The sequence below is a fragment of the Kribbella rubisoli genome (genome assembly GCF_004217145.1).
Classification (GTDB): domain Bacteria; phylum Actinomycetota; class Actinomycetes; order Propionibacteriales; family Kribbellaceae; genus Kribbella; species Kribbella rubisoli.
The window spans coordinates 576,717-805,335 of sequence record NZ_SHKR01000014.1 but is presented as its reverse complement, the minus strand read 5'-3'; the positions used below and the strand labels follow the sequence as shown (position 1 = coordinate 805,335).

General features: G+C 67.7%; 214 protein-coding genes, 1 tRNA gene and 1 pseudogene (2 of these 216 only partly in view). 121 read left to right on the top strand and 95 right to left on the bottom strand.

Going from position 1 to position 228,619, the window contains the following annotated elements; genetic code table 11:
* Window positions 1-559: the 5' portion of an MFS transporter gene (locus tag EV645_RS29330; RefSeq protein WP_130447229.1), read on the bottom strand. It extends 695 nt beyond the left edge of the window; only the first 559 of its 1,254 coding nucleotides appear in the window; the start codon lies at window positions 557-559; its stop codon lies off the left edge, out of view.
* A 313-nt stretch (window positions 560-872) separates the two neighbouring features.
* Here EV645_RS29330 and EV645_RS29325 point away from each other — a divergent pair, with 313 nt between their 5' ends.
* The 6 genes from EV645_RS29325 to EV645_RS29300 all read left to right on the top strand — a co-directional run bounded on the left by EV645_RS29325 (window position 873) and on the right by EV645_RS29300 (window position 8,577).
* Entirely contained in the window at window positions 873-1,160 is a 288-nt protein-coding gene (locus EV645_RS29325; protein ID WP_198681912.1) for an ArsR/SmtB family transcription factor, read from the top strand.
* A gap of 434 nt (window positions 1,161-1,594) precedes the next feature.
* The gene (locus EV645_RS29320) at window positions 1,595-2,596 is read left to right on the top strand and encodes an ABC transporter permease (RefSeq protein ID WP_130447228.1); all 1,002 of its coding nucleotides are present in this window, start codon (window positions 1,595-1,597) and stop codon (window positions 2,594-2,596) included.
* Window positions 2,593-3,546, top strand: a complete 954-nt coding sequence (locus EV645_RS29315) for a carbohydrate ABC transporter permease (RefSeq protein ID WP_130447227.1) — start codon at window positions 2,593-2,595, stop codon at window positions 3,544-3,546. The genes EV645_RS29320 and EV645_RS29315 overlap by 4 nt, the downstream gene beginning before the upstream one ends.
* Window positions 3,547-3,584: 38 nt before the next feature.
* Window positions 3,585-5,246 carry a type 2 periplasmic-binding domain-containing protein gene (locus EV645_RS29310; RefSeq protein ID WP_130447226.1) on the top strand — a complete coding sequence of 554 codons (1,662 nt, stop codon included), beginning with the start codon at window positions 3,585-3,587 and terminating at the stop codon, window positions 5,244-5,246.
* Between the two features lie 5 nt (window positions 5,247-5,251).
* On the top strand, window positions 5,252-7,534 hold the full coding sequence (locus tag EV645_RS29305; RefSeq protein WP_130447225.1) for a glycoside hydrolase family 95 protein: 2,283 nt from the start codon (window positions 5,252-5,254) through the stop codon (window positions 7,532-7,534).
* Between the two features lie 26 nt (window positions 7,535-7,560).
* The gene (locus EV645_RS29300) at window positions 7,561-8,577 is read left to right on the top strand and encodes an ABC transporter substrate-binding protein (RefSeq protein ID WP_130447224.1); all 1,017 of its coding nucleotides are present in this window, start codon (window positions 7,561-7,563) and stop codon (window positions 8,575-8,577) included.
* Window positions 8,578-8,899: 322 nt separating this feature from the next.
* Here EV645_RS29300 and EV645_RS29295 read toward each other — a convergent pair whose 3' ends face one another.
* From EV645_RS29295 to EV645_RS29280, 4 genes are all read right to left on the bottom strand, one after another.
* Window positions 8,900-9,322 carry a carboxymuconolactone decarboxylase family protein gene (locus EV645_RS29295; RefSeq protein ID WP_130447223.1) on the bottom strand — a complete coding sequence of 141 codons (423 nt, stop codon included), beginning with the start codon at window positions 9,320-9,322 and terminating at the stop codon, window positions 8,900-8,902.
* A gap of 38 nt (window positions 9,323-9,360) precedes the next feature.
* The gene (locus EV645_RS29290) at window positions 9,361-10,332 is read right to left on the bottom strand and encodes a hypothetical protein (RefSeq protein WP_130447222.1); all 972 of its coding nucleotides are present in this window, start codon (window positions 10,330-10,332) and stop codon (window positions 9,361-9,363) included.
* The gene (locus tag EV645_RS29285; protein ID WP_157997175.1) at window positions 10,329-14,873 is read right to left on the bottom strand and encodes an ATP-binding cassette domain-containing protein; all 4,545 of its coding nucleotides are present in this window, start codon (window positions 14,871-14,873) and stop codon (window positions 10,329-10,331) included. Before EV645_RS29285 ends, EV645_RS29290 begins: the two co-directional genes overlap by 4 nt.
* A gap of 329 nt (window positions 14,874-15,202) precedes the next feature.
* Window positions 15,203-15,820: a hypothetical protein gene (locus tag EV645_RS29280; protein WP_130447220.1), complete on the bottom strand. Its 618-nt coding sequence runs from the start codon at window positions 15,818-15,820 to the stop codon at window positions 15,203-15,205.
* Window positions 15,821-16,052: 232 nt separating this feature from the next.
* Between EV645_RS29280 and EV645_RS29275 the strand changes: the two genes are divergently transcribed.
* Entirely contained in the window at window positions 16,053-16,973 is a 921-nt protein-coding gene (locus EV645_RS29275) for an endonuclease/exonuclease/phosphatase family protein (protein WP_422386648.1), read from the top strand.
* Here the strand turns inward: EV645_RS29275 and EV645_RS29270 are convergent.
* From EV645_RS29270 to EV645_RS29260, 3 genes are read right to left on the bottom strand one after another with little or no spacing between them, the layout of a single operon-like run.
* Entirely contained in the window at window positions 16,970-17,626 is a 657-nt protein-coding gene (locus EV645_RS29270; RefSeq protein ID WP_130447218.1) for a response regulator, read from the bottom strand. The two genes, EV645_RS29275 and EV645_RS29270, sit on opposite strands and share 4 nt — an antisense overlap.
* Complete coding sequence (locus EV645_RS29265; RefSeq protein WP_198681910.1) at window positions 17,619-18,746, bottom strand: sensor histidine kinase; 1,128 nt, start codon at window positions 18,744-18,746, stop codon at window positions 17,619-17,621. Before EV645_RS29265 ends, EV645_RS29270 begins: the two co-directional genes overlap by 8 nt.
* On the bottom strand, window positions 18,743-19,228 hold the full coding sequence (locus tag EV645_RS29260) for a hypothetical protein (protein WP_130447217.1): 486 nt from the start codon (window positions 19,226-19,228) through the stop codon (window positions 18,743-18,745). Before EV645_RS29260 ends, EV645_RS29265 begins: the two co-directional genes overlap by 4 nt.
* Window positions 19,229-19,395: 167 nt before the next feature.
* On the opposite strand from EV645_RS29260, the gene EV645_RS29255 reads away from it, so the two are divergent.
* The 8 genes from EV645_RS29255 to EV645_RS29220 all read left to right on the top strand — a co-directional run bounded on the left by EV645_RS29255 (window position 19,396) and on the right by EV645_RS29220 (window position 29,262).
* A complete protein-coding gene (locus EV645_RS29255; RefSeq protein ID WP_130447216.1) occupies window positions 19,396-21,075 on the top strand; it encodes a sodium:solute symporter family protein in 1,680 nt (559 codons plus the stop codon).
* Between the two features lie 13 nt (window positions 21,076-21,088).
* Window positions 21,089-21,337 carry a hypothetical protein gene (locus tag EV645_RS29250; protein ID WP_130447215.1) on the top strand — a complete coding sequence of 83 codons (249 nt, stop codon included), beginning with the start codon at window positions 21,089-21,091 and terminating at the stop codon, window positions 21,335-21,337.
* Between the two features lie 109 nt (window positions 21,338-21,446).
* Window positions 21,447-22,214: a phytanoyl-CoA dioxygenase family protein gene (locus EV645_RS29245; protein ID WP_130447214.1), complete on the top strand. Its 768-nt coding sequence runs from the start codon at window positions 21,447-21,449 to the stop codon at window positions 22,212-22,214.
* A complete protein-coding gene (locus EV645_RS29240) occupies window positions 22,211-23,164 on the top strand; it encodes an AraC family transcriptional regulator (protein ID WP_130447213.1) in 954 nt (317 codons plus the stop codon). The genes EV645_RS29245 and EV645_RS29240 overlap by 4 nt, the downstream gene beginning before the upstream one ends.
* Before the next feature lie 176 nt (window positions 23,165-23,340).
* On the top strand, window positions 23,341-25,821 hold the full coding sequence (leuS, locus tag EV645_RS29235; protein ID WP_277877111.1) for a leucine--tRNA ligase: 2,481 nt from the start codon (window positions 23,341-23,343) through the stop codon (window positions 25,819-25,821).
* A complete protein-coding gene (locus EV645_RS29230; protein ID WP_130447211.1) occupies window positions 25,821-26,225 on the top strand; it encodes a YjbQ family protein in 405 nt (134 codons plus the stop codon). Before leuS ends, EV645_RS29230 begins: the two co-directional genes overlap by 1 nt.
* 100 nt (window positions 26,226-26,325) lie before the next feature.
* Window positions 26,326-26,520: a hypothetical protein gene (locus EV645_RS29225; RefSeq protein WP_130447210.1), complete on the top strand. Its 195-nt coding sequence runs from the start codon at window positions 26,326-26,328 to the stop codon at window positions 26,518-26,520.
* Window positions 26,521-26,691: 171 nt separating this feature from the next.
* Entirely contained in the window at window positions 26,692-29,262 is a 2,571-nt protein-coding gene (locus EV645_RS29220; RefSeq protein WP_130447209.1) for an ATP-binding protein, read from the top strand.
* A gap of 666 nt (window positions 29,263-29,928) precedes the next feature.
* Here the strand turns inward: EV645_RS29220 and EV645_RS29215 are convergent.
* On the bottom strand, window positions 29,929-30,441 hold the full coding sequence (locus tag EV645_RS29215) for a pyridoxamine 5'-phosphate oxidase family protein (protein ID WP_130447208.1): 513 nt from the start codon (window positions 30,439-30,441) through the stop codon (window positions 29,929-29,931).
* 53 nt (window positions 30,442-30,494) lie between these two features.
* Between EV645_RS29215 and EV645_RS29210 the strand changes: the two genes are divergently transcribed.
* From EV645_RS29210 to EV645_RS29200, 3 genes are all read left to right on the top strand, one after another.
* The gene (locus EV645_RS29210; RefSeq protein WP_130447207.1) at window positions 30,495-31,337 is read left to right on the top strand and encodes a DegV family protein; all 843 of its coding nucleotides are present in this window, start codon (window positions 30,495-30,497) and stop codon (window positions 31,335-31,337) included.
* Between the two features lie 267 nt (window positions 31,338-31,604).
* Window positions 31,605-32,630: a ComEA family DNA-binding protein gene (locus tag EV645_RS29205; protein WP_242000730.1), complete on the top strand. Its 1,026-nt coding sequence runs from the start codon at window positions 31,605-31,607 to the stop codon at window positions 32,628-32,630.
* Window positions 32,617-35,166, top strand: a complete 2,550-nt coding sequence (locus EV645_RS29200; protein ID WP_130447206.1) for a ComEC/Rec2 family competence protein — start codon at window positions 32,617-32,619, stop codon at window positions 35,164-35,166. The genes EV645_RS29205 and EV645_RS29200 overlap by 14 nt, the downstream gene beginning before the upstream one ends.
* 22 nt (window positions 35,167-35,188) lie before the next feature.
* Here the strand turns inward: EV645_RS29200 and EV645_RS29195 are convergent, their stop codons facing one another.
* Window positions 35,189-35,743: an isochorismatase family protein gene (locus EV645_RS29195; RefSeq protein ID WP_130447205.1), complete on the bottom strand. Its 555-nt coding sequence runs from the start codon at window positions 35,741-35,743 to the stop codon at window positions 35,189-35,191.
* A gap of 69 nt (window positions 35,744-35,812) precedes the next feature.
* Here EV645_RS29195 and holA point away from each other — a divergent pair, with 69 nt between their 5' ends.
* The gene (gene holA / locus EV645_RS29190) at window positions 35,813-36,796 is read left to right on the top strand and encodes a DNA polymerase III subunit delta (RefSeq protein WP_130447204.1); all 984 of its coding nucleotides are present in this window, start codon (window positions 35,813-35,815) and stop codon (window positions 36,794-36,796) included.
* Between the two features lie 150 nt (window positions 36,797-36,946).
* Here the strand turns inward: holA and rpsT are convergent, their stop codons facing one another.
* Complete coding sequence (gene rpsT / locus EV645_RS29185) at window positions 36,947-37,207, bottom strand: 30S ribosomal protein S20 (protein ID WP_130447203.1); 261 nt, start codon at window positions 37,205-37,207, stop codon at window positions 36,947-36,949.
* A 121-nt stretch (window positions 37,208-37,328) separates the two neighbouring features.
* A complete protein-coding gene (locus EV645_RS29180; RefSeq protein WP_157997174.1) occupies window positions 37,329-37,775 on the bottom strand; it encodes an SRPBCC family protein in 447 nt (148 codons plus the stop codon).
* Window positions 37,776-37,902: 127 nt separating this feature from the next.
* Here EV645_RS29180 and EV645_RS29175 point away from each other — a divergent pair, with 127 nt between their 5' ends.
* The gene (locus EV645_RS29175) at window positions 37,903-40,893 is read left to right on the top strand and encodes a S8 family serine peptidase (protein WP_242000729.1); all 2,991 of its coding nucleotides are present in this window, start codon (window positions 37,903-37,905) and stop codon (window positions 40,891-40,893) included.
* Here the strand turns inward: EV645_RS29175 and EV645_RS29170 are convergent.
* Genes EV645_RS29170 through EV645_RS29160 form a run of 3 tightly spaced genes read right to left on the bottom strand, consistent with a single transcriptional unit; the run spans window position 40,890 to window position 43,533 of the window.
* On the bottom strand, window positions 40,890-42,062 hold the full coding sequence (locus EV645_RS29170) for a hypothetical protein (RefSeq protein WP_130447200.1): 1,173 nt from the start codon (window positions 42,060-42,062) through the stop codon (window positions 40,890-40,892). The genes EV645_RS29175 and EV645_RS29170 overlap by 4 nt on opposite strands.
* Complete coding sequence (locus EV645_RS29165; protein ID WP_242000728.1) at window positions 42,059-42,586, bottom strand: RNA polymerase sigma factor; 528 nt, start codon at window positions 42,584-42,586, stop codon at window positions 42,059-42,061. The genes EV645_RS29170 and EV645_RS29165 overlap by 4 nt, the downstream gene beginning before the upstream one ends.
* Before the next feature lie 50 nt (window positions 42,587-42,636).
* Window positions 42,637-43,533, bottom strand: coding sequence for a protein kinase family protein (locus tag EV645_RS29160; RefSeq protein ID WP_130447198.1), 897 nt, complete (start codon window positions 43,531-43,533; stop codon window positions 42,637-42,639).
* A 103-nt stretch (window positions 43,534-43,636) separates the two neighbouring features.
* Between EV645_RS29160 and lepA the strand changes: the two genes are divergently transcribed.
* The 6 genes from lepA to EV645_RS29130 all read left to right on the top strand — a co-directional run bounded on the left by lepA (window position 43,637) and on the right by EV645_RS29130 (window position 50,476).
* The gene (lepA, locus tag EV645_RS29155; RefSeq protein WP_198681909.1) at window positions 43,637-45,526 is read left to right on the top strand and encodes a translation elongation factor 4; all 1,890 of its coding nucleotides are present in this window, start codon (window positions 43,637-43,639) and stop codon (window positions 45,524-45,526) included.
* On the top strand, window positions 45,527-46,429 hold the full coding sequence (locus EV645_RS29150; RefSeq protein ID WP_130447197.1) for an aminoglycoside phosphotransferase family protein: 903 nt from the start codon (window positions 45,527-45,529) through the stop codon (window positions 46,427-46,429).
* Window positions 46,430-46,624: 195 nt separating this feature from the next.
* The gene (locus tag EV645_RS29145; RefSeq protein WP_198681908.1) at window positions 46,625-47,197 is read left to right on the top strand and encodes a TetR/AcrR family transcriptional regulator; all 573 of its coding nucleotides are present in this window, start codon (window positions 46,625-46,627) and stop codon (window positions 47,195-47,197) included.
* Window positions 47,194-48,576, top strand: a complete 1,383-nt coding sequence (locus EV645_RS29140) for an MFS transporter (protein WP_198681907.1) — start codon at window positions 47,194-47,196, stop codon at window positions 48,574-48,576. Before EV645_RS29145 ends, EV645_RS29140 begins: the two co-directional genes overlap by 4 nt.
* A 41-nt stretch (window positions 48,577-48,617) precedes the next feature.
* Window positions 48,618-49,244, top strand: coding sequence for an MOSC domain-containing protein (locus EV645_RS29135; RefSeq protein WP_130447195.1), 627 nt, complete (start codon window positions 48,618-48,620; stop codon window positions 49,242-49,244).
* Window positions 49,241-50,476 carry an MFS transporter gene (locus tag EV645_RS29130; RefSeq protein WP_130447194.1) on the top strand — a complete coding sequence of 412 codons (1,236 nt, stop codon included), beginning with the start codon at window positions 49,241-49,243 and terminating at the stop codon, window positions 50,474-50,476. Before EV645_RS29135 ends, EV645_RS29130 begins: the two co-directional genes overlap by 4 nt.
* Here EV645_RS29130 and EV645_RS29125 read toward each other — a convergent pair.
* Genes EV645_RS29125 through kduI form a run of 3 tightly spaced genes read right to left on the bottom strand, consistent with a single transcriptional unit; the run spans window position 50,473 to window position 52,834 of the window.
* Complete coding sequence (locus EV645_RS29125) at window positions 50,473-51,228, bottom strand: IclR family transcriptional regulator (RefSeq protein WP_130447193.1); 756 nt, start codon at window positions 51,226-51,228, stop codon at window positions 50,473-50,475. The two genes, EV645_RS29130 and EV645_RS29125, sit on opposite strands and share 4 nt — an antisense overlap.
* 32 nt (window positions 51,229-51,260) lie before the next feature.
* Window positions 51,261-52,013: an SDR family oxidoreductase gene (locus EV645_RS29120; RefSeq protein WP_130447192.1), complete on the bottom strand. Its 753-nt coding sequence runs from the start codon at window positions 52,011-52,013 to the stop codon at window positions 51,261-51,263.
* Window positions 52,010-52,834: a 5-dehydro-4-deoxy-D-glucuronate isomerase gene (gene kduI, locus EV645_RS29115; protein WP_242000727.1), complete on the bottom strand. Its 825-nt coding sequence runs from the start codon at window positions 52,832-52,834 to the stop codon at window positions 52,010-52,012. The genes EV645_RS29120 and kduI overlap by 4 nt, the downstream gene beginning before the upstream one ends.
* Window positions 52,835-52,984: 150 nt before the next feature.
* Between kduI and EV645_RS29110 the strand changes: the two genes are divergently transcribed.
* The 4 genes from EV645_RS29110 to EV645_RS29095 all read left to right on the top strand — a co-directional run bounded on the left by EV645_RS29110 (window position 52,985) and on the right by EV645_RS29095 (window position 57,896).
* Window positions 52,985-54,487 (top strand): sodium:solute symporter family protein, encoded by a 1,503-nt coding sequence (locus EV645_RS29110; protein ID WP_130447191.1) that lies wholly within the window; start codon window positions 52,985-52,987, stop codon window positions 54,485-54,487.
* Between the two features lie 36 nt (window positions 54,488-54,523).
* Window positions 54,524-54,709, top strand: a complete 186-nt coding sequence (locus EV645_RS29105; protein WP_130447190.1) for a tautomerase family protein — start codon at window positions 54,524-54,526, stop codon at window positions 54,707-54,709.
* Window positions 54,710-54,861: 152 nt separating this feature from the next.
* The gene (locus EV645_RS29100; RefSeq protein ID WP_130447189.1) at window positions 54,862-55,887 is read left to right on the top strand and encodes an aspartate-semialdehyde dehydrogenase; all 1,026 of its coding nucleotides are present in this window, start codon (window positions 54,862-54,864) and stop codon (window positions 55,885-55,887) included.
* A 173-nt stretch (window positions 55,888-56,060) separates the two neighbouring features.
* Window positions 56,061-57,896: an AMP-dependent synthetase/ligase gene (locus EV645_RS29095; protein ID WP_130447188.1), complete on the top strand. Its 1,836-nt coding sequence runs from the start codon at window positions 56,061-56,063 to the stop codon at window positions 57,894-57,896.
* Here the strand turns inward: EV645_RS29095 and EV645_RS29090 are convergent, their stop codons facing one another.
* The 4 genes from EV645_RS29090 to EV645_RS29075 are packed head-to-tail and all read right to left on the bottom strand — an operon-like array spanning window position 57,897 to window position 61,339.
* Entirely contained in the window at window positions 57,897-58,577 is a 681-nt protein-coding gene (locus EV645_RS29090; RefSeq protein ID WP_130447187.1) for an IMP cyclohydrolase, read from the bottom strand.
* Window positions 58,578-58,580: 3 nt separating this feature from the next.
* A complete protein-coding gene (locus EV645_RS29085) occupies window positions 58,581-59,456 on the bottom strand; it encodes an alpha/beta fold hydrolase (protein ID WP_130447186.1) in 876 nt (291 codons plus the stop codon).
* 15 nt (window positions 59,457-59,471) lie between these two features.
* Window positions 59,472-60,116 (bottom strand): LuxR C-terminal-related transcriptional regulator, encoded by a 645-nt coding sequence (locus tag EV645_RS29080; protein ID WP_130447332.1) that lies wholly within the window; start codon window positions 60,114-60,116, stop codon window positions 59,472-59,474.
* Window positions 60,107-61,339: a sensor histidine kinase gene (locus tag EV645_RS29075; RefSeq protein ID WP_130447185.1), complete on the bottom strand. Its 1,233-nt coding sequence runs from the start codon at window positions 61,337-61,339 to the stop codon at window positions 60,107-60,109. Before EV645_RS29075 ends, EV645_RS29080 begins: the two co-directional genes overlap by 10 nt.
* Window positions 61,340-61,472: 133 nt before the next feature.
* Between EV645_RS29075 and EV645_RS29070 the strand changes: the two genes are divergently transcribed.
* A complete protein-coding gene (locus EV645_RS29070; RefSeq protein ID WP_130447184.1) occupies window positions 61,473-61,886 on the top strand; it encodes an META domain-containing protein in 414 nt (137 codons plus the stop codon).
* 26 nt (window positions 61,887-61,912) lie between these two features.
* On the opposite strand, the gene EV645_RS29065 is transcribed toward EV645_RS29070, so the two are convergent.
* The 4 genes from EV645_RS29065 to EV645_RS29050 form a co-directional block, all read right to left on the bottom strand.
* Entirely contained in the window at window positions 61,913-62,341 is a 429-nt protein-coding gene (locus tag EV645_RS29065; RefSeq protein ID WP_130447183.1) for an SRPBCC family protein, read from the bottom strand.
* Window positions 62,338-63,234, bottom strand: coding sequence for an N-acyl homoserine lactonase family protein (locus EV645_RS29060; protein WP_130447182.1), 897 nt, complete (start codon window positions 63,232-63,234; stop codon window positions 62,338-62,340). Before EV645_RS29060 ends, EV645_RS29065 begins: the two co-directional genes overlap by 4 nt.
* A 105-nt stretch (window positions 63,235-63,339) precedes the next feature.
* Window positions 63,340-64,026, bottom strand: coding sequence for a Crp/Fnr family transcriptional regulator (locus EV645_RS29055; RefSeq protein WP_130447181.1), 687 nt, complete (start codon window positions 64,024-64,026; stop codon window positions 63,340-63,342).
* 32 nt (window positions 64,027-64,058) lie between these two features.
* The gene (locus EV645_RS29050; RefSeq protein WP_130447180.1) at window positions 64,059-66,074 is read right to left on the bottom strand and encodes an MDR family MFS transporter; all 2,016 of its coding nucleotides are present in this window, start codon (window positions 66,072-66,074) and stop codon (window positions 64,059-64,061) included.
* A gap of 248 nt (window positions 66,075-66,322) precedes the next feature.
* Between EV645_RS29050 and hemW the strand changes: the two genes are divergently transcribed.
* Complete coding sequence (gene hemW, locus EV645_RS29045) at window positions 66,323-67,534, top strand: radical SAM family heme chaperone HemW (RefSeq protein WP_130447179.1); 1,212 nt, start codon at window positions 66,323-66,325, stop codon at window positions 67,532-67,534.
* A gap of 93 nt (window positions 67,535-67,627) precedes the next feature.
* Entirely contained in the window at window positions 67,628-69,976 is a 2,349-nt protein-coding gene (locus EV645_RS29040; protein ID WP_130447178.1) for a polysaccharide lyase 8 family protein, read from the top strand.
* Window positions 69,977-70,015: 39 nt separating this feature from the next.
* On the opposite strand, the gene EV645_RS29035 is transcribed toward EV645_RS29040, so the two are convergent.
* The 6 genes from EV645_RS29035 to EV645_RS29010 form a co-directional block, all read right to left on the bottom strand.
* The gene (locus EV645_RS29035; RefSeq protein WP_130447177.1) at window positions 70,016-70,816 is read right to left on the bottom strand and encodes an ABC transporter ATP-binding protein; all 801 of its coding nucleotides are present in this window, start codon (window positions 70,814-70,816) and stop codon (window positions 70,016-70,018) included.
* On the bottom strand, window positions 70,813-71,709 hold the full coding sequence (locus tag EV645_RS29030; protein ID WP_130447176.1) for an ABC transporter ATP-binding protein: 897 nt from the start codon (window positions 71,707-71,709) through the stop codon (window positions 70,813-70,815). The genes EV645_RS29035 and EV645_RS29030 overlap by 4 nt, the downstream gene beginning before the upstream one ends.
* Window positions 71,706-72,551 (bottom strand): ABC transporter permease, encoded by an 846-nt coding sequence (locus tag EV645_RS29025; RefSeq protein ID WP_130447175.1) that lies wholly within the window; start codon window positions 72,549-72,551, stop codon window positions 71,706-71,708. The genes EV645_RS29030 and EV645_RS29025 overlap by 4 nt, the downstream gene beginning before the upstream one ends.
* A gap of 90 nt (window positions 72,552-72,641) precedes the next feature.
* Window positions 72,642-73,631, bottom strand: coding sequence for an ABC transporter permease (locus EV645_RS29020; RefSeq protein WP_130447174.1), 990 nt, complete (start codon window positions 73,629-73,631; stop codon window positions 72,642-72,644).
* 9 nt (window positions 73,632-73,640) lie between these two features.
* Entirely contained in the window at window positions 73,641-75,341 is a 1,701-nt protein-coding gene (locus EV645_RS29015; protein ID WP_130447173.1) for an ABC transporter substrate-binding protein, read from the bottom strand.
* Window positions 75,342-75,533: 192 nt separating this feature from the next.
* Window positions 75,534-76,748 (bottom strand): ROK family transcriptional regulator, encoded by a 1,215-nt coding sequence (locus tag EV645_RS29010; RefSeq protein WP_130447172.1) that lies wholly within the window; start codon window positions 76,746-76,748, stop codon window positions 75,534-75,536.
* Between the two features lie 73 nt (window positions 76,749-76,821).
* Between EV645_RS29010 and EV645_RS29005 the strand changes: the two genes are divergently transcribed.
* The 4 genes from EV645_RS29005 (at window position 76,822) to EV645_RS28990 (ending at window position 81,213) form a co-directional block, all read left to right on the top strand.
* Entirely contained in the window at window positions 76,822-77,673 is an 852-nt protein-coding gene (locus EV645_RS29005) for a LacI family DNA-binding transcriptional regulator (protein WP_130447171.1), read from the top strand.
* A 316-nt stretch (window positions 77,674-77,989) separates the two neighbouring features.
* Entirely contained in the window at window positions 77,990-79,315 is a 1,326-nt protein-coding gene (locus EV645_RS29000; RefSeq protein WP_130447170.1) for an ABC transporter substrate-binding protein, read from the top strand.
* Between the two features lie 105 nt (window positions 79,316-79,420).
* Window positions 79,421-80,428, top strand: a complete 1,008-nt coding sequence (locus EV645_RS28995) for a LacI family DNA-binding transcriptional regulator (protein ID WP_130447169.1) — start codon at window positions 79,421-79,423, stop codon at window positions 80,426-80,428.
* A 173-nt stretch (window positions 80,429-80,601) separates the two neighbouring features.
* On the top strand, window positions 80,602-81,213 hold the full coding sequence (locus tag EV645_RS28990; RefSeq protein ID WP_198681906.1) for a hypothetical protein: 612 nt from the start codon (window positions 80,602-80,604) through the stop codon (window positions 81,211-81,213).
* A 150-nt stretch (window positions 81,214-81,363) separates the two neighbouring features.
* Here EV645_RS28990 and EV645_RS28985 read toward each other — a convergent pair whose 3' ends face one another.
* Both EV645_RS28985 and EV645_RS28980 read right to left on the bottom strand, forming a co-directional pair.
* The gene (locus tag EV645_RS28985; protein ID WP_130447167.1) at window positions 81,364-82,200 is read right to left on the bottom strand and encodes a hypothetical protein; all 837 of its coding nucleotides are present in this window, start codon (window positions 82,198-82,200) and stop codon (window positions 81,364-81,366) included.
* A gap of 3 nt (window positions 82,201-82,203) precedes the next feature.
* On the bottom strand, window positions 82,204-82,767 hold the full coding sequence (locus EV645_RS28980) for a hypothetical protein (RefSeq protein ID WP_130447166.1): 564 nt from the start codon (window positions 82,765-82,767) through the stop codon (window positions 82,204-82,206).
* 118 nt (window positions 82,768-82,885) lie between these two features.
* Here EV645_RS28980 and EV645_RS28975 point away from each other — a divergent pair, with 118 nt between their 5' ends.
* Complete coding sequence (locus EV645_RS28975; protein WP_130447165.1) at window positions 82,886-85,462, top strand: DUF3376 domain-containing protein; 2,577 nt, start codon at window positions 82,886-82,888, stop codon at window positions 85,460-85,462.
* Here EV645_RS28975 and EV645_RS28970 read toward each other — a convergent pair.
* The 4 genes from EV645_RS28970 to EV645_RS28955 form a co-directional block, all read right to left on the bottom strand.
* Window positions 85,437-86,261, bottom strand: coding sequence for a DUF3097 domain-containing protein (locus EV645_RS28970; protein ID WP_130447164.1), 825 nt, complete (start codon window positions 86,259-86,261; stop codon window positions 85,437-85,439). The two genes, EV645_RS28975 and EV645_RS28970, sit on opposite strands and share 26 nt — an antisense overlap.
* 9 nt (window positions 86,262-86,270) lie before the next feature.
* Entirely contained in the window at window positions 86,271-87,806 is a 1,536-nt protein-coding gene (locus tag EV645_RS28965; protein WP_130447163.1) for an NCS1 family nucleobase:cation symporter-1, read from the bottom strand.
* Window positions 87,807-88,015: 209 nt separating this feature from the next.
* On the bottom strand, window positions 88,016-88,786 hold the full coding sequence (locus EV645_RS28960; protein ID WP_130447162.1) for an MBL fold metallo-hydrolase: 771 nt from the start codon (window positions 88,784-88,786) through the stop codon (window positions 88,016-88,018).
* 10 nt (window positions 88,787-88,796) lie between these two features.
* Window positions 88,797-89,138, bottom strand: coding sequence for an EF-Tu/IF-2/RF-3 family GTPase (locus EV645_RS28955; RefSeq protein ID WP_130447161.1), 342 nt, complete (start codon window positions 89,136-89,138; stop codon window positions 88,797-88,799).
* 93 nt (window positions 89,139-89,231) lie between these two features.
* Here EV645_RS28955 and EV645_RS28950 point away from each other — a divergent pair, with 93 nt between their 5' ends.
* The 5 genes from EV645_RS28950 to EV645_RS28930 all read left to right on the top strand — a co-directional run bounded on the left by EV645_RS28950 (window position 89,232) and on the right by EV645_RS28930 (window position 93,973).
* Entirely contained in the window at window positions 89,232-89,873 is a 642-nt protein-coding gene (locus EV645_RS28950) for a ThuA domain-containing protein (protein ID WP_242000725.1), read from the top strand.
* A complete protein-coding gene (locus EV645_RS28945; protein WP_130447160.1) occupies window positions 89,858-90,961 on the top strand; it encodes a Gfo/Idh/MocA family protein in 1,104 nt (367 codons plus the stop codon). The genes EV645_RS28950 and EV645_RS28945 overlap by 16 nt, the downstream gene beginning before the upstream one ends.
* Before the next feature lie 104 nt (window positions 90,962-91,065).
* A complete protein-coding gene (gene hrcA / locus EV645_RS28940) occupies window positions 91,066-92,088 on the top strand; it encodes a heat-inducible transcriptional repressor HrcA (protein ID WP_130447330.1) in 1,023 nt (340 codons plus the stop codon).
* A gap of 25 nt (window positions 92,089-92,113) precedes the next feature.
* Entirely contained in the window at window positions 92,114-93,256 is a 1,143-nt protein-coding gene (gene dnaJ, locus EV645_RS28935) for a molecular chaperone DnaJ (RefSeq protein ID WP_130447159.1), read from the top strand.
* Window positions 93,257-93,973, top strand: a complete 717-nt coding sequence (locus tag EV645_RS28930; protein ID WP_130447158.1) for a 16S rRNA (uracil(1498)-N(3))-methyltransferase — start codon at window positions 93,257-93,259, stop codon at window positions 93,971-93,973.
* Window positions 93,974-94,128: 155 nt separating this feature from the next.
* Here EV645_RS28930 and EV645_RS28925 read toward each other — a convergent pair whose 3' ends face one another.
* Window positions 94,129-94,614 carry a YybH family protein gene (locus EV645_RS28925; protein WP_130447157.1) on the bottom strand — a complete coding sequence of 162 codons (486 nt, stop codon included), beginning with the start codon at window positions 94,612-94,614 and terminating at the stop codon, window positions 94,129-94,131.
* Between the two features lie 65 nt (window positions 94,615-94,679).
* Between EV645_RS28925 and EV645_RS28920 the strand changes: the two genes are divergently transcribed.
* The 5 genes from EV645_RS28920 to EV645_RS28900 all read left to right on the top strand — a co-directional run bounded on the left by EV645_RS28920 (window position 94,680) and on the right by EV645_RS28900 (window position 97,875).
* Window positions 94,680-95,009 (top strand): helix-turn-helix domain-containing protein, encoded by a 330-nt coding sequence (locus EV645_RS28920; RefSeq protein ID WP_198681905.1) that lies wholly within the window; start codon window positions 94,680-94,682, stop codon window positions 95,007-95,009.
* A gap of 106 nt (window positions 95,010-95,115) precedes the next feature.
* Entirely contained in the window at window positions 95,116-95,544 is a 429-nt protein-coding gene (locus EV645_RS28915) for a hypothetical protein (protein WP_130447155.1), read from the top strand.
* Complete coding sequence (locus EV645_RS28910; protein ID WP_130447154.1) at window positions 95,544-95,753, top strand: hypothetical protein; 210 nt, start codon at window positions 95,544-95,546, stop codon at window positions 95,751-95,753. Before EV645_RS28915 ends, EV645_RS28910 begins: the two co-directional genes overlap by 1 nt.
* Window positions 95,754-95,776: 23 nt before the next feature.
* A complete protein-coding gene (locus EV645_RS28905) occupies window positions 95,777-96,481 on the top strand; it encodes a response regulator transcription factor (protein WP_130447153.1) in 705 nt (234 codons plus the stop codon).
* Window positions 96,481-97,875, top strand: coding sequence for a sensor histidine kinase (locus EV645_RS28900; RefSeq protein ID WP_130447152.1), 1,395 nt, complete (start codon window positions 96,481-96,483; stop codon window positions 97,873-97,875). Before EV645_RS28905 ends, EV645_RS28900 begins: the two co-directional genes overlap by 1 nt.
* Here EV645_RS28900 and EV645_RS28895 read toward each other — a convergent pair.
* Both EV645_RS28895 and EV645_RS28890 read right to left on the bottom strand, forming a co-directional pair.
* On the bottom strand, window positions 97,868-99,010 hold the full coding sequence (locus tag EV645_RS28895; protein WP_130447151.1) for a Gmad2 immunoglobulin-like domain-containing protein: 1,143 nt from the start codon (window positions 99,008-99,010) through the stop codon (window positions 97,868-97,870). The two genes, EV645_RS28900 and EV645_RS28895, sit on opposite strands and share 8 nt — an antisense overlap.
* On the bottom strand, window positions 99,007-99,516 hold the full coding sequence (locus EV645_RS28890) for a SigE family RNA polymerase sigma factor (protein WP_242000724.1): 510 nt from the start codon (window positions 99,514-99,516) through the stop codon (window positions 99,007-99,009). The genes EV645_RS28895 and EV645_RS28890 overlap by 4 nt, the downstream gene beginning before the upstream one ends.
* Window positions 99,517-99,619: 103 nt before the next feature.
* Between EV645_RS28890 and EV645_RS28885 the strand changes: the two genes are divergently transcribed.
* The 8 genes from EV645_RS28885 (at window position 99,620) to EV645_RS28850 (ending at window position 106,592) form a co-directional block, all read left to right on the top strand.
* Complete coding sequence (locus tag EV645_RS28885) at window positions 99,620-100,570, top strand: hypothetical protein (RefSeq protein ID WP_130447150.1); 951 nt, start codon at window positions 99,620-99,622, stop codon at window positions 100,568-100,570.
* A gap of 151 nt (window positions 100,571-100,721) precedes the next feature.
* The gene (locus EV645_RS28880) at window positions 100,722-101,648 is read left to right on the top strand and encodes a PhoH family protein (RefSeq protein WP_242000742.1); all 927 of its coding nucleotides are present in this window, start codon (window positions 100,722-100,724) and stop codon (window positions 101,646-101,648) included.
* Window positions 101,645-102,124 (top strand): rRNA maturation RNase YbeY, encoded by a 480-nt coding sequence (gene ybeY / locus EV645_RS28875; protein ID WP_130447149.1) that lies wholly within the window; start codon window positions 101,645-101,647, stop codon window positions 102,122-102,124. The genes EV645_RS28880 and ybeY overlap by 4 nt, the downstream gene beginning before the upstream one ends.
* An 18-nt stretch (window positions 102,125-102,142) precedes the next feature.
* Entirely contained in the window at window positions 102,143-103,447 is a 1,305-nt protein-coding gene (locus EV645_RS28870; RefSeq protein ID WP_130447148.1) for a hemolysin family protein, read from the top strand.
* A gap of 2 nt (window positions 103,448-103,449) precedes the next feature.
* Window positions 103,450-103,788: a cytidine deaminase gene (locus EV645_RS28865; protein WP_479684498.1), complete on the top strand. Its 339-nt coding sequence runs from the start codon at window positions 103,450-103,452 to the stop codon at window positions 103,786-103,788.
* Window positions 103,772-104,701, top strand: coding sequence for a GTPase Era (gene era / locus EV645_RS28860; RefSeq protein ID WP_130447146.1), 930 nt, complete (start codon window positions 103,772-103,774; stop codon window positions 104,699-104,701). The genes EV645_RS28865 and era overlap by 17 nt, the downstream gene beginning before the upstream one ends.
* Window positions 104,701-105,369, top strand: coding sequence for a GNAT family N-acetyltransferase (locus tag EV645_RS28855; protein ID WP_130447145.1), 669 nt, complete (start codon window positions 104,701-104,703; stop codon window positions 105,367-105,369). Before era ends, EV645_RS28855 begins: the two co-directional genes overlap by 1 nt.
* A 269-nt stretch (window positions 105,370-105,638) precedes the next feature.
* Window positions 105,639-106,592, top strand: a complete 954-nt coding sequence (locus tag EV645_RS28850) for a hypothetical protein (protein WP_130447144.1) — start codon at window positions 105,639-105,641, stop codon at window positions 106,590-106,592.
* A gap of 55 nt (window positions 106,593-106,647) precedes the next feature.
* Here EV645_RS28850 and EV645_RS28845 read toward each other — a convergent pair whose 3' ends face one another.
* Entirely contained in the window at window positions 106,648-107,637 is a 990-nt protein-coding gene (locus EV645_RS28845; RefSeq protein ID WP_242000723.1) for a GNAT family N-acetyltransferase, read from the bottom strand.
* A 41-nt stretch (window positions 107,638-107,678) separates the two neighbouring features.
* Window positions 107,679-108,662, bottom strand: coding sequence for an oxidoreductase (locus EV645_RS28840; protein WP_130447143.1), 984 nt, complete (start codon window positions 108,660-108,662; stop codon window positions 107,679-107,681).
* Window positions 108,663-108,735: 73 nt separating this feature from the next.
* Here EV645_RS28840 and EV645_RS28835 point away from each other — a divergent pair, with 73 nt between their 5' ends.
* The gene (locus EV645_RS28835; protein ID WP_198681904.1) at window positions 108,736-109,710 is read left to right on the top strand and encodes an AraC family transcriptional regulator; all 975 of its coding nucleotides are present in this window, start codon (window positions 108,736-108,738) and stop codon (window positions 109,708-109,710) included.
* On the opposite strand, the gene EV645_RS28830 is transcribed toward EV645_RS28835, so the two are convergent.
* The 3 genes from EV645_RS28830 to EV645_RS28820 are packed head-to-tail and all read right to left on the bottom strand — an operon-like array spanning window position 109,700 to window position 111,557.
* A complete protein-coding gene (locus tag EV645_RS28830) occupies window positions 109,700-110,116 on the bottom strand; it encodes a PPOX class F420-dependent oxidoreductase (RefSeq protein WP_130447141.1) in 417 nt (138 codons plus the stop codon). The genes EV645_RS28835 and EV645_RS28830 overlap by 11 nt on opposite strands.
* Window positions 110,117-110,133: 17 nt before the next feature.
* Window positions 110,134-110,787: an alpha/beta fold hydrolase gene (locus tag EV645_RS28825; protein ID WP_157997173.1), complete on the bottom strand. Its 654-nt coding sequence runs from the start codon at window positions 110,785-110,787 to the stop codon at window positions 110,134-110,136.
* A gap of 11 nt (window positions 110,788-110,798) precedes the next feature.
* Window positions 110,799-111,557: an EamA family transporter gene (locus tag EV645_RS28820; RefSeq protein ID WP_130447139.1), complete on the bottom strand. Its 759-nt coding sequence runs from the start codon at window positions 111,555-111,557 to the stop codon at window positions 110,799-110,801.
* Window positions 111,558-111,682: 125 nt separating this feature from the next.
* On the opposite strand from EV645_RS28820, the gene EV645_RS28815 reads away from it, so the two are divergent.
* Both EV645_RS28815 and EV645_RS28810 read left to right on the top strand, forming a co-directional pair.
* Window positions 111,683-112,963: a DUF1800 domain-containing protein gene (locus EV645_RS28815; RefSeq protein WP_130447138.1), complete on the top strand. Its 1,281-nt coding sequence runs from the start codon at window positions 111,683-111,685 to the stop codon at window positions 112,961-112,963.
* A 9-nt stretch (window positions 112,964-112,972) separates the two neighbouring features.
* Window positions 112,973-114,223 (top strand): DUF1501 domain-containing protein, encoded by a 1,251-nt coding sequence (locus EV645_RS28810; RefSeq protein WP_130447137.1) that lies wholly within the window; start codon window positions 112,973-112,975, stop codon window positions 114,221-114,223.
* 114 nt (window positions 114,224-114,337) lie between these two features.
* On the opposite strand, the gene EV645_RS28805 is transcribed toward EV645_RS28810, so the two are convergent.
* Both EV645_RS28805 and EV645_RS28800 read right to left on the bottom strand, forming a co-directional pair.
* Complete coding sequence (locus EV645_RS28805; protein ID WP_130447136.1) at window positions 114,338-115,645, bottom strand: sensor histidine kinase; 1,308 nt, start codon at window positions 115,643-115,645, stop codon at window positions 114,338-114,340.
* A complete protein-coding gene (locus EV645_RS28800) occupies window positions 115,642-116,304 on the bottom strand; it encodes a response regulator transcription factor (RefSeq protein ID WP_130447135.1) in 663 nt (220 codons plus the stop codon). Before EV645_RS28800 ends, EV645_RS28805 begins: the two co-directional genes overlap by 4 nt.
* 331 nt (window positions 116,305-116,635) lie before the next feature.
* Between EV645_RS28800 and leuA the strand changes: the two genes are divergently transcribed.
* The 9 genes from leuA (at window position 116,636) to EV645_RS28755 (ending at window position 126,663) form a co-directional block, all read left to right on the top strand.
* On the top strand, window positions 116,636-118,309 hold the full coding sequence (gene leuA, locus EV645_RS28795) for a 2-isopropylmalate synthase (RefSeq protein ID WP_198681934.1): 1,674 nt from the start codon (window positions 116,636-116,638) through the stop codon (window positions 118,307-118,309).
* Between the two features lie 370 nt (window positions 118,310-118,679).
* A complete protein-coding gene (locus EV645_RS28790) occupies window positions 118,680-119,651 on the top strand; it encodes an ABC transporter permease (RefSeq protein ID WP_242000722.1) in 972 nt (323 codons plus the stop codon).
* A 4-nt stretch (window positions 119,652-119,655) separates the two neighbouring features.
* The gene (locus tag EV645_RS28785) at window positions 119,656-120,552 is read left to right on the top strand and encodes an ABC transporter permease (RefSeq protein WP_130447133.1); all 897 of its coding nucleotides are present in this window, start codon (window positions 119,656-119,658) and stop codon (window positions 120,550-120,552) included.
* Window positions 120,553-120,557: 5 nt separating this feature from the next.
* The gene (locus tag EV645_RS28780) at window positions 120,558-121,640 is read left to right on the top strand and encodes an ABC transporter ATP-binding protein (protein WP_242000721.1); all 1,083 of its coding nucleotides are present in this window, start codon (window positions 120,558-120,560) and stop codon (window positions 121,638-121,640) included.
* Window positions 121,637-122,692 (top strand): ABC transporter ATP-binding protein, encoded by a 1,056-nt coding sequence (locus EV645_RS28775; RefSeq protein ID WP_130447131.1) that lies wholly within the window; start codon window positions 121,637-121,639, stop codon window positions 122,690-122,692. The genes EV645_RS28780 and EV645_RS28775 overlap by 4 nt, the downstream gene beginning before the upstream one ends.
* Window positions 122,692-122,901, top strand: a complete 210-nt coding sequence (locus tag EV645_RS28770; protein ID WP_198681903.1) for a hypothetical protein — start codon at window positions 122,692-122,694, stop codon at window positions 122,899-122,901. The genes EV645_RS28775 and EV645_RS28770 overlap by 1 nt, the downstream gene beginning before the upstream one ends.
* A gap of 59 nt (window positions 122,902-122,960) precedes the next feature.
* A complete protein-coding gene (locus EV645_RS28765) occupies window positions 122,961-124,823 on the top strand; it encodes an ABC transporter substrate-binding protein (RefSeq protein WP_242000720.1) in 1,863 nt (620 codons plus the stop codon).
* Between the two features lie 49 nt (window positions 124,824-124,872).
* Entirely contained in the window at window positions 124,873-126,330 is a 1,458-nt protein-coding gene (locus EV645_RS28760) for a GNAT family N-acetyltransferase (RefSeq protein WP_130447129.1), read from the top strand.
* Window positions 126,331-126,393: 63 nt separating this feature from the next.
* Window positions 126,394-126,663, top strand: coding sequence for an SAV_915 family protein (locus tag EV645_RS28755; protein ID WP_130447128.1), 270 nt, complete (start codon window positions 126,394-126,396; stop codon window positions 126,661-126,663).
* On the opposite strand, the gene EV645_RS28750 is transcribed toward EV645_RS28755, so the two are convergent.
* The 3 genes from EV645_RS28750 to EV645_RS28740 form a co-directional block, all read right to left on the bottom strand.
* On the bottom strand, window positions 126,641-127,288 hold the full coding sequence (locus EV645_RS28750) for an ATP-binding cassette domain-containing protein (RefSeq protein WP_130447127.1): 648 nt from the start codon (window positions 127,286-127,288) through the stop codon (window positions 126,641-126,643). The two genes, EV645_RS28755 and EV645_RS28750, sit on opposite strands and share 23 nt — an antisense overlap.
* Window positions 127,285-128,121 (bottom strand): ABC transporter ATP-binding protein, encoded by an 837-nt coding sequence (locus EV645_RS28745; RefSeq protein WP_130447126.1) that lies wholly within the window; start codon window positions 128,119-128,121, stop codon window positions 127,285-127,287. The genes EV645_RS28750 and EV645_RS28745 overlap by 4 nt, the downstream gene beginning before the upstream one ends.
* Before the next feature lie 115 nt (window positions 128,122-128,236).
* Window positions 128,237-131,332, bottom strand: coding sequence for an FtsX-like permease family protein (locus EV645_RS28740; protein ID WP_130447125.1), 3,096 nt, complete (start codon window positions 131,330-131,332; stop codon window positions 128,237-128,239).
* 174 nt (window positions 131,333-131,506) lie between these two features.
* On the opposite strand from EV645_RS28740, the gene EV645_RS28735 reads away from it, so the two are divergent.
* Genes EV645_RS28735 through recO form a run of 3 tightly spaced genes read left to right on the top strand, consistent with a single transcriptional unit; the run spans window position 131,507 to window position 134,082 of the window.
* On the top strand, window positions 131,507-132,496 hold the full coding sequence (locus EV645_RS28735) for an aldo/keto reductase (RefSeq protein ID WP_130447124.1): 990 nt from the start codon (window positions 131,507-131,509) through the stop codon (window positions 132,494-132,496).
* Window positions 132,493-133,335: an SDR family oxidoreductase gene (locus EV645_RS28730; protein WP_130447123.1), complete on the top strand. Its 843-nt coding sequence runs from the start codon at window positions 132,493-132,495 to the stop codon at window positions 133,333-133,335. Before EV645_RS28735 ends, EV645_RS28730 begins: the two co-directional genes overlap by 4 nt.
* 12 nt (window positions 133,336-133,347) lie before the next feature.
* On the top strand, window positions 133,348-134,082 hold the full coding sequence (gene recO / locus EV645_RS28725; RefSeq protein WP_130447122.1) for a DNA repair protein RecO: 735 nt from the start codon (window positions 133,348-133,350) through the stop codon (window positions 134,080-134,082).
* Window positions 134,083-134,101: 19 nt separating this feature from the next.
* Here recO and EV645_RS28720 read toward each other — a convergent pair whose 3' ends face one another.
* From EV645_RS28720 to EV645_RS28700, 5 genes are all read right to left on the bottom strand, one after another.
* Complete coding sequence (locus tag EV645_RS28720; RefSeq protein ID WP_130447121.1) at window positions 134,102-134,818, bottom strand: hypothetical protein; 717 nt, start codon at window positions 134,816-134,818, stop codon at window positions 134,102-134,104.
* On the bottom strand, window positions 134,808-135,194 hold the full coding sequence (locus EV645_RS28715; RefSeq protein WP_130447120.1) for a hypothetical protein: 387 nt from the start codon (window positions 135,192-135,194) through the stop codon (window positions 134,808-134,810). The genes EV645_RS28720 and EV645_RS28715 overlap by 11 nt, the downstream gene beginning before the upstream one ends.
* A 156-nt stretch (window positions 135,195-135,350) precedes the next feature.
* Window positions 135,351-135,614: a hypothetical protein gene (locus EV645_RS28710; RefSeq protein ID WP_130447119.1), complete on the bottom strand. Its 264-nt coding sequence runs from the start codon at window positions 135,612-135,614 to the stop codon at window positions 135,351-135,353.
* 266 nt (window positions 135,615-135,880) lie between these two features.
* Window positions 135,881-136,873, bottom strand: coding sequence for a hypothetical protein (locus EV645_RS28705; RefSeq protein ID WP_130447118.1), 993 nt, complete (start codon window positions 136,871-136,873; stop codon window positions 135,881-135,883).
* Window positions 136,867-137,376 (bottom strand): hypothetical protein, encoded by a 510-nt coding sequence (locus EV645_RS28700; RefSeq protein WP_198681902.1) that lies wholly within the window; start codon window positions 137,374-137,376, stop codon window positions 136,867-136,869. The genes EV645_RS28705 and EV645_RS28700 overlap by 7 nt, the downstream gene beginning before the upstream one ends.
* Before the next feature lie 267 nt (window positions 137,377-137,643).
* Between EV645_RS28700 and EV645_RS28695 the strand changes: the two genes are divergently transcribed.
* Together EV645_RS28695 and EV645_RS28690 are read left to right on the top strand one after the other, a co-directional pair.
* Window positions 137,644-138,486: an isoprenyl transferase gene (locus EV645_RS28695; RefSeq protein ID WP_130447116.1), complete on the top strand. Its 843-nt coding sequence runs from the start codon at window positions 137,644-137,646 to the stop codon at window positions 138,484-138,486.
* Between the two features lie 127 nt (window positions 138,487-138,613).
* A complete protein-coding gene (locus EV645_RS28690) occupies window positions 138,614-139,522 on the top strand; it encodes a hypothetical protein (RefSeq protein WP_130447115.1) in 909 nt (302 codons plus the stop codon).
* Here the strand turns inward: EV645_RS28690 and EV645_RS28685 are convergent.
* Genes EV645_RS28685 through EV645_RS28670 form a run of 4 tightly spaced genes read right to left on the bottom strand, consistent with a single transcriptional unit; the run spans window position 139,519 to window position 143,199 of the window.
* Window positions 139,519-140,160 (bottom strand): response regulator transcription factor, encoded by a 642-nt coding sequence (locus EV645_RS28685; RefSeq protein WP_130447114.1) that lies wholly within the window; start codon window positions 140,158-140,160, stop codon window positions 139,519-139,521. The two genes, EV645_RS28690 and EV645_RS28685, sit on opposite strands and share 4 nt — an antisense overlap.
* On the bottom strand, window positions 140,157-141,497 hold the full coding sequence (locus tag EV645_RS28680; protein WP_242000719.1) for a sensor histidine kinase: 1,341 nt from the start codon (window positions 141,495-141,497) through the stop codon (window positions 140,157-140,159). Before EV645_RS28680 ends, EV645_RS28685 begins: the two co-directional genes overlap by 4 nt.
* Complete coding sequence (locus tag EV645_RS28675) at window positions 141,497-142,309, bottom strand: ABC transporter permease (protein WP_130447113.1); 813 nt, start codon at window positions 142,307-142,309, stop codon at window positions 141,497-141,499. Before EV645_RS28675 ends, EV645_RS28680 begins: the two co-directional genes overlap by 1 nt.
* Window positions 142,309-143,199 (bottom strand): ABC transporter ATP-binding protein, encoded by an 891-nt coding sequence (locus EV645_RS28670; RefSeq protein WP_130447112.1) that lies wholly within the window; start codon window positions 143,197-143,199, stop codon window positions 142,309-142,311. The genes EV645_RS28675 and EV645_RS28670 overlap by 1 nt, the downstream gene beginning before the upstream one ends.
* A gap of 230 nt (window positions 143,200-143,429) precedes the next feature.
* Between EV645_RS28670 and EV645_RS28665 the strand changes: the two genes are divergently transcribed.
* Window positions 143,430-144,524 (top strand): S-(hydroxymethyl)mycothiol dehydrogenase, encoded by a 1,095-nt coding sequence (locus tag EV645_RS28665; protein ID WP_130447111.1) that lies wholly within the window; start codon window positions 143,430-143,432, stop codon window positions 144,522-144,524.
* On the opposite strand, the gene EV645_RS28660 is transcribed toward EV645_RS28665, so the two are convergent.
* Entirely contained in the window at window positions 144,521-145,900 is a 1,380-nt protein-coding gene (locus EV645_RS28660; protein ID WP_130447110.1) for an MFS transporter, read from the bottom strand. The genes EV645_RS28665 and EV645_RS28660 overlap by 4 nt on opposite strands.
* Window positions 145,901-146,048: 148 nt before the next feature.
* Between EV645_RS28660 and EV645_RS28655 the strand changes: the two genes are divergently transcribed.
* Window positions 146,049-147,005, top strand: coding sequence for a sigma-70 family RNA polymerase sigma factor (locus tag EV645_RS28655; RefSeq protein ID WP_242000718.1), 957 nt, complete (start codon window positions 146,049-146,051; stop codon window positions 147,003-147,005).
* On the opposite strand, the gene EV645_RS28650 is transcribed toward EV645_RS28655, so the two are convergent.
* The 7 genes from EV645_RS28650 to EV645_RS28620 all read right to left on the bottom strand — a co-directional run bounded on the left by EV645_RS28650 (window position 146,991) and on the right by EV645_RS28620 (window position 152,314).
* Entirely contained in the window at window positions 146,991-147,485 is a 495-nt protein-coding gene (locus EV645_RS28650) for a GNAT family N-acetyltransferase (protein ID WP_130447108.1), read from the bottom strand. The genes EV645_RS28655 and EV645_RS28650 overlap by 15 nt on opposite strands.
* 81 nt (window positions 147,486-147,566) lie before the next feature.
* Window positions 147,567-148,541 (bottom strand): aldo/keto reductase, encoded by a 975-nt coding sequence (locus EV645_RS28645; protein ID WP_198681900.1) that lies wholly within the window; start codon window positions 148,539-148,541, stop codon window positions 147,567-147,569.
* Between the two features lie 60 nt (window positions 148,542-148,601).
* On the bottom strand, window positions 148,602-149,066 hold the full coding sequence (locus EV645_RS28640) for a MerR family transcriptional regulator (RefSeq protein ID WP_198681899.1): 465 nt from the start codon (window positions 149,064-149,066) through the stop codon (window positions 148,602-148,604).
* A 102-nt stretch (window positions 149,067-149,168) separates the two neighbouring features.
* Entirely contained in the window at window positions 149,169-149,561 is a 393-nt protein-coding gene (locus tag EV645_RS28635; RefSeq protein ID WP_242000717.1) for a Fur family transcriptional regulator, read from the bottom strand.
* A 55-nt stretch (window positions 149,562-149,616) separates the two neighbouring features.
* Window positions 149,617-150,621, bottom strand: coding sequence for a metal ABC transporter permease (locus tag EV645_RS28630; RefSeq protein ID WP_130447105.1), 1,005 nt, complete (start codon window positions 150,619-150,621; stop codon window positions 149,617-149,619).
* Window positions 150,618-151,373, bottom strand: coding sequence for a metal ABC transporter ATP-binding protein (locus tag EV645_RS28625; RefSeq protein WP_130447104.1), 756 nt, complete (start codon window positions 151,371-151,373; stop codon window positions 150,618-150,620). The genes EV645_RS28630 and EV645_RS28625 overlap by 4 nt, the downstream gene beginning before the upstream one ends.
* Complete coding sequence (locus EV645_RS28620) at window positions 151,370-152,314, bottom strand: metal ABC transporter substrate-binding protein (protein WP_130447103.1); 945 nt, start codon at window positions 152,312-152,314, stop codon at window positions 151,370-151,372. The genes EV645_RS28625 and EV645_RS28620 overlap by 4 nt, the downstream gene beginning before the upstream one ends.
* Window positions 152,315-152,366: 52 nt before the next feature.
* Between EV645_RS28620 and EV645_RS28615 the strand changes: the two genes are divergently transcribed.
* Entirely contained in the window at window positions 152,367-153,668 is a 1,302-nt protein-coding gene (locus EV645_RS28615; RefSeq protein ID WP_130447102.1) for a YibE/F family protein, read from the top strand.
* 106 nt (window positions 153,669-153,774) lie between these two features.
* Window positions 153,775-154,917, top strand: a complete 1,143-nt coding sequence (gene eboE, locus EV645_RS28610; protein WP_130447101.1) for a metabolite traffic protein EboE — start codon at window positions 153,775-153,777, stop codon at window positions 154,915-154,917.
* Here the strand turns inward: eboE and EV645_RS28605 are convergent.
* Window positions 154,873-156,093: an FAD-dependent monooxygenase gene (locus EV645_RS28605; RefSeq protein WP_242000716.1), complete on the bottom strand. Its 1,221-nt coding sequence runs from the start codon at window positions 156,091-156,093 to the stop codon at window positions 154,873-154,875. The genes eboE and EV645_RS28605 overlap by 45 nt on opposite strands.
* A 98-nt stretch (window positions 156,094-156,191) precedes the next feature.
* Between EV645_RS28605 and EV645_RS28600 the strand changes: the two genes are divergently transcribed.
* Window positions 156,192-156,734: a TetR/AcrR family transcriptional regulator gene (locus EV645_RS28600; RefSeq protein ID WP_130447099.1), complete on the top strand. Its 543-nt coding sequence runs from the start codon at window positions 156,192-156,194 to the stop codon at window positions 156,732-156,734.
* Here EV645_RS28600 and EV645_RS28595 read toward each other — a convergent pair whose 3' ends face one another.
* Window positions 156,735-157,046: a DUF6703 family protein gene (locus EV645_RS28595; protein ID WP_130447098.1), complete on the bottom strand. Its 312-nt coding sequence runs from the start codon at window positions 157,044-157,046 to the stop codon at window positions 156,735-156,737.
* A gap of 33 nt (window positions 157,047-157,079) precedes the next feature.
* On the opposite strand from EV645_RS28595, the gene EV645_RS28590 reads away from it, so the two are divergent.
* The 6 genes from EV645_RS28590 to EV645_RS28565 all read left to right on the top strand — a co-directional run bounded on the left by EV645_RS28590 (window position 157,080) and on the right by EV645_RS28565 (window position 162,035).
* Window positions 157,080-157,361 carry an antibiotic biosynthesis monooxygenase family protein gene (locus EV645_RS28590; RefSeq protein ID WP_198681898.1) on the top strand — a complete coding sequence of 94 codons (282 nt, stop codon included), beginning with the start codon at window positions 157,080-157,082 and terminating at the stop codon, window positions 157,359-157,361.
* Window positions 157,362-157,442: 81 nt separating this feature from the next.
* Complete coding sequence (locus tag EV645_RS28585; RefSeq protein WP_130447097.1) at window positions 157,443-158,828, top strand: glycine--tRNA ligase; 1,386 nt, start codon at window positions 157,443-157,445, stop codon at window positions 158,826-158,828.
* A 2-nt stretch (window positions 158,829-158,830) separates the two neighbouring features.
* Complete coding sequence (locus EV645_RS28580; RefSeq protein WP_242000715.1) at window positions 158,831-159,520, top strand: hypothetical protein; 690 nt, start codon at window positions 158,831-158,833, stop codon at window positions 159,518-159,520.
* Window positions 159,520-160,641 carry a tRNA dihydrouridine synthase DusB gene (gene dusB, locus EV645_RS28575; RefSeq protein WP_130447096.1) on the top strand — a complete coding sequence of 374 codons (1,122 nt, stop codon included), beginning with the start codon at window positions 159,520-159,522 and terminating at the stop codon, window positions 160,639-160,641. The genes EV645_RS28580 and dusB overlap by 1 nt, the downstream gene beginning before the upstream one ends.
* 85 nt (window positions 160,642-160,726) lie before the next feature.
* Entirely contained in the window at window positions 160,727-161,290 is a 564-nt protein-coding gene (locus tag EV645_RS28570) for a dihydrofolate reductase family protein (protein WP_130447095.1), read from the top strand.
* Window positions 161,291-161,369: 79 nt separating this feature from the next.
* A complete protein-coding gene (locus tag EV645_RS28565; protein ID WP_130447094.1) occupies window positions 161,370-162,035 on the top strand; it encodes a maleate cis-trans isomerase family protein in 666 nt (221 codons plus the stop codon).
* Here EV645_RS28565 and EV645_RS28560 read toward each other — a convergent pair.
* Window positions 162,008-162,805, bottom strand: coding sequence for a COG4705 family protein (locus tag EV645_RS28560; RefSeq protein WP_130447093.1), 798 nt, complete (start codon window positions 162,803-162,805; stop codon window positions 162,008-162,010). The genes EV645_RS28565 and EV645_RS28560 overlap by 28 nt on opposite strands.
* Before the next feature lie 103 nt (window positions 162,806-162,908).
* Window positions 162,909-163,790, bottom strand: coding sequence for an NAD-dependent epimerase/dehydratase family protein (locus EV645_RS28555; RefSeq protein ID WP_130447092.1), 882 nt, complete (start codon window positions 163,788-163,790; stop codon window positions 162,909-162,911).
* Window positions 163,791-163,930: 140 nt separating this feature from the next.
* On the opposite strand from EV645_RS28555, the gene EV645_RS28550 reads away from it, so the two are divergent.
* The 5 genes from EV645_RS28550 (at window position 163,931) to ligD (ending at window position 169,703) form a co-directional block, all read left to right on the top strand.
* Entirely contained in the window at window positions 163,931-165,280 is a 1,350-nt protein-coding gene (locus EV645_RS28550) for a hypothetical protein (RefSeq protein ID WP_198681897.1), read from the top strand.
* Window positions 165,281-165,319: 39 nt separating this feature from the next.
* The gene (locus tag EV645_RS28545; protein ID WP_157997172.1) at window positions 165,320-166,246 is read left to right on the top strand and encodes an acetylxylan esterase; all 927 of its coding nucleotides are present in this window, start codon (window positions 165,320-165,322) and stop codon (window positions 166,244-166,246) included.
* A 4-nt stretch (window positions 166,247-166,250) separates the two neighbouring features.
* Complete coding sequence (locus EV645_RS28540; protein WP_130447090.1) at window positions 166,251-167,096, top strand: acetylxylan esterase; 846 nt, start codon at window positions 166,251-166,253, stop codon at window positions 167,094-167,096.
* The gene (locus EV645_RS28535; protein ID WP_130447089.1) at window positions 167,093-168,328 is read left to right on the top strand and encodes a hypothetical protein; all 1,236 of its coding nucleotides are present in this window, start codon (window positions 167,093-167,095) and stop codon (window positions 168,326-168,328) included. Before EV645_RS28540 ends, EV645_RS28535 begins: the two co-directional genes overlap by 4 nt.
* Before the next feature lie 382 nt (window positions 168,329-168,710).
* Entirely contained in the window at window positions 168,711-169,703 is a 993-nt protein-coding gene (ligD, locus tag EV645_RS28530) for a non-homologous end-joining DNA ligase (RefSeq protein ID WP_130447088.1), read from the top strand.
* Here the strand turns inward: ligD and EV645_RS28525 are convergent, their stop codons facing one another.
* Together EV645_RS28525 and mug are read right to left on the bottom strand one after the other, a co-directional pair.
* The gene (locus EV645_RS28525; RefSeq protein ID WP_130447087.1) at window positions 169,704-173,021 is read right to left on the bottom strand and encodes a HEAT repeat domain-containing protein; all 3,318 of its coding nucleotides are present in this window, start codon (window positions 173,019-173,021) and stop codon (window positions 169,704-169,706) included.
* A 24-nt stretch (window positions 173,022-173,045) separates the two neighbouring features.
* Window positions 173,046-173,546 carry a G/U mismatch-specific DNA glycosylase gene (mug, locus tag EV645_RS28520; protein ID WP_130447086.1) on the bottom strand — a complete coding sequence of 167 codons (501 nt, stop codon included), beginning with the start codon at window positions 173,544-173,546 and terminating at the stop codon, window positions 173,046-173,048.
* A 169-nt stretch (window positions 173,547-173,715) separates the two neighbouring features.
* On the opposite strand from mug, the gene EV645_RS28515 reads away from it, so the two are divergent.
* The 4 genes from EV645_RS28515 to EV645_RS28500 all read left to right on the top strand — a co-directional run bounded on the left by EV645_RS28515 (window position 173,716) and on the right by EV645_RS28500 (window position 179,157).
* Entirely contained in the window at window positions 173,716-174,438 is a 723-nt protein-coding gene (locus EV645_RS28515) for a Clp protease N-terminal domain-containing protein (RefSeq protein ID WP_130447085.1), read from the top strand.
* 9 nt (window positions 174,439-174,447) lie between these two features.
* Window positions 174,448-175,737 (top strand): serine hydrolase domain-containing protein, encoded by a 1,290-nt coding sequence (locus EV645_RS28510; protein WP_130447084.1) that lies wholly within the window; start codon window positions 174,448-174,450, stop codon window positions 175,735-175,737.
* 61 nt (window positions 175,738-175,798) lie between these two features.
* Window positions 175,799-177,196 carry a sigma 54-interacting transcriptional regulator gene (locus EV645_RS28505; protein ID WP_130447083.1) on the top strand — a complete coding sequence of 466 codons (1,398 nt, stop codon included), beginning with the start codon at window positions 175,799-175,801 and terminating at the stop codon, window positions 177,194-177,196.
* A 2-nt stretch (window positions 177,197-177,198) separates the two neighbouring features.
* Window positions 177,199-179,157 carry a vWA domain-containing protein gene (locus EV645_RS28500; RefSeq protein WP_130447082.1) on the top strand — a complete coding sequence of 653 codons (1,959 nt, stop codon included), beginning with the start codon at window positions 177,199-177,201 and terminating at the stop codon, window positions 179,155-179,157.
* Between the two features lie 20 nt (window positions 179,158-179,177).
* Here the strand turns inward: EV645_RS28500 and EV645_RS28495 are convergent, their stop codons facing one another.
* Window positions 179,178-180,047, bottom strand: a complete 870-nt coding sequence (locus tag EV645_RS28495) for a TroA family protein (protein WP_130447081.1) — start codon at window positions 180,045-180,047, stop codon at window positions 179,178-179,180.
* 413 nt (window positions 180,048-180,460) lie between these two features.
* On the opposite strand from EV645_RS28495, the gene ppdK reads away from it, so the two are divergent.
* The 3 genes from ppdK to EV645_RS28480 all read left to right on the top strand — a co-directional run bounded on the left by ppdK (window position 180,461) and on the right by EV645_RS28480 (window position 184,320).
* Window positions 180,461-183,121, top strand: a complete 2,661-nt coding sequence (gene ppdK, locus EV645_RS28490) for a pyruvate, phosphate dikinase (RefSeq protein WP_130447080.1) — start codon at window positions 180,461-180,463, stop codon at window positions 183,119-183,121.
* A complete protein-coding gene (locus EV645_RS28485) occupies window positions 183,114-183,893 on the top strand; it encodes a class I SAM-dependent methyltransferase (RefSeq protein WP_130447079.1) in 780 nt (259 codons plus the stop codon). Before ppdK ends, EV645_RS28485 begins: the two co-directional genes overlap by 8 nt.
* A gap of 148 nt (window positions 183,894-184,041) precedes the next feature.
* On the top strand, window positions 184,042-184,320 hold the full coding sequence (locus EV645_RS28480) for a YciI family protein (RefSeq protein ID WP_130447078.1): 279 nt from the start codon (window positions 184,042-184,044) through the stop codon (window positions 184,318-184,320).
* Window positions 184,321-184,442: 122 nt separating this feature from the next.
* Here EV645_RS28480 and EV645_RS28475 read toward each other — a convergent pair whose 3' ends face one another.
* Window positions 184,443-185,672: a type II toxin-antitoxin system Phd/YefM family antitoxin gene (locus EV645_RS28475; RefSeq protein ID WP_130447077.1), complete on the bottom strand. Its 1,230-nt coding sequence runs from the start codon at window positions 185,670-185,672 to the stop codon at window positions 184,443-184,445.
* A 175-nt stretch (window positions 185,673-185,847) separates the two neighbouring features.
* On the opposite strand from EV645_RS28475, the gene EV645_RS28470 reads away from it, so the two are divergent.
* Window positions 185,848-187,374: a helix-turn-helix domain-containing protein gene (locus EV645_RS28470; RefSeq protein ID WP_130447076.1), complete on the top strand. Its 1,527-nt coding sequence runs from the start codon at window positions 185,848-185,850 to the stop codon at window positions 187,372-187,374.
* On the opposite strand, the gene EV645_RS28465 is transcribed toward EV645_RS28470, so the two are convergent.
* The gene (locus EV645_RS28465; protein WP_130447075.1) at window positions 187,339-188,193 is read right to left on the bottom strand and encodes an alpha/beta hydrolase; all 855 of its coding nucleotides are present in this window, start codon (window positions 188,191-188,193) and stop codon (window positions 187,339-187,341) included. The two genes, EV645_RS28470 and EV645_RS28465, sit on opposite strands and share 36 nt — an antisense overlap.
* Window positions 188,194-188,276: 83 nt before the next feature.
* On the opposite strand from EV645_RS28465, the gene EV645_RS28460 reads away from it, so the two are divergent.
* Window positions 188,277-188,906 carry a TetR/AcrR family transcriptional regulator gene (locus EV645_RS28460; RefSeq protein ID WP_130447074.1) on the top strand — a complete coding sequence of 210 codons (630 nt, stop codon included), beginning with the start codon at window positions 188,277-188,279 and terminating at the stop codon, window positions 188,904-188,906.
* On the opposite strand, the gene EV645_RS28455 is transcribed toward EV645_RS28460, so the two are convergent.
* Both EV645_RS28455 and EV645_RS28450 read right to left on the bottom strand, forming a co-directional pair.
* Window positions 188,846-190,099, bottom strand: coding sequence for an MFS transporter (locus tag EV645_RS28455; RefSeq protein WP_130447073.1), 1,254 nt, complete (start codon window positions 190,097-190,099; stop codon window positions 188,846-188,848). The two genes, EV645_RS28460 and EV645_RS28455, sit on opposite strands and share 61 nt — an antisense overlap.
* Window positions 190,096-190,638, bottom strand: a complete 543-nt coding sequence (locus EV645_RS28450) for a winged helix-turn-helix domain-containing protein (protein ID WP_130447072.1) — start codon at window positions 190,636-190,638, stop codon at window positions 190,096-190,098. The genes EV645_RS28455 and EV645_RS28450 overlap by 4 nt, the downstream gene beginning before the upstream one ends.
* Window positions 190,639-190,710: 72 nt before the next feature.
* Between EV645_RS28450 and EV645_RS28445 the strand changes: the two genes are divergently transcribed.
* Together EV645_RS28445 and EV645_RS28440 are read left to right on the top strand one after the other, a co-directional pair.
* Complete coding sequence (locus tag EV645_RS28445; RefSeq protein WP_130447071.1) at window positions 190,711-191,310, top strand: dihydrofolate reductase family protein; 600 nt, start codon at window positions 190,711-190,713, stop codon at window positions 191,308-191,310.
* A gap of 42 nt (window positions 191,311-191,352) precedes the next feature.
* On the top strand, window positions 191,353-192,594 hold the full coding sequence (locus EV645_RS28440) for a deoxyguanosinetriphosphate triphosphohydrolase (protein ID WP_130447070.1): 1,242 nt from the start codon (window positions 191,353-191,355) through the stop codon (window positions 192,592-192,594).
* Here EV645_RS28440 and EV645_RS28435 read toward each other — a convergent pair.
* Window positions 192,544-194,427 carry a sialidase family protein gene (locus tag EV645_RS28435; RefSeq protein WP_198681896.1) on the bottom strand — a complete coding sequence of 628 codons (1,884 nt, stop codon included), beginning with the start codon at window positions 194,425-194,427 and terminating at the stop codon, window positions 192,544-192,546. The two genes, EV645_RS28440 and EV645_RS28435, sit on opposite strands and share 51 nt — an antisense overlap.
* 96 nt (window positions 194,428-194,523) lie before the next feature.
* On the opposite strand from EV645_RS28435, the gene EV645_RS28430 reads away from it, so the two are divergent.
* Window positions 194,524-195,768 (top strand): NAD(P)/FAD-dependent oxidoreductase, encoded by a 1,245-nt coding sequence (locus tag EV645_RS28430; protein WP_130447069.1) that lies wholly within the window; start codon window positions 194,524-194,526, stop codon window positions 195,766-195,768.
* 26 nt (window positions 195,769-195,794) lie between these two features.
* On the opposite strand, the gene EV645_RS28425 is transcribed toward EV645_RS28430, so the two are convergent.
* The gene (locus EV645_RS28425) at window positions 195,795-196,637 is read right to left on the bottom strand and encodes a TolB family protein (RefSeq protein ID WP_130447068.1); all 843 of its coding nucleotides are present in this window, start codon (window positions 196,635-196,637) and stop codon (window positions 195,795-195,797) included.
* A 40-nt stretch (window positions 196,638-196,677) separates the two neighbouring features.
* Here EV645_RS28425 and dnaG point away from each other — a divergent pair, with 40 nt between their 5' ends.
* Window positions 196,678-198,633: a DNA primase gene (gene dnaG / locus EV645_RS28420; RefSeq protein WP_130447067.1), complete on the top strand. Its 1,956-nt coding sequence runs from the start codon at window positions 196,678-196,680 to the stop codon at window positions 198,631-198,633.
* Here dnaG and EV645_RS28415 read toward each other — a convergent pair.
* On the bottom strand, window positions 198,630-199,232 hold the full coding sequence (locus tag EV645_RS28415; protein WP_130447066.1) for a TetR/AcrR family transcriptional regulator: 603 nt from the start codon (window positions 199,230-199,232) through the stop codon (window positions 198,630-198,632). The two genes, dnaG and EV645_RS28415, sit on opposite strands and share 4 nt — an antisense overlap.
* A gap of 90 nt (window positions 199,233-199,322) precedes the next feature.
* Between EV645_RS28415 and EV645_RS28410 the strand changes: the two genes are divergently transcribed.
* Window positions 199,323-200,441, top strand: a complete 1,119-nt coding sequence (locus EV645_RS28410) for an FAD-dependent oxidoreductase (protein ID WP_130447065.1) — start codon at window positions 199,323-199,325, stop codon at window positions 200,439-200,441.
* Here the strand turns inward: EV645_RS28410 and EV645_RS28405 are convergent.
* The 3 genes from EV645_RS28405 to EV645_RS28395 form a co-directional block, all read right to left on the bottom strand.
* Window positions 200,438-201,370, bottom strand: a complete 933-nt coding sequence (locus EV645_RS28405; protein WP_198681895.1) for a phosphotransferase enzyme family protein — start codon at window positions 201,368-201,370, stop codon at window positions 200,438-200,440. The genes EV645_RS28410 and EV645_RS28405 overlap by 4 nt on opposite strands.
* A gap of 55 nt (window positions 201,371-201,425) precedes the next feature.
* Window positions 201,426-201,908: a mycothiol transferase gene (locus EV645_RS28400; RefSeq protein WP_242000714.1), complete on the bottom strand. Its 483-nt coding sequence runs from the start codon at window positions 201,906-201,908 to the stop codon at window positions 201,426-201,428.
* A 299-nt stretch (window positions 201,909-202,207) separates the two neighbouring features.
* Window positions 202,208-202,651 (bottom strand): OsmC family peroxiredoxin, encoded by a 444-nt coding sequence (locus EV645_RS28395; RefSeq protein WP_130447063.1) that lies wholly within the window; start codon window positions 202,649-202,651, stop codon window positions 202,208-202,210.
* A 102-nt stretch (window positions 202,652-202,753) separates the two neighbouring features.
* On the opposite strand from EV645_RS28395, the gene EV645_RS28390 reads away from it, so the two are divergent.
* The gene (locus EV645_RS28390) at window positions 202,754-203,185 is read left to right on the top strand and encodes a MarR family winged helix-turn-helix transcriptional regulator (protein WP_130447062.1); all 432 of its coding nucleotides are present in this window, start codon (window positions 202,754-202,756) and stop codon (window positions 203,183-203,185) included.
* Between the two features lie 9 nt (window positions 203,186-203,194).
* On the opposite strand, the gene EV645_RS28385 is transcribed toward EV645_RS28390, so the two are convergent.
* The 3 genes from EV645_RS28385 to EV645_RS28375 form a co-directional block, all read right to left on the bottom strand.
* Complete coding sequence (locus EV645_RS28385; RefSeq protein WP_130447061.1) at window positions 203,195-203,935, bottom strand: hypothetical protein; 741 nt, start codon at window positions 203,933-203,935, stop codon at window positions 203,195-203,197.
* A 66-nt stretch (window positions 203,936-204,001) separates the two neighbouring features.
* Entirely contained in the window at window positions 204,002-204,886 is an 885-nt protein-coding gene (locus EV645_RS28380; RefSeq protein WP_242000740.1) for a transcriptional regulator, read from the bottom strand.
* Between the two features lie 355 nt (window positions 204,887-205,241).
* Window positions 205,242-205,466, bottom strand: coding sequence for a DUF6458 family protein (locus EV645_RS28375; RefSeq protein WP_130447059.1), 225 nt, complete (start codon window positions 205,464-205,466; stop codon window positions 205,242-205,244).
* 351 nt (window positions 205,467-205,817) lie between these two features.
* On the opposite strand from EV645_RS28375, the gene EV645_RS28370 reads away from it, so the two are divergent.
* Window positions 205,818-207,542, top strand: a complete 1,725-nt coding sequence (locus EV645_RS28370) for a S8 family serine peptidase (protein ID WP_130447058.1) — start codon at window positions 205,818-205,820, stop codon at window positions 207,540-207,542.
* A gap of 370 nt (window positions 207,543-207,912) precedes the next feature.
* Here the strand turns inward: EV645_RS28370 and EV645_RS28365 are convergent, their stop codons facing one another.
* The 3 genes and pseudogenes from EV645_RS28365 to EV645_RS42915 all read right to left on the bottom strand — a co-directional run.
* A complete protein-coding gene (locus EV645_RS28365; RefSeq protein WP_130447057.1) occupies window positions 207,913-208,350 on the bottom strand; it encodes a hypothetical protein in 438 nt (145 codons plus the stop codon).
* A gap of 828 nt (window positions 208,351-209,178) precedes the next feature.
* The gene (locus tag EV645_RS43555) at window positions 209,179-210,096 is read right to left on the bottom strand and encodes a bestrophin-like domain (RefSeq protein ID WP_479684500.1); all 918 of its coding nucleotides are present in this window, start codon (window positions 210,094-210,096) and stop codon (window positions 209,179-209,181) included.
* Between the two features lie 159 nt (window positions 210,097-210,255).
* A pseudogene (locus tag EV645_RS42915) lies at window positions 210,256-210,525 on the bottom strand (helix-turn-helix domain-containing protein); the annotation flags it as partial.
* 812 nt (window positions 210,526-211,337) lie between these two features.
* Between EV645_RS42915 and EV645_RS28350 the strand changes: the two are divergent.
* The 5 genes from EV645_RS28350 to EV645_RS42910 all read left to right on the top strand — a co-directional run bounded on the left by EV645_RS28350 (window position 211,338) and on the right by EV645_RS42910 (window position 217,891).
* Window positions 211,338-211,937 carry a hypothetical protein gene (locus EV645_RS28350; RefSeq protein WP_198681894.1) on the top strand — a complete coding sequence of 200 codons (600 nt, stop codon included), beginning with the start codon at window positions 211,338-211,340 and terminating at the stop codon, window positions 211,935-211,937.
* 366 nt (window positions 211,938-212,303) lie between these two features.
* Window positions 212,304-213,092, top strand: coding sequence for a bestrophin-like domain (locus EV645_RS28345; RefSeq protein WP_130447053.1), 789 nt, complete (start codon window positions 212,304-212,306; stop codon window positions 213,090-213,092).
* 72 nt (window positions 213,093-213,164) lie between these two features.
* A protein-coding gene (locus EV645_RS28340; RefSeq protein WP_130447052.1) for an IS3 family transposase occupies window positions 213,165-214,339 on the top strand; the annotation gives its coding sequence in 2 pieces (ribosomal slippage) (window positions 213,165-213,458 and window positions 213,461-214,339; 1,173 coding nt in all).
* Window positions 214,340-214,861: 522 nt separating this feature from the next.
* Window positions 214,862-217,195 (top strand): arylsulfatase, encoded by a 2,334-nt coding sequence (locus tag EV645_RS28335; RefSeq protein ID WP_242000713.1) that lies wholly within the window; start codon window positions 214,862-214,864, stop codon window positions 217,193-217,195.
* A gap of 531 nt (window positions 217,196-217,726) precedes the next feature.
* Window positions 217,727-217,891 (top strand): hypothetical protein, encoded by a 165-nt coding sequence (locus EV645_RS42910; protein ID WP_242000712.1) that lies wholly within the window; start codon window positions 217,727-217,729, stop codon window positions 217,889-217,891.
* A gap of 195 nt (window positions 217,892-218,086) precedes the next feature.
* On the opposite strand, the gene EV645_RS28325 is transcribed toward EV645_RS42910, so the two are convergent.
* Together EV645_RS28325 and EV645_RS28320 are read right to left on the bottom strand one after the other, a co-directional pair.
* The gene (locus EV645_RS28325; protein ID WP_130447050.1) at window positions 218,087-219,313 is read right to left on the bottom strand and encodes an IS481 family transposase; all 1,227 of its coding nucleotides are present in this window, start codon (window positions 219,311-219,313) and stop codon (window positions 218,087-218,089) included.
* A gap of 113 nt (window positions 219,314-219,426) precedes the next feature.
* Window positions 219,427-219,500 (bottom strand) — tRNA-Ile (locus tag EV645_RS28320).
* A 128-nt stretch (window positions 219,501-219,628) separates the two neighbouring features.
* Between EV645_RS28320 and EV645_RS42365 the strand changes: the two genes are divergently transcribed.
* Window positions 219,629-219,766 carry a hypothetical protein gene (locus tag EV645_RS42365; protein WP_198681893.1) on the top strand — a complete coding sequence of 46 codons (138 nt, stop codon included), beginning with the start codon at window positions 219,629-219,631 and terminating at the stop codon, window positions 219,764-219,766.
* A gap of 81 nt (window positions 219,767-219,847) precedes the next feature.
* Here the strand turns inward: EV645_RS42365 and EV645_RS28315 are convergent, their stop codons facing one another.
* Both EV645_RS28315 and EV645_RS28310 read right to left on the bottom strand, forming a co-directional pair.
* Entirely contained in the window at window positions 219,848-220,510 is a 663-nt protein-coding gene (locus tag EV645_RS28315; RefSeq protein WP_130447049.1) for a hypothetical protein, read from the bottom strand.
* Window positions 220,511-220,605: 95 nt separating this feature from the next.
* On the bottom strand, window positions 220,606-221,208 hold the full coding sequence (locus EV645_RS28310; RefSeq protein ID WP_130447048.1) for a DUF4232 domain-containing protein: 603 nt from the start codon (window positions 221,206-221,208) through the stop codon (window positions 220,606-220,608).
* A gap of 279 nt (window positions 221,209-221,487) precedes the next feature.
* Here EV645_RS28310 and EV645_RS28305 point away from each other — a divergent pair, with 279 nt between their 5' ends.
* The 10 genes from EV645_RS28305 to EV645_RS28260 form a co-directional block, all read left to right on the top strand.
* Window positions 221,488-222,597, top strand: a complete 1,110-nt coding sequence (locus EV645_RS28305; protein ID WP_198681892.1) for a tyrosine-type recombinase/integrase — start codon at window positions 221,488-221,490, stop codon at window positions 222,595-222,597.
* Window positions 222,598-222,690: 93 nt separating this feature from the next.
* The gene (locus EV645_RS28300; RefSeq protein WP_130447046.1) at window positions 222,691-222,903 is read left to right on the top strand and encodes a helix-turn-helix transcriptional regulator; all 213 of its coding nucleotides are present in this window, start codon (window positions 222,691-222,693) and stop codon (window positions 222,901-222,903) included.
* Between the two features lie 272 nt (window positions 222,904-223,175).
* Window positions 223,176-224,282: an AAA family ATPase gene (locus EV645_RS28295; RefSeq protein WP_130447045.1), complete on the top strand. Its 1,107-nt coding sequence runs from the start codon at window positions 223,176-223,178 to the stop codon at window positions 224,280-224,282.
* A gap of 210 nt (window positions 224,283-224,492) precedes the next feature.
* Window positions 224,493-224,678: a hypothetical protein gene (locus tag EV645_RS28290; RefSeq protein ID WP_130447044.1), complete on the top strand. Its 186-nt coding sequence runs from the start codon at window positions 224,493-224,495 to the stop codon at window positions 224,676-224,678.
* Window positions 224,679-224,784: 106 nt separating this feature from the next.
* Window positions 224,785-225,129, top strand: a complete 345-nt coding sequence (locus EV645_RS28285) for a hypothetical protein (RefSeq protein ID WP_130447043.1) — start codon at window positions 224,785-224,787, stop codon at window positions 225,127-225,129.
* A complete protein-coding gene (locus EV645_RS28280; RefSeq protein WP_130447042.1) occupies window positions 225,126-225,404 on the top strand; it encodes a hypothetical protein in 279 nt (92 codons plus the stop codon). Before EV645_RS28285 ends, EV645_RS28280 begins: the two co-directional genes overlap by 4 nt.
* A 261-nt stretch (window positions 225,405-225,665) precedes the next feature.
* On the top strand, window positions 225,666-226,085 hold the full coding sequence (locus EV645_RS28275; protein ID WP_130447041.1) for a radical SAM protein: 420 nt from the start codon (window positions 225,666-225,668) through the stop codon (window positions 226,083-226,085).
* Window positions 226,086-226,094: 9 nt separating this feature from the next.
* On the top strand, window positions 226,095-227,339 hold the full coding sequence (locus tag EV645_RS28270; RefSeq protein ID WP_130447040.1) for a phage major capsid protein: 1,245 nt from the start codon (window positions 226,095-226,097) through the stop codon (window positions 227,337-227,339).
* Window positions 227,339-227,608: a hypothetical protein gene (locus tag EV645_RS28265; protein WP_130447039.1), complete on the top strand. Its 270-nt coding sequence runs from the start codon at window positions 227,339-227,341 to the stop codon at window positions 227,606-227,608. Before EV645_RS28270 ends, EV645_RS28265 begins: the two co-directional genes overlap by 1 nt.
* Window positions 227,601-228,619, top strand: the 5' portion of a protein-coding gene (locus EV645_RS28260; protein ID WP_130447038.1) for a lytic transglycosylase domain-containing protein. 1,633 nt of this gene lie beyond the right edge of the window; 1,019 of the gene's 2,652 nt are visible here — the first part of the coding sequence; the start codon lies at window positions 227,601-227,603; its stop codon lies beyond the right edge, outside the window. The genes EV645_RS28265 and EV645_RS28260 overlap by 8 nt, the downstream gene beginning before the upstream one ends.

Here is a 228,619-nt window from a genome sequence, read left to right as displayed (position 1 = left end):
TCTGTTCGCGCATGAAGACGCCGAGCATCAGCGCGAGCAGGATCATCCCGGCGCCGGAGACCGCCATCGGCAGCGGCAGGCTGATGAGACCGAGCGCGCCGGCGCTGACGATTCCGCCGATCCGGCCGCCGAGCTCGAACTGCTGCGCCCGGACGAAGACCGGGGCGGCGCGCTCGGTGCCGATCTCGTCGGTGATCCAGGCCTGATCGGCGCCCGAGGTGAACGTGAAGCCGACGCCCCAGAGGACCTGTGCGGCGAGGATCGCGAGAAATGCCGGCACCAGGCCCTGGAGCAGGAAGCCGGCGCCGATCAGGACGAAGCCGATGATGATCGACAGTCGGCGGCTGTAGAGGTCGGCGACGATGCCGGTGGGGATCTCGAAGAGGAAGCAGGCGAGCTCGAGCGTGGTCCCGACCAGGACCATCTGCAGCGGGTTCAGGCCGGCGTCGCGGACGTAGTAGACCGCGCTGAGGGTGAAGGACAGCGCGGCGAGGAACGACCACGCTGCGTTGTAGGCGTAGTACGTCCTAACAGGGTCCGCGGACCGGTAGACAGACATGTCGAAATGCTCCCGAAAGCGTGTGCGGGCATGACGAAGCGCGACCGGCGGTCAAGCGCTTGACGTGACGCACGACGGTGGCCCGGATCAGGCCGCGGAGGTGCGCTTTTCAGGAGCGGGTTTGCATGCCGCTCAGGGTAGAGGAGACCCGGCGCGTCCGCCTCCGAATTAGCCGACCACGGGCGGTGATCCGGGGTACTATCGATAATGCCTGGCCCGGCCGTTCCCCCGTGATGGTCGGGTCAGGTTTTTGCCGCATTGCGTAAGTAAATTCTTACGCGTAAGGTCTGGCTTACGCGATTGAAGGAGTGCTGTGGCGATCGAGGTCGGCGCGGTCCTGGCCGCCCTGGCCGATGCTTCCCGGCGGCGGATCGTGACGCGGCTGGCGCAGGGTCCGGCGACGACCGGGCAGCTGGCCGAGCTGTTCCCGATCAGCCGGCCCGCGGTGTCGCAGCACCTGAAGATCCTGCAGACGGCCGACGTCGTGCGGACCACCCTGGTCGGCCGCCACCGTTGGCACGAACTGAACCCCGACGCACTCCACGCCCTCGCGCACTGGGCCGTCGACGTGGCCGCCCCTCACGACAAGGCGCCGGCCTGATGCCGTCCCGAGGCGCCTACATCCTCGACCCCGCCGGCCTCCTCATCGGCCTGAACGCCTACGACGCCTGAGGAAGTTCAGGTCTTGACATAGGGGTCGGGGGGCAGGTTGACTGCTATATAGTTAACAGCAGAAATAAATTGTGGATCGGTCCGGTGTCGGTGGCTCAGAGCGACTCCGGGCTTGATCGGTGTGTGCCCGGATCCGATGGCTGGCCATCGGATCATTCGGCGTTTGCCGTCCGGTAGTTGCTAGAGGCAACACTGAATACGCCTTGTTTTCAAGGGATTCGGGCGCATCGGTCACCGTCCGGTATCGACCGGGCCGGGAACTCTTCCGCTCCGGAGGGGTTGTGTGTCATCCTCCGGGATAGCGAAACCCGAGATCCTATCGGATATCGGTTCCACTCCAGCGCGTGAGGGAAAGGATGCGGAGTGAGCGCAACCTTCGAGGTGAAACCGGCGCCGGCGCCAGCGGCGTCGCGGGCAGGTGAGACGACGGCCCGGAAGCCACCGCGAACGTCCCGCCGGACCCAGGCCGGGCGGAGCCTGCGGCGGCATTGGCAGCTCTACCTGCTGATCGTCGTACCGCTCGCGTACTTCGTCATCTTCAAGTACATCCCGATCGCCAACGCGGTGATCGCGTTCAAGGACTACAGCCCGGTCAAGGGCCCGTGGGGCAGCGACTGGGTCGGGTTCAAGAACTTCGAGCTGTTCTTCCAGAACCCGGTGTTCTGGACCCTGGTGAAGAACACCTTCCTGCTGTCGGTCTACACGGTCCTCGCCAGCTTCCCGATCCCGATCATCCTGGCGATCGCGCTGAACGAGATCCGCAACGGCCGGTTCAAGAAGACCGTCCAGCTGGTCACCTACGCGCCGTACTTCATCTCCACCGTCGTCGTGGTCTCGATGACGATCCTGGTGCTGTCGCCGCGGCTCGGTTTCGTGAACGACGCGATCGGGCTGTTCGGCGTACCGTCGGTCGACTTCCTTGGGAACCCCAACTACTTCCGCCACATCTACGTCTGGTCCGACGTCTGGCAGACCACCGGGTACTCCGCGGTGATCTACCTGGCCGCGCTGTCCGGCATCGACCCCGCGCTGCACGAGTCCGCGCGGATCGATGGAGCCAGCCGGCTGCAGCGGATCCGGCACGTCGACCTGCCGGGGATCATGCCGACCGCGGTGATCATCCTGGTGCTCGGCGTCGGCAACATCATGTCGATCGGGTTCGAGAAGGCGTTCCTGCTGCAGAACCCGCTGAACACCCAGCAGTCCGAGATCATCGCCACCTACGTCTACAAGACCGGTCTGCTGAACGCCGACTTCAGCATGGCGACCGCCATCGGGCTCTTCAACTCGGTGATCAACCTCTTCCTCCTGCTCGGCGTGAACTTCGTCGCCAAGCGCATCACCGGAAACGGACTCTGGTCATGAGCATCACGTTGCAAGGTTTCCGGCGTACGGCGGACAAGCGGCCGGACACCTCGAAGCGGACCGCGATCGAGGAGACGCGCACCGACAAGATCTTCCTGGCCGGCGTGAAGATCATGCTCTGGCTGGCATTGATCATCGTCGCGGTCCCGCTGATCTACATCGTCGCGAACTCGTTCAGCAGCCCGTCGGCGGTGAGTGCGGGCCGGGTGCTGTTCTGGCCGATCGAGCCCAGCATCCGTGCGTACAAAGAGGCCTTCAGCGATCCGCTGATCATGAAGGGCTACCTGAACTCGTTCATCTACGCGATCGGCGGGACCCTGATCAGCGTCACGCTGACGATCGCGATCGCGTACCCGCTGTCCCGCCGGACGTTCTTCGGCCGGAACGTGATCATGAGCGTGCTGATCTTCACGATGCTGTTCTCCGGCGGCCTGATCCCGACGTACCTGGTGGTCCAGGACCTCGGGATGCTGAACACCCGCTGGGCGATGGTGATCCCGAGCGCGATCGGGGTCTGGCAGGTGATCATCGCCCGGACCTTCTTCCGCTCGACGATCCCGGACGAGCTGTACGAGGCGGCCACCATCGACGGGGCCAGCGACCTGCGGTTCCTGTGGTCGATCGTGCTGCCGCTGTCGAAGCCGGTGATCGCGGTGATCGCGCTGATGTACGCGATCTTCCAGTGGAACAGCTACTTCGACGCCCTGATCTATCTCAAGGACCCCGGTCTGTACCCGCTGCAGATCGTGCTCCGCAACGTGCTGATCCTGAACACCCTCACCGGATCCACCACCACGACGAACCTGGCCCAGCAGCTCGAACAGCAGCAGCTGGCCAACGTCCTCAAGTACGCGCTCATCGTCATCTCGAGCCTGCCCGTACTGATCATCTACCCGTTCGTCGCCCGCCACTTCACCAAGGGCGTGATGGTCGGCGCGGTCAAGGGCTGAGCCACGAGGCTCAATCCACTTCAGAGAGGAACACAGCAATGCGCTCATCCGTGAGCAAGGTCGTCGCGCTGGCGGCCGCCGGCGCGCTCGCCCTGGCGGCGTGCAGTTCGGACAAATCGTCCAAGGGAGCGGCGAACGAGACCTCGGCCGACGGCAAGGTCGTCATCGACACGTTCACACCGTCGGACTCCAGCACCAACCTGACCACCAACGCGGTCACCAAGATCATGAGCGACAAGTTCAAGATCCAGTTCCGGTGGCAGACCACGACGTACGACGCCGGGCCGGCCAAGGAGAAGCGGCAGATCGCGCTGGCCAGCGGCGACTACCCGGACCTGTTCTTCCTGATCCCGTGGGTCGACGCGTTCACCCAGGCCGAGGTGCTCAAGCTCGGCCAGCAGGGCGTCGCGGTGCCGCTCGAGAACCTGATCAAGGACAACGCGCCCAACATCCAGAAGGTGCTCGACACCAACAAGGAATACAAGGAGATGGCGACCGCGCCCGACGGTCACATCTATGCGCTGCCGCAGTGGGCCGATTGCTTCCACTGCACCTACCCGGACAAGCTGTGGATCAACAGCACCTGGCTGAAGAAGCTCGGCCTGCAGGTGCCCAAGACCACCGATGATCTGCGCAACGTGCTCGAGGCGTTCAAGACCAAGGACCCGAACGGCAACGGCAAGGCCGACGAGATCCCGATGACCACCGACGTCCAGGACAGCAGCCTGATCGCGTACCTGATGAACGCGTTCGCCTACGACCCGGTCGGCGCGAACAACGGCGTACGGTCGCTGCTCACGCTGAACGGCGACAAGGTCGTCACGCCGGTCGCCTCGGACCAGTGGAAGGAAGGCCTGAAGTACATCCACGGCCTCTACAAGGACGGCCTGATCGACCAGGCGGCGTTCACCCAGAACGCGCAGGCATTGCAGGCCCAGGGCAACGACCCGAAGGCGGTCAAGCTCGGATCGGTGCCGGTCCTGTGGCCGGGCATCTTCGTCCAGCTCGACTCCAAGGACGGCCGCGACAAGCAGTACGACGCGGTGCCGCCGCTGACCGGTCCGGAGGGCAAGAGCTACACCGGGTACAACCACCCGACCTCGACCGGTTACACGTTCATGCTGACCAACAAGGCCAGCAAGGAGGCCCAGGTCGCCGCGATCAAGATGCTGGACTGGATCTACAGCGACGAAGGCCAGATGATCACCAACATGGGCCCGGAGGGTGTCGGCTGGACGAAGCCCGCCGCCGGTGACATCGCCCTCGACGCGAGCACCAAGCCGCTGTACAAGCCGGTGCAGAACGCGCCGAAGAACATCAGCTGGGGTGCGCTCGGCCAGTACAACAACACCTTGGCCTTCCGGAACGCGCAGGTCACGCCGAAGGACATCTACAGCGGCGCCGGCCTGGAGCGGCGGCTGTGGGAGGCGACCAAGCAGTACGAGGGGCATGTCGACAAGGCGCAGTGGTTCCCGCAGGCGTTCATGTGGCCGGACCCGAGCCTGAGCGGCGAGATCGCCACGCTGCAGACCAACCTGAACACCTACGTGAACCAGAACCAGTTGGCCTTCATCACCGGTTCGAAGAACATCGACACCGACTGGGACGCGTACGTGAAGGGTCTCGACAGCACCGGTATGCCGCGGTACCTGGAGATCAACCAGCAGGCGTACGACAAGTACAAGAGCGGTTCGAAGTAGGCCTGATGTCTCATTCCCTGTGGTTCCGCACCCCCGCGCCGGACTGGTTCGAGGCGTTGCCGGTGGGCAACGGGCATCTCGGCGGGAAGGTGTTCGGCCGGGTCGGCGAGGAGCGGATCGCGCTCAACCTCGACGATGTCTGGTCGGGCGACGGTCCGCGCACCTTGACGGTGCCGGACGGGCCGGCGGTGCTGGCCGACGTACGACGGTTGTTGCTGGAGGAAGGTGATCGGCTGGCGGCCACCGAGCGGACCCGTGCGTTACAGGGTCCGTTGGTGGAGTCGTACCAGCCGCTCGCCGACCTGGTGATCCGGTCGGCCGGCGTGGGTGCGGACTACAGGCGGAGTTTGGATCTGCGCACCGGCATTGCCGGTGTGGAATACACGGTGGATGGGACGCGGTTCCGGCGTGAGACCTTCGTGTCCACGCCGGACCAGGTCATGGTGTGGACGATCACGGCCGACCGGCCGGGTGCTGTCGATCTCGAACTGTCGTTGGAGAGTCAGCACCCGGTCCGGCCATCGGTTGCCGGTGGCACCTATGGATTGGTTGGGCGGGCGCCGTCGGATCTGACCATCGAGTATCGGGATCGGCCGGATCCGATCCGCTACGAAGAGGGGCGTGGGATCGGGTTCGGGGTCGCGCTCCGGGCGCTGGTTGACGGCGGGACGGCGGAAGCTTCGGACGCGGGCGTTGTGGTTCGTGGTGCGGACAGCGTGACGGTCGTGTTGTCGGCGGCAAGTACATTCGTCGGCTGGTCGGCGCCGCCGGGGCGGGATCCGTTGGTTGCTTTGGCTGCTGCGGTCGCCGTATTGGATTCGGTTGCTGTGGACAAGCTTCGCGAGCGTCATGTCGAGGATCATGTGGCGCTCTACGACCGCTCTTCGCTTTCGTTGGGTGTTCCAAGTGAATTGCCGACCGACGAGAGGATTGCAGCAGTAGCTGCCGGGGGCAGCGATCCGGATCTGGTTGCGCTGACGTTCAACTTCGGGCGGTACCTGTTGATGGCGTCCTCCCGCCCCGGGACGCAGGCGGCCAACCTGCAAGGCATCTGGAACCAGGACCGCCGGCCGATGTGGGCCAGCGACTGGACCAACAACATCAACACCCAGATGAACTACTGGCCGGCCGACCTGACCGGCCTGCACGAGTGCTTCGACCCCTTGGTCGACTTGATCGAGGGCTTGGCCTCGTCCGGTGCGGAGACCGCTCGGACTCTGTACGACGTACCGGGTTGGGTCTCGCATCACAACGCCGACCTGTGGCGCGCGACCTGGCCGGTCGGCGCGGGTGATGACGATCCCGTCTGGGCGATGTGCGCGACGTGCGGGGTCTGGCTGACGGCGCATTTGATGGAGCACTACCGGTTCACGATGGACGTGGATTTCCTGCGCGACCGTGCGTACCCGTTGATCGCGGGCGCGGCGGAGTTCGTGCTCTCGATGCTCGTCGAGGACGGCGACGGGGTGCTGCAGTTCGTCCCGTCGACGGCGCCGGAGCATCATTTCATCTTGCCGTCGGGTTCGAAGGCTTCCGTTGACCTGACCTCGACGTACGACATCTGGTTGATCCGGGAGCTGTTCGCGAACCTGGCTGAGGCCGCTGCGATCCTGGGGCTCGACTCATCGCTGGTTTCGCGCGCTGCGGCGGCTCGTGATCGTCTGCCTTCGGTACGGGTGACGCCGGAGGGGCGGCTGTACGAGTGGCCGACCGACTGGCCGCCGTCCGAGCCGCAGCATCGGCATCAGTCACATCTTTACGGGTTGTATCCAGGCGCCGAGATCGACCCGACGCGTACGCCGGAGTGGGCCGCGGCCGCTCGGGCTTCGTTGGACCTGCGTACCGATGGTGCTGTGAACGGCGGGTGGACCGCGGCCTGGTTGGTCGCGCTGTGGGCCCGACTGTTCGAGCCTTCGAAGGCCGCTGCGGTGATCCAGGACTATTTGAGTCGGCTGGTGTCGGACAACCTCCTGCACCGCGACGGCGACATCTTCCAGATCGACGCGAACTTCGGCATGACCGGTTGCATCCCGGAGCTGCTGCTGCAGAGCCACACCGACGTGATCCGCGTCCTGCCGGCGTTGCCGTCCGACTGGCCCGACGGGTCGTTCCGCGGTCTGCGTGCGCGCGGCGGTCTGACGTTCGACGTGACGTGGCTTGGCGGCGTACTGACGGAGGCCGTCGTACGGGCGTCGCACGCGGGCACGCATCGGATCGTGCTGCCGGACGGGGAGCGGATTGTGGAGCTCTCGGCCGGCCAACAGGTGGACCTGGTTAGGACTGCCTAACCTTGGTTGTTGTAGGCTCAACGTTCGTGAAGAAGCTGATAGGGATCGTCGTGTCGGCCGCCGTACTGCTCGCAGCGGGCTGCGGTGGTGGTGACACCACCAAGAGTGCGGACACCGGGGTCGGGGACAAGGACGTGGCGACCGGCGGGCGGCTGTTCAGCACCGCCGACGCCGAGACCGCGAAACTCGGCTCGGACGCCGCGCCCGGTGCGTTCCCGCGGACCGTCAAGGGCGCGCTCGGCGAGACCAAGATCCCGGCGAAGCCGACGCGCGTGGTCGTGCTCGACAGCGGCGAGCTGGACGACGTACTCGCTCTGGGCATCACGCCGGTCGGCATGGCCACGACGGCGGGGCAGAACGGCGTACCGTCGTACCTCGCCGACAAGGCGCAGGGCATCAAGACGGTCGGCGGCATCAGCGAACTCAACCTCGAGGCGATCGCGGCGCTCAAGCCCGACCTCATCCTCGGCAGCAAGCTGCGCGCGAACGACCTGTACGACAAGCTCAGCGCGATCGCGCCGACGGTCTTCAGCATCCGCCCCGGGTTCCCGTGGAAGGAGAACTTCCTGCTGGTCGCGGACGCGGTCGGCGAGGAGGACAAGGCCACCGGAATCCTGAACGACTACCAGAAGCGCGCCAACGAGGTGAAGTCCAAGGTCCAGGGTTCGCCGACGATCTCGCTCGTACGCTTCCGGCCCGGAGAGATCCGGCTGTACGGCAACCTGTCCTTCATCGGCGTCATCCTGAAGGACATCGGCCTGCCGCGACCCAAGATCCAGGACGTGCAGGACCTCGCGGTCGAGGTATCACAGGAGAACATCGGCAAAGCCGACGGCGACTGGATCTTCTACTCCAGCTACGGAAAGCCCGACACCACCGACGAGAACAAGGTCGTCAACGGCAACCTGTGGAAGTCGCTCGCCGCGGTGAAGGCCGGCAAGTCGGCGCGGGTTGACGACGAGGTCTGGTTCCTGGGCCTCGGCCCACTAGGCGCCATGGACGTCCTCACCGACCTCGAGAAACTCCTCGGCCCGAAGGGGTAGCAAACCCGCCCGCGCGCCGTCGTGGGTGGGATGGGCAGGGTATGTGCGGTCGGCTGTGGTGGAACGGCTGCGTGGTGGATGGATGGGCTGTGGCGGGTGGGGTCGGCTGTGGTGGGAGGTAGCAACCCAATCTCCCCGGCTTCGGCAACACGAGCGGATAACCTCGCGAGTTGTGCCTTCTCTGCTCGCACACCAGCAGAGAAGGCACAACGGCAGCGGATATCCACTCGTCTGACTGAGCACGCCACGCCGTCGCCGTCGCTGGGCCTGGGGCGCGAGCCGCGGGCTGCAGCGGGCGCTCCTGGATGGGGTGGGCTTGGCGTCAGATGTCCTCGACGGGCAGTAGGTCGCGTTCGGCGAAGACTCGCTTGGCGACGCCGATTGCGTTGAGGGCTCGGGGGAAGCCGGCGTAGCCAGCCGCGTGGGTGAAGGCTTCGACGATTTCGGTTGGGGTTAGGCCGACGTTGAGGGATGTGCGGATGTGGACTTCGAGCTGGGGTTCGCAGCCGCCTAACGCGGTGAGGATGCCTAGCGTGACGAGCTGGCGTTGCTTGGGGTCGAGGCCTGGGCGGGAGTAGATGTCGCCGAAGCCGAACGCGACGATGTGGTGGGCCAACGCCGGGGCGATGTCGGCGAGGTTTTCCATTACGGCGGGGGCTGAGCCGCCGTCGACGGCGTTCATCACCTCCAGGCCTCGTTGGTAGCGGAGCTGCTCTTCGGGGCTGTTGATGTCTGGAGCCGTCATGCACCCGACGCTAACCGTCGACCGGGCGACTAGAAGTCTCAGTACCGGCGTCGGCCGCGCTGGTACGGCGTGAAGTCGGCGGGCTCTTCGTTGCCGATCCAGTCGCCGGACTCGAGGTGGCGGAGGCTGGTCTCGAGATCGAAGGTGAGCCAACCGGCGAGCTGCGGATGGACGGCGTGTTGCCACAGGCCGTAGGGGCCGCGGAGGCTCTCGAGGTAGTCGACCAGGTCGTGGACCCGGCGGTCCTGTAGCGAGACGCCGCATCGTGAGGCGAGGTCGAGCAGGAAGGCGAGGTCGAATGTGGCGTAGAACGTGATCTGTCCCATCGCACGTTCGAGCCCGACGAGCCGGGACACCTCCCAGCCGATCGTCGAAGCGTCTCGGGTCTCGCGGGCGAGCAAGTGGTCGACCCCGATCCGAGCGGCGTCGGATCGCCGTCGCGAGGGATGCATCGCCAGGCAAGCAACAGCGCCGGTCGTCGCCGATCGGCAGCCGAGCCCGCGGGACAGCCGCCGGTACTCCCTCTCCGGTGGCGCCGGGCGACCCGCCTGTCCCAGGTCGGCTTTCGGCCCGGCCGGCCACGATCCGTCCTCGAGGCGTACGCCGAGCAGCCACTCGTACGCACGCTCGGCCCGCGGATCGGTCGCGAAACCCGCGGCGGCGATCCCACGCAGCGGTACGACGGTGTGCATCGTGATGAAGCGAGGACCTTCGATCGGGCCGGGAACCGACCACGAGCCATCCGATTGCTGTAAGCCGAAGATCTTCTCGACCGCGGTCGCGAGAGCCGGCCCGCGATAGCCGAGGTATGCCAGCCGGCACAGCAGATGGCCCGCATCGTAAGGCCCGGCTGCCGCCAGCCGCGAGACGAGTCCCTCGATCTCCGGGCTCCGATCAATCTCGGTACGCCAGGAGGCAACCTCGGCGTCCTCGGCGCCTTCCAGTTCGCGCGCCGCCCGCCATCGCAGGGAAGGCGACGGATCCCCGAGCAGCAGGGTGCCGATGTTCATGGCAGCATCCCCCGAAGGTACGGCGCGGTGGCGGTGGCTGCCTCCACCAGAGCATCGGGTGGGCCTTCGAAGACGATTCGGCCGCCGTCCGGTCCCGCGCCCGGTCCGAGCTCGATGAGCCAGTCGCAGGCGGCGAGGAAGGCCGGATCGTGTTCGACCACGAGCACGCTGTTGCCGGCAGCAACGAGTGCGTCGAGCGCGCCGACGAGTACTGCGACGTCCGTAGCTTGGAGGCCGACCGTGGGTTCGTCGAGCACGTACAGGGCGGTTGTCTTCGTCGTACGGGCGAACTCCTTGGCAAGCTTGAGCCGCTGCGCTTCGCCGCCCGACAGGCTCCAGCCCGGTTGACGCAGTACTAGATAGCCGAGTCCGAGCTCGACGGCGGCGCCGCCCATCCGTCGTACGGCGTCGAGGTCGCCCCACTCGTCGACCAGTTCGGCGATGGTGAGCGCTTCGATGTCGGCGAGGCTCCGGCCCCGATCGAGGAGAGCGGCGGCTTCGTGGCGGTAGCCGGATCCGCCACAGGCATCACAGGTCTGGCGAACCGACGGCAGGAACGACATGTCCTGCTGCCACACGCCTTTGCCCTTGCAGGCGTCGCAGCCGTAGCTCAGGTCCTTGATCGTGATGCCCTGCTCGATCGCGGTCTCGCTCGCGGCGAACTGCTTGCGGACGGCGCCGATGAGCCCGAGGAACATGCCGGGCGACGTGATCTCGGCGCGGGACTGGTCGGCCACGACCGTTCGCGCGGGCGCACCGGAGATGGTGTCGTGGTCGCCGGGCCGTACGCGGATCGCACCGCGGCCGGGAATGTTGGTCTTCGGCCGGACCAGACCCAGCGCGACGGTGTCGACGACGAGCGACGACTTCCCCGACCCGGACACTCCGCAGACGCCGACCAGCACGCCGAGGGGTACGTCGGCGTCGAGTCCGTCGAGGTTGTTCTCTCGCGCTCCGGTCACCTTCATCCAACCGGTCGGCTCCCGGCGGCGGTCGCGGCGTACCGCCGGAACCTGTCCGCACAAAAGAGCTCGCGTCACCGACTGCGCGCTGTCCAGCCCGACCAAGTGACCGCCGGACGGCCCGGCACCAGGGCCGATCTCGATCACGTCGTCGGCCGCGCGGATGATGAGCGGGTCGTGCTCGACGGCGATGACGGTGTTGCCGGCGTCCCGCAATTCGGTCAATGTCCGGGCCAATGGGGTTACTTCAGAGGGATGCAGGCCCCTCGACGGTTCGTCCAACAGCACCGTCATTCCGACCAGTCCGTCGCCGAGCACCGACGCCAGCTTGATCCGTTGCGCCTCGCCGGCCGAGAGCGTCCAGGTCGAACGGTTCAGCTGGAGGTACCCCAGCCCGACGGCACGGAGGAAGCCGAGCCGACGCAGAGCGGTGGTCCGGGCGTCCGCGGCCTGTGGATCGTCGGGCACCTCCATCGAGGTCAGTACTACCTCCAGCTCGGCGAGCGAGGTCGCAAAGAACTCGTCCCGCGCGAGTCCCTGCAGGCGGATCGTCAGGTACGGCGCGCGCAGCCGCCGGCCACCGCACTCGCGACACGGGAACGCAGTCGATTCCTTGCCGCCGACATCGTTTGCGGCCCACGCGTTCAACCCGCGCCAGGACGCATCGCCGTACAGGACGGCGTGTTGGGCCTCGTCGCTCAACGCCTTCCAGGGGGTGCGGTCGAAGTCGAAGCCGTAGCGCTCGGCCAGCGACCGCATCGGCGGCTCCTCGCCGACGGTTGTGCCGAACCAGGCCAGACTGCCGCCGAAGACGCCGTCGTAGACGGGCACATCCGGGTTCACGATCAGCGTGGCGAATTCGAACTCCCGCTCGACTCCGAGCCCCAGGCACTGCGGACAGATCGACGCGGGTGACCCCACCAGATGCCGCGGCTCGATCGGCACCGCGCCGGTCCCGCAATCGGTGCAGCTCCACGGCGACTCCGGCTTCGGGGACGTCCGGCATACGGTCTGATGTCCACAGGCAAGGCAGGTACGCACGCCGGCCTTCGCGATGACAACGGCGAGCAGGCGGTCGAGGTCGCTGGACCGGCCGACGGTCACCCGGTCGGCATCCCAGACATAGAAGCCCGGGCCGCGCCCGTCGAAGCCCAGGCCGGACGGGTCGATGCTGATCGTCGTACCCAGGCCGGTCAAGGAGTCGACCGGAGCCTCCGGACCCTCACGGACCGACTGCCGCTCGTAGACCGACAAGCACTCGAGCAGCCGCCTGGTCGCCTCCGACTCGAGTACGTCGTGGACCAACGACGACTTGCCCGAACCCGATACGCCGGTGACGACGGTGAACCGGTCCTTGGCGAAGTCGACGTCGACTCCCTGCAGGTTGTGGGCGCGGGCGCCTCGTACCCGGATGGCGTCGCTGGAACGGCGGTCGGTGCGCGGCTTGGCGCGAGGCCGCACCGGCGGCTGCTCGTCGGCAACGGGTGGGCCGCAATGCTGCAGACGTCCGCCGTCGGGACCGCCACCCGGTCCCAGCTCGATGCGCCAGTCGGCGGAGGCGATCACATCGGGCTGGTGTTCGACGACGACCACCGTGCAACCGCTGTCCGTCAGCCGGTCGAGCACCGCGAGCAGCCGATCGAGGTCGCCGGGATGCAGCCCTGTCGTGGGTTCGTCGAGCAGCACGAGGTCGCCGGACCGCGCCTTGGCCACCTCACGGGCGAGCCGCACGCGTTGGGCCTCCCCGCCGGACAGGCTCGGGGATGGCTGCCCGAGCGTCAGATAGCCGAGCCCAACCTCCTGCAGGGGTTGAAGGATCCGGTTCACTGCGGGGTGCTCGGCGAACATCACGATGGCCTCGTCGACGCTCAGAGCCAGTACGTCGGCGATCGACCGACCCGCCCAGGTCGCCTCGAGGACCTCGGAACGGTAGCGCGTGCCGTCGCAGGCCTCGCACGGAACCCAGATCGGCGCCAGATAGCTCAGGCCGATCGCGACCGCTCCCATGCCCTCACAGTCCGGGCACGCACCCTCGGCCCGGTTGAAGGTGAAGTCCGACGGTGATCGTCCGGTCTCGTCCGCGAAGACGTCGCGGATCCGGTCGAGCACCTTGGTGTACGTCGCCGGATTCGACCGCGGGTTGTTGCCCAGCGGTGCCTGATCCACCGCACGAGCCCGTGTCGCCGGCGTGTCGAACGCCGTACATCCGACCGGGCCGCGCTCTCTTAGCGACGCCAGCAGGACTTCCTGGGTGAGGGTGGTCTTGCCGGCTCCCGACGGCCCGGTGATCACGGTCAGCGATCCGAGCGGGATCTCGCAGTCGACAGCGCGGAGGTTGCGCAGGTTCGCGCCAGTGATGCGGATCCGGTCGTTGGATATCGGGCGTTGCGGTCGCTGTCGGCGTGCGCCGGCGGAGAAGCCGATGCCCGAGGCTGTGCCTGCTCGCCACAGCTCCGCCGGCGGGCCTTGAAACACCAGGCGTCCTCCGCCGTCTCCACCGCCAGGCCCGATCTCCACCACGTCGTCGGCCATGGCGACGGCCAGCGGGTCGTGTTCGACCATCAGCACCGGCCCGGGGAGAGCGGCGATGGCGTCGAGCAGTCGGCTGAGATCGTTGTGATGCAACCCGATCGTCGGCTCGTCGAGGACGTGTAGCAGGTCCTCGAGGCGCCCCGAGAGTACGACGGCGAGCCGGGTCCGCTGCGCCTCGCCGCGCGACAGCGTCGGCATCGACCGGTCGAGCGCGAGGTATCCAAGGCCGAGCTCTTGCAGCGGACGCAGGCGTCGCAGCAACTCGTCCTGGATGCGTCGAGCGCGCGACTCGAGCTCTTGCACGAACTCGAGGACCTCGGTCACGGATCGAGCGGTCAGCTCCTGAAGTGTGACGCCGGCAATGCGGTGTGACGACGTGTCGTTGTCACACCGGAACGCCGACGGTGCGAGCGGCCGGACCCACGCGCCACACTGCGGACAGATCGGCGCGCGCAGTACCGGCGTACCACCGAGCAGTACTTCGGGCCTGCCCAACGCGTCGGCCTGTTCCAGCGTCGCGCGGACCTCGGCTGCTGACATGCCCGGTTGGAGGGTGGCCACACGTACGACGATGTCGTGGGGGAGCGCGGGGTCGAGACGGGTCCTTGAGGTCGCTGAGCGGGGTCGGCCGTCGACGGTGACCTGGGCGAACTGTCCTCTGATGCCGGCGAGCAGGCGCGCGTGACTTCCCGTCAATTGGCGCACAATCGCGACTTCGACGTCGAGGCTGCCGTCGCGAGCGAGCAGGTCCAGGGCGGTGGTCAGGCGCTCCTCGGCGGAAAGCGCCCGGACCGGCACGTGGCAGTGCGGGCACTCGACCTCGGCAAACCGTGAGTACAAGATCCGCAAGAACGGATGCAGCCCGACGGACGTCGCCACCGTAGAGGCCGGGTTCGTGTTGAGCACGTTCTGAGCCACCGCCACCGCCGGCCCCAGACCGTCGATCCGCCGAACCCGTGCGGCGGGAACCCGCGCGCTGTTCCCCCCAAGCGCCAAAGAGTCGAGGAACTGCCGCCGCGCCTCGGCATAAACCACATCAAACGCCAACGACGACTTCCCCGACCCCGAAACCCCGACAACAGCCGTCAGCCCCGGCCCGAAAACCACATCAACATCCCGCAAGTTGTGCTCAGCAGCCCCCCGCACGTCGACCACCCGCCCGCGCAGCCGCCCCGAACCCCGAGCACGCCTAGCCGCCGCCTCATCTCCCACGCGTCGGCGCTCCACCTCGCCATCCTCGCAGCTATCACTTACGGGAACGACCCCTGTGCGTTTTGCTCAGCCCTCCAGCTGCTGCAACCCGAAATCGCCGGCAGACACAGGAAACCCGTCCTTCCCGTTGCCCCGGGCAACCACCAGGCCATCACCAGCTCGGCTCAGTCGTTCACGCGGCCGCGGTTGGTTACCTGGATGTGGGGGGCGCGTTGGGCGACGGCCGTGACAAGTTCGTCGTACGGCAGAGACCGCCCAAGGATCTCGTGACTACCCGGCCAAGGGCACGACGGCCCCCACGCCTTCGTGCTGCGGGGGAGCGCTGCCTCGTCCAGCAGCATCACGACCAGCCGCGGTTCCCAGGTCTCGTCGCCCTCGTCGTTGACCTCGTGCCGCTCGAGTCGGCACACCCCGCGGATCTGCCCCCAAGGGATCGCCCGCGGCTGCTCCCCGCCCAGATAGATGCCCGAGTCGTCGACAGTCAGCAGTACGTCGTCATCATCCGACTCACGCCGCTCCTCCAGCGCCGTGATCGCCCCGACCAGCAGCAAGATCGGCAGCCCGACCGCAAAGATCAGCGGCGTACCGCCCCACGCCAGCCACACCGCCTCCAGCGGCTCGCGCACGGACGCCCCGCGGATCGCCTGCACCACGACGATCCCCAGAGTCATCACCAGCATCGCGCCGAACACCACGGTCCCCAGCGCGAGCGCGGTCGTCGTGGTGCCGATTCCGTGGCGTTTGACGACGAACGGCTGGCTGAGTTGATGCGCTGTCGGCATACGGGCATTGTCGGCGCTGTCACGCAGCGGCACCAGAGCTCTCACAGATTCCTCATCAGAACGGTCGGAACGGTCCTCCGGACGGATGAAATCGCCGTACCTGACGGCACATGGACTTTGGTCCGGACCCGGCGTCCGCAACAATCGCTGCATGCCGGACCGCCGAACCGCAGTCGCCACCCGCCAGCCGCCGCCGTCGGGCAACAGCGCGCGCCGACGCAGGAAGGGCGGTATGTGGCGTCGTGGCTGGTTCATCGCGGTGCTGGCGATCCTGTCCGCGGCGACGCTGATCTTCCATCGTTACGTTCCGAACTCGATCGGCAACCTCGGCAGCCTGCTCGACACGTTCCTGCCCTGGGTCGGCCTGGCCGTGCCGGTCCTCGCCGTCGCAGCTCTGGTACGACGTTCCGCGACGGCCGGCGTCGCCCTGCTCGTCCCCGCGCTCGTGTGGGGCGTGATGTTCGGCGATCTGCTGCTCCCGGGCAAGGGCTCCGGCGGCGCGTACGACCTGCGCGTGCTCACCCACAACGTCGACGCCGCCAACCCGGACCCGAAGGCGACCGCGAGCGATCTGCTGGGCGCCGACGCGGACGTGATGGCGCTCGAGGAGCTCACGGCGTCCGACCTCAAGATCTACAAGGCCGCATTCGCCTCGAAGTACCCGTACCAGGTGTCCCGCGACACAGTCGCTCTCTGGTCGAAGTACCCGGTGGTGGAGACCAAGTCGGTCGACGTCGGATTCGCCTGGACCCGCGCGTTGCGGGCCGAGGTCAGCACGCCGGAGGGCAAGGTCGCGGTGTACGTCGCCCACCTTGCCTCCGTGCGCGTCGGCACCAGCGGCTTCACCTCGGACCAGCGCAACAACACGATCAAGGCGCTCGGCCGGCAGATCGCCGACGAGAAGCTGGCCGGCGTGATCGTGATGGGCGACTTCAACGGCACGGCGAACGACCGCAGCCTCGCCCCGCTGACGGCCGGACTGCGCTCGGCGCAAGGCGCGGCCGGCACCGGCTTCGGCTTCACCTGGCCGTCGAAGTTCCCGATGGCGCGAATCGACCACATCCTCGTGCGCGGCGTCACCCCCACGAAGGCCTGGGTCATGAAGCCGACGGGCAGCGACCACCGCCCGGTAGTCGCCGAGCTACGAATTTAGAGGGGGTCTGAGGCGATCCCCTTGCGGTAGGCATAGCGGACCGCCTCGGCGCGATGCCGGGCGCCGATCTTCGCGAACGTGTTGTTGATATGCGTCTTCACGGTCGCCTCGCTGATGAACAGCTTCCCGGCGATCTCCGGATTGCTCAGCCCGCGCGCGATCAACCGCAGTACTTCGGTCTCCCGCGCGGTCAGCCCGTCGTTGCCGGTCGACTCAGGCGCGAGCCCCGCGATCAACCGCTTCGACACCTCGGGATCGAACGTGGACTGCCCGGCAGCGGTCGACCGCAGTGCGGCGCCGATCTCCGCGCGGCCGGCGTCCTTGGTCAGATACCCGCGAGCCCCGGCCCGCAGGGCGTTCGCGATCGACGCGTCATCGGCGTACGTCGTCAGCACCAGTACGGCGACATCCGGGTAATCGGCCGTGATCCGCGCGGTAGCCTCCGTGCCGTCGAGGACCGGCATCCGCAGATCCATCAACACCACGTCAACGTTGCCATCAGCAACAAGAGTGGCAACCAGCTCGACAGCCTCGACACCGTTCGCGGCAGCGCCGACGACCTCGACACCGTCGATCAGCCCGAGCAGCGCCACCAGACCCTCGCGCATGACCTGCTGATCGTCCGCCACCACCACACGGATCGCATCACTCATCAGGAACCTCCGCGACCACCAGCCAGTCGTCCCCGTCCGGACCTGCCGTCAGCGTCCCACCGACCAGGGCCAGCCGCTCGCGCATCCCGGCCAGCCCAAACCCGTCGCCAACCGTCGCCCCCTTGTTCCGCACGGACAGCTGCACACCATCCGCGTACGCGAGCGCAATCTCGATCGGCTGGCCGGGCGCGTGCCGAGCCGCATTCGTCAGCGCCTCCCGAGCAGCGTTCAGCAAGGCAACAGTCACTCCGGAGTCGGTCCGCGCGACCGTACCTGTGACGCCCATCCGCACCGCCGTACCGTGGTCCTTCTCGTGCTGTTCTGCCAGTGCGGCAACCGCCTGCGCCAAGTCCGGCACCGAATCGGCCCGCAGCGCAGCGACCGCGTTCCGTGCCTCGGTCAGCCCTTGTACGGCGAGCCGCCGCGACCGCCGTACCCGCTCCAACGCCCCATTTACATCACCGCGCTCGTCGAGCAGCGCCTCGGCCACCTCGAGTTGAACGCTCAGCGCACCCAGCGAATGCGCGAGTACGTCGTGCAGATCACGCGCGATCCGCCCGCGTTCCTCGAGCGTGGCGGCACGGGCGTGCTCGCTCTGCGCCAACCGGGTCTGCTCGAGCAACTGCTCGGTCTGCCGGGCCTGCACCTCGGACTGTCGCCGGTTCAACCCGAACGCGACCAGTACGGCCGTCCACAGCAGTTGCGTGAAGTACCAGGTGTCCGGCTGGCCGAACCACCACGCCGACCCGGCGTACGCCGCCGCGACACCGATGCCCGCGGCAACGATCGGCCGATTGCCGTGCCGCTTGAAGTCGATCACGGCGATATCCGTGATCGCCACCAGCACCAGGGCCAGCGAGTTCGACTGCGGGTAGCCCGCGATCAGGGCGTTGGCGACGGCGACCGCCGACAGCAGCGCGAGGGCGGCGTACGGGCGAGACGCCATCAGCACCGAGCCGACCGCGAAGACGACGAAGCTCACGCTCAGCACGACCCAGACCCACGCGTCCGCGGGGCGCGCGGTCGCGAGTACGGCGACCACGACGCCGGCGGTGAGGACCCGGCCGACCCAGCCGCTCTCGCCGTGCGGCCGCGTCGGCAGCAGCGCCTTCAGATTCACCGGGTGCTGTACTCCTCTGCGTCGCGACGAGCCTTGTTCTGGATGACCACAGACTGAGTCAACAGGTTCGCACCCATCGAGACCATCAGCGCGGGGCCACCGGACATCGAGGCGCCGAGCAGATGCCCGACTCCCGCCAGCCCGAGGCGTACGACCAGGTAAGCCACCATGATGCCGAGTCCGGGCATCCCGAGCCGGAAGAACACCTTCCCGGCGCGCCGCTCGACCTGGGCGACCCGGCCGGAGGCGGTGCCGGCGATCAAGGCGACCGCGGCACCGATGACCAGCAGTACGACGTCGATGAAGCCGAGGCCGGTGTGCCGGTCGTACAACTGGTAGACCCCGACCCCCATCAGGACGAGCGGCCCGCGCCAGACGTCGGTGTCGGAGTTCTCCAGTTCGGACCAGGACATTCGCCGGGCCAGGACTAGGACGACGACCGCGACGACGACAAGTGCGTTGGGTAACGTTCCGAAGCTCATGTCACGGACGGTAGGTCTGTCCGGTCTCTACAGAGGACCGACCAAGGGTGGAGATCCGGGTGGAGAACCATCGGGCGCCGGTGTCGCCGCCCGGATGATTGAAAGTAGGAGTAACGTTCCTCACCGGTAACACCACGATGCGTCACATACGACGATCCGGAGGGGCGATGCTTCCGCAACAATCCATCCTGAGACTGGATGCCACGGCGATCGACTACATCATCATCGCCTTGTACTTCGTCTTCGTGCTCGGCATCGGGTACCTGGCCAGACGCGCGGTCTCGAGCAGCCTGGACTTCTTCCTGTCCGGCCGTTCGCTACCGGCCTGGGTGACCGGCCTGGCCTTCATCTCGGCCAACCTGGGCGCGATCGAGATCATGGGCATGTCGGCGAACGGTGCGCAGTACGGCATCCCGACCGTGCACTACTTCTGGATCGGCGCGGTCCCGGCGATGCTGTTCCTCGGCGTCGTGATGATGCCGTTCTACTACGGCTCGAAGGTCCGCAGCGTGCCGGAGTTCATGCTGCGCCGGTTCGGCAAACCCGCGCACCTGGTGAACGCGGTCAGCTTCGCCCTGGCGCAGGTGCTGATCGCGGGCGTGAACCTGTTCCTGCTGGCCACCATCGTGAACGTGCTGCTCGGCTGGCCGATCTGGGTGTCGGTGATCGTGGCCGCAGCCATCGTTCTGAGCTACATCACCCTCGGCGGCCTGTCCGCGGCGATCTACAACGAGGTGCTGCAGTTCTTCGTGATCGTCGCCGCGCTGCTGCCGTTGACGCTGGTCGGCCTGCACAAGGTCGGGGGCTGGCAGGGCCTGGTCGACAAGGTGAGCGCGTCGCCGGGCGGTTCGGAGCAGATGTCCGCGTGGCCGGGCAACGCGCTGAGTGGCTTCCACAACAGCTTCCTGTCCGTGATCGGCATCGTCTTCGGCCTCGGCTTCGTGCTCTCGTTCGGTTACTGGACGACGAACTTCACCGAGGTCCAGCGCGCGCTGGCCTCGAAGAACATGTCCGCGGCCCGGCGTACTCCGATCATCGGCTCGTTCCCGAAGATGTTCATCCCGTTCATCGTGATCATCCCCGGCATCATCGCCGCGGTGATCGTGCCCGAGCTGGCCCAGTTCAAGGCGAACGGCACCGGCGAGGTCGACTACAACGACGCGTTGCTGCTGCTGATGCGCGACCTGCTGCCGAACGGCATGCTCGGCCTGGCCATCACCGGTCTGCTGGCGTCGTTCATGGCCGGTATGGCGGCCAACCTGAGCTCGTTCAACACGGTCATGTCGTACGACATCATCGAGCGCTACCTGATCAAGGACCGGCCGGACGAGTTCTACCTGCGGACGGGCCGGATCGTGACCGTGGCCGGCACGCTGGTCGCGATCGGAACGGCCGCGATCGCCTCGGGCTACAGCAACCTGATGGACTACCTGCAGCAGCTGTTCTCGTTCTTCAACGCTCCGCTGTTCGCCACGTTCATCCTCGGTATGTTCTGGAAGCGGATGACCGCGACGGCAGGATGGATCGGCCTGGTCAGCGGTACGGCGACCGCGATCCTGGTCTTCATCCTGTCCGAGAACGGCGTGATCAACCTGCCGGGCCAGGGCGCCAGCTTCGTCGGCGCGGGTGCGGCCTTCGTGGTCGACATCGTGATCAGCGTGGTGGTCAGCCTGGTGACGACACCGAAGCGGGACACCGAGCTGGTCGGCCTGGTGTATTCGCTGACACCGAAGGAACAGCGCACCGAGGTAGCGGTCGCGGGCGACGGCGGCTGGTACCGCAAGCCGGTCCTGCTCGCCGGGATCTCACTCGCGCTGACCATCGTCCTCAACATCATCTTCGCCTGAGGGAGGGTTCGAGATGGCAGACAAGAAGAAGGCCGGTGCCTTCGACATCCGGATCGTGATCGCGGCCCTGGTCGGCATCTACGGGGTGGTGCTGACGATCCTTGGCATCGTCGAGAAGCAGGCGGAGATCGACAAGGCCGCCGGCATCAACATCAACCTCTGGGGCGGCATCGGGATGCTGGTGTTCACCGCCCTGTTCGTGCTCTGGACCCGGCTGCGGCCGATCGCCGTACCGGTCGAGGAAGACGCGACCGAGCAGTAGCCGGCCACAGCTGCATGTCCGTTTGAGAAACATCGGCGTCCTTTGCGATCCTGCTGCTGGACGCCGATGTTTCCTACGCTCGAAGTACCCGATCAGGAGGAACTTCGAGATGACGATCACTTCTGACAGGCCTGACCTGTCGACCGCGGCACAGCAGTACGCCGAGCAAGGCTTCGTCCTGGTGAAAGGCCTGCTCAGCAAGGACGAAGCGGCGTACTACCGGCAGCGCAGCCACGACCTGCTGGCGCAGCTGAACCGGTCCGACGACCCCACCTGGGGAGCCGCCCGGGGAATGACCGAGGCGCCGACCAAGCTGCAGCACCTGCACGACGCGCAGTTCTACGACGCGGCGTTCTCGAAGCTGCTGGTGGACCCGCGGTTCACCGACGTGGCCGCTGCGGTGATGGGTGTGGACAACGTGCAGCTGCACCACACCAAGCTGTTCGTGAAGCCGCCGGAGAACGGTTCGCCGTTCCCGCTGCACCAGGACCACCCGTTCTTCCCGCACACCTACCACCGGGTCGGAGCGGCGATCTTCCACTTCGACGACGCACCGATCGAGAAGGGCTGTGTGCGGATCATTCCCGGCAGCCACACGTCCGGTCCGCGGGAGCATGAGGCAGAAGGCTCGTACCACCTTCTCGAGCCGGCCTTCGAGGAGGCGACGCCGCAGCCGGCCGAGGCGGGCGACGTACTGTTCTTCACCTATCTGACCGTGCACGGGTCCGGGGTGAACGTCAGCGACCAGGCGCGGACGACGTGGCTGGTCCAGTACCGCGACCCGGCGGACCCGCCGATGGTCAAGACCCACGACTGGTCGCTCGGCCAGGGCATGATGCTGCGAGGAGTCGACCCCACTGGCAGGAGTGCTGTTTGAGCCTCGCTGATGTTGCCGGCGCGGACCGGTTCGTCGACCTCGCGGGACTGCTGGAGTCCTGCGAGGTCGACGGCTTCCACGCGGACTTCCTCAGCTGGGGTCACTACCGGCCGGAGTACTGGCGCAACTACTGGCACACCCACTCCTTCCACGAGGTCTGCCTCGCGTACTCCGGCGAGGGGCGCTTCAACTCGGGAGACGTCAGGTACGACGTCCAGCCGGGCTCCGTCTTCTTGGCCCGCCCGGGCGACGTTCACGAAATCGAGTCCTCGCACACGTCTCCGCTCGGGATCGCCTTCTGGGGCTTCACCTTCCGCCCAGGCACCTCCGGCGTCCGAACGGGGGAGCCCGCATCCTTTCCGCCCACCGACCGTCACCCGGCCGCCCGGGACCTTTCCGGTTGGTGGTCCGGGCTCACCCGGCCCGACGGGCCGGTGATGTCGGATCGGGCCGGCTCGTTGCCATCGCTCATCACTGCGCTCGCCGCTGAAGCGGCTGCGCCGGTGGCCGGCTACAGCACCGCGCTGGACGCCTTGGGCGCCACGCTGGTCCTGGAGACTGCTCGTGCGTTCGCACTGGACGAGGACCTCGCGGTGGAGCCCGTCCGGCGCGACCGCGGCCCACTGGTCGTCGAAGCCATGCAGCGTCACCTCCGCGACAACCTGTCCCGGCAAATCACTGTGAGGGACGTAGCAGCGGCCGCTCACCTGTCCGAGCGTCACGCCGAGCGCCTCTTCACCCAGCAGACCGGTGCCTCGATCATGTCGACCCTGCGCCGCCTACGCCTCGAGTTGGCCGCCCAGCTCCTCCTGGACCCCAGCCTCACCATCACCGAGGTCGCGAGAGCCTGCGGGTACTCCGACGTACGTCCGTTCTCCACAGCCTTCCGCCGCAAGTACGGCCGCACGCCCGGCGACCACCGCCGCGCCGGTGGCACCGAGTTCATCTAGAACTGCGGCACGACGGGCAGTGGTATTCTGGTGGTATGCGAGTGAGCCTGCTCCTTAGTTAGCCGTACTGGCGCAGTCAGTACGGCATCCCCTCCTGCGTGAGGGGCTTTTTTATGTCTCGGGTGCCGTCTGGCACATTAAGGCTCAACAAAACACACGAAGTATGGAGTAGGACCGTGAGCGAGCAGGTGGAGGACGCCCCTATCGACCGGGGCGGCTACGACTTCAACGCCATGCAGGCCAAGTGGCGTCCGGTGTGGGAGAAGCTGGACCCGTTCAAGGCGAAGGACGACGGCTCGGCCGAGCGGCGCTACGCGCTCACGATGTTCTCCTACCCGTCCGGCGACCTGCACATGGGTCACGCCGAGGTGTTCGCGCTGCACGACGTGCTGGCGCGCTACTGGTTCCAGCAGGGCTACGACGTGCTGAACCCGATCGGCTGGGACTCCTTCGGCCTGCCCGCCGAGAACGCCGCGATCAAGCGCAACGAGCACCCGGCGACGTTCACCTATGCCAACATCGAGACGCAGGCCGAGTCGATCCGCCGGTACGCGATCAGCTTCGACTGGTCCCGCCGGCTGCACACGTCGGACCCGGAGTACTACCGCTGGACGCAGTGGCTGTTCCTGCGGCTGTACGAGCGCGGCCTGGCGTACCGCAAGGCGTCGTACGTCAACTGGTGCCCGCACGACCAGACCGTGCTGGCGAACGAGCAGGTCATCCAGGGACGCTGTGAGCGCTGTGGACACGAAGTCACCAAGCGCGAGCTGACGCAGTGGTACTTCAAGACCACTGAGTACGCCCAGCGGCTGCTGGACGACATGGAGCTGCTGCAGTGGCCGGAAGAGATCCTGCTGATGCAGCGCAACTGGATCGGCCGGTCAGAGGGCGCGTTCGCGAGCTTCGAGGTCGAGGGTCGTGACGAGCCGATCAAGGTCTTCACCACTCGTCCGGACACGCTGTTCGGCGCCACCTTCATGGTGGTCGCGCCCGACGCGAAGCTGGCTGCCGAGCTGGTCACTGAGGACCAGCAGGCCGCGTTCGACGAGTACCTGACCGCCGTCAAGGCGTCCACCGAGATCGAGCGGCTGAGCACCGAGCGCGAGAAGACCGGCGTCTTCCTGGGCTCGTACGCGATCAACCCGGTCACCGGGCAGCGGATCCCGATCTGGGCCGCCGACTACGTGCTGGCCGACTACGGCACCGGCGCGATCATGGCCGTGCCCGGCCAGGACACCCGCGACTGGGAGTTCGCCGAGAAGTTCGGCCTGCCGATCGTCCGCACCGTCGAACCGCCCGCCGATTTCGATGGCAAGGCGTACACGGGTGAGGGCGCGGCGATCAACAGCGCCAACGACGAGATCAGCCTGGACGGACTGGACATCGCCGACGCGAAGTCCCGGATCATCGACTGGCTGGACAGCAAGGGCCTGGGCGAGCGGACGATCAACTACCGTCTGCGCGACTGGCTGCTGAGCCGCCAGCGGTACTGGGGCTGCCCGATCCCGATCATCCACTGCCCGTCCTGTGGTGAGGTGCCGGTTCCGGACGACCAGCTGCCGATGGAGCTGCCCGACCTGCGCGGTGCGGACCTGCAGCCGAAGGGTGTCTCGCCGCTGGCCGCGGACCGCGAGTGGGTCGAGGTCGACTGCCCGAAGTGCGGCGGCAAGGCCGAGCGGGACACGGACACGATGGACACGTTCGTCGACTCGTCCTGGTATTTCCTGCGCTACCTGTCCCCGCAGTACACCGACGGTGCCTTCGACCAGGATGCAGCGGACCGCTGGATGTCGGTCTACCAGTACGTCGGCGGCAAGGAACACGCCGTACTGCATCTCCTGTACGCGCGCTTCTTCGTCAAGGCGCTGCACGACATGGGCCTGCTGAACGCCGTCGAGCCCTTCACCCGGCTGCTGAACCAGGGCCAGGTGATCAACAAGGGCAAGGCGATGAGCAAGTCGCTGGGCAACGGCGTGAACCTGGGCGACATGATCGACGAGTACGGCGTGGACGCGGTCCGGCTGACCATGGTGTTCGCCGGTCCGCCCGCGGACGACATCGACTGGGCCGACATGTCGCCGGGGGGCTCGCTGAAGTTCCTGCAGCGGGCCTGGCGGCTGGCTGCTGCGGTCGAGGCGCCGCTGGGCTCGGATCCCTCGACCGGCGACGTCGAGCTGCGCAAGCTGACCCACCGGACGGTGGCCGACGCGACCGAGCTGATCGACTCGCACCGGTTCAACGTGATGGTGGCCCGGATCATGGAGCTGGTGAACGCCACCCGGAAGGCGATCGACTCCGGTCCGGGCGCGGCCGACCCGGCGGTCCGCGAGGCGGCCGAGACGGTGTCGATCCTGCTGAGCCTGGTCGCGCCGTACACGGCCGAGGACATGTGGGCCGAGCTGGGCCACGAGCCGACGGTCGCCAAGGCCGGCTGGCCGAAGGTCGATCCGGCGCTGCTGGTCCAGGACACGGTGACCTGTGTGGTCCAGGTGGCCGGCAAGGTGAAGGACCGGCTGGAGGTCGCGCCGGACATCTCCGACGCCGACCTGGAGAAGCTGGCGCTGGATTCCGAGGCGGTGCAGAAGGCGCTGGACGGTCGCGGTACCCGCAAGGTGATCGTGCGGGCGCCGAAGCTGGTCAACATCGTGCCGGCCTGATGGATTCCGTCGTACTGGATGTTCACACCGGTGCTCGTGAGGTCGTCATGGACCTCACGAGCAGGTGTGAGCAGTTCGTGTCGGGGCGCGGCGACGGACTGCTGCACGTCTTCGTCCCGCACGCGACCGCCGGCGTCGCGGTCCTCGAGACCGGCGCAGGCAGCGACAGCGATCTGCTGGCCGTGCTCGAGGACCTGCTGCCGCGCGACTTCGACTGGCGGCACCGGCACGGCTCACCCGGACACGGCCGCGATCACGTGTTGCCCGCGCTGATTCCGCCGTACGCGACCGTTCCGGTTCTCGCCGGCCGGTTGACGCTCGGAACGTGGCAATCGATCTGCCTCGTCGACACCAATCGCGATAATCCCGACCGGCATGTCCGGTTGTCGTTCCTGGCCGGTTAGTGGACTACCCGGTAACTCCCGGCGGACGTATTTTGGTGACTTATCGTGATGTTGCTGATCGCGTTACGTTTGCGAAACACGACTCCGCTTGAATTGCCGCATGGCAGCCCTGGACACCCTGCGCGACGTGACGGTTGAGCTCCTGGCCCGCGCCACCCGAGGGGTTTGTGACGGCAGCTTGCTGAATGCCGACGCGGGTCGCGCCGACACCAGTGCGCGCATCGACGACTGGTCCGGCGTACTTTCTCTGTACGCCGCCGAAAATGAATCCCACTCGGTTCGCGCAACTGCTTGAAACGCGCATTTCTGATCCCGCAGCCATTCCTTTCCAGCCTCAAATTTGTTGCCTCAGTCAACAAGTTGTGTGACCCAGGCCGCATTCCGCACGCCGGTCGCCCCCCGCACACGGGCCCTGCTCACGCTATGTTGTGACAGGAACGTGGGGCCTCCAGAGGGGTGACGTGCTGTGTCGGACACGGATGGCCGGGCTGACGGTCGGCGGGGGTTCGCCGATCTGTTGCTCGACCTCAGGGTCCAGGCCGGCCTCTCCCAGGAGGAGCTGGCCGACCGCGCCGGGCTGAGTGTGCGCTCGATCCGCGAGATCGAGGCCGGCCGGGTCGCGCGACCGCGGAAGGACTCGGTCCGGCTGCTCGCATCTGCGCTCGGTCTCCAGGACCCTTCGCAGTTCCTCGCTGCGGCCGGGCACGGTACTGCGCGTCGCCTCGTCCAGCCGCCTGTCGTATCGGTTGCTGATGCCGCCCCGACCGGGCTGCGCTGGCGTGGCACGCGGCCGATCCCGGACGGGCTTGTCGGCCGCGAGCAGGAGCTGTTCGAGCTGGAGACGCTGCTGCGGCAGAACCGGCTCGTCACGCTCGTCGGCCCCGGTGGGGTCGGCAAGACCGAGCTTGCACTGGCAGCGGCTGACCGCTTCTCCGGTGCGGACACGACTGTGGTGGTCGTTGATCTGACCACAGTTCAGCGCGATGCCGCCGTACCGTCGGCCATCCTCGACGCCTTCGGCACAGCCCCAGGTACGTCGGACCTGGACGACGTACTGTCCGGTCGTCAGCCGGGTGACCTGGTCATCGTCGAGGACAACGCCGAGCACGTGCTCGACGGCGTCGCGACGGTCGCCAACCGGATGGTCCGCAGCTTCCCCGGTGTCGGGGTGCTGGTGACGTCGCGGATCCCGCTGGGCCTACCGGATGAAGTAGTACGCCGGGTGCAGGTCCTCGGTGTACCGGCGAACGACGAGAACTTCGAGGAGATCGCGGCGTCGCCGGCCGTCGAGATGTTCTGCCGCCGGGTGGCCCGGGTACGGCCGGACTTCGTTCTGACGCCTGCGAACGCTCCGACGGTGGCGCGGCTGTGCCGTCGGTTGGATGGTCTGCCGTTGGCGCTGGAGCTGGCAGCCGCGCGGGCTGGGTCGTTGTCGGTGGAGACGATCCTGGCGGCGCTGGACGACCGGTTCCGGTTGCTGTCGGGGCCGCGGCGGTTCGGTGCACCTCATCAGCGGACGCTGGCGGACACCATCGCGTGGAGCGTCGACGCGCTGTCCGATGCGGCGCGGCAGTTGCTGTACCGGTGCTCGGTCCTCGGCTCGCCGTTCACGCTCGAGGCAGTGGCCGGGGTGTGTACGGGCGATCCGATCGACGGTCTCGACGTGGCGATGCTGCTCGCCGAGCTGGTGGACAAGTCGCTGCTGCAGCCGGTGCTCGAGTTCGAGCAGCTGTACGGCGCGCGGTACAAGCTGCTGGAGACGATCCGGGAGCACGCGTACGCCGGTCTGTCGTCGCAGGGCGGCGATCTGGTCGAGTTCCGGGACCGGGCGGTCGCATGGTGTTCGACGTACGTCGCTGGGCTCGAGGGCGCGTGGTCTTCGCCGGACCGCGACCGGCAGTACCGGGCGGCGCATGCGAACTCTGCGCTGTTCGAGGTGGCGTTGGAGCGTGCGGCCGAGCTGGGGGAGTGGGATGCGGCTGCGCGGATTGTGCTCGGGTTCCGGATCGCCTGGCAGTACCAGGCGAGTGTGGCCGAGAGCGGGATCCGCTGGGCGACGCTGTGCGCTTCTCAGGTGTCCGACAAAGAGGTCAGCGGTCGGCTGCTTGCTATCGCGGGACGGCTGTCCAGCCTGACCGGTGACATCCGTGGAGCGCGCCGGCACTACGAGGAGGCACGCACGCTGATCCCGGGCGAGACCGAGATGGGTCTGGTCGCTCGTGGCGGCTGGGTGTCGTCCGGCTCGCACCTGCTCGATACACAGAGCCTGGCCGAGATCCCGGCGCTGGTGGATGACGCCCGCAAGCATGGCGACGTACAGCGGTCTGCGACCGTGCAGGCGACCTGCGGGCTGGCGTTGTTGCGGTGGGGTCGTTTGGTCGAGGCCAAGGAGCTCCTGCTCGCGTGGGAGGCCGCACTGGTCAATCCGGGCGTCTACCCGGACGAGATCGCGTACATGGCGCTCAGCCGGGTCGACCTCGAGCTGGGGAACCTGTCCGAGGCCCGCCACTGGGCCGTGCTGGCCCGCGACAGCCAGGCGTCGGACGATCCGGAGCGGACCAAGGTCGCCGGCTGTCTGGCGATGGTCGAGTTCCACGACGGCCGGTACGACGAAGCGCGGGCGCTGCTCGACCAGGCGGACGCCGACATCCGTGGACACCGCGGGTACTTCGACTACCTGGTGATGCTGTACCGGTCCCGGCTGGCGCGTGCCGCCGGTGAGGTCGAGCAAGCGCGGGTGTCGATCCGGGACGCCGTGAACCGGCTGCTGCTCGAAGGGCGGGTCGTGTACCTGCTCGAAGTACTGCCGGAGGCTGTGGCTGTGCTGCACGCGCTGGGTCGCTCGGACGCGGGAGACGCGCTGTGCGGGCAGTTGCTGGCGTGGCAGCGGTCGATGGACCCGCCGATGCTGCCGACCGCGTGGGCGATCTTGCAGGAGTCCTGCGAGAGCGCTTCGGTCGCCGACGGATGGCCCGAGCCGGATCCGGCGGCCGCGGTGCAGCGGCTGGCCAACGACGTACTCGCTGCGCTTTCCTGACGCGGATCCGCGGAAGCTGCCGGGTAACTGCCGGTTGATCTGCCTCGTCCTGACATGGCTGCCGGACCAAGAATTACAGCCGTAGGGCAGGTTCCACGAAGCAGAGTCCGACACCGGGCGGCGGCAGCGAAAGGGGTGGTGAACCATGAAGAGGCCATGGGGCACCGCCGGACTGCCGAGGAGCGCGGCGAAGGCGACGCGGAGGGCATCCGGCGGCTGTTTGGTGGGGGCGCCGAACGGCTGCCGAGAGCTCCGGGGTGCTGTGGAGTGTGGATCTGTCCTGCCTGTACCGGACGCTGTGCACCGTCAGGGCACCGCTTCCGGGGCGGGGTCCCAGCAGCGGGTCAGGCACACGACACAGGGGACGAGTGTCATGACCCGGCCGGCACGGGTAACCGACGGGTTTGGTCACCCGTCGGCGGGCCGGCCGCTGGGGCCTCCCGGAACCTCGACGAGCTCGCGGTCAAGCCGGTCCTGCGCGGTACCGGACACGGGGAGTAGCTCGTCGAGGCTCCATCAACTTCAGCTGACAACCAGGGGGAGTCAGCAGGACAAGCCGGGCTGATGACGCACGTGGGGACGCCATCAGCCCGGCGTAAGTCCCGAGCGAGGTGAAGGCTTCGGAGGGGTGGCCTTCACCTCGCTGTCGCTCCGGTATCCGGGGTTTCAGTTGTCTTTGAGAACCGCCGCCTTGTCGAACGCGTAGCCGACCATCCAGTGGGGCTGCAAGCGGCAGTAGACGATGTCGTCACCCCAGCTCGACGGTGAACTGCCGTAGTGGGCTGTCAGGTGCTCCTCGATCTCGGCGAAGTCGGAGTGCTCCGGAGTCAGGAACTCGACGTTCCCATGACTGAACACCCCGATCCGCTCACCGTCGACGTACGAGATGCTCGCTGCGGGCCGCTTCCTCAGCTGCCTGGCCTTGGCCGCCGACCCCGAGGTCGTGAACACCCACCGGCCGTGCAGGAGGTGTCCGTCCACGGCGCTGATCCGCGGCTCACCACGCGCTGTCACCGTGGCGAGGTTGAGCGTGCACATCCCGGTCAGAACCCGCACCAGGTCCTTGGCATCCAGCCGGCGCGGATCCGTGATGATGTTCCGCAGGTGCTTGGTCGACTGCGCGTACGCCGCGTCCAGCAGCCCCTGCAACTCGGTGACTTCCTCCTCTGTCTCCTTCATGTTGTGGAGTCTGGCACTGCGCTCGGACATTAACTGTCCGGTAACCTCGCTGCATGGCAGCCCGCGTGCAGGTCGTCACCGACTCCACGGCCGGTCTGTCCACGCACGAGGTGCTCCGCCACCCCCTGACCGTCGTACCGCTCCAGGTCGTGATCGGCGGCACGTCGTACGACGACGGCGCCACGTCGGCCGACGCGGTCGCGGAGGCGCTCAAGACCTTCACCCCCGTCTCGACCAGCCGGCCCGCGCCGCAGACGTTCGCCGACACGTACGCCGCCTGCGCTGCCGACGGCGCCGAGGCCGTGGTGTCGATCCACCTGTCCGGCGACATGTCCGGCACGTTCGAGGCCGCGATGATCGGCGCCAAGGAGTCGCCGATCCCGGTCCGCGTGGTCGACTCCCGCTCGCTCGGCATGGGCCTCGGCTTCCCGGTCCTCGCCGCAGCCGCCGCAGCCTCCGCCGGGGAGGACGCCGCTGCTGTGGAGGCAGCGGCACGCGCCACGATGAAGTTCACCTCGGCGTACTTCTACGTCGACACCCTCGAGTACCTCCGCCGCGGCGGCCGCATCGGCGCCGCCCAGGCCCTCTTCGGCACGGCGCTCGCCGTCAAACCGCTCCTCACGATCAGCGGCGGCCGCATCGTCCCCCTGGAAAAGGTCCGAACCTCCAGCCGAGCCATCGCCCGCCTCGCCGACATCGCCGTCAAACGCGCCGGCGACGCCCCCGTCCAACTGGCCGTCCACCACCTGTCGAGCCTGGAAAAGGCCCAGTCCCTCGCCGACGACCTGGCCAACCGCCTCCCCAAGGCCGAAGAGGTAGTCCTCCGCGAGGTAGGCGCCGTCATAGGCGCGCACGTAGGCCCCGGCCTCCTAGCAGTAGTCGTCAGTCCGCGCTAGTGCCCTGAGCGGCCGGTCGGCAGCACCGGTGACTCCGCCCGCGGGTCAGCACCCCGGGACCTGAACCGGTGTCTTGAGACCTGATATTGCAGGGCTCAAGACACAACATCTGGTCTCAGCTCACCACATTATGGCGCAGTTCGGCCATTTGAGGCGACGGAAAGCGCGGCGAGGGGGCTGCGGCTCGGGGTCCTCACCCGGAGGCGGTTCTCCACAGGTTTGAAGTCGTGGGTTGGCGGGCGTCGCGAACTCGTACTTTCTCTGAGCGTGAAGGTCTTCCGCCGTACCCCGATGCCCGAACCGGGCGCCCGAGAGCGAGCCCTGGCCCGCCTCACCGCCCACCCGCCGCCCCACCCCCGGCCGGCAAACACGGACCTCTCGCCTGCCCGACCCGCCGTCGTCCGGGACGCGGACCAACCCGCGTACGTCGTTGTGCCTGGTGCCGGCGAACTCCTTCACAACCCGGCCGACCCCCGCCGCGATCACCCTCGCGACGACTACCTGGAGGAGCGTGATGATGAGGTGCGCGGTGGATGGATACCCGAACAGATCCGGCCCGAACGACTCCGAGACGCCCGCTGGACCCTCACCCCACGCCACGTCCTGGTCCTACTCGCCGTACTCGCCATCGGCCTGTCCTGGGCCGCCTGGACCTTCCTCCGAGCCCGCCCCGAAACCCTCCCCACCACCCAACCCACCATCGCCACCCCCGGCTCACCCGTCGCCCAACCAACCCCCGGCCGGCCCCAACCCGCCACCAATCAATCCCCAGGAGCCAACCCCTCATCCGGCCCCAACCAACCGCCAGCCACCAACCAGTCGCCCGGCGCCGCGAGCTCACCCGGCCAACCGCTTCTCGTCGTGTACGTCGCCGGCAAAGTCCGCCGCCCCGGCCTTGTCCGTGCGCCCACCGGCTCACGCGTAGCCGACGTACTAGCCCTAGCCGGCGGCCCACTCCCCGGCGTAGACCTCACCACCCTCAACCTCGCCCGCCAGATCACCGACGGCGAACAAATCACAGTCGGCCTACCAACCCAGCCCCCACCCACCAACCCACCAGGCACAACCACCACCTCATCCACCCCAGGCGCAACATCCACCGACCCCATCAACCTCAACACCGCCACCCTCGCCCAACTCGACGCCCTCCCCGGCGTCGGCCCCGTCCTGGCCCAACGCATCCTCGACTACCGCACCCAGAACGGCCCCTTCACCACCATCGACCAACTCCAAGAGGTCCCCGGCGTAGGCCCCAAAAAGTTCGACTCCCTAAAACCCCATGTCCACCTCTAGCCCCGCCCCTCAACCCGCATCCGCCAACCAACCCGCATCCGCGAAGCAACCCGCGTCCGACCGATCTGCCTCCGACGAGCCATCCGTCGAGGCCCACGCCCCGCCGACCGCTGGACCCCACGGCCCGCCGATCGCCGAACCGCACGACGCGCCTGCCGGTGAAGCGCTCGATGTGCGGCTGCTGGTTCCGGCTGCAGCGGGCTGGCTGACGGCGGTCGTGCTGGTCGGTCAGCGTCCGCTCACCGCCGCTCTCGTATCCTCCGTCGCGCTCGCCGTTGCCGTCACCCTCGGCCTCGTCCTGCGCAACAACCCCACCCACCCGCGACGAACGATCGGCTGGGCAGCAGCCGGCTCTCTCGTCGTCATCGCCGGACTCGGCATCGCAGCCGCCCTCCAATCCGCGACCCTCCGCAGCGGCCCGATCCGCGCCCTCGCCGCCACTTCCGCGACCGTCAACGTCCGCCTCAAGATCGAAGGAGACCCATCACTTCGCCAAAGCACCACCAGCCGCCGCCCGCCGTATGTAGTCGTCAAGGCAACCATCGAGGAGGTACGCACCCACTCGGGCTCATCCGGCACAACCACAACCCGCATCCGTACGCCGGTCTTCGTCATCGGCACCACCAAGTGGCAGACCGTCAGATACGGCCAGCACGTCGAGGCCACCGGGAGGTTGGAAGGCGTCGAAGACGGCTCGGACGTAGCCGCGATGCTCTCCACCCGCTCACCGCCGCGGATCGTCGACCAACCACCCTGGTGGCTGCGCGCCGCCGAGCAGGTCCGCGCCGGCCTCCGCAAAGCCGTAGCCGACGAGCCTGACGACGTCCGCGGTCTCGTCCCAGCACTCGTGATGGGCGACGTCTCCGGGGTCTCCGCCGAACTTAACGCTGACTTCCAGACCACCGGTCTAACTCACCTGTCGGCCGTCTCCGGAACGAACCTCACGTTGCTGCTCGCGTTCGTACTCCCGTTGGCGCGGCTGGCCGGGGTGCGTGCCCGCGGCCTGACAGTGGTCGGCGTGGTGATGGTCGTGGTCTTTGTCATCCTCGCCAGACCACAGCCGAGCGTTCTGCGAGCGGCCGCGATGGGACTGATCGCGCTCGCCGCGATGACCAGCGGGGGATCCGGGCGTCGTGCCGTACGCAGTCTGTCGGTCGCGGTGATCGTGTTGCTGCTGCTCGATACGGCGTTGGCGCGTTCGGCCGGGTTCGCGTTGTCGGTTCTCGCGACCGCGGGCATTGTCCTGCTCGGACCGGGCTGGCGTGACGCGTTGGCGAGGTGGTTGCCGGGCTGGTTGGCGGACGCGATCTCGTGCCCGCTCGCGGCTCAGCTCGCCTGTACGCCGGTCGTCGCGTGGCTCTCGGGACAGGTGTCGCTGGTCGCGGTCGCGGCCAACCTGCTGGCGGGACCAGCCGTCGGTCCGGCAACCATCCTCGGCTTCATCGCGGCCGGAGTCGCCTTGCTGAGCACCGAACTGGCCCAACTCGTCGGCTGGGCCGCGGGCTGGCCTGCCCGTTGGATCATCCTGGTCGCCCGCGAAGGAGCGGACCTCCCAGGTGCAGCCAACGCCTGGCCGGCGACCGTCGTCGGGATCGTCGTCCTCACCCTGCTCTGCCTGGCACTAGTGCTCGGCTTGCACCGCATCCTGGCCCGCCCGATCGCGATGATCCTGGCGGTCGTCGTACTGGCCGTCGTCGTACTGCGTCCCGTCGGCTCGCTCGGTTGGCCGCCCGACGACTGGCTCTTCGTCGTTTGTGATGTTGGGCAGGGAGACGGCCTTGTGCTCCGAGCCGATGAAGGTACGGCGGTTGTCGTCGACACCGGGCCGGATCCGGCCGCGATGGATCGATGCCTGCGCGATCTGGGGATCAAGCACATCCCGGTGCTCGTGCTCAGCCACTTCCATGCTGATCACGTCGGCGGGCTGGCGGGCGTTCTGAACGGGCGGAAGGTCGACGAGATCGAGGTGACGCCGTACTTCTCGCCACGGGCGGAGTACAACCGGGTGGTCGAGTTCGCGGCGCATCATGGGATTGGCTTGCGTACGGTGACGTTCCACGAGAAGCGGGTGGTCGGTCAGCTGAGTTGGACGACGCTCTGGCCGGCTCGGGTGCCGGCGCTACCTCCGCCGGGTACGTCGTCGGCGACCTCGTCGGATGAAGGTTCGCCGGAGAACAACGCCAGCATCGCGATGATGGTCGAGGTCGCCGGTCTCCGCATCCTGCTCACCGGAGACCTCGAACCCGAGTCCCAGCGAGCAGTCCTCGCTTCAGGCGTCGATCTGCGGGCGGACGTACTGAAGGTCCCACACCACGGGTCTGCCCAGCAGGAGCCCGAGTTCATCGCGGCCACTCACGCCCGTCTCGCCCTCATCTCCGCGGGGCGTGACAACGACTACGGCCACCCGGCTCCCAGGACCCTGGAACTCCTGTCCCACGACGCCATCCGCACCGCCACCACCAACATCAGCGGTCCCCTCACCGTCACCAACACCGACAACCACCTAGCCCTCACCACAACCCACCCCGCCCCATAACCAGACCAGGCGGGTGGTTGGGTTAGGAGAAAGTGACGGCGGAGGTCGGGAGCGTGTTTTCGGGTTGGTCCCCGAGGGACCAGGCGGCGACGCGGGACACTACGTCGGCTGGGATTTGCTCTGAGACTCCTGGGACCGCAGGGATGTTGTAGGTGCCGTGGGCGTCGTGTGGGAGGACTACGCGATAGCCACGCGCCAAAGCCGTCTTCGAGGTTGCGGCTACGCACATCTCGGACATGACGCCGCAGATGGCTAGCGACCGTACGCCTGCCGACACCAGGATCTCTCCGAGTGCCGTCCCGTCGAAGCCGTCATCCCGCGGCTTCCGGACCACGTGCTCGCGCGGCCCGGGCTTCACCGGTAGGTACAGCTCCCACCCCGGCGTCTCCGGCTCGTCATCGGCACCAGGCGGCCCGTCGTTCTGCAGATGTACGACGACCGCGCCCGCCTCACGCGCCCGCTCCAACAACTCACCCACCCGCGCCAGCAGTTGCTCCGCTCGAGGTACGGCATCCGGGCCCGAGACGAACGCGGTCTGCAGGTCCACGACGATCAAAGCGTCGGCAGGCTGGGTCATGGGGTCATCCTGGTTGATTCGACGAGGGTGCGCATTCGGATTGTCGGGGCGGCGTGGGATGCTGACTCGGTGGCTGCTCGTAGGGGTTCTGCGCCGAAGCTTGGCGATGTGTTGCTGGTGACCGGGGCCGAGTCGTTCCTTGCGGATCGTGCGGTGCGGTCGGCGATCGCGGCGGTGTCGAAGGACGCTCCCGGGGTCGAGGCGACCGACGTCGACGCGGCCACCTTGGATATCGGGGTGTTCGCCGAGCTGACCGGGCCGTCGCTGTTCGCGAGCGAGCGGGTGCTGGTGATGCGATCGCTGGAGAACCTGCCGAGCGAGATGGTGCCGCACCTGCTCGAGTACGCCGGGTCGCCGTCGGACGACGTACTCGCCGTGCTGGTGCACTCGGGCGGTCAGAAGGGCAAGGGCGTTCTCGACAAGTTGCGGAAGGCATCTGTCAACGAGGTCGTCGCGACGGCGCCGAAGGCTTGGGAACTGCCGCAGTTCGTGGCGGGGGAGATCCGGCTGCACGGCGGGACTGTCGACGAGGGCGCGGCGTCGGCGCTGGTGGACGCGGTCGGGCATGACCTGCGGGCGTTGGCCGGGGCGTGTTCGCAGCTGGTGTCGGACTCCGGCGGTCAAGCGGTGACGGCCGAGCTGATCGGTCAGTACTTCGGTGGGCGTGCGGAGGTCACGAGCTTCGCGGTCGCGGATGCGGCGATCGCGGGGCGGATCGAGCCGGCGCTGGAGCAGCTGCGCTGGGCGCTGGACTGCGGGGTCGCGCCGGTGCTTGTCACGAGCGCGATGGCGGGCGGGTTGCGCGGGCTGGCGAAGTACTCGAGTGCGCCGAGTGGGATGCGCGAGGCGGATCTGGCGCGCGAGATCGGCGTACCGCCGTGGAAGCTCAAGCAGCTCAAGCAGCAGTCCCGCGGCTGGACTCCCGGCGGACTCGCGACCGCCATCAAGGCTGTCGCTCAGGCCGACGCCGACGTCAAGGGCGCCTCCGGCGACGCCGGCTACGCCCTGGAGCGCATGGTCCTAACCATCACCCGAGCCCACGGCCGCCGCTGACCGTGTCCTCGCCGCCGAGAGACCGCCGCCCGGCGACTGCTGCCCGCGAGACCGGCGTTGACCTGGGTTTGGGGACGCAAAAACGATCGGCCGGTCGTTGGGGACGGGCCGATCGTTTCGGGGCCGCGCGTCAGGGGCGCGGCCGGGGCCTCAGAGGGAGGCGGCCTTCTTGAAGAGGGCCGACTTGCGGTTGGCAGCCTGGTTGGCGTGGATGACGCCCTTGCTGACGGCCTTGTCGAGCAGGCGGCCGGCCTTGCGGGCGGTCTCCTGAGCCTTGTCGGCCTCACCGGCGTCGACGGCCTCGTGGAAGCGGCGCACAGCCGTCTTGAGGGTCGACTTCACCGACTTGTTGCGAAGTCGCGCAGCCTCGTTCTGGCGGTTGCGCTTGATCTGGGACTTGATGTTCGCCACGAAGAAGAGCCTCGATCAGGTGTGTGCGGTCAATACGGAAGGTGTCGCGGCGCACGGCTATACACCGCCCCGTGGGCGCGCGAAGAGCCAGATTACCAACAAGCCGACCCCAGTTCCAAACTCACTCCGCCCGGAGCACCGACTCGGCGGTCGATTTCAGCCGCACGAGAGTGGTGTCGATCCCGTCCGCGTTGCGCGGAGTGCGGTTTCCGAAGACCGGACGGAAGACCGCTCGAAGGACCCGGGGGCGGTGGTCGGTCCAGGATTCGGTGACCTCGCAGCCGCCCGCGGTCGGGGTGAACGAGTAGTCCCAGACAGAGATCGGGATCGGCCCGAAGTGGATGGAGAAGGCGAACCGCCGGCCCGGCTCGGCGGCCACCACCCGCCCGAAGGTGAACCAGCGCACAACGCCCACCCGGTTGTGACCGATGAAACGCTCCCCGGCGACCGTCCAGGTGACGCGGGTGCACTCCGGGCTCCACTCGCCCATCCGGGGTAGATCGGAGACCAATGAATAAAGGGATGCGGGCGTCGCGGCCACCGAGATCGACTCGGTCAGATCGGGCATCGGGTTTTCCCTTGCTGTTGGCATCGGCCTGCTGGAGTGAGGGTGACACTGTCGGCGGCTGACGGCATACTCAGGGCCTCGCGAGCCAACGCTCCACCATCGCGCCGTCCAGCCCTGGAGGATCTCCGTGACCCGCAAACGCCAGGCGATCATCGTCGCCTCAGCGCTGATCGCCGCAACCGCCGGCGTGCCGCTGCTGGTGAACGCCGCCAACGCCAGCCAACCGGCGACCGGGATTGCCGACCCCGACGTCAAGCGCTCCGAGACCGGTTCGTACATCGTCCAGCTCGACGACTCCCCGGTCGCGGAGTACGACGGCGACATCGCCGGCCTGGCCGCGACGAAGGTCGCGCCCGGCGGCAAGCTGCTGAAGACCGCGGCCCCGGTGGTCGACTACGTCAAACACCTGGCCGGCGAGCGTGACCAGCTTCTGAAGACGAACAACGTCACGAGGCTCTACGACTACAACTACACGTACGCCGGTTTCTCCGCCGAGATGTCGTACGACGACGCGGTCAAGCTGGCGAAGTCGTCCGGGGTGAAGAGCGTCGAGCCGAGCGAGATCGAGCACGCCGACACCGTCGACACGCCGCGCTTCCTCGGCCTGTCCGGCAAGGGCGGTGCGTGGCAGCAGGCGGGCGGTGTCGACAAGGCCGGCGACGGCGTGATTATCGGCATGATCGACTCCGGCTACACCCCGGAGCGCCCGAGCTTCGCGCCGATGAAGACCACCAAGCAGTCCGACGCGATCATCGCGAAGAAGTGGAAGGGCATCTGCCAGGCCGGCGAGGAAGCGCCCGTGACCTGCAACAACAAGGTGATCGGCGCCCGGTACTTCGACAAGGGCATCGGGACCCGCCCGATCCCGGAGGAGTACAGATCGCCGCGTGACTACGGCGGCCACGGCACGCACACCGCGAGCACTGCGGCCGGCAACTACGGCGTCGAGATGAGCGTCATGGGCCGCGACTACGGCAAGGGCTCCGGGATGGCGCCGCACGCCCGCCTCGCGATCTACAAGGCCTTGTGGGCGGTCGACGCGACCGGCGGCGGCAGCGGTACGGACGCCGACATCGTGGCCGCGATCGACGCCGCGGTCGCGGACGGCGTGGATGTCATCAACTACTCGATCTCCGGCAGCGGATCGTCGTACGTGAATGCCACCGGCCTCGCCTTCCTCAGGGCCGCCAAGGCAGGCGTGTTCGTCGCGACGAGCGCCGGCAACACCGGTCCGGGCGAGGCGACGGTCGGCAAGACGTACCCGTGGGTGACGTCGGTCGCCAACGGCACCCACGACCGCGACATCCAGACCACGGTCACGCTCGGAAACGGCAAGTCGTACACGGGTGCGGGCATCGGCGCCGGCGTGCCACAAACGCCGGTGATCCTGGCCAAGGATGCGGGCCTCGCAAGCGCCGACCCGACGAACCTCACGCTGTGCCAGGCCGGCACGCTCGATCCGGCGAAGGCCAAGGGCAAGATCGTGGTCTGCGACCGGGGCGTGAACGCCCGCGTCGACAAGAGCCTGCAGGTGAAGAACGCCGGCGGCGTCGGCATGATCCTGCTCAACATCACCCCGGGCACCCTCGACTCCGACCTGCACACGGTCCCCACCGTCCACCTCGACGAGACCAAGGCCGCAGAGGTCAAGGCGTACGTCGGCGGCACCACCAGCCCCACCGCGACCATCGGCGCCGGGACGCCGGTCCGCGTGACCGCGCCGATGGTGGCTGCCTCGTCCAGCCGCGGCCCGTCCCCGGCCGGCAACGGCGACCTGCTCAAGCCGGACGTGATGGCGCCGGGCACGAACGTCCTGGCCGCGACGACTGCGTTCAGCGCGGCCGGCGGCGAGTACGCGTTCATGAGCGGTACGTCGATGTCCACGCCGCACGTCGCCGGCATCGCCGCCGTACTGAAGGCCAAGCACCCGACGTGGTCCCCGATGGCGATCAAGTCCGCGATGATGACGACCGCCACCGACAAGGACACCGCAGGCAAGCCGATCAAGAACGACTCCGGCTCGCAGGCCAACCCGTTCGGGTACGGCGCCGGCCTCGTGCAGCCGAAGCTGGGTATGGACCCCGGCCTGGTCTACGACTCGACGTACACCGACTGGACGAAGTTCGTCTGCGGTTCCGGTCAGGTCCCGGCGACGCACGAGCTGTGCGCCAACGGCAAGATCGACCTGAGCGACCTCAACTACCCGACGATCGCGATCGGTGACCTGGCCGGCAAGCAGACCGTGACCCGGACCGTCACGAACGTCGGCAAGCTGCCTGAGGTCTACTTCCCGAAGGTCGAGGGCCTGAAGGGTCTCAAGGTGACGGTCTCGCCGCGGATCCTGATCACGCTGCCCGGCCGCAGTACGACGTACAAGGTGACGTTCGAGAACAGCGGCGCTCCACTTGAGCAGTACTCGTTCGGCCGCCTGGTCTGGAAGTCCGCGAAGCACTCCGTGGCCAGCACGCTGGCGATCAAGCCGCTCACGGTGAAGGCGCCGACGCAGGTCAACGGCACCGGGACCGCAGGGTCCGTCGAGGTCCCGGTGACGGCCGGCTACGCCGGGACGCTCAACACGACTGCTGTCGGCCTGGACGCGGCCACGGTGGGCGAGGCCGCGCTGAAGAACCCAGGTGGCGTGGCGTTCCCGACGACCGCTCCGAAGGCGAACGACCACGTAGCGAAGTTCACGGTCAACGTCCCGGCTGGTACGACGCACGCCAGGTTCTCGACGTTCGACGCGGACTACCCGGCTGGAACTGACCTGGATGTGTTCGTGTACCAGGCCGGGACGACCACTCTGCTCGGTAGCAGCACAGGCGGTTCGGCAGAGGAGGAGGTCAACCTCCCACGGCCGGCAGGCGGCCAGGTGGACGTGTACGTCGACCTATACGCCGGAGCGAACGAGCAGACCGTAAAGCTCAACCACTGGGAGCTGCAGAAGGCCGCAGGCAACCTCACGGCCTCACCGGCCACCCAACAAGTGCAGGTGGCCGGCGCGGCGAGCGTGACTGCTAACTGGAGTGGGCTAACTGCCGGCACTAGGTACCTGGGTCAGCTGCGCTTCACCGACGGCGCAGACGGCTCAGGCTCCACCATCGTCCGGGTAGACAGCTAGGGCTGTACCTGGCGAATCGTCTGGTCGGGCTTGGCGATTGCGACCTGCTTGCACTCGCCGGTCCCGACGGAGCACCGGAAGAGCTTCTGGGCCGCGCCGGCCTCGTCGACCACGATCACGTTGTCCGGGTCCTCGAAGACCCCGTCTTCGAACCACTTCGTCCCGGCCGGGAGCCGCAGCTTCGTGGCCTTCCCGGTGGCGATGTCGACCGCGACACCGATGGTATTGATGGTCATCGTCGATCCGTCCGGTGACACTGTCACGTACGGTGCGGCCGCCAGGTTCTTGAAACAGTACTCACGCTTCACATCGAGGCCCTTGGTTCCCAACGTGGCGGCCGTGATGCAGGTCTTCCCGCCCTTGTAGCTGATCTGCGCGATCGTGTTGGTGGTGCGCGTCAGTTCCAGCCTGTCGGAGAATGACCCGACCGTCCGGACGTCCTTCGACCCGGGTTGCCACACCTTCACCGGTACAGCGTCCGGACCGTGCTCGTGCATCCAGATGCCGTCCTTGTTCCAGCCGATCAGCTCGAGGTTCGGGATCTTGACGGTGAGGCTCGACACCTCCTTGCCGGTCCTGATGTCGACGACGACGACCCGACCATCCGGCCTGCCGTACTTCGAGACCGCGACGGCGATCTGCCGCCCGTCGGGAGACACGAACGGCCACTGGGCTCCCAGCGGTCCGATCGGCCGGACCGTGCCGCTCGGCGAGATGACGACGATCTGGGACTTGTCCGGATCGGGGTAGCCGGTGGTGGCGAGCCAGCCGCCCTCGGTCCGCGCGGCGACATTGCCCTTCAGACCCGGGTTCTTGACGGTCTGACCGCCGTCGTGGAGGACGTACCACCAGGTGTCCAGCGGGTTGTCCGGGTTGCTGTTCGGGTCGGTGATCGCATAGGGGATCCGGGGGGCTCCGGTCGAGACCGGGCCTGCGGCAGGCAGGCCGGCCACGGACGGCTGGTCGGACTTGGCCAGGCCGTGCAGGTACGGCACCGCCAGGGTCAGTATCGCCGCGATGCCGGCCGCGGCCACCGCCATCGGCACCCAGCGACGGCGGGTGGACGTGCCGGTGCTGTCCAGCTCCAGGCCGGGTCCGTGGGCGGAGTCAGGCACGGTGTCGGCCTTGGCGTGCAGGTAGTCGCGCAGGCGGGTCTCGGTGTCGGTCATCGGAGTTCCTCGAGTTTCTTGGTGAGAGCTGTGAGGCCGCGCGACGCGGTTGCCCTGGCGGTGGATGGGCTGATGCCGAGGAGTTCGGCGATCTCGTCGAACGGGAGATCGAGGTAGTAGCGCAGGACGAGCACCTCGCGGGGGCGGGTGGACAGCCCCTGGAGCGCACGTCGTACCTCCTCGCGTTCCTCCCCGAGGACGGCGGTGCTCTCCGCGGAGTCCTGTGGCGCCTGGTGCGGCGGGGTGTAGAGGCGGGCCACCCGGCGGCGCCGGAGCGCGGACCGGCTCGCGTTGAGCACGGTCGAACGCAGGTACCCGAGCGCCTTGTCGGAGTCCTTGAGCGGCCATCGCCGGTACAGCTGGGCGAATGCCTCCTGGACTATGTCTTCGGCTGTCTGTCGGTCATCGATCACCAGGACGGCCAGGCGCACGAGACCGCGCCACTCCCGGCCGTACAGCGCTGTCACGGCGTCACGTGCCTCGTCGCCGGCCGCCACCTGGTGAGGATGCTGCTCGATACTCACCACTAGATTCGTCACACCCTGAGAGACGTCTGTCTGCCGGGAACGCTGCATCAGAGCCGGTGGCGTACCCAGTCGAGGTGGACGAGGGCGCTCTCCCGCTGCCATGACCTCATAGTGGGGATCCCAGGGGGCGCCGGCTGCGCCGAACCCCACCACAGCCCGCCCCCGACGGCCGCGATGAACCCGGTGATCGCCTCGTCGTCAGGCAGGTCCGGCAGTACGACGGACCCCCGCATCTCCGCGTGCAGGATGACTGTATCGGTCCAGCGGGGTGCCAGCCCCGGATGCGCCCAGTCGATGAACACCACCCGGTCGTCGGTCAGGATGATGTTGTCCGCCCGCAGGTCGTAATGCGCCAGCGACTTGCCCTCGGCCAGCGCGCGGAGCCCCTTCTGCGCCAGCTCGGCAAACTCCTCGACCCGGCCCTCCATCCAGGACGGTACGGCGAGACCCTCCTCCAGCACGTTGTTCCAGCGGCTCAGGAAGTCGTGGCTCCGGACAGCGACCACAGGCGCATCCGGCCACGGCGACGGGTCCAGTACGTCGGTCAGCTCCGCCAGTGCGTCGAGGACCCGGTCCGCGTCAGCCTGCTCCCACGGATGTGCAGGCAGTCGCCCGTCGATGTCCTCGTACAGCATCCCGACCCAGTCGCCGTCGTCGTAGACCTCGTACAGCTCCGGGGCCATCGGGAGCCGGCCGATCGCCTGCATGGCCGTGATCTCGAGCCTGAACAGCTCGGGTGTCTTCGGATTCAGCGACGTACCGACGGCCTTCACGAAGGCACGGCGGCCGGAGGCGGTCACCAGGCGGGCGGCGACACCGGGGGAGAAGCCGCCCTGCTGTGTGGCAGCCGTCACCACCGCTGAGCCGAGCGCGCGCTCGACCCAGTCCCGGACCGGCTCGGGCATCTTCTCGTAGGGCAGTCTGACCCCAGCAGCGTGCGCCATACCTCAGCACGCTATCGGGCCCTCGCTAGTGATTTTCGAATCTGCTGGACCCGCATGGGATGATTGACCGGATATCACCCAAGACCAGAACTGGATCCCCTCCGTGCCCGTTGGCCCCACGAATGTGCCGCAGCCGGGTCGTACCGACCCGTCGCTGATCCGGAACTTCTGCATCATCGCCCACATCGACCACGGCAAGTCGACGCTGGCCGATCGGATGCTGCAGATCACCGGTGTGGTCGACGACCGCTCGATGCGGGCGCAGTACCTCGATCGGATGGACATCGAGCGCGAGCGCGGCATCACGATCAAGTCGCAGGCGGTCCGGCTCCCGTTCGCACCAGGTCCGGACACCCCGGGCGGCCTGCTCGCCCCGGACGGTACGACGTACATCCTGAACATGATCGACACGCCGGGCCACGTCGACTTCACGTACGAGGTCTCGCGGTCGCTCGAAGCATGTGAAGGCGCCGTCCTGCTGGTCGACGCGGCGCAGGGGATCGAGGCGCAGACCCTGGCGAACCTGTATCTCGCACTGGGCGCGGACCTGCACATCATCCCGGTGCTGAACAAGATCGACCTGCCCAGCGCCCAGCCGGAGAAGTACGCCGCGGAGCTGGCCCACATCATCGGCTGCGACCCGTCCGACGTACTCAAGGTCTCCGCGAAGACCGGTGAGGGCGTCGAGGACCTGCTGAGCGAGATCGTCGCGCAGATCGACCCGCCGAAGGGCGTCAAGGACGCTCCGCCCCGGGCGCTGATCTTCGACTCCGTCTACGACACCTACCGCGGCGTGGTCACCTACGTCCGGGTCGTGGACGGCGAGCTCACCCACCGGGACCGGATCAAGATGATGTCGACCGGTGCGGTGCACGAGATGCTCGAGGTCGGCGTGATCTCCCCGGAGCCGGCGAAGTCGCGCAGCATCGGCGTCGGCGAGGTCGGCTACCTGATCACCGGCGTGAAGGACGTCCGCCAGTCCCGGGTCGGTGACACGGTCACGGCGGCCGTGCACGGCGCCACCGAGGCGCTCGGCGGCTACAAGCACCCCCAGCCGATGGTGTACTCCGGGCTCTTCCCGATCGACGGCGACGACTATCCGACGCTGCGCGACGCCCTCGAGCGCCTGCAGCTGAACGACGCCGCCCTGCAGTACGAGCCGGAGACCTCGGGCGCGCTCGGGTTCGGCTTCCGCTGCGGGTTCCTCGGGCTGCTGCACATGGAGATCGTCCGCGAGCGGCTCGAGCGCGAGTTCGACCTGGACCTGATCTCCACCGCGCCGAACGTGGTCTACCGGGTCGAGATGGAGGACGGCAAGGAGTTCGTCGTCACCAACCCGAGCGAGTTCCCCGAAGGCAAGATCGCCGATATCTACGAGCCGGTCGTCCGCGCGACGATCCTCAGCCCGAAGGACTTCATCGGCGTCATCATGGAGCTCTGCCAGTCCAAACGGGGCAACCTGCTCGGCATGGAGTACCTGTCCGAGGACCGGGTCGAGCTGCGCTACACGCTGCCGCTGGCCGAGATCGTCTTCGACTTCTTCGACCAGCTGAAGTCGAAGACCAAGGGCTACGCGTCGCTGGACTACGAGCCCACCGGTGAGCAGTCGGCCGCGCTGGTCAAGGTCGACATCCTGCTGCAGGGCGAGACGGTCGACGCGTTCTCCGCGATCGTGCACCGCGACAACGCCTACGCGTACGGCGTCGCACTGGCCGGCAAGCTGAAGGAGCTGATCCCGAGGCAGCAGTTCGAGGTGCCGATCCAGGCCGCGATCGGGTCCCGGATCATCGCCCGCGAGTCGATCCGCGCGATGCGCAAGGACGTGCTGGCGAAGTGCTACGGCGGTGACATCACCCGGAAGCGCAAGCTGCTCGAGAAGCAGAAGGAAGGCAAGAAGCGGATGAAGATGGTCGGCCGCGTCGAGGTCCCGCAGGAGGCCTTCATCGCCGCCCTCCGCACCTCCGAACCGGTCGAGAAGGCAGGCAAGAAGTAGGTGCTGGTCGAGATTCCCGCCGGTCTGCTGGCGGTCGCGTCTCGCGGGCAGGACTGGGCGGATTGGCTCGATCGGCTTCCGCGGTTGCTGCGCGATCTGCTCGACGAGTGGTCGTTGCGGGTCGACGGTACGGCGGCGTACGGCAACTGTGCGATCGTCGTACCGGTGCTTGCCGACGGGCAGCGCGCCGTACTCAAGGTGCAGTTCCCGCACTGGGAGGCCGAGACCGAGCATCTCGCGTTGCGGACGTGGGCCGGCAACGGCGCCGTACAGCTGCTGCGTGCGGACCCGCGGCGGTTAGCCTTGCTGCTGGAGCGGTTGGAGTCGCGCGACCTGACCACGATCGACGCGCTGGACGCCTGCGAGATCGTAGGCCAGACCTACAAACGGCTGCACGTCGCCGCAGGCCCGCAGTACCGGCCGCTGTCGGGGGAGCTCAAGCGCTGGGTCGAGGGCTTCCGCAGGTTGCCCGCGTCCGCGCCGGTGCCGCATCGGTACGTCGAGCAGGCGATCTCGTTGGCGGAGGACTTCATCGCCGACCCGGCCACCGACGGCAAGCTGATCCACACCGACCTGCACTACGAGAACATGCTCGCCGCGGAACGTGAGCCCTGGCTGGTGATCGACCCGAAGCCGCTGTCCGGTGACCCGCACTTCGAGGTCGCCCCGCTGATCTGGAACCGCTGGGACGAAGTAGTTGCCGCCGGCGACCTTCGGTTCGCGGTCCGGCAGCGGTTCTACACGGCGATCGACGCGGCAGGCCTCGACGAGGATCGCGCTCGCGACTGGGTGATCGTCCGCCAGATGCTCAACGTGCTGGGCACCCTCGAGAACACCGACGGCACCCTCCCGCAGGACTGGCTCACCCGCAACATCGCCATCGTCAAGGCCATCCAGGACTGACACCCCGGGCCGCCGGAGGTGTATCGGCACCTCGACAGGACGTATAGGTCCACTGCGCCCGCCTCCACGCGCAGCCTCGGCTCGCAGGTGGGCAAGTGGGCGTATACGTCCTGTCGAGCTTGCACGCGATCGAGGGGAGTGAAGTACGAGACATTGGGTTGTAGTTAGTAGTTACTACCTACTAACTTCATCGCTATGCGGATGACTGGGCGAGAGCGGCGTGAGCAGATCCTGGGGATCGCCGAGGAGGAGTTCGCGACCGCCGGGTTGTACGGCGCGTCGACCGAGACGATCGCGCGACGGGCGGGGATCACGCAGGCGTACGTGTTCCGGCTGTTCGGGACGAAGAAGCAGTTGTTCCTGGCGTGCGTGGATGCCGCGTTCGGGCGGATGGCGCTGGCGATGCTGGCGGCCGCCGGCGGGTCGACCGGGATCGAGGCGCTGACGGCGATGGGGCAGGAGTACAACGACATGCTCGCCGATCGGACGACGCTGCTGCTCCAGCTCCAGGGCACCGCAGCCGCGGCGGCCGGCGACGGCGAGGTGCGCGACGCCGTACGGGCAAGCTTCGCCCGGTTGTGGCAGGCCGTTGCCGACACCGCTCAGCTGGATCCGGTCACGATCAAGTCGTTCCTTGCCTTCGGCATGCTTCTCAACACCAACGCCGCCCTCGACCTGCCGCAGGTCGACGAGCCGTGGTCCCACCAGGCCAGAACCCGAATAAAACCTGGGCTTTTCGCGCACATCACCACGGAGACGAATCAGTGACCACCGCAACCCGGCATGCCCCGGCGCCGGGGCTGCTCGCGGGGTTCCTGGTCTCCGTCGGCCTGGCCGGTGCGGTGATCGGCAGCCTCGGCGCGCCCTTGATCACGGCGGTCGCCGAGGAGTACGACGTCTCGCTCGCCGCCTCGCAGTGGACGCTGACGATCGCGCTGCTGGCCGGAGCCGTCGCGACGCCCGTCTTCGGCCGGCTCGGAGCCGGGCCGCGGCGGCGCACCGTCGTCCTCGGGATGCTCGGCGCCGAGGTCGTCGGCAGCCTGCTGACGGTTCTGCCCTTGCCGTTCGCGTTCCTGCTGATCGGCCGCGCGTTGCAGGGATCCGGGCTCGGGCTGGTGGTGCTGATGATGGCCGTCGCGCGGGACCATCTCGACGAGCAGCGATCTGCGCGGACGATTGCTTTGCTGTCGGTCGCTTCGACGGCGGGGATCGGGATCGGCTACCCGTTGTCCGGTCTACTCACGGACCTCGCCGGCGTACGTGCGGCGTACGGGCTCGGCCTCCTGATCACCGGGGCCGCCTTCGTGGCGGCGGTGTTCGCGCTTCCGCAGGCCCCGGAGCGGCCGGCGTCCCGGCTTGATGTGCGCGGCGCGATCTTGCTCGCGATCGCGCTAGCCGCCCTGCTCCTGGTGATCGGCGAGACCAGCCTCTGGCGGTACCACGCGGGCCTCGCGATCGGCATCCTCGTGGCCGCGCTGCTGCTCCTCATCGGTTGGACCTTTCTCGAGGCCCACACCGAGAAGCCGCTGGTCGACGTACGCCTCCTCCGTCATCCGGCGGTCGCCGCGGCCAACCTCGTGATGCTGACCGGCGGCGTCGGGATGTATCTGCTCTTCAGCCTGATCACCCGCTTCGTGCAGACCCCCGCCGAGGCCGGCTACGGCTTCGGGCTGAACACGTTCGAAGCGGGTCTGGTGCTGGTCCCGTTCTCGATCCTCGGCTTCGTCGCCGGCCGTCTCGTCCCCAGCTGGCGGGACCGTCTCGGCGCCCGATGGTTGCTGGCGGCAAGTACTGCGGTTGTCCTCGCGACGTTCGTACTCTTCGCAGTTGCCCGCTCACACCTGGTCGAGCCGATCCTGGCCATCGGCATCCTCGGTTTCGGCGTCGGCGCATTCTCCGCCGCAATGCCTGCCGTCATCCTCGCGGTGACACCCAAAGCCGAGACCGCGAGCGCGATGAGCGTGAACGCTGTCGTACGCAGCGTCGGCTTCTCCACTGGCAGCGCCCTCGGCGGCCTCATCCTCGCCGCCCACACCACCGGTGTCTTCCCCAGCGAATCCGGGTACGGCGCTGCCGCGTGGATCGGCGCCGCCGCGACCGCCGCGACCCTGGTGATCATCGCCATACTCCCGCTCAAGCAGCAATAAACCGGTGGATCGCGGCAGCGCGGCCGGGGGAGGATGCTGATATGCGGTTGCTGACGGTCAATGTGGTGGAGAAGCTGATCCCGGGTCCGAAGGAGACGGGATTCACCGCCATCGACAAGCGGCCGCAGCCCGGCCGGGTCCGCGTCGGTGAGCTCGGCCTGGCCGGCGACCGCGTCTGCGACATCGAGAACCACGGCGGCCCGGATCTCGCCCTCTATGCGTACGCCGAAGAGGATGCGGACTGGTGGGCCGCCCAACTCGGTCGCGATATCCCGACCGGCCTGTTCGGCGAGAACCTCCGCACCGAAGGGCTCGACGTGAACGGCGCACTGCTCGGTGAGGTGTGGCGAATCGGTGACGAGGTCGAGGTCATGGTCCGCGCGCCCCGCATCCCGTGCATCACCTTCCAGCACCGCATGCAGGAGCCCCACTGGGTCAAACGCTTCCACCAGGCCGGCCGCCCCGGCGCGTACCTGAAGGTGCTCCGCGAAGGCACGATCGGTGCCGGCGACCCGATCGAGATCATCAGCCGTCCGGACCACGAGGTCACCGTCGCACTGATGTTCGCGGAGCAGGACGCCGCCAAGATGCAGCGCATGCTCGGCTCTGGGGTCGACCTCATGGAGGAGCTCCGCGAGACCGCGCAGCGCGTCGTGGCGCGCGGATGAGCGCGGCGCAGTCGTCCGTACGCCGAGGAATCCTGCCCGAGCCGGGGCCGTTGCGTCCGCTGGCTCTGGCCACGCTGCTCAGTCGGGTCGGCAACGGCCTGTTGATGACGGTCAGCGTCCTCTACTTCAACCGGATCGTCGGGCTGTCGATCGCACAGGTCGGCCTCGGTCTCACCGTCGCGGGGTTGTTCGGGCTGCTGTCCGCCGTACCGCTCGGGCATCTCGCGGACCGGCGTGGGCCGCGCGGTCTGTTCGTCGTTCTGAGCCTGATGGTGTGTGGGTTGTCGCTGCTCTACCTGGTCGTTCAGAACTTCTGGCAGTTCCTGATCGTGAGCATCGTGCTGACGATGATCGACCGCGGCGCGGGCGCCGTCCGAGCTGCCCTGATCGCCGCCCTGACGGTCGGCGCGGGGCGGGTCGCGGCTCGTGCGTACCTGCGGGCCGTCACGAACATCGGCATCATGGCCGGTGCCGCGGTCGGTGCCTTCGCGCTGCATTTCGACACCGCCACGGCGTACCGCGTGATGTTCGTACTGGACGCGGCGCTGAGCAGCATCGCCGCCTTCGTCGTACTCGCGATTCCGCGGGTCGCACCCCACCATCGTGATGACGACGGACCGGTGTGGATCGCGCTGCGGGACCGCGGGTACCTGGCGGTGGCGGCGCTCAATGCGGGCATGAGCATCCACTTCGCCGTGCTCGATGTCGCGATCCCGCTCTGGGTCGTCGACCACACCGACGCCCCGCGCTGGACGGTCGCGTTGCTGCTGATCATCAACACCGTGGTGGTCTCGCTGTTCCAGGTGCGTTCGTCGCGTGGCATCGCCGATCCCACTACGGCCGCCCGCGCAACCCGCACCGCCGGGTTGTTGCTGCTGGCATCGATGGTGTTGCTTGCCGGCGCGACGTGGGGCAACGCGCTGATCGCGGTCGCGCTGCTCGCTGCGGGCGCGCTGGTCCAGGTGATCGCCGAGCTGATGCAGTCCTCGGGCTCGTTCCTGCTCAGCTTCGACCTCGCGCCCAACCACGCTCAGGGTCAGTACCAGGGCGTCTGGAACACCAGCATGTCGATCAGCACGATGATCGCTCCGACAGTCCTTGCTCTGTTGCCGCTCGGACTCGGCGTCCCCGGCTGGATCATCCTCGGCGTCTGGTTCGCCCTCACCGGCGCGCTGTTCGTCCCGGTGGTGCGCTGGGCGGACAGCCGTCGCCCAGCACCTGTAGCGGCTTAGTTCGTAGGCTCGCGGTAGCCGAGGGCGGCGGAGATCTTGCGGGCGGCCTCTATCGCGGCGGGAGCCATCAGCGCGACCTGGGCGATCGACTGCTCCAACGACAAGGTGGAGATGCTGACGGCGGCGACGGCCGCGCCGGTGTGATCGTGGATGACCGCGGCGACACAGCGGATCCCGGGCTCGTTCTCCTCGTCGTCGAGTGCGTAGCCGCGAGCGCGCACCTGTGCGAGATCGGTTTTGAGCGCGGCCGCGGTGGTGTGCGTGAGCGGCGTACGGGCCGGAAGACCGGTTCGGGTGATGTGGACGTCGAGCGCCTCTTCGTCCTTCTCGGCGAGAAGCGCCTTGCCGATGCCGGTGCAGTGCAGCCAGATCGCCTTACCGACGCGCGACGGCATCCGGTACGGCTTCGGGCCGTCGAGGCGGGCGACGTAGATCGCCTCGTCGCCGTTCAGCAGTCCGACGTGCACCGTGCAGCGCGTCTGCGCGACGAGATCCGCGAGCACGGGGCGGGCGACCGTGGCGAGGTCGACGTTGGTCAGCGCGTGACCGGCCAGCCGCAGCGCCTTCGGGCCGGGGTGGTACGAGCCGTCGTCGGCCTGCGTGACGAACTCGTGCTCGACCAGCGACGCCATGATCCGGTGCACGGTCGACTTGGCCAGACCGGTCGCGTTCACGACGTCGGTGAACCGCGAGTGCTCCAGTACGGCGTCCAGCACCATCAACGTCTTGTCGATGGCCGAGGGCGAACTCATGTCGCTCATCCTGCCACTCCTATCTGGCTGAGTTATCTGGAGAGCCAGCCGCCGTCGACCGCGAGAACGTGGCCGTTCACGTAGTCGGCTGCCGTGGAAGCGAGGAACACCGCCGCGCCGACGACGTCCTCCGGCCGCCCCCAGCGACCGGCTGGGATGCGCTGCCGGATGGCGGCCTCGCGAGCCGGGTCCGCGCGCAGCTCGGTGGTGTTGTCGGTACTGATGTATCCGGGCGCGATCGCGTTCACCTGAACCCCGGCCGGGCCCCACTCGTTGGCCAGCGCCCGGGTCAGTCCCGCCACCGCATGCTTGCTGGCAGTGTAGGCCGGAACCGTGATCCCGCCCTGGAAGCTCAGCAGCGAGGCGATCGTGATGACCTTCCCGGTACGCCGTTCCGCCATCGCGGCCCCGACCGGTCGGGTGACTGCCCAGGTGGAGTTGAGGTTCACATCGATCACGTGCTGCCAGTCCGCGGTCGTCGTCTCTGCCGCCGGCGCTCGCCGGATCGTACCGGCGTTGTTGACCAGGATGTCGATGTGCCGTTCCCGGGCCAGCTCGACCGCGGCCGCCTCCACGGCGGCAGGATCCGCGAAGTCGGCGATCACAACCGTCGCTTCGCCGCCGCCGTTCTGCTTGATCGCCTCGAGGGTGTCCTCGAGCGCTGCGTCCCGGGCCATCAGGATCAGCTCGGCGCCGGCCGCGGCGTACCCCGCTGCGATGGCGGCGCCGATGCCACGACGAGCACCGGTGACGAGCGCAGTACGCCCTTCGAGGCTGAACGTCACCGCAGATCCTGTACGTCGACACCGTCCATGTCGCCGAACGCCTGGTTCTCGCCGGCCATCGCCCACACGAAGCTGTACGACGACGTGCCGCAGCCGGAGTGGATCGACCAGCTCGGCGAGATGATCGCCTGCCGATCCGCGACGAGCACGTGCCGGGTCTCGTCGGGCTCGCCGAGGAGATGGACGATCCGCTCGGTCTCCGGGAGGCCGAAGTACAGATAGCACTCGGTACGGCGGTCGTGGGTGTGGGCGGGCATGGTGTTCCAGGTGCTGCCCGCGTGCAGCGTGGTCACGCCGAGCACGACCTGGCAGCTCTGTACGCCGTCCGCGTGGATGTACTGGTCGATCGTGCGACGGTTCGCGGTCTGCTGATCGCCGAGCTCGAGCCGGTTTCCCTCGCCGGGGTTGACCTGTGCGGTCGGGAAGGCGGTGTGCGCGGGCGCGGAGAAAACGTAGAAAGCTGCATCGGCCCCTTCGAAAACGACCTCGCGTACGCCGCGTCCGACGTACAGGCAGGCACCGGTGGTCAGCTCGTACTTCGTGCCGTCCGCGGTGACCGTGCCGGGTCGGCCGACGTTGACGACGCCGGCCTCGCGGCGTTCGAGGAAGTACTCGCTGCGCAGCTGGGGGTACGTATCCAACGTCAGCGGCCCGTTCGCGGGGCAGGCGCCGGCGAGCACGATCCGGTCGTGGTGGGTGAGCACCGCGGTGATCTCGTCCGGGACGAAGAGGTCGTCCACCAGGTAGTGGCGGCGCAGCGCGGCGGTGTCGAAACCGGGCAGCTGCTCGGGATGGGTGGCGTGCCTGATCTGCAGAGTCACAGAACAAGGTTCTACGTGACGGAACCCCTGTGTCAATCATCAGAGCCGCTGGAACCCCGCGACGAAATGTTCCAGGTTCCGTGTATTGACACCGAGTTCTGTTCGATGGAACCTTCCAGGCAATCGCCCATCGCCCCTGGGAGGATCCTGATGACCACTCTGGACTGGACTGTCCTGGTCGCGTACTTCGTGTTGATGGTGCTGATCGGGCTCTGGTCGCGCACCAAGATCAAGACCGTCGTGGACTACTTCACGACCGGCGGCCGGATTCCCTGGTGGTTGTCCGGCATCTCGCATCACATGTCCGGCTACAGCGCGGTCATGTTCGTTGCGTTCGCGGCAGTTGCCTACAGCTACGGCATCACGGTCTATGTCTGGTGGGCCATGACGATCGGCATCGGCGTCGGGATCGGCGCGTTCCTGTTCGCCGCCCGCTGGAATCGTCTCCGCGCCAAACACGGGGTTGTGTCGCCACTGGAGTACCTCGCACGCAGGTACAACCTGCCGACACAGCAGGCGCTCGCGTACTCCGGTGCCGCGCTGAAGGTCGTCGACATCGCGTCGAAGTGGGTCGCGATCGCCGTACTGCTGAACGGATTCACCGGAGTGCCGATGCGGTGGGGGATCCTGCTGACCGGTGTGGTGACGATGCTGTATGCCACGCTCGGCGGGCTGTGGGCCGACGTACTCACCGACTTCGGCCAGTTCGTGATCCAGTTCGGCGCCGGCATCGCGATGTTCATCGGCGTGCTCGCGCATCTGGACGGCGTACCGACGTTGTGGAAGATGTGGGATCAGTTGCCGGCCGGGCACGGTCACGCGCTGAACGGGCCGTACACGCCGATCTTCCTGATCGCGTTCCTGTTCATCAAAACCTTCGAGTACAACGGCGGCATGTGGAACCTGGCGCAGCGCTACATGGCCGCGCCATCCGGATCCGCAGCGAAGAAGTCCGCGTTGCTGTCGTCGGCACTCTGGCTCGTGTGGCCGTTGGTGCTCTTCATCCCGATGTGCGCCGCGCCGCTGCTCGTACACCCCGGAAAGCCGGAGCAGTCGTACGTCGAACTGTCGCAACTGCTCCTGCCGAGCGGGCTGATCGGGCTGGTGCTGGCCGGCTTCTTCTCGCACACGATGGCGATGGTGGCGTCCGACGCGAACGCGATCTCGTCGGTGATCACGCGGGATCTCGCGCCGGTCCTCGTGCCGAAGGTCCGCCGGCTGACCGATGCGGCGACGTTGAAGATGGCGCGGATCGTGACGTTCACGTTCGTCACGGTGAGCATGCTGATCGCGATCGCCACGAACGGCGAAGGCGTCGTACTGAAGATCGTCGTCGACCTGGTCGCCGCGACGATGGGACCGATCGCGATCCCGCTGATGCTCGGCCTGTTGCCGTGGTTCCGGCGGAGCGGATCGCGGGCCGCGCTGGCGTCGTGGGCGATCGGCCTGATCGCGTGGGCGATCGTCAAGTACGGCATCGGCTCGACCGACCAGACGCTGGTCGTCGCGTTGCCGCTGGCAACTTCCCTGGTGGTGTACGTCGGCCTCGGCCTGCTGCTGCCGGAGAACCGCGCGGAGGTCGACGACCTGGTCGACTCGCTGAACACCGACCCGGACGAGACCGCCGCCCGCCCCGCCGCGGTCCTGTCCTGAAACACTGGCCCAACCCAACCCTCAGGAGAACAACCCATGCCGAACATCACCGTCGAACTCCTCTCCGGCCGCACCCTCGACCAGCGCCGCGAGTTCGTCGCCGCCGTCACCGACTCCGCCATCGCCATCCTCGGCGCGAAGCGCGAGGCCGTCCGCATCGTCTTCCAGGAGATCGAGAAGACCGACGTGGCGAACGGTGGCACGCTCGCCGCGGACGCCTGAGGGCGGTGGCCGGATCTGCAGCCCATCACAACTGCGTCACCAGGTGCGGCTCGAGCGTGCGCTCGGGCGTCACGCGGCGATTGTGATGGGCTGCAGATCCGCCATCTGAAATCATCCGCGCCGGCTGGAGGCGGCCAAGTAGTCTGCGGAGCATGCGAGTAGGTGTTTTCGGAGCCACAGGCCAGGTCGGTAGCGTCATGCGGGAGCTGCTCGTCGAGCGGAAGTTCCCGGTGGACGAGGTGCGGTTCTTCGCCTCGGCTCGGTCGGCGGGGAAGACGCTGCCGTTCGGTGACAGGGAGATCACCGTCGAGGACTCCGCGACGGCGGACTTCGCCGGGCTCGAGCTTGCGCTGTTCTCGAACGGGAAGACGGCGTCGAAGGAGCTTGCGCCGAAGGTTGCCGCGGCCGGTGCCGTCGTCGTGGACAACTCGTCCGGCTGGCGGATGGATCCCGACGTGCCGCTCGTCGTCTCCGAGGTGAACCCGGAGGACCTCGACAACCTGCCCAAGGGCATCGTGGCCAACCCGAACTGCACGACGATGGCCGCGATGCCGGTCCTCGCCCCGCTGCACCGCGCGGCGACGCTGACCAGGCTCGTCGTGTCCACCTACCAAGCCGTCTCGGGCTCCGGTGGGGTCGGCGTGAGCGAGCTCGAGGACCAGGCCCGCGCCCTCGCCGTACCGGGCGGGAAGCTTGCCCGCGGCACGGAAGGCATCACGCTCCCGGAGCCCAAGGTGTACGCCGGTCCGATCGCGTTCAACGTCCTCCCGCTCGCCGGTCCGATCGTTGCCGACGGCACCGGTGAGACCGACGAGGAGCAGAAGCTCCGCAACGAGAGCCGCAAGATCCTGCACATCCCGGACCTCCCGGTCGCCGGCACCTGCGTCCGGGTGCCGGTCTTCACCGGCCACTCGCTGAGCATCCACGCCGAGTTCGCCGAGCCGATCACCCCGGAGCGCGCGACCGAGCTCCTCGGATCCGCACCGGGCGTGGCCGTCACGGACCTCCCGACCCCGCTGCTCGCCGCCGGCCAGGACCCGTCGTACGTCGGCCGCATCCGCCAGGACCAGTCCGTGCCGGGCAACCGCGGGCTCGTGCTGTTCGTGTCCAACGACAACCTCCGCAAGGGCGCCGCGCTCAACGCCGTACAGATCGCAGAGCTCCTCGCGCAGCGGTGATCTCTCGACGTCAAGAAGGCTGATCAGTAGCGGTAGGACTCCGGGGCGCGACGAATCAGGGTATGTTGCGGAAACGTGATGGAGAACGCGCGAGCGGGCGCGCGAGTGCCATGGTCAGGACCAGCCGCTTGCGATTACCCTCCAGTCACTTGACCCCCCATTGGAGGCCAGTTATGAAGCCTGTCGCCGATTCCGGCCAGCTCGCTCTCCTGAGCAACCGCAAGGGCACGATGGCCCAGATGTTCCTGGAGCGGGTGGAGGCGACCCCTGCGCGGGAGGCGTTCCGGTTCCCGCGCGGCGAGCAATGGAAGTCGGTGAGCTGGCGCGAGACCGAGGAGCTGACGCGCCGGCGTGCGGCCGGGCTGATCGCGCTCGGCGTCGAGCCGGAGCAGCGGGTCGCGATCGCGTCCAGCACCCGGATCGAGTGGATCGAGTGCTACCTGGCCGCCGTGCTCGCGGCTGCTGCGACCACCACGATCTACCCGACGACGATCTCGGCCGACGTGGCGTTCATCGTGGCCGATGCCGACGTACAGCTGGTGTTCGCCGAGGACGCGGGGCAGGTCGACAAGCTCCGCGCGCACCGGTCCGAGACACCGTCGCTGCGCAAGGTCGTGCTGATCGACGGTACGCCGGTCGAGAGCGACGGCGACTGGGTCATCTCGCTGGGTGACCTCGACGCGCTGGGCGACGAGTACCTGGCTGAGCACCCGCCCGCGGTCGACGAGCGGATCGCGGCGATCAAGCCGGACGATCTGTGCACGCTGATCTACACCTCCGGTACGACGGGCCGGCCGAAGGGCGTGCGGTTGGCGCACTCGGCGTGGACGTACGAAGGCGCCGCGGTCGAGGGGATGCGGGTGCTGTCGCCGGACGACCTGCAGTTCCTGTGGCTGCCGTTGTCGCACGTGTTCGGGCAGGTGCTGCTCGCCGTCCAGTGCCAGATCGGGTTCGCGACCGCGGTGGACGGACGGATCGACAAGATCGTCGAGAATGCGGCCGTCGTCCAACCGACGTTCATGGCGGCGGCGCCGCGGATCTTCGAGAAGGCGCACGCGCGGATCCGGACGATGATCCAGTCCGAGGGCGGCGCGCGGGCGAAGATGTTCGACTGGGCGTTCGGGGTTGGTTCGCGTGTGTCCGCCTTGCGGCAGGCGGGGCGGGAGCCGTCCGGTCTGCTGGCGGCGCAGTTCGCAGCGGCGGATCGGTTGGTGCTGTCGAAGATCCGGGCTCGCTTCGGCGGGCGGATCCGGTTCTTCGTGTCCGGCTCGGCGGCGCTGGACAAGACGCTGGCCGAGTGGTTCCACGCGGCCGGGTTGCTGATCCTCGAGGGGTACGGGCTGTCCGAGACGTCGGCGGGGTCGACGTTGAACCGGCCGACGCAGTACCGGCTGGGGAGCGTCGGGCCTGCGTTCCCGGGGACGCAGTTCAAGATCGCCGAGGACGGGGAGATCCTGATCAAGGGCGACGGCGTGATGAGCGGGTACCACAACCAGCCCGAGCAGACGGCCGAGGTCCTGGACGCGGACGGGTGGTTCCACACCGGGGACATCGGACACTTCGAGGACGAGTTCCTGTTCATCACCGACCGGAAGAAGGACCTCTTCAAGACGTCGGGCGGCAAGTACGTCGCGCCTCAGGTCATCGAGGGCCGCTTCAAGACGATCTGCCCGTATGCGAGCCAGTTCATCGTCCACGGGAACAAGCGCAACTTCGTCTCGGCGCTGGTGACGCTGGACCCTGATGCTGTCGTGGGTTGGGCCGCCGCGAACGGTATGAGCGGAATGCCGTACGCCGAGATCGTGACGTCCGACGCCGCCCAGACGATGGTCCAGGGCTACGTCGACGAACTCAACGCGACCCTCAACCGCTGGGAAACCATCAAGAAGTTCACCATCCTCGACCGCGACCTCACGGTCGAGTCCGGCGAGATGACCCCGAGCCTGAAACTCAAACGAAAGTACGTCGAGGTCGAGTACGCCGCCGTCCTCGACAAGATGTACGAGTAGTCACCTCTGCTGCAGCACCACCGCGGCGAAGGTGGGGGTGTCGAGGCGCACCGTGATGGTGGCGACTCGGAGGGATGGTTGTAGCGACTGCCAGACGGCGTCGGTGATGTCGGACCAGGGGAACGGTACGGCGACGACCTCCGGGTGGCCGTTGGTGACGATCTGTTGTGCGGTGCCGGAGTAGGTCGTGGTGGTGAGCGCGGTGCCGGGTGCGACGTGGGATGTGTAGAGGGACGGGTGGACGGTGAGGTCGGGTGCGCCGTCGTACGCCCGAGCGGAACCGACCATGACCTCGGTGAGCTCCGGGCCCGCGATGGTGGCGGTGGCTGTGATGCGTGGGGTGCGGATGGGTGGGTCGGGTTCGTAGGTGAGGTGCCGCAGGGCCAGTTGGAGGTCGGGCTGCTGCGGGCGGAGGGCGGTCAGGTCGCTGACCTGGGTGCCGTTGCCGACCAGGACCCAGTCGGCTCCGCGGGTGGCGGCGGTGTAGTGGCGGAGGTCGTCGATTGGGCCGCCGGAGGTGTCACGGACGACGATCTCCTCGTCATGGACGACGAGTTCGCGGGACTGCGACGCGGGCGAGCGCCCCGTCAGCCAGTAGGTGAAGAACGGTACGCCGTCGGCGTCGCGGCCGATGGCCAGGCCGCGGCCGGGGTACTCGACTGATGTTCCGAGTGAACGCACGGCTCAGCGCTCCAGGAAGTTGCGGATGACCTCGACGTACTTCGTTGGTTCCTCGTCGGCGATCGAGTGGGCCGAGTTGGTGAAGATCTCGAGGGTGGCCTGGGGGAGGCGGGTGGCGAGGTCGCGGGGGGTGTCGAAGCCGACGTGGCGGTCCCAGAGGGCGGCGAGGATGAGTGTGGGGATGTCGACGGCGGCCAGGTCGTCGGCGAGATCGGGGCGTTCGGTACCGACCAGGGCCATCGCCATTTCCAGGTTGGACTCCGGCGTCGCGGGATCGTCGGCGGGGATGTTGGCCGGGTCGTAGTAGAAGAAGCTCGCCGCGTTCTCGCTCTGGGCGATGGCGCCGATAGCGGCAACTGTGCGTTCGATCTGGACGGTGAGGGGCTCGAGTTGAGTGCGAAGGGCGGCGCGCTCGTCCGGCGTCAGGATCGGGTCGACCGCGGCCGGGCGCATCGTCCACAGGCCGGGGTGGAGGGGGTCGACGATCGGGGGAGCGTGCAGGATCAGGCCGGCCACATGGTTGCTATGAGCAACGGCGTACTCCGCAGCAAGCAGGCACCCGAACGACACGCCCCACGGCACGATCTGCTCGACTCCCAGCGCCGTACGCAACTCATCCAGGTCCGCAACAAGCTGGACCATCGTGTAGGTGCTCGTGTCGGACGGACGCGCCGACCGGCCGCACCCGCGCTGGTCGTAGAAGATGACCGGCGCGAGCTTCGCGATCTCGTCACCGACGGACTGCTCGATCGAGTACGAGCTCTCGCCCGGCCCGCCGTGCACGAGCACCAGCGGTACTCCGTCGTTGTCGGCGCCCGCGATCCGGACCCAGTGATCGACCCCACCTGCGGCGATTGTCCGCACTCCGTCACTCAGCATGGGTGCGAGGATACGTCAGCGGTTCAGGTACGCGAGGACGGCGAGCACGCGACGGTTGTCGTCATCGGACGCGGGCAGGTCGAGCTTGCCGAAGATGCTGGCGATATGTTTGGTCACGGCACTGACGGAGAGCCTCAGTTGCTGCCCGATCGCGGCGTTCGAGCGACCGGCCGCCATGAGTTCCAGTACGTCGCGTTCGCGCGGAGTCAGGTCCGCAGTACGCCCGCGTGCATCGCCTCTGCTGAGCAGCTTGGCGACGACCTGCGGATCCATCGCAGTACCGCCGCCGGCCACCGACCGCACGGCCTCGACGAACTGGTCGGTGTTGAAAACCCTGTCCTTCAACAGATAACCGACCGAGCCGTTGCCATCGGCAAGAAGCTCGCGGGCGTACAGCTGCTCGACGTACTGCGACAGCACGAGCACCGGAAAGCCGGGCCGTTGCCGTCGCGCCTCGATCGCTACTTGCAGACCCTCGTCCGTGAACGACGGCGGCAGCCGTACGTCGACCACCGCGATATCGGGCTGTTCGTCGACAATCGCCTTCCGCAACGACGGTCCGGTGCCGACCGCGGCGACGACCGTGAACCCGTGCTCGGTCAGCGTCCGGACGAGCCCGTCGCGGAGCAGGAACAGATCCTCGGCGACCACTACACGGATCGGATCGCGCACGGCACCTCCAGCTGGACGCGGGTCGGACCGCTGACAGGACTGTCGACCTCGACCGTGCCGTCGAAGATCGCGAGCCGACTCTCGATGCCGCGCAAACCGGTCCCGTTCATCGGATCCGCTCCGCCCGGGCCGTCGTCGGTGACCACGCAGCGCAGTACGCCGTTGGTGTAGTGCAGCGAGATCGCCACGGTGGTCGCACTACGGGCATGCTTGGCGGTGTTGGCGAGCAGCTCGTTGGCGGCGAAGTACACCGCGGACTCGACCGGCAGCGACGGACGGCCAGGCAGGTCGGACCTGACTTCGACCTCGAGCAGTGAGTCCAGGGCCAACGCGCGGATCGCGTCGGCGAGACCTCGGTCCGCGAGTACGGGCGGATGTACGCCGCGGACCAGATCGCGTAACTGATCGAGCGCCCTGGAGGACGCCTCGCGGGCCGCGATCACCAGGTTGCGCGCGGCCTCCGGATCCTCCTCGAACAGGCGCTCGGCGTTGCTGAGGCTCATACCGAGAGCCACCAGCCGCGCCTGCGCGCCGTCGTGCAGATCGCGTTCGATCCGGCGCAGCTCAGCGGCCTGCGCGCCGGCGCTGTCGGCGCGGGTCTCGACCAGCGTCTCGACGCGTTCCTCCAGCGCGGTGGTCCGCGAGGGCCCGAGCAGGTCGGCCGACCAGCTGGCGCGCAGGGTGAGCAGCGGCGGCCCGATGTACAGGCCGGCGGCGATCATCGCGAGGCCGACCGGGATCGCGGCGAGCGCGGTCACGGTCGAGGTCACGTGGATGGGACCGAACGAGTTGATGCCGCCCGCCCGTTCGTTGGCCCGCCAAACGAACGGCTGCACGACAGCGCCGTACACCCCGAACAGCGGCATCGCGATCGCAAGCGCGGTCGCCCACGTCCCGATCACCGGGTCGATGAACGCCCAGCCGATGTCCCTCCAGGTACTGCGCGCCTTCAGCAGCCCGATCGCACTGGTCTCAGGCCCGTACGGTCGCCTCACATCGACACCGGCCATCCGCACCAGAGCACGCGCCGCATCCGCCACTTTCCGCAAGAGCCAGACCGCAGGCGGTACGGCGTACCGCCCGATCCCAACCACCACCAGCGCGCTGCTGACGAGCACAAGCACCGCCGCAAGCACACCCGCGACAGACAGCAACATCGTCACCAACGCCCGCACCGGCGCGAACACCCTCGCCCTCAATTCAGCCACCATGCTCCGAGCCTGTCGCCTCCCGGCCGTCATTCCATTGCGGTTGGCTCCCCGACCACCCTGTAGTTATCCCCACCCCAGAGTCCGTGATGGATGAGGTCATCGGCGGGATAATCCGGAGTGAAGGGGGCGGAAGATGACTGTGAAATACGGGCCGTTGATCGGTGGTGAGGGGTCGCCGATCGGTAAGACTTACTTGTCCGTGGCGGTGACCGAGGACGGGGTCGACAGGCCGCTGGTGCCGGGCAGTCGAATTCTGTTGACCATCCGAAAGGACGGCGTACTGATCGTCCGCGCCGGATGCAACCAGCTGGGTGGTGGGGTCACGCTCGACGACGGGGTACTGGGGTTCGTCCAAGGCGTGCAGACACAGATCGGATGCGGTCCTGAACTGGAGGCTCAGGACGACTGGTTGATGGATTTCGTAACTCGCCGGCCCAGGTGGACCATCGACGCCGACACTCTCACGCTGATCAGCGGTGGTACGACGATCGTCCTGCTGGACCGGCGCCTCGCGGAACCGGGAGAAGCTCATTCACCGCGAGCGTGATCCGCGACCGGACTCTCACACTCACCCTATGACTGTTCGAGGAGTTGCTTCAGTGCGGCGAGGTTTGCGGCGACCGCGGACTTGATGCGGCCGTGGGCGATCGGGGCCAAGAGCTTCAGCGGACCGGACGGCTGGAGGTCGACCGCATTGGTGAGGATCGTGCCGCCGTCGGCCGCGTCAACGCTGTAGCTGAGGATGGCTGGGAAGGAGTTGAGCGTGCCCTGAACCGTGAGCTGCTTGCCAGGGATGAGCTCGACGATCTCCAGGGACTCCTCTGTGTGGACGGGGATGGTGCGGGTCTGCAGGTAGCGGGTGCCTACGGCGGGTGGGCCGGGGGTGAGCTGCCGAGTTTCGGACAGCGCGTAGTTCCACTGCGGGATGTTCTCGAGGTTCAGCAGGTAGGCGAAGACCGTGGCCGGCGGACGCTCGATGGTGATCGTGTTGGTGAATTTCATTGCGGCCGCCGGGAGCTGTCGACCAGGCGCTGCGCCGCGGTCGGGTCGTGGGCGGGGAGGACGACGAGGCCGGGCAGTTGCTCGGCGAGCGCCAGGACGTTGTCGGTCGTGCGGGCGAGCTCGCTCCGGACGCCAACACCTGGCAGTTGACGACGTTCGAGCAGGCCGGCCTCGTACGTGAGGTCGCCGACCATCAGCAGTGGCGGCAGCTCGCGCCGACGTACGAGCATCGACATCGACCCAGGCGTGTGACCGGGCGTGGGGAACAGGAGGATCGATCCGTCACCCATGACATCGAACGCTCGAGGGAACGGCGTGAGATCGACGTCGGTGGTGAAGTCGACGTGTTTCCAGCGCGCGCCGGGTACGTCGATATGCGACCGGAGGAAACCGCGAGCCTCGGGGGAGAAGCCGGACAGCTGGTCCCATTCCGACGAGGTGATCAGCAGTTCACTGCCGCCGAGCTGAGGGATCCCGCCGATGTGGTCCTGGTGCAGGTGCGAGATGACCGCCTTGTCGACGTCGGCGGTCGAGTACCCGAGCGTGCCCAGTTGTGCGTCGAGCGTCTCGTGCTCGGCAATGTGGAACCTGGCCAACCGGTCGTACACGACCCCGTTGAACCCACCCGGAAAGTACGACGGATCGGTCACAGAGGCGCGATCCTGGCCGGTGTCGAACAACACCAGCCCGTTCGCGTGCTCGATGACGTACACGTTGATCGGGCGGGCCGGCAGCCAGCGGCGGGACGTGAGCAGCCACCAGTACAGCGGCTTCCGTGAGCCGTAGGCGTGTTCGGGGTGGATCTCGACGCTGCCGGTGCTGATCACCGACACCGCCTTGACCGGATCGCCGGTGCCGGTGCGCGCCGGCAATCTGGTTGCTTCCGTGGACATCTGATCTCCCTTCGGGCCCCGACGGATTCGGGGCCGAGGGCATCAGTCTTCGCCCGGGGCGGTGGCCACGTCTGTGACTTTTGTAGTGCGAGGGAGTAACCGAGGTCACGCGTCGTCGGGGTTCCAGGTCTGGTCGTGGAGACCGGTGGCATCGAGGATGTGGACCTTGTCGGCGGACGTGGCGACCAGCCCGGCCAGCCGGAACTCTCGCAGTACGCGCGCCACCACCTCGCGGACCGATCCGACGGAATCCGCGAGGTCCTGCTGGGACACCCGGGCGACGAGCTCGCCGCGTGGACCCTGCTGGGTCGACGCCAGGTCCAGCAAGTGCGAGGCGACGCGTTGGCGCACGGTGCCGAAGGCGTTGACCGCGGTCTGCTGCAGGTTCTCGTACAGCCGGCGACTGAGCTCCTCCGCCACCGCCCATGCGACCCGGCTGTCAGTACGCGCGGCAGTCGTCAGCAGCCCGGCGTCGATCCGGAAGAGCGTGCACTCCGAGAGCGTCTGTACGCCGACATCGGCCGGCCCTGCGACGAGTACGGCGATCCCGAGTACGTCGCGAGCCCGCGCGTACCGGACCGTCACCTGACGCCCTTCCGGCGAGGACATGTAGACACGCAGCAACCCGCGAACCACCAGCACCGCACGCGGAGAGGAGCGCTCGCGGTACAGCGTGCTGCCGGCCGGGTAATCAATCCGATCACCCGTCGCCAGCAACCGCTCGATCAGCTCACCCGGCAACCCTCCAAGGAAGCTGCCGGCCAGAGCCGCCGCCACGTCCCCATCAGCCATCCCTCAAGCATGATCCACCAGGCCTGTTGAAGCTACTGAGTACCGACCAGGGCAGCGGCGTGTTTGCCGGTGGTGAGGGATTGACCTTGGTCGATCATTTGTTCGGCGATTCGGTCTACGGCGTGGGAGAAGGCTTCGGAGTTCTCGGGGTCCCAGTCGGTGAGGCGGTCGAGCATCCAGATCCGGAAGGCGCCGACGAAGCGCTGGAACATCTCCATGCCGAGTTGCGTGAAGCGGTAGTGGCCGAGGGTCTCGGAAAGGTAGCCATTGGCAACCAGTTGGCCGGCGAGCGGTTCGAGGGCGCCCGGTGGCATGCGGAGGCCGCCGGTGATCTCGGCCAGGGTGGCGGAACCCTTCTCGGCGCCGCCGCGGAAGACGCGCATGATCATCCAGGCCTCGGCGTTGCTGAGCGGTATACCGGACTCGGCAAGGACCTCGGGCGCTGGGTTGCGCTTGTGGTGCTGTACGACGAGGGCCGCGAGCTTCTGGAGTTCGCGCTCGGAGTCGAACGACGACGGCGCCGCGAAGTTCTCGCCGACATCGGACGCGGCCATGCGCGCGCTGTCGCGGAGCGGGACTTCCTTCAGCAGCAGCGCGGTCAGGAACCCGAGCGCCGCCACCGGAACCGCCCACAGGAACACGGTGTGCAAGGAGTCGGCGTACGCCGCCGTCACCGCCGGCCGCATCGACTCGGGGAGATTGCGCACGCCCTCGACCGTCGTCACCACCCGGGGATCCGCGCCCGTGGCCCGGACGGCTTCCTCCAGGTGAACCGGCAGTTGGTGGGAGTAGATCGACCCGAACACTGCCACGCCGAACGAACTGCCCATGGTGCGCAGGAAACTCACACCGGACGTCGCGACCCCGAGGTCCGCGTAGTCGACCGTGCTCTGAACGACGACCGTGGGGACCGGCATGCACAGGCCGACACCCACTCCGAGTACTACCATGTAGCCGGCGGTCACGACGTACGACGTGGAGTTGTCGAGCAGTGAGAGAAGGAACAGCCCGACACCGATCAGGATCGTGCCGACGATCGGGAACAGCCGGTAGCGACCGGTCTTGCTGATCGTCTGACCGGTCACGACCGACGCGACCAGCAGCCCGCCGACGAGCGGCAGCATCTGCAGGCCGGACTCGGTCGCCGAAGCGCCGTGCACGAACTGCAGGTACGTCGGCAGGTACGTGACCCCGCCGAGCATCGCGAACCCGATGATGAAGCTCATCACCGCGCACACCGTGAACACCCCGGACCGGAACAAGCGCAACGGCAGCAACGGCTCCGCGGCCCGTTGTTCGACCAGGATAAAGAGGCCCAGGGCAACCAATGAGCCGATCGCCATCGAGATGATGACGGGCGAGGTCCAGTCGTACTCGTTGCCGCCCCAGGTCGTCACCAGCGTCAGCCCGGTCGCGGCGAGCGCGATGAACAGGATGCCGAGGTAGTCGATCTTCGGCCGCTCCGGCGCCTTCACCGACGGCAACGAGATCGAGGCAACGATCAGGACGACGATGCCGAGCGGGATGTTCACGTAGAACGCCCACCGCCAGCTCAGGTGGTCGACGAACAGCCCGCCGAGCAGCGGACCGGCGACGGTCGAGACGCCGAAGACCGAGCCCATCACGCCCTGGTACTTCCCGCGTTCGCTCAGCGGTACGACGTCCGCGATCACGGCCATCGCGGTGACCATCAGACCGCCGGCGCCGAGGCCCTGGATCGCGCGGGAGCCGACCAGCCACAGCATCGAGTCGGCCATCCCGCACAGGGCCGAGCCGGCGAGGAACAGTACGACGCTGATCAGGAACATCGGCTTGCGCCCGTACAGGTCGCCGAACTTGCCGATCAGCGCGGTCATGATCGTCTCGGCGAGCAGGTACGACGTGACCACCCAGGACAGGTGGTTCGCGCCGCCGAGGTCGCTGACGATCGTGGGCAGCGCGGTCGCGACGATCGTTTGATCGAGGGCCGCGAGCAACATTCCGAGCATGATCGCGACGATCACCGCGTTCCGCGTGCCGCGTCCGACAGGCTGAGCCTCGGTCTCCATAAGCCGAATGTAGCTATCTCCGGACATCCTGTGACCACGAAACGACGGAGATCCGGTCAAGAATCAGGCATGTCTGGTGATCCATCGCCTACTGCGGGGCACTCGGCACGGCACCTCGCCGCACGGGTGCGAAGGGAACGATGCTCCGCATCGACCCCTTCGCCCCCGCGCGCCGATGCACCGCGCCGAGCACCTCCTCGCTACGGCGCTGGATCACCAGACATGCCCTAGGTCCGTAGGATAGGTGGGTGCCGTCAACATTGCCCGAGGGAGAGGTTGCGCCCCTGGACGGGGCGTTGCCGGAGTCCGCCGTCCGCGAAGCCGCGAGCCGGCCGTTGGGGTTCTACCTGCACGTGCCGTTCTGTGCGTCGCGGTGCGGGTACTGCGACTTCAACACCTACACCGCGCGCGAGCTCGGCGGCGGTGGGTCGCAGGCGTCGTACGCCGAGACCGCGGTCCGCGAGGTGCTCCTTGCCCGTCGGGTGCTGGGGGAGCTGGATCGGCCGGTCGACACCGTGTTCTTCGGTGGCGGTACGCCGACGCTGCTGCCGGCGGCCGATCTCGGGAGGATGCTGGCCGCCGTTCGTGATGAGTTCGGGCTGGCTCCCGACGCGGAGGTGACGACCGAGGCGAACCCGGAGTCGGTCGACCCTGCGTATCTCGATGAGCTGCGGGCCGTTGGCTTCAACCGGGTCAGCTTCGGCATGCAGAGTGCGTCGTCGCACGTGCTCAAGATCCTCGACCGCCAGCACACTCCCGGGCGTGCGCTGCAGGCGGTCAAGGAGGCGACCGCGGCCGGCTTCGAGCATGTGAACCTCGACCTGATCTACGGCACCCCGGGCGAATCACTGGATGACTGGCGCGCTTCGCTCGAGTCGGCGCTGTCCGCTCAGCCCGATCACGTGAGCGCTTATGCGTTGATCGTCGAGGACGGGACGCAGTTGGCGCGGCGGATCCGGCGCGGTGAACTGCCGATGCCGGACGACGACGATCTCGCCGACAAGTACGTCCTGGCCGACGAGCTGCTCTCCGCCGAGGGCCTGCGCTGGTACGAGGTCTCCAACTGGGCCCGCAGTACGGCGGCCCGCTGCCGCCACAACGAGCTCTACTGGCGCGGCGACACCTGGTGGGGCATCGGCCCCGGCGCCCACAGCCACGTAGCCGGAACTCGCTGGTGGAACGTCAAGCACCCGAGCGCCTATGCCGAACGCCTCAACACCAACCAAAGCCCAGCCCAGGCCCGAGAAACCCTCGACGAAGAAACCCGCCGCATAGAGCGCGTCCTCCTCGAGGTGCGCCTGGAGGCCGGTCTGCCGCGAGAGGTCCTGGACGAGCCCGGCCGCGCCGCAGCCGACCAGGTCGTCGAGGACGGTCTCGCGGTGATGGACGGCGATCGGCTGGTGCTGACAGATCGGGGACGGTTGTTGGCTGATGCCGTGGTGAGGGATCTGCTTCCGTGAAGTGATCAGAAGTGATCGTAGTGGGTTGTTGACGACTGTTGTGCGCAGGCGGCAGGATCTGGGGTAAGCGTTTACCACCCCCGAGGAGTCGCGATGCCGCCCAGTTTTCGTCGTCGACTGTTGCTTCAGGCCGGGGTTGCCGCCGGCGCGATCAGTGCGATAAGTCTGCCCACCCGAGCGTTCGCGGACGACGAGTACGACGTACTCCGAGCCCGCTGGACCGAGCTCAACACCGGGGGTGCGATCGACACCACCGACCCGGCGTACGCTGACGCGCTCGGCAAGCTGACCGCTCAGGCGCAGCAATACACCAGCACGATGATCACGACTGCCGACCGGACCGCGCTCTGGCCGGATCTGCCGTTGAGCCCGACCAGCGGGAACTTCTCGATCAGCTACACGCGCCTGAAGACGATCGCGTTGGCCGGCGCGACCACCCAGAGCGCAGACTGGGCCGACGAGCTGAGCGGCGCCCTCGACTTCCTCAACGCGAACGCCTACAACGAGACCCTCAAAGAGACCGGCAACTGGTGGTTCTGGGAGATCGGCGCACCGCGCGCCCTCCTCGACACCTGCATCCTCGCGTACGACGCACTCGAAGCCGCCCAGCTCACCGCGTACCTGAAGGCCGTCGACCACTTCGTCCCCGACCCGAACCGCCGGACCAACTCGCCGACCCTCCGCGAGACCGGCGCGAACCGTGTCGACAAGGCACTGATCACCGCCCTCCGCGGCATCGTCGGCAAGTCCGCCGACAAGCTCGCCGCCGCCCGCGATGCGCTGAGCGACGTCGCCGAGTCCGGCAAGAACAGCGTGTTCACGTACGTCACCAGCGGCGACGGCTTCTACCGCGACGGCTCGTTCATCCAGCACGGCAACCTTGCGTACATCGGCACCTACGGCAACGTCGCGCTCGGCGGAGTCGCGAACCTCACCGCCCTCCTCGGCGGCTCCACCTGGGAGATCGCCGACCCGAACCGCGCCGTACTCCTCGACGCGGTCGAGGCGAGCTTCGCGCCGTTCATGACCGACGGCCTGATGATGGACTGCGTCTCCGGCCGCGCGATCTCCCGCGAGGCCGCCGGCGACCACCGCAACGGCCACGCCACCACGTCGACCGTCCTGCTCCTGGCGAGCGGCGTCGCCGAGCCATACGCCTCGCGCTTCAAGGCCGTGGCCAAGGGCTGGATCACCCGCGACCGCCTCAACGACTACCTGCCCGGCGCGTCGATCCCGGAGATCTCTCGCGCCAAGGCCCTCCTCGCGAACACCGCGGTCAAGGCCGCGCCCGCGATCCCGCGGCACTTCCAGTTCTACAACCAGGACCGCGTCGTCCATCGCCGCCCCGGCTGGACCTTCGCGATCGCGATGTCGTCGAAACGGATGGCCCGCTACGAGTGGGGCAACGGCGAGAACCTCCGCGGCTGGTACGTCGGCGACGGCATGACCTACCTCTATACGGACGACCAATCGCAGTACTACGACGCGTACTGGCCGACCGTCGACGCACAACGCCTGCCAGGTACGACGGTCAGCACGCAACCGCGCCAACCCGGCGGCACCGGTGCGGGCACTGGCACCGTCGCGGCGTACGCCGACTGGGTCGGCGGGGCGTCGTACAAGGATCTCGCCGGCGCGGTCGGCATGCACCTGATCAACTACGACAAGACCTTGCAGGCAAGGAAGTCGTGGTTCTGCCTGCGCGACTCGGTTGTGGCCCTGGGCGCCGGTATCACGGGAACAGACGGCTACCCGGTCGAGACGATCGTCGAGAACCGCAACCTGCACGAAGACGGAGCCGCGGCCCTGCTCGTCAACGGTCGAGCGGCAACCGGCACGTACGACGACCCGAGATGGGTGCACCTGGACGGCGTCGCCGGCTACGTCTTCCCGACCGGCGGCCGCCTCAGGACCGAGCGCGAGGACCGCACCGGGTCCTGGTCGGAGATCAACATCGGCAACGACACTGCCGGCTCGACCACCCCGCACACCCGCCGCTACGCCAAGCTCGTCCTCGAGCACGGCACCACAACAGGCGAGTACGCCTACATTCTGTTGCCCAAAGCATCCAGTCGGCAGACGGCCGAACGTGCGCATGACCCGGGCCTGAGCATCCTCGCCAACACCGCGAATGTTCAGGCGATCCGATCCCACACCGACGGCCTGACACTCATCAACTTCTGGGTGGCCGGCCAGGTAGCCGAGGTCACCAGCGATGGGCCGGCATCGGTGGTGATCGGCAAGGACGGACGGACGACGACTGTCGCGGTGTCCGATCCGAGCCGGACCGTGCAGACCCTCAGGCTGACGATCAAGAAACCGATCCGCAGCGTCGTCACGATGGACGACAGCGTGACCGTGGTCGAGACCGGCAGGCAGTTGGTCCTCGACATTGCCGTTGGTGGCACCAACGGCAAGACGCATACCGCGTCGTTCCACTGAGCTCTGCTAGGTGCGAAAGGGCACCTCAAACGAGTGCCCTCAGTGCCCGAGCTCGGCCAACCGACGTTCCGGCGCAGGAGCCGCCTCGGCGAGCAGCTGGGTGTACTCATGCTGCGGATTCAGGATCACGTCATCAGCCGGCCCGTGCTCCACGACCGCGCCGTGGTACAGAACCATGATCTCGTCGCTGAAATGCCGTGCGGTCGCGAGGTCGTGCGTGATGTAGAGGACCCCGAGATTCTCCTCCCGCTGCAGGGCGGCGAGCAGGTTGAGCACCCCCAAGCGGATCGACACGTCGAGCATCGACACCGGCTCGTCCGCGACCAGGATCGCCGGCTCCGGTGCGAGCGCCCGTGCGATCGCAACTCGTTGCCGCTGGCCACCAGACAACTCGTGCGGCTTCCGGCCGACGTAGTCCTCGTCCAGCCGGACCCGCCGCAGGAGCTCCGCCACCCGATCGGCCACCTGTTCGCGGCTGAAGTCCGGATGATGCAGCTTCACCGGCCGGGCCAGGTGATGTCCGATCGTGTGGTACGGATTCAGCGACCCGAACGGATCCTGGAACACCATCTGCACAGCCTTCCGGTACGCCGCCGCGCGCGCACCGCGATACTGCATCGGCTCGCCGTCCACCAGGATCGATCCGGACGTCGGCCGCTCGAGCTGCATCAGCAACTTGGCGATCGTCGACTTGCCCGACCCGGACTGACCGACGAGCGCGATCGTGCGGCCCGGCGGCAACTCGAAGCTGACCTTGTCGACGGCACGCAACCGCGTGGTCCGCAGACCTTCGCGGAGCCGGTACTCCATGACCACGTCACGCATTTCCAGGACGCTCATCGGCTCTCCATCTCGACGGCCTCAATGGTTTGTTCGGTCTCATCGAGCTCCACCGAAGCCAGGTCCCCGCTGCGGACGAACCCGCCGCGCTCGCCCGTCAGACTGGGGAACGACGAGAGCAGCCGCCGCGTGTAGGGGTGCTTGGGTTTCGTGTACAGCGTCAGCGCATCGTCCAACTCGACGATCAGCCCGGCCCGCATCACCGCGATCCGGTCGCTGATCTCGAGCAGCAGCGGCAGGTCGTGGGTGATGAAGATGACCGCGAACCCGAGCTCCGCCCGCAGCCGGGTGATCTCGAGGAGGATCTCCCGCTGTACGACGACGTCGAGCGCGGTCGTCGGCTCGTCCATGATCAGCACCTGCGGCTCGAGCGCGAGCGCCATCGCGATCATCACGCGCTGCCGCATCCCGCCGGACAGCTCGTGGGGGTACGCGCGCAGCCGGTTCCGGTCGACGCCGACCCGCTCGAGCAGCTCGCCGCAACGGATCCGGCGTTCCGCTTTGGTCAGCTCGGGCCGGTGCGTGAGGTACACGTCCTCGAGCTGCTCGGAGATCCGCAGTACCGGGTTGAGCGAGTTCATCGCGCCCTGGAAGACCATCGCGATCTTGTCCCAGCGGAACGCGCGCAGGTCGTCCCCGGCGAGACCCGACAGGTCGACGTCGTACCCTTCGCGCGACGAGAACACGACGCGTCCTGAGGTGACCCGCGCCGGCGGTTTTAGCAGCCGGGTGATCGCGTACGCGAGCGTCGACTTCCCGCAGCCGCTCTCGCCTGCCAGGCCGAGGATCTCGCCGCGTTCCAACGTGAGCGAGACCTCGCGCACCGCGTGCACAGTGGTCTCGGCCAGGTAGTCGATGCTGAGATTCTCGATGCTGAGCACGGGACTACTCATGCCTTCACGCTCCACTTGTTGCGCTCGGCGCGCGTCTGCGAGCGCAGCTTCGGGTTGATGATCTCGTCGATCGAGAAGTTGATCAGCGACAGCGCCGCGCCGAAGAGCGCGATCGCCAGCCCCGGCGGCGCGAACCACCACCAGGCTCCGAGCCGGAGCGCGAGGCCGTTCTGTGCGTAGAACAGCATCGTGCCCCACGTGAATGATCCGGAGGCGCCGAGGCCGAGGAACGACAACCCTGCCTCGCCGAGGATCGCGAAGATCACCGCGAACACGACCTGCGACGCCAGCAGCGGGATCAGGTTCGGCAGGATCTCGACGAACAGGATCCGCCAGCGTTTCTCGCCGCTGATCTTTGCCGCGAGCACGTAGTCGCGGCTGCGCACGCTCAGGGTGAAGCCGCGCAGGACGCGGGCGGAGCCGGCCCAACTGGTGATCGCGAGGACCGCGGCGACCAGCCAGATCGACTTGTTCGGCACATAGCTGGAGATCAGGATCACCAGCGGCAGGCCCGGGATGACGAGCATGATGTTGGTGAACAGCGAGAATGCCTCGTCCGCCCAGCCGCCGACGAACGCCCCGACGATGCCGAAGAACGACGACAGCAGCAGCGTCAACGCGCCGACCACGACGCCGATGATCAGCGATCCGCGGGTCGCGTAGGCGAGCTGGGCGAAGACGTCCTGACCGGTTTGGGTGGTGCCGAGCAGGAAGCCGTTGCCCGGGCCGGTCAGGCCCATGTCCCGGACGGTCGACGGATTGCCGACGACGAGCGGTCCGATCACGCCGAACAGGACGATCACGCCGGCGATGCCCAGGCCGACGCCCAGCTTCAGCGTCATCGGCGGCAGCCTGCGCCGGGCCGGCGCCGCCTCAGCGGTCGCCGTCTGCGCTGCTCCTTCAGTGGTGATGGCCAAATCAGTTCACCCCGTTCAGGATCGCGCGCGGGTGCGCGGGTCGATGACGCCGTACAGCAGGTCGACGAGCAGGTTGGCGCCGAGGACCGCGAGCGTGATGATCAGGAACACGCCCTGCATCAGCGCGTAGTCGTTGTTGCCCACAGCAAGCAGTAGTGCGGAGCCGATCCCGGGATAGGTGAAAACTGCCTCGGTGACGATCGAACCCGCGACCACGAAACCGAGCGAGATCGCGAACCCGGAGATCGAGGGCAGGATCGCGTTCCGGGCGACGTAGCGCGAGCGGATCCGGCGCGGCGTCAGCCCCTTCGCCTCGGCGGTGACGACGAAGTCCTCGGACAGCGTCGACACCATCATGTTGCGCATCCCGAGCATCCAGCCGCCGATCGACGAGATGACGATGGTCAGCGCCGGCAGCGTGCCGTGGTACACGATCGACTGCGCGAACGGCAGGTTCCAGCCCGGCGTCACGGAGTACACGTCGTACCCGCCGTTGAGGGGGAAGACCGGCCACGTGCTGCCGAGCAGGAACAGCAGCAGCAGCGCCAGCCAGAAGTACGGCACCGACTGCAGCATCGTGGTGACGGGGATCAGGTTGTCGATCCACGATCCACGGCGCCAGCCGGCGGCCCGGCCGAGCAGGATGCCGACGGCGAACGAGATCACCGTCGCCAGCCCGATCAGGCCGACGGTCCAGGGCAGCGTCTGGCCGATGACCTGGGAGACCGGCTCCGGGAAGTACGCGATCGAGGTCCCGAGGTTCCCGGACACCAATTGGTGCAGGTACTTCCAGTACTGCGCCCACAGGGACGAGTGCGTGTCCGTCCCGAGCAGCGCCTCGATGGCTGCCCGGGTCGTCGGGGTGACCGGACCTTTCGTCGCCAGCTTGGACAGCATGAGGTCGACCGGGTTCCCCGGCATCAGCCGGGGAATCAGGAAGTTCAGCGTCAGTGCTGCCCAGAGAGCGGCGACGTAGAAGACGAGCTTTCGCAGCAGATAGCGCACAGTCGGCCGCTACTTGGCGGGGGTGATGGTCTTGAGCACGATCCCGGCGTCCCACGCCTTCCAGGCCGCAGGCAGGACGTAGGTGTTGTCCTTGGTCGGCCAGCCGGTCGCGCGCGAGGTGTTGAACTCGGTGAGCATCGAGTTCACGTAGACCGGGATGTAGGGCAGCTGATCCGCGATGACGCCCTGGATCTTCGCGTACGCCGCCTTCTGCGCGGCCGGGTCCGTCGTACCGGCCGCCGCCGTGAGGGCCGCGTCGACGGTCGGATTCGAGAACCGGGACTGGTTGCCGGCCGACGCGCTCTTGCCGACCGCGGCGGTGTTCGTCGAGGCGAGCTTGCTGTCGTAGGTGAAGTACGGGTTCGTGGAGGCGCCGAGGCCGACGGAGTCGAGCGACAGCTGGAACTTCCCGTTCGTCTGGGCGGCGTTCCACTCGTTCCACGAGACCTGGCTGGGCTTCAGCTCGATGCCGACCGCGGCCAGTTGCTGCTTGAGCGTGTCGTTGATCGAGATGTAGTCGCTCCAGCCCGTCACAGTCTGGACGGTCAGTGTCAGCCGCTTACCGGCCTTCGTCCGTACGCCGTCACTGCCCTTGGTCCAGCCGGCCGCGTCGAGGAGCTTGCCCGCCTCGTCGGCGTTCGCGCTCTGCGGAAGCTTCGCCGAGCCGGCGTCCGCGATCCAGCCGTCGTCGCGGCCGGGGAGCAGCAGCGTGGGTGATCCGACGCCCGCGACTCCACCGCCGGCCAGCTTGGCGAGCTGCTCGCGGTTCATGGCCAGGTAGATCGCCTTGCGTACCGCGGGATCGGTCTGCGGACCGGCGCACCCGAGCTGAGCGTTCGAGCAGGTCACGATCACCGTCGTCATCACGGGGGTGTTGACGTAGGTCAGGTCCTTGTTGGACTTCATGATGTTGTCGATCCCGGGCAGGTACGCACTCGCCCAGTCGACCTTGCCCGCGACAAGGGCGGCGCTGGCCGCGTCCGCCGACTGCACCGGCAGGTAGCGGACCTCCTTGATCGTGGGCTTGCCCGCCTCCCAGTACTGGTCGTTCTTGGTCAGCACGTAGCTCTGCGGCGTGAACGACTTCAGCTTGAACGGACCGGTGCCGACCGGGTTCTCGTTGAGGTTCGTGGTCGGGTCCTTGATGTCCTTCCAGATGTGCTCCGGCACGATCGCCTGGTTCGCGAGTACGGCGGGCTCCTGCATCAGGGACTTCGACTTGAACGTCAGTACGGCGGTGTCGTCAGCGGTGGCCTTGGCCGTCGCGGCGAGGCCGGATGGGTTGAGCGCGGGGGTCTTCGCGACCAGGTTGAACGTGTAGGCGACGTCCGTCGCGGTGAACGGCTGGCCGTCGTTCCACTTGACGCCGTGGCGGAGCTTGATCGTGAGCTCTGTGCCGGCCGCATTCCAGGAGTAGCCGGTCGCGAGCACCGGGGTCGCCTCGGACTGCTTCGCGAAGTTGTACCAGTACAGCGGCTCGTAGATGACGCCGAGCGTCGGCTGCAACGCCGTGGAGCTGAACGGGTTGAAGTTCTTGGCCGTGGTATCGCCGGCCGCGACGGTGATCGAGGCGTCCTTCGCGATTGCCTGACCGCCGCCGCCGGTGGCGGCGCCTGAGCAGGCGCCGAGCGTGAGGGCCGTTGCGGTCACGGCGGCGACGGCGCTCACCAGGCGTCGAAGCCGCGGGCGGTTCGTGGAGTTCCGGAGCATGGGGGGATTCCTTTCCGGGCATGCATGGTCCGCACCAACGCGGTCCTTGGAACGCGTCACCCGGCAGCCGGCCAGGGAAGCTGGGCGGTAACTTAGTTGGCCTAATAAACTTGGCGCAAGGGTTCGGGCGGGTAACGATTTGACCGCGTACGGTCGCGAGGGGGACCGGCTGCCGGTGCGGGGGAGCGGTGGCTAGGCGGAGATGGCGTGCTCGGACTTCAGCATCATCAGCGCGGCGCCGATCGCCGCCGCGTCGTGCCCGCGCTCGTCCAGAACCACTTCGGTGCCGACGCTGCGCCCGAAGACCGAGCTCAGGATCCGCTCCTGCAGGATCGGCAGGTAGATCGTCCCGGCGACGGCGAAGGCCGGCCCGGTGAGAACCAGGAGCTGTACGTCGTACATGTTGGCGATCGTCTGCGCGCCGATGGCGATCCACGCGGCGCTGTCACGGATGATCGCCTCCGCGCGGGAGTCCCCGCTCAAGGCCAGCCGGGCGATAGCGGCGAAGGCGGCGACACCGGAGTGCCGGTGCGAACCGAGGTCGAGCCCGGCCGCGCGGGCCTTCTCGACGACGGCGGCCGGTCCGGCGAGTGCCTCCAGGCAGCCGGTGCCTCCGCACCAGCAGCGCGGTCCGCCGATCTGGACGCAGATGTGCCCGACCTCGCCGGCGTTGCCGTGCGCGCCCTGGTAGACGTTGCCGTTGAGCCGCAGGCCGGAACCGATGCCCTCGCTCATGAACAACGCCGCCATCACCGAGACGTCGTGGCTGGTGGTGAGGCGGGTGCCTGCGGCGGCCGCGGTCGCGTCGTTCTCGAGCAGTGCGGGCATCCCGAGGAGTTCTTCGAGGCGGCTGCGGATCGGGAATCCGACCCAGCGCGTCATCGACGGCGGCGCCGACGTCACTCCGCGGTTGCGGATCAGCGGGCCGGGGCAGACGAAGCCGAGACCGAGGACGAGTGCCTGATCGACTCCGGAACGCGCGATCAGCTCGCGGGTCTCGTTCGCTACCCGCTCGACGACCTGTTCGGGGTCGCTCTCGTCTCCCGGACCGTCCCGCCGCCAGCGCGCGACCACGCCGCCAGCGTAGTCGACCAGCACGTACGTCAGGTGGTCCTCGCTGAGGTGGACGCCGACGACGTACCGCGCCGCCGCCCGGATCTGCAGCAGCGTCCGGGGTTTGCCGCCGATGGACGTGGAGGTGCCCCGACCGGTCTCGGCGACGAGGCCGTCGTCGATCAGCCTGCGGACGACCGCGGTGACCGATGGTGCCTTCAGGCCGGTGAGCTGGGTAAGTTCGACCCGGCTGAGGGTGCCGGCGGAGCGGATGCGGTCGACGATCAGGGCGCGGCTGCTCGTCGGCGCCGGATCGTAGCCCGGCGACTGCGAGGAGTCGCTGACCTGCTGCATCGGTCCATCCGCCTTATGTCCGGTTAGTTAGATCTGTGAATATAGTGGGAACGGCCGCCTAGGAGGGCAGTTTATGCAGGACGTGACGCCCCGGGATCGCATTGCCGGGCTGGTGCTGGCGCGTCCTGACCGGGTCCTCGGGATGGAACCGTTCATGGCCGACGTCGTCCAGGGCATCGAGGAGTACTTCGCCGGGCGGCGCTGCAGCCTGCTGATCGAGTTCACCGCGGACGTCACCGGCGAGATCGAGATCTGGCGCCGCTGGGTGGCTCAGGAGTACGTCGACGGGATCGTCATGGTCGATCTCCGCAGCGACGACCCGCGGCTGGACGAGCTGGCGCGCCTGCGCACGCCAGGAGTGCTGCTCGGCGGGCCCGAGCTGCAGGCGCCGATCACCAACGTGCTGGTCGACAACGCCGAAGGCGCCCGGGCGGCGGTTCGTGCGCTCGCCGACCTCGGGCACCGTGACATCGCCAGGGTGAGCGGTCCACGCGACATGGTGCACTGCCAGGCGCGGGACGAGGCGTTCATCGCGACCTGCGCCGAGCGGGACGTGCAGGGGCAGCTGATCGAGGGGGACTACTCCGAGGAGTCCGGCCGCGATGCGACCCGGCAGTTGCTGACCGGCGGCCGGGTCCCCAGTGCGGTTGTCTATGACAACGACCTGATGGCGATCGGCGGTCTCACCGTTGCGAAGGAGTTGGACGTCGCGGTCCCCGAGGAGTTGTCGATCATCGCGTGGGACGACACCGCCGTGGCCCGGCTCGCGCATCCGCCGTTGAGCGTGGTCACCGTCGACGTCCACGGGCTCGGCACGATCGTCGGCGAGGCGATCCTCGCGGCGATGGACGGCGCCGACGTGACGACGTACCACGTGCCGAAGCCGACGATCCGGCTGACGCCGTCGACGATCAGTCGGAAATGAACACGGGCAGTCGGTGGTACCGGCCGGGAGGTGAGTGATGGCGGAGCAGCCCCGGTCGCGACCGTCGTCGTGGTCCGTGATTCGGTCGGGCGGCCGCGGTGATCACTCACAGCTAACTCCCAGTGTGCACATCCCTCGGTGATCATCGTGATTCGCAGCGTGACCAGGGGGGACACTATGTCAGGACCTGGTGGGCCTCGTATCTCAGCGTGACCGGGGAGTGCTTGACATATCCGGCTGGGACGATTGAGACTCAGGTCACTTTCGCGATCCGAGAGCGCTCTCAACTCCGTCCAAGTTCCAGGGAGCACGTCACATGCGGCCCAGCGCCCGCTACCGCCCTATCGCCGGACTGCTGGCCTGCGCCGCGGTCCTGCTCGTCACCGCGGCCTGCGGCGGCGGTTCCACCTCGTCCGATCCGTCCGCCGCCAAGACGGACGGGCCGAAGATCGAGCTGACCATCGCGACCTTCAACGAGTTCGGGTACGACGACCTGTACACCGAGTACGAGGCCGCGCATCCGAACATCACGATCGTCGAGCAGCACGCCAAGACGGTCGACGACCACGTCAAGAACCTCGACGCGAACCTGGCGTCCGGGACCGGGCTGGCCGACATCGAGGCGATGGAGGTCAGTTGGATCTACAAGTACCTGGCCAAGGCCGACAAGTTCGTCGATCTGCGGCAGTACGGCGCGAACGACCTGAAGGACCGCTGGCTCGACTGGAAGGTGGCCGGCGCGACCACGCAGGACGGCAGGATCATCGGCTACGGCACCGATATCGGTCCGGAGGCGATCTGCTACCGGCGGGACCTGTTCGCGAAGGCCAAGCTGCCGACCGACCGGGCCCAGGTGGCGAAGATGTTCCAGGACTGGCCGTCGTACTTCGCGACCGGGCGGAAGTTCAAGGAGCGGGTCCCCGGCTCGGCGTGGTACGACTCCGCCGTACTGACCTGGGAAGCGATGCGCAACCAGCTGATCCAGGCGTACTACTCGAACCAGGACCGCTTCCTCGCCGGCGAGAACCCGCGGCTGAAGTCGACCTGGAACCAGGTGGTGGCCGGGAGCAAGGACGGTCTGTCCGCCGGGCTGGTCGCCTGGAGCGACGAGTGGAACGCGGCCTTCCGCACCGACAAGTTCGCGACGATGGCATGCCCGGGCTGGCTGCTCGGCGTGATCCAGGACAACGCGGGCAGTTTCGGCAAGGGCAAGTGGGACGTCGCCGACGTGTTCCCCGGTGGCGGTGGCAACTGGGGCGGCTCGTACCTGACCGTGCCGATTCAGTCGCCCCAGCCGGAGGAGGCCGCGAAGCTGGCCGCCTGGCTGACCGCGCCCGAGCAGCAGGTGAAGGTGTTCAAGAAGATCGGCTCGTTCCCGTCGACGCTCGACGCGTACAACGACCCGCAGGTGAAGTCGCAGGTCAATGCGTACTTCAACAAGGCGCCGGTGGGGCAGATCTTCATCGACCGGGCCCGGAACGTGATCCTCAAGCAGCACAAGGGTCCCCGCGACGGCGAGATCAACCAGATCTTCAGCGCCGCGCTGTCTCGGGTCGACAACGGTAAGCAGTCGCCGGACGCTGCGTGGGCACAGGCCCTCGACGAAGCGGAGAAGGTTGCCGATACCCGGGTCGGGAACTGAAGAAATCTGTCAACACGCCCCGGCGGGCGGCCAACGGCTGACGCGCGTTCGACCTAGGACGTACTACCGTGTGAACGCAGGCCGATCGACAGCCTAGGAGGGCCGATGGACGGGTCTGGTTCTCCGACGTTGGAGCAGGTTGCGGCGGTCGCCGGGGTGTCGCGGGCAACGGTCTCGCGGGTCGTGAACGGTTCGCCGAAGGTGTTGCCGGACACGGTCGCCGCGGTCGAGCAGGCGATCCGGCAATTGGGGTACGTACCGAACCGGGCGGCTCGCGCGCTGGTGACCCGTCGGACGGATTCGGTGGCGATCGTCGTACCGGAGCCGGACACCCGGGTGTTCTCGGACCCGTTCTTCGCCGGGATGCTCAGCGGGATCAGCCGGACGTTGGCGCCGACGTCGTCGCAGTTGGTGCTGCTGATCGAGCCGTCCGAGGGGGATGACCAGCGGTTCATCCGGTACCTGCGCGGTGGGCATGTGGATGGCGCGATCATCATCAGCCACCACGGGCGCGACAACGTGCTGCAGGAGATCGCGCAGTTGCCGCTGCCCATCGTCTTCAGCGCGCGGCCGCTCGGGGTCGACGTACCGGTGGCCAGCGTCGACGTGGACAACGTCGCCGGGGCGCGGACCGGGGTTCAGCATCTGCTGACGATCGGGCGGCGGAAGGTCGCGACTGTTGCCGGGCCTTTGGACATGACTGCCGGGCTTGATCGGCTGACCGGCTACAAGGACGTGATGAAGGAAGCCGGGTTGCCGGCCCTGATCGAGTACGGCGATTTCACGGCCGACGGCGGCGAGCAGGCGACGCTGCGGCTGCTGGATGCCCATCCAGATCTGGACGGGCTGTTCGTCGCCTCGGACTTGATGGCGACTGCCGCTCTGCGCGTGCTGTCTCAGCGCGGGCGCCGGGTGCCGACGGACGTCGCGGTCGTCGGCTTCGACGACTCGGTCCTCGCGACCACGACTACGCCGAAGCTCACCACCGTCCGCCAGCCGGTCGAACAACTCGGTGCCCGCCTGGCCGAAATCCTCCTGGCCAAGATCGCCGGCGCTCACCTCACCGCCCCCGAGATCTACAACACCGAGCTCATCATCCGCGACAGCGCCTGACCCTCTGCTTCGCTTGCTTCGCCCGCCGAACGTTGTCCGGTGGGCTACCAGCCATGGGTTATGTTGGATGTACCAACGTTGGTCTGGCCAACATAAATCTGGGAGTTCGGATGAACGACGAAGCTGCTCGTGTGCTTGTGGTTGGGCGTAGTCCGAGTGTGTTGGAGGAGGTGGTGGAACTGTTGCGTGGTTCGGGGTATCGGGCTGATGCGTCCAATCAGTTCGATCAGGTGCTGGAGGACTACGACGTCGGTGCGATTGATGTGCTGGTGTTCGGTGGGATGGTTCCTCCGGATACCAAGGCGCACCTCAGTGCGGAGATCGGCAGGCGGAATGCCGCGGTCACCTTCGTGCAAGGGCTGGTCGGGATCCCGGGAGTCATTGCTGCTCAGGTCGACGCCGTGACCCGCGGGAGCTCCTCGAGTGGAGTCGAGGTCGAGTACATCCCGGAGGGCCGGATCATTCGGGTCACGCTGCCGGGCGACGTACGAGTGACCGTCGACGCGTTCTGGATGACGTCGTGGACGCCGCCTGAGCCGGGCAGCACCTCGTCGACCGTGTTCGAGGGCGACCTCACGACGGGATCCCATGACGTTGCGCTCCCGGAGCGAGTGCCGAGCGAGGCGTCGTTCGCGGTTGTCACGGTCGGCGATCAGGTACGGACCCTTGCGGTCGGCCCGATGCCGAAGGCGCTCGCCCGGATGGTCCCGAAGTCGGCGAGCGACCACCGGCTGCCCGACGTCCCGAGCGTCACGACTCAGACAGACCTCGCCCCGGGCCGATGACGTAACAAGCTGGCAGGTGTGGACCATGTGCAAGCTCGACAGGACGTATATATCCACTGCATCGCTATCGAGGCTGGGCCTAGGCGTGCGGGCGAGCGTGGTGGACGTATACGTCCTGTCGAGCTTGCGCGCTCCATGCCCACAGCCGCACTAGGGCGGGTCGTTCTGGAATTGGAACTGGACCCGGATCGAGTCGTCGAGGGGGATGACGACGGTGGTGTTGGAGGCGGACCAGGTTTGGGGGACAAGGAAGAGGCGGTTCTCGCCCACTACCAGTAGGCGGAGGCCTCGGTAGCGGTAGTTGAAGGTCTGGCCGGTGCCGGCGCGCAGGGCGGTTTCTTCGATACCGGGGGAGCGGAGGGCCAGCTTCTCCTTGGTGTCGAGGATGACGACCGGGAAGCGGTTGAGGTGGCGCGCGTCGGCGCGGGCCAGGCCACGGCCGGAGTACTGCGCCGTGGTCGCGGTTGCCCAGAAGGCGCAGGTGACGGTGGCAATGGCGAGTAGGGCGATGAGGATGCGTTGCGGCCCGAGGGTCGGGTCGGCTTTGCGGCGTAGATAGGTGAGGTAGGCAAGCGCCGCGGCGGAGAACCCGATCACGGTAGGGACGATGAGGGCGTAGTACGGGATGTGGCCGATCAGCGGATACGCGAGCAGACCGGCTACGCCCAGGACGAGGATGAGTACGGCGACGCGGGCGGCCCGGCGTACTGCGACGGGTGTCGGGTGGATCGCGTTGTGCAGAAGAAGAGCGGCCACCGCGAGCAACGTGATCACCAGGAGCGGGACGAGTAGCGGCTGGGGACTGCGCATCACGTAGTCCTGCGTGCTCAGGCCGATCGTGTCGACGTCGATCCCGAAGTACTCGTACTGCGATCGCGAGGAGACGTAGCCGAAGTAGAACAGCAGTGCGCTGAGCAGCGTCACCGGCGTGATGATGCCGGCGGCGAAGCTGACCCAGCGCTCGGCCTGCGACCGTTCGTCGGCCATCCGTCAGCCGCCGGACGGGGTCTCGGCCGGCAAGGCTGTCAGGACGATCTGGCTGCCGCTCCGACCGAGCAGACTGTCGCAGTCGGACTGACTCTCGCACGTGGCCTGGCCGGGGACCTGGAGGGTGGTGCTGCCGGAGCTGACGAGCTGGCGGACGCCGACGTAGCAGGTGTCGTGCTGGTCGGCTGTCCACCGGACACCGGTGCAGGCAGGAAGGTCACCGGGGCAGGATTGCTGGTCGGCCGCGAAGACCCCCTCGGGCTTGAAGGTTGCCGAGCCCAACTCGATCGTGGTGTCGGCCGGGAGCGACGTGTCGGTCAAGCTGACCGAGTAGCAGTTCGGATGCAGGTCGTCGACGGACGAGCCGCCGATCGGGAGCGAGACGATGCTGATCGACGGCTGCTGCTGTTCCGGTTGGGTCGACTCGGCATCGGTCGGTTCGGGTGCCGGTTCGGTGGTGTCGTCGGCGGTCGCGGTCACGACAGGCGTCGGCGTACCCCCGTCACTCGACGAGCATCCCGTCAGCAACAGGACTGTCACCGAGACGAACGCAACCAACGCTCGCATGACCACCACCCCCACGACCCAGAATGACCCTCTGTGCAGACTGCGACAACCTTTTGTTCACTCTCCGCTGCGACAACGGTTCATCCGTGATATCCCTATGGACAAAAGGGGGACCTGAATGACCGACCACGAGATCCGGATCGCGCTGGTACTGAACGGCGGTGTCAGCCTGGCGGTCTGGATGGGCGGGGTGACGCACGAGCTGGATCTGATCCGGCGTGCGTCCGGTGGGTCCGACGCGCCGCAGTCCCAGCCCTACGATGCTGTGCTCGCGGACCGCTGGCGCGAGCTGTGCCACCGGGGCGAGGAGCGGCGGCGCGTGGTGGTCGATGTGATCGCGGGGACGAGTGCCGGCGGACTGAACGGTTCGTTGCTGGCGACAGCGATCGCGAACGGTTCGACGCTCGACCCCGACGGTGATAGCGGTCCCTGGCTGCGGCAGAAGTGGGTCGCGCTCGGATCGCTCGACGTCGGCAAGCTGGTGCCGTCAGCCGGCGCGAAGTCGACGTCGGTGCTCGACGGCAAGTACTTCCTGCAGCAGCTCGAGGACCTGCTCAAGGGTGTGGCCGACGCGGGTGACAGCGACGCCGAGGAGCCGGTGACGTTGTTCGTCACGGCGTCGGGGCTGGGCGTGCAGCAGTTCAAGGCCAAGGACGCGGCCGGACAGGCCTTCGTCGTACCGGATCATCGGTACCTGTACGGGTTCACGAGCGAGGACGCGCCGACGTACGACGGGGCCAGGCGCAAGTTCTCGGTCAAGGACACCAACGGGTTGAAGGACACCGAGCTGCTCGCGCGAGCGGCGCGGGCGTCCGCGTCGTTCCCCGCCGCGTTCGGGCCGGTTCTGGAGACGCCCGAGTTGGCTGCGAGTCCGCCGCGGATGCAGCCCGGTCCGGCTGAGGCGGGGTCGTGGCTGGTGGACGGCGGCGTGCTCGACAACGCGCCGTTCGGTCCCGTCCTCGACGTGGTCGCCCGGCGCCCGGTGAACGGCAAGGCGACGCGATACGTGCTGTACGTCGTACCGTCCGCGGGGATCGGGCACGCGTCGACAGCGTTGCCTGGTGCGAAGGAGCCGAGCTGGCGGGTGACGGCGTTGTCGGCTGTGCAGTTCCCGCGCGAGGTCGACTTCCGCTCGGACGTCGAGCAGCTGGAGCGGTTGCTGCTGGAGGCCGACGCGTCCTGGTCCGACACCCAGCGGCTCTTCGACCGTTGCCTGAAGCAACCAGAAGAGCGAGCCCGGTTGAAGGCGGCCGCGGCGGCGCTGCAACCGGCGTACTCGCGGGGTCGGGCGGCCGGCGGGGTGTGGGAGGCCGTGACGATCGCGAGCCACGACCAGTCGACCGTGCTGGATGCCGCGACGGCGTTGTCGGAGCCGGAGATCGATGAGATCCTCGCGACCAAGCATCCGTGGGTGCCGGGGCCGGACGGCTCGACGACCGCCGTACGCGACGATGCCGACGGCAACCCGAGCTGGTTGTGGGGGACCGGCGCGGCCGAGCGGATCGTCCGGCTGATTCTGCGTTCGCTGCGGAATCGGATCAGCAAGGCGCCACACGCCGAGCGTGCGGAGCTGGACAAGCGGCTGACCGCGGCGAGCGACTGCCTGATGAAGGTGCAGGCCGTCCGCGATGCGCTCGACGTGGAGCTGGCCGCGGCGGATCTGGACCTGCGACCGGCCGGCGGCGCGGAGGCTGTCGCGGTCGGGCTGAACGACATCTTCGAGCAGTTGCAGATCCAGCGGGCCCTCGGTGACGCGTTCGCCGAGCTGGTCACGGTCGTCGGCTGGGAGCTCGTCGACACCGCGCTCGAAGTAGAGATCGTCTCTCGCTGTACGTCGGCGCGCACTCCGCAGCAGCGCAGCGCGCCGTTCCAGTTCCTGCGGCTCGGGCCGGACATTCCCCTCGCCGTACTCGACGAACTGCAGGAAGGCTCGATCGCGAACCAGCTCAACGAGCGCATCCTGTACGGCAGTCAGGTCGGGCATTTCGGCGCGTTCGGTGCGGCCGACTGGCGGCGGTGGGACTGGTTGATGGGCCGGCTGCACAGCGTCGCGCACCTGGGCTCGATGCTCGGCGCGGACGCGGACTGGATCCGCGAGACCCAGCGGCAGGTGCTGCAGGCCGAGGGCTGGCAGATCAGCGCGCTCGCCGAGCGGATCGAGCGGCTGGCCCAGGACTTCCCGGCCGACGCCGGGATCGGCGCGCTCGTGACGATGCGGAACGAGCTCAACGCGTCGCCCGAGGGCCGCGCGATCACCAAGGGCATCGCCGACCGGATGGTCGACGTGTCGTCCGGTCTCGGTCCCGAGGTCGGCAACTGGGTGAAGGCGGCCGCGGGCCGCAAGCATCAGCCCGGATCGTGGCTGTTGCATACGGCGCGCTGGTTCACCGAGCCGGCCCGCCAGACGGCCTGGGAGCGGATGGTCCGCGGCGCCAAGATGACCCCGGCGCAGCGGCCGCAGATCTTCGAGCCATGGTTGCCTGCAGCAACAGCTGTGATCGGCATCCTGTTACTGATCCTCGCGGGCACCTTCGACGCCGTGCGCCTCGTCGCGGCGCTCCTCGCCGGGGCAGTGCTTGCTTTGAGCGCCGTGCTCGGTGTCGTCACCTGGTACGTACGGCGCGCCCGCCGGCGGATCCGCGCGTGGCTCGAGCGGCGGATGCCAGCGATCAGTCCAGAGTCACGAAATCGATGAGCTCCTCGACCCGGCCGAGCAGCGCCGGGTCGAGATCGGCGAAGCTGTTGACCTTGGACAGGATGTGCTTCCAGGCCGCGGCCACGTCTGCCTGGTCAGTGGCCGGCCAGCCGAACGACTGCAGCACGCCCTTCTTCCAGTCCTGACCGTGCGGGATCCGCGGCCAGGCCTTGATCCCGACCGACGACGGCTTCACCGCTTCCCAGATGTCGATGTACGGGTGGCCGACGACGCGCACATAGCGGTTGCTGACCTGCGCGGCGATCTTCGATTCCTTCGATCCCTCGACCAGGTGATCGACGAGTACGCCGAGCCGCCGGCCGGGAGTGGGCTGGAACCGGTTGACGATCTCGACCAGGTCGTCGACGCCTTCGAGGTACTCGACCACGACGCCCTCGATCCGCAGATCGTCGCCCCAGACCTTCTCGACGAGCTCGGCGTCGTGCCGGCCCTCGACGTAGATCCGGCTGGCGCGCGCGACCTTGGCGCGGACGTTGTCGACAGCGACCGAGCCGGACGCCGTCCGGGTCATCTTCGCCGGACCGGCCTTCTTCGGTGGCCTCAGGCTGACCGGTTTGCCGTCGATCCAGAAGCCCGGACCCAGCGGATACGTGCGGATCTTGCCGTGCCGGTCCTCGAGGTCGACGACGCCGTGCTCCCAGCGCACGATCGCGCCGACGAACCCCGAAGTGGGCTCCTCGACGACCATCCCCTTCTCGATCTCGACCTCGACGGTCCGACCGTTCTTCGGCTTCCGCCAGTCCCCACTGAGTACGTCGTTCCCATACCTGTCAGCCACGCGCCCACTCTAATAAGACGGAGCGGCATGCGAGGCGGTCGACTGGCGGCTCGGCGCGGTGAGCGTGAGAGCGAAGTACGCGAGGAAGCCGACGACCAGGCCGACCACCCACGAGTAGTCGTAGAGCGGCTTCAGGAACGGGATCAGTCCGTCGGCCGGGAACGGGCCGGCGCCCGGGTTCGAGTACGCGCCGCCGACGGCGAGCAGTGAGCCGAGCAGCGTCGCGACGACACCGCGCCAGTTCCAGCCGGCGGTGTACCAGTACCGGCCGTTCGGTTCGTAGAGGTCGGCGAGGAACAGGTTGGTCCGGTCGATCAGCCAGTACCCCGCGATCAGTACGCCGGCCACCGACGCGAGCAGACCGCCGTAGAACGACAGCCAGACGAAGATGTAGATCGACGGGTCCGAGATCAGCCGCCAGGGCTGGATCACGATGCCGATCACACCGGTGACCAGGCCCGCGGTCCGGAAGTTCAGCCAGCGCGGCAGCGCGTTCGCGAAGTCGTACGACGGACTCACCACGTTGGCCGCGACGTTGCAGGACATCGTCGCCAGGATCGCCATGATCAGACCGATCGTGACGATCACCGGGTTCTCGAACCGGCGGGTGAGCTCGACCGGGTCCCAGATCGCCGAGCCGTACAGCACGACCGTGCCGGAGGTGGTGATGATCGAGACCAGCGCGATGAACGACATCGTCGTCGGCAGGCCGATGATCTGGCCCCAGACCTGTTGCCGTTGGCCCTTCCCGAACCGGGTGAAGTCCGGCATGTTCAGCGACAGCGTCGCCCAGAACGCGATCATGCCCATCAGCGACGGCGCGAAGATCTTCCAGAAGTCGGCGTCCCAGCCGAGCTTCGACGGCTGCGACAGGATCGGCCCGAAACCGCCGGCCTTGACCAGGATCGCGACCATCAGCGCCACGAACGCGACAGTCACCAACGGCGCCGCCCAGTTCTCGAACCGGCGCAGACCCTCGATACCGCGGAAGATCAGCACCATCTGCAGCACCCAGAAGAACGCGAAGCTCAGCCACATCGTCCACGGGTGCCCGCCGATCGCCGACGCGTTCAGCCAGCCGTTGCCGAACAGTTCGCCGACGATCACGTAGATCGCCTGGCCGCCGATCCAGGTCTGGATCCCGAACCAGCCGCAGGCGATGAACGCCCGCAGCAGCGCCGGGAAGTTCGCGCCGCGGACGCCGTAGAACGCCCGCGCGAACACCGGGAACGGGATGCCGTACTTCGTTCCCGCGTGGCTGTTCAGCAGCAGCGGGACGAGCACGATCAGGTTCCCGAGCGTGATCGTGAGGAACGCCTGCAACCAGTTCATCCCGATCGCGACCAGACCGGACGCCAGCAGGTAGCTCGGGATGTTGTGCGCCATACCCATCCACAGCGCCGCGTAGTTGTACGTCGTCCACGTCCGCTGCGGCAACCGCGTCGGCGCGAGCTCGGCGTTCGCGTACGGGCTGTTCGCCAGCGCGTCGGGATCGGTCAGTTCAACTCGTCCATCGGAGTGAACAGTCTGCTCGGCACTGGTCATGGGGCCTCCCGGTCTGGACTGAGGAGCGGAGGGAGCGAAGCGACCGGAGCGGCGAGGGAAGGGCGGGAGTTACAGCCCCATGACCCGCCGCGACGGAGTCGCGGCATCAGTACAGCCACAGGTCCCACCTCATCCGGTCGGGCGATGTCCGTTCCGAACAAGTTGCGCGACGAAATGACGTCGTGTCAACGGACAACTACCCGAAAGGGTCATCCGGGGCCGAGCAAGGGCAGAGTCGGGCGCTGCGGCGCGCCTAATGCCTGGTAGCCGCGGCGGATCGCGTCCTGGAGTTTCTCGACCGGCCACGGCCAGTCCTCGGTGTGCTTGAGGGCGTCGTCGAGCGGTGTGCCGGCGTGGTGCAGCGTCGAGATCGTGTTGGCGACCCTGCCCAGCTCGATGGCCTGGTCGCGGGCGAACTCGATGTCGACGACCGCGCCGTGACCGGGAACGATCGTGGTTGCCGCGGTCATCATCCCGACCACGGCTTCGATCGTGTCGGGCCACTCGAGCGGGAACGAGTCCTCGCCGAACGACGGGGGCGCCGACTCCTCGATCAGATCGCCGACGAAGACCACGTCGACATCCGGTACGACGACGACCGCGTCGCCGGACGTGTGCGCGTTGCCGACGTGCAGGAGCTCGACGCGGCGGTCGCCGAGATCGATCACCTTGGCGGCGGCGAACGTCGTCCCGGCGAGGTTTTCTTCGGTTGCCGCGTTCTCGTGGAGGTAGACGGTGGCGTCGGTGAAGACGCTGTTGCCGGCGACGTGGTCGAAGTGTGCGTGGGTGTTGACGACCCATTTCACCGGCGTGTCGGTGAGCTCGCGGATGTGTTCACGCAGCTGCTCGGCCTCTTCGGTGGTGGCGCGGGTGTCGATCACCAGTGCGCCTTCGGAGCCGACGACGAGGCCGACGTTCAGGTCCCATTCGTCGTACCGCCGGACCCAGGTGCGGTCGCCGATTTCCGTCCACTCACTCATGCGGTCGAGGTTACTTGCTGAGTACGTCGCCCTTGATCACCTGGTCGCGCTGGATGCCGCGGAGCAGCAGGCCGACGTTGTCGCCGGCCTTCGCGGTCTTCACGATCTTCCGGAACATCTCGACGCCGGTCACCTCGACCTGCAGCATCGGCTGACCGGCGCGGCTGAGCAGCACCTGCTCGCCGACCGACACCGTGCCGGCCCGCACCCGCCCGGTCACGACTGTGCCGCGTCCGGTGATCGAGAACACATCCTCGACCGTCATCCCGAACGACCCGACCGGCAACGTGTCCTGCGGCCGCGGCGCCCCGGGGAAGGTCGGAGCGTCCTTCTTCCAGAACTTCCAGCTCATCCCTTGAGCCTAGTGGTTGGCAAGCCCTCTCCTCGGGACTTAGGCTCGCAAGTGTTCCGATCGGAACATCGAAACTTTCGAAAGGTGGTCGGCGTGACGACACGACGTGCTGTGGTGGTCCGGGGCGGTTGGGAAGGGCACTCCCCGGTCGAGGCGACCGACCTGTTCATCCCGTTCCTGAAGGAGAACGGATACGAGGTCACGGTCTCCGACACGACCGCGAGCTACCTCGAGCTCGAGGGCGTCGACCTCGTCGTGCAGTGCGTCACGATGAGCGAGATCGAGCCCGAGCACTTCAAGGGTCTTGAGGCGGCGATCCGGCGCGGCACCGGGTTCGCGGGCTGGCACGGCGGTATCGCGGACTCGTTCCGCAAGAACGTCGACTACAGCTTCATCACCGGCGGGCAGTTCATCTCGCACCCGCACGGCTTCACCGACTACCGCGTCGAGATCGTCAAGGATCACCCGATCGTCGAAGGCATCGAGCACTTCGACGTGCACACCGAGCAGTACTACGTGCACTACGACCCGACCAACAACGTGCTGGCCACGACGACGTTCAAGTCGCACCCGGACTACCCGTGGATCGAGGGCGCCGTGATGCCGGCGGTCTGGACCCGCACCTGGGGTGAGGGCAACGTCTTCGTCTGCACGGTCGGCCACAAGCTGGACGACCTGGAGACGCCCGAGGTGCGCACGATCATCGAGCGGGGGCTGCTGTGGGCGAGCAAGTGACCAACATCGGCATCGTCGGCACCGGGGTCATCTCCGGCACCTATCTGGACCATCTGGCCAAGCTGCCCGGCGTCGACGTGGTCGCCGTCGCCGACCTGGACCTGCCGCGCGCTCAGGCGATCGCCGACAAGAATCCGGACATTCGCGCGGTTTCGCCGGACGAGCTGTACGCCGCGGACGACGTCGAGATCGTGCTCAACCTGACCATCCCGGCCGCGCACGCTCCGGTGCACCAGGCCGCGATGGAAGCCGGCAAGCACGTGTACGGCGAGAAGCCGCTGGCTGTGGACCGCACCGCCGCCGAGCCGCTGCTCAAGTTCGCCGCGGCGAACAACCTCCGCGTCGGCTGCGCACCGGACACCGTGCTCGGCACGGGAACCCAGACCGCTCGCGCAGTGATCGACCGCGGCGACATCGGCGTACCGCATGCTGCTTTTGCGGCCTTCACCACACCGGGCCACGAGCTGTGGCACCCGGCGCCGGAGTTCTACTACCAGCCGGGTGGCGGCCCGGTCCTCGACATGGGGCCGTACTACGTGACCAGTCTGGTCACCCTGCTCGGTCCCGTACGCCGGGTCACCGCGAGGGCCGGTCAGTCGAAGCAGGAGCGCAAGATCCACTCCGGACCGCGGACGGGTACGACGTTCCCGGTGGAGGTGCCGACGCACCTCACCGGCGTACTGGAGCACGAGTCGGGTGTGTTGACCACGGTGTTCATGTCGTTCGACGTCTGGGCGGCCCGGCTGCCGCGCATCGAAGTACATGGGACCGAGGGCAGCGTGTCGGTGCCGGATCCTAATACCTTCGACGGCACGGTCGAGATCGCTACGGCTGCGCAACGCGAGTGGACCGAGGTGCCCGTCGCCGGTGGGTACGCCGGAGCCGGCCGTGGCGTCGGCGTGGCGGACATGGCGCGGGCGCTGCGTCGCGGTGAGCCACACCGCGCTGACGGAGCGTTGGCCTACCACGTGCTCGACGTACTCGAGTCACTGCTCGAGGCGGCGGTCCAGGATCAGCCTGTGGACGTCGCGAGTACGGTCGAGCGGCCTGCCGCCGTACCGTTGGGGGCGTCGCCCGAGATCGCCTGAGACCCGCCCCACGCCGGAGTGCGTCGGCGTGGGTACTACGGCTCGGTAGACTGGCACTCGGAACTTTCGAGTGCCAAGGTCGATCGAGAGAGGGTGGTGTGCGCGTGCTGGATGACCGCAAGCTGGATGTGCTCCGCGCCATCGTCGAGGACTACGTGGCGACCCATGAGCCGATCGGGTCGAAAGCGCTGGTCGACCGGCACAACCTCGGCGTCTCGCCGGCCACGGTCCGCAACGACATGGCCGCGCTGGAGGAGGAGGGGTACATCACCCAGCCGCACACCAGCGCCGGACGGATCCCGACCGACGCCGGGTACCGGCTGTTCGTCGACAAGCTCAGCACGGTCAAGACGCTGTCGGTCGCCGAGAAGAAGGCGATCACGTCGTTCCTGGCCGGAGCGGTTGACCTGGACGATGTCGTACGCCGTACCGTCCGGCTGCTCGCGCAGATCACCCGCCAGGTCGCGATCGTGCAGTATCCGTCGCTGAACCGGTCGAGCGTGCGGCACATCGAGATCGTCACGATGAGCCCGCGCCGGCTGCTGCTGGTGCTGATCACCAGCAACGGCCGGGTCGAGCAGCGGATCGTCGAGCACCCGCACGACGTCGACGAGCAGCTGATCGCCGACCTGCGGTCGCGGCTCAACTCGGTCCTCGCCGGACAGCGACTGACCGATGCGACGACGTCGCTGGGCGGCGTGCCGGAGCTGTTCGCGCCGGGCGACCGGGCGCTGGTCGCGTCGATCGTCACCACGCTGCTCGAAGCCTTCACCGACGAGGTCGGTGAGCAGCGGATCGCGGTCGGCGGTGCGGCCAACCTGACCCGGTACGGCGACGACTTCGAGCGGAACGTGAAGCCGGTGCTGGAGGCGCTCGAGGAGCACGTCATCCTGCTCCGGCTGCTCGGCGAGGCGACGAACCCGCAGACCCTGACGGTCCGCATCGGTCACGAGAACCCGTTCGAGGAGCTGGCCACCACGTCGGTGGTCGCGACCGGATACGGATCCAAGTCGGAGGCGCTGGCCACCCTCGGCATCGTCGGCCCGACCCACATGGACTACCCGAGCACAATGGGCGCAGTACGAGCCGTCGCCCGCTACGTCAGCCAAATACTGGCCGACTCCTAACGACATACAACCCCTGGTCTGGAGTATGAGCACCGATTACTACGCCGTCCTCGGCGTCAGCCGTGACGCCTCAGCGGACGAGATCAAGAAGGCGTACCGCAAGCTGGCACGCCAGTACCACCCGGACGTGAACGACTCCGAGGACGCGCACCAGAAGTTCCAGGAGATCGGGCGCGCGTTCCAGGTGCTCAGTGACCCGCAGAAGCGGCAGATGCACGACCTCGGCGGCGATCCGTTCGCGACCGCGGGCGCCGGGCCGGGCGGAGCCGGGTTCGGGCAGGCGTTCACGTTCACCGACATCATGGACGCGTTCTTCGGCCAGACCGGCGGCGCGACCCGCGGGCCACGACCGCGGACGCGGCGCGGTCAGGACGCGCTGATCCCGCTGCGGATCGACCTGGCCGAGGCGGCGTTCGGTACGACGCGCGAGCTCAAGGTCGACACCGCCGTACTGTGTCCGACCTGTAGCGGGTCCGGTGCTGCGGCCGGGTCCGAGCCGGTCACGTGCGAGATCTGCCACGGGCGTGGCGAGGTGACGCACACGCAGCGGTCGTTCCTCGGCGAGGTGCGGACGATGCGCCCGTGCCCGAACTGCCGCGGTTACGGCACCACGATCCCGAGCCCGTGCGTCGAGTGCGCCGGCGACGGGCGGGTGCGCTCGCGCCGTACCGTCACCGTCAAGATCCCCGGCGGCGTCGACAGCGGCACCCGGGTTCAGCTGTCCGGCCAGGGCGAGGTCGGCCCCGGCGGCGGACCGGCCGGCGATCTGTACGTCGAGATCGAGGTCGAGCCGCACGACATCTTCACCCGCAACGGCGACGACCTGCACTGCACGGTCACGCTCCCGATGACCGCGGCCGCGCTGGGTACGACGATCGACCTGCCGACCCTCGAGGGCGAGACGACGCCGCTGGAGATCCGCCCTGGAACGCAGTCCGGGACGACGCAGACGCTGACGGCGCGCGGCGTACCAAGGCTCCGTCACGCCGGTCGCGGCGACCTGATCGTCCAGGTGATCGTCGAAACCCCGACCAAGCTCGACGACGACCAGGCCGACCTTCTCCGCCAGTTGGCGGTCGCCCGCGACGAGGAACGCCCGCAGGGCCACGTCCAAGCCACCCACAAGGGCGTCTTCGGCCGCCTCCGCGACGCCTTCGGCGCCCACTAGATGGGTGTCGCGGTCTTCTACCTGGAAGACCTGTCCGGTGCCGAGCTGACCCTGGACGGTGCGGAGGGTCGGCATGCCGCGGTTGTACGGCGGATCGGGCCGGGGGAGCGCATCCGGTTGACGGATGGGCTTGGTGCTTGGGTCGAGGGGCCTGTGGTGGGGGCTTCGAAGGCTGGGCTGACTGTGGCGGTGGATGAGCGCGGGTCGGTGGCGGCGGCTGATCCTCGGGTGGTTGTGGTGCAGGCTCTGCCGAAGGGGGAGCGGGCCGAGCTTGCGGTGGAGATGCTGACTGAGGTCGGCGCGGATGTGATCGTGCCGTGGAACGCGGAGCGGAGTCAGTTCCGGGCCAACCCGGAGCGGGTGGAGAAGACGCTCACGAAGTGGCGCGCTTGGGCGTTCGAGGCGAGCAAGCAGTCGCGGCGTTCGTGGTTCGCCGAGGTCGCTCCGCTCGCGTCGACGGCCGACGTCGCGGAGCGGCTTGCCCGCGCGGCGCTGCCCGTCGTACTGCATGAAGAAGCGACCACTCCGCTGGCCTCCCTGCAGGTCCCGCCCGCCGGTGACATCGTCCTCGTCATCGGCCCCGAAGGCGGCATCGCACCCACCGAGCTGAAGGCCTTCGACGTCGAACCGGTCCGCCTCGGCGACACCGTATTGCGAACCTCAACCGCCGGCGTCGCGGCCGCAGCCGCCCTCCTCGCCCGCTCCCGCTGGATCTGACGCTTACAGACCGGCTTTATCTGCAAGCTCGACAGGACGTATACCTCCACTGCCGACCAGCCGCCGCCCGTGCACGCCTGAACCCAGACCCGATCACCAAACACTCCTGTCGAGCTGCCCACGAGCCAGCGACCCGAACGCTTCTTGGAGCGGCACTAGCCTCGGACCGCCTGCTGGTAGGCGGCCAACACCTCGGCATCGTCGATGCTCCCGTGGTGGTGGACCTGCTGCCACGCCCCGTCGTACGCGAAGATGCGCGTCGTCCGGATCCGCAACGGCTGCTCACCCAACGCCGGATGCTGGTACGTCCCAACCTCCCGCCCCGCAAACACCACCGAGCCGTCCATCCAGTACGTCGCCGCGTCGCCGAACGTCACCTGCACATCCAGCGACCCCGCGAACACCCGCTCGTACAGCGACCGCACGGCCTCCCGCGACCGCAAGATCCCGCCGATCGGGTTGTTCAACTGCACCAACGGATCGTCCGCCCAGCCGGCGACCAGCGTCTCCAGGTCCTTCCCGTTGAGCGCGTAGTAGAACGTCTCCAGCGCCGCCAGCGCACCCTCCCGTCCCGGCAACCGCGCTTCGTCCGCCCGCAACCGCGCCCCGGGCCCGAATCCGTAGTCGACCAGCTCGATCATCGTGAACCCCTCGCTAGACTGTTAGATAGGAACCGAACATAACTGTACGACAAGGATCGAACACTATGGTCGTCGAGTCAGCCCGCGCCCGCACCCTCAGCCACGTGGACCCGGCCGAGGTGCCGCTGCAGACGGCCCTGGACGCGCTCGCGGACCCGGTCCGGCGCTCGATCCTGCGCGACCTCGCCAGCCACGACGACTGGACCCGCGCCTGCGGCACCTTCGACCTCCCGGTCAAGAAGGCGACCGCCAGCCACCACTTCGCCGTACTGCGGTCCGCCGGCCTGATCGAACAACGCGACGAGGGCGCCCGCCGCCTCAACCGCCTCCGCCGCGAGGAGTTCGACCGGTCCTTCCCCGGCCTCCTGTCCGCCACGGTCGACCGCGCGGACTGAGAACTCTTACAAACCCCGAACACAGTCCCGAACCTCCTCGAACGCCCGCCGGGCAGAGTCGTTCTCGTCAGCACGAGCGAGCACGAACGACAACGAGGAGCACCCCATGCGCAGGTCTGTGCGCGGCGCCATCGCGGCCGGTACGTCGGCCGTCGTCCTGGTCGGCGGACTCGTCGCGAGTACGACGATCGCGGCGGCCGATCCGACCCCGACTCCGACGCCTTCGGCGAGTACGTCGTACAAGCCGGTCACGCTGAGCCCGGAGGAGTCGCAGAAACTGTGTGCCGAGCGGCTTCCGAAGATGATCGCGCGGCGCGACAAGCTGGCCCAGCGGATAAGCGGCGGCGCCGACGTGAAGGGTTCGGTCGCGTGGCTCAAGGCGCGCGCCGCCAAGCAGAAGGCGAACGGCCACGACAAGGTGGCGGCGCAACTCGAGAAGCGGGCCGAGCGCCGCTCGGAGCGACTGAAGCAGCTCGGCACGGTGAAGACCAAGCTCGAGTCGTTCAAGACCGCGCACTGCCAGGCGGTCAAGTGATGCGTAAGGCGCTGGCCGTGCTGCTCGGTACGGCGTGTCTCGGCCTCGGACTGTCGGCCTGCGGCAGCTCCGGCAACCAGCCCGGTGGGCAGGGCACCGGTCCTGCTCCGGCGACCCAACAGGTGGGGTCGCCGGAGCAGGAGCTGGATCAGATCGGGTCTACCCTGGACGCGATCGATCGCGAACTGGCCAGGGACGACGCACCCTGACCGAGAGTCTCCAGGAGCAGAGGATGGCCGACGCCGGCCGCGGGCTGGTTCTGGTGGTGGAGGACGAGGCGGCGATCGCCGAGGTGATCGAACTGTACCTGCGCCGGGACGGCTTCGACGTCCGGACCGAGTCCGACGGCGAGGCGGCTCTCGCGGCGTGGCGGCGGCTGCACCCGGTCGCGGTGGTCCTCGACATCGGTCTGCCGGGCCGCGACGGCGCGGACGTCTGCCGGACGATGCGGGCGGCGGGGGACTGGACACCGGTCCTGTTCGTCACCGCCCGGGACGACGAGGTCGATCGTCTGCTCGGGCTGGAGCTGGGCGCGGACGACTACATCACGAAGCCGTTCAGCCCGCGGGAGCTGGCCGCCCGCGTCCGGACCGTCCTCCGGCGTACGGCTGGCGGCGTTCCGGGAGGCGGTGCTCCGGCGGCAGGCGAGGTGCTCTCGGTGGGTCTGGTGCGGGTCGATATCGGCCGCCGCCGGGCCTGGGCGGGTGAGGCCGAGGTGAGCTTGACCTCGACCGAGTTCGACCTGTTGGCGCAGCTGTTCCGGCGCCCGGGCCGCGTGTTCGAACGCGACGAGCTGCTCAGTTCGGTCTGGGGATACCAGTCCGCCGCAGGCACCCGGACCGTCGACGTACACATCGCTCAGCTGCGTGCGAAGCTCGGCGCGGCCAGTCCGATCCGTACCGTGCGCGGCGTCGGCTACGCGGCCGACCGCGACTGATGGCCGTCGAGGTCCGGACCCCGGACGAGGCCGGCCGCGGCTCACTGGCCACCCGGATCGTGCTGACCTGTGTGGCGGTCGCCGGGATCGCTGTGCTGGTGGCGGGTCTGGTGATGGCAGGGCTCGCCAGGCGGTCCGCCCAAAACGTGTTGCAGCAGTCGCTGGCTGCGCAGGCCGACGTGATCGCCGGCCAGGTGGATCAGCGTGGTCTGAGTTCGCGTGCGGCCGGGCTCGGGAGGGTCGCGCAGGTCGTCCGCGGCCAGGGCATCGTCGTCGTACTGCTCCTGCCGCGACGCGGCGTCCAGTCGACCGACGGAAACTCCACCCAGGCAGCGATCACGGCCGGCCTCGACGGCATCGGCAGTACGCAGCGGATCTCCACCGAGGTACCCGTCGGCGGCACCGACTACCTGGTCGAAGCTCGCGGTCTCGGCGACAGCTCGGGGTTCGCCCTGGTCGAACCGGTCCGGCTGGCCGCCGACACCCAGCGGATCCTGATCCGCAACATCCTGTTCGCGCTCGGCGCCGGTCTGCTGGTCGCCGGCCTCGCCGGTGCCCTGCTCGGGCGGCTCCTCGGGCGGCCACTGCGCCGTACGGCGGACGTCGCGGCCGCGATGCGTCAGGGCCGGCGTGATCTCCGGGCACCGGTCGAAGGTCCGATCGAGGTCGCCGAGGTCGCGGCCGCGGTCAACGAACTCTCGATCGCGCTGCAGCACAGCGAGGCGCGGCAGCGCGAGTTCCTGCTCTCGGTCTCGCACGAGCTGCGTACTCCGCTGACCGCGGTTCACGGGTTCGCCGAGTCGCTCGCCGACGGGGTCGCGACCGATCCGCGGCATGCCGGTCAGGTGATCCAGCAGGAGTCGCTGCGGCTCGAACGGCTGGTCAGTGACCTGCTGGACCTCGCGCGGATCGGTGCGGATCAGTTCCGGCTCGACCTCGCCCAGGTGGACCTGCGCGAGACGCTCGTCGCTTGCGCCGAGGTCTGGCGGGCGCGTTGCGAGCGGCAAGGCGTCCGGTTCCACCTCGACCTGCCGCCGGTGCCGGCCGTCGCGACCACCGACCCGCGACGGATCCGGCAGGTCCTGGACGGTCTGGCCGAGAACGCTCTCCGCGTTACCCCGCCGGGTGCGCAGCTGACGATGTCGCTGGATAACACGCCGGGACACGTCAGGATCCAGGTGCGCGACGGCGGTCCGGGCCTGGCGCCGGAGGACTACGCGGTCGCCTTCCAGCCCGGCGTACTCAACCAGAAGTACCGCGACCGACGGCCGGTCGGATCGGGGATCGGGCTCGCGCTGGCTCAGGGACTGGTCACCAGGCTCGGCGGCACGCTCACCGCGGGGCCGGCGCCGGAGGGCGGCGCCGGGTTCACGATCGTGCTGCCGGCTACTTGACCAGGATCGTCTTCGAGTCGGTGTTGGTGACGCTGCCGTCGGCGTCGGAGATCAGATAAGCCTCGATCTGCCACTGCCCCGGTGTCAGCAAGACCGAGAACGCGAACGGTGAGAACTTCTGACCCTCCATCGTGTTGGTGAAGCTCTTCTTCGTCTCGCGGGTCTTCAGGTTCGTCAGCTGATAGTTGACGGTCGCCTCGAAGGCGCTCGCGGTGCCTTCGACGGTGACTTTGCTGCCGGTCACCGCACCCTGGCTGGGCGAGGTGATCCAGACCAGCGCCTGCACATCCGCGGCCTGCGCGCGGCCGAGCGGAGTGCTGGTGTCGACCTGCCCGAAGAGCTTCTGGACCGCGCGGCCGGCTTGGGTGACCTGGATCGAGGTGGTGTCGTCCTGGAGCGCGCCCTGCACGGTGTAGATCAGCTGCTGGGTGGCGACCCGCGCGAGATCGGGATCGAGGTCGGTCTTCGGGAGCTGCTTGAAGTCGACCGTGACGACGTCGTCCGAACGGGTGACCCGATTCACCGCGGCACCGCGCCAGACCGAGTAGTAGTCCGGGTCCTCCGGCTGCTTGGTGGTCATGATGCGGACCGCTTCTTCGGCCGGGTGACCGCTGACCTTCGCCCAGGTGCGGTACAGCTTCGCGGCGGACTTCTTCGGTACGCCGACCTGCTGACCGAGCCAGTAGACCGGGACAACCGCGCTACTGACCGATTGCTCGGGGACCCCGCGGTCTGTCGGGCCGGCCGTCTTCACCGCTGACGATGGCGACGTGGCCGGCGGCTGGGTGGCCGCGGTGGGGACCGGTGACGGTGTTGGGGAGACGACGGACGGGGTCTGACTCGGGAGTACGCCGGTCGCACTGGTCGTCGTACCCGGACCGGCCACCGCGTCGCCGTCGTTCGCGGTGTTGTCGTTCCCGTTGAACACCGTGAACGCACCGATGGCCGCGGCGGTGCCGAGGGCGGCCACGCCGGCGGTCAGGAGCCAGGGGCGTCGGGCGACCGGCCGGCGCTGGGCGTGCGCGCGGGCGCGGATCTCCGGCAGCGCGTCGGCCGGCTCGATCCGGTGCGCCTCGTCCCGCAGGGCCCGGCGCATCAGCTCGTCGAACTGCTCGTTCGGGTTCTGGTCGTTCATGCGTTCTGCTCCAGGAGCTGGCGTAGCGACTTGGTCGCCCGCGCGGCGTGGCTCTTCACGGAGCCCCGGCTGATGCCCATCGTGTCGGCGATCTCGGCCTCCGACAGGTCGCCGTAGTACCGGAGCACCATCACCGTGCGCTGCTTCTCCGGCAGGGTCCGCATCGCCTCGATGACGCGGTCGGTCTCGGCGGTCCGCAGTACCGCCTGCTCCGCGCTGGGCTCGTCGGGGAGCGACTTCGGGGTGTGCTTGTCGACCACCACCAGGTGGCGCTGGCGGGACCGGCAGCGGTTCACCACCGCGGTCCGCAGGTAGGCGAGCGCCTTGTGCGGGTCGCGGAGCCGGTGCCAGCGACCGTGCATCGCGACGAACGCGTCCTGCACGATCTCCTCCGCACTGCCGGTGTCGCGCAGCAGCAGGGAGCCGAGGCGGACGAGCGAGGTGTAATGGGCGGTGTAGACAGCCGTCAGCGCCTCGTCGGCATCCCACGAGGACTCATGTGTCACGCACTCTTCGTACACCACGGCCGGTTGAGCCACGAAAAGACGACGCCAAGACCCTGTCCCAGGTTGACAACAGGTTGGCCTGATCTGGTGGGAACCTGAAGAGATGAAGCAGCGCGGTGACGGCCGGTGGTCGGGCCATCACGACATCACGTACGCCGCGGTCACGCGGCTGTACCAGCACCTCGCGGAGCGGGACGCGACGATCAACGGTCTGCGGCAGGACGAGTACGCCGCCGCGCTCGACAAGGCCCAGGCCTATCAGGACCGCCCGTTCGGCGCCGGCGTGATCACGAACTTCGGCGGACTCGGCAAGTCCTTCCCGTACGTCGGCCTCGGTCCCACGACGCACTCGGCGTACGCGAACCCGGACGCGCAGCGCGAGCACTTCATGGCCGACCCGTTCCGCAAGGGCTGGGACAACCTGGACACGAACACGGCGTACGTCTTCGAGCAGCTGGCGGCCGCGCACGCGTCGCCGGCCCTCGAGTTCGGACATCTCGGTGCGGCCGCGCATGCCCTGCAGGACAGCTACTCCGGAGCGCACGCCTGGCGCGAGGACTCGGTGTACGACGGTGATCCGACCGCCCCGCTGGTCTCGCTGCACGTGTTCACGCCGGCCCACGCGGTGGGAGTGGACGACGGCAGGAACACCCACTCCGACGAGTTCGACACCCCGCCGGCGACCTCCGGGTCCACGCGCGCGGCGGTCGAGGCGACGTACCGGATGTTGCGTTCCTACGAGCTCAACCGGGGATCTTCGCTGGAGAATGCGCTGCAGGCCGACCTCGGCCCGATGCTTCGCCCGTCCGAGGCCGGTGTGACCGTCAGCCTGCACCCGAGCCGGGAGTGGTCCCTCGAACGCAACCGGCGGCTCGCGCTCGAGCACGGGGTGATCACGCCCGGTCCGGAGGCGGACGAGGTCGCCCGGCTGAGCGGGATTCTCGCCCCGAACGCCGCACCAGGCCGGGCGAGGACGCAGCAGACAGCGCCCGAGAGGCCCGCTGGGAGCGTGTCCCGGGGAATTTCGAGTGAGGGTGTCGGACGGGGCGGCTAGCATGGACAACCTCAGCAACACTCGACTCAGGAGGAAGAGCCTGTCCAGGCCACGCAGTATCGAACCGGAGGCGCGCGCGAACGGGACCGTTCAAGGCGCAGCCGCCAGCGCGCAGGCGTCGCACAAGATCGTCGTGCCGAACAGCATCGACATGGTGGCCCTGCTCGGAGCCCGGGACGAGTTCCTCCGCATCGTCGAGAAGGAGTTCGCCGCCGACATCATGGTCCGCGGCAACGAGATCACGCTCAACGGCGAGCCGGCCGAACTGGCCCTGGCCGAGCGGCTGATCGACGAGCTGATCGCGGTGATCCGGACCGGGCACGGGCTGACCGCCGACTCGGTCGAGCGCAGCATCGCGATGATCAAGCAGGCCACGGCCGAGAGCCCGGCCGACGTGCTGACGCAGAACATCCTGTCCAGCCGCGGCCGCACGATCCGCCCGAAGACACTGAACCAGAAGCGGTACGTCGACGCGATCGACAAGAACACGATCGTCTTCGGCATCGGCCCGGCCGGTACCGGTAAGACCTACCTGGCGGTCGCCAAGGCGGTCCAGGCGCTGCAGGCCAAGGAGGTCAACCGGATCATCCTGACCCGGCCGGCCGTCGAGGCCGGCGAGCGGCTCGGGTTCCTCCCCGGCACCCTGTCGGAGAAGATCGACCCGTACCTGCGCCCGCTGTACGACGCCCTGCACGACATGCTCGACCCGGAGTCGATCCCGCGGCTGATGACGGCCGGCACGATCGAGATCGCGCCGCTGGCCTACATGCGCGGCCGGACGCTGAACGACGCCTTCATCATCCTCGACGAGGCGCAGAACACCTCGCCGGAGCAGATGAAGATGTTCCTCACCCGGCTCGGGTTCGGCTCGAAGATGGTCGTCACCGGCGATCTCACCCAGGTCGACCTGCCGACCGGGACGAGCTCGGGGCTGCGCGTCGTCCAGGACATCCTCGAGGGTGTGCAGGACCTGACCTTCTGCCGGCTGACCTCGCACGACGTGGTCCGGCACAAGCTGGTCGGCCGGATCGTCTCGGCGTACGAAAACTATGAAGGTAGTGCTGACAACCACCGATGAACGTCGAGGTCAACAACGAGTCCGGGGTGGAGATCGACGCCCACGGACTGATGCGGCTCAGCAGGTTCGTGATGTCGTCCCTGCGACTGCACCCGGAGTGTGAGCTGTCGATCAAGCTGGTCGACGAGGACACCATGGCGCGGTATCACGTCGAGTTCCTGGACCTGCCGGGTCCGACCGACGTGATGTCGTGGCCGATGGACGAGCTGCGGCCCGGTCCGTCCGACGATGACGACGGCGACCTGCCGCTCGGTCATCTCGGCGATATCGCGCTCTGCCCGACCGTCGCGGCCGCGCAGGGCGCGAAGGCCGGTCACGGCACGTGGGCCGAGCTGGAGCTGCTGACGGTGCACGGCATCCTGCACCTGCTCGGGTACGACCACGCGGAACCCGCCGAGAAAGCGGAGATGTGGGACGTCCAGGGCCGCCTGCTGGAAGCATGGCGGGCACCTGGGAACCGGCTCGAGAGTGTCTGAGGCAGGAGTGACGTTGCGGTGACCTCCCACGACCTCGTTCTCCTGGTTGTGGCTGCGGTGCTCGTCCTGCTCGCCGGTCTGTTCGCCGGCGCCGAGGCAGCGCTGTCGTCGTACTCGAAGGTGCGCGCGAACGAGCAGGTCGAGCTCGGCAATCTACGGGCCGTCCGGCTGCGGGACCTGCTGTCCGACGCCCCGCGGTACCTGAACTCGCTGCTCCTGCTGCGGCTGATCTGCGAGATCACCGCGATCGTGCTCGTCACCCAGGCGCTGTCCGAAGTCCTGTCGGTGACCTGGGAGCACATCCTGATCACCGCCGTGGTGATGGTGCTGGTGTCGTACGTGATCATCGGGGTCGCGCCGCGGACGCTGGGCCGGCAGCACTCGGACCGGTTCGCGATCATCTCGGCCGGTCCGGTGATGGCGCTGACCAAGATCCTCGGTCCGCTGCCGAAGTTCCTGATCCTGATCGGTAACGCCCTGACCCCGGGTAAGGGGTTCGCCGAGGGGCCGTTCGCGACCGAGGCCGAGCTGCGCGCGCTGGTCGACTACGCGGAGAAGTCCGCGGTGATCGAGTCCGGCGAGCGGCAGATGATCCACTCGGTCTTCGAGCTCGGCGACACGATCGTCCGCGAGGTGATGGTGCCGCGGACCGACATGGTCTACATCGAGCGGCACAAGAAGCTCCGCCAGCTCACGTCGCTGGCGCTGCGCTCGGGCTACTCGCGGATCCCGGTGATCGGCGAGTCGCTCGACGACATCCTCGGCGTCGTCTACCTCAAGGACGTGATGCGCCGCGTCTACGACAATGCGCAGGCCGAGTCGACCGAGCGGGTCGAGTCGGTCATGCGGCCGTGCATGTACGTCCCGGACTCCAAGCCGGTCGACGAGCTGCTCCGCGAGATGCAGGCGGCCCGGATGCACCTGGCGATCGTCGTCGACGAATACGGCGGTACGGCGGGCCTGGTGGCGATCGAGGACATCCTCGAGGAGATCGTCGGCGAGATCACCGACGAGTACGACGAGGATCCCGACTCGGTGCAAGAGCTGTCCGACGGCTCGTACCGGGTGTCGAGCCGGTTGCCGATCGACGAGCTGGGCGAGCTGTTCGGCGTACCGCTGGACGACGACGACGTGGACACGGTCGGCGGTCTGATGGCCAAGCTGCTCGGCAAGGTGCCGATCCCCGGCGCCGAGGTCGCGATCGAGGGCCTGTCGCTGACGGCGGAGCGGCCGTCCGGCCGCCGCAACCAGGTAGGTACGGTTCTGGTACGACGCGAGGAGACCACCCCCGCGCCCCAGGACCAGAACCACCAGCACGCTTAGGAGTGCAGTTGTCAGACCTTTCGGCGGAGGACGCCAAACTTGTCACGCTCGCGCGTGCTGCCCGGGCCCGGACACGGGCCGCCGAAGGGGCCGCCGTGCGCGACTCCGACGGGCGCACGTACGCCGCGTGCACGGTCGCGCTCGACACTGTGGAGCTGACCGCGCTGCAGCTGGCCGTGGCGATGGCGCTCGCGTCCGGGGTGAAGGGTCTGGAAGCCGCCGCAGTCGTCACCGACGCCGATTCCGTCGACGTCGGGGTCGTGCGGCACTTCGCCGGCGCCAACGTTCCCGTAGTACATGCCAATGGCACCGGAGAGGCCCGCGATGTCGTCCACACCTGAGAACTTCAAGGCAGGGTTCGCCTGCTTCGTGGGTCGGCCCAACGCCGGCAAGTCCACCCTCACCAACGCGTTGGTGGGCCAGAAGATCGTCATCACCTCGTCGAAGCCGCAGACCACGCGGCACGCGGTCCGCGGGATCGTGCACCGGCCGGACGCCCAGCTCATCCTGGTCGACACCCCCGGGCTGCACAAGCCGCGCACGCTGCTCGGCGAGCGGCTGAACGACCTGGTGAAGACCACCTGGGCCGAGGTTGACGTGATCGCGATCTGCCTGCCGGCCAGCGACAAGATCGGTCCCGGGGACCGGTTCCTGGTGAGCGAGGCGGCGAAGGTCGCGAAGACGCCGAAGGTCGCCCTGGCGACCAAGGCGGACCTCGTCGAGCCGGATCGGATGGTCGAGCACCTGGCCGAGATCGCCAAGCTGGGGGAGTCGGCCGGGATCGAGTGGGCGTCCGTGATCCCGGTCTCCGCGACGTCCGGTTACCAGGTCGACGTGGTCGCAGACGAGTTGGTGAAGCTGCTGCCGGCCGGTTTCCCGCTCTACCCGGACGGCGACATCACCGACGAACCCGAGGAGACGCTCGTCGCCGAGCTGATCCGCGAGGCCGCGCTGGAAGGTGTGCGGGACGAGCTGCCGCACTCGATCGCGGTCACCATCGACGAGATGAACCTGCGCGAGGACCGTCCCGAGGACAAGCCGCTGCTCGACATCTACGCGAATATCTTCCTCGAGCGGGAGAGCCAGAAGGGCATCGTGATCGGCCACAAGGGTGCTCGCCTGCGCGAGGTCGGCGCGGCGGCGCGCAAGCAGATCGAGTCCCTCCTCGGTACGCCGGTGTACCTCGACCTGCACGTCAAGATCGCCAAAAACTGGCAGACAGACGCGAAGAACCTGCGCAAACTGGGATTCTGATGAGCTTCCAGAACCCTGTGTACGCCGCCCTCACCGGCCCGCACGCGCACCTCGCCGAGGTCCGCGGCAACGCTCGCCGCTATCCCTCGGCCGTTGCGCCGTTCCTTGCGCTGCCCGACGAGCCCACCGAGCAGGACTGGGCCGACGCGGCCGTGCTGCTCGGCCCTGGCACGACGGGCGCGCTGATGCGCCCGAGCGTGCCCGTCCCTGACGTTTTGAAGGTGGACCTGGAGATCCCTCTGGTCCAGTTCGTTGCCCCCGCCTCGCTTCCGGCCGAGGACCCGGAGACGGTGCTGCTCGGCGTGGACGACGTACCCGACATGCTCGCGCTCGTCGCCCTCACCGACCCCGGCCCCTTCCGCAGCCGCACGATCGAGCTGGGCACCTACCTGGGCATCCGCCGGAACGGCGAACTGATCGCAATGGCCGGCACCCGCTTCGCCCTCCCGCACCACACCGAGATCAGCGCTGTCTGCACGCACCCGTCCTACCAGGGGCGAGGCCTCGCCACCCGCCTCATCCGCGCAGTCGCCGCCCAGATCACCGCCTCGGGCCGCACTCCGTTCCTCCACACGGGCGCCTCCAACGCCAACGCCATCGCGCTCTACAACAAACTCGGCTTCACCCTCTCCAACAAAATGCACGTGACAATCGCCCAGCCGGCGTGACCGACCTCGCCCACGTCTACAGCGGGGGACGCTGTGGTCGATCGCCGGGCGGACGAGCGACCCGGAACGGGCCCTGAGCTCTTCGAGCAGGTCGCCGGGTTGTTCGGCCTGGCCTAGAACGAGATGAAGGTCACAGTGGTCCAGGCGGTCTAGCCTGGAACTGTTGCAACAAGCTGCAATCGCGGCGCGTTCAGTCCCCGCGCAGGCTATGCTCGCGCACGATCTCGAGGCCCATCGAGGTCATTCATGTCCTGAGGGGGACTCCCAGAATGAAACTGCAGCGCTTCGCGCTCGCCCTGGCCGGGGTCGGTATGCTCGCCGCCACGGCTGCTGCCGTTCCGGCCGCCGCCGCCGTTCGGTCCAACCCGACGCCCGCGATCGCCCACCTGGCCAAGGGCGACGTGAAGACCACGCCGAACACCAAGCTCGCCTCCGGGGGATGCCTGCAGGATGTCGGCTTCAACACCCCGACGCCGGGGATCAACGACGTCCTGGTCACGCCGGCCAAGCCCCCGCGCGGTGAGTTCTTCGGCGAGTTCAAGTTCGTCGGCACCCGTCTCAACACGACGTGGTACGGCGTGCAGACCGACGCGCACTTCTACTACCACAGCCTGTTCGTGCAGGGCGGCACGCTGTACCGCGGTGTCACCTACTTCGACACCGACAACGCGCGGCCGACGTACGCACGGATCGGCTCCGGCTGGACCAGCTTCACCCAGCTCGTGACGTCGAACTACGCGATCACCGCGCCGAACCGCTCGTACCTGTACGGGCTGAGCACCAACGGCAGCCTCTACCGCTACGCGGCGTCGGGTGCCACCTTCCGGGCGCTCGGCCACTTCGCCGGCTTCAAGGGCTTCAAGGCGATGACCGTGGTCTCCGAGACCCCGACCTACGACACGCTGCTGATGACCACCAAGGCGGGCGCGCTCTGGACGGTCCGGATCCCGGCCGCGGCCTCGACCAAGCCGATCCTGAAGCTGGTCCGGAGCACCGGCTTCGCGGCGTACGAATCGCTGGCCGCCAGGGAGTGCGGTACCAAGGGCGGCACGCTGGTAACCGGTTTCGACAACGACACCGACTCGGCGTACCAGTACGCGACGAGCAAGTTCAACGGCTCGAAGACCGCGGTCACGTCCTACGGCCGGGTCACCGGCGGTACCATCCCGGGCACCGGCATCTTCTCGATCACCGGCCACTGGAACCAGCTCGTGGGCGAGTGAGCTTTCAGCAGTAGAAGCCCGGGGGCGTCGCTGGTTGCGGCGCCCCCTGGCTGTTTCAGATCTTCTTCTGGTACGCGAGGATGCGCGCCACGATCTTGTAGTTGAGTTGTTCGTTGATGCTGATCATGTGGTCGTTGGATTCGGCGTTCCAGGTGTCGACCTGGGTCAGGCCCGGTTCGGTCTCGCGGAGCCACAGGAGCATGGCGGACTTCACCAGCGCGCCCAGGCGGTGGCCTCGGTGGGCTCGGTCGACCGCGGTGTCGTGCTGTTCGCCGATGTGGGGACGTTCGCGCTCGACCGAGATGACCGTGTGGCCGGCCAAAGCACCGGTGGACTTCTCGCGGGCGATCACGCGGTAGACGGTGTGGTCGCTCTTGGACTGCGCCTCTTCGTACGCCCGCAGTCGCGCGGGGCTGTAGACGTCGTCCTCCATGTCGAGGTCGTCCTTCGGCGCGTCATTGATGGAGGCGGTCAGCGTGACCATGTCCTCCAGCAACTCCTCCGGCAGCGGCCCGGTCAGCTTCGTCAGTTCGTACGACGTGGACGCGGCGAGCGCGTCGTCGTACAGCCGCTGGACCACCCCGTAGTCCAGCCCCGTCAGGTCCTGCCGACGGTTCACCTCGACGGCCTTCTGGACGAACCCGTGCCGCCGGGCGAACGCGTCCGCCTTCGGCAGGTCCACGCAGCCGTAGCCGATCGTGTCCCGGCCCAGCTCGCGGGTCAGGCTCTCGCCGTACTCGAACAGTGCCGACCCGACACCACGGCCCCGATGATCCGGATGGACGTCGACGTCGATCCAGACCTGGTTCGTGTTGTCGTAGAGGTTGACGCCCATGCCCAGCAGTCCGATGGCGTTCCCGTCGGCGTCGCGCGCCAGGTAGGCGTACTCGGGCTCCATGTCCCACCCGTAGCGCAGCATGTTCGCATAGCTGCGCGCGGTCGGCTGCAGCATCTCCGGACAGTCGAGCTTGGCGGCTGAGTTCTTCAGCGCAACGGCTTCGGCGCACCCGGCTTCGTCGTCGGGTAGCAGTTTCGAGATCTCCACAGGCACAGCGTCCACCGAGCGACCGGTTTACCGCGACTGGTTTATCCGCGGTCGAGAAGTTCCTCGCTGAGCTTCCACAGCCGCCGCGCGTTCTCCGGATCGATCGCATACGGCAGTACGCCGAACGCGCCCGGCGTCACCGCAAGCACTTCGGAATCCGGTACGTCGGACGCGTGCATCGTCGCGATATCGACGTCCTCGCAGTACACCCCGCCGTACCCGTCGAGCTGCGGGCTGACCGCGCACCACACCTGCGTCGCCGCGCCCTGCTCGGCCGTCTTCAGCCCACGGGCCGGATCGATGATCGGCTCGTAGTTCTCGTCCAGGAACCCGCCCTCCCGTAACGTCTCTCGGTTCGAGTACCGGGCCAGATGCGTGATGATGCTGCCCGGATGGACGGCGAACGCGCGGATCCCGTGCGCCCGCTCCCGCTCGTCCAGTTCGACGGCGAAGAGGATGTTCGCGGTCTTCGACTGCCCGTACGCCGGGTACGGCGCATACTCGCGATGTTCGAAGTTCGGGTCGTCGAAATCGACCGCGCTGTAGCGATGCCCGCGCGACGACACCGCGACCACCCGCGCGCCACCGGCCTGCCGCAACGCCGGCAGCAACCGCGTCGTGAGCTGGAAATGCCCGAGATGGTTCGTCGCGAACTGCGACTCGTATCCACGGGCGTCACGCGTCAGCGGATTCGCCATGATCCCCGCGCTGTTCACCAGGATGTGTAGCGCCCGCCCCGACGCCAGGAATCGGTCCGCGAACGCGTCGATGCTCGCCGGATCGAGCAGATCCAGGTCCTCGACGACAACCCCGTCGATATCCGCCAACTCGGCGGAAGCCCGCGCCACATCGCGAGCCGGCACGATGACGTCGGCTCCCGCGGACCGGAAGGCGCGGACAGTCTCCTTGCCCAGCCCGGAGTACCCGCCGGTGACGATCGCGACCTTCCCGTGCAGATCGACGTCTTCGAGTACGTCGTACGTCGTGGAAGCCGCGCTGAATCCTGAACCTATCGGTGTTTGCATGCTTCGACGGTAGGCCGCGATATCCGGACGCAGAATGCTTGAGAGTGCCGATAACTTGCGCGATAGTACGGCTGTGACCGATCCGCTGACCGACACCCTCGCGCTGACCGAGGCGCACTGCCACGTCTCGCGCGGCTTCGAGGCGAGGGGCGAGTGGGCACTGCGCTACCCGGCGACGAACCGCCTCAAGTTCACCGCCGCGGTCGAAGGGACGTGCTGGATCGACTTCGACGACGAGTTGGCCACAGATCGCAGAGAGCTCGAGCCGGGGGATGTCGTGCTGTTCGACGGCCGGCACGAGTTCGTGAAGGGCAACTCCGACGACGTACCGGTCGAGGACGCGATCGCCGCGTTCGGCGCCACTGACGGACCGATCGCCCGCTTCGGCAGCGGTGCCCTGACCGGCGAGGGTCCGCGGGTGGTCGGTGTCGGCGGCCACGTCAGCCTGAATCGCACCGGCGAAGAACTGCTGATGCGCGCCCTCCCGCCGGTGATCCATCTCCGCGCCACCGACGAGCGGTCGGCGACCTTCCACTGGCTGCTCAACCGGTTGTTGCATGAGGCAACGACTGCCGAGCTCGGTGCGAGCCTGGCCGCCGACGACGTCGCGCACCTGCTTTTCCTCGAGGCCCTGCGTGCCTGCCTCGCGCAGGCCGAGGACCTCCCGGTCGGTTGGCTGCGCGCGATCGCGGACGAGCGCATCGCCCCGGCCCTGCGTCTGATGCACGACGAGCCCGGCCGGGCGTGGCAGCTCGACGAGCTCGCCCGGGCCGCCGCGATGTCGCGTACGACGTTCGCCGAGCGTTTCCGCTCCGTGGCCGGCGTGCCGCCTCTCACGTACCTGCTCAACTGGCGCATGCGCCTCGCCGAGCGAGCGCTGCGCGACGACGATCAGTCGCTGTCCGCCCTCGCGCATTCGCTCGGCTACACGTCCGACAGTGCCTTCAGCAACGCCTTCAAACGCGTCAACGGGATGGCTCCCCGCCGCTACCGCGAGGCCGCCCGGGCGGCCCGAGTGACTCCCGAAGTAGACGAGGCTACGGCTTAGGCATCCCGTACGCGTGGTCGACCGTCATCGAGAACATCAGCCGCTTGTCCTCGACCATCACCGCTCGGTACTCGTCCCAGTCCGGGTGCTCGCCCGTCGCGGTCCGGTAGTAGTCGACGAGGTCCTCGACAACGGCGTCGTGCGGATCGGCGGCGACCGGGCTGAGCTCGGCCTTGCCTTCCAGTACGACGTACGTCCGCCCGCGCGGCCCGTCGACGTACAAGCTGGCGCGCGGGTCGCGGCGCAGGTTCTTGGTCTTCGCACGACCGTCGGTCAGGGACACCCGCACGCGGGTGCCGTCGAACACATACGTGACGTTGGACAGCTGCGGCCGTCCGTCGCGCTTGATGGTGACCAGCACACCGAGCCCGTGCGTGCCGATCCGGTCGAGGAGGGATTCCGTCATACGACAAGCGTAAAAATTCAAGCGCCCTTGAAGGCAAGGAATTCGCGGACAGCGGACAACCACGGCTCCGGCGCGCGGCTGTGGATCCGGTGGCCGGCCTCGATCGTCCTGACCGTTGCCGACGGCATCGTCTCCGCGACGAGGCCGAATCGGGTCTGGTCCAGATGACTCTTCGGGCCGCCTGCGAGCAGCAATGTCGGTGCTTGGACCGCGCGCAACCCGGCCCACCACGATGGCTGCGGCCGGCGGAGGTCCTTGATGACATCGCGCAGCAGCAGCGGATCGCACCGGTGCCGCGTCAACCAGCCGGCCGCCAGCAATCCCAGAGCAGGCACGGGCCGAACCATCGGCCCGCTGTCCCGCGTATCGCGCGGCGGCACGGGCAGCTCCTCGAGGACCAAGCGCTCGACGCGTTCCGGCTGCGCGACCGCGACAGCGCTCGCCACGAACGCACCGAGCGAGTTGCCGACCAGCGTGATCGGCCCGCCGAACTCACGCAGTACCTGATCGCGGAAGTCGTCGAGCAGGTACGGACGTTGTCGCGGCGCACTCCCATGCCCCATCAAGGTCGGGCAGTGCACCCGATACCCCAGCTCCTCGAACGCGGGCACGAAGCGGTCCCACGTCGACGGCCCACTCGTACCAGCGTGCAAACACACCAGGTCCTTCACCACCACTCCTCTCAAACACCGACCAGCAGAACGCCGGCAACGATCACGACCAGCCCTCCGACACGCGGCCGCTCCCGAAGCACAACAGCACCGAGCACCGCGCCGACCACGACGTTCAACGTCCGTCCGATGGCCACCACCCCAACCGACGCGAACGACAGCGCCAGCAGAACCAGCCCGTAGCTGGCCGGCATCAGGACGGCAACCGGCAGCGCCTTCCGCCAGTTCGCTAGTGCACTCCGGCGAGCCAACGGCGACAGCGCAACAACCTGCGCCACGTTCGCCACCGCGAGATACATCAGCAGATCGACATGCAGGGACGTGACGGCGTACCCATCCCACAACGTGTACGCCGCCGTGCACGCCGCGACCGCCAACCCAAGCACGACGCCACGAGATGACCGAGGCCGCTCCATCAGCAGTACGCCGACCAGCACCAGCGCCGCCCCGCCGTACACGTGCGGCCCGCCGAGACTCGCGATCGCCACCAATACCGGCGCACAGCCGCGACTCACGGAGTAGACAGTCGAGAATGCCCCAGCGCCGTACGCCTTCTGCAGCGTGACCGCGTACGTCGTGTGCAGCGCCATGCTCACGAGTCCGGCCCACCAGGCAGCCGACCCGCGAGCCAGCAGCACGAGCGAGATCGGCAGTGTCAACAGACCACACATCCACACGAATGCAGGACCGCCAAGACCGCCCTTCTTCAGCAGCAGGTTCCACGTCGCGTGACAGCCCGCGGAGGCGGTCAGCAATCCGAGAGCGATCACGTAGACAGTGTCTACATCATCGCGATAGACGGCGTCTACTCAGTGTCTACTCAGGACCTGTGGATCGGCTGAAGAAAGCCCCGGGATCCTGGTCCGGCGGCCGCGGACTGGAAACCATCGGGGACATGACCGAGATCAGCGAGCGGGCCGTCGTACGGCGGCTGAACGACCGGTTCGGGTTCGGGCCGGCGCCGGGTGACCTGGAGGCCGGCGTCGAGGCTACCGTACGGCGACTGCTGGGTCCGGCGAAGGATGCGGCGGCCGCCGCGCTCCCGGCGCCGACTGGTCTGGAGTCGCCCGAGACCGTGAAGAAGAAGGATCAGGACAAGGACGCGAAGAAGGCCGCCAACAAGCAGCGGGCCGCGCAGGAGCGGAAGCTGACGATCTGGTGGCTCGACCGGATGGTGGTCAGCCGGACCGCGACCGAGCGGCTGACCTGGTTCTGGCACGGGCATTTCGCGACCAGCAACCAGAAGGTCCGCAACGCGGCCTGGATGCTGGCGCAGAACCAGACCCAGCGGACCCTCGCCCTCGGCCGGTTCGGCGACCTGGCGCAGGCGATGATCGTCGACACCGCAATGATCCGCTGGCTCGACGGCCAGAAGAACCGCAAGGGTTCGCCGAACGAGAACCTGGCCCGCGAGTTCATGGAGCTGTTCACGCTCGGCATCGGTCACTACCTGGAGGCCGACGTCGCCCAAGGCGCCCGCTGTCTGACCGGTTGGGTGTTGCGCAAGGACGCCGCGAGCTTCCAGCGGAAGCGATTCGACACCGGCAGCAAGACGGTGCTCGGCAAGACCGGCGACTTCGACGCGAAGGGGTTCGCGCGGCTCGCGCTCGCCCAGCCCGCATCGGCCGGATTCGTGATCGGGCGGCTGTGGTTCCGGCTGGTGTCGGCGACGCCGCCCGACGCCGCAACAGTCGCCCGCCTGACGACGGCGTACGGCGTGAACCGTGACGTGAAGTCGTTGCTGACGGCAATGTTTGCCGAGGCGGCGTTCAAGGATCCGGCGTCGAGTCTTGTGAAGGAGCCGGTGGAGTGGGCGGTCGGGTTGATGCGGGCGCTGAAGCTCCGGCCGAGCAAGCTGGAGGAGAAGCAGCAGACCAAGCTGCTCGCCGGCCTGCGCGGTATGGGCCAGTTGCCGTACCGCCCGCCCAGCGTCGGCGGTTGGCCGGCCGGAGCTAGCTGGCTGACGACCTCGGCCGGTGTCACCCGGCTCCAACTCGCGCAACAGCTGGCGAAGAAGACCGACCTGTCCGCAGTCGAGGACGCGAATGCCGTCGCCGCCCTGCTCGGCGTCGACGGCTGGTCCGAGCGGACCAAGACCGCACTGGCCGGAGTCAAGGATCCTGCGCAGCTGATCGCGGTCGCGGCGTGCGCACCCGAGTACGTCGTGAGCGGATAGGGCGGAATTGTGGACAACCTGACGAGAAGGCGATTCCTGACGCTCAGCGGCGTCACGGCAGCCGGTGCCTTGGCGGCCGGGGCGACCCAGGTGAACTGGTCCGACCTGATGGCCGCGGCCGTCGACGATCCGTTGCCGAGCGACCAGTCGGTCCTCGTCGTCATCACCTTGTACGGCGGGAACGACGGGCTGAACACGGTCGTGCCGGCCGCGGACCCGGCGTACCAGAAGGCGCGTCCGGATCTGGCCTACCAGCCGAACGAGGTGCTCGACCTCGGCGACGGCCTCGGGTTGAACCCGGGGATGAAGGGCCTCAAGGGTCTGTGGGACGACAAGCGGCTCGCGATCGTACGCGGCGTCGGATACCCGGACCCGGATCGCAGCCACTTCCGGTCGATGGCGATCTGGCAGACGGCATCGCCCAAGTCGCCGATCCCGACCGGCTGGCTCGGCCGCTGGCTCGACGCCACCGGCAGCGACCCGCTGCGTGCGGTCTCCGTCGAGCCGACCCTGCCGCCACTCCTGGCCGGCGAAACCACGGCCGCTGCCTCCCTCCCGTTGCGCGGGCTCTCCTTGCCAGGCGGCGCATTAGGTACGGCGTACGCCGCATTGGGCAAGCCGAGCCCGGGTGAGGGCCACTGGCAGGCGCGGGCGGCCAAGTCCGTGCTGGACCTGCAGAACGCGACGCAGGTGCTGGGCAAGGCGGTCAAGAGCGGGCACGACCAGGAGGACGATGACGACGAGGAGCGCACCAAGGGCGCATCCGCGGGCGGTACGTCGCAGCTCGGTGCGCAGCTCGAACTGATCGCCGGCCTGATCGAGGCCGGCGTGCCGACGCGGGCGTACTCCGCTTCGCTCGGCGGCTTCGACACGCACGCGGATGAGCGCGGCACACAGCAGCGACTGCTGACCGAACTCGACGGTGCGCTGACGCCGTTCGTCCAGCGGCTGCAGAAGACGGATCGCGGGAAGAACGCGGTCGTGCTGGTGTACTCCGAATTCGGCCGCCGGGTCCAGGCCAACGGCAGCGACGGCACCGACCACGGCACCGCCGGCCCGGTCTTCGTCCTCGGCGAGAAGGTCGCCGGCGGCTTCTACGGCAACCAGCCCAGCCTGACCGACCTCTCCAATGGCGATCTCAAAGCCGGCACAGACTTCCGCGACGTCTACGCCACGATGCTGCAGCACGTCCTCGGCGAAGACCCAGGCAAGATCCTCGCCAACCACACCACCACCATCGACGGGCTCCTCCGCGCCTGACCCTTGCGCCCACTCAGCCCGCCCAACCCGGACGTCTGAGGGGTCAACCCCTGAGATGGTCGGTTGGCCTCCGAGAATCTGGCTGCCGAACTGACCACCTGAGGGGTTGACCCCTCAGACGTCCGGGTTGGGCGGGCTGGTGGGGAGGTGGAGGTGGAAGGCGGCGCCTGGTTTGCCGTCGGGGCGGTCGGCGACGGTCAGGTCGCCGCCGTGGGCCCGGGCCACGCCGCGGGCGATGGCCAGGCCGAGGCCGGCGCCTTTGCTGTGCGGGCCGTGGACGAGGCGCTCGAAGATCCGCTCGCGGGCTTCCGGCGGTACTCCGGGACCGTCGTCCTCGACCAGTACGCCGGACGCGGCGACGGTGAGGCGGATCGTCCGGGCGCCCGCCTGCCGGGCGTTGTCGACGAGGTTGGCGAGGACCTGGGCCAACCGCTCCGGGTCGGCGGAGACGATGGCCGAGCCGTCGACCTCGACCTCCAGATCGGGCGCGACCAGCCGGAGGCGAGCGGCCTGCGACTCGGCGAGGTGGTGCAGGTCGACCTGTGTGAGGTGCAGTTGCAGGCCGGCATCGATCCGGCTCAGCTCGAGCAAGTCGGAGACCAGCGTGCCGGCGCGGCGAGATTCCCGCACCAGAAGGAGTTCGAGCTGACCGCGCTGGTTCGCCGCCGCCCGCGGGCCCAACTGGATCAGCGTTTCCGCGGCCGTCTGCAGACCGGCGATCGGGGTACGCAGTTCGTGCGCTGCGTCGGCGACGAACTCACGCATCCGGTCCTCCGAACGTCGTGCAGCGCCCTCGGCGCCCTCGAGCGCATCGAGCATCTCGTCGAAGGCGGCCGCCGTACGACCGAGCTCCGTGTCCGCGCGCTCCGGCTGCAACCGCCCGCCGCGCCGACCGGCTGCAATCGAACGCGCCAAACCGGTCATCGCATCGAGCGGCGCCAGTGCGAACCGCATCCCGATCACCAGCGCCAGCGCGGTGATGATGATCGCCAACGCGCCGGAGATCAACAGCACCCTTCGAAGTCGGGCGCTCGCGTCGGCGAGCAGGCTGGTGTCCGCGGACAGCATCAGCGTCGCGCCCTTCGTCTGCTGGCCGGCCTGCAGCGTCGCCTTCACCTGCCGCACGGTCCCGCCGGCGTCGATCGGCGGGGCGCCCAGCTGTCGCCCGTTCCGCAGGATCAGCGTGACCCGCACGCCGTCGGCATCGACCCGCCGTACCAAGTTGCCTGGAGCAACGTTCTGCCGGGCGAGTTGCTGAGCGAGCTGCGCGCGACCGGTGAGCAGCGAGTCGAGGCTGCGCTCGGCCTGCGCGTCGAACACGGCCTTCACCGTCAGCCCGGTGATCGGCAGCACGACCAGCAGTACGGCGATCGCCGTCGCCGTCACCCGAACGCGCAGCGACCCGGTCCGCAGTCCTCTCATGGCCGCAGCACGTACCCGGACCCGCGGACGGTATGCAGCAGCCGCGGGCCGTGCGCCTCCAGCTTGCGCCGCAGCCCGCTCACGTACACCTCGACCAGGTTGTCCGCATAGTCGTCGTACCCCCACACCGCGGTCAGCAGTTGCGTCTTGCCGACCACCTTCCCGTCGCGCCCGGCCAGGAACGTGAGCAGCTTGAACTCGGTCGCGGTCAGCTCGATCGGCGTCCCGCCCCGGCGTACCGATCGCGCCTCGACATCCACCTCGAGATCGCCGACCTCGAGAACCGTTCGCAGTCGCCCCATCCGCCGCAGGACCGCCTCGACCCGCGCGATCAGCTCGGCCAGGACGAACGGCTTCACCACATAGTCGTCCGCGCCGGTGCGCAGCCCGTGCAACCGATCGCCGACGGCGTCGCGCGCGGTCAGCAGGATCACCCCGGCGTTCGACGTCTCCCGCGTGACCGTGAGCAGCTCGAACCCGTCCCGGCCGGGCAGCATCACATCGAGCAGCACCAGATCCGGCCGGTACTCGGCGAGGTCCCGCTCGAGGCCCTCGCCGTCCGGGCGGGTGAGCACGGTGTGGCCGGCTTCGGTCAGCGCCATGCCGACGGCGGTCCGGATCGGCTCCGCGTCCTCCACCACCAGCACCCGCGCAGTCATCGGGCCATCCTCGCACCGCCGGAAGACCGGTGAACGAACGCCGGAAGCAATCTTCAGCACATCCTCAGCGAGCACGGCGTCACTCTGAGTGTCTCGTCCGTCGAGACCCCCGGTTCGACGGGCCGGGGGAGTTGTGCATAGAGTGGTTGCCATCATGCGGCACCAGCTTCTCCTCCTTCGCTGCCGCGGCGAGGCCTGTTAAGGCCGGTTCCCTCGCCGCGGAGTTCTGTCGTTCGCCGGTCGTCCTAGCGACCCCGCAGTAGACAGCTTCTCGAGGAGAACCCCCGTGGCACCGAAGAACCAGCCCAAGCCCGTCCAGCAGCCGTCCGGTATGCCGACCCACCGCTACCGTGCGTTCCCGCCGATCGACCTGCCCGACCGCACCTGGCCGGCAAAGTCCGTCGACCACACGCCGCGCTGGCTGTCCACCGACCTCCGCGACGGCAACCAGGCCCTGGTCGAGCCGATGTCCCCGGCGCGCAAGCGGCGGATGTTCGACCTGCTGGTGAAGATGGGCTACAAGGAGATCGAGGTCGGCTTCCCGAGCGCCAGCCAGTACGACTTCGACTTCGTCCGCAGCCTGATTGAGTCTGACGCGATCCCGGACGACGTGACGATCTCGGTGCTGACCCAGGCGCGCGAAGAGCTGATCGAGCGGACCGTGCAGTCGCTGCAAGGCTCGCCGAAGGCGACGATCCACCTGTACAACGCGACCGCGCCGCTGTTCCGCCGGGTCGTCTTCAACGTCGACAAGGCCGAGTGCCGCAACATCGCCGTCCGCGGCACCGAGACCGTGATGAAGTACGCCGACGAGATGCTCGGCGACTGCGAGTTCGGGTACCAGTACAGCCCGGAGATCTTCACCGGCACCGAGCTGGAGTTCGCGCTCGAGGTGTGCGAGGCGGTCAGCGACGTCTGGCAGCCCGCCGAGGGCCGCGAGATCATCCTGAACCTGCCGGCCACCGTCGAGATGTGCACCCCGAACGTGTACGCCGACCAGATCGAGTGGTTCGGCCGGCACCTGACCAGGCGCGAGCACAGCGCGATCAGCCTGCACCCGCACAACGACCGCGGTACGGCGGTGGCCGCGACCGAGCTCGCGCTGATGGCCGGCGCCGACCGGGTCGAGGGCTGCCTGTTCGGGCACGGCGAGCGCACCGGCAACGTCGACCTGGTCACGCTGGGGATGAACCTGTTCAGCCAGGGCATCGACCCGCAGATCGAGTTCTCCGACATCGACGAGATCCGCCGTACGGTCGAGTACTGCACGCAGATGCGCGTTCCCGAGCGCCAGCCGTACTCCGGCGACCTGGTCTACACCGCTTTCTCCGGCTCGCACCAGGACGCGATCAAGAAGGGTCTGGAGGCGCTGGACAAGCAGGCCGCGGCCGAGGGCAAGCCGGTCGGCGACATCGCCTGGGAGGCGCCGTACCTGCCGATCGACCCGAAGGACGTCGGCCGCAGCTACGAGGCCGTGATCCGGGTCAACTCGCAGTCCGGCAAGGGCGGCGTCGCGTACATGATGAAGTCCGAGCACCGGCTCGACCTGCCGCGCCGGCTGCAGATCGAGTTCAGCCGGGTGATCCAGCAGCACACCGACAACGAGGGCGGCGAGGTCGGCCCGCAGCAGATGTGGGACATCTTCGCGGCCGAGTACCTCGCACCGGGCAAGCTGTCGCTGCTGAGCGTGAACTCGACGTCCGGCGAGGGGCAGGGCGACCAGCTCCGGGTTCAGGTCTATTCCAATGGCGTGCCCCACGAGTTGGTTGGCGAAGGCAACGGTCCGGTGTCGGCCTTCGTGGACGCGCTCAAGCCGCTGAAGTACGACGTACGGGTACTGGACTACCACGAGCACGCGCTCTCCGCGGGCGGTGACGCGCTGGCCGCGGCGTACGTCGAATGCGAGGTCGGCGACGAGGTTTTCTGGGGTGTCGGGCGGGACGCGAACATTCTCACAGCCTCGCTGAAGGCCGTCGTCTCGGCTGTCAACCGCGCCACGCGCTAACTGCGTCACATTCCTCCGGCGAATCGCCCGTCTCTGTTTCAGGGGCGGGCGATTCCAGTACGCCCGGGTACCGTTGCGTCACTGACCGCAACGTTGTCTCAACGTTGCCTCAAGACGTTGACTCGATGACCGGGGTTGCGCACACTGTCGTCACTATGCGCAGATCCTTGCAAGACAGCGTTACTAAGTCGTGCTGTTGAGTGGTCTGCGCCACCGACTTTCCCTGGCAGTCGCGTGGAGGTGAGCAGTGAGCGGTGCGGTCGAGACACCCGCGTCGGAGCTGATCGAAGGACCGGTTGTCGAACCGAGACCCTCGGGCGTTCGGCGGTTCTTCAACGCCTGGCTTGTCCGAAGACTTTTCAAGGCCGTCTTGACTGTCTTCATCGTCACCAGCGGTACGTTCTTCCTGGTCCGGCTGCTGCCGGGTAACCCGGTCGACACCTACATCCAGACCCAGATCGCGCAGACCGGTATCTCGTACGAGGCCGCCGCCGCGCAGGCGAAGAACCTGTTCTCCCTGGACCCGAACGCCCCGCTGATCCAGCAGTACGCGACGTACATGCTGAACCTGCTGAAAGGCGACTTCGGCAACTCGGCGCTCTCGCCGGGCACGACCGTTGCCTCGGTCATCAAGACCTACCTGCCGTGGACGCTGTTCTCCGTCGGCGTGGCCACCGTGCTCGCGTTCGTCATCGGCATCGCGGCCGGCATGATCATGGCCTATCGCCGCGAGACCTGGGTCGACCATCTGCTCACCTCGATCGGCGCGTTCCTGCACGCGATCCCGAACTACATCCTGGCGATCCTGATCGTCGTCTTCCTCGGGGTGAAACTGCAATGGTTCAACCTGACCGAGGCGCGCGGTTCGTACACACCAGGCGTGCATCCGTCGTTCAGCCTGGCCTTCCTGAACGACATCTTCTACCACGCGGCGCTGCCGATCCTCGCCTACACGCTGACCACGGTCGGCTCCTGGGCGCTGGTGATGAAGTCGTCGACGGTGGAGACGCTCGGTGAGGACTACGTGACCGTCGCCCGGGCCCGCGGCCTGTCCGACTCGCGGATCAGGAACGGGTACGTCGGCCGCAACGCCGTCCTGCCGCTGTTCAGCCAGCTCGCGGTCTCGCTCGGATTCGTGGTCGGCGGGGCCATCTTCGTGGAGAAGATCTTCGGCTATCAGGGCATCGGGTTCAGCCTCTTCAACGCGGTCAACGGCCGCGACTACGCCGTGCTGCAGGGAATCTTCCTGGTCATCACGATCTCGGTGGTGGCCGCCAACCTGCTCGCCGACATTCTCTACAGCCGGCTGGATCCGCGGATCCGCGTCCAGGGCAAGGGGTGACGAGATGACTGAAGCAACGATCCCGGTCACCGCGATCGGAACCACCGGCGTCTCCCGCTTCGCCGGCATCCTGAAGTCGCTGCGGCGCAGTCCGGCCGGCTTCATCGGCTTCGTGCTGGTAGCCCTGCTGGTGCTGATCAGTGCGATCGGGCCGTTCTTCACCCCGGACGTGGCGCCGAACGTCAAGGAGATCCTGCTCCCCGCGGGGACGCCCGGGCACCTACTGGGCACCGACAACGAGGGCAAGGACGTCCTGATCCAAATGATCAGCGGCGGCCGGACGGTGATCTTCGTCGGCTTCGTCGCCGCGGCGATCTCCACCACGATCGCCATCGTGCTCGGCTCACTGGCGGCATACCTCGGCGGTTGGGTCGACTCGGTCGTGGTCACCCTGGCCGACGTGTTCCTGACCGTCCCGCAGATCGTTCTGCTCGCGGTCCTCGGCGCGTTCTTCAAGCTCGACTCGCCGGTCCTGCTGGCGCTCCTGGTCGGCGGGCTGTCCTGGCCGGTGCTGACCCGGGCGGTCCGGGCCCAGGTGTTCTCGCTGAAAGAACGCGAGTTCGTCGAAGCCGCGCGACTACTGGATCTCGGTACGCCCCGCGTGGTGTTCGTCGAGATCCTGCCGAACATGGCCAGCTTCATCCTGATGAACTTCATGATCGGCGTGACGAACGCGATCTACCAGTTGGTCGGCCTCTACCTGCTCGGTCTGGCGCCGCTGACCGGATCGAACTGGGGCATCATGCTCAACCGCGCCTGGATCGCCGGCGCGATCTTCAACGACAACAGCCTGGCCTGGATCCTCAGCCCGATTGTCGCGATCATCCTGCTGCTGCTCGGATTGGTGATGATGACGAGATCCCTCGAAGAGATCCTCAACCCGCGTCTCCGGGACCGGTGACGATGGTGACGACAAGTACTTCGGGAGCCACCCGCGCGGCGCGTGGCGGCGAGGGCAAGCCTCTGCTGTCGGTCCGCGACTTCAAGGTCGAGTACCGCACCGGCGGCGGCGCGACGGTGCAGGCGGTCCGCGGCGTCGACCTCGACCTCTACCCGGGCGAGAGCCTTGCCCTGGTGGGGGAGAGCGGCTGCGGCAAGACGACATTGGGGCTCGGGCTGCTCCGGCTGCTGCCGAGGCTCGGTCACGCCAGCGGCAAGGTGATCTTCAACCGCGGGGACGGCACCGAGATCGACATCCTCGGTCTGGACGGGCGCGACCTGCGGGAGTTCCGCTGGCGGGACGCGGCGATGGTCTTCCAGGGCGCGATGAACGCATTCAACCCGGTGCTGAAGATCCGCGCGCACATGCACGACACGATGCGCGCGCACACCAAGGCGACTCGTCAAGAGATCGAGGACCGCGCCGGTGAGCTGCTCCGGCTGGTGCGGCTCGAGCCGGAGCGGGTGATGGACTGCTACCCGCACGAGCTGTCCGGCGGTATGCGGCAGCGCGTGCTGATCGCGATGAGCCTGCTGCTCGAGCCCGAGGTCCTGATCCTGGACGAGCCGACCACGGCGCTCGACATCCTCACCCAGCGATCGATCGTCGACGTACTGCACGAGGTGCGGGAGCGGCTCGGCTTCTCGATGATCTTCATCTCGCACGACCTGTCGCTGGCCGCCGAGCTCGCCGACCGGGTCGCGACCATGTACGCCGGACGCCTGGTCGAGACCGGCGGCGTACGGGATCTGTTCTATCGCCCGCGGCACCCGTACACGCTCGGCCTGATCAAGGCGGTGCCGCCGATCGTCGGCGATCTGCCCGACCTGGAATCGATCCCGGGCGGTCCGCCGAGCCTGGCCGCGCTGCCGAAGGGCTGCACCTTCAACCCGCGGTGCAAGTTCGCCACCGACGAGTGCAGACAGGCCGAACCGGACCTGCTCCCGGTGACCGACGAGCCGGGCAACGCCCACGACGTCGCCTGCATCCACTGGAAGGACGTGCACCTCGAACGACGGGTGCAGGACGATTTGGGGACTGCCTCATGACCGCCACGGAGACGGCACCGCAGGACCGCGTCGACGGAAGTACGCCGTTGATGACGCTGGCCGCTGTCAGTCAGGTGTTCGACACCAAGGCCGGTCCGATCCGCGCGGTCGACAAGATCGATCTGTCGGTCAACCCGGGCGAGGTGCTCTGCCTGGTCGGTGAGAGCGGCTCGGGTAAGACCACCGCGGCCCGGATGGCGGCCGGTCTGGCCCGGCCGACCGACGGGAAGGTCGAGTTCGCCGGCAACGACATCTGGTCGATGAACCGGCACGACTTCGGCAGCTTCCGCCGCAGCGTGCAGTACGTCCATCAGGACCCGTACGCGTCGCTGAACCCGACCCGCACGATCCAGCAGACGATCACCGCGCCGCTGCTCAAGCACGGTGTTGTCAAGGGCAACAAAGCGGCCGCCGACAAGGCCGCGGAGCTGCTCACCAAGGTCGACCTGACCCCGCCGGAGAACTACCTGCCGAAGTTCCCGCACCAGCTGTCCGGCGGACAGCGTCAGCGAGTCGCGGTCGCGCGGGCGCTGACGCTGGACCCGAAGCTGATCATCGCGGACGAGTCGACCTCGATGCTCGACGTGTCGATCCGGATCAGCGTGCTGGCGATGCTCGGCCGGCTGCGCGACGACCTCGGCGTCGGGTTCCTGTTCATCACCCACGACCTCGCGATCGCGAAGTACTTCGGCTGGCACGGCAAGACCGCGGTGATGTACCTCGGCCGGATCGTCGAGTTCGGTCCGACGCCGAAGATCATCAACGCGCCGACGCATCCGTACACCCGGGCGCTGATCGACGCGATCCCCGAGCCGGATCCGGACCTGACCAAGACCAAGGGCCGGCAATCCCTGCGCAGCCTGGAGATCCCGAGCCTGGCTCACCTGCCGAGCGGATGCTCGTTCCACCCGCGCTGCCCGCTGTTCGAGGACGGGCTGTGCGACGGCGAGGTGCCCGAGCTGGTCGAGATCCGTTCCGGTCAGTCCGCGGCCTGCCACGTGGTGGCCCGCGACGGCGCCGGGGAGGTCCGGCCCGATGAGCCGGTGGCTTGATGTCACCGCAGATCGGCCGGGCGGCGCTCGGCTGGGCGGCGTTCCTGGTACTGGCCAGCGGAGCGTTACTGCTCACGCTGTCGCCCGGTACTCCGGAGTTCGTCGTCACCCTGTTCACCTTGTGTTTGGGCCTGCTACTGGGCCTGATCGTCGTCGTCGGGGTCGTCTGGACCCGGCGGCGGGAAAAACGCGAGGGCGGTTCGCAGTAACTCAAACCAGTAGTGCCTGACGCACACAGTCGTGCGATCAGATCAGAAAGGACGAAGGAATGAGTCCCACCGGCACCAACGATTCCGGCACCAACTCCCCGGGGCCCAGCCCCCGGACCAACGCGATGTCGCGCCGGCACGTGCTCCAGCTGTTCGGCATCGCCGGTGTCGGCGTGGCCGGCATCGGGTCGCTGGAGGCCTGCTCGCCGAGTACCCCGAACAGCAACAGCGGGGACAGCAGCAAGAACGCCAACAAGGAGTTCCACGGCGCCTACCCGTACCAGCTGCCGCCGAAGGGCCACTTCAACCTGGCCGCCGGTGTCACGGACGGCATCCAGCAGCAGAGCCCGTACCTCGACCTCGTCTACCCCAGCGGCGGCCTGTACTACTGGGCCGACAAGAAGTGGGAATGGATGATGGCCGAGTCCGGCACGCTGGACGAGGCGAACAAGACCTACACGATGAAGCTCCGGTCCGGGCTGACCTGGAGCGACGGCAAGCCGGTCACCGCCAAGGACGTCGTGTCGACGTTCAACCTGCACTGGCTGATGCGCCAGCAGTCGTGGGCGTTCCTGTCCGACGTCAGCGCCAAGGACGACACCACGGTGACCTTCACCATCGGTACGCCGTCCACCGTGCTCGAGCGGTACATCCTCCGCGCGCCGATCATGCCCGACTCGGTGTACGGCGAGTGGGCCACCAAGGCCGAGACGATGCGTAAGGCCAAGACCAGCCTGGACAGCGCCGAGGGCAAGCAGCTCAACGGCGACTTCCAGAAGTTCCGTCCGGAGAACCCGGTCGTGTCCGGTCCGTTCAACTTCGACGCGAAGAACATGACCAACTCGCAGATGAACCTGGTCAAGAACGACAAGGGCCTGTTCGCCGACAAGATCGGCTTCAGCAAGGTTCTCCTGTACAACGGTGAGACCTCCGACATCACCCCCGTCGTCCTGAACAAGGACGTCGACTACGCGACCCACGGCTTCGCGGTCGCGACCGAGAAGACGCTGCAGTCCAGCGGCTTCCGGATCCTCCGGCCGCCGGTGTACTCCGGCCCGGCGCTGGTGTTCAACTTCACCGCGCACCCGGAGCTGTCCGACCCGAAGGTACGCCAGGCGATCGCCTACGTCCTCGACCGCGCCGAGAACGGCACGGTCGCGCTCGGCGACTCCGGCAAGCCCTGCAAGTACATGGCCGGCTTCTCCGACATCGCCGTGCCGGACTGGATCTCCGACGCGGACCAGAAGAAGCTGAACGCCTACGAGAAGGACCTTGCCAAGGCCACCAGCCTGCTGCAGTCGGCGGGCTGGAAGCAGACCGGCGGCAAGTGGATGCTGCCGAGCGGCAAGCCGGCGGCGTACGACATCAAGTTCCCGACCGAGTTCGCCGACTGGAACCCGGCCGCCACCAACGCGGCCGACCAGCTGAACAAGTTCGGGTTCAACATCACCAAGCGGGGTATCACGTTCACCCAGTTGAACCCCGACGTACTGGCCGGCAAGTTCGACTTCGCGATCCAGACCTGGGGCGCGTCGAACCACCCGCACCCGTACTTCGCGTTCGTGCAGAACCTGTACACGTTCAACTACGTGACGGCGGCGAACTCGGGCGGCAAGGGCATGAACTTCCCGCTGAAGCAGACCACCTCGGCCGGTCCGATCGACCTGCAGTCCGTGGTGGACAAGTCCGCACAGGGCCTGAACCTCGACGAGCAGAAGAAGAACGTCACCGCCGCGGCGATGGCCTTCAACGAACTGCTGCCGATCATCCCGCTCTGGGAGCGCTACGGTAACAACCCGGCGCTCGAGGGCACCCGGGTGGCGAAGTTCCCGGCCGACGACGACCCGATCCTGAAGAACGCGCCGTACGCGGACAACTTCGTGATCATGTACATGTACCAGGGCAAGGTCGCGCCGGTCTGAGGAAGATACTGACTGGCTTTTGACCTGCTTGTCTGGTTGGGTCGGCCGGGTGATCTTGGTACGCGAGATCGACCCGGCCGACCTGGCCTTGTTCGACGAGTGGTACGACGCTTTCCGGGCCGGCGCGGTCGCCGGCCGGAAGGCTGCGCTGGTGGCGGGGCGCGAGACGCTCGGCTACTCGCTGCGCAACCCCAGCCCGCTGAAGCAGCGGATCGCGGTGGCCGCGTTCGAGGACGACCGGGTGTTCGGCGGGATGCTGTTCGAGTACCGGCTGACCGACAACCTCGACACGGTCGAGGTTGACATCGACGTGCCCGCGGAGCATCGGCGGCGCGGGATCGGTACGGCGCTGTGGCAGTGGGCTGTCACGCGCTCGGCCCAGCTCGGGCGGACGATTGTCCAGACGGAGCTCGGCGTTCCGTGTGAGCCTTGGGCGGGCGTTTCGTTCGCGGAGCGGCTCGGCTTCGAGGTGGAGCACGTCGAGGAGCATCTCGTCGTACCGCTGCCGTACGACGACCTGCGGCTGGACGAGCTGCGCGAGTCGGCGGGGCGGCTGAACGGGTACCAGCTGACCTCGTGGGCGGGCGTGTGCCCGCCGGAGCATCAGCAGGCGTACGCCGATCTGCACACTGCGATGGACCTGGACGTGCCGACCGGTGGCATGACCCGCGAGCTTGTCCCGTGGACGGTCGACAAGCTCGAGGCGAGCGAGGCGCGGATCGACCGCAACTACCTCGCACTCGTGACGATGGCCCACACTCTTGACGGCCTGCCGGCGGGGTACACACTGCTCTACCTGCCGCGCGCCGACGCCGAGCACGCTCAGCAGGACGACACGCTCGTACTGCGGGAGCACCGCGGCCACAACCTCGGCACCCACTTGAAGCTGGCGAACCTCGAGCAACTGGCGAAACACCGTACGACGCAGCGCTTCCTGCACACGTGGACCGCGCTGTCGAACGCCCCGATGCGCAAGGTCAACGCCCGCTTCGGCTTCCGCGCGGTCGAGGAGCACCGCGAGCTGGAGCTGCGGCTGCCGAGCCTGCGCCCGGCGGCTCGTGCGGTAATTGTGGATGAGGACGAGCGCATCCTGCTGGTTCGCTTCGAGTTCGACGACGGCCCGCTGTGGGCGACGCCCGGCGGCGGTCTCGAGCCTGGCGAGACTGTGGTGGAAGGACTTCGCCGTGAGCTCGTGGAGGAGGTCGGCCTGCGCGACTTCGCCGATCCGGTGCACCTCTGGCACCAGGAAGTCGTTGCCGAGGGCCACGCAACTGGGTACGACGGCGTCCTCAACGACTACTTCCTGATCCGTACGGCCGCCTTCGATCCCGCCGGCACGCTCAGCGCTGCCGAGCTCCGCGCCGAGAACGTGCACGCGATGAAGTGGTGGACCCGGTCCGAGCTGGCTGCTCACGACGGCCGCTTCGCCCCGCGCGACCTACCGGCCCTGATCGACCGTCTCCTGTCGGCCGGCCCGCCGACCACGCCGACGCAATTGGGTCTGTGAGAAATCTGTTCGAACCCCGTGAGAACAGGGGATGCGGGCAACGAAACGGCCTAACTTCGAAGTGTGAGCACTCGACATACCAATGATTGGTTCGTCCCCGTCCGTTGCGTCGGCGATATCGCCACCCTGCAGACCGGACGGCTGCCCGACGGACTCCACGTCGGCATCGCCTTCAGCTCGCTGGACCGGCTCCGCGCGGCTTCCGGTGCCCAGGACTTCATGCGTGTCTCCGAAGACACCCTCCACGACATGCTCGAGCAGATCGGGATCGTGAGGATCCAGCTCGACCCGACGCTGGTCGCCGTACCGGTCAGAGGCGCCGTAGCCAGCTGAGGTGGCCCTCGTCCATCACGGCGTGGCCGTCGGCGCTGTCCGCGACATTGGGGTCATGGGTGGCGATCACGACGGCCGCGCCGCGGCGGGCCTCCTCGTGCAGCAGGTCGAGGACGCGTTCGCGGTTGGTGCTGTCGAGTTCGCTGGTCGACTCGTCCGCAAGGATCACCCGGCCCTGCTGGGCGATCCCGCGAGCGACCGCGGCGCGCTGCTGCTCGCCGCCGGACAGCTCCTCGACCAGGTGGTCGCCGCTCTCCTCGAGCCCGACGCCCGCGAGCGCCTGCTCGATCGTCCGCTCCACCTCGTCACTCGGCTTACGCTCGGCCAGCAACGGGAGCGACAGGTTCTCGCGCGCGGTCAGCACCCGCGCGAGTCCGTTGCCCTGCGGGATCAGTACGACGCCGTGCGCGGCCGCGGCCGGGCGATCGGTGATCACCAGCCCGTCGATCTCGACCTGTCCCTTCGCCACCGGCACCGCACCGGCGATTGCCCACAGCAACGAACTCTTGCCTGCACCCGACGGCCCGCTGACCGCGAGCACGAACCCCGGCGGGACGGTGAACGACACGTCGGACACCGCGGTCAACTCGCCGTACCGCACGGTCACCTGGCTGACGTTGATCACTGGTTCCCTTCCTGCTCCACGGGAGTGAGCCGGATGACGCCGTCGTCGGTCGTGACCTGGACGAGCGTTCCGGCCGGCAACAGCTCGGCCACATGCGGTGGCAGCGGCAACGATCCGTCGACCGCGACCACGGCGTACTCCTCACCGGATCTGCCCTCGGAGGCGATCCGGCCGTCCCGGATCGTGATGGTGCGGGGCAGCGTCGCGGCCACCTCCGGGTCGTGGGTGACGAGCAGGACGGTCATCCCGGTTTCCGAGTTGATCGTGCGGAGTGCTGCGAGGACCTCGTCGCGGGCGTGGTGGTCGAGTTGGCTGGTCGGTTCGTCGGCGAGCAGCAGGCCGGGAAGTGTTGCGATGCCGACGGCAACGGCACAGAGCTGGACCTGGCCAGGCGTCAACTGGGACAGGGGTGTAGCCGCATGGTTGCCCAGGCCAACGAGTTCGAGAATCGCCTCCGGCGTGGGCAGGTCGCGCTCATCGGGTGCGGCCTGCTGGGCGTAGCGGATGTTGTCGGCCGGCGTGAGGTACGGGATCAGGTTGCGTCCGGCGCCTTGGAGCACGATGCCGACGTCACCGGACCGCATCCGGTCCAGCTCGGTGTCGGTCATCGTGGCGACGTTGTGCTCGCCGACCTGCAGCCGGCCGGCACTCGGCGTGAGCAGACCGCCGCACAGTTGGAGCAACGTCGACTTCCCGGCACCGGACGGCCCGAGCAGCCCGACCAGCTCGCCAGGCCGGACACTGATCCCGATGCCGGACAGCGCGGCGACGTCGTGGCCGTGCGCACGGTAGATGTGCACGAGTCCCGTCGTACTGATCGCGAGGCCGGTCACGGGGCCTCCCGGCCTGGACTGAGGAGCGGAGGGAGCGAAGCGACCGGAGCGACGAGGGAAGGCCGGGAGTCACAGCCCCGTGACCCCCGCGACGGAGTCGCGGCATTCAATACTGTCATGTCAGCTCCTCCCGGATCCGGTTGTAGGTCGAGCGTCTGTTGACGCCGCTGCCGAGGAACAACGTCGCGGTTGCGAGGATCGCCGTACCTCCGGCCCAGAGGATCAACGCGACCGGCCAGCTGATGCCGAGGTCGAGAGGCACCGCTCCGCTGCTCGTCGCGAACAGCGGGATCATCGGTAGCGCGACATGCGCGCCCACCAGCCCACAGAATGTCCCGAGCAGGACGGCCAACGCGACCGGCCCGGTCTGCTCCCAGCGCGCGGCTCGCCCGGTCGCGCTCGCCGGTACGCCGGTGATCTTCAGGCTCGCGTAGTCCTGCGCCCGCGACCGCCACGACGTCACGACGGTCAGCAGCAGTACGACGAGCGCCAGCACCCAGGCCGCGATGCCGACCACCGGCGTCAGTTGCAACGCGAGCGCGCTCGCCGAACGCCCGTACGCCGCGATCCGGTCGTCCCGGCGATCCACCAGGTCGGCGTTGTAGCCGGCCTGGGCGAGCTTGCCGGTGATCGTGTCGACGTTCGCCAGTCCGTCCTTGTTCAGCCAGAGCTCGAAGTCAGTGGCACCTTCGTCCACGACACCGCCGAGCCGGCGTACCGTCTCGAGATCAACCACGGCGGTGTGCTCGCTGTACCGGTTGACGGGCCCGGTGAGCCGGTCGATCCGGGCCAGAGTCATCGGGCTGCCGTCGGCCGCGGGGGTGGTGGTGGCACCGTCTACCCAGTGGTACTCCGGAGTGACCAGCGCGGGCACGACGGACGGCGCCGTCGCGTACTGCACGTACATGTCGGTGCCGAAGCTCTTCATCGCGATCGTCAACGCACCGCCCGGCTTGGCCGTGATCGAGCTCTGGTCGGAGCCGAGCTGCGGAACGGTCTGCCAGGATTCGGCTTTGCCCAGGGCAATCGTCGGGTGATCGTCGCTGGAGATGTTGCTGATCACAACGTTGCCTTGGACACCGGTCGGGTCGAGCGGCTCGCGGCCGATGCCGAGGCGCAGCAGGTCGCAGCCGCCGAGGCAGTCCACGTCGGCCTGCAGTGCGACGGGCTTGGTCGACGGGAACCGGATCGGCGGGAACGAGACCAGGTAGCGGGATCCGTCGCGGTGGCTGACCACGTTCGCGCGCAGGATGACGGACTTCGGCGTACCGCCGTCGATCTGGTCGCCGTTCGCGGCGCGGCTGATGAGGGGCTTGATCCCGTCCACCGAGACCGTGGCCGTCAGTTGCGAGCTACGGAACGAGAGCGGCGCGAGGTCGCTCGGCGCCTGCAGCGTCTGCCAGCCCTGCGCGTCGGTGAGCTTATCGCCCTGGAACGCGACCCGGCGGAAGCTGTCCGGCTCGATCATCTCGGTCTGCAGCGTGTCGGGGGAGGGCGGCCGGGAGATCACGACCGGGGTGAGCCAGTGCCGGTCCGGGTCGATCTGGTTGACGGTTTGCAGGAACGAGCCCAGATACAGGGAATTCATCCGCAATACGCCCTCGGCTCCGGTCTCGTAGCCGGACCGGGTCTCGCGGTTCGTTGCGGCGATCGAGGAGGCCTGGCCGGCGAACGTGAGGAGCGCGGCGGCGACCGCGACGGCGGCGACGATCCGGGTCACGGCCGGCCGGCGAGAGATCTGCAGTGCGCCGAGCGCGAGGCCGAGCCTCCCTTTGCGGAGCGCGCTGCGGCTGATCAGCCCGGCTGCCGGCAGCAGCAGGTGCGCGAAGATCAAGCCGGCTGCGAGCCCCAGTAGGGCAGGCGTGAGGACCGGCAGCGGGCCGCGACCGTCACCGGTGAGCGCGGCGATCAGCCCGGCCACGGCGAACACGATGATGCACAGGTCGGCGACACCGATCGTCCGGCCGCGGCGGAGCGGGAGCACGCGCCGGAGCAGGTTGGAGATCGACTGCCGGACAGTGCCTCGGACCTGGAGCACCACGACGATCAGCGCGAGTACGACGGCAACCGCCAGCGCGGCCGGGACGGTCCAGGGCAGCTCGATCGGTGCGCCGTACCGCAGCCAGGTGGCGCGGACGATCAGCAGCAACGCGAAGCCCGCGATGCCTCCGAGCAAGGTGCCGATGAGAACAGGCAGGCCGAGTTCGAGGCACAGGGCGCGCTGGGTCCGCCTCGCGGACGATCCACGCAGGCGGGACAGCGCGATCTCGGGGCGCCGCTGGTCGACCACGGCCGCGAGGGCAAGCGCCAGTACGACGACCGCGAACAGCGCGACCTGCACCATCACCAGGGGGATGATCGTGGTCGCCTGCTTCCGCTCCGCCTGGATCTGGTCTACGAGCGTGGCCAGTGAGGAGGTGTTCTGCGCCGCGACACCGATCTCCCTGGCGTTGCCGTTGACCGTCTCGGTCGCTTCCTTGAGGCGATCCAGGTCACCGAGCCGGGCCACGCCTGGGATCGGCCGGAAGTCCGACGTGACCCGTTGCGTCCATTTGTTCCCGGCGAAGGTCGAGCTGTCGGTGAAGAACTCGTTGGCGGCGCCCGGGTCCTTGTCGGCCGGCGTATGTGAGTGGCCGGTCGGATAGTCGCCGTACCAGAAGTCGCCGCGCGCTTGTTTGGGCTGGTAGAAGCCGACGATGCTGAGTCGGCCGCCGCCCTTGCCGACGTCACTCGGCGTCGCGGCCAGCGTGGTGCCGAGGCGGAACTCCCACGTCGTCTTGTCGACCGTCGAGGCGATCACCTCGTTCGCCGCCTGCGGGCAGCGGCCCTCGGTGACGTCGAGCTGGGCGCAGTACCCGTCCCGCCAGCGCACACGGGCGCCGGGCGACGGGTCGCCTGCGGTGGCCGGGATACTCCAGCTGACGTCGTTGTAGATGCCGTGCAGGGGCGGGGTGAAGACCGGCTTGAGATCGTTGGGGAGGAGCTTGTCGAGGTCCTCCGGGCGGGTGCTGACGCCGACCTGCGGCCCCGGGGAGGCGAGCAGCCAGGACGCGGGCAGGCTCTGCCCGGCCAGCGTCTCGGTCATCACGGTCTGCTCGACGGCGCGGGCGAACCACGGCCCGAAGACGGCGCAGGCGCCGATCAGCAGGCTGATGCCGGTCAGTACCAGGGCCTGTGCCCAGCGGTACCGCAGCGCCCGACGCAGGAACATGTCCACCCCTTTGCTGCTCGCTCGTGCCAGCCGAAGATATGGAATGTTGCGGCTTTTGTGCCTCGTGGCGGCAAAATGTCACATTAATGTTGTCTAGGCAGGAACATGTCTCACCTCGTGCTGCCCCGTGCCCCGGTGGACCCGGCCGGGGCGTCCCGGCGGTAGGTTCGGGACATGCGTGAATCCCAGCTCGGTGACCTGACCGTTTCCGCCCTCGGCCTCGGCTGCATGGGGATGTCCCAGTCGTACGGCGTCCGCGCCGACGACTCCGAGTCGATCGCGACGCTGCACGCGGCGATCGACGCCGGCTGTACTTTCATCGACACCGCGGATGTGTACGGCGACGGCGAGAACGAGGAGCTCGTCGGCCGCGCGCTGGCGGGGCGGCGCGACGAGGTGGTGCTCGCGACGAAGTTCGGCTTCAAGCGGCCGTCTCCTGACGCGGTGGTGCCGACGGTTGTGGACGGCTCGCCTGCTTATGCGCGTGAGGCCTTGGATGCGTCGTTGCGGCGGCTCGGCGTCGACCACGTCGACCTGTGGTACCTGCACCGGCGCGACCCTGCCGTGCCGATCGAGGAGACGGTCGGGGCGATGGCTTCGATGGTCGAGGCCGGCAAGGTCCGGTACATCGGGCTGTCCGAGGTCAACGGCGACACCGTGCGGGCGGCACACGCCGTACATCCGATCACCGCCGTGCAGAGCGAGTGGTCGTTGTGGACGCGCGACCCGGAGACCGTCGTACTGCCGACGCTGCGGGAGCTCGGCGTCGGGTTCGTGCCGTTCAGCCCGCTCGGTCGCGGGTTCCTGACCGGGCAGATCAAGTCGGAGGCGGACTTCCCCGAGGACGACATGCGGCGCGGCCTGCCGCGGTTCCAGGGTGCGAACTTCCAGCGCAACCTCGACCTGGTCGCGCAGGTGCAGGCCTTGGCCGCCACGAAGGGTGTCACGCCGGGGCAGCTGGCGCTCGCGTGGTTGCTTGCTCAGGGCAATGACGTGGTGCCGATCCCGGGGACCAAGCGGCGGACGTACCTGGCCGAGAACCTCGGTGCTCTGGACGTTTCGCTGTCCGCCGACGAGCTGGCGGCGCTGGAGGCGACGTTCCCGGCCGACGCGGTCGCCGGACAGCGGTACACCGACAGCGGGATGGGCCTGGTGGGCAAGTGATCGGTGTCACCGGGTCGACCGGCCAGCTCGGTTCCCGGATCGTGGCGCGGTTGGCCGGCGTACCGCTGCGGTTGATCGTGCGCGATCCGGGGCGGGCTCCGTCGGTGCCCGGTGCCTCGGTCGCGCAGGCGGCGTACGGCGAGCACGCGGCGCTGCTCAACGCGCTCGACGGCGTCGACGTGCTGATGTTGCTGAGCGCAACGGAGTCGGCCGACCGCGTCGCGTTGCACAAGGCAACCGTCGACGCGGCGGTCGCGGCCGGGGTGCGGCGGATCGTCTACACGTCGTTCGTGGGCGCGTCGCCCGGGGCGACGTTCACCTTTGCGCGCGACCACTGGCACACCGAGCAACACATCCGCTCGACCGGCGTCGAGTTCACCTTCCTCCGCGACAACCTCTACCTCGACTTCGTCTCCGGAGGCGTAGGCGAAGACGGCACAATCCGCGGCCCGGCCGGCGACGGCCGAGTAGCAGCCGTCTCCCGAGACGACGTAGCCGCCGTAGCAGCCACGGTGCTGCGGTCGGCTAGCCCGGGTGCTGGGTCCGACGAGCACGCGGGGGCGACGTACGACCTGACCGGGCCCCGCGCGTTCACCCTGTCCGAGGCGGCCGCGGTGTTGACCGACGTCTGGGGCCGCAAGGTCCGGTACGAGCCCGAGACGCTCGACGAGGCCTTCCGCTCCCGCGAGTCCTACGGCGCCCCGGCGTGGGAGGTGGCCGGCTGGGTGACGTCGTACGCCGCGATCGCCAGCGGCGAGCTCAGCCAGGTGTCCACCGCCGTACGCGACATCACCGGCGTCGAGCCGACCGGGTTCGAGGAGTATGTCCGCGCTCAGTGAGAGACTGGTGCGGTGCCGCTCTACCGGGATCAGGCGATCGTGCTGCGCACCCAGAAGCTGGGTGAAGCGGACCGCATCGCCACGCTCCTGACCCGCGCCAACGGCAAGGTCCGCGCGGTCGCCAAAGGAGTCCGCCGTACGTCGTCCCGCTTCGGCGCCCGCCTCGAGCCGTTCAGCCACGTCGACCTGCAACTCGCGACCGGCCGGACACTCGACGTAGTGACCCAGGCCGAGTCGATCGCGGCGTACGGCGAGGGCATCGTCGGCGACTACGCCCGGTACACCACCGGCACCGTCCTGCTAGAGACCGCCGACCGCCTCGTAGTCGAGGAAAAGGAACCCGCCACCCAGCACCACCTCCTGCTGGCCGGCGCCCTAAGAGTCCTGTCCACCGGCGAACGCGAACCAGGCCTGGTCCTCGACTCGTTCCTCCTCCGCTCCCTGGCAATCTCCGGCTACGCCCCGTCCTTCGACGACTGCGCCCGCTGCGGCGAACCAGGCCCACACCGAGCCTTCAACCCCGCCTCCGGCGGCATGGTCTGCACCACCTGCCGCCCCCCGGCCTCAGCCATGCCCGCCCCCACCACGGTCGCCCACCTAGCCGCCCTCCTCACCGGCGACTGGCCCACCGCCCTAAAAGCCGACCCCCGAACCCGCCGAGAATCCACCGGCCTAATAGCCGCCTTCTTCACCTACCACCAAGAAAACCAACTCCGCTCCCTACCCCACCTCGATCTGACGTCGTAGGCCGGCTGCTGGATCGAGCTCACCGCTCCCGTGGCGGCCACCCGGTCGGCCCCCGTTGGGTGCGCCCGTGGCGCGGATAGCCGGTTGCGTACGGAGTGTCGGCTCCTGCGGACTGTGCAGGTCTGCGCGGTGCGTCGTACCGAACACCTGTCGCGATGCGTTGACCTGAGGGACTACCTCGAGGAATGAGCGGTGATGCGACCGGACGGGCCGACCCCAGCGGCTGCTGGCCGGCCCAGGCATGAGCGATCGCTCTCTTGGCATCCAGCTCTGCCCGGCGGGCGGCCTCACTGCCACGTGCATCCGGCCTCCGGTCGCCGAAGCGGTTGAGACCTGGTTGCCTGTCGTTCGGATGACGACTGAGCCGGGCGCAGACGTGAGCGTAGATGTTGTTCCGGCCATGACGAGGTTTGATCGCGAGCAACTCCCGCCGCGGCAGCTGCCCAGGCTCGGCGGGACCGATCTCGCGAAACACCAGGCGGTAGTCGGCGTTGCGTCCTGGATCCGAGCGCAGGTACGCCGTCACGCAGTCGCGCAGATCTCCTTTGCCCGCCTCGTACCCGAGCGCATGATGTCCGTCGGTCGTCCCGTTCCGAAGCCTCTCGATCTCTCGCAGAAGCTCCCGGTACAGGTGGAGGTGCCGACCGCCGACGGCCTCGGCCTGCCGGCGCAGAGCACGTACGTCCTGATGAAACTTCTCGCCTCCAACTACCAGGTACCGAGTCTCATCGGTCATCGCCCTCTGACCTCTCCTCGGCACGTATCTCGTCGAGAAGCTCACGGGTGAACGGATCATTGGCAGCCCACTCATCAAGGTCCACCGGCCTGCTATCCGGGAGCGGCTCCGTCGCGTACGTCCGCACCGTCGGGTCATCAACGACACCCGCCGGCGGCTGGTCGTCCCCCCGCAGATCGCGGTATTGCGCCGTAGACATCACGACGGCCTCCGGCTCGCCGTCGTCGCCCCACACCACCGGCGTACCGCTCCCCGCTCGCGCAGCCTCCATCAACCGCGGTAACTGCTCCGCAAGCCCCGCCGGCTCAACCACCTCATCCCCGACGGTGAACTTCCCTTCCCCGCCAAGATCCTCAAACTCGTCGTACGTCAACATCACAGCCTCAGGCCCCCCATCCCCAAAACTGAACGCCCGAGTCCGCCCCTCCCGAAACCGCCCAAGCACCCCCGCCAAATCCCCCCGAATCCCCTCAACAGAAGCCCAAGTAGTCATACCCCAAACCTATTGCCTCCGGCCCCACGCCCGCGGCACTTATCCACAGCCTTCGCGACCGAACTCGAGCTGACAGCGCTCAGCAGGTGCTGTCGCCTTCTCGTCGGTCAGGAACCACATCTTGGTCGACCTCGCGGATCGAGCCGTGGAGCGGAAGTCGGCGGAGAACGTGACTCGCTTGCTGCGGCTGGCAGCGACAGGGACGGCTTTGTGATCGCTCTGGAGTCGCAGCACCGCCGCGGAAAGTCCACGCAAGACCACCGCGGCAAGCGCAACGACGTACCTCGCCTTCGCACCCGCCATAGCCGCATCCTGCTCTGCAGACCAGCCAGCAGATGATGGGCGAGCCGGCGTCGCTGCATGAGCAGCCAAGACAGACGTCGGCATCGCACTGGGCTCGCCGGCTTATGGGGCGTCGTGGCAGGCCGTCAGCAAGGAGAGACTGCCGACCATGACGACGGCAGCCAGAAAGCGACGGCGGGACATGCGGTGGAGCTCCGTCTCGGGTCTGGTAGTGCAACCTGCCGGCGCAGTCCGACGCGGCGGATCAAGCTGCCTGGATGCGCACGTCAACACCCGGTCTTGGTAGGTGCGACCGCATCGCCGCCGTCCGGATCAACCAGCACCGGGACAGCCTCTCCGATTCGGAGCTGGGTTGCGGCCTGTTCGGTCATCGCGATCTGGCCGGTGTCACCTAGCGTGCTCTGCCAGGTGATTTCCCACTGAGCGGTGGCTGTCACCGGGTACTTGCAGTTGGGGAGCTTGTCTGAGGTCTTGGGATAACGGTGACCGCAGGTCGGCGAGGCCTTCACCCCCATCGAGGCGTCGTACGGCGTACCCGGGCCTTCACAACGCACTGTGCTTCCGTCGCCCATGGACCAGTTGACTGCTGTTACGTGTGCCGTTGCTGTGACCGAAAGGCCCGGCACACTCGCGCTACGCACGATCGGACCCCAAGTAGTCTCCGACTTGTCCACCCACAGCCAGACGGGCATGTTCACAAGCCCGATTTGCCCTGCGGTCGGAGCGGTCCTCACCAGCGGCGGCGCGAGCTTCATGGTCGCAATTGCCTCGTAGACGAGGGTCAGCGGATCTACCACCACCGTGTCGGGTTTGCCTGGCAACCACACCCATTGTGTGACGATGTGTTTACCTTCGTCGTAGCCTTGCTCGCGCAAACATGCCCAAATGCTGCCATCTGTGTGGCCCTGCCACCGAGGATCGCTGAATGGCGGGGGTGGTGTTTCGCGCCGCATGTAGCACTGCTGGCTGTTCGACCAGTTGCCAAGCACCGACGTACATGCCTGTAGTGCACCGCCAGGAAGGTGGCAGACTGGCTTCTCTGACTGCACTGGCTTCTTTGTTGGTTTCTTGCCGGGGTCGACCTTGCCCGGCTTCTGAACGTAGCTTTTCAGGACCCAACCGCAAAAGTGCCGACTTCCAACGCATTTCCACACGTAGTCGGGCCCGGGTTTCGGAGGGCGCTTCTCGGCGTCCGCGAGTTGCGGCTGGGCTGCGAGGATTGCAACTGCTGCGAGGATGCTGGAGAGGCGTCTCAACATACGCCTAGTTCCTTCTCCGTGATCAGCCACCAGCGTTTCACTCCGCCCGTCGCGGCAGGGGCGTAAACCATCCGAGACGAAACCTTCTGGCGCTTGCTCGTGCCCGCGCCGATCGGGATCGGCTTGCCAGTCTGCTGGGATCGAATGATGACCGCCGAACTGTCGATGCAGTTGATCAAATCAACCTGCGGCTGTTGGAGCTTGAGATTGACGGCCGACACCTGTGTATTGAGGACCTTTGTGCTACCTGTCTCGTACCAGCCGTAGTCCTGGAAGTTGACGATGTCCTCGAGGACCGTGTTGATCCACGTACCTCCGTTGCCGGCACCCTCCAACTTGACTCGGTCTGCTTTGGCCGGTGCCGCCAGGGCGGCGTCGATGGCGACCCGAGCGGCTGAGTACTGCTTCTTCGAGGCAGTGATCGCTGTTTGCTCCTCGGCCGTCCATTGCGGCCCGGAAGATGTCGGCGATGGTGCCGGACTCGATGAAGGCGAAGTAGGCACCGGAACGGTGTTTGGGTGGCCGGCCTCTGGGGATCCGTTGCAGGCGGTCAGCGCTGTGAGGGCGCAGAGGGCTACGAGGGCGGGTCCGAGTGGGGCGCGGCGGGGCATGGGGTGGGCTCCGTTCTGGGTGCTGTTGGTGTAAGGGTTGCATACGGAGGGTGTTCGGCGGGGTGGGTTATCCACAGGTTGCAGGTTGTTGCAGGTGGGGTGCGGGAGGGGGCTGGGTGGGAGTGGGAGTGGGGTGGGCGGGGTGGGAGGATGCGGGGTATGTCGCCTATTGGTCGTCGTCGGGGTCGGGGGGTTTTGGGGGGTTCGGGGGAGAAGAAGGTGGTGGTGGCGCCTGAGGCGCATCCTTCGGGGGCTCGGGTGCCGGCTATTCCCAGGGAGCTGGTGCCGCGGCACGTGGCGATCGTTATGGATGGGAACGGGCGGTGGGCCAAGCAGCGGGGGCTGCCTCGGACGGAGGGGCACAAGGCGGGGGAGGCGAGCCTGCTCGATGTGATCAAGGGCGGGATCGAGATCGGGGTGAAGTACATCTCGGCGTACGCGTTCTCGACGGAGAACTGGGCGCGGTCGCCGGAGGAGGTGCGGTTCCTGATGGGGTTCAACCGCGAGGTGATCCATCGGCGCCGCGACGAGCTGGATGCGATGGGCGTCCGGGTGGTGTGGTCCGGGCGGCGGCCGCGGTTGTGGAAGTCGGTGATCGACGAGCTCGAGTACGCGCAGGAGCGGACCAAGGACAACGACACCATCACCCTGCAGTTCTGCGTGAACTACGGCGGTCAGGCCGAGATCGCCGACGCGATGAAGTCGATCGCCGCGGAAGTTGCCGCGGGCAAGCTCAAGCCGGACCGGATCACCGAGAAGACGATCGCGCGGCACCTGTACGCGCCGGACATCCCCGAGGTGGACCTGTTCGTCCGGTCGTCGGGGGAGCAGCGGACGAGCAACTTCCTGGTGTGGCAGCTCGCGTACGCCGAGATGGTGTTCCTCGACACGCTCTGGCCCGACTTCGACCGCCGCGATCTGTGGCGGGCGATCGAGCTGTACGCCCAGCGCGACCGCAGGTACGGCGGCGCGATCCCGAACGAGATCGTCGGCGAAAGCTGACGCTCGAACGGTACTGCGTGGGGTGGGAACCGGCCGTCGGCCCCGCTGCGTCTACGCTCGTTGTGCAAGGCATCAATCATGACGGCAGCGCGGGCCGGACCGGCGCGCGGCGGACGAAGGCGAGCTGATGGCGAACGAGGCGGAGTACGCCCACTACACCGGCCAGATCGCGACGGCGGTGATCGAGGCGCACGCAACGCTGCGGTCGGTGACCTATGCGCTCGGCGACGACCAGATCGGCCGGATGCTGGACAGCCGCTCGGAAGACCTCGCGACACTGCGACGGGGCGTCGACGGCCTGGCCGCGGCCGAGCAGACGGTTCAGCGGGCCGAAGGCGCCGCCGTGGCTCAGGCCGAGGCCGGTCTGGTCCACACGCTCGCGGCGTACCAGGGCGACGTCGAGGCGCAGTCGGCGCGCATCGGGACCGTCCAGCGAGAGCTGGGTGAGCAGCGCACGGGCACGAACCAGCAGGACCGCCACTGTCTGCAGGCCAGTTCGCAGGCCATCGAGAGCGCGCTGAAGAATCTGGAAAGAATCGAGCACCTGCCCGATCGCGCGACGACCGACGTGGCGAAGCTTCGTTCGGGCGTCGAATACCTGAAGAAGGTCGTCGACGACGTCGACAGCCGGGTCGAGCGGATGACCGAGCAGCTGTCGGGCGGCAGGCAGGCGGCGTACAGGTTCCACACCGCCACGCCCCGCGAGCTCCAGCCGTCCGCCGACCTCGGCCGGACCATCGGCCGGATGGAGGACTCGATCGCCGACACCCGCGACCACGCGCGCCGGCTGCACGATGCCCTCGGCAAGAACAGCGAGGGATTCAAGGCGGTTGCCGAGTTCTCCGTCGAAGTCGCCAACGGTGCGCTGGCCGAGAAGCAACACGCGGACCAGGAAGCCGAGCAGCTGGCCGACGCGGTGCGAGCCGGCGTCAATCCAACCGCGCGCGCCGACCAGCACCCAGTGGCGCAGCACGCGGAATCGGACCTCAGTCGTCGGCTCAACGGCCCCGCGCACGAGGGCGGCCTGAACCTCTAACGTCCAGGGGAGGGCAGCAGACCCCGCTCGATAGCAACCGTTACGGCGCGCGTGCGGTCGTCGACGTCCAGCTTGGCGAAGAGCCGTTGTAGGTGGGTCTTCACCGTCGCCTCGCCGATAAACAGCTCGCGTCCGATCTCGGCATTGCTGAGACCCCGCGCCACAGCAGCCAGGACCTCCAGCTCACGCGGCGACGGCAACGCGGCGGCAGGTGCGGCCGGCGTACGAAGACGAGACATCAACCGAGCCGCAACAGGCGGGGCCAACACAGTCTCACCGCGAGCCGCAGCCCGGATCCCGTTCAGCAGCTCGGCATGCGGGGTGTCCTTCAGCAAATACCCGGCCGCGCCCGCCTCAACGGCATGCAGGATGTCCGTGTCAGTGTCGTACGTCGTCAACACCAGCACCCGAGTCGACGGATAACCGGACACGATCGCCCCGGTCGCAGTCACGCCGTCCATCCGCGGCATCCGCAGATCCATCAGTACGACGTCCGGCCGCGTCGACTCGACCAGCGCCACCGCTTCCGAACCGTCCCCGGCCTCGCCGACCACGGAGATGTCCTCGGTCACCGACAACATCCCGGTCAGCCCCGACCGTACGACCGGATGATCGTCGACCACCAGAACCCGAATCACGCATCCTCCTGCACAGCCGGGATCAACACCTGCACACGCGTACCGCGCCCGGGCGCACTCTCCACCTGGACCGAACCGCCCGACTCCTCGACCCGTCCGCGCATCGCGTTCAACCCAAATCCGCTCGACTCGGCGCCCGGCGTGAACCCGGACCCGTCGTCGCGGATCTCGATCCACACCCCGTCGTCCGACAACCCGAGCGTGATCAGCACCTGCGTCGCCCGCGCATGCTTGCGTACGTTGGCCAACGCCTCCTGGGCCGACCGCAACAGCACGACCTGCTGCGCCTGCGGCAACGCCGCGACCTCGTCATCGGGCAGGTCCAGCGAGACCTGTACGTCGACTCCCGTCTCGGCCGCGAACCGCTCCGCCTGCCGACGCAGTACTTCGGTCAACGTTGCCTCCGACAACGCAACCGGGGTGAACGCGGCAACCAACGCCCGCGCCTCGGCCAGGTTCTCCCGGGCAGTGTCCTCGATCGCCGCCAGCCGCGCCGAAGCATCCGCACCTCGTGACAGCTCGACAGCGGCGGCCTGCGCCAGCATCACGATGCTCGTCATCCCCTGCGCGAGCGTGTCATGGATCTCCCGCGCCATCCGCTCCCGCTCAGCCATGACACCCGCACTGTGGTGGGCCTCGGCGAGCTCGTCGCGCGCGGCCTCGAGCTGCTCGATCAGCTCGGCGCGCTGCTGACTCTGCGTGATGACCTTCTCGATCCAGATCCCGAACAGCAGACTGACCACGAGGCTGACCAGCATCCACGGCAGGATCTCCCAGAACGCCGTCCAGCCCCACCCCGCGCTCCACAACTGCGCCGTACCCACGCCGAGCACCAGCAGCAGACTGAGCCCGATCCCTTCGCGGACGTCCTCGCACAGCAACCAGATCTGCGCCGACCCGATGAACATCAGGAACACCGACTGCGGATAGATCCCGATCAGCACCACCAGCGAGGCGATCAGCACCAGCCGATACACGTACCTCGGAAGCCTGCGCCGGGACCGGATCGCGGGCAGCCCGATGAACTGGTACGCCGCTCCGAGCACCACGACCGTACCGGCGAACACCGCCTGCCGGACCGCACCGAGGTGGCCGAGGAACGACAGCGCCAGCGTCATCCCGAGCAGCACCCAGAAGACGATGTGCCATCCGATCAGCGCCCGGGTCCACACGGGCTGTCCGGCGCCACCGCTCGAGCTCTGCACGGACCCCATCTTCCTCCACATCAGGATCCACACCCGCGGCCCGGTCCAGGCCGGCGCCTCGGACAGCTCTGGAGACAGCCCGGTACGACGCCGGTCCGGAAGGTCCGACGTCGTACCGGTGACCTCGTTCATCAGCCCGCGTCCCGGCGGGTCCAGCGGAAGACCCGCTGGGCGAGGAGCAGGCCGACGACCAGCCAGATCGAGAGCACGATCGCGCCGGTGCCGAGCTGCCACGACTTGGCCGGCTCGGTCAGCTCGAACCCGTCGGGCAGGAACACCGACCGCATCCCCTGGGCGAGCCACTTCAGCGGGAACACCGCGGCGACGTTGCGCATCCAGCCCGGCAGGCTGCTGTAGACGAAGTACACACCGGACATGAACTGCAGCAGCAGGACGACCGGGGTGATCACCGCGGACGCGGCCTTGCCGGACTTCGGTACGACGCTGAACGCGATCCCGAGCACCGATCCGGACGCAGTACCGAGGATGAAGATCCAGACGAAGTTCAGCCACCGGTCCGGCTCGGTCGGCAGGTCGACGCCGAGCAGCAGGCCGGAGATCGCCAGCAGCAGCGCGATCTGCAAGATCGAGGTGATCAGGACCTGGCCGATCTTGCCGATGAAGTACGCCTGCGGCGGCATCGGCGTACCGCGGAGCCGCTTCAGCAGACCTTCGTCGCGCTCGAGCGCGATGCTGATCGCGAGCGACTGAAAGCTGCTGAGGAAGATGCCGGAGGCGATCATCCCGGGAGTGAAGTAGGTCGCTGCGTTGACGCCGTCGAAGTCGGTGTTGCCGAAGACGGCGGAGAAGATGCCGAGGAAGATGATCGGGAAGAAGAATGTGAAGATCAGCGCCTCCCGCTCGCGGAAGAACTCGCGGACCTCGAGCCTGGTCCGGGCCAGGCCCACCGTGACGGTGGACGGCAAGGGCTTGGTGTCGGCCATCAGAGTGCTCCAGCTTCCATCGTGACAGCAGCGGTCTCGGCGGCGTTGGCCTTGCCGATCAGGTCCAGGTAGATGTCTTCCAGGCTCGGGCGCCGGACCTCGAGCTCCGGCACCTCGCCGCCGAAGCGAGCCATCAGTGCGGCGACCTCGGCGGTCGGCTGGTCGGTGCGCAGTTCGTGCGGTCCGTCGGCGTCGGCCCAGGAGACCCGAGCAGTCCGGGCGCCGCGGCCGCCGAGCGTTTCCGGCGTACCGATCTCGATCATCCGGCCGTCCGCGATCACGCCGACCCGGTCGGCCAGGTGCTCGGCCTCGTCCAGGTAGTGCGTGGTGAGCAGGATCGTGGTGCCCTCGGTGCGGAGCTCCTCGATCAGCGTCCAGAACTGCCGCCGTGCCTCCGGGTCGAACCCGGTCGTCGGCTCGTCCAGGAACAGCAGCTCCGGGTTGCCGACCACCCCGAGCGCGACGTCGAGCCGACGGCGCTGACCGCCGGACAGCTTGCGCGGCCGGGTCTTGCGCTTCTCCTCGAGCCCGACCGCGGCGATCACCTCGTCGGGATCGCGCGGGTTCGGGTAGTAGCCGGCGTAGTGGTTGACCAGCTCGGACACCGTCGATTCCGCCTCGTCACGCGAGGTCTGCAGCACGATCCCGAGCCGCGCCCGCCAGGACCGGTCGCCCTGCGCCGGGTCCGTCCCCAGCACGCTCACTTCACCGTCGTCGGCCCTGCGATACCCCTCCAGAATCTCCGTGGTCGTCGTCTTACCGGCCCCGTTCGGGCCGAGCAGGGCGAACACCTCGCCCCGGTGGATGTCCAGATCGACACCGTCGACCGCGACCTTGTCCGGGTACCGCTTGACCAGGCCGCGCACCCTCACTGCGTTGTCGTTCTCCATGCCCCAACTCTCCCGTTCCGGCACCGCCCCCAGGGAGCACCGCCCGGGTGACTCTCTGTCCCCCGACCGGTGGACAGAGGTGGCCATAAGAACAGGAGGTGTGGGGTCCCCAGCGGCTTCGGCGGTGGGGTTCAGGCGGGCGAGGTCGTATACGTAGACGACTACGTCCTGTTCTCGTGTACACGCCGAGGGGGCTGACGGGAGCGGGGCCGGGCGGTTAGGTTCGGGGAATGGCTCAGACGGTGCGTGGTGTGGTGGCGGCGGGCAAGGGTGCGCCGGTGACGATCGAGGAGATCACGATCCCGGATCCGGGTCCGGGCGAGGCGGTGGTGAAGGTTCAGGCCTGCGGGGTCTGCCACACCGACCTCCACTACCGGGAGGGCGGCATCAACGATGACTTTCCCTTCCTGCTCGGGCACGAGGCGGCCGGCATCGTGGAGTCGGTCGGCGACGGCGTCACGGACATCGCGCCGGGCGACTTCGTCGTACTGAACTGGCGGGCTGTCTGCGGCAACTGCCGCGCCTGCCTCCGCGGCCGGCCGTGGTACTGCTTCAACACGCACAACGCCAAGCAGAAGATGACCCTGAAGGACGGGACCGAGCTGAGCCCCGCGCTCGGTATCGGCGCGTTCGCGGACAAGACCCTGGTCGCGGCGGGCCAGTGCACGAAGGTCGACCCGGCCGCGAAGCCGGAGGTCGCCGGCCTGCTCGGCTGCGGCGTGATGGCCGGTCTCGGTGCCGCGATCAACACGGGCAACGTGGGCCGCGGCGACACGGTGGCGGTTATCGGTTCGGGCGGTGTCGGTACGGCGGCCGTGGTCGGAGCCCGCCTCGCCGGAGCCGCGAAGGTCATTGCCATCGACATCGATGACCGCAAGCTGACCGTGGCGCAGGAGCTCGGCGCGACCCACGCGATCAACTCCAAGGACCTCGACCACGACGGAGTCGTCGAGGCGGTGCAGAAGCTGACGGGCGGGTTCGGCGCCGACGTCGTGATCGACGCGGTCGGCCGCCCGGAAACGTGGAAGCAGGCCTTCTACGCGCGGGACCTGGCCGGGACGGTCGTGCTCGTCGGCGTTCCGACTCCTGACATGCAGCTGGAGATGCCGCTCCTCGACTTCTTCGGTCGCGGCGGTTCGCTCAAGTCCAGCTGGTACGGCGACTGCCTGCCGAGCCGCGATTTCCCGCTGCTCATCGACCTCCACCTCCAAGGTCGTCTCCCGCTGGACCGCTTCGTCTCCGAGACGATCCAGCTGGACGACGTCGAGGCCGCGTTCACCAAGATGCACCACGGCGACGTACTGCGCTCGGTGGTCGTCTTCTAAGCCTGACGGACGTTGCGGGCGAGGAAGCTGCCCGCGACGATGCCGAGCGCGGCGGCGAGGGCGAGGAACCAGCTCGTCGTGGCGAGGGAGCCCCCCGACAGGAACAGGGTCCCGAAGATCGCGACGCCGCCGACCTGGCTCAGCTGGATCGTCGTGGTGAGGACGCCGCTCGCATCGGCTGCTCTGTCGAACGGGACGTGGACCAGCGATTGGGTGACGAGTGGGCTGGCGGACAGGCCCATGCCTGCACCGGCCAGTACCAGCGCGGGCCACACCAGCGAACCGGCGCTGAGCTGCGCGAGCCCGATGCCGACGTATCCGAGCATGCACAGGGCGAGGCCGGTGGGAACGACGAGGTGATGCAGCCGGCTCGGGAGCGACCGCCAGAAGAACCCGACCACACCGAAGGTGACGGCGAAGGGGAGCCAGGTCAGCCCCGAGTGGAGGGCCGACTCGCCGAGACCGTTCTGCAGATGCAGGGTGAAGGTGAACATGAACCCGGCGACGGCCACCAGCGTGCAGGTGAGCGTCGCGATCCCGGCCGCGAGGCCGCGAGCCCGCAGAACGTCGAGGTTGAGGAGCGGATCGGCGACCCGGCGCTCGACCCGGACGAAGACCACCGCGAGGACGACGCCCGCGACGAAGCAGCCGAACGTCCATCGCGGCCAGCCGAGTTCGTGCCCGATCACCATCGGCAGGACCAGCAGGAGTACTGCGCAGGTCGAGATCGCCAGCCCGGTGAGATCGAGCCGACGCTCAGCTGTCAGCCGGGGTACGTCGGCCGGCACCAGCCGGGGCACCAGGACCGCGAGGAGGATGCCGACCGGGACGTTGATCAGGAAGATCGGCCGCCACTGGGACCCGAACAGGTTCGCGGCGAGGAGCAGGCCGCCGACGACCAGACCGGCCACCTGCCCGGCGGACAGAGTCGCGCCGTACGCCGAGAGTGCCTTGGCCCGGGCGGGACCGGTGAAGTGGGTCTGGATCACGCTGATGATCTGCGGAACCATCACCGCCGCTGCCATGCCTTGAGCGAAGCGGAACAGCACCAGCGGCAGGATCGCCGGTGCCAGGCCGCAGGCGAGCGACGCGAGCGTGAACAGCACGACCCCGATCAGGTACATCCGGCGGCGGCCGTAGAGGTCGCCGAGCCGGGCGCCGGTGATCAGCGTCATCGCGTACGCGACCATGTAGCCGCCGACGACCAGTTGCAGCCAGGCGCCGGACGCGTGGAAGCCGGCGCCGATGGTGGGCATCGCGACATTGACGACGGACGTGTCCAGCAGTGCCATGAACTGGCCGAGCAGCAACACGGCGAGCATCAGCCCGCGGCGTGCGCCGACGTCAGCCGGGCGGTCGATCATCACAGTGGCCATCAGGTCTCTCCCTCGTCCAGTGCCTGAGAGTCAGGACGTGGGTATGTACCTGGCGCACCTCACGAATTCATCGGCGGCGCAGCGATGAATTCCGGCGAGCAGCGCGGTACGTACTTCCACAGACCCCGATCAGTGGGAGGCTCGCGCCGTGGACCGTGACGACTTCGATCAGCAGGTGGCGCCGTACCGGCGTGAGTTGCTGGCGCATTGCTACCGGATGCTCGGGTCGGTTCACGACGCTGAGGATCTGGTCCAGGAGACCATGCTGCGCGCGTGGCGTGCGATCGACTCGTACGACGCCGAGCGCGCCTCGCTCCGCACCTGGCTCTACCGGATCGCCACCAACGCGTGCCTGACCGCGCTCAAGGGCCGAGGTCGCCGCGCGCTCCCGTCAGGACTGGTGGGAGCGACGACCGACGCGCAGGCGCCGATCGAGCTGGCGATGGACGTGCCATGGCTGCAGCCGTTCCCGACGACCGGCGATCCGGCCGGGGCGCTGGAAGCCCGGGGGAGCCTGCGGCTCGCACTGGTCGCCGCGATGCAGTATCTGCCGGCTCGTCAGCGAGCGGTCCTGGTACTGCGGGACGTCCTCGACTGGTCCGCCGCCGACGTCGCGGAGGCGCTCGAGACCACACCGGCCTCGGTGAACAGTGCGCTCCAACGCGCCCGTGCCCGTCTGGCCGAGGTCGATGTCAAAGAGGACGACGTCGACGAGCCGACCGACAAGGAGATCAAGACGATCGTCGACGACTACGTGCGGGCCTTCGAGGCCGCCGACGTGCAGGGCCTCAGCCGGCTGCTGGCCGAGCGGGTCGTGCTCGAGATGCCGCCGGCGCCGCTGTGGCTCGTGGGACGCGACGCGTACGGCGAATTCATCGAGCGCGTCTACGCGATGCGCGGCCCGTCCTGGCGGATGGTGACGACTGTGGCGAACGACCAGCCCGCCGTCGGCGCGTACGTACGCGCCGCCGACGGGCTGGATCCCATCTACCGCGCCCACAGTCTGCAGGTGTTTGCCGTGAGCAAGGCCGGGATCACGCACAACATCACGTTCTTCGACCAAAGCCTCTTCGAGTACTTCGGGCTGCCGCTACACCTTGAATGAGATCCACAGGTCCGCCGTGGCATCGGGCTTACCCGCGATCGGCCGAGCCTCGTGCGTCCACACGTCGCCGGACACCTCGGTCGCGACGCGTTGCCAGAACCGGACCGCCTTCTCGTTGTTGCCCTGGAACGCGACGTCGCACGGCCCCGGGTGGTTCGACAGCACTTCCTGCACCGCCCGGAGGCCCAGGCCGCTGCGGCGCACCGGACGGACCATGAAGAACGCGTTCAGCACGTGCACCGGCTGCTGCAGCGCACGCATGAAGCAGAACCCGACCGGGTTCTCACCGACGGAGATCAGGTACCCGGCCCACTCGGGGTCCCCGGTCAGGACCTTCTCCAACCACTCGGTGCGGTAGCTGCCGTCGGGCCGCGGCAGCTGCCCCTGGAACTCGGACATGTCGTGGCGGAACATCAGCCACAGCCGCTCCATCACGGGCCGGTCGGCCGCGTCGACACGGCGTACCACGAGATCAGACATGGGTCTCCTCAACTGGATCAGAACGCAGAAAAGCCTCCCGCCGGAGGAGTCCGGTACGGAAGGCTTACTGCGGTCAGCTTATCAGTCCTGCGGCGCGGTCTGCCCGGCGACCCAGTTCATGTCCGGGTAGCGGTTGCCGGCCGGAGTCAGCTTCGACAACCCGGCCAGATCGTCCGCGGACAGCTCCAACTGCAGGGCTGCGGCGTTCTCCTCCAGGTACTTGCGCCGCTTCGTCCCCGGGATCGGAGCCACATCGTTGCCCTGCGCAAGCACCCAGGCGAGCGCGACCTGGCCCGGCGTGGCGTCGTACCGGGCGGCGACCGAGCGGATCTCCTCGACCAGCGCGAGGTTCGCGTCGAGGTTGTCGCCGGAGAAGCGCGGCAGGGTACGGCGGAAGTCGTCGGCGGCAAGCTCCGACGGCATCGCGCCGGTCAGCATGCCGCGCCCGAGCGGCGAGTACGGCACCATCCCGATGCCGAGCTCGCGGCAGGCCGGCAGCACCGACTCCTCGATATCCCGGCTGAACAGCGACCACTCGCTCTGCACCGTGGTGATCGGATGTACGGCGTGCGCGCGCCGGATCGTCTCCGCCGACGCCTCCGACAACCCGAGGTAGCGGACCTTGCCGGCCTCGACCAGCGAAGCCATCGCCCCGACCGTCTCCTCGACCGGTACGCCGGGATCCACGCGGTGCTGGTAGTACAGGTCCACGTGGTCGACGCCCAGCCGCTGCAGCGACGCGTCGATCGCGGACCGGACGTAGTCCGGTGACCCGCTGACATCGCGCTTCGACGGGTCGCGCGGATCGCCGATGATCCCGAACTTCGTCGCCAGGAACACCTCGTCCCGGCGGTCGGCGATCGCCGCGCCGACCAGCTCCTCGTTGGCGCCGAAGCCGTACATGTCGGCGGTGTCGAGGAACGTGATGCCGAGGTCGAGCGCGCGGTGCAGGGTCGCGACGGACTCGTTGTCGTCGGCCGCGCCGTACGCGAAGCTCATTCCCATACAGCCGAGTCCGAGCCGGCTGACCTCGGCGCCTTGAGTACCCAGTTTCATCAGAATCTCCCTGAAAGATGGCATGGCTCCGCCCGGGACCCCCGGGGTGAGCGCGGAAAGTTACGGAGTGGCGGTGCCGCCGTACACGTCGATCTTGTAGTCGGTCACCGCGAGGGCGAGCTGCAGATCACGCAGCTGCCGGTGGATCTTGGCGCGGTGCTCCTGCATCAGGGCGAGCCGCTGCGGTGCGGTGTGGTCGCCCTCGAGCACCAGCGCCAGGTAGTGGCTGAGCGTGCCGATCGGCATCCCGGAGGCGCGCAGCCTGCTGATGAACACGATCCGCGCCATCGCCCGCCGGTCGTAGCTGCGGTAGCCGGCCGCGTCCCGGCGTACGTCGACCAGCCCGATCCGCTCGTAGTACCGCAGGGTGTGGGCAGTGAGACCGGTGAGCTCGGCGGCCTCGGCAATCGACAGCTGCTCGGGCAGATCGTCCGGAAGCTCGAGCAGGCACAGCAGATCCGGATCGACGGGCTCCAACTCCCGGTGATGCGCCGCAATATCCATCAGCAGCTCGGTCGCGTTCATGTCAACGACCGTACGCCTTAGAGCGCGCTCAAAGGCAAACCCTCAATCGATGAAGTTGTGGAGCTGCTGGCGGCCGGAGATGCCGAGCTGGTTGCCGGCGGCTCAGGCCTGCTGGCAGTCGGCGCAGGTGCCGAAGATTTCCAGGGTGTGGCTGATGTCGGCGTAGCCGTGTTCGGCGGCGACCTTGTCGGCCCAGCGTTCGACGGCGGGGCCCTCGACCTCGACGGTGCGGCCGCAGTTGCGGCAGACCAGGTGGTGATGATGACCCTTCGAGCAGCGCCGGTACGCCGTTTCGCCGTCGGCGTTGCGCAGTACGTCGACCTCGCTGGAGTCCGCGAGCGCCTGCAGGGTCCGGTAGACAGTGGTCAGGCCGACGTTCTCACCGGCGGACCGGAGGTCCTGGTGGATCTCCTGGGCGGTGCGGAATTCGTCGAGCTTGTCGAGCGCTTGCGCGACCGCCGCGCGCTGACGGGTCGAGCGTGTTCCGATAGCCACCGTTCCTCCTGTCATATCGTCACCACGCCGCAATTCTCTCAGAAGTCAGCAAGTGTCAGTGCTCATCCCAGTGATCCCCGTGTGCCGCATGCAGGTGACCGTCGTGAACGTAGTCGACATGGTCGCCGTGGTCGACCTTCTGGTGACCACAAGCCTGGCTGTGCGCGTGCGGGTGGCCGGGGCTGACCGCATGCGGCTCTGGAGCCGGCACGCCGACCTCCGGCTCCTCGTCCGCGAGCGGACGCATCCGGCCGGACCGCCGCCGGAGCAGCGTCCCCACCGTGGCCGCCACCACGAACCCGGCCAGCGCCAGCACGACGATGGTCGCGCCCGGAGCCACATTCGCGTTGTACGACGTGACGATGCCGGCCAGACAGGCCAGCACGCCGATGATGCACGCGGTGACGAACGTACTGCGGAAGGAGCGCGTCACCTGCTGAGCTGTTGCCACGGGGACCACCATCAGCGCACTGACCAGCAAGAGCCCCACGGTCCGCATCGCCACGGTCACTGTCACTGCAGCCATCACAGCGATCACCAGGTTGAGCAGCTGCACCCGGAGCCCCGTCGTACGGGCGAACTCCTCGTCCTGGCACACCGCGAACAGCTGCGGTCCCAGACCGATCGCCACGACCAGCACGGCCACGGCCAGTCCGACGACGACGTACAGGTCGCTCTGGGACACGGTGGTGAGTGAACCGAACAGATAGGTGTTCAGGGTGGCTGCACCTTGGCCGGCTAGCCCGATGAGGAGCACGCCGCCCGCTATGCCGCCGTAGAACATCAGTGCGAGCGCTACGTCGCCCGTGGCCTTGCCGCGCGCGCGGACCAGCTCGATAGCTGTCGCACCGGCAATGGACACGAGCACTGCGGTCAGGACCGGTGCGCTGCCGGTGAGCAGACCGAGCGCCACTCCGGTGATAGCGATGTGGCCGATGCCGTCACCCATGAGCGACAGCCGCCGCTGCACCAGATACGTGCCGATGGCCGGCGCAGACAACCCGGTCAGCAGGCCGGCGATCAGCGCCCGCTGCATGAACTCGAGCTCGAACATGCTCATGAAGGCGTCCACCCCGGTCCGTCGTCGATGTGTGAGTGGTGGACGTGGGCGTGGGTCTGGGAGGCGTGCGGCGGCCCGTCGTACACGATGCGGCCGCGGCGCATCACCACCGAGCGATCGATCAGCGCGTCCATCGGGCCGAGATCGTGGCTCACCATCACCACTGTCGTACCGCTCGCGACCTTGTCCCGGACTGCGTCGGCGAAGATCTGCTGGCTGGCCAGATCCACGCCGGCAGTCGGCTCGTCGAGGATCAGCAGCTCCGGATCGGACACCAGCGCCCGCGCGATCAGGACCCGCTGCTGCTGGCCACCGGACAGCTCGGCAACCGCGTCCTTGCGCCGGTCGGCCATGTCGACGACATCGAGCGCCTGCTCGATCGCCTGCTTGCCGGCCGCCCCGAGCGGGCTGAACATCCGCCGCTTCGAGAGCAGACCGGACGACACCACCTCATACACAGTCGCCGGTACGCCGCCGGCCGCGGTGATGCGCTGCGGTACGTACCCGACGCGGCGCCACTGGCGGAAGCGGGGGACCGGCGTACCGAACAGGCGGACCTCGCCGCGAGCTGCGGGCAGCAGGCCGACGATGGTCTTGATCAGCGTGGACTTGCCGGAGCCGTTGGTCCCGAGCACGGCGACCACCTCGCCCTGCCGGATCTGCAGATCGATACCCCGAAGCACGAGCCGGCCGCCCAGGTCGACCGAGAGATCGGAGACCTGGACGGCCTTGGGGGAGTCTTCTGGTGTCATTTGCAGCCGTTCGCCGTCCGCAGTTCCTGCAGGTTCTGCTGCATGAGGGTCAGGTACGTCTCTTTGGAGTTGGCGTCCGACAGGCCCTCGATCGGGCTCAGCACGGCGGTCTTCACGCCGACGTCGTTCGCGATCGTCTCGGCCACCTTCGGACTGACGAGCTCCTCGTAGAAGATGGTCGTCACGTCCTGGGCCTTCACGATGTCCTGGACCTCCTTGATCCGGCTCGGAGTCGGCTCCGCGTCCGGCGCGAACCCGGCGATCCCGACCATCGTCAGACCGTATCGCTTCGCCAGGTAGGCGAACGCCTCATGACTCGTCACGAACGTGTTCAGCTTGCAGTCGGCCAGACCGGTCTTGTACTCCGTGTCGAGCTTGCTGATCTGACCCAGCAGAGCCTTGGCACGCTCGTGGTACCCCGTGGCGTTGGCGCCGTCGAGGCTGACGAGCTTCTCCTCGACCGCCTTCACGACCTCGCCGTACCGCACCGGGTCGAGCCAGAAGTGCGGGTCGAGCGCGTTCTCCTTGTGAGCGGCCGGCTTGATGCCGTCGCTGTGCTCCTCGAAGTCCGCGCCGGTGGCCTCGAGCTGGGCGGCCGGAGAGATGTCGAATCCGGCGTCCTCGGCGTTCTGGTCGACGGCCTCGTCGACGGCCGGCTGCAGGTCCTTCTCGTAGACGACGAGCTTGGCCGTCGCGATCGATCCGACCTGCTTGGGAGTGAGCTCGAGGTCGTGCGGCTCGACACCCGGTGCGGTCAGGGTGGTCACGTTCACGGCGTCGCCACCCACTGTGCGGGCGATGAACTCGAGCGGATAGAACGAGGTCACGACGTCGAGCTTGCCGTTGTCGCTGCCGTTGGCCGACGAGCCGCCGCATCCGGCCAGGGCGAGTGTCGCCGTGACGAAGGCACCGGCGACAATAGCTCGAAGACCAGATCTCATGACAATCATTTTCATTTAATTGGAACTGGTTGTCAAAACAGGGAGTCACACGATGGCCAGCCGCAACGTCGGGCGCCGGCGCGCCGACCACCGGAGCAACCGGCGCCGGAAGTTGGAAATTCCCCACGGCCACGGCCACGGACACGGCCATGGGCACGGTCACGGGCATGGCGACCACGTGGTCGACACGTCGGTGGTGAACGACGATGCGATCGTCGCCCGCCGGGTGCGGATCGTGGTCGCGGCGGTGCTGATCCCGCTGCTGCTCGCCGCGGTCGTCGGGATGATCGTGATGTGGCCCGGCGGTGACGTGAAGGTCGCGTCGTACCAGACCGCCGCCGCCCGCGGCGAGGTCACCGCGATCAAGGCCTGCCGCGGGGAGCAGGCGCCGCAGTGTGACGAGGCCACGGTCAAGCTCACGAGCGGTCCGGACAAGGGCAAGACGGTCCCGGTCCAGGTGCCGAAGGCGAACCAGACCCCGATTCCGGTCAAGGTCGGTCAGTCGGTGGTGCTCGGCATCAACAACGGCGCAAAGACGCTCGCCGACCGGTACTCGTATGTCGATCACGACCGGACCAATTCGTTGCTGCTGTTGGCCGGGCTCTTCGCGGTCGCGGTCGTCGCACTGTCGCGCTGGCGAGGGTTCGCCGCGCTGATCGCACTGGCGGTGACGGCGGTCATGCTGACGCAGTTCATCCTCCCGGCGATCCTCCACGGCGAGAACGCGCTGCTGGTCGCGGTCGTCGGCGGCACGGTGATCATGGCGATCGCGTTGTTCCTCACGCACGGGATCAATGCGGAGAGTTCGATCGCGTTGTCGGGGACGGTGGCCGCGCTCGGGTTGACCGTCTTGCTGGGCTGGTTCTTCACGAAGTTCTGCCAGCTGAGCGGGATGGCTTCCGAGGGTGCGACGGGAGCCAAGTCGCTGGTGCCCGACATCGATCTCACCGGCCTGCTGGTCGCCGGCATGGTGATCGGCGCGCTCGGTGTGCTGGACGACGTCACCGTCACCCAGGCGGCGGCCGTCTGGGAGCTGTCGGCCGCGAACCCGTCCGCCAACCGCCGCGAGCTGGTCACCGCCGGCCTGCGCATCGGTCGCACGCACGTCGCCTCAGTGGTCAACACCCTCGTCCTGGCGTACGCCGGTGCGGCCTTGCCGGTGCTGCTGGTCTTCGCCATCCAGGGCCTGCCCGGCCGGGTCATCCTGTCCCAGGAGTCGGTCGCGATGGAGGTCGTCCGCGGCCTCGTCGGCAGCCTCGGCATCATCGCCGCCGTACCGCTCACCACCGCCCTCGCCGCCATGGCCGTCGCCGACCGCTCCCGCGAACTCGTAGCCGAAGCCGAGCGCATCTAACCGAAAATCAGCCCTTCCGCCGCGGCTCCCAGGCTTCTAGAGTGCTGGTAGGTCACGGAGAGTCCGCCCGTAACTACCTTCGGTGGCCGAACGGGGTGAGGAGCTGATGAGATTTCGTCATCGGGACGGTTCGATCGTCCATCTGGGGTACTGCGCGACCGTGCATCCGGCCGGCGAGCTCGACGAGCTGATCGCCGGTCTCGACGACTGCGCCGGCCCGGTGCGCGCTGCCCTCGACGTACCTGTGCTCGGGGTCGGACTGTGGTTCCCGCACCGGCTGGCTGACCGGCTCGCGAACTCGCCGGCCGCGCTCAGCAAGCTCCGTCGATCGCTGCACCGCAACCGGCTCGAAGTCGTCACACTGAACGGCACCCCGCACTCGCCTTTCACCGAGCAGGTTGTCGGCACCAAGCTGTACTGCCCCGACTGGACCGACCCCGAGCGGCTCCGCTACACGTTCGACCTGGTGGATGTCCTGGCCGAGTTGCTCCCCGCCGACGCGTCGTACGGATCGATCTCGACGGTCCCGCTCGCCTGGCGCGTGCCGTGGTCGAAGGCACGCAACCGCGCCGCGCGCGAGGCGTTCGACCGCGTCGAGCAGCACCTCGCGCGCACTGAGACCAGGACCGGCCGGATGATCCGGCTCGCCGTCGAGACCGAGCCGGGTTGCGTCCTGGAGATGGTTGGTCAGGCCGCTGCGTGGCTGGACCGCTACTCCAGTCCGTACGGCGGTGCTTCGCGCATCGGACTGGGATTGGACGCGTGCCATCTGGCCGTGCAGTTCGAGGAACCGGCCGATGTGTTCCAGATGATGTGGCGGGCCGGGGTGGACGTGGTCAAAGGGCAGTTGTCGGTAGCGCCGACGCTGGTGGACCCGTCTGATGCGGCCGCTCGGTACATGCTGACCCAGCTCGGCACACCGAAGTACCTGAGGCAGGTGCGTGAGTGGGGCGGGCCGGGAGTGGACGACGTGACGCAGGCGTACCAGCTGTCGGGCCACGCGGCCTGGCGGATGCACACGCACCTGCCGGCCCACAGTGCGCCACCGGACGGGTTGAGCGTGACAACCGGCGTACTGGATGACTGTTTGACCAGACTGGTCGGCGGTGGACACCCACTCACGCACCACCTGGAGTCCGAGGTGTACGCATGGCCGCGTGGTCGGCAGTCCATGGTCAAACGGATCGCCAAAGAGCTGACCTGGCTACGCGACCGACTGACCGACCTGGGGCTGGACGAGGTCCACTGAGCTGAGCGTCTTGCCTACTGCGTTCTGCGACCAGATGAAGCGCTGTACCGATGTCGGCAGCTTCGCCAGCGCTGCAGCGGCGAACGGCATCAGCCGCAGTGCCATAGGGCTGCCCGGGATGATCGTGCCCATCAGCTTCGGACCGATCCGTTGACTCTGGTCGACCAGCGGCCGGATGATCCGCTCGTAGCTCTTCAGTCCTGACACCAGATCGCCACGTGCAGCGGCCAGTTCGCCCGCCAGGATGTACGCCGTCACGACGGCCAGGCTCGTCCCGCCACCAACTGCCGGTCCGGGACAGTAGCCTGCGTCGCCGACCAGTCCGATTCGCCCTTTGCCCCAGGTGTCCAGAGTGATCTGTGCGATCGAGTCGAAGTAGAAGTCCTCGGCAGTGTCCAGGTGCTCCAGCAGTTGCGGCACCTTCCAGCCGTAGTTGCTGAACTCCTTGACCAGCAAGGCCTTCTGCTCGTCCTTGTCGCGGTAGTCGTAGTGCAGCTCGTGCGGCGTACGGAACAGGAAGCCGCTGCGCGTCTGGCCGGTCTGGTGAACGCCGTAGATGCCGACGAGCTTGTCGACCGACAGATGCGCGAGCGTGTGGTTGCCGACGTCGAAGATGTCCGGCATCGAGAACACAGCGAGGTAGCCGCCGAGCCAGCGACGCAGCGGTTCCTCCGGGCCGAACGCGAGCCGCCGTACGTTCGAGTGCAGGCCGTCGGCGCCGATGACCAGGTCGAACCGGCGCTGCGTGCCGGAGTCGAACGTGACGTCCACCCCGCTGCCGTCGTCGTCCAGGCTCGCGATCGAGTCGCCGAAGAGGTACTCCGCGGTCTCACGCGAGGCGTCGTACAGGATCCTCGTCAGCTCGCCGCGAAGGATTTCCACGTGGCTGCTCGAGATCCCGGCGTACATCCGGCTGAGGTCGACCTCGACCGGGCGCCGGCCGAACCGCTCCATCGTCATCGAGTCGATCCGGGTGCGGGCTGCGTCGATCGCGTCCCAGCAGCCCATCCAGCGGGTCACCTCGGCGGCCGAGCTGAACAGGTCGACGGCGTGACCGCCGAGTCCGTGCCGCAGTTCGGGTGTGCGCTCGACGATCGTCGGCTCGAACCCGTAGCGGTGCAGCCAGTGCGCGAGCACCGGGCCGGCCACGCTCGCACCCGAGATCAGAACCTTCATCACAACCCCCTGACGTTTGCTTACTTAACGGAAGGTAAGCAACGGCGCTCGGCGTTGTCAATGGCTTACTTACCGGAAGGTCAGTTAATCTTCGAGGTATGCCGAGACAACGGACCGGGGACACCCGGGCGCGGATCCAGCAGGCCGCGCTGGAGCTGTTCGCCGAGCAGGGGATGCAGCAGACCAGCCTGCGCGACATCGCCGATCGGCTCGGGGTGACCAAGCCGGCGCTGTACTACCACTTCGCCTCGCGCGAGGACCTGCTGAACAGCCTGGTCGAGCCGATGATCGCCGACTTCGAGGCGTACGCCGCCGCGCAGCAGGCCGCCGCCCCGATCGCACCGCGCGAGCTCCTCGGCTCGTACTTCGACCTCGCCTGCCGGCACCGCAAGCTGATCCAGCTCGCGATCCGCGACCTGTCCGTGCTGCACGAGCTCAACCTGGCGGACCGGTTCATAGAGTGGCGCGGGACATTGGCGACGCTCCTGATCGGCACCGAGCCGTCGCTGTCCGATGTGGTCCGCTGCATGGTCGCGCTGGGCGGTCTGTCCGACTGTGCGGTGATGCTCGACCACGTGCCGGTGGACGAGCTGCGGGAGGCCTCGGTCGAGGCGGCGTACGACAGCCTCGGCCGACCCTGATCAGCCGTTGGCGATCTTCGACACCGCGAACAGCAGGATCACCAGGATCGAGAACACCCGCAGGAACTTCGGCCCTGTCGTGACCGCCGGCCATGACAGGAACGCCAGCCATCCCAGCAGGAGCGCAAGCAGTACCAAGGCCGGCACCGCGACCACCAGCGGAGCGAACACTCCGGCCAGTGCGAGCACCAAGGTGATCCCGGGCAGCGTCAGCTTCGGTGCGGCGTGCAGCCTCGCGACATACGGATAGCTGATCTTGGTCAGCCGCTCCCGAATCGAGCTGACCGGCTGACTGCCACTGGGGGAACTCATTGCCCCATTGTTCCAGGTCCTAAGGTTGGGCACGTGTTCGTGGTGATCAGGTTCCGGGTAGGGGAGGCCGAACAGGCTCAGTTCGCTGAGCGGGTTCAGGTCGCGATCGACGTGCTGTCGCAGCAGAAGGGGTTCGTTTCGGCCCGCGTCGGGCGGAACGTCGATGACCCGGAGTTGCTGGCCCTTGACCTGGAGTTCGTCAACGTCGGGAGTTACCGCCGGGCCCTGTCGCCGTACGACGTGAAGGTGGCCGCGGTGCCGCTGCTGTCGGAGGCGATCGACGAGCCGACGGCGTACGAAGATTTGCTGACCTAGCACGGATTCGATGACGGCCACCCAGGACCGATAGCCTGGTCTCTTCCGTAGATTCGTCTGTGCCTGTTCTGGAGTCCAAAAGTGCCCGTGGAAACCGTCGATGCCGTCGTCAGCCTCAGCAAGCGGAGAGGCTTCGTCTATCCCTGCGGCGAGATCTACGGCGGTACCAAGTCGGCCTGGGACTACGGACCCCTCGGTGTCGAGCTGAAGAACAACGTCCGGACCCAGTGGTGGCGGACGATGGTGACCGGCCGGGACGACATCGTCGGCCTCGACTCCTCGGTGATCCTGCCGACCAAGGTCTGGGAGGCCTCCGGCCACCTGTCCGAGTTCGTCGACCCGCTGACCGAGTGCCAGTCCTGCCACAAGCGCTTCCGCGACGACCACCTCCGCGAGGACTTCGCCCGCCGGAAGAACAAGGACGTCGACGACGTCAAGCTGGCCGAGATCGCCTGCCCGAACTGCGGTAACAAGGGCACCTTCACCGAGCCGCGGATGTTCAACGGCCTGCTGAAGACCTACCTCGGCCCGGTCGAGTCCGAGGAGGGCCTGCACTACCTCCGCCCGGAGACCGCGCAGGGCATCTTCATCAACTTCGCGAACGTGATGGGCACCGCCCGGAAGAAGCCGCCGTTCGGCATCGCCCAGGTCGGCAAGAGCTTCCGCAACGAGATCACGCCCGGCAACTTCATCTTCCGGACCCGCGAGTTCGAGCAGATGGAGATGGAGTTCTTCGTCGAGCCCGGCACCGACGAGGACTGGCACGAGTACTGGCTGAAGGCGCGCTGGGACTGGTACACCGGCCTCGGCCTGAACCCGGACAACCTGCGGTTCTACGAGCACCCGAAGGAGAAGCTGAGCCACTACTCCAAGCGCACCGTCGACATCGAGTACCGGTTCAACTTCGGCGGCAAGGAGTTCGACGAGCTCGAGGGCATCGCGAACCGCACCGACTTCGACCTGTCCACGCACTCCAAGCACTCCGGCGCCGACCTGTCGTACTTCGACCAGGAGAAGGGCGAGCGCTGGACGCCGTACGTGATCGAGCCCGCGGCCGGCCTGACCCGCAACGTGCTCGCGTTCCTGCTGGACGCCTACACCGAGGACGAGGCCCCGAACGCGAAGGGCGGCGTCGACAAGCGCACCGTACTGCGGTTCGACCCGCGGCTCGCCCCGGTCAAGGCCGCCGTGCTGCCGCTGTCCCGCAACGCCGACCTGTCGCCGAAGGCCCGCGACCTCGCCGCCGAACTGCGCAAGAGCTGGAACGTGGACTTCGACGACGCGGGTGCGATCGGGCGGCGCTATCGTCGCCAGGACGAGATCGGTACGCCGTACTGCATCACCGTCGACTTCGACACCCTCGAGGACCAGGCCGTGACGATCCGGGAGCGCGACTCGATGAAGCAGGAGCGGGTCGCGTTGACCGAGGTGACCGGATATCTCGCCCAGCACCTGGTGGGTTGCTGACGATGAAGCTGTCGCGGGATCGGGTGCGCTTCGGTCTGGCTGTCTTCGGGTTGTCGGCGTTGGCAGTCTTCCTGTTGTCCGCTTGCTCGGACGACAAGCCTGCGGCCGGGAGCTCTCCGTCCGCCTCTAGCTCGTCTTCTCCGAGCGCGCCGTCGTCCAGTGCTCCGATCCCGACCGCTGCTACGCCTTCGCTGACGCCGTTGCCGACGCCGTCGAAGCCGTGGCCGACGCCGAAGGTGACCGGCGAACCGGCCGGCGATGCGCCGCTGGCTTCACGCATCACCTTCGCGATCTCCAAGCAGGCACAGATCGCGGCCGGGAAGGCTGCCACCACGACGGTGAAGTGCCCGGGGATCGACAAGGTCGAGACCGCCGGCAACCACGAGCTCACCTGCACGGTGACGTACGCCGGGAAGTCGTACAGCGGCACGCTGACGGTCGACGCGAAGCAGTACTCCGCGTCGTACAAGTTCACCTCGCCGTCGGTCGCGATCGTTCGCGCGAAGGTCGTCGACGCTGTGCAGCGGTCGGTCAGCGACGCGGCGAAGGTGACCTGCACGATGGATGATGTTGCCGTGGTCAAGACTGCCGACGCGGGAATCGCATGCGATGTGACGACGACCGCCAACGCCGTACAGCCTTATAAAGCACAGGTCTCCGGCAACGGACAGGTGCTGGTGGCGAAGGCCTGATGCTCAAGCTCGGCAACCTCACGATCGAGACGCCGGTGGTGCTGGCCCCGATGGCCGGCATCACCAACGCGGCGTACCGACGCCTGTGCGCGGAGCAGGGCGCCGGGCTGTACGTCTGCGAGATGATCACGTCGCGCGGCATCGTGGAGGGCGATCAGAAGTCGCTCGACATGCTCACGTTCGACGCGCGCGAGACGGTGCGGTCGGTGCAGCTGTACGGCGTCGATCCCGTTTACATCGGGCGTGCTGTGCAGATTCTTTGTGACTCCTACGGGGTCGCGCACATCGACCTGAACTTCGGATGTCCGGTGCCGAAGGTGACGCGCAAGGGCGGCGGCGCCGCGCTGCCGTGGAAGCGGAATCTGCTCGGCGCGATCCTGCGCTCCGCTGTGCATGCGGCAACGCCGTACGGCGTACCTGTGACGATGAAGACGCGGATCGGGATCGACTCTTCCCACCAGACGTACCTGGACGCCGGGCGGATCGCTTCGGAGTCCGGAGCTGCCGCGATCGGGCTGCATGGTCGTACTGCGGCACAGGCGTACTCCGGTCAGGCGGACTGGTCGACGATCGCAGAACTGGTGGAGCACGTGTCGATCCCCGTGCTCGGGAACGGCGACATCTGGGAGGCCGGCGACGCGCTCCGGATGGTGGCCGAGACCGGCTGCGCCGGGGTGATCGTCGGGCGCGGGTGTCTGGGCCGCCCTTGGCTCTTCCGCGATCTCGCCGTCGCCTTCTCCGGCGGCGAAGCGTTGAACCTGCCTTCGCTGGGCGAGGTAGCCGTAGTCATGCGCCGCCACGCAGAACTGCTCGCCGAACTGATGGGGGAGCAGCGCGGCCTCCGCGACTTCCGCAAACACGTGCCGTGGTACCTCAAGGGTTTCCCCGCCGGCGGCGAACTCCGAGCAGCCCTAGGCATGGTCGACACCCTCACCCACCTGGACGAACTCCTGTCCCAACTGGACCCGACCGTCCCCTTCCCAGTCGCCGAACTAGGCGCCCCCCGCGGCCGCCAAGGCAGCCCCCGCGACCACATCGTCCTCCCACAAGGCTGGCTCGACGACACAGACGGCCTGTCCGCCGACCTGGCCGACGCCGAAATAGGCGTCTCCGGCGGCTAAAGGCCACCGCTCCGCGGCGGCAGTTCCTTTGACCGCCTCCGGCGGAGTCGAGCCAGAAGGAGTGCAAGCTATCCGAGAGGGAGCCATGCGAAACGTCGTGCTGTACATGTCAATGTCGCTGGATGGGTACGTCGCGAGTGACCGCGAACACCCAGGTGTCGCGATTCCCGAAGCCGATGAGCTGAAGCAGTGGAAGCTGGAACGAGTCAGCAAGGCCGGTGCGCACCTCATGGGGCGTGTCACGTACCAGGAGATGGCGTCGTTCTGGCCGCATTCCGACGATGCCTACGCGGCGCCGATGAATGACGTACCGAAAGTCGTGTTCTCGAAGACCCTCAGCGACGCCGACGCCACCTGGCCCGAGACCCGGGTCGCGCGTGGCGACCTCACGAGCGAGATCGCTGCCATCAAGGCCGAGCCTGGCGCGGACGTGATCGTCTGGGGCGGTCAGCGGTTGGCCGGCGCGCTGGCTGCTGCGGATCTGATCGACGAGTACCGCCTCCTGGTCCAGCCCCTCGTCTTGGGCCGCGGGCAGACGTTGTTCGACCAGCTGCCGGAGTCGCGGCACCTGGATCTCATCGAGGCCACGCCGTTCCCCAACGGAGTCGTCGTGCAGGTCTATCGGACCCAGGCAGCACGTGCGGAGTAGCCGATCAGCCGACGCGGCGCTCACGGTCGGAGTACTCACGCCGCATGCGGCACCGGGGCCCGAAGTCGAGATTCCCGAAATGGCATCGGCAACTCTTGATGTGGTCGTCGCACGCGTGCGGGGACCAGGAGACTCCAACGCGACCCCTCCAACCGCGGCTAAGGACCTTCGCACGCTGGCCACAACCTCGGCGCTGCGCCCGGCCGTTGCCTCACTGGGCGAGGCATCGGTCGACGTCATCGCCTACGCCTCAACCACGACCGGATACGCGATCGGACACGTGGCTGAGGCCGCAATGATCAGAGACCTCCACCAACTGGCCGGCGTCCCGGTCGTCACAAGTGGACTTGCCGCCACGGAGGCGTTGAAGACATTCGGCGTACGCCGGATCTCCCTGATTCATCCACCGTGGTTCGAGGCGGAGATGGGGGACCTCGGCGCGACGTACTTCCGCGATCAAGGAATCGACGTTGTCTGCCTGACCGCGACGTCGCTGCCCGTGCGCCCGGACCGGGTGCGTCCCGAGCAGGTGATCGACTACGTCACCGAAAACGTAGACGCCTCGGCGGAGGCGGTGTTCATCGCCGGCAACGGCTTCCGCGCAGTATCCGCGATCGACGAGCTCGAACGCCGTACCGGGAAGTTGGTGCTCGAGGCAAACCAGGTACTGCTCTGGTCGATCCTGGCCGCGACCGGTTCGACGCTCCAGGTCGACGGCTACGGGAGACTGTTCGCGCGAGGTTGAGCTGTCGCCTCGCGCGCGTGCGTGGCCGCGTGGTCGACGTCGCTGTGGGTCACAGCCAAGTAGGCGACGAGCGCAGCGAAGAGCAGCAGGCCGATCAATGTGACCGGGCCGATGCCCCAGCCGACGCCGCCGTCGTGGGTGCCTTTGCCGAGCCAGTCGGCGACCGAGGCGCCGAGCGGGCGGGTCAGCACGTACGACGACCAGAAGGCGACGGTGACGTTGAGCCCGAGCTTCCACAGGCCGAGCGGTACGACGATGAGTACGGCGAACAGCAGGATCGACCAGGTGAAGCCGAGGCCGAAGTCGATGGCGGTGGCGTCGCCGACGGCGGTGCCGAGGCCGAAGGTCAGCAGCACGACGCCCCAATAGAACCGCTCCCGCCGGGCAGTGGTGATCGAGTGCACCGAGATAGTGCCCTCACTGCGCCGCCACCAGGTCAGCAGGCCGCACAGCAGCGCCAGGTAGACGATGGAGTCGAACCAGTACGGCGTACCGAGCGCGACATGCGGTCCATCGGCGATCATCGTGCCGAACAGAGCGACGCCGAGCACGGTGATCCAGTAGCGGACCGGGTGGTACGCCGTTGCCTTCAGCTGCAGGTAGAGGGCGGTGCCGAATCCGCCGACGCCGATCACGGCGGCCAGTGGGATGCTGATGGTGCCGAGGTAGTCGGAGGCGGTCTCGCCGATCCCGGTGGTCAGCAGCTTGACCACCCAGAACATGAGGAAGACCGCCGGGACCTTCGGAGCAGTGAACACGCGAGTTTGCACGGTCCCGAAGGCTACGGCCGACAAGCTGAGAGATAGCTGATTGCCGTCCCCCGTCCCTCGTCGAGGACACGGCGGAGTGTGGGGTCGAGCATGATCGGACCTTTCAGCGGGCGTTGGTGGTGCGCCAGGTGAAGTAGTCGGCGACGGCTTCGGGGAACGTGAAGCTCGGGGTGAAGCCGGTCTCCGCGGTCAGGCGCGTGATGTCGAGGTGCGGGCTGGTCTCGCCGCCGGGCTCGACAGCCAGCTGGCCGGCCGCTTCGCCGTACACGAAGGGCTTGCCGCTCGAGACGTTGTAGGCCGTGTGGTCGAGGGTGTCCGCGCTCACCAGCGAGGCGATCGCGCGCCCCATGTCGGGCGCGTAGCACCAGTCGCCGCCGGCGTCGGCCGGCAGGGGAGCGGGGGTTTCGCCACGGAGTACGGCGCTCACGTACGGCGGGATCGGGCTGAAGATCGACTCCGGGTCCATCAGCGGGCCCCAGGTCGAGCCGATCCGGAGCACGATCGGATGCACGCCAGTACCGGCAAGGCTGTGCGTCGTCACGGGCTCGACGGCCTTCTTGAACGCGACGATCAGGTGCGGCAGGTCGGCGGTCGGGAGCGCCATCCCTTCGTGCCAAGGGCTTTCGTCCTGCCCGATGTACACCCCGATGCTGCTGGCAACTGCGAACCGCCGTACGTTCCACGCCCGCGCCGCGTCCAGCGCATTGAACAGGGCCGCGGTGTCGTGGCGGAAGTATGCGACCGGATCGTCGCCGGGAATCGAGCCGGCCAGGTGCACGATGTTGCTGATGTCGTGGCGGTTCCCGAGCGCGAGGAACGCGTCCCGGTCGGTGAGGTCGACCTGCTCGACGACGACTTTGCCCTCGAGGAACGACGGGGCATCGGTACGCCGGTGTGACGTGACGACGACCTCCTGCCCGAGGTCGAGGAGGGCGCGGGCGGTGTGGGCGCCGATCATGCCGAGCCCACCGGTGACGAGAATCATGGCCGCGACGCTAGACCGGTATCGCGTCTCCCGGCTTGAACGAATCACGCACGATCCCTTGACCTGACCTGCGAAACCGGGGAAGTCTGACGGCATTGGATTTACGAATCACTTCCGAACCTGGTTCGTTAAGGAGTGTCGTGGGCATCGTGATCGGGGTCGTCACGCATGTGATCCACGACCAGTTGTTCCACGACGCCGCGGCGACGCTCGGCGGTGTGGAGCTCGAGTGGGTCAGCTACGACCACGAGGACGAGATCAGGGACAAGGTCGCCGAGTTCCTGAGTACGACGCGACTCGACGGCTTCCTGGCCGGACCGGTGCCGTACACCGCGAGCCGCGAACTGTTGCCGCCCGCTCTCTCCGTCGGTGTGATCCGCCCGTCGGCGCTCGACCTGACCCTCGCGCTCTACCGCGCACAGGAACGCGGCTGGGGTCGTCTGCCGGTCAGCATCGACACGTTTCCGGCCGAGGCGGTCGAAGCGGTGGCTGCCGCGCTGGACCTCGACCAGGACCAGATCGATTGCTTACCCTACGCACCGACCCAGAGCGTGGACGAGATCGTCGCCTTCCACCGTTTGGTATACCAAAAGTTCGGCGACCGCAGCTACGTGATCAGCGGGCGCGCCGCGGTCCGCGAGCAGCTCGACGGGCAGATCCCGATCATGAGCGGTATGCCGGTGCCGGCAACAATTCGCACCGAGCTGCACGAGCTCGCGCTGCGGATCGAGTCGGAGCGGGCGAGTGCGCAGCGGTTCGCGGCCGGCGTCTTCCTGATCTCGCAGGCCCTGACTTCGCAGGAACTGACTTCGCAGGAACTGGACGAGGAACGTGCCCGCATCGGGCTGATGAATCATCTGCTCAACACCCCGGAGTTCGCCGGTGCCTGGATCGAGAACCGCGGACGGCGCGGCGTGGTCGTCTTCGCCCACAAGGCGTTGTTCGAGCGCATCACCCGCAACTGGGTCGCCGTACCCGCGCTGGCCGAGGCCGCCGCGGCGCTCGGTGCGCAGGTCTCGGCCGGTTTCGGCGTCGGGGTGTCGGCGCGCAACAGCGTCGTGCTCGCCGAGCAGGCGGCCGCGCGCGCCGAGCTGTCCGAAGAACCCTGCGCATACCTCTTCGAGGACAGCGGCGTCGTCATCGGCCCGATGGGGCCGGCCGGCGAAGCGCTCCGGTTCTCGTACCGCGAGCACGGCGAAGAGGTCGAACAACTGGCGAAGTACGTCGGTCTGAGCGCCACCACCGTGTCCCGGCTGGCCGCGCTGGACCACGAACTAGAAGGCCGCACGCTCTCGCCTGGAGAGCTTGCCGGTCATCTCGGCATCACGGACCAGAGCGGACGTCGGCTGATCCGCACCCTCGACGCAGGCGGCCTGGTGAGCGTCGAAGGCACCGCCCAGCACCACCCCAAAGGACGCCCTACGCGCCTGTACCGACTGCGCATCGCACAAGCGCTGGAGGCACAACCGTGGAGCTCACCTGTCGTCTGACGGCACCGCACTCCTTGCTCCGAATTGAGAGGAACGCTCTTGAGAGACCCCGAGAATGCGACGGTCGAGGTCGAGCTGCCCGGCGACTTCGACGAGTTCTGGGCGGCCGGTCTGGCGGACTGCGCGTCGTACCCGCTGGACCCTGTCTTCACCGAGATGCCGACGCTCTCCACGGACAAGGTGATTGTCTACGATCTGCGATACACGAGCTACGGCGGTCTGCGGATCGCCGGCTGGTATACCGTCCCGCGGGACCAACCCGCGCCGCTTCCCGCCCTCGTCACGATCCCGGGCTACATCTCTGAGCCGACCATCCCGAAGGAGTGGTCCGAGCTTGGGTACGCCGCGCTCGCCGTCGCCCCGCGCGGAAAACTGCGGTCGAACGAGACCTTCAACCCGGGCTACCCGGGACTGCTCACGCACAACATCGTCGACCACAACACCTACGGATACCGCGGGTTCTATCTGGACGTCGTTCGTGCGGTTGAAGTGTTGTTGGATCGTCCAGATATCGACAATCTGCGGATCGGACTGCAGGGGTCGAGCCAGGGCGGTGGTCTCGGGATCTCCACGGCCGCGCTGCTTCCGGGAGTGATCCGATGCGTCGCCGCCGGTGCGCCGTACCTCTGCGGGATCATGACCGCGCCGACGTTGACCCGCTCGTACCCGTACGAGGAGATCAACGAGTACCTGCGGATCCATCCGAAGGACGTGGACCGCGTGCGAGAGACGGTCGCGTACTACGACGGGCTGAACTTCGCGCCGAAGGTCCAAGCGCCGACTCTCCTGTACGTCGGGCTCGAGGACGACGTCTGCCCGCCGGAGACCGGGTTCGCCCTGCAGCGCGCGCTGACTTGTGAGACCACGCTGCGCACCTACCCACACTGCGCGCATCACGCCGGCCTGCCGGATGTGATGCGGGTGGTCGAGGACTTCCTCGCCGAGCACCTCACCCCGGGACGGTGAACGAATGAACTTCGACAACTACTGGTCCGCCGTCGATGACGAGCTCGCGGCGATCCCCGGTCGGCCGGTGCTCGATCTCGTGCCGGCTCGAACGACCGACGAAGCAACGTTCTACACGCTGCGGATCACCAGCACCGGTCCGTACCGCGTGTACGGCAACCTCAGCATCCCGGCCGGCGACGGACCGTTCCCCGCGGTGCTCCTCACCCCGCGCTACGGCAGCGTCAACAACATCCCGCATCCGAACGACCGCAGCAGGTACGTCGTACTCAGCCTCATGCATCGCGGGCAGCGCCTCGCCGACGAGGGGTTCGCGGCGGCGTACCCAGGACTGTTGACAATGGGCATCGGCGATCCCGCGACGTACATCTACCGCGGGATCGCGGCGGACTGTCTGCGGGCGGCCGAGTTCCTCCGGGGACTGACTGAGGTGGATCCGAACAGGGTCGCTGTGAGCGGGGACGATCTGGCCGTGCTGACGGCTGCGCGGCGACCCGGGTTCAGCTCTGTTCGCGTCACGGATCTCTTGTTTTACAGGGCGATGGAGGCGCGGCAGAAGTCGTCTCTCTATCCGCTGGAGGAGCTGAACGACCACCTTCGAGCAGGCTCCTCGGCCGAGACGCTCGCGAATACGCTGTCGTATTTCGATCCGGCGCGGCACGCTCCCGCGATCACCGGGCGCACATTGTTTGCAATCGACAATGAGGACTGGTGCGGGTCGCTGATCTCTGTCACGCCAGACACCGAGGTCTACAACGTCACGCACCTCGACGGCACCGACAACGACTTTCTCGATGCCTGGTTGGCGGAGCGGTCGGGAGTACCTGCCATGTCAAAGTTCATCGCATGAGTACTCCGCTCGGCGTCCGCGCGGTCATCAACGCCAACGCCACCGTCACGGTCCTCGGCGGCTCGTTGATGCCGCCGCCTGTCGTGCAGGCGATGGCCGACGCCGCCACGCGTTTCGTCGATCTTCCGGAGTTGCACGTCCGCGTTGGTCAGCGCCTCGCCGAGCTGACCCACAACGAGTCCGCCTACGTGACCTCGGGGGCGGCGGCCGCCATCACGCTCGCGATCGCGTCGTGCATCACCACCGATTCGCAGGCGTTCCCCAAGCCGGCCGAGATCGTCATGTTCGCGAGCCAACGCAACGGCTACGACTATTCGGCCCGCTTCCTCGGCGCCACGGTCCACGAGATCGGCCCGTCCGTCGAGGAGCTGCAGGCAGCACTCGAACGCCGCCCGGCCTGCGTCCTCTGGATGGCCGGCGCCCACTACGCAGCCGACGCTCTCCCGATCGAGGAGGTAGTCCGAGCCGTCCGAGAATCAGAGACCAGCGCAGCCGTGGCTCCGGAAGTTGCGTCCGTCAGTCCCGGCGTTGCCGGGGAGGCCGTGGCTCCGGGAGTTGCGTCCGTCAGTCCGGGCGATGCGCGGGCCGCCGCGGTCCCGGGAGTTGCGTCGATCAGTCCGGGCGTTGCCCGAGGCGCCGCGGTCCCGGGGGTGCCGGTGCTGGTGGATGCTGCTGCTCAGATTCCGCCTGTCTCGTCGCTTTGGCGGTTCACGGGGGATGTCGGGGCTGACGCGGTGATTGTCAGTGGTGGGAAGGGTTTGCGTGGGCCGCAGGCGAGTGGGTTGGTGCTGGGGAAGACCTGGCTGGTTGACCGGATCCGTGGGCACTCGTCGCCCAACCACGAGATCGGGCGCGGGATGAAGGTCGGGAAGGAGGAGCTTCTCGGGCTGCTCGCCGCGGTCGAGTGGACGCTGCAACAGGACGAGTCAGAGTTGCTCGCGTCCTATGAGCGGATTGTTGACGATTGGATTGTGGGCTTGCAGGCAATCCCCGGAGTGGTGGTCGAGCGCGGGTACCCGAGCGAGGCCGGCCAACCCCACAGCCGCGCGGTGCTCCGGCTCCCCGGGATCCGCGACGAGGTCATCAAGAAGCTCTGGGACGGCGACCCGAGGATCGCGGTCGGCACGTTCGGCCTACCGGACGACGCCATCGCCCTCAACCCACAGACCCTCCAACCCGGCCAGCACAAGCTCGTCCTCCAAGCCCTCCACAACATCCTCACCTCGAACTAACTCACCACCATCCGCAAACCCACCCAGCTCACGCGCTCGCTGGCGGCTTGTCGCACCCCTGGCGTCCTACAACCCGCCAGCGGACAAACAACCCGCCAGCGAGCGAACAAGCGGCCGGCGGGCGAGCGGCCCGGCGGGGGCGAGCAACCCGCCAGCGGACAAACAACCCGCCGGCGAGCGAATAAGCGGCCGGCGGGCGGGCGGCCCGGTAGGGGCGGGCAAGCCGCTGGTTGGTGGCAGACCGGCGGGCGAAGCACCTCCGGCGGCGAACGCCGCTGAACGGGTGAACAAGTCACCCGGAGAGGGAACAGCCGCCGGTGGGTGAGTGGCGCGCGGAGGTGAGTGGGGTTCTCGGGGGGTGTGGGGCTTCTAAGCTCTGGGGATGGCGAGTAAGCCGGATGAGACGCGGGATGGCGTTGACCTGACCAACTTGGATCAGCCGTTGTTCGATGGGGCGGAGGCGACCAAGCGGGATCTGGTCGACTACCTGGACGCGGTACACGAGCGGATCCTTCCGGAGTTGCGGGAGCGGCCGTTGTCGGTGATCCGGATCCGGCCGGGCCAGCCCAAGTTCATGCAGAAGAACGTCCCGAAGTACACGCCGGAGTGGGTGAAGACCGTGCAGGTCTGGGCCGAGGCGTCGAAGCGGGAGGTGTCGTACGCCCTGTGCGACGACCGGCGAACGCTGCTCTGGTTCGCCAACCAGCGTGCGGTCGAGTACCACCCGACGCTGATGCGCGCCGACCGCTGGGACCGAGTCACGCATCTCGTCCTCGACCTCGACCCGCCGGAGGGCGAAACGTTCACGATGGCGGTGCAGGCGGCGCTGCTCGTACGCCAGGCATTGACCGACTCCGGGCTCTCCGGCGCGGTCAAGACGAGCGGCGCGAAGGGCGTGCACGTGATCGTGCCGATTGTCGACACGGTGTCGATCGAGGACGCCGCGGCCGCGACCAGGGCGATCGCGGCGCGGGCCGAGAAGATCGATCCGTCGGTCGCGACAACGGCGTACATCAAGGAGGACCGGCACGGGAAGGTGTTCGTCGACTCGACACGTTCCGGTGGCGCGACGATCGTGGCGGCGTACAGCCCGCGGGTCCGGCCCGGTACGACGGTTTCGTATCCGGTCGGCTGGGACGACCTCGAGAGCGTGACCCCGCGCGACTTCACCGTCCGGAACGCGGTCCAGCTGCTGGGCGACGCCGACCCGTGGGCCGACGAACTCCCGGCGCCGCAGGACCTCCCCGAGGACCTCTTGGAGGAAGGCCGCGCGATCCCGGTCGCGCGAGTCGTCGCCATGCACGAAGGCAAACGCCGCAAACGCGCCCGCGAAGCCGCAGACAAATCCGAGAAGTCCGAGAAGTCGGACGAATAGCTACACCTCGGCCGCCGTCGTCAGTTCGAGCGCTTGCTGCCGTACGTCGGGATGCGGGTTCCTGCGCAGCTCGACCAGCAACTCACGCCACACCGGCGCCCAACCGGTCCTGCGCCCAGCTGCGCCGATCAGCGACTGAGCAACGAGACCCGACATCAACGTCTCGCGGCGGAGCATGCTGCGCGCCGGCTGTTCAAGCAACTCCGGTGTCCAGTGAGCAGACAGCATGTCGAGCCGGCCGCCGAGACGCAACGCCGCTTCATGCGCCGCCAGCGGCCGACCCTCGACCGCGTCGAGAAGTCTGTCGAGCTCGGTCCCGAGGTCGTTCCAATCCATCGAATCGACGAGTAGTTCCAACCGCATCCGCAGCAGATCCGGGCTGTCGAGTTCGGCCGCGACCGTCTTCAGGATCTCTCGGTCCGGCTTCCCGATGAACGCCTGCGAGAGCCGCGTCACCAGTAGCCCGAGCCGCTGCCTGGCCGGGTGATCGCGGTCAGCCAGCGCATCAGGCAGTCGAGGATCGGCCTCGAGCCGAATCAGGAGACGTGCAGCCCTGACCATCTCGTCCCTAGCCAGCTCGGGATCGATGGCCACCAGCGCCGTCGTCGCGTCGTTCCACACCGTTGACCTACCAAGATCAACAATGAAGTCCACGCAGATCGGTGCGACCGCGGCATTCCAGCGCGCCCATCGCGGCAACGACCGCACCGCGCTCCGCACCACCTCCTGCTCAGGCCGGTTCGTCACCGCCACGAGCAGATCGGCGTACCGAGCGCGATACTTCGCCGCCATCCCGTACGCCGGACGCCGCGTCAGAATCGTCGCCGTAGCCGCGCTGTCATGAACCGCCTGCTGCAGCAAGGCCCAACTCGCCGGCTCATGCAGCAAATACTGCGACGCCGCACTTGCAATCGCAGCCTTCACATCACGATGCGCAGAAGCCCAAGCATCAGCGAGCACAGCACTCGCTCCAGGAGCGCGAAGCTTGCCGAGCAACCGCGCCGCCTCCTTGCGGGACGTGATCTTCACACCCTCGCCAACGAGCACCGGATGCAAGAACCCCGGCAACCGGCTGGGCCGCACGAACATCGCCGCCCGCGTCGCCGCATACATCGCGACCCGGGCGCGATCGTCACCCGCATGCGCGAGCAAAACCGGCAACGCCTCCTGCGGCGCATCCGTCCACGCCAACGCACCAAGCGCAGCCTCCTGCAGCAACACGGATTCATGCGTCAGGAACGGCTCGAGTGCAGCGCGTCCGGCGCTCGGCACGTGACCCAGCATCGAGACCGCGTTCGCACGAGCCCAGTCCGGCATCCGCTCGTCACCGGCCGCACCGGCAACGAGTTCGGCGTACCGCGTCTGCTGGCGCGGGAGCCAGCGGCGGATCGCGCGGTCCGGGACATTCCAGGCCGGGTGGTTCCGCTCGAACCGGCGGATCCGGTTGGGACGCGCGAGGACGACGTCCAGCAGATCGGTCCGTACTTCGGTCACCGCCTGCCAGACCGGATCCCAGCGGGCCATCCCGACATCACGCTTGATGATCCGTTCGACCCGCTCGCCCCGAGTCGACGACGGCCACAGCCACAGCTCGGTCGCCTCTCCGACGGTGTGCTCCTGGTTCGACCACACGGCCTGTTCGAGCGCGGCTTGGAGGTGCTCGTTCGACCAGCCACGGTCGTCGAATGCTCGCGAGATCGCGAACGGCAGCCGGAACTCCTTCCGCGCGACCCCGTCGTCGACGTACTTCCGCAGTACGTTGTACACAGCCGTCTCCTGCCCGCGCGGCAGCCCTTCGATCAGCCCGTACAGCGGGATCGAGCCCTGGTTCTCGGTCAGCCGCCCGTGTGCCTGCAGGCCCCACTCCAGCAGCGCCGGATCGTTGCGTCGGGCACCTTCCTGGACGGCGGTGGTAGCGAGCGTGCTCAGCGCTCGTTGGGTGCCCCAACTGGTGTCCCGCGCCTCCAACGCGCTCGTCAGCAGACTCTCGAGCGAGCCGGTCAGCGCACCGCTCATCATCGACGGCGGAAGCTTGCTGAGGGCCCGCAGGACGCCCTGACGAACGGTGTCGCGATCGTTCCGGGCGCGTGTCACCCAGGCGACCGCAGCCTCGACCGCGGCTGGCTGACGCGAGTGTCCAGCCGACGCGACGACCGCTTGGTATACCAAAGATCGATCGTCAGCGTCCGGCTGCGCGATCTCCTGCTCGAGCTGCGCGAACGCCTCGTCGTACGGCAGAAAAGCAGTGATCTGCCAACGGGAATGATTGCCCTCAGCAACCGCTGGCAGAGTGAGCATCCGCCTGGTCTGATCGAAGCGCACCTGCCGGGGGAGCAGAGCGAGCAGCTCCGTGGACAGCACGATCTGGCCGAGGTCGACGGTGCTGGTGCTGCCATCGAACACGGCGGCGCGGCGGGACGGCGGCAGATCGCCGAGCAGGCCAGGCAGGATCGGCCACGACAGTCGACCAAGCGCGATCAGCTCATCGTCCGAGTAGCGATACAGCCGCCGGCGCATCGCAGGGGTGAGGGCATTGGGCAACGACCACGCCCGCTCCGGTGCCAGCAAGATCCGCAATACCGCCGCGGGATCGGCGTCCATCAAGCGGCCGAGCACCGAGGTGAATGCTGAAGGCAACTGGTCCGGGACGAGCGCGTTTGTCAGCAGCGCCGCGACCTGCGCCGGATCGTGCTCGAGCGCCCCGATCACGCCGTACGCCGCACCTTGCCACCACTCGTCCCGCTCCGGGCCGGACGGCAGCGTGCTGCGTGCGTAAGCGAGGACCACTTTCGGGTGCCGCGCTCCAAGCCGCTGCCACTCGCCGGGTCCGAGGATGTAAGCGAGCTCGGGCAACAGCCGCTCGACGGTCTCGCCGTCCGTGCTGGAGAGCAGGCTCGCGGCGGCGCGGTCACCCCAACGTTCGCGATGGTCGTCGATCAGACGCGCGGCGAGCGCGGATCGCCCGGCCTTGCGGATCACGTGTAGGAGCTTGGTGCGCAGTACGGCGGGCGCGTCGTCGTACAGGATCCGCAGATCGTCATCCGAGACTGGTACGCCCCTGCCAACCGCCGCGAGTGCGCGATGCTGCACCGCCGGCGTCGGATCGTTGAGCAGCCGAGTCACGTAGCCGACATCACCCGTGACCTGCGCGATCGTCACACCGAGAGTCCGCTCGTACGGCGTGCCTCGCCCGAGTTCACCCAGCAGCTCGGCGAGGTCGGTTGTCCCGCGCAACCGGTGGCCTTCGAGCGCAACGTGGCGAAGCCGTTCGCCGTACGACAGCTGATCGATCGCTCGCAGCAGGTCGGAAGCTCGCATGCCCCCATCCTGCCGAACGACCGGTCAACTCACCCGTCGGAGCTCCGCGAACGCCTCGGCGAGCTTCGGCAGCGTGTAATGCGCGTTCAGGCCGCTCGGGTTCGGGAGGACCCAGACGCGGGTGGTGCCGATCGTGCGGTCCTGCTTGCCGATGGCCGCCGTACGGTCGGCGAAGGCCTCGCGGTAGGCAGTGACGCCGAGGACGGCGAGCCATTCGGGCTGGGCCTCGAGCACCTTCGACACCAGGCTCTCGCCGCCGGCGACGAGCTCCGCGCGGGTGAGCTCGTCGGCCCGTGCGCTCGGCTTGTCGACGACATTCGTGATGCCGAGCCCGTACTCGAGCAGCTCGTCCTGCTCGGACGGCTTGAGCTGCCGCGGCGTGAATCCGCTCTGCTCAAGCGCCGGCCAGAACCGATTCCCCGGCCGCGCGAAGTGATGCCCGGTCTCTGCCGACATCAGCCCTGGGTTGATCCCACAGAACAACACCTTCAGGCCGGGCCGGATCACGTCGGGCAGAGCTTGCATGGGGGAACCGTAGCTAACGACAGGAGGTACTGGCCTCCGAGGCCGCTCGCACGCTCGGCTCGAGCGTGGAAACCTCAGCCGCGGCCCACTACCTCCTGTCGTTAGGCGTCCACTCCCCTGCTGTCAACCCAGGGTTGACGCGTTCAGGTTGTCAACCTAAGGTTGACGCATGACTCCTGGACCTGATCTGCAGCAGCTCATCAACACGATCAAGACCGACGCGGGCAGCGACGACGAGCTCGCGCAGCTCGCGACCGCGGCCTCGACGATCAGCGAACTGACCAGCACCGGTGACGCCGCGCTCGGGTTCTTCGTCGACCGGGCCCGCGGCGCGGGGAAGTCGTGGGTCGAGATCAGCGCGGTGCTCGGCGTCAGCAAGCAGGCCGCGCACAAGCGGTTCGCGGACTCCTGGACCGCGCGGCCGGCGTTCGAGCGCTACACCCAGCGAGCGCGTTCGGTGGTGCAGGCCGCCGAGGACATCGCCCGGGCCCGCAATCACAACTTCGTCGGCACGGAGCACCTCCTGCTCGGGATGTACAAGGAGCCGGGCGCGATCGCGGCCAAGGTGCTCGTCAACCACGGCATCACCGAGGAGTCGGTGCTCCAGGCCGTCGACGCCAAGAGCCCGGCGGCTGAGCCGGCGCCATCGACCGAATCGAAGGATCTGGACGTCGAGGATCCGCCGTGGACCCGGCGTGCGGCGCACGTCCTGCAGGGCGCGGTCGGAGAGGCGCTGACGCTCGGTCACAACTATGTCGGCACCGAGCATCTCCTGCTTGCCTTCTACCGCGACCAGGCCGGCATCGCCACGAAGATCCTGCTGGAGCAGGGCCTGGACGAGTCCGCGGCCTGGACCGATATTCGCGCGGCGCTGGAGGGCTTCAAGAAGTAGGTTGGGCGTATGCCTGACTGGTCTGCGCGGTTGAACGGGTTGGCGGTAGCGGCTGAGGTGCCCGGGGCGGTGCTCGGCATCTGGCAGGACGGCGCGACCACGATCACGCCGTACGGCGTGCTGAATACCGCGACCGGGGTGGAAACCACCGCCGACTCGATCTTCCAGATCGGATCGGTCAGCAAGCCGTGGACCGGGACGATGATCGTCCAGCTCGCCGCCGAGGGTCGGTTGCACCTGGACGACCCGGTGGTCAAACTGTTGCCAGAGGCACCTATTGATCCGCGCATCACGGTGCTTCACCTGCTCACTCACACCAGCGGCATCGACGGCGATCTGTTCACCGACACCGGCCGCGGCGACGATTGCCTGGAGCGGTACGTCGCTCTGCTTGCCGACGTGGAGCAGCTGTTCGAGCCGGGTACGGCGTACTCGTACTGCAACGCGGGATTCGTCGTACTGGGCCGGCTGATCGAAGTACTCGACGGCCGGACGTGGGACGAATCCTTGCGGGCGCGGCTGGTCGAGCCGCTCGGCCTGACGCACACCGTCACCCTGCCCGAGGAGGCGATCCTGTACCGGGCCGCCCGCGGTCACACGGCCGAGGACGGCTCGCCGGTCAAGACGTGGCAGTTGCCGCGCAGCGTCGGCCCGGCCGGGCTGATCGCGGCGCGCGCGGGCGACCTGCTCGAGTTCGCGCGGATGCATCTGGACGACGAGAAGTACGCCGGGATGCAGGAGCCGCAGGTGCCGTTCGCCGGCGGGATCGGCGGCTTCATCGATCTCGGTCTGACCTGGCGGATCTACGACTGGGACGGTCGCCGGATCTTCGGTCACGACGGCTCGACGATCTCGCAGACGGCATTCCTCCGGGTCGATCCGGAGGCCCGGCTGATCATGTGCCTGCTGACGAACTCCGGCAACGGGACCAGGCTGTTCGAGCCGCTCGCCTCCGAGGTGTTCGAGCACTACGTCGGAGTCAGCCACCCGGCCGCACCACAACCGGTCGACGGTCCGGTTGACGGTTTGGTTGATGATCGCAATCTCGGGCGCTACGAGCGTGCCAGCGTGCGGCTCGACGTCGTACGGCGTGGAGACCGGCTGGTGCTCACCGAGCAGGCGACGGGGGACCGGCTGGCGTTCGCCGAGGAGGCGGTGCACGAGTACGACATACTGCCGACGGAGCCGCTCGACGGGGACCACTTCGTCCTTCGTTACTCTCCGGAGCATCCGTGGGTGCCGCTGACGTTCACGCCGACGCACCTGTTCACCTCGGGCCGGGTTACGCCCAGGCGCTGAGACAACTCTGCCTTTGAGATATTGGGGTGCGTTCTGGGGTGACCGAGCTAACGTCTTCTGCGTGACTAGTGCACCTGCTGAACTTCCCCGTAAGGCTGGTGACCTCCGGGCCGCCGGCTATCTGCCCCGGTCGATCAAGGCCGAAATCCGTGACAACCTGCTGGAACAACTCCGGGCCGGACGTGATCCGTGGCCCGGCATCGTCGGATTCACCCGCACGGTGATTCCGCAGCTCGAGCGCGCGCTGCTCGCCGGGCACGACGTCGTACTGCTCGGTGAGCGCGGCCAGGGCAAGACCCGGCTGTTGCGCACGCTGGTCGGGCTGCTCGACGAGTGGACCCCGGTGATCGAGGGTGCGGAGCTGCCCGAGCACCCGCTCGACCCGATCACGCCCGCCTCGCGCCGCCGCGCCGCAGAGCTCGGCGACGACCTGCCGGTCGCCTGGCTGCACCGGGACCTGCGGTACGCCGAGAAGCTGGCAACGCCGGACACCTCTGTCGGTGACCTGATCGGCGACGTGGACCCGGTGAAGGTTGCCGAGGGCCGCAGTCTCGGCGACCCCGAAACCATCCACTTCGGCCTGGTCCCGCGCTCGCATCGCGGCATCGTCGCGATCAACGAGCTGCCCGACCTCGCCGAGCGCATCCAGGTCGCGTTGCTGAACGTGATGGAGGAGCGCGACATCCAGGTCCGCGGGTACACGCTGCGGCTGCCGCTCGATGTGTTGCTGGTGGCAACGGCCAACCCCGAGGACTACACCAACCGCGGCCGGATCATCACGCCGCTGAAGGACCGGTTCGGCGCCGAGGTCCGGACCCACTACCCGCTCGACATCGACGCCGAGGTCGACGTGATCCGGCAGGAGGCCGAGTTCACCGCCGAGGTCGGCGAGCCACTGCTCGAGGTGCTGGCGCGGTTCGTCCGGCACCTGCGCGAGTCGACCGCGATCGACCAGCGCTCGGGTGTGTCCGCCCGGTTCGCGGTCGCCGCGGCCGAGACCATCGCCGCCGCCGCGTTGCGCCGCAGCGCGATCACCGGCGAGACACCGGCCGTTGCGCGGCCGGTCGACCTGGAGGCGGTGCCCGCCGTACTGCGGGGCAAGCTCGAGTTCGAGCCTGGTGAGGAAGGGCGCGAGATCGAACTACTCGAGTACCTGCTGCGTCGGTCGGTGGCCGACACGGCACGCGAGCGTTTCGCCGGTCTCGACCTGACTCCGCTCGCCCATGCTGTTGCTGACGGCAACCTTGTGACGACCGGTGAGCGGGTGCCCGGCCGGGACGTGCTGGCCGCGTTGCCCGAGCTGCCTGTCCTGCACGACGTCGCTGCCCGGGCCGGTGTCGAGCCGGACGACTCGCCCGGCCAGATCGCTGCCGCCATCGAGCTCGCCCTGGAGATGCTCTACCTGTCGAAACGAGTAGCCAAGGACGCCGACGCCGACACCACGGTCTACGGGGCCTGATCATGTCGTCCATTCCAGAAGGCTGGTCGTACGGTCCGTGGCATGACGGGCCTGATCCGCTCAAGGCGCCCGCGGATCTGCGGGACGCGCTGGACGAGATCGGCCGCGACGTGATGAACGGTTCGTCGCCTCGGTCCGCGCTCGAGGAGTTGCTCCGGCGCGGCACCCGGAACACCCAGGGTCTGGACGACCTGAGTCGCCGTCTTTGGGAGCGCCGCCGCGAGATCGAGCGGCGGCACAACCTCGACGGCACGCTGCGCGACGTCCAGCGGTTGCTGAACGAGGCGCTCGAGGCGGAGCGGCACGAGCTGTTCCCGAACCCGTCCGACGACGCCCGCTTCCGGGAGGCTCAGCTCGACGCGCTGCCGTCCGGTACAGCGGCCGCCGTACGGGAGCTGGCCAACTACGACTGGCAGTCGTCGGAGGCCCGGGAGAAGTACGAGGAGATCCGCGAACTGCTCGGGCGTGAGCTGCTCGGCTCGCGGTTCGAGGGCATGAAGGAGGCGCTCGAGCAGACCACGCCCGAGGACGTCGAGGCGATCAACGAGATGCTGACCGACCTCAACGCGCTGCTCGCGGCACACGCACAGGGCCGGCCCGAGGTGCCGGAGCTGTTCGAGGAGTTCATGGCCAAGCACGGCGAGTTCTTCCCGGAGAACCCGCAGAACGTCGAGGAGCTCATCGACGTACTCGCGCAGCGGGCGGCCGCGGCGCAACGGATGATGAACTCGATGACGGCCGAGCAACGGGCCGAGTTGATGGAGTTGTCGCAGCAGGCGTTCGGCAGTCCGCAACTCGCGCAGCAGTTGGCCCAGCTCGATGCTCAGCTGCAGTCGCTGCGGCCGGGCGAGGACTGGTACGGCTCGGAGCAGATGAGCGGTGAGGATCCGCTCGGTCTCGCCGAGGGCGCGCGGGCCATGTCCGATCTCGCCGAGCTGGATGCGCTGGCCGAACAGCTGGCGCAGTCGTATCCGGGTGCGCGGCTCGAGGACATTGACCTCGACGCACTAACCCGGCAACTGGGCGACGAGGCAACGGTCGACGCGCGACGGCTGAGCGAGCTGGAGCGGCAGCTGCGCGATCAGGGCCTGATCGAGCGGGCGCCGGACGGTTCGCTGCGGTTGTCTCCGAAGGCCTTGCGGCAGCTTGGCCAGACGGCGCTGGCCGACGTACTGCGGGCTGCCCGCGGCTCCGGTGAACGGGATGCCGCCAACGCCGGCGCCGCCGGTGAGCTGAGCGGGTCGACGCGGCAGTGGGAGTTCGGCGACACCCAGCCGTGGGATGTGCCGCGGACGGTGCGCAACGCCGTACTGCGGACTGCGCACACCGGCGGTGGCGGCGTGAAACTCGACGTGGCGGATGTGGAGATCGCGGAGACCGAGCATCGTGCTCGCGCCGCGGTCGCGTTGCTGGTCGACACGTCGTGGTCGATGGTCCAGGAGGGCCGCTGGCTGCCGATGAAGCGTACGGCGCTCGCGCTGCACCAACTCATCTCGACCCGCTACCGCAACGACGCACTCCAGCTGATCACCTTCGGGCGGTACGCCGGCGTCGTGGAGTTGCCGCAGCTGATCGGGATGGAAGGCACCTGGGAGCAGGGCACCAACGCGCACCACGCACTGCTCCTCGCCGGGCGTCACCTTCGTCGCCACCCGGACGCCCAGCCGGTCGTCCTGATGGTGACCGACGGCGAGCCGACTGCTCATCTCGAGCCCGATGGCACAGCCGAGTTCTCGTACCCACCCGAGCCCGCCACGCTCCGCAAGACGATCTTCGAGGTCGACCGCCTGGCCAAGCTCGGCGCCACGCTGACCGTCTTCCGGCTCGGCGACGACCCGCGGCTGAACGCCTTCGTGGACCTGCTCGCCCGCCGCAGCGGCGGCCGAGTCCTCGCGCCCGACCCCGACGGCCTCGGCGCCGCCGTCGTCGGCGACTACCTGAGAACCCGCCGCAAGCTCTAAGAGGAGTTCCCAGACACCCTCTAACGCAACCTGATCGCGTGGTCCGGGTTCCCGCCCTGGAGAATGGCAGTCAGCACCTCAATCCCATCCACCAGGCGGGGACCCGGTCGCGCGAAGTACCCGTTGGCGTCGACGGCCCAGACCGGTACGTCGGCCGGCAGCTGTGGCAGCAACTCCGCGGTCAGTTTCGCGGCGCCCTCCAGTTCGAACCCACACGGCGCGGAAACAATCACCCCAGGTTGCGCCGCGGCGACATCTGCCCAGGTGATCGCCTTCGAGCGCGTCCCCGCAATACCCAGCACATTCGTCCCGCCGGCGAGCGTCACCATCTCCGGCAACCAGTGGCCCGGCGAGAACGGCGGATCAGTCCACTCGAGCAAAGCCACCCGAGCCCCCGACGCCCTCGGCGCTCCCGACGCCGACGGCGTCGGCTTCAGCCGCTCGCGCAGTTGCGTCAGCAGCGGTGACGGGTCCCGGCAGATCGCCTTCGCGACAGTCTCGATCGAGTTCAGGACCTCGTCGAGGGTGTGCGGGTCGGTGGTGACTACCTCGGCCTGGCAGCCAAGGTAGGTGAGTGCCTGCTCGACGTCGTCCACGTCGATCGCGCACACCGCACACAGGTCCTGCGTGATCACCACATCCGGCTCGAGTTCGCTCAAAGCGCCGGCGTCCAGGTGGTACAGATCTTCCCCGGCGGCGACCATCCGTCGTACGACGGCATCGATCTCACGCGGCGTCAAACCAGCCGGCAACGCAGTCGTCGACACGATCCGCCGGCTCCGCGCCGCCGCCGGATAGTCGCACTCGAACGTCACGCCGACGACGTCCTCACCGGCACCGAGCGCGAAGCAGATCTCGGTCGCCGAGGGCAGAAGAGAAACGATGCGCACAGGCCGACCCTAGCGCCGCGTCACGGCCTGGCTCCCCGGGTCCCTACACCAGTGGATATCCGTTCGTGTTGTGGGTCCTCTGCTGGTGTGCGAGCGGAGAACCCACAACAGCAGGGGATATCCGGGCAACCCTGAAACAGCTGTCCGGGCGGCCCTGTACCCCGACCAAACCGGCTGGAAGCGTTCTGCCTGTGATTCATTTTGAGACAGACCGATTGTCTCGCGTTGTCAACCAGGGAAGGGTTTTCCGGCCTTCGACCTGTGGGGAGGGTCACGTCAGCATCGTGAGACCAGTGTTCAACTGGACTGGTTTTTAGGCTTACCCTGAAAGCACGCCCCCGCCGCCGGAGTCGACGGGCCAGCGGGCATCTTCCCGCGCCTGAAAACACCCGCCTGCAACCCAGGGAGTGACCGTGCCGAAACTCGTCTACGACTTCGCCGAAGGCAACAAGGCCATGAAACAGCTGCTCGGCGGGAAGGGGGCGAACCTGGCCGAGATGACCAATCTCGGCCTGCCGGTACCACCCGGCTTCACGATTACCGCCGACGCCTGCCGCGCGTACCTGGAGACCGGTGCGGTGCCGGCCGACCTCGCCGACGAGATCGACAAGCACGTCGATCTGCTGCAGCAGAAGATGGGCAAGAAGCTCGGCCAGGCCGACGACCCGCTGCTCGTCTCGGTCCGCTCCGGCGCTGCCGTGTCGATGCCCGGCATGATGGAAACCGTCCTCAACGTCGGCCTGAACGACGACTCGGTGAACGGCCTTGCCCACCACTCGGGCAACCCGCGGTTCGCCTGGGATGCGTACCGCCGGCTGATCCAGATGTTCGGCAAGACCGTGCTCGGCATGGACGGCGATGTCTTCGAGGACGCGATCGAGGCGGCGAAGGAGGCCAAGGGCACCCGCAACGACCTCGACCTGGACGCCGACGACCTGAAGGCTCTGGTCGAGACGTTCAAGCAGGCCGTCCACGACCACACCGGCCGTGAGTTCCCGCAGGATCCGCGGACCCAGATGGACCTGGCGACCGAGGCAGTCTTCGGCTCGTGGAACTCCGACCGCGCGATCCTGTACCGCCGCCAGGAGCGGATCCCGACCGACCTCGGCACGGCGGTCAACATCTGCTCGATGGTCTTCGGCAACCTCGGCATGGACTCCGGCACCGGCGTCGCGTTCACCCGCGATCCCTCGACCGGTCAGCCCGGCGTGTACGGCGACTACCTGCAGAATGCGCAGGGCGAGGACGTCGTCGCGGGCATCCGCAACACGGTCCCGCTCGCGGACCTCGAGCAACTCGACAAGACGTCGTACGACGACTTGATGGAGATCATGGCCACGCTCGAGGGGCACTACCGGGATCTGTGCGACATCGAGTTCACCGTCGAACGCGGCAAGCTGTGGATGCTGCAGACCCGGGTCGGCAAGCGCACCGCGGCGGCGGCGTTCCGGATCGCGACCAGCCTGGTCGACGAAGGCGTGATCGACACCGACGAGGCGCTCACCCGCGTGAAGGGTGCGCAGCTCGCGCAGCTGATGTTCCCGCGGTTCGACGCGGACGCCGAGAAGGACCTGATCACGAAGGCGATCGGTGCCTCGCCCGGCGCCGCGTCGGGCAAGGTCGTGTTCACCTCGGCCGCCGCTGTCGAGGCCGCGGACCGCGGCGAGAAGGTCATCCTGGTACGCCGCGAGACGAACCCCGACGACCTGCACGGCATGATCGCGGCGCAGGGCATCCTGACCAGCCGCGGCGGCAAGACCTCGCACGCGGCCGTGGTAGCCCGCGGTATGGGCAAGACCTGCGTCTGCGGCGCCGAGGACCTGGACGTGAATGTTGCCCAGGGCACCATCAAGGTCAACGGCACGATCATGGAGGCCGGCGAACTGATCTCGATCGACGGCACCACCGGTGAGGTCTTCCGCGGCGAGGTCCCGGTCGTCCCGTCACCGGTCGTGCAGTACTTCGAGGGCACGCTCGCCCCGAGCGACGGCGATGAACTCGTCGCGTCGGTGCACCGGCTGATGACCCACGCCGACGAGGTACGACGGCTCGGCGTACGGACCAACGCGGATACCGCGGACGACGCGGCGCGGGCGCGGCGGTTCGGGGCCGAGGGCATCGGACTGTGCCGGACCGAGCACATGTTCCTGGGGGAGCGGCGCGAGTCCGTCGAGCGGTTGATCCTCGCGGAGTCGGACGCCGAGCTCGAGGCGGCGCTGGCGGAGCTGGAGCCCTTGCAGCGTGGGGACTTCCTCGAGCTGCTGACCGCGATGGACGGTCTGCCGGTGACGATCCGGTTGATCGACCCGCCGCTGCACGAGTTCCTGCCCTCGATGGAGGAGCTCGCGGTGAAGGTCGCGGTCGCACGTGAGCGCGGCGAGGACCCGGGGCGCAACGCGGCACTGCTCGCGGCGGTCCAGCGGCTGCACGAGCAGAACCCGATGCTCGGTCTGCGCGGGGTGCGGCTCGGGCTGGTCGTTCCAGGCCTGTTCGCGATGCAGGTACGGGCGATCGCGTCGGCGGCTGTCGAGCTGCGGGACCGGGGGATGGATCCGCGGCCGGAGATCATGATCCCGCTGGTTGGCGCCGTACAGGAGCTGCACCTGGCCCGCGACGAGGTGGAACGCGTGCTCGCCGAGGTCGGCGTCGCGGGGGAGATCCCGATCGGCACGATGATCGAGCTGCCGCGGGCCGCGGTGATCGCGGACCAGATCGCGGAGGCGGCCGACTTCTTCTCGTTCGGCACCAACGACCTGACCCAGACCACGTGGGGCTTCAGCCGCGACGACGTCGAGAGCGCGTTCTTCTCGCGGTACCTGGAGAAGGGGATCTTCGCGGTGTCGCCGTTCGAGTCGATCGACCGCGAAGGCGTCGGCGCGCTGGTACGGACCGGGGTGGATCGCGGGCGGGCGACCAAGCCCGACCTCAAGCTCGGCATCTGCGGCGAGCACGGCGGCGACCCGGACAGCATCCACTTCTTCCACGACGTCGGTCTCGACTACGTCTCCTGCTCGCCGTTCCGTATTCCGGTGGCGCGCCTGGAATCCGGCCGGGCAGCATTGGCGAGTGAGTAGAGAGAGTCTCCGGCAGACCTTCGGGGAGGACGCGGACCTGTACGACCGCGTCCGACCCACCTATCCACCCGAACTCTTCGACGCCTTGGCCGCCGTCGTCGGCGACCACCCCCGCGTCCTCGAGATCGGCCCCGGCACCGGCCAGGCAACCTCCGCGATGGTGGAGCGAGCCTGGCCGGTCACCGCGGTCGAACTCAGCCCTGGGCTCGCGGACGTCCTCCGGCGGAAGTACCCGGCAGTCGAGGTGATCGTCGCGGACTTCGACACCTTGGAGCTGCCTGCGCAATCCTTCGACCTGGTCATCTCCGCGACCGCGTTCCACTGGCTCGATCCCGCGACCCGCGTGCAGCGCTGCGTGGACCTGCTGCGGCCGGGTGGCGCGCTGGCAGTCGTGTCGACGCATCACGTCGCGGGTGGGAGCGAGCAGTTCTTCGTCGACGTGCAGGCCTGCTATGACCGTTTCACCGATGACGCCGTCGCGAATGGATTGCCGGCCGCGGACGACGTACCGAAAGATCCGGAAGGATTCGAGCGATCCGGGCTTTTCGGGTCCGCCGAGTTCCGCAGATATGTCTGGGATGTGGACTATTCAGCCCCGGAGTACCTCGAACTTTTGTCCTCGTACTCCGGTCATCGGGCCTTGACAATCGAGCGGCGTGACGGACTGTACGACTGTATCGGCGCTCTCATCGGGGCAGCCGGGGGCTCGATCACGAAGCGTTATTTGAATCAACTGTCTGTAGGAATTTCTCTTAACCAACCCCTTGCGTAGTGGGTCGCGGACTGGTGAGAATAACCGGGCGGGAAGGGAGATCACTCGTCGACTTTCGGGTCTGACCTGAACCAGCCGCTGTGGCGGCTCGTGACTCCCTTTCCCGCACCAAATCTCTTTGCTTTCTTGGTCGATGTAGGGTTTCGGCATGGCCCTTTATGTCGTGCAGTTGCGCTTCGATCTCGCCGACACCGACCGTCGTCTCGAGGTCCGTCCGGCGCACCGTGACTACCTCGTCGAGCTGAAGGAAGCCGGCAAGCTCGTCACCGCCGGCCCGTTCCCCGACCAGACCGGCGCCGTGCTCATCTACGACGTCGCCGACGAGGCCGAGCTCCGCGACATCCTCGCCAAGGACCCGTACACCCCGGCCAACGTCTACGAGATCGCCACGCTCTCGGAGTGGCAACCGCTCTTCCCGATCAACTGAGTTGCGCGGGTCCGCCGGCACGCCCGGAGCGTGGAAGTAGGAGGCCCGCGGCCGCGATCAGCAGGTATCGGTCCGCCAGTCCAGATTGACACCCGGGGGAGTCACTTCGATCTGCTTCGAAATCAGGCTTCGGCGCCTTCGAGGTCCAGGTGGTCGACGTACGCCCAGAGCCAGACGAGCGGGGCGAGGACGAGTTCGGGTTCGTTGTCCTCGTCGGCGATGAACAGCATCGACGCCTCGCCGTTCGTGATGTCCTCGATGACCGCCTCGCACATCTCGAGCGCGATCTCGAACGGCAGCAGTCGCGGCCCGTTCTCCCAGCGCGGCTCGGGCAGCGGCAGCACCGGCGCCTCGTCGGTCCCGTCCAGCTCGACCGACACCTTCTGCAGTTCTTCGTACAGGTCGTACGAGATCAATCCCGCGCACGGCCGCCCGTCCAAGCCGATCAGGTACGGGTCGTCGGCGCCTTCGCGGAACGTGTCGCGGATGTCCGGCAGCGCCGCCTTGAGATCGGTCGCCTCGAGGTACGGCGCTTCGTCCAGCTCCTCGCCCGCCTCGTCCGCGTCGACCTCGACCAGCCCGCTGCGCATCTGATCGAACTGGTGGAGCAGCTGGTTCAACTCGTCGTACGCCCCGGCGCCCGGCGCCTGCTGCGCCCGTGCTTCCAGGTCGCGGAGGTGGTCGACCAGGTCGTCCTCGAAGTGCAGTTCGTACCGCGGCAGGCCCGGCTCGCGGCCCGCGTTGATCTGCGCGACCAGCTGCGTCGACACCGGCCCGATTCGCTCGGCCAGCACCTCCAGCGGCGTGGTCGGCTTCTCCTCGTCGTCGTGCGCGCAGGAGTCGTCTTCGCCCTTGCCGTCGCCTTCCATCGCGAGCAGCACCTGGAACGCCTGGAACGAGAGCAGCGCCGCGGTCGCCATCGTCCCGTCGCCGATCAGCATCAGCGGATTCCCGCCGGCCTCGGTACGGCGTACGTGGTCGGACATCAGCGTTGCGGCCTGCTCGACATTCACCTGGCTGGCCAGCGACGACAGCCCGTGGTCCGTGTCCACTCCGAGCAACTCGACCAGCCGCTCCGAGCTCATGTCGAAGTTGGACCGCAGGTAATACCGCAGCCAGCCCGCGTCGACCGGGTTGCTGAGCAGCTCCGCGATCCGGGCGCGGAAGTCGGCCAGGTCGGCGATCGCCAGCACGACCAGCACCGGCTGGTCGCCGTCGCCGATCACCAGCGGCCGGGTGTCACCGTTGTGGAACCCTTCGATCACTTGGTGCAGGCTGTCGGCGGCTGCCTCGAGCGGCCACGACTCCGCCTCGAACTCGTTGACCAGCGCGGCGGAGGTGTCGTCGGGCATCTGCTGGTTCCTCTCCGGGTGGCGGCGGGAGTTGGGGGTAACTGTAGGCTGCGGGCGTTTCACCAGGTCACACGGGTCCTCGGGACCCTCGGCCTTGGGCTGCGGGTGACATTCGCTACGCTGGCACCGGCGGGTCGGTGCAGAGGTATCTCACATGTGAGATAAGGTCCGGCGCATGACCGATGACTACCTGAGCCGGATCGGAAACCTCATCCGGGACGCCCGCAAGCATCGCGGCTGGACGCAGACGCAGCTCGCGGAAGTACTGAACACCAGCCAGAGTGCGGTGAACAGGATCGAGAAGGGTCATCAGAACCTCACCCTCGAGATGCTCGCCCGGATCGGCGAGGCGCTCGATTCCGAAATTGTCTCTCTCGGTGGCGGTCCGGTCCACCTCCGTGTAGCCGGCGGCCGCCAACTTTCCGGATCCATCGACGTCAAGTCGAGCAAGAACGCCGGTGTCGCGCTGCTCTGCGCCTCGCTGCTGAACAAGGGCCGGACGACGCTGCGTAAGGTCGCGCGGATCGAAGAGGTCAACCGGCTGCTCGAGGTGCTGAACTCGATCGGCGTCCGCACGACCTGGCTGAACGACGCCGGCGACCTCGAGATCGTCCCGCCGGCCCACCTGGACCTGAGCTCGATGGACGCCGAGGCGGCCCGTCGTACCCGCTCGATCATCATGTTCCTCGGCCCGTTGCTGCACCGCGAGGACGGCTTCGAGTTGCCGTACGCCGGTGGCTGCGACCTCGGCACGCGCACCGTCGAGCCGCACCTGACCGCGCTGCGCCCGTTCGGCCTCGAGGTGAAGGCGACCGGCGGGCAGTACCACGCACTGGTCAACCGGGCGATCACGCCGGGCAAGCCGATCGTGCTGACCGAGCGCGGCGACACTGTGACCGAGAACGCGATCATGGCCGCCGCGCGGCACGATGGCGTGACGGTGATCCGCAACGCGAGCCCGAACTACATGGTCCAGGACCTGTGCTTCTACCTCGACCTGCTCGGCGTGAAGATCGACGGCATCGGTACGACGACGCTCACCGTGCACGGACGCGCCGACATCGACGTGGACGTCGACTACGCGCCGTCCGAGGACCCGATCGAAGCGATGAGCCTGCTCACCGCGGCGATCGTGACCAAATCCGAGATCACCATCCGGCGCGCGCCGGTGGAGTTCCTCGAGATCGAGCTCGCGCTGCTCGAGGAGATGGGGCTCGACTACGACCGCAGTACGGAGTACCTGGCCGAGAACGGCCGGACCCGGCTGGTCGACCTGACCACCCGGCCGTCGAAACTGCACGCGCCGATCGACAAGATCCACCCGATGCCGTTCCCGGGGCTGAACATCGACAACCTGCCGTTCTTCGCGGTGATCGCCGCGATCGCGACCGGGCAGACGCTGATCCACGACTGGGTCTACGAGAACCGCGCGATCTACCTCACCGATCTGAACAAGCTCGGCGGCCGGGTCAAGCTGCTCGACCCGCACCGCGTCATGGTCGAAGGCCCGACGCACTTCTCCGGCACCGAGATGATGTGCCCGCCGGCGCTCCGCCCGGCCGTCGTCACGCTGATCGCGATGATGGCCGCGAAGGGTACGTCTGTCCTGCGCAGCGTCTACGTGATCAACCGCGGCTACGAGGACCTCGCCACCCGGTTGAACTCGCTAGGCGCTCAGATCGAGACCTTCCGCGACATCTGAGTCCTGGTCGTCCTGGAGGAAAGCGACTGCTTCGGCGATCACAGCCGGGTCCTGGAGGATCCGGCTGTGGCCGAGGCCGGTCGTCGGGTGGAAGTGCGCCTGCGCGCCGTAGTTGAGCAGGAGTACGCGCGCCTGCTCGGGGTCCACGACGTCGTCCTCGTCGTTGTGGACCACCAGGAGCGGCGCCTTACCTGTCGCGACCGAGAACCGGTCCCAGATGGTGCGGTCGCCCTCGAAGTACCCGCGCTCGATCTCGCGTCGCAGCCGCTGGTTGACCTTGGGTCCCAGTCCGAGCGCTCGGCAGAACGTGTCTGCCAGGTAGCCGAAATCCGCCACGCCGCTCACCATCACCAACCGCTTCGCGGCGATCCCTTCCTTCACCGCGTACAACGCGAACGGCACGCCCAGCGAGTGTCCGATGACGGCCTCGAACGGTCCGTGCCGTTCCTCGAGCTGTTGGATGATCCGCTGGTGGCCGAGGATCGACACGATCGGTCCGGGGGAGTCGCCATGCCCAGGAGCGTCGTACGACACCGGGCTGTACCCGAGCTCGAGCAGCCGCGTGATGAACCCGGCATACCGCGAAGCGCGTGAGCGCCAGCCGTGGACGAGGAGCACCGGCCGCGCGCCGTCACCCCACGCGTAGGTGAGTACGCCGTCCAGGTCCTCGACCCGCGCGGCCGTGTGGACGTCCAGCTCGCTGTCGCGGACCTGGCCGCGGGCGAGCGGGCGTCGCCAGAGCCCGAACGCGAGCCGGCCGCCGAGCCGTGGTGACACCGCTCCGATGGCTCGCAGCCCCGTGCCGATCAGCTTCTGCATGAACGCTCTCCTTTAACTATACGAACGGTCGTACTATTACTTTTGCACGAGGTGATCGTCAAGGGCAACTAGGATCGGGAGCCGTGGAGAAAGTCGACGGACGGTTGGTGCGGGGTGACCAGACCCGCCGCGCCGTGCTACGCCGGTCGGTCGACATCGCGTCGGTCGACGGGCTCGAGGGGCTGTCGATCGGGCGGCTCGCGACCGAGCTCGGGATCAGCAAGAGCGGCCTGTTCGCGCATTTCGGCTCGAAGGAGGAGCTGCAACTCTCGACCATTCGTGCCGCCCGGCGGATCTACGCCGACAATGTGGTGCTCCCGGCCTTCGAGGTCGAGCCCGGTCTCGGGCGCGTGTGGGCGTTGAGCACGCACTGGCTCGATTACTCGCAGAGCCGCGTGTTTCCGGGTGGCTGCTTCTTCCAGAAGGTCTCGCATGAGTACGCCGCCCGGACCGGAGCCGTCCACGAGGCCCTCCTCACCGTCCACTGGGAGTGGATGGGACTGCTGGAGGAGGCCGTCCAGGCTGCCGTCGACAACGGTGAACTGGAGGCCGACGCCAAGCAGTTGGCCTTCGAGCTGAACGCGTACTACGAGGCCGCCAACCTCGCGTCGATCCTGCACGACGACGGGGGAGCGGCGTACGAGCTGGCCCGTCAGGCCATCCGCTCGCGGCTGGAGTCGACGGTCACCGCGGAGACGACGCTGCCCCGCTGAGTCGGGAGGTCGCGTCGCCGGCGGATCGGTGACGCGAGCAGGACGAGACCGGCCAGCGGTACACCAGCCGTGGTGATCCAGAGCGCCGGTGTGAGGCCCAGGGTCTGGCCGAGTATGCCGCCGAGTAGTGCGCCGAGCGGGATCGTGCCGTAATTGACGAACGCTGTCGTCGCGGTGAGGCGGCCGAACAGGTCGGGCGGGCAGTAGGACTGGAGGAAGGTCGCCTTCACGACGTTTCCGCCGACCACGCCGAGGCTCACGCCGAACGCGCCGACCAGGTAGAAGGCCGGGCTCGTACCGCTCAGCGGGATCAGCAGCGCCAGCGTCGGCAGGCCGAGTTCGCATAGCAGCAGCGCCCTCGCCGTACCAAACCGTATGGTATGCCGGCCGACGAGCGCGCCGACGACTCCGCCGCTGGATGCCGCCGCGATCAACGTGCCGACCGTGCCCGCGGTCAGGCCGGCCTCGCGGACGAGGAAGACGACGATGATCGCCTGATAGCCCATCAGGGCGAGGTTCGAGACGGCGCCGAAGATCGTCAACGTACGCAGCCAGACGTCTTGCGCGACCAGCCTGATGCCGGCCCGGATCGCGCCGGGCCGTCGAGGAGTCGTCGTACGGCGTTCGCGGTAGCGGATCGCGGCGAGACAGCTGAGCGCGACCAGGAAGCTCGCCGCGTCGACGAGCAGAGTGTTGGCGGCACCAATGAACTGGACCAGCAGGCCGCCGCACCCCAGCCCGGCGATCTGCGCGGCGGACGCACTGCCGTGCAGCTTCGCGTTGCCCTCGGCGTGATCGCTCGGCTCCAGAAGCGTCGGCAGATAAGCGGTGTAGGCCGTCTGGAAGACGACCGACGCACCGCCGGCGAGCACCGCAACGATGAGTAGTAGCTGGATGCTCAGGAGGTTGCCGGCCAACGGAACTGCCGCGAAGAGGACGGCCGAGACGGCCGATGACACCAGCATGACCGGTCGGCGGCGTACCCGGTCGATCCAGGCGCCGGTCGGTAGACCGATGAGCAGCCACGGCGCCCAGGCGGCCGCGGTGAGCAGACCGACCTCAAAGGTCGTTGCATCGAGCATCGAAATGGCGACCAGCGGCAGCGCCACCGACGAGGTCGCGCTGCCGAACCTGTTGATGGTCTCGCCGGTCCAGAACCACCGGAAGTCGCGATGCGTCCGCAGCAGACTCATGAGCGGCGCGGGAACGACTGCAGCTGGACGATCACCCGCTCTGAGCTGTCAGCGGCATCGGCGCCGGTGTAGCGGTCGATGACGCCGGCGATCTCCTCGTTGAGGTTGTGCAGCTGTTCCGGCGTGAGGTGGAGGTCGCGCCAATCGGACAGGCCGGCTGCGTGCTGCCACTCACCCGGCCAGTCCTCGTCGATGTACGTGCGGACGCGGTCGTAGTACCGCTCGACCAGATCGCGGAGATAGACGTCGAGCGCCCGCCGCGTCTCCGTATCGTCGAGGAACTCGGACGGGTCCAGAACTGTCTGCCGATCGGGGAGCCGCCACCAGCGCTCTCGCTTCGTGCCGCGTTCGGGGTCCTCTTCGAGGTACCCGTGCTCGGCGAGGAGCCGCAGATGCCAGCTGATCGTGCCGGTGTTCTCGCCGAGCCGCGCCGCCAGCGTGCTGGACGTCGCCGGCCCGTCGAGCTCGATCGCCTCCAGGATGCGCATCCGGAGCGGGTGGGCGAGTCCGCGCAGACTCCGGGCATCGATCCGTCGCATGATTGCAGAGTAATCTCTGCAGAGAAGTCTCTGCAACTAGGTTTGTCGGTGGGTGTCCCTAGGTTTGGCGGTATGCACGTGGTGGCTCAGCTGGCGGTCTCGCTGGACGGGGTGGCGTCGGGATTCGACGTCGACCTCGCCCGGTTCTATGCCCTGGCCTCGCTCTGGCAGGAGGAGGTGACCCTCGTCGGCGCGGACACGATCCTCGCTCAGGAGTCCGACGTGCTCGCGGCTCCCCGGCGCGGCCCGCGAGCGGAGGGCCCGCTGCTCGCGGTCGTCGACAGCCGAGCCCGCGTCCACAGCTGGAACGCACTCCGCGACCTTGGCTACTGGTCCGACGTGCTCGCCTTGTACGCCGACCAGACCCCGCCCCGCCCGCCAGACGCGACGACACGCGAGCTCACCACCGGCTACGACCAGGTCGACCTCGCCGAAGTCCTTACAGTCCTGGGCCGGCGGGGCGTCCGGACCGTCCGTGTGGATTCGTCCGGCGCCCTCCTCCGAGCCTGCCTAGAGCTAGATCTGATCGACGAGCTGGCCCTCCTCGTCCACCCGGTCCTGGTCGGTTCCGGCGAACGCTGGTTCGACACCCGCCAACTCAACCTGCACCACGTCGGCACCGAGGTCTTCAAGGACGGCGTGCTCTGGATGCGTTACTGCGTGGCCATCTGACCGTCGCAGAACTGTCGGTGCTCACGGCTACTGTGTGCAGTAATGAGGAAGCAGCATGAGGGGTACGACGAGCACGACGCGGAGCGCTGGGTTGCCGAGCCGGTCAAGCGACCGGGGCGGACGGCGTTCGCGCGCGATCGCGCGCGCGTGCTGCACAGTGCGGCGCTGCGGCGGCTGGCGGCCAAGACGCAGGTGGTCACGGCCGGCAGCGACGACTTCACCCGCAACCGGCTGACCCACAGTCTCGAGGTCGCGCAGATCGGCCGCGAGCTCGCGGCGACGCTCGGCTGCGATCCGGACATCGTGGACGCGGCCTGCCTGTCACACGATCTCGGGCATCCGCCGTTCGGTCACAACGGCGAGCGCGCGCTCGACCAGGTCGCGACGGACATCGGCGGCTTCGAGGGCAACGCACAAACGCTGCGATTGCTGACCCGCCTGGAGTCGAAGACCTTCGACGCCCAGGGCCGCAGCGTCGGGCTGAATCTGAGCCGCGCGACCCTCGACGCCGCGACGAAGTACCCGTGGCCGCGCCGCCCCGGCGAGCGGAAGTTCGGGGTGTACGACGACGATCTCGCCGTTTTCACCTGGTTGCGCCCGGGCGTGGGGGAGCGGCGCTGCCTGGAGGCGCAGGTGATGGACTTCGCCGACGACGTCGCGTACTCCGTGCACGATGTCGAGGACGCGATCGTCGCTCATCATCTCGATCTCGCCGCGGTCGACGCGGACCGAGCGCCGTACTGGCAGACCGTCCGGCAGATGTATTTGCCGGAGGCAACCGATGCGGAGCTGGACGAGGGCTGGGCCCGGCTGACCTCGCTGAACTACTGGCCCGGCTCGACCTTCGACGACAGCCGGCGTGCGCTCGGCGGTTTGAAGGACCTCACCAGCCAGCTCATCGGCCGCTTCGCCACCGCTGCCGAGCAGGCCACCCACGCCGTGTTCGGCCGCTCCCGGCTGATCCGCTACGAGGCCGACCTGATCGTCCCCGACGGCATCCGCACCGAGATCGGTCTGCTCAAAGGCGTGGGTATGTTCCACGTCCTCGACTCACGCGAACGCCAGGCCCGCCGCGCGACCCAGCGCGAGCTGCTCACCGAGCTGGTCGAGGCCTTGTGGAAGACAGCTCCGCGCAACCTCGACCTCCCGTTCCAGTCGGACTTCGCGGACGTGGCCGACGACAACGCCCGGCTGCGCGTTGTCGTCGACCAGGTCGCGTCCCTCACCGACCCGTCAGCTCTGGCCTGGCATGCCCACCTGGTCGAGGGGAAGGTCCAGCCCTAGCTGCGAGCGGATCGGCTTGTTGGTCTCGCGGATCTGTTGCAGTTCCACATCCGACAACGCGCGCCGATACACACGCACCTCGTCGAGCGTGCCCTGGAAGCGGTTGGCGCCGTCGACCCGCTGCCCGACGTGAATGCCTTGCACGCCGAACTCCTTGCCCGCCGTGACCGAACCGGCAGGCGCCGTCGCCGAGCCGACCTCGACCCCGTCGACCAGCAACCGCAGCTTCCCTTTCACCCGTTGGAGTACGACGTGATGCCACTGATCATCGTTGTACGCCGACGTGGACTGCACCGTCACGTTGTAGCGGTCCACCGCCAGCAGCGCGCGGATGCGATTGCTCTCCGGCTCCGCCCGCAACCAGACCTGCGGTGTCGTCCCGGAACCGGTGCGATAGGCCCACAGGATCGCGTGTGACCCGGTCGTCGCGCCGTACTTGATCCACGTCATCATCGTGAAGTCGTCCGCCCCGAGATCGATCGACCGGTCGAACGGCACCTCGACGTAGTCGTCCACGCCGTCCATCGCCAGCCCGTTCCCGAACTTGCCCGCGGCAACAGTCGCCCCGCCGCGGACGTACGCCGGATTGTGCGCCGGCCCCACATCAGCCGTCTTCGGACCCGGTGCGGGCGGACCGGGAATGCCCGGCGGCGTACCGTTCGGCGTCGACAGGTACGCCTCGTTGAACCGTGCCCAGCGGATCGTCTCGTACGGGCTCGCGACGCCGGCCTCGTACAGCAGCCCGGCCTGATCCCCGTCCAGCCGCACCATGTCGGAGTACGCCGATGGGCCCCAATAGAAGACCTTGCCCTGTTGCCACGTGCCGAACGACCGCGCCTCGTCGTACGACGATCGCACCGTCATCACCTCGCGCGCGGCCGGATGCGCCGGCGCCGAGAACAGGATCCGGTTCTGCCGATCGCCCTCGTTCCGCGCGCTGAACCGCAGCAGTGAGCCCTGTACGTCGGGCATCACCAGCTGCGGGATCGTCTTGAACGGTGCGTCGAACGTCGCGCCGCCGTCGCTGCTGATCGCGTACGCCCGGTTGCCCGGATCGGTACCGCGTTCACGTGCCAGCGCATAGATCCGGCCGTCGGTCAGCTCGACCACGGTGATCTCGCCGACAATCACCTTGCCGTCGTCGCGGGCCATGGTCGCGCCGATGTGCCAGGTCTCACCGGAGTCGTCGCTGTAGATGAGATGGCCGCCGTAGACGTGCTTGCCGACGCCGTCGTACGACTCGTAGGTCGCGCCAACGATCAGCCGGCCGGCGTGCGGTCCGTGCTCGAGCTGGATCCCGTGCATCGGGCCGGTCGCGTACCAGAAGTTCCAGCTCGGCAGCTTCGCGTCGGTCAACTCACGCGGCGCGGTCCAGGTCGCGCCGAAGTCGTCGCTGGTCTGGACGTACGGGTCGCGGTCGCAGCCGTTCGTGCACGGATCCGGGCCGTTGTGCGTGGTGACGAGCACGATCCGGCCGGTCTTCTGATCGACGATCGGCACCGGGTTGCCGTGCGTACTCCCGTTGCCTTCGGAGACCACCTGCAGCGGACCCCAGGTCTTCCCTCCGTCCGAGGATCGCTTGAGCACGATGTCGATGTCGCCGTCGTCACCGCAGTCCGCGACTCGGCCTTCGGCGAACGCGAGCACTTCTCCGTCGGTCGCGTGGACCACGGCGGGGATCCGGAAACACGAATACCCCTCGGTCTTCTGCTGGAACAGCACGCTGTCGTCGACGAAGGGTGCTTCGCCGGACGCAGCTGCGGGTGGAGCTGTGAGAGTTCCGAACATCAGTAGGGCGGCGGCCACGAGGCGGGCCGGTACGAGTACGCGCATGACTCTCCCGGAGGACATAGGACGTCTGATGTCCTGCGACAAATTAGCCAACCGGTCCTGCTTTTACAAGAGGTCGGCGAGGACTAGGGTCTTCCTATGGCTGATGCAGAGCAGATGGTGATTGTCGGCGCGAGTCTCGCTGGAGCGACCGCAGCCGAGGCCCTTCGGGCGGAAGGCTGGACCGGCGGTGTCCTGCTGATCGGCAGTGAGCAGTCCCTGCCGTACGAGCGACCGCCCCTGTCGAAGGACGTGCTGCTCGCGAAGAAGGGCACCGAGTCCGCTCAGCTGCACGACCAGCAGTGGTACGAGGACAACAAGATCGACCTGCGCCTCGGGACGACGGTCACCGCGATCGACCCGGCCGCCCACTCGGTCACGCTCGACGACGGCTCGCAGGTGTCGTACAGCAAGCTGCTGATCGCGACCGGCAGCCGGGTCCGCAAGCTCAACGTCCCGGGCGCAGACCTGCCCGGCGTGTGCTACCTGCGGACGGCGGAGGAGTCCCAGGCGCTGACCGACGCGTACGCCGCGAAGCCGCGCGTTGTCGTGGTCGGTGCGGGCTGGATCGGGCTGGAGGCGGCGTCGGCCGCACGCGAGCGGGGCTCTGAGGTGACAGTGGTCGAGCCGCAGTCCACCGCGCTGGCATCCGTGATGGGTGAAGAGGTCGGCGAGGTGTTCGCCGACTTCCAGCGGCAGCACGGCGTGCAGTTCCGGTTCGGGACCGGGGTCGAGGGCTTCGAGGGAACCGACAAGGTGACCGGTGTCCGTCTGTCCGGCGGCGAGGTGCTTCCGGCCGACCTGGTGGTCGTCGGTGTCGGCGTCCGCCCGAACACCGAGCTCGCCGAGGAGGCCGGGATCGAGGTCGCGACGCCGGACAACGGCGCCGGCATCGTGACGGGCGCCAACCTGCAGACGTCGGCCGCGGACGTGTTCGCCGCCGGTGACGTGGCCCGGTGGGACCACCCGAAGTACGGCCGCCCGGTCCGCGTCGAGCACTGGCAGAACGCGAAGGATTCCGGCAAGGCGGTCGCGACGGCGATGGTCGGCAAGGACGTGGCGTACGACTCGATCCCGTACTTCTTCACCGACCAGTTCGACCTCGGCATGGAGTACGCCGGCGACATCCCGCGCGGTGCGTCGTACCAGGTCGTGTTCCGCGGTGACCCGAAGTCCGGCGCCTACATGGTCTTCTGGCTCGACGACGACCACCGGGTGCTGGCCGGCATGCACGTCAACCTGTGGGACACCGGACTCGACGCGGTCCGCGAGCTCATCCGCTCCGGCAAGCAGGTCGACCCGGCCCGCCTGGCCGACACCTCGGTCGAGCTGTCCAACGTCTAACTGGGTCTAACTCGGTCTGACTCGGTCTAGATCGGGTAGGTGACGTACGCGAACTGCGTGCTGTCCGGCGACCAGCTCGGGACGTTCATCGTGCCCTGGCCGCCGAACAGCTTCGTGAGTTCGCGTACTTCGCCGTCCTTCGTGAGCAGCCGCAGCCGTACGTCGTCGATGTCGGCGGGATGGCCCTGGGTGCCGGGCGGGAAGCTCACGTACGCGATCGCCGAGCCGTCCGGGGCCGGGTGCGGGAACCAGTTGACGCGCTCGTCGTCCGTCAACTGCTCGACCGTGTCGCCCTTGATCCGGAACAGTTGCGCCTGCCCGGCGCGCTCGGAGTTGAAGTAGATCCACTCGCCGTCCGGGCCGTACTCCGACCCGTCGTCGGCGAACTCGTCGTCGGTCACCTGGACGTCCGCGCCGCCGGCGCTGGGAATCGTCCACACGTTGGTGATCCGCCGGCCGTCCCGGTTCTCGAGCCCGATGTACGCCAACGTCTCACCATCCGGCGAGACCCCGTGCAAGTAGTGGTGGAAGCCCGGTCCATGATCGTTCGTCACGCGGCGCCCGGCTCCGCCTTCGATCGGCACGGCGTACAGGTGGCCGTCGTCCGCGGATACATAGACCGTCCGCCCGTCCGGGCTGACCACGTGGTCGTTGTTGATGTCGGGGACCCCGCCGAGCTCGATCTCCTCGAGACCGTCGTTCACCCGGAACAGCTTCCCGTTGCCGTTGACGATCAGCATGCCGTCCGGCGTCCAGTTCGGCGCCTCGAAGAGGATGTCCGACGAGCTGAACACCAGGCGGTGCTCCCCGCTCGTCACATCGACGACGTACAACTCGGACCGCTGACCGGGGCGAAGAGTTCGTGGCATACCCGCAAACCTATGTGATCGGTCCAGCTAGACTCGCGGGGTGGCAGGCCGGATCAAGGAAGAGGACATCGCGCTGGTGCGCGAGCGGGCCCGCATCGACGACGTCGTGGGTTCGTATGTGACCTTGAAGAACGCCGGCGGTGGCAACCTGAAGGGGCTGTGCCCGTTCCACGACGAGAAGTCGCCGTCGTTCAACGTGACCCCGGCCCGCGGGTTCTTCTACTGCTTCGGCTGCCAAGAAGGCGGCGACGTCATCGACTTCATCCAGAAGATCGACCAGATCACCTTCAGTGAAGCGGTCGAGACGCTGGCGTCGAAGGTCGGCATCCAGCTGCGTTACGAGGACTCCGGCGCCCCGGTGCAGCGTGGCCCGGGCAACCAGCGGCCGCGGCTCGTCGAGGCGCACAAGGTCGCCGCCGAGTTCTACGTCGACCAGCTGTTCGGTGCGGCCGAGGCAGCGCCGGGACGGCAGTTCCTGGACAAGCGCGGCTTCGACAAGGACGCCGCTGTTCACTTCGGGGTGGGGTTCTCGCCGCGCGGTGGCGACGTACTGACCAATTACCTGCGCGGTCGCGGTTTCACGAACGCCGAGCTGGTCGCGTCGGGTTTGTCGGCCGATGGGCAGCGCGGGCTGTACGACCGGTTCCGCGGCCGGCTGATGTGGCCGATCCGGGACGCGTCGTCGGACGTGATCGGGTTCGGCGCGCGACGGCTGTTCGACGACGACCGGATCGAAGCGAAGTACCTGAACACGCCTGAGACGCCGATCTACAAGAAGTCCAAGGTCCTGTACGGCGTGGATCTCGCCCGGCGCGAGATCGCCAAGGGCCGGCAGGCCGTGGTCGTCGAGGGCTACACCGACGTGATGGCGTGCCATCTGGCCGGAGTGCAGACCGCGGTCGCCACCTGCGGTACGGCGTTCGGCGACGACCACGCGCGGGTGCTGCGACAGCTCTTGCTGGACCATGATCAGTTCCGCGGCGAAGTGATCTTCACCTTCGACGGTGACGAGGCCGGTCAGCGGGCCGCGTTGAAGGCGTTCGCGGGGGACCAGGCGTTCGCGGCGCAGACGTACGTCGCGGTCGAGCCGGACGGTCTCGACCCGTGTGATCTGCGGCTGGAGAAGGGGGATGCGGCGGTCCGTGAGCTGATCGGGCGACGCGTCCCGCTGTACCGGTTCGTGCTCGCGAATGTGCTGTCGAAGTACGACCTGGATCGCGCGGACACGCGGGTCGACGCGCTGCGCGATGCGGCCCGGCTGGTGATCAGCATTCGCGACCGGTCGAAGGTGGACGCATTCACCCGGGAGCTCGCCGGGCACCTGGGGATGGACGAGGATCAGGTGCGCTCGGAGGTTTATCGCGCTGCCGCTCGGCAGGGGGCAGCTCCTGGACAGTCTGGGCAGTCCGGGCGGCCGGGTTCTGGACAGCCTGACCAGACTGCGAGCGCGGCTGCCGCCCAGCATGGGCAGCCGGTTGGTGCGCCGCAGCAGCCTCGCCGCGCAGATGTGCCCTCCCCGCGTGACCAGCGGTACGTGATCGAGTGGGACGCCCTGAAGGTCGCGATGCAGCACCCGAACCTGGTCGGCGTCGCCTTCGACGAGCTCGACGACCACGACTTCACCCACCCCTGGCTGGCCGCGATCCGCACCGCGATGGCAAAGGCCGGCGGCCCCGCCGCGGCACCCGCAGCGGAGGCCTGGGTCGTCGCCGTACGCGATGCCATCGGCAACGATCCGGCCGCCGCAGTCGTCGGTGCACTGGCCGTCGACCCGCTACGCCTCGGCCGCGAGCCGGACGAGCAGTACGCGCAGGCCTTGCTGGCGCGACTGCAGGAACTGACCTGCGCCCGCCGCATCCAGGACCTGAAATCCAAGCTGCAACGCACGAACCCGATCGACCGTCCGGACGAGTACAACCGAATGTTCGGCGAACTCATCGCCCTCGAGGCCTACAAGGCCGAACTCCGCAACCGCGCGATCTCCGGAGCGATCTAATCCTCTTTGAGGTGCTCCACGAGCCGCGTCGTCTCCTCGGCGTACTTCGCCGCGAACTCCTCGCTGTCCGGATCAAGACCGAGCGCCCTCGCGATCTGCGGAAACACCACCGGCGCCGCGGCCAGCCCGAAGAGCGCGAGCCCCGTGTACGCCGCGTCAAGGTTGGCCGCCAGCTCACCGTCCGTCTGCCGTTGCCGGAAGTCGTCGAGCATGCTCTGGAACCGGGCCCGCTGTCCCTCCGGATCGAGCGCGCTGGTGTCGCGATCGACAGCCTCGCGCACGAGTAGGCGCAGCAGGTCAGGCTGCGCGATCGACGTGCGAGCGTAGGCCGCGACCACCTCACCAAGGGACTCCGCGTCCGCGGCGATCTCCGGCTCGCCCGCCCGCCAGCGATCGGCGACTGCTTTGTAGAGCCCTTCCTTGCCGCCGAAGTAGTACGAGATCAGCTGCTTGTTAACCCCTGCCCTAGCAGCGATCTCGCTGACCCGCGCACCGCCGAATCCGTGCGCGCCGAACTCGATCACCGCCGCGTCCAGCAACTGCTGCCTGGTGCGCTCGGCGTCCCGCTGCCGCTCGTCGGGTCCCGGTGATCTCCGCACGAAACCATCCTAGCGGACAGCCATCCGGTGTGCTAACTTAATCAACCACGCGGATGATAGAGTTTGATCTACGGATGATTGGAGACGGCGATGAAGGTTGCGATCATGGGTGCCGGCATCGGTGGACTCGCACTGGCGCAGGGACTGCTCAAGGCAGGCGTGGACGTGAAAGTGTTCGAGCGCGACCCCTCACCGAGGCACCGCAATCAGGGGTACCGGATCCACATCAGCCCGGTGGGGGAGGAGGCGCTGGCCGCGGTCCTGCCGGATGCCGTGCGACGTCGCGTGATCGCGACCGCGACTCGGCCGGGCGATCTCGTGGCGGGGTTCGACGCTCAATTGAATGTGCAGTTCGAGCAGGAGTTCCCGGTCGCGGGGCCGGACGCGGTGACGTCGGTGGACAGGTATGCGTTCCGGCGGGCGTTGATGACCGGTCTCGACGACGTGCTCGAGTTCGGCAAGCAGTTCGAGTCGTACGTCGAGACGCCGGACGGGGTCGAGATCTCCTTTGCAGACGGGACTTCTGCGGTCGCCGACGTGCTGGTCGGTGCTGATGGAGTGGGCTCGCGAGTGCGCGGGCATCTGCTGCCGGAGCACGAGGTGGTGGACATCGGGGTGCGCTGCATCTACGGAAAGGTTCCTTTGACAAAGGCCGTCCGCTCGATCGCGCCGCCGGCGTTCCTACGAGGGTTCTGCTTCGCGAGCGACGGCGCGGGGACGGGCGTGGCCTTCGGCCCGGTCGTGTTCCGCGAGCCGCCGACGGAGTACGGCGACTATCTGATGGCAGTCCTCACGGGGACCAACGAGGTGCTCGGCGCATCAGACGACGAGCTCTTCACGATGAGCCGGGCCGACCTCTGGGACATCGTGACGCGATCGGTAGCTTCCTGGCATCCGGCGATTCGTTCGTTGATCGATGCGGGCCAGGTTGATGCGGCGTTCCCCATCACACTGCGGACCTGCATCGAGGTGCCATCGTGGTCGTCGGAGCGCGTGACGTTGCTCGGCGACGCCGTACACCCGATGACACCGGCCGCCGGCGCAGGCGCCAACACGGCCCTCTGGGACGCCGCCCGCCTCACGAAGGCGCTGACCTCCGGCGAGGACCTAGCGTCGTACCAACAAGACGTGATCACCAACGGCCAAGCAGTCGTAACCGAGTCCCTCCACAACGCCGAACGCCTGTTCCGAGTGTCGATCCCGGTCTAGCTGAGCCGGTCCCGCACTTCCGGAAGCCGCTCCAACATCACCAGCGCAGTCTGGTGGCGGGCCCGCGCGTAGAGCTCGAGCGCCGGTGTGACTGCTTCGGGATCGTCGAGCGGTTCTGCGAGCGGGTATGTCGAGCCCAATGTGTAGGCGCACCCGACGGCGACCGTGGACACCAGATCGTCCAGTCGCGCTGCTGGGTGCTCTTCGCGATAGGCAACCAGCAGTTCTTGTAGTCCGTCGATCCACTCGTCGCCGAGCAGGAGGGTCCGCGGGTCGCACCCGATCCGCGCGATCTCCCAGGCAGTGAAGCGCGGACGCGGCGGCTGGAAGTCGATCACCGCACCGACCTCGTCCCCGCGCATCATCAAATTTGGCGACGCCAAGTCCCCGTGCACAACCTGCACGGTCAGCTCAGGCAGCCCGGCCAGGATCGCCGCGGCTTTCCCGAGCAACGCGCGCCGTTCCTTGGCTGCTTCCAAAGCCCAGCTCTCGAACGGGCCAAGGGCCGTCCGCCGCGCATACGCGCCGATCACTCGATCGAACTGCTCGCGCGACTGCCGGATATCCCGCACTCCTAGGGCTGCACGCACTGTCGGGGCCGCGGCCGGATGTTCCGCCAACCGCCGATGCAGCCTGCCCAACACAGTCCCGACCGCCGACCATCGCGCGCCTGAGATCCCACCCTCCGCCGTCTCGCCGTCCACGAACTCCCACAACGACATCGGCGCGCGCTCATCGATCAGCTCGCCATCGAGAGTCCGCCGTACCTCAGGCACCGGTACGCCGCCTTGCCTGGCAAACTCCGCCAGCTCGATCGCCGCACGTTCACGCTCGAGCTCCCCGCGATACACCTTCGCGAACCATCTCTGTCCGACATCGTCAACGACGCGGAGGTTGATCGTCGCCGTACCCGCCTGAATCTTGGTCACCTCGACAGCGTGCACACCGTACGACCGCGCCAAGGCGTCAGCGATCCTCTCCGCCTCACTCAGGATCGTTGCCCGTCACACCATCGACCGCTTCGCGCAGCACGTCCGCGTGCCCGGTGTGCTTCAGGTACTCCTCGAGCAGGTCGATGAGAATCCGCCGCCGGTTCGACGACCACCTCGGATCCGGGTCCGGGATGATCACGTCGAGGCCGCCGTCCGCACTCAGCTCCGCCCAAGCGGCGCGAGAACGCGCGGTAGCGCCGTACCAAAGCCCGTACAGCTCGTCCGGGTCGTCGGTGACCGCCGATTCCCAACCCCACCGATCGTTCTCGACCCAGCTCCTGCCATCCCAAGGCGCCGCGAGCGGCTGCTCCGCAGCCCGAGCCGTGAACCCGTCCTCGACAAACGCCATGTGCTTCACCAGCCCAGCCAGCGTCATCGCCGACGGCACATGCCGCCGACGCAACTGCTCCGCCCCAAGCCCACCGGTCTTCCAAGCAAACTGCCTCCGCACCCTGTCCAGCGCGAACTGCAGCATCTCCACTTCATCCCCACGCAGACACTCAACAATCGGCAACTCCCGCCAGTCCACAACTCCTCCTCCAAGCCGGGCCCCCAGCATGCCGCACCCAGTGGTCCAGCCCGCGCCCCAACCTCCGCCGATGGAGCAGGACCGATTGCGGCCGTCCGGCCAAACAGGTATGCCGCCCACCGACTCCATCGTCCCCACAGGTGTCCGGAACATCGCAAACCCGCCGCCCATCAGGTAAATCAGCACTGCCCGGAGAGCAGTGGGCTCCGGGCAGTGCGTTCGTTTGCGGGCGTTCTGGGGGAGCGTCAGCTCTCGAGCTCCGCGTCGAGTGTGATGTCGACGCCGGCCAGCGCCTTGCTGATCGGGCAGTTCGCCTTGGCGGCCTGCGCTGCCTCCGCGAAGCCGGCCTCGTCCAGACCGTCAACCTCAGCGCGAACCGTCAGCTTGATACCGGTGAGCTTGAAGCCACCGTTCGCCTGGTCCGGGCCGAGCGTCACGTCAGCCCGTACTTCGTGCGCCCGCGGCGTGCCGCCCCGCTGAGCGATCTCCGCACTCAACGACATTGCGTAGCACGCCGTGTGGGCAGCCGCGATGAGCTCCTCCGGGCTGGTGGCGCCGCCCGCGTCGTCAGCGGCGCGCTTCGGGAACGAAACGTCGTACGTCCCGACCTTCGAGCTGCTCAGCTCCACCTGCCCCGAGCCCTGCTCCAGAGTGCCGTTCCAAGCGGTCCGCGCGGTACGAGTCGGCATTGCGATCTCCTTCAGAAGTTGTCTTGTGTACAAGATATTTGTGCACAAGATATCCTGCCGTCAAGTCCCCAACGGGTGAGACGCCGACCACAGGAGCAAGCCATGACCGAGACCCGGGTCCTAGACGACCTGCTCTGCTTCGACCTGTACTCGCTGTCCCGGATAGTCACCGCCCTCTACCGCCCGGTCCTCGAACCCCACGGCCTGACCTACCCGCAGTACCTGGTCCTGGTCACCTTGACCCGCGTAGGCCCCTGCTCGATCGGCGACATAGCCCGAGCCACCCGCCTGGACCACGGCACCCTCACCCCACTACTCCGCCGCTTGGCCGACCGCGGCGTACTAACCCTCGACCGCTCCCCAACAGACGCCCGCTCGGTAACCGTCGCCCTAACTCCCGCCGGCGAGTCCCTCAAGCCGGTCCTCCATGAGGCCCAATGCCACATAGGCGATTCCCTAGGCCTAACCGAGCCGCAAGTCCGCCGCCTCCAATCCACCCTCCACCACCTGGCCGACCACCTCGACAATTCCTGACCCTCGGGCTCAGTGCCCCGGGGGCAACTGCTTGAGGATGTCTTGCCAGCCTTCGAGCGCGGCGTGGACCTGCGGGCCGGCTTTGTAGGCGACCCAGACGCACGAGATCGTCTTCATCACCTTCTTCAGGAACCCGGAGTCGCGCGCATCGGGCGCGGTGTGCAGCGAGATGGTGATCTGGCCGAGTAGACGCTCCATGGCTTGCTTGACAGCTCCCGGTCCGCCGATGCGGACATGGTCCATCGCCCAGATGATGTCGTGCAGCCGCGCGTTGATCGCGGACCGCAGATCTGTGGGCAGCGAGTCCTCGTCGGCCAGCTCATCGAGAAGTTCGCTCACTGCCGCTTTGAGGTCAGCCACTCGCTCGGGATCCGGGAGTACGCCCTCGGGTGCACAGGTAGACAGGTACGCCGACAGGCCTCCGAGGACAGCGAGCGCGTTCGGGTCAACGGCATCCGCGCCCGGGCTCGGAGTCTGTCGTGGATGGTGCTCGCTCATGATCGGCACGGCCCACTGCCGCCCGAAGGCATCGAAGAGCTCGATCTGTTCGGACGCTCCGCACTGGACGACAAGACGATGAATCTCGGGAATGAGCGCGGCGACCTCGGCAAGGGCTACCGGCACCTGCCCTTCGGGTACGCCGAGGACCGCCGCCCAGGTGGCGTGCATCGTCGAGTTGGTGTGCGCGGCGGCGCGGTAGGCGGTCAGAACGGTGTGCAACCGGCCTGCGGGGTTGTTCGCGTTACCCATAGCCTTCTTGGATCCTCTGCGGGTACTGGTTCCGTCCTGCGCACTGCTCACCACCGACTGCGCCGGCTACCAACCTGGGCCGAAGTGCACCCGCGCCGTGGGCCGGGCCTCGGGCTGCGATTCCGCCTCTCTGCCACGGCGGCCGCCGTCAAGCACCCCGTCGTCGAACCATGGTTCGCCGACAGCGGCGTGATGGGGTCCCCGATGATCCCTGGGCAACCTGCACTGCTGCCCGATCGACGGGTTATTGGCTGTACACGCCGCAGCTCGCTCCGGCTCGCGGCGTCGTCGCAGAGGCGAGATCCGGGCAAGGCACTGGTCGAGTGCGATCTGCTCCGCGTGCGTCATCTCGAGTGCAACGGCAAGCTGGTGCAGCCGCTCGGCCGTGGGCTTTCGCTGACCGGCGTACCACCCGTGCAACGTCGACCTCGAGACGCCGCTGAGTTCCTCAAGCCGCCGAAGTGATCCAGAACCCTGCCGCGCGCTGACTGTCTTGAGCACTCGTCCCAACTGCTCGAGACTCGCCACCTGCTGGATCTGCTGCAACGTCGCATCCGGCTCCCGAAGCGCCGCCCTCCGAATGCCCCACTCCCGCTCGATCTCCACCCACGTACGCCGCTCGGCCACGTGCGTCCGCGCTTGGGTGGCGCTAACGGTCTTCCATAGCCGCAGCCAACACCTGAGCTGATCCCCGCCAACGCCGCAGGCATCCAGAATCGCCCGCACCAACTTCCAGTTCGGAAACCGCGCCCCGGTGAGCGACCGCGCAATATGCGGATGAGAGTAGTTGCCGCTCTCAGCAATCTGCCGAACCGTCTTCCCGGCCCGCCTGCGCACGGATCTCAGCAGGTAAGCGAACTCATGGCGGTAGTACTCAACACGCCATTCATCAGACCCGAACTGGGGAGCTGCCACAGCCGACCTCCGGTGCACCTGCAAATGCACGTGCATATGCACGATGTTGGTCTAGACGATAGCCCCTCCAAACAACGAGATCCAGACCACATCCCCACCTGGCACCAGCCGGTGCCTACACAGCAGTCACAAGCCTCTGACCTGCGGAAATGCCCCAAGTGTCGTCCCGCATCTGTCCGATCTACCGACGCCAGAGCAACATCACCTCCGGCACGCGTCACACCCGGATCGCGAACCCGAGCCCGTCTCCCACCCCCGACGCGGTCTCACGAATCACGAGGCAGGGCGCTACCGCAGTACCGGGAACGGCGTCCGTCTCACCTCAACTCCACACCTCGGGAACGAGAGCGCTCCCTGGCACCGTGGTGCCAGGGAGCGCTGGATAGTGAGGTCAGAGCCGCGGATCGCGGGGGCGCTCCACGCGCTCTTCGCGGATCACGGTCTGGCTGGACCGGGAGCGGCTGGTCAGGAAGATCGTCAGTACCAGCCCGAGCGCGCCGGCGCCCATCAGGATGTAGCCGATCATCGTCAGGTCCACTCCACTGATCCGGTCGGACACCCCGAATGCCAGGACTCCGCCTACCGCCAGCAGGAAGATTCCCGCACCGATACCCATCACATGCCTCCTCAAGTGCGCTTCACCCGGGGGCGTTCGCGCGTCCGGGCCATCGCTCCTGCCCGCTGTGCCCGACCGAACCACCGGCGAAACGGCCGCAGGGCACCGCGTACGGGCTGTTTGACCCTGTCTGTTCAGTGGTATTAAGGCAGGTGGGGTTGTGGGGCGCTGTGATGGCGCCGGGGGTTGTTTTCCGGCTGTTGGCCGGGACAAGGGGGAATTGTGAGCAGGTTTTCGATCGTCCAGTTCAACTGGCCGTGCCCCGGCTCCGGGTATGTCGCGCTCGCGCAGTTCCGACGACCAGTCAGCGAGTTTCGCTCGCTGTAGTTGGATGTTCGAGGGAGGGGTCCAATGTTCAGGTACGTCACGCGCGCAGCCGTCGTGGCAGGGAGCGTCGCCGGGCTGCTGTGGGTCGCAGCCAGTCCCGGTACGGCGACCAGCGGCCAAGAGCGGCAGTTCGTCGTCCTTTACGCCCAGGGCGGCTCCGCTGACGCCGCGCATGCCGCGATAGCCGCCGCCGGCGGCACGCTGCTCAGCGAGAACACGGCGATCGGAGTCGCCACCGTCACCACCAAGAGTGCGAGTTTCCAGGCGGCTGCAGACGCCTCGTCCGCGATCGCGGGCGTGGCGCGAAGCACGGTCATCGGCCACGCGCCTGACGACGGCGCGGCTGTTGGGCAGCCGAGCGTGAAGCTCGACCCCGCACAGACCGACCTCAAAGGTGCAAAAGCAGGCAGTGAGAAGGCGAAGAACGGGAAGAAGCAAGAGCCGCTGGCCGGGCTGCAATGGGACATGCAGCAGATCGGCGCCACCGCCGACGGCTCCCAGCGCTACGAGCAGGGCAACGGCGTACGGGTCGGCATCATCGACACCGGCGTCGACGGCACCCATCCCGACATCGCCAAGAACTTCGACAAGGCGCTGAGCCGCAACTTCACGACAGACATCCCGGTCGACGCGAACGGCGCGATAGTCGACGGGCCGTGCGAACACCCGAGCTGCGTCGACCCGGCCGACGAGGACGACAACGGTCACGGTACGCACGTCGCGTCCGAGATCGCGTCGCCGGTCAACAAGCTCGGCATCGCGGGCATCGCGCCCAAGGCGACGATCGTCAACCTGCGGGCCGGACAGGATTCGGGCTTCTTCTTCCTGCAGCCCACGGTCGATGCGCTGACCTACGCCGGCGATCACGGCATCGACGTCGTGAACATGAGCTTCTACGTCGATCCGTGGCTGTTCAACTGCGCCGACAATCCGGCCGATTCGCCCGAGTTCCAGGCCGAGCAGCGAACTGTCGTGACGGCGATGCAGCGGGCGCTCGACTATGCCTACAACCATGGCGTCACGCTGGTCGCGGCGGCGGGCAACGGCGCGAGTGACTACAGCAAGACGATCGTCGACGCCTCGAGCCCGGACTTCGCCGCCGTGCCCGGTGAAGCGCCGTACGAGCGGACAATCCCGCCCTCGTGTACCTCGATGCCGTCAGAGGGCAACCATGTCCTCTCGGTGACGAGCACCGGCATCTCCAAGCGCAAGGCCTACTACTCGGACTTCGGCAACGGCTACGCCGACGTGTCCGCACCTGGCGGGGACGTATACGACACCGCTGACAACAAGCGCGACATCACGAAGGCCATCCTCGCCGCGTACCCGAAGCACCTCGCCGAGGAGCGCGGTCAGCTCAATCCCGACGGCACGCCGAACACGCCCAGCGTCGTCGAGAGCTGCCACAAGAACGTCTGCGCCTACTACCAGTACCTCCAAGGCACCTCTATGGCGTCCCCGCACGCCGCCGGCGTCGCCGCACTCGCAGTCGGCCGCCTCGGCACCCGCGACCACACCAACGGCGGCCTGAAGGCTTCGCCAGCCGCCGTAGAGCAGCTACTGCGCGGCACGGCAACCAACACGCCGTGCCCGACCCCGGCGGCGTTCACCTACACGCGCCAAGTCCTGCAACCCGACGGCTCCTTCCTGACCGTAACGTCCACCCAGACCTGCGAAGGCACACCGACGAACAACGGCTTCTTCGGCGACGGCCTCCTCAACGCCACAAAGGTCGCCCGAGGACACTAACCAACAGTCCGGCGCCGGAACCCAAGGTTTCCGGCGCCGGCCTCAACAGCAGAGGTACTGCGGCCGCCGTCGCAGGGCACGGCCTGCCGTTTCCGGAGTAGGGCGGACGGGACTCGACGTCAGCCGGTGCTCCCAGGTCTGGCAGCCCATCGAGCCCGCTGGCGAACTCCACCGTCACGGTGAGCCCGCCTCCGCCGTCGTCGCGTTCGACCGCGATCACATGCAGCCCGACCCAACCAACCCTGGAGGGCCTCGACCCCACCCAGCCTCAGCTCACCCGCGCAAGTCGCTCACGCCGCCCCCACGTACGAAGAGCCGGTCATCCTCGCGGGGAAGATCACGGCACAGTTCGACGCATTTCCGCGGACTCTTATCCCGTGCCGCCGTCACGGATCGGCGGGCGGGTGACAAGGATGACCACGCTGACCAACAGGACCCAGGCGGGGAAGAGCAGCTGAGTCCATCGGTGTTCACCGGCCGCCAATAGCAGTACCAGCGCGACGAGGTAGCCGAGGACCGCGACCCACCGGGGAACGGCCGCCGTGCGAAGCCCGACTGTGCTGACCGAGAGGGTGAATACCGCAGCCATCCGCATGGCATAGACCGGGATGAGTGTCTGCGTGCTGCCGCGACCGAAGGCCCAGACATCGGGGTTGACGTTGGCTCCCGCGAGCATCTCCATCATGCTGGTCGTGGTGACTGCGCCTACGAAAAGCATCGCCAGGAAGAGCAGACCGCTGCCCAGGAACACCGTGGAGAACAGGCGGTCCTCGACAGTGCCCAGCTGCTCCCGAAATTGGGCGCTCATCTCACTCCGTTCCTCTCGACGACCACCACAGCACGGCCGAGTGCATCGTATGCTCAGGGCCGGCGCGTTCGGAGGGAACACCGATGGCTCCGCTCCCTGGCTTGAGCAGAATCGGCCAGAGGGCAAGAGTCGGTCGTTCGGGGGCGGCTGGCTCCCACAGCATCGACCGCGCCGAGGTCGTCGTGTCCGGCCGATACCGGGCCGGCGGTCGCCCCGGCGACCGCATTGCCCTGGCCGCCTACCTCGGCGGCTCGGCCGGGTTCGACCGGGCGGTCGCCGAGTTAATGCTTCCGGGGGATTCACCGGGATGCCGCTTTCCGAGCCAGTGCGCCCGGCACGGGCCGGCTGCTCGAGCGTCTGCTCCGGCGAGCGATCGCGAAGGCGGCAGATGCGCTTGTCCGGCGGATGGACGGGGCCGGTCCGTTGCGGCTCGTGGGCCCGGGCGGGATCATCCGTTCGGCATGACGCGCCCGCACGGCGGGCAGAGACGGCGCGGGGGTTACCGCCTGTGGATCAGAGTGACCGGCGTTGTCGCCGGATGATCTTCCTCGCGTGACTGACCACCGAAATCGGTTCGGACACCGCTGCGGGTGGCGATGGCCCGCCAGTGAGCCCGAGCGGATTGGTCCCGCTCCGAACCTCCCGGACTCGCCCCCAAGTGAAGAGGCGAACGTGCCCACGCAGCGAGACGTCCGGCCTTCGACAACGCCAAGCACGACAACCCGACGGCGTCCGCAGAACCTGGTCATGCAGTCCAGGTCAGCGCAGTCGAGTGAACTCAATTCTCACATCGACATTCTCCACCGGCGAGACACCGACATAACGCTCCTAGCCGCCACCGGCCGCGGGCGGCAAGTCCATCGACGCCCGCAGGTCCACCAATGGCATGTACGGGACCGTGATGAGGCCACGGGTCGGCCGGTCGAGGTCGAAGGTGACCAGCAGCAGGAGCGAGACGAACACGGCGGCGAGCATGATTGGTAGCAGGCCACGGCCGAGCACAGTGAGGTAGAGGCCAAGCAGTCCCAACGCCACCGATGCGCCGACCACCTCGAGGACCAGGACCGTTGTGGGCACACGGTTGCCGAGTGCTGCGACACGCGAGGTCTGGCTGTCGATCATCGAGTTCAGACTGTCGGCGTACAGGCGTGGAGCGCTGGCATCGGGGGCCTCCCGCAGCGAGTCTGCGGCGAGCGCCCACAGTTCACGCTGGATGGCCCCGCCGTTCGCCACGACGCGCCGTGCCTCGGCGGAGCCAGGCCGCGTGGTCGACAGACGGATCTCCACATCGGTGTAGCGCTTCAGCAACTCCAGCGACTGGCTACGGACGGGCTCCGACAACGTCTGCGCCCGGAGATAGGTCGTACCGATCGCGTTCGTCTCCTTCACCAGCTCGACCCGCCGGGTCTCGTACCGACCCACCGCCATCGTCAATCCGAAGGCGAGGATGAGCGCCACGAACCCCAGCAACGCCGCCTGCACGACTCCGATCGGCTCCCGCCACGTCTCGTGGCGACCGTGCAACCGACGCCCGACCAGCACACCGATAGCGCACGATCCCAGCACGATCACAAACAGAACGACACCAAGCACCAGGCTGGAAAGGGCGAAAAACATATAGACCCCCAAACAAGGCAGCCGCGCTGGACGCGTGGCCTTGATTGTCGCCCCGGCGCGTGCGCCGCCACATCCTCCGAGCCGGATAACCTCTGCTGGCCTGAGTTTCCCCTCGTAGCGTGGAGACATCCCCTGAGAAGGTGAGGGTGATGGCTGAGGCACGACGCAAGTCGCGCCTTCCCTGCTTTTCGGTCGGTCCAGCGCAGTGCGCACATCTCTCCGCGGCGGATTCCTGTCGTGGTCTTCGTCGACAGGAACGAGCCCCAGTCCTGGTCTTCCTCCCATGCCGCGGTGCGGGCCCCAGCCGGGATGCACCCGGCGCAGCTCCAAGATCCTGGCCTCGACGATCCCGCCGAGCTGATGCGGGCACGACGCCGGCCGGCGCGACCGCGGTGCCAACCCGGCCAGGCCCTCGTCTTCGTAACGCCGCGGCCAGGCATGCACCGACTGGCGCGACACGCCCCACTGCTCGGCTACCTCGCTCACCGACCGCCCATCGGACAGCACCGCGAGTACCGCCTGGTACTTCTGCTCCTGCACGCTCAACTCCTGCAACATGAGTCGAGTGTCAAGAAACAACCGAAGCCACCGTCAAGCATCTACCGGAGCCACGTAAAGCAAGAGCCCGAGCCAACCTGTCAAGGATGACCTGGACTCATACAGTTTCTGGGTAGGGCGGACGGGACTCGAAGCCGTGACCCAGGGATTATGAGGGCCACGCCACGTACCAGGCTGGCCAACTTCAGGCTCCGGGAGTTCGGATTCCTACCCCGCTAGCCGACTCAGTCCACTCTATTCGACACGATTTCATGGCATGAACCATGGCACGCCGCGATGGATCCACGTTGGCCGCGAGCGTGGAACGGCGGCCGGAATGCCCGCCGTCGACGGCCGGAAAAGCCTCGGGGCAGCCCATCCGAACAGCCTGTGGGTCGCTATGTCGCGGCCGCGAACGCTGACGGCGATCGTCACGGCAAGCCAGATGCTGGACATGACTTCGACGTTGCCAGCACCGGAGTCCGCCTGGCATCACCCGCAGGGTATGACTCAGCCGGTGCGGGCCGGACCTGGCTGATCACCGATCACGCCCGACCCGCACGTCGGGACGTCGCTCGGCCGGACGAGCAACCGCCCGTCTCCCCGTCGGCCGGACATCGGCGGGCCCGTTGCCTCTGGAGGCCGCTTCGGCGTAGCTTGGCGAACGGGGGGCACATGGTTCGGTCACGTGGGTTTGCTTGGCTCGATGGGCTTCACGAAGCCTCGCTGCAGACTGCACAGGCAGGCCCGATATGAACGCCAGGGCGCCGAGGCTGGAGGCACGATTCTGGCGAAGTCGACGGTCGGCAGCCGTCGCAGGGATCGTGTTCGGAGTGCTGCTCCTGGCAGCGTTGACGATGCTCCGCGTCGCACTTTCCGCGGACAGCCTTCAGTCGCTGGAATCCGACCCAGCGCGACGAAGGCTGATCCGGATCAGTCTCCACCTCGTGCCGTTTGCCGGAATCGCCTTTCTGTGGTTCATCGGCGTCGTTCGTGATCAGCTCGGTGACGTCGAGGACCGGCTCTTCTCCACCGTCTTCCTAGGCAGTGGGCTTCTCTTCCTGGCCATGCTCTTCATTGGCGCCGTCACGGCGTCCAGCATGACGGCGATGCTCGCGGGATCGGACGTCAACGCCGACGTCTGGGCGTACGGCCGCACCAGCACGCAGGCGCTCATTTCCGTCTACGCCATGCGCATGGCCGCAGTGTTCACGCTCTCGGTGAGTACCGTGGGTCTGCGCACTTCAGCGTTCCCCCGATGGGTGGCAATCCTCGGCTATCTTGTCGCGGTGGTGCTGCTGGTGGCCGCCGGTGAACACCGATGGACCCAACTAGCCTTTCCCGCTTGGGTTCTCCTCGTCAGCGTGGTAATTCTCTTCACCCGCCCGCCAATCCGTGAAGTCGCCGCTGAACAGACGGACCCCCCGTCATGATGGCGTCCCACTACCGCAACGCCATGTGAGCTCGTAGTTCGGACTCGGGTCCTCGATGAGGGGTCGCCGCTGACGTCCACCGTCACCCTGTGGACGATGCCGGTGACGCGGTCGCGACAGTGACACATCGCGCGGAATGGGAAGACGATCTGCGACCGCCCCGGTCGAGCGGCTGCAGGTCAGGAGGGTGCGTACTTCGGGGGCAGAATCGTCTGCGTGCGGATCCTCCTCACACGCTGCTTATCGGACGAGGCGGCGCGCAGGTTTCGGCGATCTGCATCACCCCAATCAGATGAGGCGATTTCTGCCGTTGCGGGCTTGACTGGTCGCACGAACGTTCTCGCCTCCATCCTCATCGTTGTCGCGGTGACCGTCCTGGCCATCGCGGGCATGCTGGTTGTGCGCCGTCATGCGCCGGACGGTAGTTTCTTCCACGACGGGGACCGCGCGGCAGGCGTGTTCGGCGTACTGGCCACCGGTTTCGCAGTCCTGTCGGGTTTCGTTGTGTTCTTGGCCTTCACCAGCTACGACACCGCCCGCACGGGGGCGGAGCGGGAGGCGCTGATCGTCTCCCAGCAGGTCGAGACCGCACAGTTCTTTCCGGAACCTGCCCGCACGGAGCTGACCAATGAACTCGTCTGCTACGCCCGCTCGGTGGCCGGAGTCCAGTGGGACCGGATGCAGGCCGGCACGCTGGGCGAGGAGCTGAATCCCTGGGCCGGCGAGATGTTCCAGACGCTGCAGACGGTCAAGCCGAGCAATGCGACCGAGCAGTCCGCCTTCGACATCTGGCTGAGTCAGCGACAGACTCGCGAGGAGGCCCGCAGCGACCGCTTACACGGGGCCGTCGGAGTGATCCCGGCCCCGCTGTGGGTGGTGCTGTTCTTCGTGTCAGGTCTCATTCTCTTGTACATGCTCTTCTTCGCCGACAGCGGCGAACGGCCAGTGGTCCAGGCCCTTCTCGTGGGCACGGTGGCCTCCGTCGTCACATCGCTGCTCTTGCTGCTGGGCGCGCTCAACCAGCCATTCCATGAGGGCTTCGGTGGCCTTCGGCCCGTGGCCATGCAGCGAACGTTGCAGATCATCGACGAGGAGCTTGTGGTGGCCAACCAGAACGTGTCTCCTCCCTGCGACGCCCGCGGGAACCCGCAGTAGGCGCCGGGACTGCTGCACGGATAGGTGACATCTGAGATGGCTTGCCGAGAGGTGGCCTGGAAGGATGTTGCTGTGCCAAAGCCCTATCCCCGCGAGTTCCGTGACGACGTGGTTCGCGTGGCTCGCGATCGGGGACCCGGAGTGACGGTTGAGCAGATCGCCGAGGACTTCGGGGTTCATCCGATGACGTTGTTCAAGTGGCTGCGTCAGGCCGAGGTCGACGACGGCGTCAAGAGTGGCGGGCCGGGTGTGTCTCGTGGTGAGTCGGCCGAGCTGCGCGAGGCCCGGCGGCGGATCAAGCTGCTGGAGCAGGAGAACGAGGTGCTGCGCCGTGCGGCGGCGTACCTGTCGCAGGCGCATCTTCCGGGAAAAGGCTCTACCCGCTCGTGAGCGAGCTGGCCGCCGCCGGGGTTCCGGTGGCGGTGACGTGCCGGGTACTGAAGATCGCTCGCCAGCCGTACTACCGGTGGCTGGCCCAGCCGGTCACCGCTACCGAGCTCGAGCAGGCCTACCGCGCCAACGCCTTGTTCGACGCGCACCGCGACGACCCGGAGTTCGGCTACCGGTTCCTGGTCGACGAAGCCCGCGACGCGGGCGTGTCGATGGCCGATCGGACTGCGTGGCGGCTCTGTTCGTCCATGGGCTGGTGGAGCGTGTTCGGCAAGAGACGCGGCAAGAACGGCAAGAAGCCCGGCCCGCCGGTCCACGACGACCTCGTCCGCCGTGACCTCACCGCACAGAACCCGAATCAGCTGTGGCTGGCCGACATCACCGAACACCGCACAGGCGAGGGCAACCTGTACCTGTGCGCGGTCAAGGACGTCTACTCCAACCGGATCGTGGGCTACTCCATCGATTCCAGGATGAAATCCCGCCTCGCCGTGGCCGCGCTCAACAACGCCGTCGCCCGCCGCGATGAGGTCACAGGCTGCGTTCTGCACACCGACCGCGGATCGCAATTTCGGTCCAGGAAGTTCGTGCACGCACTCGCACGCCACGGCCTCGCAGGATCGATGGGCCGAGTCGGCGCGGCCGGAGACAACGCGGCCATGGAAAGCTTCTTCGCGCTGCTGCAGAAGAATGTTCTCGACCGGCGGACCTGGTCCACCCGTGACGAGCTCCGGATCGCGATCGTGGGCTGGATCGAACGGACCTACCACCGCCGCAGACGCCAAGCCGCCCTCGGCCGGTTGACCCCCATCGAATACGAAACAATCATGACCACACCGGCCAGTCAGGCCGCGTGACCGAAACTGTCACCTACTCGTGCAGCAGACCCTGATCAATGATGATTGATGTGGCGTGGTGCGAGCCGATTGCAAGCATAAGCGCTGGTAGAGGCTGCATGAGGCGCTGACGGTCCTCCTCGCAATGAGAACCTCGGCTGTCGCATTGCTTGGCTTGCCGGGCAGACCACCCAGCACAGGGATCCGCCAGCAGATGCGTGACCGGCGCCGGAACCCTGGCGACCCTGGGGTGCCGGCCAACACACGCACATGCCGATGACAGGCCGCTTCAGTCATCCTCGACGTGAAGAGCCGAGAGCCGGGAGTCGGTGGACGTCCGGGCGGTCAATGTGCTCTCCAGTCCACTGTGCGTGCGCCTTTTTGCCAGGTGAGGTGCTCTGCGGTCCGCCGCTCATCCGCTGAGGGGGAGGCACGGCGGGGGCCGATGGACCAGTCTCGCTGGGACAGCCCGGGGAGCGATGTTGCGCGCCGGGGCCCGTCCATTCAGGGGAGCCGGTCATGGGCAAGTCTTTCAGGGGCGTTGTGAACACTGACATCCGTGATTCGGTGCCGGACTGGTCGCCTTTTGAGCCGCCGAAGGCGCCCGACGGAGCGCCGAGCGTGGTGTACATCGTGCTCGACGATGTGGGGTTCTCCGCGATGGGGTGCTATGGCGGTCCCATCGAGACACCGAACATCGAACGGATCGCCGGCGCCGGTGTGCGGTTCACGCAGTGGCACACTACGGCGCTGTGCTCGCCGACGCGCTCTTGTCTGCTGACCGGCCGCAACCACACCCGGAACGGCATGGCGTGCATCACCGAGTGCGCCAGCGGGTTCCCCAACGCCAACGGGGTGATTCCGCCCGAGAATGGCCAGATCCAGGAGATCCTCGGAGCCGAGGGCTGGAACACGTACATGGTCGGCAAGTGGCATCTGTGCCCGGAAGCCGAGATGAATCTGGCCTCCTCGCGGCGCAACTGGCCGACGGGCCGGGGCTTCGATCGCTTCTACGGTTTCCTGGGAGCCGAGACCAACCAGTGGTATCCGGATCTGGTCTACGACAACCATCCCGTCGACCCGCCGCGCTCGCCCGCGGAGGGGTACCACCTGAGCGAGGACCTCACCGACAAGGCGCTGGACTTCATCAAGGACGCGAAGGTGATGGCCCCGGACAAGCCGTTCTTCCTCTACTACGCCCCGGGCGCCTGTCACGCCCCGCACCACGCGCCCAAGCAGTGGATCGATCGCTTCCAGGGGCGCTTCGACATGGGCTATGAGGTCCTGCGTGAGCAGACCCTTGCCCGTCAGAAGGCAATGGGGCTTGTCCCGGAGAACACCGAGCTGCCGCCGCTGAATCCGATCGGGACACCCGAGACCCGCACCGGCCCGAACGGTGCGTCGTTCCCGACGCTGGACTACACACGGCCGTGGGACTCGCTGTCGGGCGAGGAGCAGCGGCTGTTCAGCCGTATGGCCGAGGTATACGCCGGCTTCCTGGCGCACATCGACGACCAGATCGGCCGGTTGCTGGACTACCTCGAGGAGACAGGTCAGCGCGAGAACACGATGATCCTCGTGGTGTCCGACAACGGCGCCAGCGGCGAGGGCGGCCCCAACGGGTCGGTCAACGAGAACAAGGTGGCCAACGGGATCCCGGACGACCTCCAGGAGAACCTGGCGAAGCTCGACGAGCTCGGCAGCCCGGCGACCTACAACCACTACCCGAACGGCTGGGCGATGGCGTTCAACTCGCCGTTCAAGATGTGGAAGCGGTACGAGTTCGAGGGCGGCTCGGCGGACCCGTGCATCATCTCCTGGCCGCAGGGTATCGAGGCCAAAGGCGAGCTCCGCGAGCAGTACCACCACGCAGTCGACATCGTCCCGACGATCCTTGACGTGCTCGGCGTCGAGGCACCCGCGACGATCGCCGGACACCAGCAGAGCCACTTCGACGGCCTCAGCATGCGGTACAGCTTCGACGCCGCACCGCTGCCCAGTGCACGCCAAACCCAATTTTACTCGATGCTCGGCTCCCGCAGCATCTGGCACCAGGGCTGGAAGGCCGTCACGACCCACCCCACGCTCAGTGGCTGGGCTAGCTTCGCCGAGGACACGTGGGAGCTCTACCACACGGACGTCGATCGCTCCGAGGTGCATGACCTGGCCGCCGAGGAGCCCGCACGCTTACACGAGATGATTAATCTCTGGTACGCCGAGGCCGGCGCCAACGCCGCCTTCCCGCTCGACGACCGCTCCGCCCTGGAGTTGCTCACGACGCCGCGACCGGTTCTGTCACTGCCGCGCAACCGCTACATCTACTACCCGGGCGTCGCCGAGGTGCCAGAGTCGCAGGCGGTCAACATCCGCAACCGCTCCTACGCGGTCGCCGCGGTCGTCGACATCCCCGCGCCGGGGACTCAGGGCGTTCTGTTCGCACACGGCTCGCGGTTCGGCGGCCACTCCCTCTACGTCAAGAACAACCGATTGCACTACGTCTACAGCTTCGTGGGCAGCCTGGAACAGAAGATCGTCGCGGACGAAGAACTGCCGACGGGCGAGGACCTGATCCTGTCCGCCGCCTTCGAAAAGACAAGTGAGGATCCGCCCGGCGTCGCGGTCGGAACACTGTCGCTCTTCCACGGCGACGTCAAGGTCGGCGAGGGCCGTATCCAGACCCAGCCGGGCAAGTTCTCAATCGCCGGCGACGGCCTGTGCGTCGGACGCGACAGCAGCGACCCGGTAACCCAGGACTACCCAGGCGAAGCACCCTGGTCGTTCACCGGCGGCACGATCAAGCGCGTAGCCGTCGACGTCAGCGGCGACCCCTACGTAGACCTGGAGCGCGAAGCCGTCGCGATGATGTCGCGAGAGTAGCCCGACACCGCGCGGCGCACGGCGTACTGCGTCACGCAGTCAGCCCCAGCCAGTTCCGCCAGCTGGAGCCACACTCGCTGTACACCGTTGACTGGGAGCGCCAATGACGCCAACAGTGCGCCAGAGCTGAGCCTCAGCCGCGCTGATACGGTTCGTTGGCGCCGGTTGTGGGCGGTCGAAGCGACCCGCCCAGCACGTCGGTTCCCCGGGTCACACCGGAATACGCGGAGCCCCTTCAATTTCACCGGCATCTCCACACTTTGGGGGGGTGATGTCACGTTTGGCCTGATGAACAGGCGATGTCTGCAGTCGGTGGCCGCGTTTGTCGGCGAAGTGGCGCAGTTCCTGGAGGACGTCGCGATGTTGGTTGGTGTGGGGTTGGACTGGTGATGGCGGTATGACGGTTGCGGACGAGACGTTTCAGCCATCGGCGCCGGCGTGTTGGTGTTGCGGTCGCGAGTTCGAGGATCGTGATTTGGTGCGGCTGGGAGCGCGCCCGGAGTCGGGGTCTGCGTGGGGTGTGCGGGGTATTTGCAGCGCCGCGCGGCCGAGCGCGAGGACGAGTTGCGGCCGTTCCGCGCTGCGGGTGCACGGTCGGTGGTGCCGGATGTGCGGGGGTGGGTGATCGCCCGAGCGTGGCACGAACTGCCGGTCGTTGGGCGGCTGCTGCGACGGATCGACCGTCACCTGCCCTGACCGGGCGGTCTCCGGTCGGGAGGAGCGACTCGAACAGACGTGCGGCGATTTGCGTGGCCTCCGGCGTGAACCGGTCGACCAGCATCGCCCGGGTCAGAGAGCCGGCGACGAACACGCCACTCCCACCGCTTGGGGATCGCGACTGAGCACCTTCGGTTGATGGGTGACGGATCTGGTTCGGTTGATCCTTGACACTCAGTTCTGGAGTTTACGGCGGCGTTGGCCGCCGGGTACGGATGATTTCTTCTTACGGACCTCGCCTGCCTCGTCGCGGGTCTGGGTGCGGAGGAGTTGGTCGCCGTCGAAGAACTGCAGGACGGTGTCGGTGACCCAGACGTCGATGTTGCGGCCGGCCGCGGCGATGCCGAGGCAGACCTGCTGCCAGCTCACGCACACCACGCCGGCCCGGCTGGCTCGCCGCGCGACCCAGTAGCCGTCACCGCGGCCGGGGTCGGGGCGGGAGACCTCTGCCCGGCGCAGCGGGGTGACCGGCGCCGGCACGGCTTGCAGGAACCGGTCGGCCGGCGTCGCCATGCCGATCGCCTGATGCGGCCGGCGATAGTTGTACTCGGTCACCCAGGCGTCCAACTCGGCCTGTGCTGCCTCGAGGTCGGCGAAGACCCGATCGGTGCGGAACTCGGCGCGCAGTGCCCGGTGGAACCGTTCCACTTTGCCGGTCGTGGTGGTCGGTGAGCGGGGCTGGGTGAGCCGGTGGGTGATCCCGTTCTCGCGGCAGATCCGGTCGAACAACACCTCCACGGGTGGCTGGTTGAACCGGCCGGTGAACACCTTGCCGTTGTCGGTCAGGATCTCCTCCGGGACACCGTAGGTCCGCATCGCCAAGGCCAGCCCGTCGCAGACTCGCTGGGCCGACTCGCGCAGCATCAGATAGGCGCTGACGCAGTACCGGGAGTGGTCGTCGATCCCGGTCAACGCCTTCGCCGTGCGTCCGTCGGCCAGGACGAACCCGCCGACTACATCCATCTGCCACAGCTCCATCGGCCGGCCGCGTTCCCACCGGCGCCACTTGCGGTCCCGCGGCCGCCGCGCCCCGGGATCGATCAACGACAACCGGACCAGCGCCCGATACACCGCCGATTCCGACGGCACCAACGCCACCGGCACCAGCCCGTCCCGTCCCAGCTCATGCACCAACCGTCGCGGCCCCCAGGCCGGATGCGCCCGCCGCAGCTCGGCCACCGCGACCTCGACCACGGCCGGCATCTGATGCGGGCACGACCGCGGCCGATGCGACCCATCGCCGAGATTCTCGATCCCGCCCGCCTCGTACTTGGCCAACCAGGCGTGCAGGGTCTGCCGCGACACCCCGAACCGCGCCGCCGTGTCCTTCACCGTCTCGCCGCCGCTGACCACCGCCAGCACGGCCTGATACCGCTGCTCAGCCACACTCATCTCCCGCATACCGGGAGTGTCAAGGATCAACCGAAGCAACCGTCAAGCATCAGCCGAAAACGTGTAAAGCCTCAACCGAGGACGATCTGTCGTCCCTCAGCCGAGGCCATACATTTCTGGGGTAGGGCGGACGGGACTCGAACCCGTGACCCAGGGATTATGAGTCCCCTGCTCTAACCAGCTGAGCTACCGCCCCGTGTGCGGGTGATCGTATCGGGTTGGTGGGGGTGGGGTGTGAAACCAGGGTGGGGTCAGGGGTTCGACGGAGGGCTGGTGACCGGTGAGCGGGCATGATGGGGGCAGGTCCGAATGAGAGGAACTCCCATGGGCTGGTTCATTTTTCTGGTGATCGTGGTAGGCGCGATCGCGGCGTACAAGTATCGCGTGCCGCTGCTGGCGAAGATCCTCGGGCAGCCGCAGGATCGGATTCAGCGGGCGATCGATCGGAAGAAGGGCAAGTAGGCGGGAGCGACGGCCCCGGAGACGTGCGGAGGCCCCGACCGCTGGGTGCGGTCAGGGCCTCGTTTGCTCACGCGATGACGGTCAGCCGACGCGTACGGCGGCGACCGACGCGGATGCGGTGATCTCGCCGGCGCCGGCTGCGCTGCCGTCGTCGTTGTAGCCGAAGGCGAACACCTCGACGGTGGTCGCCTTGGATACCGTCACGATCTTCACGGTCGCGCCGGTGAGCTCGCGGTCCTTCGCGGGCGAGATCTCGGCGCCGAGGATGGTGCCGTAGTCGGTGCCGAACGCCGTGTCGGAGGCGCCGACCCGGAGCGCGAGCTGCGGCCGCGTGCCCGGCGCGCCCGCGGTGGTGCGGGCGAAGAAAGCGGTCGAGTTCAGCAGCCAGGTGCCCGGCTGCAGGGTGAACTCGCCCACCTTGGTCTTGTTGGTCTTGAACGACCCGCCGATCTTCGCGATCGCCACCGGATCGAAGTCCTTCGCGACACCGGACTTGCCGTAGACGTCGGTGTCCTTCAGGAACGCGTTCCGGTCGGCCGGCACGATCTTGCTCGCGGGCAGGCTGTTGTCCACGACCTGCGAAGCAGCGACCGAGCGCGGGCAGAGCGGGTACGAGAGGCTCTTGCAGTCGGGCTTCACGGCGCCGTTCGCGGCAACCGTGACACCGACCAGCACGCCGGCCCCGAGCACGGCCGCGACCAGCAGCCGTCCGCTCTTGGTGTTCAGGAACTTCTTGACGTTCACAGGGTTTCCTTCCCCTCCATCCCCGAGGCCCCCTCGGGATCCGGAGAGGAACGTACCGGCAAAGGGATGGTCTAGGCCAGTATCAAACCCTTGATTCAGGTCGGGAGCGTCCGGCACCACGCGGTCAGCGTGACTTTGGCGGTCGTGCCCAGGTCGGTGTCCACCGGCCAGACGACCGCGTGCTCACCCTTGCCTCGCGCAACGGCCAGGTAGGTGCCGGATGCCTTGTCCTCGCCGGCTTCGACCGTGTTGGACCAGGAGATGGCAGCGAGGGCTGTTTCACCTTTGCGGAGGACCAGTTTCTTCGGACCGGGGTCGATCGCCATGTACGACGTACCGCGGGTCATCGTCAGGTTCATCGCTCGGCGGTCGGCGTCCAGCACCGCGATGTCGGGGTACCCGTCGACGGTGATCGGTGTGGAGCGGCAGTTGGTCAGCTTCACGACCACGGCGCGGTGGCCGAGGGCCGCGTCGACCGGTCCGACGGTGATCGAGGCGCCGGAGGCCGGGCATGTGGGCCGCGGCGGTGCGGGCGTCGGATCGGGGTGAACGGTGGTGAACGGGGTCGGTCCTAATGGCCGGGGGGTCAACTGCGTGAGGGACGGCTTGCTGCCGGTCGTCACTGCTGCACTCTGGGTGCCGCAAGCGGTGAGGAGTAGCAGTCCGGCGAGGAGCCCCACCCGGGCACGACGATGCATTCGTCGAACCTACCTGCGCCCACAGGCAACGAAAAAGCCGGGCTCCTGTGAAGAGGAGACCGGCTGGTTTGTTGCTCCCGCGACTGGACTCGAAAAAGGCGCGGGCCAGTCTCCGGCAGTGCGTCCTGACCTGCGGTTTCCTCCGCACGACCTGGCAGTATGCCGGAGAGGACATATAACCCGCCATTGCATAAGTACCAACGAGTACGAACAGCTAGTGGCACGTTGTGGCACGCTTGGGGGTGCGGGCTTCCGCGACTGGTCAGGGAGATGAGCGAAATGGGCCGTGCCACTAGGTCGAGGTCGAACTTCGGGAGCGCGCGCCGGCTGCCGTCCGGACGCTGGCAGGCCCGCTGGACCATGCCCGATGGCAGCAAGCACACCGCGCCGTCGACGTTCGACACCAAGACCGACGCGACCGCGTACCTGGCCGCCGTACGGACCGACGTTGCCCGGGGCACCTATACGCCACCGGTGAAGCCGCAGCCGGCTGAGGTCGCAGGAGTGACCGAGTACGCCGCCGCGTGGATCGCCGGCCGCGAGCTCGCGCCCCGGACCCGCGACCATTACCGGTGGCTGCTGGACGAGTACATCGCGCCGGCCTTCGGTCCGCTCACCGAGGTCACGCCGGCGAAGGTCCGCACCTGGCACTCCGGCCTCGCCACCGGCCCGACCGCGAAGGCGCACGCCTATGCGTTGCTGAAGGCAATCATGGCGACCGCCGTCGAGGACGAGGTGATCGAGGCGAACCCCTGTCGCATCCGCGGAGCGTCCAAGGCGAAGCGCTCGCGCGACATTCGGCCGGCGACCCTGGACGAGCTCACCGCGATCACGAAGGCGATGCCGGCGCGGATGCGGTTGCTGGTGCCGTTGTCCGCCTGGTGCGCGCTGCGGTTCGGTGAGTGCACCGAGCTCCGGCGCAAGGATCTCGACCTCAAGGCCGGTGTGGTCCGGATCAGGCGTGGCGTCATCCGCACCACCGATGGCGAGCGCCACGTCACCGACCCGAAGACCGCCGCCGGTAAGCGCACCGTCGCGATCCCGCCGCACCTGATCCCCGCGATCCGCGCGCACCTGCGCGACCATACACAGATCGGTTCCGAGGGGCTGCTGTTCTGGGGTCCACGTACCGGCGCACAACTGCCTCATAGCTCCCTGCTGTGGCAGTTCAACCAGGCCAAGCACAAAGCCGGCAGGGACGATCTCAGCCCGCATGCGCTGCGCCACACCGGTGCCGTCCTGGCCGCTCAGTCCGGTGCGACAGTGGCCGAGCTCATGGCGCGGCTCGGACACACCACGGCCGAAATGGCGATGCGCTACCAGCACGCGAGCGAGGAACGCGACCTGGTCATCGCCCGCCGGCTGAGCGAGCTTGCCGCCGGCAACTGAAACAGTTGATGAGGGTCCAATTGTCTCTGAGGTTAATTGCCGCGCATTAGGCACATTTGGACAATTGTCGATGTTGCCATCGAGAATTCAGGTATGGAAAGTACGGATAGGAACATCGATCCTGAAAAGCTGGTGACGCTCAAGCAGATCGCCGCGTGGTACGGCGTCACGGAGCAGACCGTCAGGAACTGGATCTCCGCCAACAAGCTTCCGGCGGAGAGGATCGGCCCGCGAGTGATCCGGGTCAAGGCCGGCGATGCGCTCGCCATGTCGCACGCGATCCCGACCGTGGGGAACCTCCGGTGAACAAGCCGGATCGGGACGAGTGATGCACAACTAGTTGGTCCGACCAACACACACACTCTCGCGGCGGGGTAATACGGGTCAGGGTGCCTCGCCGCGATTAACCCCCGAAAGGGAACACTGCCGTGCCCACTGACCATGAGGGTCGCCCCGGCCACGGGGCGACCACTCCACTCGCTGTACCCACCTCAAGTGTACTTGAGCCCAACGACCCGTTCGAAGCCCACTACGAGAGGGTGGGAAAGGGCGACTTGTACCGCCAACGGAAAGCCGAGATGACGGCGAAAGCCTCCGCTGCCCTCGGAGTCCCCATCACCCTCACCGGCGACGCCCTCGCGGCCGTTTCGGCTAGCCTGACGGCCGACTGGTCCCAGAGAGCCACCGAGGTCGCCGAGCCCGCGGCCAAGGTTGCCACCGGCACCGACCCCGCACTCGGGACCGTACTGCGGCGGTCCGAGCTCGCCAAGCTGCCGAAGATCGAACCGCTCATCGAAGGCGTGCTCTCGACGCCGGCCGCCGTGGTGCTGGTTGGTAGCTGGGGCGTCGGCAAGACGTTCCTCGCGTTGGCGTTCGCCCTGTCGGTTGCCACCGGCAATGTGTGGCTCGGACGTGCGGTCCGCCGCACCAAGGTGCTGTACGTGCTCGGTGAAGGCGCTTACGGGTTCGATGACCGGGTCACCGCATGGGAGCTCGCCTGGAACAAAGGCGATCCCGTCTCCGATGGCGACCTCAAGTTCATCGTGCAGCCCGACTCGCTGAAGAAGGCCGCGACCTGGCACGCGATCCAGGCCGAGGCCGTCGAGTTCGGAGCCGGCTTCGTGGTGCTGGACACGCTGTCCAGCCTCGCTCCGGACGCGCATGAGACCAACGACGCTCCGCTGATCATGCGCTACTTCACCAACCTCGCGACCGCGATCAACGGTACGGCGTTGTTCGTGCATCACCCCGGCTGGAACAACACGGACCGGACCCGTGGCGGCTACCAGTTCGAAGGCAACGCCGACGAGGTACTGCTCGCCACCGAGGTCAGCAAGGGCTCGGAGATGTTCACCCTGCTCCGGAAGAAGGTCAAGGAAGGTGCCGCCGGCAAGATCCTGTATCTGCGGCGCAAGCCCTCACGCGGCTCCTGCATCGTCGAGGAGACGTTCGCGGACACGGCGAGTGTCCCGGTGGCAGACAAGGTCCTCGCCGTGCTGGCCGCGTACGGCGACCTCGGTGCCAGCGGGCCGGACCTGGTCAGGGAGCTCGAAGTTCCCGACACGACGAAGTCGACCTTCTACCGGCAGGTTGGGAAGTTGGTTGACGCCGGCAAGGTTCGCCGCGAAGGCAGTCGGAGCCGGTACAAGTACTACCTCGCCACCGGTGCCGGAGGGTTCGCATGAGTCCTGGTAAATCGTTGCTGCGACTGGGAATGAGACTCGCCAACAACTTTCCAGTCCCACGCGAGTCGCACCTTCCACGCTCACGAGTCGCACCGAGTCTCACGTGAGTCCCACCCGGGCCATGTTGAGTCCCACGCGCCCCCCCCTTTAGGGGGGCGTGGAAATGGGACTCGCGACTCGCAACTCGAACCAACCAACAGGAGGCAAGAGATGAGCAACACCCTGATCGATGGCAACCACCCCACCGAGGACCCCACGACCCGGAGGTGGATGCCCTGGAACGAGTGGCTCGCTCGGTACGAGCAGGGGCCGAACGGGTCGGATCAATGGTCCGGATCGGGATCGCTGCGCCTGTCCGGACCGAGGAGGGTGACCAGTGACCATGACACCGAGTAATTACAGGACCCGTTTTTTGTCAGGAACGCACCGTGACAGCTACCTGTCCCGCTCGATTCCTCAGAGATCACACGCAACTCAGCGTAACTAGTTGCAGGAGGCAATAATGGCCAGAAAGTACGCCGATGCGACGACACGGTTCCACGAGTCGTACGAGGTCGACAAGAAGACGAAGTGTTGGCTGTGGGCGTGCTCGCTCGACACGAATGGGTACGGCCGGCTCCGCAACAACGACGGCCGGCTCGTGAGCGCTCGCCGGTTCGCGCTGATCGAGATCGCCGGCAAGTTCATCCCTCCGGGCTACAGCGCGACGCAGATCTGCACCGGCGGCCGGCAGTGCGTCAATCCGGACCACCTGACGTCGGTGTCCGGGTCGGTCATCGCGGCCAAGCGTCCCGGCTACGGCGGTTCTCGCAGCGCGGTCGACCCTGCTGCCCGGCGGCAGTCGTGATCAGCGAGGGCGACTGGCAGGCTGCCTGCCTGGCGCGGTTCCGGCAGTACGACGACCGAAGTCTCCAGTTGGCGATCCTGACCCTGACCGACTGGCGCAATCACACCGAAGGCACTCCGGTGGCAGATTCAGACCAGGTACTCCTCCTGCTCGCGTGCCAGGTCCGCGACGAAAGGGTGGCGCAGGGCCGCGAGATCGCCAACGTTGGCATCCCGGTGGCCGAGCTCCTCGGCGGCGACGATGACGAGGAGGGGTTTGTCGGACCGACGTCGTAGCATGTAGGTAGTTGTGGATAGCAAGTAGGCACGCCGATCGGCCGATCGGGGCAATTCGCGGCAGGTGGCAACCACCGCGACGTGTATCACGTGGAAGTTGAGGACGACCGCCGGCAGGGCGAAACTCGCCGGCCTAGGCGCTGAGGCGCGGTTGACGCCGGACTCCCGTTTCCTTCGGAATCTGAGCGACGCGCTGTCTGTCCGTCTCTAACCATCTCGCTCCGGCGGCGCGCTCGCTCCCGTAAACGGGAGCCATTGCCCATGGCAATCTTCACGCTCACCGACGCCTTCATTTCGGTGAACAGCGTCACCCTGTCCGATCACGGCAACAAGGTGACCGTCGAGGACAACCGCGACGCGATCGACATCACCGCGTTCGGTGCCACCTCCAAGGCCGTCACCAAGGGTCTTGGCGACGCCAAGATCACCATCACCTTCTTCCAGGACTTTGCCTCGGGCAAGGTTCACGCGACGTTGCAGCCGCTCATCGGCTCCAGCACCCCGGTCCCGATCGAGGTACGCGCCACGTCTGGCGCTCGTTCGGCGACCAATCCGGCGGCTCTCATGCAGGGCCTGCTGATGACTTACAACATGCTCGACGGCGGCGTTGGCGAGGCCAGTCAGATCACGGCTGAGTTCGACAACGGTGCGCAGGTCGGCCTCACTTACCCGACCTCCTAAGGGGCCGTCATGTCTCAGATCATCAAGGATTTGCGCGCCCGGCGAGAGCTCGTCTGGACCGAGGCGAACGCACTCGCCAACACTGTCGCCACCGAGAACCGCAGTTTCAACGAGCAGGAAGAGGCGACCTGGCAGCGGCTCAACGCCGACCTGGACGCCTACGACGCCCGTATCCAGCAGTTGCAGGGCCAGGAACAGCGCGACCAGGCCAAGGAGGATGCCTTCGGCAACCTCGCCGGCCGGCCGCTCGACCGCAACGCTCCCCGGTCCGGCGACGACGCCGACCTGGACAAGGCGTTCCGGTCCATGATCACTTCCAAGTACGCCGAGCCGATCGACATTCCCGTCTCTGGGCGTAGCTACTACCAGCCGGGCATCGAGCAGCGCTCCACGCTCAAGTCCACCGCGACGCAGGCGTTGCCGGTCTCGGTCTATGACCGGATCGTTCAGCACATGGTCGAATCTTCGGCCGTCCTGAAGGCCGGCGCGACGCTGATCAACACCGACAACGGCAACGACTTGCAGGTTCCGAAGTCCACGGCGTTCTCCACTGCCGCGCTGTTCGGTGAGGGTGCGACCATCACCGCGAGCGATCCGACGCTGGCCGTGGTCACGCTGAAGGCGTACAAGTACGCGACGTACTTCGAGGTCAGCCACGAGCTTGCCAACGACGGCAACGTGGACTTGCTCGGGTTCCTGGCGCGACAGGCCGGGGAGTCGCTGGCTCTTGCGTACGGCAACGACCTGGTCAACGGCACCGGCACCGGCCAGCCCACCGGTGTGCTCACCACCGCGACCCCGGGTGTCTCGGGCATCACCGGCACCGGTACGACCCTCGGTACGCAGGGCACCGCCGGCATGGGCACCGACATCCTCTACAACCTCGATGCATCCCTTGCCGAGCCGTACGCGGCTGCGGAGAACCGGGCATGGCTGATGCGCAACGCCAGCCGGGCCGTGATCCGCAAGCTGAAGGACACCACCGGTCAGCCGGTGGTCGGTGCCGACGGCAACAGCTTCCTCGGTGCGCCGTTCGTCGTGGACCCGTTCATGCCGGCCATGGCGAACCTCGCCGAATCGATCGCGTACGGCGACTTCAGCCGGTACTTCGTTCGGATCGCCGAGGGCATTCGTTTCGAGCGGTCGGATGACTTCAAGTTCCAGACCGACATGGTTGCGTTCCGCTGCGTCATCCGCATCGATGGCGCGCTGATCGACTCCAACGCGATCAAGACGTTCGCGAACGCGACCTAATGCCTAGGGCAACGAAGGCCACCAGCACCCCGCCGGCTGACCTCGGTGGGGTGCTGGTGGTGCGCATGCTCGTCACGCTCACCGGTGCGCACAACGGGGTCTACTGGCCGCCGGTGGGTGGTGAGGTCGAGTTGCCGCACCACGAGGCCGCGAAGCTCGTTGCCGCCGGCTACGCCGAACCCGCCAACGCTCGTGCTCCGCGCAAGCGTGCCGTGCGGGTCACGAAGGCGAGCGACGTCCGCGACTGGGGGCCGGTCTCCGATGGCTAATGAGCGGCTCGACTTCAATATCGACGTTCATGACCGGGGCGCTGAGTCCGGGTTCAGCCGACTCGCTAACCGGCTCGAAGGCGTCAACCGCAAGATGGTCGACGCTGCGCGGTCTGCGCGCGAGTACGCCGGTGTCAGCGAGAAGTTGTCCCGAGTTCGGGATCGGGAAGCCGATGCTCTCGACCGGGTCGGGATTGCCGAAGCCAATCTCAGCGAGATCCGCAGCAAGTCGACCGCGAAAACCAGTCAGATCCTCCGCGCGGAATCCCAGCTGGCGAAGGCTCGACGTGATGCAGCGCGGGCTACTGGCGACGTGGCACGCGCCATCGAGCGGGCCGCCACTCCCGATGGCCAGAGCTCCGCGAAAAACTACATCTCCGGATTCCACCAGTGGATCACCGGTGCCGGAGGCAAGGATCTGCACGACGCCGGAAAGTTCGGTGGCAGTGTCTTCGGTTCCGGCTTCCTTGGCGCATTGCGAACGCCGGGGCTCGGTCCTGCCCTCGTGGTCGCCTTCAGTGCCGTCGCTGCCTCGGTACTCCCGGAGGCGGGCGCTATCGCCGGTGGCGCTGTCGTGGCCGGCTTCGGTGCCGGGCTCGCCGGTCTCGCGATCGTGTTCGCCTCGAAGGCTCAGCGGGTCCGCGACGCCTGGAAGACGACGCTGTCCGGGATGGGCGCGGATATGACCATCCTGTCCAGACCGTTCGAGAGCACGTTGGTCTCGCTGGCGAACGTTGCCTCGCGCACCTTTGGCAGGTTCAAGCCGGAGCTCAAAGCCTCGTTCGCCGATCTCGCGCCGGCCGTTGCTGTGTTCGCTGACCAGTTGGGCAGGGCGTTCGAAAAGCTCGCACCCGCGGTCAAGCCGATGGCCGATGCGTTCGCAGCTGTTCTGCGTGCGACCGGGCCGGCGATGCAAGATGCCCTCGGCAACATGTCCGACGGCATGGTCCGGTTGGCCAACTCGGTGAAGCAAAACCCGCAGGGCCTCGCCGACCTGACGCGCGGAGTCGG

What these genes read in the sequence shown, in the direction of transcription:
- EV645_RS29315 (WP_130447227.1), top strand. Translation starts at nt 2,593, where the DNA reads ATGAGCATCACGTTGCAAGGTTTCCGGCGTACGGCGGACAAGCGGCCG.
- EV645_RS29310 (WP_130447226.1), top strand. Translation starts at nt 3,585, where the DNA reads ATGCGCTCATCCGTGAGCAAGGTCGTCGCGCTGGCGGCCGCCGGCGCG.
- EV645_RS29305 (WP_130447225.1), top strand. Translation starts at nt 5,252, where the DNA reads ATGTCTCATTCCCTGTGGTTCCGCACCCCCGCGCCGGACTGGTTCGAG.
- EV645_RS29295 (WP_130447223.1), bottom strand. Translation starts at nt 9,322, where the DNA reads ATGACGGCTCCAGACATCAACAGCCCCGAAGAGCAGCTCCGCTACCAA.
- EV645_RS29290 (WP_130447222.1), bottom strand. Translation starts at nt 10,332, where the DNA reads ATGAACATCGGCACCCTGCTGCTCGGGGATCCGTCGCCTTCCCTGCGA.
- EV645_RS29280 (WP_130447220.1), bottom strand. Translation starts at nt 15,820, where the DNA reads ATGCCGACAGCGCATCAACTCAGCCAGCCGTTCGTCGTCAAACGCCAC.
- EV645_RS29275 (WP_422386648.1), top strand. Translation starts at nt 16,053, where the DNA reads ATGTGGCGTCGTGGCTGGTTCATCGCGGTGCTGGCGATCCTGTCCGCG.
- EV645_RS29270 (WP_130447218.1), bottom strand. Translation starts at nt 17,626, where the DNA reads ATGAGTGATGCGATCCGTGTGGTGGTGGCGGACGATCAGCAGGTCATG.
- EV645_RS29260 (WP_130447217.1), bottom strand. Translation starts at nt 19,228, where the DNA reads ATGAGCTTCGGAACGTTACCCAACGCACTTGTCGTCGTCGCGGTCGTC.
- EV645_RS29255 (WP_130447216.1), top strand. Translation starts at nt 19,396, where the DNA reads ATGCTTCCGCAACAATCCATCCTGAGACTGGATGCCACGGCGATCGAC.
- EV645_RS29250 (WP_130447215.1), top strand. Translation starts at nt 21,089, where the DNA reads ATGGCAGACAAGAAGAAGGCCGGTGCCTTCGACATCCGGATCGTGATC.
- EV645_RS29245 (WP_130447214.1), top strand. Translation starts at nt 21,447, where the DNA reads ATGACGATCACTTCTGACAGGCCTGACCTGTCGACCGCGGCACAGCAG.
- EV645_RS29230 (WP_130447211.1), top strand. Translation starts at nt 25,821, where the DNA reads ATGGATTCCGTCGTACTGGATGTTCACACCGGTGCTCGTGAGGTCGTC.
- EV645_RS29225 (WP_130447210.1), top strand. Translation starts at nt 26,326, where the DNA reads ATGGCAGCCCTGGACACCCTGCGCGACGTGACGGTTGAGCTCCTGGCC.
- EV645_RS29215 (WP_130447208.1), bottom strand. Translation starts at nt 30,441, where the DNA reads ATGAAGGAGACAGAGGAGGAAGTCACCGAGTTGCAGGGGCTGCTGGAC.
- EV645_RS29210 (WP_130447207.1), top strand. Translation starts at nt 30,495, where the DNA reads ATGGCAGCCCGCGTGCAGGTCGTCACCGACTCCACGGCCGGTCTGTCC.
- EV645_RS29200 (WP_130447206.1), top strand. Translation starts at nt 32,617, where the DNA reads ATGTCCACCTCTAGCCCCGCCCCTCAACCCGCATCCGCCAACCAACCC.
- EV645_RS29195 (WP_130447205.1), bottom strand. Translation starts at nt 35,743, where the DNA reads ATGACCCAGCCTGCCGACGCTTTGATCGTCGTGGACCTGCAGACCGCG.
- EV645_RS29180 (WP_157997174.1), bottom strand. Translation starts at nt 37,775, where the DNA reads ATGCCCGATCTGACCGAGTCGATCTCGGTGGCCGCGACGCCCGCATCC.
- EV645_RS29170 (WP_130447200.1), bottom strand. Translation starts at nt 42,062, where the DNA reads ATGACCGACACCGAGACCCGCCTGCGCGACTACCTGCACGCCAAGGCC.
- EV645_RS29160 (WP_130447198.1), bottom strand. Translation starts at nt 43,533, where the DNA reads ATGGCGCACGCTGCTGGGGTCAGACTGCCCTACGAGAAGATGCCCGAG.
- EV645_RS29145 (WP_198681908.1), top strand. Translation starts at nt 46,625, where the DNA reads ATGCGGATGACTGGGCGAGAGCGGCGTGAGCAGATCCTGGGGATCGCC.
- EV645_RS29135 (WP_130447195.1), top strand. Translation starts at nt 48,618, where the DNA reads ATGCGGTTGCTGACGGTCAATGTGGTGGAGAAGCTGATCCCGGGTCCG.
- EV645_RS29130 (WP_130447194.1), top strand. Translation starts at nt 49,241, where the DNA reads ATGAGCGCGGCGCAGTCGTCCGTACGCCGAGGAATCCTGCCCGAGCCG.
- EV645_RS29125 (WP_130447193.1), bottom strand. Translation starts at nt 51,228, where the DNA reads ATGAGTTCGCCCTCGGCCATCGACAAGACGTTGATGGTGCTGGACGCC.
- EV645_RS29110 (WP_130447191.1), top strand. Translation starts at nt 52,985, where the DNA reads ATGACCACTCTGGACTGGACTGTCCTGGTCGCGTACTTCGTGTTGATG.
- EV645_RS29105 (WP_130447190.1), top strand. Translation starts at nt 54,524, where the DNA reads ATGCCGAACATCACCGTCGAACTCCTCTCCGGCCGCACCCTCGACCAG.
- EV645_RS29100 (WP_130447189.1), top strand. Translation starts at nt 54,862, where the DNA reads ATGCGAGTAGGTGTTTTCGGAGCCACAGGCCAGGTCGGTAGCGTCATG.
- EV645_RS29095 (WP_130447188.1), top strand. Translation starts at nt 56,061, where the DNA reads ATGAAGCCTGTCGCCGATTCCGGCCAGCTCGCTCTCCTGAGCAACCGC.
- EV645_RS29085 (WP_130447186.1), bottom strand. Translation starts at nt 59,456, where the DNA reads ATGCTGAGTGACGGAGTGCGGACAATCGCCGCAGGTGGGGTCGATCAC.
- EV645_RS29075 (WP_130447185.1), bottom strand. Translation starts at nt 61,339, where the DNA reads ATGGTGGCTGAATTGAGGGCGAGGGTGTTCGCGCCGGTGCGGGCGTTG.
- EV645_RS29070 (WP_130447184.1), top strand. Translation starts at nt 61,473, where the DNA reads ATGACTGTGAAATACGGGCCGTTGATCGGTGGTGAGGGGTCGCCGATC.
- EV645_RS29065 (WP_130447183.1), bottom strand. Translation starts at nt 62,341, where the DNA reads ATGAAATTCACCAACACGATCACCATCGAGCGTCCGCCGGCCACGGTC.
- EV645_RS29060 (WP_130447182.1), bottom strand. Translation starts at nt 63,234, where the DNA reads ATGTCCACGGAAGCAACCAGATTGCCGGCGCGCACCGGCACCGGCGAT.
- EV645_RS29055 (WP_130447181.1), bottom strand. Translation starts at nt 64,026, where the DNA reads ATGGCTGATGGGGACGTGGCGGCGGCTCTGGCCGGCAGCTTCCTTGGA.
- EV645_RS29050 (WP_130447180.1), bottom strand. Translation starts at nt 66,074, where the DNA reads ATGGAGACCGAGGCTCAGCCTGTCGGACGCGGCACGCGGAACGCGGTG.
- EV645_RS29040 (WP_130447178.1), top strand. Translation starts at nt 67,628, where the DNA reads ATGCCGCCCAGTTTTCGTCGTCGACTGTTGCTTCAGGCCGGGGTTGCC.
- EV645_RS29035 (WP_130447177.1), bottom strand. Translation starts at nt 70,816, where the DNA reads ATGAGCGTCCTGGAAATGCGTGACGTGGTCATGGAGTACCGGCTCCGC.
- EV645_RS29030 (WP_130447176.1), bottom strand. Translation starts at nt 71,709, where the DNA reads ATGAGTAGTCCCGTGCTCAGCATCGAGAATCTCAGCATCGACTACCTG.
- EV645_RS29025 (WP_130447175.1), bottom strand. Translation starts at nt 72,551, where the DNA reads ATGACGCTGAAGCTGGGCGTCGGCCTGGGCATCGCCGGCGTGATCGTC.
- EV645_RS29015 (WP_130447173.1), bottom strand. Translation starts at nt 75,341, where the DNA reads ATGCTCCGGAACTCCACGAACCGCCCGCGGCTTCGACGCCTGGTGAGC.
- EV645_RS29010 (WP_130447172.1), bottom strand. Translation starts at nt 76,748, where the DNA reads ATGCAGCAGGTCAGCGACTCCTCGCAGTCGCCGGGCTACGATCCGGCG.
- EV645_RS29005 (WP_130447171.1), top strand. Translation starts at nt 76,822, where the DNA reads ATGCAGGACGTGACGCCCCGGGATCGCATTGCCGGGCTGGTGCTGGCG.
- EV645_RS29000 (WP_130447170.1), top strand. Translation starts at nt 77,990, where the DNA reads ATGCGGCCCAGCGCCCGCTACCGCCCTATCGCCGGACTGCTGGCCTGC.
- EV645_RS28995 (WP_130447169.1), top strand. Translation starts at nt 79,421, where the DNA reads ATGGACGGGTCTGGTTCTCCGACGTTGGAGCAGGTTGCGGCGGTCGCC.
- EV645_RS28985 (WP_130447167.1), bottom strand. Translation starts at nt 82,200, where the DNA reads ATGGCCGACGAACGGTCGCAGGCCGAGCGCTGGGTCAGCTTCGCCGCC.
- EV645_RS28980 (WP_130447166.1), bottom strand. Translation starts at nt 82,767, where the DNA reads ATGCGAGCGTTGGTTGCGTTCGTCTCGGTGACAGTCCTGTTGCTGACG.
- EV645_RS28975 (WP_130447165.1), top strand. Translation starts at nt 82,886, where the DNA reads ATGACCGACCACGAGATCCGGATCGCGCTGGTACTGAACGGCGGTGTC.
- EV645_RS28965 (WP_130447163.1), bottom strand. Translation starts at nt 87,806, where the DNA reads ATGACCAGTGCCGAGCAGACTGTTCACTCCGATGGACGAGTTGAACTG.
- EV645_RS28960 (WP_130447162.1), bottom strand. Translation starts at nt 88,786, where the DNA reads ATGAGTGAGTGGACGGAAATCGGCGACCGCACCTGGGTCCGGCGGTAC.
- EV645_RS28955 (WP_130447161.1), bottom strand. Translation starts at nt 89,138, where the DNA reads ATGAGCTGGAAGTTCTGGAAGAAGGACGCTCCGACCTTCCCCGGGGCG.
- dnaJ (WP_130447159.1), top strand. Translation starts at nt 92,114, where the DNA reads ATGAGCACCGATTACTACGCCGTCCTCGGCGTCAGCCGTGACGCCTCA.
- EV645_RS28930 (WP_130447158.1), top strand. Translation starts at nt 93,257, where the DNA reads ATGGGTGTCGCGGTCTTCTACCTGGAAGACCTGTCCGGTGCCGAGCTG.
- EV645_RS28925 (WP_130447157.1), bottom strand. Translation starts at nt 94,614, where the DNA reads ATGATCGAGCTGGTCGACTACGGATTCGGGCCCGGGGCGCGGTTGCGG.
- EV645_RS28920 (WP_198681905.1), top strand. Translation starts at nt 94,680, where the DNA reads ATGGTCGTCGAGTCAGCCCGCGCCCGCACCCTCAGCCACGTGGACCCG.
- EV645_RS28915 (WP_130447155.1), top strand. Translation starts at nt 95,116, where the DNA reads ATGCGCAGGTCTGTGCGCGGCGCCATCGCGGCCGGTACGTCGGCCGTC.
- EV645_RS28910 (WP_130447154.1), top strand. Translation starts at nt 95,544, where the DNA reads ATGCGTAAGGCGCTGGCCGTGCTGCTCGGTACGGCGTGTCTCGGCCTC.
- EV645_RS28905 (WP_130447153.1), top strand. Translation starts at nt 95,777, where the DNA reads ATGGCCGACGCCGGCCGCGGGCTGGTTCTGGTGGTGGAGGACGAGGCG.
- EV645_RS28900 (WP_130447152.1), top strand. Translation starts at nt 96,481, where the DNA reads ATGGCCGTCGAGGTCCGGACCCCGGACGAGGCCGGCCGCGGCTCACTG.
- EV645_RS28895 (WP_130447151.1), bottom strand. Translation starts at nt 99,010, where the DNA reads ATGAACGACCAGAACCCGAACGAGCAGTTCGACGAGCTGATGCGCCGG.
- EV645_RS28885 (WP_130447150.1), top strand. Translation starts at nt 99,620, where the DNA reads ATGAAGCAGCGCGGTGACGGCCGGTGGTCGGGCCATCACGACATCACG.
- EV645_RS28880 (WP_242000742.1), top strand. Translation starts at nt 100,722, where the DNA reads ATGGTGGCCCTGCTCGGAGCCCGGGACGAGTTCCTCCGCATCGTCGAG.
- ybeY (WP_130447149.1), top strand. Translation starts at nt 101,645, where the DNA reads ATGAACGTCGAGGTCAACAACGAGTCCGGGGTGGAGATCGACGCCCAC.
- era (WP_130447146.1), top strand. Translation starts at nt 103,772, where the DNA reads ATGTCGTCCACACCTGAGAACTTCAAGGCAGGGTTCGCCTGCTTCGTG.
- EV645_RS28855 (WP_130447145.1), top strand. Translation starts at nt 104,701, where the DNA reads ATGAGCTTCCAGAACCCTGTGTACGCCGCCCTCACCGGCCCGCACGCG.
- EV645_RS28850 (WP_130447144.1), top strand. Translation starts at nt 105,639, where the DNA reads ATGAAACTGCAGCGCTTCGCGCTCGCCCTGGCCGGGGTCGGTATGCTC.
- EV645_RS28840 (WP_130447143.1), bottom strand. Translation starts at nt 108,662, where the DNA reads ATGCAAACACCGATAGGTTCAGGATTCAGCGCGGCTTCCACGACGTAC.
- EV645_RS28830 (WP_130447141.1), bottom strand. Translation starts at nt 110,116, where the DNA reads ATGACGGAATCCCTCCTCGACCGGATCGGCACGCACGGGCTCGGTGTG.
- EV645_RS28815 (WP_130447138.1), top strand. Translation starts at nt 111,683, where the DNA reads ATGACCGAGATCAGCGAGCGGGCCGTCGTACGGCGGCTGAACGACCGG.
- EV645_RS28805 (WP_130447136.1), bottom strand. Translation starts at nt 115,645, where the DNA reads ATGAGAGGACTGCGGACCGGGTCGCTGCGCGTTCGGGTGACGGCGACG.
- EV645_RS28800 (WP_130447135.1), bottom strand. Translation starts at nt 116,304, where the DNA reads ATGACTGCGCGGGTGCTGGTGGTGGAGGACGCGGAGCCGATCCGGACC.
- leuA (WP_198681934.1), top strand. Translation starts at nt 116,636, where the DNA reads ATGCCGACCCACCGCTACCGTGCGTTCCCGCCGATCGACCTGCCCGAC.
- EV645_RS28785 (WP_130447133.1), top strand. Translation starts at nt 119,656, where the DNA reads ATGACTGAAGCAACGATCCCGGTCACCGCGATCGGAACCACCGGCGTC.
- EV645_RS28775 (WP_130447131.1), top strand. Translation starts at nt 121,637, where the DNA reads ATGACCGCCACGGAGACGGCACCGCAGGACCGCGTCGACGGAAGTACG.
- EV645_RS28770 (WP_198681903.1), top strand. Translation starts at nt 122,692, where the DNA reads ATGTCACCGCAGATCGGCCGGGCGGCGCTCGGCTGGGCGGCGTTCCTG.
- EV645_RS28765 (WP_242000720.1), top strand. Translation starts at nt 122,961, where the DNA reads ATGAGTCCCACCGGCACCAACGATTCCGGCACCAACTCCCCGGGGCCC.
- EV645_RS28740 (WP_130447125.1), bottom strand. Translation starts at nt 131,332, where the DNA reads ATGTTCCTGCGTCGGGCGCTGCGGTACCGCTGGGCACAGGCCCTGGTA.
- EV645_RS28735 (WP_130447124.1), top strand. Translation starts at nt 131,507, where the DNA reads ATGCGTGAATCCCAGCTCGGTGACCTGACCGTTTCCGCCCTCGGCCTC.
- EV645_RS28720 (WP_130447121.1), bottom strand. Translation starts at nt 134,818, where the DNA reads ATGACCGATGAGACTCGGTACCTGGTAGTTGGAGGCGAGAAGTTTCAT.
- EV645_RS28715 (WP_130447120.1), bottom strand. Translation starts at nt 135,194, where the DNA reads ATGTTGACGTACGACGAGTTTGAGGATCTTGGCGGGGAAGGGAAGTTC.
- EV645_RS28710 (WP_130447119.1), bottom strand. Translation starts at nt 135,614, where the DNA reads ATGGCGGGTGCGAAGGCGAGGTACGTCGTTGCGCTTGCCGCGGTGGTC.
- EV645_RS28705 (WP_130447118.1), bottom strand. Translation starts at nt 136,873, where the DNA reads ATGTTGAGACGCCTCTCCAGCATCCTCGCAGCAGTTGCAATCCTCGCA.
- EV645_RS28695 (WP_130447116.1), top strand. Translation starts at nt 137,644, where the DNA reads ATGTCGCCTATTGGTCGTCGTCGGGGTCGGGGGGTTTTGGGGGGTTCG.
- EV645_RS28690 (WP_130447115.1), top strand. Translation starts at nt 138,614, where the DNA reads ATGGCGAACGAGGCGGAGTACGCCCACTACACCGGCCAGATCGCGACG.
- EV645_RS28680 (WP_242000719.1), bottom strand. Translation starts at nt 141,497, where the DNA reads ATGAACGAGGTCACCGGTACGACGTCGGACCTTCCGGACCGGCGTCGT.
- EV645_RS28675 (WP_130447113.1), bottom strand. Translation starts at nt 142,309, where the DNA reads ATGGCCGACACCAAGCCCTTGCCGTCCACCGTCACGGTGGGCCTGGCC.
- EV645_RS28670 (WP_130447112.1), bottom strand. Translation starts at nt 143,199, where the DNA reads ATGGAGAACGACAACGCAGTGAGGGTGCGCGGCCTGGTCAAGCGGTAC.
- EV645_RS28665 (WP_130447111.1), top strand. Translation starts at nt 143,430, where the DNA reads ATGGCTCAGACGGTGCGTGGTGTGGTGGCGGCGGGCAAGGGTGCGCCG.
- EV645_RS28660 (WP_130447110.1), bottom strand. Translation starts at nt 145,900, where the DNA reads ATGGCCACTGTGATGATCGACCGCCCGGCTGACGTCGGCGCACGCCGC.
- EV645_RS28650 (WP_130447108.1), bottom strand. Translation starts at nt 147,485, where the DNA reads ATGTCTGATCTCGTGGTACGCCGTGTCGACGCGGCCGACCGGCCCGTG.
- EV645_RS28645 (WP_198681900.1), bottom strand. Translation starts at nt 148,541, where the DNA reads ATGAAACTGGGTACTCAAGGCGCCGAGGTCAGCCGGCTCGGACTCGGC.
- EV645_RS28640 (WP_198681899.1), bottom strand. Translation starts at nt 149,066, where the DNA reads ATGAACGCGACCGAGCTGCTGATGGATATTGCGGCGCATCACCGGGAG.
- EV645_RS28630 (WP_130447105.1), bottom strand. Translation starts at nt 150,621, where the DNA reads ATGAGCATGTTCGAGCTCGAGTTCATGCAGCGGGCGCTGATCGCCGGC.
- EV645_RS28625 (WP_130447104.1), bottom strand. Translation starts at nt 151,373, where the DNA reads ATGACACCAGAAGACTCCCCCAAGGCCGTCCAGGTCTCCGATCTCTCG.
- EV645_RS28620 (WP_130447103.1), bottom strand. Translation starts at nt 152,314, where the DNA reads ATGAGATCTGGTCTTCGAGCTATTGTCGCCGGTGCCTTCGTCACGGCG.
- EV645_RS28615 (WP_130447102.1), top strand. Translation starts at nt 152,367, where the DNA reads ATGGCCAGCCGCAACGTCGGGCGCCGGCGCGCCGACCACCGGAGCAAC.
- eboE (WP_130447101.1), top strand. Translation starts at nt 153,775, where the DNA reads ATGAGATTTCGTCATCGGGACGGTTCGATCGTCCATCTGGGGTACTGC.
- EV645_RS28605 (WP_242000716.1), bottom strand. Translation starts at nt 156,093, where the DNA reads ATGAAGGTTCTGATCTCGGGTGCGAGCGTGGCCGGCCCGGTGCTCGCG.
- EV645_RS28600 (WP_130447099.1), top strand. Translation starts at nt 156,192, where the DNA reads ATGCCGAGACAACGGACCGGGGACACCCGGGCGCGGATCCAGCAGGCC.
- EV645_RS28595 (WP_130447098.1), bottom strand. Translation starts at nt 157,046, where the DNA reads ATGAGTTCCCCCAGTGGCAGTCAGCCGGTCAGCTCGATTCGGGAGCGG.
- EV645_RS28580 (WP_242000715.1), top strand. Translation starts at nt 158,831, where the DNA reads ATGAAGCTGTCGCGGGATCGGGTGCGCTTCGGTCTGGCTGTCTTCGGG.
- dusB (WP_130447096.1), top strand. Translation starts at nt 159,520, where the DNA reads ATGCTCAAGCTCGGCAACCTCACGATCGAGACGCCGGTGGTGCTGGCC.
- EV645_RS28570 (WP_130447095.1), top strand. Translation starts at nt 160,727, where the DNA reads ATGCGAAACGTCGTGCTGTACATGTCAATGTCGCTGGATGGGTACGTC.
- EV645_RS28565 (WP_130447094.1), top strand. Translation starts at nt 161,370, where the DNA reads ATGGCATCGGCAACTCTTGATGTGGTCGTCGCACGCGTGCGGGGACCA.
- EV645_RS28555 (WP_130447092.1), bottom strand. Translation starts at nt 163,790, where the DNA reads ATGATTCTCGTCACCGGTGGGCTCGGCATGATCGGCGCCCACACCGCC.
- EV645_RS28540 (WP_130447090.1), top strand. Translation starts at nt 166,251, where the DNA reads ATGAACTTCGACAACTACTGGTCCGCCGTCGATGACGAGCTCGCGGCG.
- EV645_RS28535 (WP_130447089.1), top strand. Translation starts at nt 167,093, where the DNA reads ATGAGTACTCCGCTCGGCGTCCGCGCGGTCATCAACGCCAACGCCACC.
- ligD (WP_130447088.1), top strand. Translation starts at nt 168,711, where the DNA reads ATGGCGAGTAAGCCGGATGAGACGCGGGATGGCGTTGACCTGACCAAC.
- EV645_RS28525 (WP_130447087.1), bottom strand. Translation starts at nt 173,021, where the DNA reads ATGCGAGCTTCCGACCTGCTGCGAGCGATCGATCAGCTGTCGTACGGC.
- mug (WP_130447086.1), bottom strand. Translation starts at nt 173,546, where the DNA reads ATGCAAGCTCTGCCCGACGTGATCCGGCCCGGCCTGAAGGTGTTGTTC.
- EV645_RS28515 (WP_130447085.1), top strand. Translation starts at nt 173,716, where the DNA reads ATGACTCCTGGACCTGATCTGCAGCAGCTCATCAACACGATCAAGACC.
- EV645_RS28510 (WP_130447084.1), top strand. Translation starts at nt 174,448, where the DNA reads ATGCCTGACTGGTCTGCGCGGTTGAACGGGTTGGCGGTAGCGGCTGAG.
- EV645_RS28500 (WP_130447082.1), top strand. Translation starts at nt 177,199, where the DNA reads ATGTCGTCCATTCCAGAAGGCTGGTCGTACGGTCCGTGGCATGACGGG.
- EV645_RS28480 (WP_130447078.1), top strand. Translation starts at nt 184,042, where the DNA reads ATGGCCCTTTATGTCGTGCAGTTGCGCTTCGATCTCGCCGACACCGAC.
- EV645_RS28475 (WP_130447077.1), bottom strand. Translation starts at nt 185,672, where the DNA reads ATGCCCGACGACACCTCCGCCGCGCTGGTCAACGAGTTCGAGGCGGAG.
- EV645_RS28470 (WP_130447076.1), top strand. Translation starts at nt 185,848, where the DNA reads ATGACCGATGACTACCTGAGCCGGATCGGAAACCTCATCCGGGACGCC.
- EV645_RS28465 (WP_130447075.1), bottom strand. Translation starts at nt 188,193, where the DNA reads ATGCAGAAGCTGATCGGCACGGGGCTGCGAGCCATCGGAGCGGTGTCA.
- EV645_RS28455 (WP_130447073.1), bottom strand. Translation starts at nt 190,099, where the DNA reads ATGAGTCTGCTGCGGACGCATCGCGACTTCCGGTGGTTCTGGACCGGC.
- EV645_RS28450 (WP_130447072.1), bottom strand. Translation starts at nt 190,638, where the DNA reads ATGCGACGGATCGATGCCCGGAGTCTGCGCGGACTCGCCCACCCGCTC.
- EV645_RS28445 (WP_130447071.1), top strand. Translation starts at nt 190,711, where the DNA reads ATGCACGTGGTGGCTCAGCTGGCGGTCTCGCTGGACGGGGTGGCGTCG.
- EV645_RS28440 (WP_130447070.1), top strand. Translation starts at nt 191,353, where the DNA reads ATGAGGAAGCAGCATGAGGGGTACGACGAGCACGACGCGGAGCGCTGG.
- EV645_RS28435 (WP_198681896.1), bottom strand. Translation starts at nt 194,427, where the DNA reads ATGCGCGTACTCGTACCGGCCCGCCTCGTGGCCGCCGCCCTACTGATG.
- EV645_RS28430 (WP_130447069.1), top strand. Translation starts at nt 194,524, where the DNA reads ATGGCTGATGCAGAGCAGATGGTGATTGTCGGCGCGAGTCTCGCTGGA.
- EV645_RS28425 (WP_130447068.1), bottom strand. Translation starts at nt 196,637, where the DNA reads ATGCCACGAACTCTTCGCCCCGGTCAGCGGTCCGAGTTGTACGTCGTC.
- EV645_RS28410 (WP_130447065.1), top strand. Translation starts at nt 199,323, where the DNA reads ATGAAGGTTGCGATCATGGGTGCCGGCATCGGTGGACTCGCACTGGCG.
- EV645_RS28400 (WP_242000714.1), bottom strand. Translation starts at nt 201,908, where the DNA reads ATGCTGCAGTTCGCGCTGGACAGGGTGCGGAGGCAGTTTGCTTGGAAG.
- EV645_RS28395 (WP_130447063.1), bottom strand. Translation starts at nt 202,651, where the DNA reads ATGCCGACTCGTACCGCGCGGACCGCTTGGAACGGCACTCTGGAGCAG.
- EV645_RS28390 (WP_130447062.1), top strand. Translation starts at nt 202,754, where the DNA reads ATGACCGAGACCCGGGTCCTAGACGACCTGCTCTGCTTCGACCTGTAC.
- EV645_RS28385 (WP_130447061.1), bottom strand. Translation starts at nt 203,935, where the DNA reads ATGGGTAACGCGAACAACCCCGCAGGCCGGTTGCACACCGTTCTGACC.
- EV645_RS28380 (WP_242000740.1), bottom strand. Translation starts at nt 204,886, where the DNA reads ATGCACGTGCATTTGCAGGTGCACCGGAGGTCGGCTGTGGCAGCTCCC.
- EV645_RS28375 (WP_130447059.1), bottom strand. Translation starts at nt 205,466, where the DNA reads ATGGGTATCGGTGCGGGAATCTTCCTGCTGGCGGTAGGCGGAGTCCTG.
- EV645_RS28370 (WP_130447058.1), top strand. Translation starts at nt 205,818, where the DNA reads ATGTTCAGGTACGTCACGCGCGCAGCCGTCGTGGCAGGGAGCGTCGCC.
- EV645_RS28365 (WP_130447057.1), bottom strand. Translation starts at nt 208,350, where the DNA reads ATGAGCGCCCAATTTCGGGAGCAGCTGGGCACTGTCGAGGACCGCCTG.
- EV645_RS43555 (WP_479684500.1), bottom strand. Translation starts at nt 210,096, where the DNA reads ATGTCTCCACGCTACGAGGGGAAACTCAGGCCAGCAGAGGTTATCCGG.
- EV645_RS28325 (WP_130447050.1), bottom strand. Translation starts at nt 219,313, where the DNA reads ATGCGGGAGATGAGTGTGGCTGAGCAGCGGTATCAGGCCGTGCTGGCG.
- EV645_RS42365 (WP_198681893.1), top strand. Translation starts at nt 219,629, where the DNA reads ATGGGCTGGTTCATTTTTCTGGTGATCGTGGTAGGCGCGATCGCGGCG.
- EV645_RS28310 (WP_130447048.1), bottom strand. Translation starts at nt 221,208, where the DNA reads ATGCATCGTCGTGCCCGGGTGGGGCTCCTCGCCGGACTGCTACTCCTC.
- EV645_RS28305 (WP_198681892.1), top strand. Translation starts at nt 221,488, where the DNA reads ATGGGCCGTGCCACTAGGTCGAGGTCGAACTTCGGGAGCGCGCGCCGG.
- EV645_RS28300 (WP_130447046.1), top strand. Translation starts at nt 222,691, where the DNA reads ATGGAAAGTACGGATAGGAACATCGATCCTGAAAAGCTGGTGACGCTC.
- EV645_RS28295 (WP_130447045.1), top strand. Translation starts at nt 223,176, where the DNA reads ATGACGGCGAAAGCCTCCGCTGCCCTCGGAGTCCCCATCACCCTCACC.
- EV645_RS28290 (WP_130447044.1), top strand. Translation starts at nt 224,493, where the DNA reads ATGAGCAACACCCTGATCGATGGCAACCACCCCACCGAGGACCCCACG.
- EV645_RS28285 (WP_130447043.1), top strand. Translation starts at nt 224,785, where the DNA reads ATGGCCAGAAAGTACGCCGATGCGACGACACGGTTCCACGAGTCGTAC.
- EV645_RS28275 (WP_130447041.1), top strand. Translation starts at nt 225,666, where the DNA reads ATGGCAATCTTCACGCTCACCGACGCCTTCATTTCGGTGAACAGCGTC.
- EV645_RS28270 (WP_130447040.1), top strand. Translation starts at nt 226,095, where the DNA reads ATGTCTCAGATCATCAAGGATTTGCGCGCCCGGCGAGAGCTCGTCTGG.
- EV645_RS28265 (WP_130447039.1), top strand. Translation starts at nt 227,339, where the DNA reads ATGCCTAGGGCAACGAAGGCCACCAGCACCCCGCCGGCTGACCTCGGT.